The sequence below is a fragment of the Cellulomonas sp. URHB0016 genome (genome assembly GCF_054057935.1).
This window is the reverse complement of sequence record NZ_JBSRZU010000001.1, coordinates 3,318,200-3,546,528: the sequence shown is the minus strand read 5'-3', so window position 1 is coordinate 3,546,528 and position 228,329 is coordinate 3,318,200. Positions and strand designations below refer to the sequence as shown.

General features: G+C 73.6%; 207 protein-coding genes, 4 tRNA genes, 2 pseudogenes and 3 riboswitches (1 of these 216 cut by a window edge). Of the genes and pseudogenes, 98 read left to right on the top strand and 115 right to left on the bottom strand.

Going from position 1 to position 228,329, the window contains the following annotated elements; translation table 11 throughout:
• Nucleotides 1-36: 36 nt before the first annotated feature.
• The 3 genes from ACVW07_RS16305 to ACVW07_RS16295 form a co-directional block, all read right to left on the bottom strand.
• Nucleotides 37-885: a 5-oxoprolinase subunit C family protein gene (locus ACVW07_RS16305; protein WP_456821102.1), complete on the bottom strand. Its 849-nt coding sequence runs from the start codon at nt 883-885 to the stop codon at nt 37-39.
• A gap of 170 nt (nt 886-1,055) precedes the next feature.
• The gene (locus ACVW07_RS16300) at nt 1,056-1,886 is read right to left on the bottom strand and encodes a 5-oxoprolinase subunit B family protein (protein WP_456820270.1); all 831 of its coding nucleotides are present in this window, start codon (nt 1,884-1,886) and stop codon (nt 1,056-1,058) included.
• 122 nt (nt 1,887-2,008) lie between these two features.
• Nucleotides 2,009-2,779, bottom strand: a complete 771-nt coding sequence (locus ACVW07_RS16295; RefSeq protein WP_456820269.1) for a LamB/YcsF family protein — start codon at nt 2,777-2,779, stop codon at nt 2,009-2,011.
• 186 nt (nt 2,780-2,965) lie between these two features.
• Here ACVW07_RS16295 and ACVW07_RS16290 point away from each other — a divergent pair, with 186 nt between their 5' ends.
• Complete coding sequence (locus tag ACVW07_RS16290; protein ID WP_456821101.1) at nt 2,966-5,740, top strand: DEAD/DEAH box helicase; 2,775 nt, start codon at nt 2,966-2,968, stop codon at nt 5,738-5,740.
• A gap of 244 nt (nt 5,741-5,984) precedes the next feature.
• Here the strand turns inward: ACVW07_RS16290 and ACVW07_RS16285 are convergent, their stop codons facing one another.
• The 7 genes from ACVW07_RS16285 to ssd all read right to left on the bottom strand — a co-directional run bounded on the left by ACVW07_RS16285 (nt 5,985) and on the right by ssd (nt 11,018).
• Nucleotides 5,985-6,401 carry an Rv3654c family TadE-like protein gene (locus ACVW07_RS16285; RefSeq protein WP_456820268.1) on the bottom strand — a complete coding sequence of 139 codons (417 nt, stop codon included), beginning with the start codon at nt 6,399-6,401 and terminating at the stop codon, nt 5,985-5,987.
• Nucleotides 6,398-6,772 (bottom strand): TadE family type IV pilus minor pilin, encoded by a 375-nt coding sequence (locus tag ACVW07_RS16280; protein WP_456821100.1) that lies wholly within the window; start codon nt 6,770-6,772, stop codon nt 6,398-6,400. Before ACVW07_RS16280 ends, ACVW07_RS16285 begins: the two co-directional genes overlap by 4 nt.
• Nucleotides 6,773-6,855: 83 nt before the next feature.
• Entirely contained in the window at nt 6,856-7,233 is a 378-nt protein-coding gene (locus tag ACVW07_RS16275; RefSeq protein ID WP_456820267.1) for a DUF4244 domain-containing protein, read from the bottom strand.
• A 171-nt stretch (nt 7,234-7,404) separates the two neighbouring features.
• A complete protein-coding gene (locus tag ACVW07_RS16270) occupies nt 7,405-8,040 on the bottom strand; it encodes a type II secretion system F family protein (RefSeq protein WP_456820266.1) in 636 nt (211 codons plus the stop codon).
• Between the two features lie 115 nt (nt 8,041-8,155).
• Complete coding sequence (locus tag ACVW07_RS16265) at nt 8,156-8,899, bottom strand: type II secretion system F family protein (protein ID WP_456820265.1); 744 nt, start codon at nt 8,897-8,899, stop codon at nt 8,156-8,158.
• Nucleotides 8,896-10,074: a TadA family conjugal transfer-associated ATPase gene (locus ACVW07_RS16260; protein ID WP_456821099.1), complete on the bottom strand. Its 1,179-nt coding sequence runs from the start codon at nt 10,072-10,074 to the stop codon at nt 8,896-8,898. Before ACVW07_RS16260 ends, ACVW07_RS16265 begins: the two co-directional genes overlap by 4 nt.
• Before the next feature lie 164 nt (nt 10,075-10,238).
• On the bottom strand, nt 10,239-11,018 hold the full coding sequence (gene ssd / locus ACVW07_RS16255) for a septum site-determining protein Ssd (RefSeq protein WP_456820264.1): 780 nt from the start codon (nt 11,016-11,018) through the stop codon (nt 10,239-10,241).
• A 251-nt stretch (nt 11,019-11,269) separates the two neighbouring features.
• Here ssd and ACVW07_RS16250 point away from each other — a divergent pair, with 251 nt between their 5' ends.
• Nucleotides 11,270-12,103: an HAD family hydrolase gene (locus tag ACVW07_RS16250; RefSeq protein ID WP_456820263.1), complete on the top strand. Its 834-nt coding sequence runs from the start codon at nt 11,270-11,272 to the stop codon at nt 12,101-12,103.
• Nucleotides 12,104-12,416: 313 nt separating this feature from the next.
• Here ACVW07_RS16250 and ACVW07_RS16245 read toward each other — a convergent pair whose 3' ends face one another.
• Nucleotides 12,417-13,379, bottom strand: a complete 963-nt coding sequence (locus ACVW07_RS16245) for a cell filamentation protein Fic (RefSeq protein ID WP_456820262.1) — start codon at nt 13,377-13,379, stop codon at nt 12,417-12,419.
• Nucleotides 13,380-13,434: 55 nt separating this feature from the next.
• Between ACVW07_RS16245 and ACVW07_RS16240 the strand changes: the two genes are divergently transcribed.
• Entirely contained in the window at nt 13,435-14,829 is a 1,395-nt protein-coding gene (locus ACVW07_RS16240) for a malic enzyme-like NAD(P)-binding protein (protein ID WP_456820261.1), read from the top strand.
• A gap of 6 nt (nt 14,830-14,835) precedes the next feature.
• Here the strand turns inward: ACVW07_RS16240 and ACVW07_RS16235 are convergent, their stop codons facing one another.
• Nucleotides 14,836-15,957, bottom strand: coding sequence for an NADH:flavin oxidoreductase/NADH oxidase (locus ACVW07_RS16235; RefSeq protein WP_456820260.1), 1,122 nt, complete (start codon nt 15,955-15,957; stop codon nt 14,836-14,838).
• A 91-nt stretch (nt 15,958-16,048) separates the two neighbouring features.
• Here ACVW07_RS16235 and ACVW07_RS16230 point away from each other — a divergent pair, with 91 nt between their 5' ends.
• The 4 genes from ACVW07_RS16230 to ACVW07_RS16215 all read left to right on the top strand — a co-directional run bounded on the left by ACVW07_RS16230 (nt 16,049) and on the right by ACVW07_RS16215 (nt 21,880).
• Nucleotides 16,049-16,999, top strand: a complete 951-nt coding sequence (locus ACVW07_RS16230; protein ID WP_456820259.1) for a formate/nitrite transporter family protein — start codon at nt 16,049-16,051, stop codon at nt 16,997-16,999.
• 60 nt (nt 17,000-17,059) lie between these two features.
• Nucleotides 17,060-17,971 (top strand): hypothetical protein, encoded by a 912-nt coding sequence (locus ACVW07_RS16225; RefSeq protein WP_456820258.1) that lies wholly within the window; start codon nt 17,060-17,062, stop codon nt 17,969-17,971.
• A 151-nt stretch (nt 17,972-18,122) separates the two neighbouring features.
• Nucleotides 18,123-20,132, top strand: coding sequence for an acetate--CoA ligase (gene acs / locus ACVW07_RS16220; protein ID WP_456820257.1), 2,010 nt, complete (start codon nt 18,123-18,125; stop codon nt 20,130-20,132).
• A gap of 320 nt (nt 20,133-20,452) precedes the next feature.
• Nucleotides 20,453-21,880: a cellulase family glycosylhydrolase gene (locus ACVW07_RS16215; protein ID WP_456820256.1), complete on the top strand. Its 1,428-nt coding sequence runs from the start codon at nt 20,453-20,455 to the stop codon at nt 21,878-21,880.
• Between the two features lie 82 nt (nt 21,881-21,962).
• On the opposite strand, the gene ACVW07_RS16210 is transcribed toward ACVW07_RS16215, so the two are convergent.
• The gene (locus ACVW07_RS16210) at nt 21,963-23,570 is read right to left on the bottom strand and encodes an NAD(P)-binding domain-containing protein (protein WP_456820255.1); all 1,608 of its coding nucleotides are present in this window, start codon (nt 23,568-23,570) and stop codon (nt 21,963-21,965) included.
• A gap of 380 nt (nt 23,571-23,950) precedes the next feature.
• Here ACVW07_RS16210 and mshD point away from each other — a divergent pair, with 380 nt between their 5' ends.
• From mshD to ACVW07_RS16195, 3 genes are read left to right on the top strand one after another with little or no spacing between them, the layout of a single operon-like run.
• On the top strand, nt 23,951-24,931 hold the full coding sequence (mshD, locus tag ACVW07_RS16205) for a mycothiol synthase (protein WP_456820254.1): 981 nt from the start codon (nt 23,951-23,953) through the stop codon (nt 24,929-24,931).
• Nucleotides 24,928-27,165, top strand: coding sequence for an RNA degradosome polyphosphate kinase (locus ACVW07_RS16200; RefSeq protein ID WP_456820253.1), 2,238 nt, complete (start codon nt 24,928-24,930; stop codon nt 27,163-27,165). The genes mshD and ACVW07_RS16200 overlap by 4 nt, the downstream gene beginning before the upstream one ends.
• Complete coding sequence (locus ACVW07_RS16195; protein WP_456820252.1) at nt 27,162-28,136, top strand: NUDIX hydrolase; 975 nt, start codon at nt 27,162-27,164, stop codon at nt 28,134-28,136. The genes ACVW07_RS16200 and ACVW07_RS16195 overlap by 4 nt, the downstream gene beginning before the upstream one ends.
• Before the next feature lie 9 nt (nt 28,137-28,145).
• Here the strand turns inward: ACVW07_RS16195 and ACVW07_RS16190 are convergent, their stop codons facing one another.
• From ACVW07_RS16190 to ACVW07_RS16180, 3 genes are all read right to left on the bottom strand, one after another.
• Nucleotides 28,146-29,150 carry an anion permease gene (locus ACVW07_RS16190; protein ID WP_456820251.1) on the bottom strand — a complete coding sequence of 335 codons (1,005 nt, stop codon included), beginning with the start codon at nt 29,148-29,150 and terminating at the stop codon, nt 28,146-28,148.
• 5 nt (nt 29,151-29,155) lie between these two features.
• Nucleotides 29,156-29,776, bottom strand: a complete 621-nt coding sequence (locus tag ACVW07_RS16185; RefSeq protein WP_456820250.1) for a DUF47 domain-containing protein — start codon at nt 29,774-29,776, stop codon at nt 29,156-29,158.
• Nucleotides 29,777-30,197: 421 nt separating this feature from the next.
• Nucleotides 30,198-30,797, bottom strand: coding sequence for a hypothetical protein (locus tag ACVW07_RS16180; RefSeq protein ID WP_456821098.1), 600 nt, complete (start codon nt 30,795-30,797; stop codon nt 30,198-30,200).
• 216 nt (nt 30,798-31,013) lie between these two features.
• Here ACVW07_RS16180 and ACVW07_RS16175 point away from each other — a divergent pair, with 216 nt between their 5' ends.
• The 3 genes from ACVW07_RS16175 to ACVW07_RS16165 all read left to right on the top strand — a co-directional run bounded on the left by ACVW07_RS16175 (nt 31,014) and on the right by ACVW07_RS16165 (nt 35,001).
• Nucleotides 31,014-32,522 carry a sugar porter family MFS transporter gene (locus tag ACVW07_RS16175; protein ID WP_456820249.1) on the top strand — a complete coding sequence of 503 codons (1,509 nt, stop codon included), beginning with the start codon at nt 31,014-31,016 and terminating at the stop codon, nt 32,520-32,522.
• Between the two features lie 175 nt (nt 32,523-32,697).
• On the top strand, nt 32,698-33,207 hold the full coding sequence (locus ACVW07_RS16170; RefSeq protein ID WP_456820248.1) for a MarR family winged helix-turn-helix transcriptional regulator: 510 nt from the start codon (nt 32,698-32,700) through the stop codon (nt 33,205-33,207).
• 120 nt (nt 33,208-33,327) lie between these two features.
• Nucleotides 33,328-35,001, top strand: coding sequence for an MDR family MFS transporter (locus ACVW07_RS16165; protein WP_456820247.1), 1,674 nt, complete (start codon nt 33,328-33,330; stop codon nt 34,999-35,001).
• Nucleotides 35,002-35,056: 55 nt separating this feature from the next.
• Here the strand turns inward: ACVW07_RS16165 and ACVW07_RS16160 are convergent, their stop codons facing one another.
• The 3 genes from ACVW07_RS16160 to msrB form a co-directional block, all read right to left on the bottom strand.
• A complete protein-coding gene (locus ACVW07_RS16160) occupies nt 35,057-35,518 on the bottom strand; it encodes a MarR family winged helix-turn-helix transcriptional regulator (protein WP_456820246.1) in 462 nt (153 codons plus the stop codon).
• A gap of 179 nt (nt 35,519-35,697) precedes the next feature.
• Nucleotides 35,698-36,570 (bottom strand): NERD domain-containing protein, encoded by an 873-nt coding sequence (locus ACVW07_RS16155; RefSeq protein WP_456820245.1) that lies wholly within the window; start codon nt 36,568-36,570, stop codon nt 35,698-35,700.
• A gap of 178 nt (nt 36,571-36,748) precedes the next feature.
• Nucleotides 36,749-37,162 carry a peptide-methionine (R)-S-oxide reductase MsrB gene (gene msrB, locus ACVW07_RS16150; protein ID WP_456820244.1) on the bottom strand — a complete coding sequence of 138 codons (414 nt, stop codon included), beginning with the start codon at nt 37,160-37,162 and terminating at the stop codon, nt 36,749-36,751.
• Between the two features lie 199 nt (nt 37,163-37,361).
• Here msrB and ACVW07_RS16145 point away from each other — a divergent pair, with 199 nt between their 5' ends.
• From ACVW07_RS16145 to ACVW07_RS16130, 4 genes are all read left to right on the top strand, one after another.
• Nucleotides 37,362-39,644 (top strand): putative bifunctional diguanylate cyclase/phosphodiesterase, encoded by a 2,283-nt coding sequence (locus ACVW07_RS16145; protein ID WP_456820243.1) that lies wholly within the window; start codon nt 37,362-37,364, stop codon nt 39,642-39,644.
• Between the two features lie 141 nt (nt 39,645-39,785).
• Nucleotides 39,786-40,463, top strand: a complete 678-nt coding sequence (locus ACVW07_RS16140) for a TasA family protein (protein ID WP_456820242.1) — start codon at nt 39,786-39,788, stop codon at nt 40,461-40,463.
• A gap of 8 nt (nt 40,464-40,471) precedes the next feature.
• The gene (locus ACVW07_RS16135; RefSeq protein ID WP_456820241.1) at nt 40,472-41,200 is read left to right on the top strand and encodes a signal peptidase I; all 729 of its coding nucleotides are present in this window, start codon (nt 40,472-40,474) and stop codon (nt 41,198-41,200) included.
• Entirely contained in the window at nt 41,181-41,618 is a 438-nt protein-coding gene (locus tag ACVW07_RS16130; RefSeq protein ID WP_456820240.1) for a hypothetical protein, read from the top strand. The genes ACVW07_RS16135 and ACVW07_RS16130 overlap by 20 nt, the downstream gene beginning before the upstream one ends.
• 48 nt (nt 41,619-41,666) lie before the next feature.
• On the opposite strand, the gene ACVW07_RS16125 is transcribed toward ACVW07_RS16130, so the two are convergent.
• Nucleotides 41,667-43,064, bottom strand: coding sequence for an FAD-binding oxidoreductase (locus ACVW07_RS16125; RefSeq protein WP_456820239.1), 1,398 nt, complete (start codon nt 43,062-43,064; stop codon nt 41,667-41,669).
• Nucleotides 43,065-43,329: 265 nt separating this feature from the next.
• On the opposite strand from ACVW07_RS16125, the gene ACVW07_RS16120 reads away from it, so the two are divergent.
• Complete coding sequence (locus tag ACVW07_RS16120) at nt 43,330-44,505, top strand: LLM class flavin-dependent oxidoreductase (protein ID WP_456820238.1); 1,176 nt, start codon at nt 43,330-43,332, stop codon at nt 44,503-44,505.
• A gap of 80 nt (nt 44,506-44,585) precedes the next feature.
• On the top strand, nt 44,586-45,206 hold the full coding sequence (locus tag ACVW07_RS16115; protein WP_456820237.1) for an FMN reductase: 621 nt from the start codon (nt 44,586-44,588) through the stop codon (nt 45,204-45,206).
• A 93-nt stretch (nt 45,207-45,299) separates the two neighbouring features.
• On the opposite strand, the gene ACVW07_RS16110 is transcribed toward ACVW07_RS16115, so the two are convergent.
• The gene (locus tag ACVW07_RS16110; protein ID WP_456820236.1) at nt 45,300-45,608 is read right to left on the bottom strand and encodes an adhesin; all 309 of its coding nucleotides are present in this window, start codon (nt 45,606-45,608) and stop codon (nt 45,300-45,302) included.
• A 210-nt stretch (nt 45,609-45,818) separates the two neighbouring features.
• Between ACVW07_RS16110 and ACVW07_RS16105 the strand changes: the two genes are divergently transcribed.
• The 3 genes from ACVW07_RS16105 to ACVW07_RS16095 all read left to right on the top strand — a co-directional run bounded on the left by ACVW07_RS16105 (nt 45,819) and on the right by ACVW07_RS16095 (nt 50,216).
• Nucleotides 45,819-46,208 carry a nitroreductase family deazaflavin-dependent oxidoreductase gene (locus ACVW07_RS16105; RefSeq protein WP_456820235.1) on the top strand — a complete coding sequence of 130 codons (390 nt, stop codon included), beginning with the start codon at nt 45,819-45,821 and terminating at the stop codon, nt 46,206-46,208.
• Nucleotides 46,209-46,306: 98 nt separating this feature from the next.
• A complete protein-coding gene (locus ACVW07_RS16100; RefSeq protein ID WP_456820234.1) occupies nt 46,307-49,564 on the top strand; it encodes a patatin-like protein in 3,258 nt (1,085 codons plus the stop codon).
• A gap of 250 nt (nt 49,565-49,814) precedes the next feature.
• Nucleotides 49,815-50,216, top strand: coding sequence for an MmcQ/YjbR family DNA-binding protein (locus ACVW07_RS16095; RefSeq protein WP_456820233.1), 402 nt, complete (start codon nt 49,815-49,817; stop codon nt 50,214-50,216).
• A gap of 14 nt (nt 50,217-50,230) precedes the next feature.
• On the opposite strand, the gene ACVW07_RS16090 is transcribed toward ACVW07_RS16095, so the two are convergent.
• Nucleotides 50,231-51,709, bottom strand: coding sequence for a glycosyltransferase family 39 protein (locus ACVW07_RS16090; protein ID WP_456820232.1), 1,479 nt, complete (start codon nt 51,707-51,709; stop codon nt 50,231-50,233).
• 91 nt (nt 51,710-51,800) lie between these two features.
• Entirely contained in the window at nt 51,801-54,236 is a 2,436-nt protein-coding gene (locus ACVW07_RS16085; protein WP_456820231.1) for a putative bifunctional diguanylate cyclase/phosphodiesterase, read from the bottom strand.
• A 231-nt stretch (nt 54,237-54,467) separates the two neighbouring features.
• Here ACVW07_RS16085 and ACVW07_RS16080 point away from each other — a divergent pair, with 231 nt between their 5' ends.
• From ACVW07_RS16080 to ACVW07_RS16065, 4 genes are read left to right on the top strand one after another with little or no spacing between them, the layout of a single operon-like run.
• Nucleotides 54,468-55,253 (top strand): aldo/keto reductase, encoded by a 786-nt coding sequence (locus ACVW07_RS16080; protein WP_456820230.1) that lies wholly within the window; start codon nt 54,468-54,470, stop codon nt 55,251-55,253.
• 30 nt (nt 55,254-55,283) lie between these two features.
• The gene (locus ACVW07_RS16075) at nt 55,284-55,757 is read left to right on the top strand and encodes an NUDIX domain-containing protein (protein ID WP_456820229.1); all 474 of its coding nucleotides are present in this window, start codon (nt 55,284-55,286) and stop codon (nt 55,755-55,757) included.
• A gap of 38 nt (nt 55,758-55,795) precedes the next feature.
• Nucleotides 55,796-56,119: a hypothetical protein gene (locus ACVW07_RS16070; RefSeq protein WP_456820228.1), complete on the top strand. Its 324-nt coding sequence runs from the start codon at nt 55,796-55,798 to the stop codon at nt 56,117-56,119.
• Nucleotides 56,119-56,817: a phosphotransferase gene (locus tag ACVW07_RS16065; protein ID WP_456820227.1), complete on the top strand. Its 699-nt coding sequence runs from the start codon at nt 56,119-56,121 to the stop codon at nt 56,815-56,817. Before ACVW07_RS16070 ends, ACVW07_RS16065 begins: the two co-directional genes overlap by 1 nt.
• 6 nt (nt 56,818-56,823) lie before the next feature.
• Here ACVW07_RS16065 and ACVW07_RS16060 read toward each other — a convergent pair whose 3' ends face one another.
• On the bottom strand, nt 56,824-59,472 hold the full coding sequence (locus ACVW07_RS16060) for a multicopper oxidase domain-containing protein (RefSeq protein WP_456820226.1): 2,649 nt from the start codon (nt 59,470-59,472) through the stop codon (nt 56,824-56,826).
• A complete protein-coding gene (locus ACVW07_RS16055) occupies nt 59,469-60,770 on the bottom strand; it encodes a hypothetical protein (protein WP_456820225.1) in 1,302 nt (433 codons plus the stop codon). The genes ACVW07_RS16060 and ACVW07_RS16055 overlap by 4 nt, the downstream gene beginning before the upstream one ends.
• A gap of 108 nt (nt 60,771-60,878) precedes the next feature.
• Here ACVW07_RS16055 and ACVW07_RS16050 point away from each other — a divergent pair, with 108 nt between their 5' ends.
• From ACVW07_RS16050 to ACVW07_RS16020, 7 genes are all read left to right on the top strand, one after another.
• Nucleotides 60,879-61,607, top strand: a complete 729-nt coding sequence (locus ACVW07_RS16050; RefSeq protein ID WP_456820224.1) for a helix-turn-helix transcriptional regulator — start codon at nt 60,879-60,881, stop codon at nt 61,605-61,607.
• Nucleotides 61,608-61,718: 111 nt separating this feature from the next.
• The gene (locus ACVW07_RS16045) at nt 61,719-63,029 is read left to right on the top strand and encodes an MFS transporter (RefSeq protein WP_456820223.1); all 1,311 of its coding nucleotides are present in this window, start codon (nt 61,719-61,721) and stop codon (nt 63,027-63,029) included.
• A gap of 25 nt (nt 63,030-63,054) precedes the next feature.
• Nucleotides 63,055-66,825, top strand: coding sequence for a nitrate reductase subunit alpha (locus tag ACVW07_RS16040; RefSeq protein ID WP_456820222.1), 3,771 nt, complete (start codon nt 63,055-63,057; stop codon nt 66,823-66,825).
• Between the two features lie 25 nt (nt 66,826-66,850).
• Complete coding sequence (narH, locus tag ACVW07_RS16035) at nt 66,851-68,536, top strand: nitrate reductase subunit beta (RefSeq protein ID WP_456820221.1); 1,686 nt, start codon at nt 66,851-66,853, stop codon at nt 68,534-68,536.
• Complete coding sequence (gene narJ / locus ACVW07_RS16030) at nt 68,533-69,237, top strand: nitrate reductase molybdenum cofactor assembly chaperone (RefSeq protein WP_456820220.1); 705 nt, start codon at nt 68,533-68,535, stop codon at nt 69,235-69,237. Before narH ends, narJ begins: the two co-directional genes overlap by 4 nt.
• The gene (gene narI, locus ACVW07_RS16025; protein WP_456820219.1) at nt 69,234-69,983 is read left to right on the top strand and encodes a respiratory nitrate reductase subunit gamma; all 750 of its coding nucleotides are present in this window, start codon (nt 69,234-69,236) and stop codon (nt 69,981-69,983) included. Before narJ ends, narI begins: the two co-directional genes overlap by 4 nt.
• A gap of 52 nt (nt 69,984-70,035) precedes the next feature.
• Nucleotides 70,036-70,338: a DUF2249 domain-containing protein gene (locus ACVW07_RS16020; protein ID WP_456820218.1), complete on the top strand. Its 303-nt coding sequence runs from the start codon at nt 70,036-70,038 to the stop codon at nt 70,336-70,338.
• A gap of 77 nt (nt 70,339-70,415) precedes the next feature.
• Here ACVW07_RS16020 and ACVW07_RS16015 read toward each other — a convergent pair whose 3' ends face one another.
• Complete coding sequence (locus ACVW07_RS16015) at nt 70,416-71,063, bottom strand: NADPH-dependent F420 reductase (RefSeq protein WP_456820217.1); 648 nt, start codon at nt 71,061-71,063, stop codon at nt 70,416-70,418.
• 76 nt (nt 71,064-71,139) lie between these two features.
• Complete coding sequence (locus ACVW07_RS16010) at nt 71,140-73,071, bottom strand: glycoside hydrolase family 15 protein (RefSeq protein WP_456820216.1); 1,932 nt, start codon at nt 73,069-73,071, stop codon at nt 71,140-71,142.
• Between the two features lie 244 nt (nt 73,072-73,315).
• Here ACVW07_RS16010 and ACVW07_RS16005 point away from each other — a divergent pair, with 244 nt between their 5' ends.
• Both ACVW07_RS16005 and ACVW07_RS16000 read left to right on the top strand, forming a co-directional pair.
• Nucleotides 73,316-73,741 carry a hypothetical protein gene (locus tag ACVW07_RS16005; RefSeq protein ID WP_456820215.1) on the top strand — a complete coding sequence of 142 codons (426 nt, stop codon included), beginning with the start codon at nt 73,316-73,318 and terminating at the stop codon, nt 73,739-73,741.
• 163 nt (nt 73,742-73,904) lie between these two features.
• A complete protein-coding gene (locus ACVW07_RS16000; RefSeq protein WP_456820214.1) occupies nt 73,905-75,017 on the top strand; it encodes a DNA glycosylase AlkZ-like family protein in 1,113 nt (370 codons plus the stop codon).
• Nucleotides 75,018-75,020: 3 nt separating this feature from the next.
• On the opposite strand, the gene ACVW07_RS15995 is transcribed toward ACVW07_RS16000, so the two are convergent.
• Both ACVW07_RS15995 and ACVW07_RS15990 read right to left on the bottom strand, forming a co-directional pair.
• Complete coding sequence (locus ACVW07_RS15995) at nt 75,021-76,865, bottom strand: bifunctional metallophosphatase/5'-nucleotidase (RefSeq protein WP_456820213.1); 1,845 nt, start codon at nt 76,863-76,865, stop codon at nt 75,021-75,023.
• Nucleotides 76,866-76,979: 114 nt separating this feature from the next.
• Nucleotides 76,980-77,699 carry a TetR/AcrR family transcriptional regulator gene (locus ACVW07_RS15990; protein WP_456820212.1) on the bottom strand — a complete coding sequence of 240 codons (720 nt, stop codon included), beginning with the start codon at nt 77,697-77,699 and terminating at the stop codon, nt 76,980-76,982.
• A 148-nt stretch (nt 77,700-77,847) separates the two neighbouring features.
• On the opposite strand from ACVW07_RS15990, the gene ACVW07_RS15985 reads away from it, so the two are divergent.
• The 3 genes from ACVW07_RS15985 (at nt 77,848) to ACVW07_RS15975 (ending at nt 80,556) form a co-directional block, all read left to right on the top strand.
• The gene (locus tag ACVW07_RS15985; RefSeq protein WP_456820211.1) at nt 77,848-78,822 is read left to right on the top strand and encodes an NAD(P)-dependent alcohol dehydrogenase; all 975 of its coding nucleotides are present in this window, start codon (nt 77,848-77,850) and stop codon (nt 78,820-78,822) included.
• 121 nt (nt 78,823-78,943) lie between these two features.
• On the top strand, nt 78,944-79,789 hold the full coding sequence (locus ACVW07_RS15980) for a VOC family protein (protein ID WP_456820210.1): 846 nt from the start codon (nt 78,944-78,946) through the stop codon (nt 79,787-79,789).
• A gap of 191 nt (nt 79,790-79,980) precedes the next feature.
• Complete coding sequence (locus ACVW07_RS15975) at nt 79,981-80,556, top strand: YqgE/AlgH family protein (RefSeq protein WP_456820209.1); 576 nt, start codon at nt 79,981-79,983, stop codon at nt 80,554-80,556.
• 81 nt (nt 80,557-80,637) lie between these two features.
• On the opposite strand, the gene ACVW07_RS15970 is transcribed toward ACVW07_RS15975, so the two are convergent.
• Complete coding sequence (locus ACVW07_RS15970; RefSeq protein WP_456820208.1) at nt 80,638-82,218, bottom strand: MFS transporter; 1,581 nt, start codon at nt 82,216-82,218, stop codon at nt 80,638-80,640.
• 163 nt (nt 82,219-82,381) lie between these two features.
• Between ACVW07_RS15970 and ACVW07_RS15965 the strand changes: the two genes are divergently transcribed.
• Entirely contained in the window at nt 82,382-83,053 is a 672-nt protein-coding gene (locus ACVW07_RS15965; RefSeq protein ID WP_456820207.1) for a TetR/AcrR family transcriptional regulator, read from the top strand.
• Here the strand turns inward: ACVW07_RS15965 and ACVW07_RS15960 are convergent.
• The gene (locus tag ACVW07_RS15960; RefSeq protein WP_456820206.1) at nt 83,034-83,435 is read right to left on the bottom strand and encodes a hypothetical protein; all 402 of its coding nucleotides are present in this window, start codon (nt 83,433-83,435) and stop codon (nt 83,034-83,036) included. The two genes, ACVW07_RS15965 and ACVW07_RS15960, sit on opposite strands and share 20 nt — an antisense overlap.
• A 219-nt stretch (nt 83,436-83,654) precedes the next feature.
• On the bottom strand, nt 83,655-85,379 hold the full coding sequence (locus tag ACVW07_RS15955) for a SulP family inorganic anion transporter (RefSeq protein ID WP_456820205.1): 1,725 nt from the start codon (nt 85,377-85,379) through the stop codon (nt 83,655-83,657).
• A 245-nt stretch (nt 85,380-85,624) separates the two neighbouring features.
• On the opposite strand from ACVW07_RS15955, the gene ACVW07_RS15950 reads away from it, so the two are divergent.
• From ACVW07_RS15950 to ACVW07_RS15930, 5 genes are all read left to right on the top strand, one after another.
• Nucleotides 85,625-86,959, top strand: coding sequence for a nicotinate phosphoribosyltransferase (locus tag ACVW07_RS15950; RefSeq protein WP_456820204.1), 1,335 nt, complete (start codon nt 85,625-85,627; stop codon nt 86,957-86,959).
• On the top strand, nt 86,956-87,543 hold the full coding sequence (locus ACVW07_RS15945; RefSeq protein ID WP_456820203.1) for a 5' nucleotidase, NT5C type: 588 nt from the start codon (nt 86,956-86,958) through the stop codon (nt 87,541-87,543). The genes ACVW07_RS15950 and ACVW07_RS15945 overlap by 4 nt, the downstream gene beginning before the upstream one ends.
• Complete coding sequence (locus ACVW07_RS15940; protein ID WP_456820202.1) at nt 87,540-88,142, top strand: isochorismatase family protein; 603 nt, start codon at nt 87,540-87,542, stop codon at nt 88,140-88,142. Before ACVW07_RS15945 ends, ACVW07_RS15940 begins: the two co-directional genes overlap by 4 nt.
• 64 nt (nt 88,143-88,206) lie before the next feature.
• A complete protein-coding gene (locus ACVW07_RS15935) occupies nt 88,207-89,004 on the top strand; it encodes an NUDIX hydrolase (protein ID WP_456820201.1) in 798 nt (265 codons plus the stop codon).
• The gene (locus tag ACVW07_RS15930) at nt 89,001-90,872 is read left to right on the top strand and encodes an NAD+ synthase (protein WP_456820200.1); all 1,872 of its coding nucleotides are present in this window, start codon (nt 89,001-89,003) and stop codon (nt 90,870-90,872) included. The genes ACVW07_RS15935 and ACVW07_RS15930 overlap by 4 nt, the downstream gene beginning before the upstream one ends.
• 103 nt (nt 90,873-90,975) lie before the next feature.
• Here the strand turns inward: ACVW07_RS15930 and ACVW07_RS15925 are convergent, their stop codons facing one another.
• From ACVW07_RS15925 to ACVW07_RS15885, 9 genes are all read right to left on the bottom strand, one after another.
• A complete protein-coding gene (locus ACVW07_RS15925) occupies nt 90,976-92,427 on the bottom strand; it encodes a LamG-like jellyroll fold domain-containing protein (protein WP_456820199.1) in 1,452 nt (483 codons plus the stop codon).
• Nucleotides 92,428-92,574: 147 nt separating this feature from the next.
• Nucleotides 92,575-93,198 (bottom strand): hypothetical protein, encoded by a 624-nt coding sequence (locus ACVW07_RS15920; RefSeq protein ID WP_456820198.1) that lies wholly within the window; start codon nt 93,196-93,198, stop codon nt 92,575-92,577.
• Nucleotides 93,199-93,471: 273 nt separating this feature from the next.
• A complete protein-coding gene (locus tag ACVW07_RS15915; RefSeq protein WP_456820197.1) occupies nt 93,472-94,020 on the bottom strand; it encodes a hypothetical protein in 549 nt (182 codons plus the stop codon).
• The gene (eccCa, locus tag ACVW07_RS15910; RefSeq protein ID WP_456820196.1) at nt 94,017-97,928 is read right to left on the bottom strand and encodes a type VII secretion protein EccCa; all 3,912 of its coding nucleotides are present in this window, start codon (nt 97,926-97,928) and stop codon (nt 94,017-94,019) included. Before eccCa ends, ACVW07_RS15915 begins: the two co-directional genes overlap by 4 nt.
• On the bottom strand, nt 97,925-98,866 hold the full coding sequence (locus ACVW07_RS15905; RefSeq protein WP_456820195.1) for a hypothetical protein: 942 nt from the start codon (nt 98,864-98,866) through the stop codon (nt 97,925-97,927). Before ACVW07_RS15905 ends, eccCa begins: the two co-directional genes overlap by 4 nt.
• Nucleotides 98,863-100,179 carry an EsaB/YukD family protein gene (locus ACVW07_RS15900; protein WP_456820194.1) on the bottom strand — a complete coding sequence of 439 codons (1,317 nt, stop codon included), beginning with the start codon at nt 100,177-100,179 and terminating at the stop codon, nt 98,863-98,865. The genes ACVW07_RS15905 and ACVW07_RS15900 overlap by 4 nt, the downstream gene beginning before the upstream one ends.
• A complete protein-coding gene (locus ACVW07_RS15895) occupies nt 100,176-100,685 on the bottom strand; it encodes a hypothetical protein (protein WP_456820193.1) in 510 nt (169 codons plus the stop codon). The genes ACVW07_RS15900 and ACVW07_RS15895 overlap by 4 nt, the downstream gene beginning before the upstream one ends.
• A complete protein-coding gene (locus tag ACVW07_RS15890; RefSeq protein WP_456820192.1) occupies nt 100,682-101,491 on the bottom strand; it encodes an FHA domain-containing protein in 810 nt (269 codons plus the stop codon). Before ACVW07_RS15890 ends, ACVW07_RS15895 begins: the two co-directional genes overlap by 4 nt.
• The gene (locus ACVW07_RS15885; protein ID WP_456820191.1) at nt 101,488-102,039 is read right to left on the bottom strand and encodes a T6SS immunity protein Tdi1 domain-containing protein; all 552 of its coding nucleotides are present in this window, start codon (nt 102,037-102,039) and stop codon (nt 101,488-101,490) included. Before ACVW07_RS15885 ends, ACVW07_RS15890 begins: the two co-directional genes overlap by 4 nt.
• A 309-nt stretch (nt 102,040-102,348) precedes the next feature.
• On the opposite strand from ACVW07_RS15885, the gene ACVW07_RS15880 reads away from it, so the two are divergent.
• The 11 genes from ACVW07_RS15880 (at nt 102,349) to ACVW07_RS15830 (ending at nt 109,669) form a co-directional block, all read left to right on the top strand.
• On the top strand, nt 102,349-102,690 hold the full coding sequence (locus ACVW07_RS15880; RefSeq protein WP_456819880.1) for a hypothetical protein: 342 nt from the start codon (nt 102,349-102,351) through the stop codon (nt 102,688-102,690).
• Between the two features lie 14 nt (nt 102,691-102,704).
• Nucleotides 102,705-103,013 carry a hypothetical protein gene (locus ACVW07_RS15875; RefSeq protein ID WP_456820190.1) on the top strand — a complete coding sequence of 103 codons (309 nt, stop codon included), beginning with the start codon at nt 102,705-102,707 and terminating at the stop codon, nt 103,011-103,013.
• 2 nt (nt 103,014-103,015) lie between these two features.
• Nucleotides 103,016-104,038, top strand: coding sequence for a DUF6177 family protein (locus tag ACVW07_RS15870; RefSeq protein WP_456820189.1), 1,023 nt, complete (start codon nt 103,016-103,018; stop codon nt 104,036-104,038).
• Entirely contained in the window at nt 104,038-104,373 is a 336-nt protein-coding gene (locus ACVW07_RS15865; protein WP_456820188.1) for a hypothetical protein, read from the top strand. Before ACVW07_RS15870 ends, ACVW07_RS15865 begins: the two co-directional genes overlap by 1 nt.
• A gap of 28 nt (nt 104,374-104,401) precedes the next feature.
• A complete protein-coding gene (locus tag ACVW07_RS15860) occupies nt 104,402-104,767 on the top strand; it encodes a DUF6507 family protein (protein ID WP_456820187.1) in 366 nt (121 codons plus the stop codon).
• Nucleotides 104,768-104,777: 10 nt separating this feature from the next.
• Nucleotides 104,778-107,162, top strand: a complete 2,385-nt coding sequence (locus tag ACVW07_RS15855) for a polymorphic toxin type 15 domain-containing protein (protein WP_456820186.1) — start codon at nt 104,778-104,780, stop codon at nt 107,160-107,162.
• Nucleotides 107,163-107,178: 16 nt separating this feature from the next.
• Nucleotides 107,179-107,577, top strand: coding sequence for a hypothetical protein (locus tag ACVW07_RS15850; protein ID WP_456820185.1), 399 nt, complete (start codon nt 107,179-107,181; stop codon nt 107,575-107,577).
• Between the two features lie 331 nt (nt 107,578-107,908).
• Nucleotides 107,909-108,172 (top strand): polymorphic toxin type 15 domain-containing protein, encoded by a 264-nt coding sequence (locus tag ACVW07_RS15845; RefSeq protein WP_456821097.1) that lies wholly within the window; start codon nt 107,909-107,911, stop codon nt 108,170-108,172.
• Nucleotides 108,173-108,189: 17 nt separating this feature from the next.
• The gene (locus ACVW07_RS15840) at nt 108,190-108,588 is read left to right on the top strand and encodes a hypothetical protein (protein WP_456820184.1); all 399 of its coding nucleotides are present in this window, start codon (nt 108,190-108,192) and stop codon (nt 108,586-108,588) included.
• A 100-nt stretch (nt 108,589-108,688) separates the two neighbouring features.
• Entirely contained in the window at nt 108,689-109,096 is a 408-nt protein-coding gene (locus tag ACVW07_RS15835) for a hypothetical protein (protein ID WP_456820183.1), read from the top strand.
• A 165-nt stretch (nt 109,097-109,261) separates the two neighbouring features.
• Complete coding sequence (locus ACVW07_RS15830) at nt 109,262-109,669, top strand: hypothetical protein (protein ID WP_456820182.1); 408 nt, start codon at nt 109,262-109,264, stop codon at nt 109,667-109,669.
• 29 nt (nt 109,670-109,698) lie between these two features.
• Here the strand turns inward: ACVW07_RS15830 and ACVW07_RS15825 are convergent, their stop codons facing one another.
• Together ACVW07_RS15825 and ACVW07_RS15820 are read right to left on the bottom strand one after the other, a co-directional pair.
• The gene (locus ACVW07_RS15825) at nt 109,699-110,289 is read right to left on the bottom strand and encodes a hypothetical protein (protein ID WP_456820181.1); all 591 of its coding nucleotides are present in this window, start codon (nt 110,287-110,289) and stop codon (nt 109,699-109,701) included.
• Nucleotides 110,290-110,357: 68 nt separating this feature from the next.
• On the bottom strand, nt 110,358-110,816 hold the full coding sequence (locus tag ACVW07_RS15820) for a hypothetical protein (protein ID WP_456820180.1): 459 nt from the start codon (nt 110,814-110,816) through the stop codon (nt 110,358-110,360).
• Nucleotides 110,817-110,932: 116 nt separating this feature from the next.
• Here ACVW07_RS15820 and ACVW07_RS15815 point away from each other — a divergent pair, with 116 nt between their 5' ends.
• Complete coding sequence (locus ACVW07_RS15815; RefSeq protein ID WP_456820179.1) at nt 110,933-112,237, top strand: APC family permease; 1,305 nt, start codon at nt 110,933-110,935, stop codon at nt 112,235-112,237.
• A gap of 94 nt (nt 112,238-112,331) precedes the next feature.
• Here the strand turns inward: ACVW07_RS15815 and ACVW07_RS15810 are convergent, their stop codons facing one another.
• Genes ACVW07_RS15810 through ACVW07_RS15790 form a run of 5 tightly spaced genes read right to left on the bottom strand, consistent with a single transcriptional unit; the run spans nt 112,332 to nt 117,914 of the window.
• Nucleotides 112,332-113,237: an ABC transporter permease gene (locus tag ACVW07_RS15810; protein WP_456820178.1), complete on the bottom strand. Its 906-nt coding sequence runs from the start codon at nt 113,235-113,237 to the stop codon at nt 112,332-112,334.
• On the bottom strand, nt 113,230-114,129 hold the full coding sequence (locus tag ACVW07_RS15805; protein ID WP_456820177.1) for an ABC transporter ATP-binding protein: 900 nt from the start codon (nt 114,127-114,129) through the stop codon (nt 113,230-113,232). Before ACVW07_RS15805 ends, ACVW07_RS15810 begins: the two co-directional genes overlap by 8 nt.
• Nucleotides 114,126-115,382, bottom strand: coding sequence for an MFS transporter (locus ACVW07_RS15800; protein WP_456820176.1), 1,257 nt, complete (start codon nt 115,380-115,382; stop codon nt 114,126-114,128). Before ACVW07_RS15800 ends, ACVW07_RS15805 begins: the two co-directional genes overlap by 4 nt.
• On the bottom strand, nt 115,379-116,779 hold the full coding sequence (locus tag ACVW07_RS15795; protein ID WP_456820175.1) for an LLM class flavin-dependent oxidoreductase: 1,401 nt from the start codon (nt 116,777-116,779) through the stop codon (nt 115,379-115,381). Before ACVW07_RS15795 ends, ACVW07_RS15800 begins: the two co-directional genes overlap by 4 nt.
• Nucleotides 116,780-116,825: 46 nt before the next feature.
• Complete coding sequence (locus tag ACVW07_RS15790; RefSeq protein ID WP_456820174.1) at nt 116,826-117,914, bottom strand: ABC transporter substrate-binding protein; 1,089 nt, start codon at nt 117,912-117,914, stop codon at nt 116,826-116,828.
• 387 nt (nt 117,915-118,301) lie between these two features.
• Between ACVW07_RS15790 and ACVW07_RS15785 the strand changes: the two genes are divergently transcribed.
• Together ACVW07_RS15785 and ACVW07_RS15780 are read left to right on the top strand one after the other, a co-directional pair.
• Entirely contained in the window at nt 118,302-118,979 is a 678-nt protein-coding gene (locus tag ACVW07_RS15785) for an ATP-binding cassette domain-containing protein (RefSeq protein WP_456820173.1), read from the top strand.
• On the top strand, nt 118,979-119,665 hold the full coding sequence (locus ACVW07_RS15780; protein WP_456820172.1) for a hypothetical protein: 687 nt from the start codon (nt 118,979-118,981) through the stop codon (nt 119,663-119,665). The genes ACVW07_RS15785 and ACVW07_RS15780 overlap by 1 nt, the downstream gene beginning before the upstream one ends.
• A 10-nt stretch (nt 119,666-119,675) precedes the next feature.
• On the opposite strand, the gene ACVW07_RS15775 is transcribed toward ACVW07_RS15780, so the two are convergent.
• The 3 genes from ACVW07_RS15775 to ACVW07_RS15765 form a co-directional block, all read right to left on the bottom strand.
• A complete protein-coding gene (locus tag ACVW07_RS15775; protein ID WP_456820171.1) occupies nt 119,676-119,873 on the bottom strand; it encodes a DUF2510 domain-containing protein in 198 nt (65 codons plus the stop codon).
• A gap of 67 nt (nt 119,874-119,940) precedes the next feature.
• Nucleotides 119,941-120,516, bottom strand: a complete 576-nt coding sequence (locus tag ACVW07_RS15770; protein WP_456820170.1) for an ASCH domain-containing protein — start codon at nt 120,514-120,516, stop codon at nt 119,941-119,943.
• A gap of 24 nt (nt 120,517-120,540) precedes the next feature.
• Nucleotides 120,541-121,191 carry a hypothetical protein gene (locus ACVW07_RS15765; RefSeq protein WP_456820169.1) on the bottom strand — a complete coding sequence of 217 codons (651 nt, stop codon included), beginning with the start codon at nt 121,189-121,191 and terminating at the stop codon, nt 120,541-120,543.
• 174 nt (nt 121,192-121,365) lie between these two features.
• Between ACVW07_RS15765 and ACVW07_RS15760 the strand changes: the two genes are divergently transcribed.
• Nucleotides 121,366-121,959, top strand: coding sequence for a hypothetical protein (locus ACVW07_RS15760; protein WP_456820168.1), 594 nt, complete (start codon nt 121,366-121,368; stop codon nt 121,957-121,959).
• Between the two features lie 189 nt (nt 121,960-122,148).
• On the top strand, nt 122,149-123,663 hold the full coding sequence (locus ACVW07_RS15755) for an ankyrin repeat domain-containing protein (RefSeq protein WP_456820167.1): 1,515 nt from the start codon (nt 122,149-122,151) through the stop codon (nt 123,661-123,663).
• A gap of 137 nt (nt 123,664-123,800) precedes the next feature.
• Here ACVW07_RS15755 and ACVW07_RS15750 read toward each other — a convergent pair whose 3' ends face one another.
• Together ACVW07_RS15750 and ACVW07_RS15745 are read right to left on the bottom strand one after the other, a co-directional pair.
• The gene (locus tag ACVW07_RS15750; protein WP_456820166.1) at nt 123,801-124,583 is read right to left on the bottom strand and encodes a hypothetical protein; all 783 of its coding nucleotides are present in this window, start codon (nt 124,581-124,583) and stop codon (nt 123,801-123,803) included.
• A gap of 182 nt (nt 124,584-124,765) precedes the next feature.
• Nucleotides 124,766-126,439 (bottom strand): fibronectin type III domain-containing protein, encoded by a 1,674-nt coding sequence (locus ACVW07_RS15745; RefSeq protein ID WP_456820165.1) that lies wholly within the window; start codon nt 126,437-126,439, stop codon nt 124,766-124,768.
• A gap of 759 nt (nt 126,440-127,198) precedes the next feature.
• Here ACVW07_RS15745 and ACVW07_RS15740 point away from each other — a divergent pair.
• On the top strand, nt 127,199-130,675 hold the full coding sequence (locus ACVW07_RS15740) for an EAL domain-containing protein (RefSeq protein ID WP_456820164.1): 3,477 nt from the start codon (nt 127,199-127,201) through the stop codon (nt 130,673-130,675).
• A gap of 173 nt (nt 130,676-130,848) precedes the next feature.
• On the opposite strand, the gene ACVW07_RS15735 is transcribed toward ACVW07_RS15740, so the two are convergent.
• The 3 genes from ACVW07_RS15735 to ACVW07_RS15725 all read right to left on the bottom strand — a co-directional run bounded on the left by ACVW07_RS15735 (nt 130,849) and on the right by ACVW07_RS15725 (nt 132,125).
• Nucleotides 130,849-131,226 (bottom strand): hypothetical protein, encoded by a 378-nt coding sequence (locus tag ACVW07_RS15735; protein WP_456820163.1) that lies wholly within the window; start codon nt 131,224-131,226, stop codon nt 130,849-130,851.
• Nucleotides 131,227-131,255: 29 nt separating this feature from the next.
• Nucleotides 131,256-131,630, bottom strand: a complete 375-nt coding sequence (locus tag ACVW07_RS15730) for a hypothetical protein (protein ID WP_456820162.1) — start codon at nt 131,628-131,630, stop codon at nt 131,256-131,258.
• A 333-nt stretch (nt 131,631-131,963) separates the two neighbouring features.
• Nucleotides 131,964-132,125, bottom strand: coding sequence for a hypothetical protein (locus tag ACVW07_RS15725; protein ID WP_456821137.1), 162 nt, complete (start codon nt 132,123-132,125; stop codon nt 131,964-131,966).
• A gap of 319 nt (nt 132,126-132,444) precedes the next feature.
• Between ACVW07_RS15725 and ACVW07_RS15720 the strand changes: the two genes are divergently transcribed.
• A tRNA-Lys gene (locus ACVW07_RS15720) sits at nt 132,445-132,520 on the top strand.
• Nucleotides 132,521-132,623: 103 nt separating this feature from the next.
• On the opposite strand, the gene ACVW07_RS15715 is transcribed toward ACVW07_RS15720, so the two are convergent.
• The 3 genes from ACVW07_RS15715 to ACVW07_RS15705 form a co-directional block, all read right to left on the bottom strand.
• Nucleotides 132,624-132,941, bottom strand: coding sequence for a phosphoribosyltransferase family protein (locus ACVW07_RS15715; protein ID WP_456820161.1), 318 nt, complete (start codon nt 132,939-132,941; stop codon nt 132,624-132,626).
• A 208-nt stretch (nt 132,942-133,149) separates the two neighbouring features.
• Nucleotides 133,150-133,374, bottom strand: a complete 225-nt coding sequence (locus ACVW07_RS15710) for a hypothetical protein (protein ID WP_456820160.1) — start codon at nt 133,372-133,374, stop codon at nt 133,150-133,152.
• Between the two features lie 101 nt (nt 133,375-133,475).
• Nucleotides 133,476-133,865 carry a nucleotide pyrophosphohydrolase gene (locus ACVW07_RS15705; RefSeq protein WP_456820159.1) on the bottom strand — a complete coding sequence of 130 codons (390 nt, stop codon included), beginning with the start codon at nt 133,863-133,865 and terminating at the stop codon, nt 133,476-133,478.
• 301 nt (nt 133,866-134,166) lie between these two features.
• Here ACVW07_RS15705 and ACVW07_RS15700 point away from each other — a divergent pair, with 301 nt between their 5' ends.
• From ACVW07_RS15700 to galE, 7 genes are all read left to right on the top strand, one after another.
• Nucleotides 134,167-135,816, top strand: coding sequence for an ABC transporter substrate-binding protein (locus ACVW07_RS15700; RefSeq protein ID WP_456820158.1), 1,650 nt, complete (start codon nt 134,167-134,169; stop codon nt 135,814-135,816).
• 105 nt (nt 135,817-135,921) lie between these two features.
• Complete coding sequence (locus ACVW07_RS15695) at nt 135,922-137,025, top strand: ABC transporter permease (RefSeq protein WP_456820157.1); 1,104 nt, start codon at nt 135,922-135,924, stop codon at nt 137,023-137,025.
• Nucleotide 137,026: 1 nt separating this feature from the next.
• A complete protein-coding gene (locus tag ACVW07_RS15690) occupies nt 137,027-138,127 on the top strand; it encodes an ABC transporter permease (RefSeq protein WP_456820156.1) in 1,101 nt (366 codons plus the stop codon).
• Nucleotides 138,124-139,839 (top strand): ABC transporter ATP-binding protein, encoded by a 1,716-nt coding sequence (locus ACVW07_RS15685; protein ID WP_456820155.1) that lies wholly within the window; start codon nt 138,124-138,126, stop codon nt 139,837-139,839. Before ACVW07_RS15690 ends, ACVW07_RS15685 begins: the two co-directional genes overlap by 4 nt.
• A 161-nt stretch (nt 139,840-140,000) precedes the next feature.
• A complete protein-coding gene (locus tag ACVW07_RS15680) occupies nt 140,001-141,032 on the top strand; it encodes a 1-phosphofructokinase family hexose kinase (RefSeq protein ID WP_456820154.1) in 1,032 nt (343 codons plus the stop codon).
• A 45-nt stretch (nt 141,033-141,077) separates the two neighbouring features.
• The gene (surE, locus tag ACVW07_RS15675; RefSeq protein WP_456820153.1) at nt 141,078-141,893 is read left to right on the top strand and encodes a 5'/3'-nucleotidase SurE; all 816 of its coding nucleotides are present in this window, start codon (nt 141,078-141,080) and stop codon (nt 141,891-141,893) included.
• Nucleotides 141,890-142,849: a UDP-glucose 4-epimerase GalE gene (gene galE, locus ACVW07_RS15670; protein ID WP_456820152.1), complete on the top strand. Its 960-nt coding sequence runs from the start codon at nt 141,890-141,892 to the stop codon at nt 142,847-142,849. The genes surE and galE overlap by 4 nt, the downstream gene beginning before the upstream one ends.
• Nucleotides 142,850-142,865: 16 nt before the next feature.
• Here the strand turns inward: galE and ACVW07_RS15665 are convergent, their stop codons facing one another.
• The 3 genes from ACVW07_RS15665 to ACVW07_RS15655 form a co-directional block, all read right to left on the bottom strand.
• Complete coding sequence (locus ACVW07_RS15665; protein ID WP_456820151.1) at nt 142,866-143,786, bottom strand: LLM class flavin-dependent oxidoreductase; 921 nt, start codon at nt 143,784-143,786, stop codon at nt 142,866-142,868.
• A gap of 104 nt (nt 143,787-143,890) precedes the next feature.
• Nucleotides 143,891-144,841: a cation diffusion facilitator family transporter gene (locus ACVW07_RS15660; RefSeq protein WP_456820150.1), complete on the bottom strand. Its 951-nt coding sequence runs from the start codon at nt 144,839-144,841 to the stop codon at nt 143,891-143,893.
• 4 nt (nt 144,842-144,845) lie between these two features.
• The gene (locus ACVW07_RS15655) at nt 144,846-145,190 is read right to left on the bottom strand and encodes a metallopeptidase family protein (RefSeq protein ID WP_456821096.1); all 345 of its coding nucleotides are present in this window, start codon (nt 145,188-145,190) and stop codon (nt 144,846-144,848) included.
• Nucleotides 145,191-145,335: 145 nt separating this feature from the next.
• Here ACVW07_RS15655 and ACVW07_RS15650 point away from each other — a divergent pair.
• The 6 genes from ACVW07_RS15650 (at nt 145,336) to ACVW07_RS15625 (ending at nt 147,101) form a co-directional block, all read left to right on the top strand.
• Nucleotides 145,336-145,408: transfer RNA gene (locus ACVW07_RS15650), tRNA-Glu, on the top strand.
• Nucleotides 145,409-145,466: 58 nt separating this feature from the next.
• Nucleotides 145,467-145,540, top strand: a tRNA-Asp gene (locus ACVW07_RS15645).
• A gap of 39 nt (nt 145,541-145,579) precedes the next feature.
• A tRNA-Phe gene (locus ACVW07_RS15640) sits at nt 145,580-145,655 on the top strand.
• Between the two features lie 172 nt (nt 145,656-145,827).
• Nucleotides 145,828-146,271, top strand: a complete 444-nt coding sequence (locus ACVW07_RS15635; protein WP_456820149.1) for a phage holin family protein — start codon at nt 145,828-145,830, stop codon at nt 146,269-146,271.
• Between the two features lie 87 nt (nt 146,272-146,358).
• Nucleotides 146,359-146,769: a phage holin family protein gene (locus ACVW07_RS15630; RefSeq protein ID WP_456820148.1), complete on the top strand. Its 411-nt coding sequence runs from the start codon at nt 146,359-146,361 to the stop codon at nt 146,767-146,769.
• On the top strand, nt 146,766-147,101 hold the full coding sequence (locus ACVW07_RS15625) for a DUF3618 domain-containing protein (RefSeq protein ID WP_456820147.1): 336 nt from the start codon (nt 146,766-146,768) through the stop codon (nt 147,099-147,101). Before ACVW07_RS15630 ends, ACVW07_RS15625 begins: the two co-directional genes overlap by 4 nt.
• A gap of 233 nt (nt 147,102-147,334) precedes the next feature.
• On the opposite strand, the gene ACVW07_RS15620 is transcribed toward ACVW07_RS15625, so the two are convergent.
• Nucleotides 147,335-147,547, bottom strand: a complete 213-nt coding sequence (locus ACVW07_RS15620) for a BldC family transcriptional regulator (protein ID WP_456820146.1) — start codon at nt 147,545-147,547, stop codon at nt 147,335-147,337.
• A 459-nt stretch (nt 147,548-148,006) separates the two neighbouring features.
• On the opposite strand from ACVW07_RS15620, the gene ACVW07_RS15615 reads away from it, so the two are divergent.
• Nucleotides 148,007-148,219 carry a DUF3073 domain-containing protein gene (locus ACVW07_RS15615; protein WP_456820145.1) on the top strand — a complete coding sequence of 71 codons (213 nt, stop codon included), beginning with the start codon at nt 148,007-148,009 and terminating at the stop codon, nt 148,217-148,219.
• A 340-nt stretch (nt 148,220-148,559) separates the two neighbouring features.
• On the opposite strand, the gene purM is transcribed toward ACVW07_RS15615, so the two are convergent.
• From purM to purL, 9 genes are all read right to left on the bottom strand, one after another.
• A complete protein-coding gene (purM, locus tag ACVW07_RS15610; protein ID WP_456820144.1) occupies nt 148,560-149,708 on the bottom strand; it encodes a phosphoribosylformylglycinamidine cyclo-ligase in 1,149 nt (382 codons plus the stop codon).
• The gene (gene purF / locus ACVW07_RS15605) at nt 149,705-151,255 is read right to left on the bottom strand and encodes an amidophosphoribosyltransferase (RefSeq protein WP_456820143.1); all 1,551 of its coding nucleotides are present in this window, start codon (nt 151,253-151,255) and stop codon (nt 149,705-149,707) included. The genes purM and purF overlap by 4 nt, the downstream gene beginning before the upstream one ends.
• Nucleotides 151,256-151,340: 85 nt before the next feature.
• Nucleotides 151,341-151,886, bottom strand: coding sequence for a hypothetical protein (locus ACVW07_RS15600; RefSeq protein WP_456820142.1), 546 nt, complete (start codon nt 151,884-151,886; stop codon nt 151,341-151,343).
• 47 nt (nt 151,887-151,933) lie between these two features.
• Nucleotides 151,934-152,314 carry a sterol carrier family protein gene (locus ACVW07_RS15595; RefSeq protein ID WP_456820141.1) on the bottom strand — a complete coding sequence of 127 codons (381 nt, stop codon included), beginning with the start codon at nt 152,312-152,314 and terminating at the stop codon, nt 151,934-151,936.
• 114 nt (nt 152,315-152,428) lie between these two features.
• On the bottom strand, nt 152,429-153,865 hold the full coding sequence (locus tag ACVW07_RS15590) for a glycoside hydrolase family 6 protein (protein WP_456820140.1): 1,437 nt from the start codon (nt 153,863-153,865) through the stop codon (nt 152,429-152,431).
• 296 nt (nt 153,866-154,161) lie between these two features.
• Complete coding sequence (gene rsgA / locus ACVW07_RS15585) at nt 154,162-155,241, bottom strand: ribosome small subunit-dependent GTPase A (RefSeq protein ID WP_456820139.1); 1,080 nt, start codon at nt 155,239-155,241, stop codon at nt 154,162-154,164.
• Nucleotides 155,242-155,273: 32 nt separating this feature from the next.
• A complete protein-coding gene (locus ACVW07_RS15580) occupies nt 155,274-156,242 on the bottom strand; it encodes a hypothetical protein (protein WP_456820138.1) in 969 nt (322 codons plus the stop codon).
• Between the two features lie 7 nt (nt 156,243-156,249).
• The gene (locus ACVW07_RS15575) at nt 156,250-157,845 is read right to left on the bottom strand and encodes a trypsin-like serine peptidase (RefSeq protein WP_456820137.1); all 1,596 of its coding nucleotides are present in this window, start codon (nt 157,843-157,845) and stop codon (nt 156,250-156,252) included.
• A 206-nt stretch (nt 157,846-158,051) separates the two neighbouring features.
• Nucleotides 158,052-160,418: a phosphoribosylformylglycinamidine synthase subunit PurL gene (gene purL, locus ACVW07_RS15570; RefSeq protein ID WP_456820136.1), complete on the bottom strand. Its 2,367-nt coding sequence runs from the start codon at nt 160,416-160,418 to the stop codon at nt 158,052-158,054.
• A 198-nt stretch (nt 160,419-160,616) separates the two neighbouring features.
• Between purL and ACVW07_RS15565 the strand changes: the two genes are divergently transcribed.
• A complete protein-coding gene (locus tag ACVW07_RS15565) occupies nt 160,617-161,423 on the top strand; it encodes a DUF2599 domain-containing protein (RefSeq protein ID WP_456820135.1) in 807 nt (268 codons plus the stop codon).
• Between the two features lie 111 nt (nt 161,424-161,534).
• Here ACVW07_RS15565 and ACVW07_RS15560 read toward each other — a convergent pair whose 3' ends face one another.
• The gene (locus ACVW07_RS15560) at nt 161,535-161,747 is read right to left on the bottom strand and encodes a hypothetical protein (protein WP_456820134.1); all 213 of its coding nucleotides are present in this window, start codon (nt 161,745-161,747) and stop codon (nt 161,535-161,537) included.
• A gap of 74 nt (nt 161,748-161,821) precedes the next feature.
• On the opposite strand from ACVW07_RS15560, the gene fabG reads away from it, so the two are divergent.
• The gene (gene fabG / locus ACVW07_RS15555; protein ID WP_456820133.1) at nt 161,822-162,577 is read left to right on the top strand and encodes a 3-oxoacyl-ACP reductase FabG; all 756 of its coding nucleotides are present in this window, start codon (nt 161,822-161,824) and stop codon (nt 162,575-162,577) included.
• 7 nt (nt 162,578-162,584) lie between these two features.
• A complete protein-coding gene (locus ACVW07_RS15550; RefSeq protein ID WP_456820132.1) occupies nt 162,585-163,220 on the top strand; it encodes a dihydrofolate reductase family protein in 636 nt (211 codons plus the stop codon).
• A gap of 40 nt (nt 163,221-163,260) precedes the next feature.
• On the opposite strand, the gene ACVW07_RS15545 is transcribed toward ACVW07_RS15550, so the two are convergent.
• Entirely contained in the window at nt 163,261-164,832 is a 1,572-nt protein-coding gene (locus ACVW07_RS15545) for a calcium-binding protein (protein ID WP_456820131.1), read from the bottom strand.
• Between the two features lie 301 nt (nt 164,833-165,133).
• On the opposite strand from ACVW07_RS15545, the gene ACVW07_RS15540 reads away from it, so the two are divergent.
• Complete coding sequence (locus ACVW07_RS15540; protein ID WP_456820130.1) at nt 165,134-165,976, top strand: SDR family NAD(P)-dependent oxidoreductase; 843 nt, start codon at nt 165,134-165,136, stop codon at nt 165,974-165,976.
• A gap of 85 nt (nt 165,977-166,061) precedes the next feature.
• Here the strand turns inward: ACVW07_RS15540 and ACVW07_RS15535 are convergent, their stop codons facing one another.
• Together ACVW07_RS15535 and ACVW07_RS15530 are read right to left on the bottom strand one after the other, a co-directional pair.
• Nucleotides 166,062-168,152 (bottom strand): acyl-CoA dehydrogenase family protein, encoded by a 2,091-nt coding sequence (locus ACVW07_RS15535; protein WP_456820129.1) that lies wholly within the window; start codon nt 168,150-168,152, stop codon nt 166,062-166,064.
• The gene (locus tag ACVW07_RS15530) at nt 168,149-169,111 is read right to left on the bottom strand and encodes a TetR/AcrR family transcriptional regulator (RefSeq protein WP_456820128.1); all 963 of its coding nucleotides are present in this window, start codon (nt 169,109-169,111) and stop codon (nt 168,149-168,151) included. Before ACVW07_RS15530 ends, ACVW07_RS15535 begins: the two co-directional genes overlap by 4 nt.
• A gap of 90 nt (nt 169,112-169,201) precedes the next feature.
• On the opposite strand from ACVW07_RS15530, the gene ACVW07_RS15525 reads away from it, so the two are divergent.
• The 3 genes and pseudogenes from ACVW07_RS15525 to ACVW07_RS15515 all read left to right on the top strand — a co-directional run bounded on the left by ACVW07_RS15525 (nt 169,202) and on the right by ACVW07_RS15515 (nt 172,881).
• On the top strand, nt 169,202-170,554 hold the full coding sequence (locus ACVW07_RS15525) for an acetyl-CoA C-acetyltransferase (protein WP_456820127.1): 1,353 nt from the start codon (nt 169,202-169,204) through the stop codon (nt 170,552-170,554).
• A gap of 2 nt (nt 170,555-170,556) precedes the next feature.
• Nucleotides 170,557-171,919, top strand: a pseudogene (locus tag ACVW07_RS15520) (3-oxoacyl-ACP reductase).
• Nucleotides 171,916-172,881 carry a MaoC/PaaZ C-terminal domain-containing protein gene (locus ACVW07_RS15515; RefSeq protein WP_456820126.1) on the top strand — a complete coding sequence of 322 codons (966 nt, stop codon included), beginning with the start codon at nt 171,916-171,918 and terminating at the stop codon, nt 172,879-172,881. The pseudogene ACVW07_RS15520 and the gene ACVW07_RS15515 overlap by 4 nt, the downstream one beginning before the upstream one ends.
• Before the next feature lie 61 nt (nt 172,882-172,942).
• Here the strand turns inward: ACVW07_RS15515 and ACVW07_RS15510 are convergent, their stop codons facing one another.
• The 3 genes from ACVW07_RS15510 to ACVW07_RS15500 form a co-directional block, all read right to left on the bottom strand.
• Complete coding sequence (locus ACVW07_RS15510; protein WP_456820125.1) at nt 172,943-173,530, bottom strand: GNAT family N-acetyltransferase; 588 nt, start codon at nt 173,528-173,530, stop codon at nt 172,943-172,945.
• Nucleotides 173,531-173,575: 45 nt separating this feature from the next.
• The gene (locus ACVW07_RS15505; protein ID WP_456820124.1) at nt 173,576-174,259 is read right to left on the bottom strand and encodes a DUF2510 domain-containing protein; all 684 of its coding nucleotides are present in this window, start codon (nt 174,257-174,259) and stop codon (nt 173,576-173,578) included.
• Between the two features lie 150 nt (nt 174,260-174,409).
• Nucleotides 174,410-175,867, bottom strand: coding sequence for an aminotransferase class V-fold PLP-dependent enzyme (locus ACVW07_RS15500; protein ID WP_456820123.1), 1,458 nt, complete (start codon nt 175,865-175,867; stop codon nt 174,410-174,412).
• Between the two features lie 42 nt (nt 175,868-175,909).
• A riboswitch (SAM riboswitch) is annotated at nt 175,910-176,024 on the bottom strand.
• Between the two features lie 118 nt (nt 176,025-176,142).
• Nucleotides 176,143-176,245, top strand: a riboswitch (SAM riboswitch).
• A 4-nt stretch (nt 176,246-176,249) separates the two neighbouring features.
• Between ACVW07_RS15500 and ACVW07_RS15495 the strand changes: the two genes are divergently transcribed.
• Nucleotides 176,250-176,669, top strand: coding sequence for a rhodanese-like domain-containing protein (locus ACVW07_RS15495; RefSeq protein ID WP_456820122.1), 420 nt, complete (start codon nt 176,250-176,252; stop codon nt 176,667-176,669).
• On the top strand, nt 176,666-177,937 hold the full coding sequence (locus ACVW07_RS15490) for an O-succinylhomoserine sulfhydrylase (protein ID WP_456820121.1): 1,272 nt from the start codon (nt 176,666-176,668) through the stop codon (nt 177,935-177,937). Before ACVW07_RS15495 ends, ACVW07_RS15490 begins: the two co-directional genes overlap by 4 nt.
• Before the next feature lie 68 nt (nt 177,938-178,005).
• Here ACVW07_RS15490 and ACVW07_RS15485 read toward each other — a convergent pair whose 3' ends face one another.
• The 4 genes from ACVW07_RS15485 to ACVW07_RS15470 all read right to left on the bottom strand — a co-directional run bounded on the left by ACVW07_RS15485 (nt 178,006) and on the right by ACVW07_RS15470 (nt 182,000).
• Nucleotides 178,006-178,485: a pyridoxamine 5'-phosphate oxidase family protein gene (locus ACVW07_RS15485; RefSeq protein ID WP_456820120.1), complete on the bottom strand. Its 480-nt coding sequence runs from the start codon at nt 178,483-178,485 to the stop codon at nt 178,006-178,008.
• A gap of 99 nt (nt 178,486-178,584) precedes the next feature.
• Nucleotides 178,585-179,391 (bottom strand): DUF1684 domain-containing protein, encoded by an 807-nt coding sequence (locus tag ACVW07_RS15480; protein WP_456820119.1) that lies wholly within the window; start codon nt 179,389-179,391, stop codon nt 178,585-178,587.
• Nucleotides 179,392-179,425: 34 nt separating this feature from the next.
• Nucleotides 179,426-180,811, bottom strand: coding sequence for an NtaA/DmoA family FMN-dependent monooxygenase (locus ACVW07_RS15475; protein WP_456820118.1), 1,386 nt, complete (start codon nt 180,809-180,811; stop codon nt 179,426-179,428).
• Nucleotides 180,812-180,848: 37 nt separating this feature from the next.
• Nucleotides 180,849-182,000, bottom strand: a complete 1,152-nt coding sequence (locus ACVW07_RS15470) for an LLM class flavin-dependent oxidoreductase (RefSeq protein ID WP_456820117.1) — start codon at nt 181,998-182,000, stop codon at nt 180,849-180,851.
• Nucleotides 182,001-182,006: 6 nt separating this feature from the next.
• Nucleotides 182,007-182,101, bottom strand: a riboswitch (SAM riboswitch).
• A gap of 286 nt (nt 182,102-182,387) precedes the next feature.
• On the opposite strand from ACVW07_RS15470, the gene ACVW07_RS15465 reads away from it, so the two are divergent.
• Nucleotides 182,388-182,915 (top strand): hypothetical protein, encoded by a 528-nt coding sequence (locus ACVW07_RS15465; protein WP_456820116.1) that lies wholly within the window; start codon nt 182,388-182,390, stop codon nt 182,913-182,915.
• 60 nt (nt 182,916-182,975) lie between these two features.
• Here the strand turns inward: ACVW07_RS15465 and ACVW07_RS15460 are convergent, their stop codons facing one another.
• From ACVW07_RS15460 to ACVW07_RS15420, 9 genes are all read right to left on the bottom strand, one after another.
• Nucleotides 182,976-183,704 carry a DUF72 domain-containing protein gene (locus ACVW07_RS15460; protein ID WP_456820115.1) on the bottom strand — a complete coding sequence of 243 codons (729 nt, stop codon included), beginning with the start codon at nt 183,702-183,704 and terminating at the stop codon, nt 182,976-182,978.
• Between the two features lie 19 nt (nt 183,705-183,723).
• Entirely contained in the window at nt 183,724-184,755 is a 1,032-nt protein-coding gene (locus tag ACVW07_RS15455; RefSeq protein WP_456820114.1) for a GNAT family N-acetyltransferase, read from the bottom strand.
• A gap of 4 nt (nt 184,756-184,759) precedes the next feature.
• Nucleotides 184,760-185,455 carry a phosphoribosylformylglycinamidine synthase subunit PurQ gene (gene purQ / locus ACVW07_RS15450; protein ID WP_456820113.1) on the bottom strand — a complete coding sequence of 232 codons (696 nt, stop codon included), beginning with the start codon at nt 185,453-185,455 and terminating at the stop codon, nt 184,760-184,762.
• Nucleotides 185,455-185,742 carry a phosphoribosylformylglycinamidine synthase subunit PurS gene (gene purS, locus ACVW07_RS15445; protein ID WP_456820112.1) on the bottom strand — a complete coding sequence of 96 codons (288 nt, stop codon included), beginning with the start codon at nt 185,740-185,742 and terminating at the stop codon, nt 185,455-185,457. The genes purQ and purS overlap by 1 nt, the downstream gene beginning before the upstream one ends.
• Nucleotides 185,743-185,783: 41 nt before the next feature.
• Entirely contained in the window at nt 185,784-186,986 is a 1,203-nt protein-coding gene (locus ACVW07_RS15440) for a DUF5313 family protein (protein ID WP_456820111.1), read from the bottom strand.
• A 52-nt stretch (nt 186,987-187,038) separates the two neighbouring features.
• Nucleotides 187,039-187,386 carry a PadR family transcriptional regulator gene (locus tag ACVW07_RS15435; protein WP_456820110.1) on the bottom strand — a complete coding sequence of 116 codons (348 nt, stop codon included), beginning with the start codon at nt 187,384-187,386 and terminating at the stop codon, nt 187,039-187,041.
• A complete protein-coding gene (locus ACVW07_RS15430; protein WP_456820109.1) occupies nt 187,383-188,348 on the bottom strand; it encodes a hypothetical protein in 966 nt (321 codons plus the stop codon). Before ACVW07_RS15430 ends, ACVW07_RS15435 begins: the two co-directional genes overlap by 4 nt.
• 224 nt (nt 188,349-188,572) lie before the next feature.
• Nucleotides 188,573-189,049, bottom strand: a complete 477-nt coding sequence (locus ACVW07_RS15425) for an SRPBCC family protein (protein WP_456820108.1) — start codon at nt 189,047-189,049, stop codon at nt 188,573-188,575.
• 108 nt (nt 189,050-189,157) lie between these two features.
• Complete coding sequence (locus ACVW07_RS15420) at nt 189,158-190,633, bottom strand: amidohydrolase (RefSeq protein ID WP_456820107.1); 1,476 nt, start codon at nt 190,631-190,633, stop codon at nt 189,158-189,160.
• 51 nt (nt 190,634-190,684) lie between these two features.
• Between ACVW07_RS15420 and ACVW07_RS15415 the strand changes: the two genes are divergently transcribed.
• Nucleotides 190,685-191,746 (top strand): DNA/RNA non-specific endonuclease, encoded by a 1,062-nt coding sequence (locus ACVW07_RS15415; RefSeq protein ID WP_456820106.1) that lies wholly within the window; start codon nt 190,685-190,687, stop codon nt 191,744-191,746.
• Here the strand turns inward: ACVW07_RS15415 and ACVW07_RS15410 are convergent.
• The 9 genes from ACVW07_RS15410 to ACVW07_RS15370 form a co-directional block, all read right to left on the bottom strand.
• Nucleotides 191,709-192,536, bottom strand: coding sequence for an ABC transporter ATP-binding protein (locus ACVW07_RS15410; protein WP_456820105.1), 828 nt, complete (start codon nt 192,534-192,536; stop codon nt 191,709-191,711). The genes ACVW07_RS15415 and ACVW07_RS15410 overlap by 38 nt on opposite strands.
• Nucleotides 192,533-193,624 (bottom strand): FecCD family ABC transporter permease, encoded by a 1,092-nt coding sequence (locus ACVW07_RS15405; RefSeq protein WP_456820104.1) that lies wholly within the window; start codon nt 193,622-193,624, stop codon nt 192,533-192,535. The genes ACVW07_RS15410 and ACVW07_RS15405 overlap by 4 nt, the downstream gene beginning before the upstream one ends.
• On the bottom strand, nt 193,621-194,658 hold the full coding sequence (locus tag ACVW07_RS15400) for a FecCD family ABC transporter permease (protein WP_456820103.1): 1,038 nt from the start codon (nt 194,656-194,658) through the stop codon (nt 193,621-193,623). The genes ACVW07_RS15405 and ACVW07_RS15400 overlap by 4 nt, the downstream gene beginning before the upstream one ends.
• A gap of 37 nt (nt 194,659-194,695) precedes the next feature.
• The gene (locus ACVW07_RS15395; RefSeq protein WP_456820102.1) at nt 194,696-195,736 is read right to left on the bottom strand and encodes an ABC transporter substrate-binding protein; all 1,041 of its coding nucleotides are present in this window, start codon (nt 195,734-195,736) and stop codon (nt 194,696-194,698) included.
• Nucleotides 195,737-195,886: 150 nt separating this feature from the next.
• The gene (locus ACVW07_RS15390) at nt 195,887-196,825 is read right to left on the bottom strand and encodes a phosphoribosylaminoimidazolesuccinocarboxamide synthase (protein WP_456820101.1); all 939 of its coding nucleotides are present in this window, start codon (nt 196,823-196,825) and stop codon (nt 195,887-195,889) included.
• Between the two features lie 80 nt (nt 196,826-196,905).
• Nucleotides 196,906-197,316 (bottom strand): hypothetical protein, encoded by a 411-nt coding sequence (locus tag ACVW07_RS15385; RefSeq protein WP_456820100.1) that lies wholly within the window; start codon nt 197,314-197,316, stop codon nt 196,906-196,908.
• A gap of 56 nt (nt 197,317-197,372) precedes the next feature.
• Complete coding sequence (purD, locus tag ACVW07_RS15380) at nt 197,373-198,632, bottom strand: phosphoribosylamine--glycine ligase (protein ID WP_456820099.1); 1,260 nt, start codon at nt 198,630-198,632, stop codon at nt 197,373-197,375.
• Nucleotides 198,633-198,684: 52 nt separating this feature from the next.
• Nucleotides 198,685-200,025 carry a hypothetical protein gene (locus ACVW07_RS15375; protein ID WP_456820098.1) on the bottom strand — a complete coding sequence of 447 codons (1,341 nt, stop codon included), beginning with the start codon at nt 200,023-200,025 and terminating at the stop codon, nt 198,685-198,687.
• A gap of 70 nt (nt 200,026-200,095) precedes the next feature.
• Complete coding sequence (locus ACVW07_RS15370; protein ID WP_456820097.1) at nt 200,096-200,758, bottom strand: ArsR/SmtB family transcription factor; 663 nt, start codon at nt 200,756-200,758, stop codon at nt 200,096-200,098.
• 83 nt (nt 200,759-200,841) lie between these two features.
• Here ACVW07_RS15370 and ACVW07_RS15365 point away from each other — a divergent pair, with 83 nt between their 5' ends.
• The gene (locus tag ACVW07_RS15365; RefSeq protein ID WP_456820096.1) at nt 200,842-202,155 is read left to right on the top strand and encodes an MFS transporter; all 1,314 of its coding nucleotides are present in this window, start codon (nt 200,842-200,844) and stop codon (nt 202,153-202,155) included.
• Nucleotides 202,156-202,253: 98 nt separating this feature from the next.
• Here ACVW07_RS15365 and ACVW07_RS15360 read toward each other — a convergent pair whose 3' ends face one another.
• Together ACVW07_RS15360 and ACVW07_RS15355 are read right to left on the bottom strand one after the other, a co-directional pair.
• Complete coding sequence (locus ACVW07_RS15360; RefSeq protein ID WP_456820095.1) at nt 202,254-203,540, bottom strand: adenylosuccinate synthase; 1,287 nt, start codon at nt 203,538-203,540, stop codon at nt 202,254-202,256.
• Between the two features lie 187 nt (nt 203,541-203,727).
• Nucleotides 203,728-204,156, bottom strand: coding sequence for a DUF3151 domain-containing protein (locus ACVW07_RS15355; protein WP_456820094.1), 429 nt, complete (start codon nt 204,154-204,156; stop codon nt 203,728-203,730).
• A gap of 226 nt (nt 204,157-204,382) precedes the next feature.
• Between ACVW07_RS15355 and ACVW07_RS15350 the strand changes: the two genes are divergently transcribed.
• Nucleotides 204,383-204,748, top strand: a complete 366-nt coding sequence (locus ACVW07_RS15350; protein WP_456820093.1) for an STAS domain-containing protein — start codon at nt 204,383-204,385, stop codon at nt 204,746-204,748.
• 150 nt (nt 204,749-204,898) lie between these two features.
• Here ACVW07_RS15350 and ACVW07_RS15345 read toward each other — a convergent pair whose 3' ends face one another.
• Both ACVW07_RS15345 and ACVW07_RS15340 read right to left on the bottom strand, forming a co-directional pair.
• Entirely contained in the window at nt 204,899-205,984 is a 1,086-nt protein-coding gene (locus ACVW07_RS15345) for an ATP-binding SpoIIE family protein phosphatase (RefSeq protein WP_456820092.1), read from the bottom strand.
• Nucleotides 205,985-206,744: 760 nt separating this feature from the next.
• Nucleotides 206,745-206,999 (bottom strand): annotated as a pseudogene (locus ACVW07_RS15340) (hypothetical protein); the annotation flags it as partial.
• Nucleotides 207,000-207,170: 171 nt separating this feature from the next.
• On the opposite strand from ACVW07_RS15340, the gene ACVW07_RS15335 reads away from it, so the two are divergent.
• Nucleotides 207,171-207,614, top strand: a complete 444-nt coding sequence (locus ACVW07_RS15335; RefSeq protein ID WP_456820091.1) for an STAS domain-containing protein — start codon at nt 207,171-207,173, stop codon at nt 207,612-207,614.
• 78 nt (nt 207,615-207,692) lie between these two features.
• Here the strand turns inward: ACVW07_RS15335 and fbaA are convergent, their stop codons facing one another.
• Nucleotides 207,693-208,724, bottom strand: coding sequence for a class II fructose-bisphosphate aldolase (gene fbaA / locus ACVW07_RS15330; protein WP_456820090.1), 1,032 nt, complete (start codon nt 208,722-208,724; stop codon nt 207,693-207,695).
• Nucleotides 208,725-208,934: 210 nt separating this feature from the next.
• Between fbaA and ACVW07_RS15325 the strand changes: the two genes are divergently transcribed.
• Together ACVW07_RS15325 and ACVW07_RS15320 are read left to right on the top strand one after the other, a co-directional pair.
• Complete coding sequence (locus ACVW07_RS15325; RefSeq protein ID WP_456820089.1) at nt 208,935-209,747, top strand: helix-turn-helix domain-containing protein; 813 nt, start codon at nt 208,935-208,937, stop codon at nt 209,745-209,747.
• Between the two features lie 188 nt (nt 209,748-209,935).
• Nucleotides 209,936-210,493 (top strand): hypothetical protein, encoded by a 558-nt coding sequence (locus ACVW07_RS15320; RefSeq protein WP_456820088.1) that lies wholly within the window; start codon nt 209,936-209,938, stop codon nt 210,491-210,493.
• A 67-nt stretch (nt 210,494-210,560) separates the two neighbouring features.
• Here the strand turns inward: ACVW07_RS15320 and ACVW07_RS15315 are convergent, their stop codons facing one another.
• A complete protein-coding gene (locus ACVW07_RS15315) occupies nt 210,561-211,226 on the bottom strand; it encodes a TrmH family RNA methyltransferase (RefSeq protein ID WP_456821095.1) in 666 nt (221 codons plus the stop codon).
• Nucleotides 211,227-211,345: 119 nt separating this feature from the next.
• Here ACVW07_RS15315 and ACVW07_RS15310 point away from each other — a divergent pair, with 119 nt between their 5' ends.
• Together ACVW07_RS15310 and ACVW07_RS15305 are read left to right on the top strand one after the other, a co-directional pair.
• Nucleotides 211,346-212,128, top strand: a complete 783-nt coding sequence (locus ACVW07_RS15310; protein ID WP_456820087.1) for a DedA family protein — start codon at nt 211,346-211,348, stop codon at nt 212,126-212,128.
• Nucleotides 212,125-212,898 (top strand): HAD-IIA family hydrolase, encoded by a 774-nt coding sequence (locus tag ACVW07_RS15305; RefSeq protein ID WP_456820086.1) that lies wholly within the window; start codon nt 212,125-212,127, stop codon nt 212,896-212,898. Before ACVW07_RS15310 ends, ACVW07_RS15305 begins: the two co-directional genes overlap by 4 nt.
• Nucleotides 212,899-212,922: 24 nt before the next feature.
• Here ACVW07_RS15305 and ACVW07_RS15300 read toward each other — a convergent pair whose 3' ends face one another.
• The 3 genes from ACVW07_RS15300 to ACVW07_RS15290 are packed head-to-tail and all read right to left on the bottom strand — an operon-like array spanning nt 212,923 to nt 214,863.
• A complete protein-coding gene (locus ACVW07_RS15300; protein ID WP_456820085.1) occupies nt 212,923-213,468 on the bottom strand; it encodes a GNAT family N-acetyltransferase in 546 nt (181 codons plus the stop codon).
• A 16-nt stretch (nt 213,469-213,484) separates the two neighbouring features.
• On the bottom strand, nt 213,485-214,060 hold the full coding sequence (gene pyrE / locus ACVW07_RS15295; RefSeq protein WP_456820084.1) for an orotate phosphoribosyltransferase: 576 nt from the start codon (nt 214,058-214,060) through the stop codon (nt 213,485-213,487).
• Between the two features lie 26 nt (nt 214,061-214,086).
• Nucleotides 214,087-214,863: an SDR family NAD(P)-dependent oxidoreductase gene (locus tag ACVW07_RS15290; RefSeq protein ID WP_456820083.1), complete on the bottom strand. Its 777-nt coding sequence runs from the start codon at nt 214,861-214,863 to the stop codon at nt 214,087-214,089.
• Between the two features lie 546 nt (nt 214,864-215,409).
• Here ACVW07_RS15290 and recQ point away from each other — a divergent pair.
• Entirely contained in the window at nt 215,410-217,263 is a 1,854-nt protein-coding gene (gene recQ, locus ACVW07_RS15285) for a DNA helicase RecQ (RefSeq protein ID WP_456821094.1), read from the top strand.
• Nucleotides 217,264-217,587: 324 nt separating this feature from the next.
• Nucleotides 217,588-218,814 carry a TM2 domain-containing protein gene (locus ACVW07_RS15280; RefSeq protein ID WP_456820082.1) on the top strand — a complete coding sequence of 409 codons (1,227 nt, stop codon included), beginning with the start codon at nt 217,588-217,590 and terminating at the stop codon, nt 218,812-218,814.
• Between the two features lie 209 nt (nt 218,815-219,023).
• Here the strand turns inward: ACVW07_RS15280 and ACVW07_RS15275 are convergent, their stop codons facing one another.
• Nucleotides 219,024-220,022: a LacI family DNA-binding transcriptional regulator gene (locus ACVW07_RS15275; protein ID WP_456820081.1), complete on the bottom strand. Its 999-nt coding sequence runs from the start codon at nt 220,020-220,022 to the stop codon at nt 219,024-219,026.
• Between the two features lie 149 nt (nt 220,023-220,171).
• Here ACVW07_RS15275 and manD point away from each other — a divergent pair, with 149 nt between their 5' ends.
• Both manD and ACVW07_RS15265 read left to right on the top strand, forming a co-directional pair.
• Nucleotides 220,172-221,467: a D-mannonate dehydratase ManD gene (gene manD, locus ACVW07_RS15270; RefSeq protein WP_456820080.1), complete on the top strand. Its 1,296-nt coding sequence runs from the start codon at nt 220,172-220,174 to the stop codon at nt 221,465-221,467.
• A gap of 29 nt (nt 221,468-221,496) precedes the next feature.
• Nucleotides 221,497-223,590: an alpha-glucuronidase gene (locus ACVW07_RS15265; protein WP_456821093.1), complete on the top strand. Its 2,094-nt coding sequence runs from the start codon at nt 221,497-221,499 to the stop codon at nt 223,588-223,590.
• A 9-nt stretch (nt 223,591-223,599) separates the two neighbouring features.
• On the opposite strand, the gene ACVW07_RS15260 is transcribed toward ACVW07_RS15265, so the two are convergent.
• The 4 genes from ACVW07_RS15260 to ACVW07_RS15245 all read right to left on the bottom strand — a co-directional run.
• Entirely contained in the window at nt 223,600-223,902 is a 303-nt protein-coding gene (locus ACVW07_RS15260; RefSeq protein ID WP_456820079.1) for a DUF427 domain-containing protein, read from the bottom strand.
• Complete coding sequence (locus ACVW07_RS15255) at nt 223,899-224,672, bottom strand: YesL family protein (RefSeq protein ID WP_456820078.1); 774 nt, start codon at nt 224,670-224,672, stop codon at nt 223,899-223,901. Before ACVW07_RS15255 ends, ACVW07_RS15260 begins: the two co-directional genes overlap by 4 nt.
• Nucleotides 224,673-224,677: 5 nt before the next feature.
• On the bottom strand, nt 224,678-226,297 hold the full coding sequence (locus tag ACVW07_RS15250; protein ID WP_456820077.1) for a GH39 family glycosyl hydrolase: 1,620 nt from the start codon (nt 226,295-226,297) through the stop codon (nt 224,678-224,680).
• Between the two features lie 72 nt (nt 226,298-226,369).
• On the bottom strand, nt 226,370-228,329 hold the 3' portion of the coding sequence (locus tag ACVW07_RS15245) for a beta-galactosidase (RefSeq protein ID WP_456820076.1). 89 nt of this gene lie beyond the right edge of the window; 1,960 of the gene's 2,049 nt are visible here — the last part of the coding sequence; its start codon lies beyond the right edge, outside the window — the gene reads right to left on this strand; its stop codon occupies nt 226,370-226,372.

The following is a 228,329-nucleotide window of genomic DNA, read 5'->3' as shown; positions in this document are numbered from 1 at the left end:
CAGGCGCGTCGCTGCCTCGGTCGCCGCACGCCGCGCTCAGCCGCGCGCGAACCACACCCGCTCACCGGGACGGACCTGCGCGAGGGCCCCGAGCGCGCGTCCCCGGACGACGGCGACGACCGGGTAGCCGCCCGTGACCGGGTGGTCCACGCCGAACACCAGTGGCAGGCCGTCGGGCGGCACCTGCACCGCTCCCGGCACCAGCCCGAGCGACGGGAGCTCCCGGCCGAGGGCCCGGCGGTCGCGGGGGACGACCGGCCCGTCCAGACGCACCGCGACCCGGTTGGTGGCCGGGGCCACCGTGTACCCGGCCGCACCGCACAGCACCGCCATCCCGTCGTCGAACGAGTCCACGTGCGGTCCCGGGACGACGGGCAGCACGACCTCGTCGGGCCAGGGCCGCACCGGCGCGACGTCGACGACCGGCCAGGCGTCCGGCGGTGAGCCGACCGGGAGCTCGTCGCCCACGGCCACCGCCGCCGGCCCGATCCGGCCCAGCACGTCCGTGGAGCGCGATCCCAGGACCGCGGGTACGTCCACGCCGCCACGGACCGCCACATAGGTGCGGAGCCCGCGGTCGGGCGGTCCGAGGCGCAGCTCGGCACCGTCCCGCAGCTCCAGCGGCGCATGCGGGCCCACCGGCACGCCGTCGACCCACGCCGGCGCCGGCGCCCCGGCCAGCGCCACAGTGACCGGGCCGTGGGGCCGCAGTCGCAGGCCGCCCATCAGGACCTCCAGGCCGGCCGCCCCCTCCGCGTTCCCGACCAGCCGGTTCGCCAGGCGCAGCGCCGCAGGGTCCGCCGCTCCCGACCGGCCCACGCCCACGTGCGCCCAGCCCGGTCGACCCAGGTCCTGGACGAGCGTGAGAGGCCCTGGGACGAGGATCTCAAGACGGGGTGCGGATGCCGGTACCAGGGCCGGCTCGCGGGCCGGTGGAAGGGCCCGTTCGGAGGCCGGCTCGCGGGCCGGTGGAAGGGCCCGTTCGGGGGCCGGTTCGCGGGCCGGTACGCCGGCTGATGCGGCGGTCTCTGGCGGGTCTGCGCCGCCGACCGTCGTCACGCCGGACCGACCGTCGGCACGAAACGCACCGCCGTCCCCGGCGGCAGGAGCGCCGGCGGCGTCCGGCGGACGTCGAAGAGCGTGGCGTCGCACCGGCCCAGCAGCCGCCATCCACCGGGCGTGTCGGCGGGGTACACGGCCGAGTACTCGTCGGCGATCGCGACCGAGCCCGCCGGGACCCGCGGGCGCGGGGAGTCGCGGCGCGGGACGCGCAACGCCGGGTCGAGGCCCACGAGGTACGCGAACCCGGGCATGAAACCGCCGAACGCGACCGTGTACGTCGGTGCCGAGTGCAGGGCGACGACCTCACCGACCGAGCGCCCGACCAGGTCCGCGACCTCGGCGAGGTCCACGCCGTCGTAGACGACCTCGAGCGTGACGAGCCGGGGCGGCTGAGCGCCGGCCGGGGCGTCGTTCTCGTCGGCACGGGCACCGGCACCGGCGCTCGCACTGGCCCTGCCGCTCGCACTGGCCTTGCCGCTCGCACTGGCCCTGCCGCTCGCACTGGCGCTGCCGCTCGCACTCGCACCCGCACCTGCAGCCGCACCGGCACTGGCACTGGCACTGGCACTGGCACCCGTCGATGTCTCCCACACCCGGACCACGGCGCCCGCCAGGTCGGCGAGCCCGGCACCGGTCGACGCGCGCAGGAGGACCGTCCGCGCCGCGGGCACCTGGTCCACGACCGCGCCCCACGGGCCGTCCCCGATCCGTCGGGCCTCCCTGAGCGCGTCGTCCAACCGTCGCACCGCGGCGAGGTCGGCGACCTCGACGAGGAGCGCGTCGTCGCCGAACGGGACGACCCGCACACCCGCGTGGTCGGTCATGTGCCCGATCCTGCCGCGTCCGGGAACCGGACCGCACGACCGCCGGGGCACTGCGAGGGCGCCGAGGTCAGGTGCGGCGACCGTCCGGGTCACCGCGGGGGCGCCGTGCTCACCGCGGCGGCTCAGACGAACGGCTCCACCACCACGCCGGAGCCGACGAGCGCGTCCCGGACCGCCGCCGCGAGAGCCGTGGCACCCGGCGTGTCGGAGTGGACGCACACCGACTCGGCGTCGACCTGCACCACTGCACCGTCCACCGCGACGACGCGGCCACGCACCACGAGGTCCAGCACCCGAGCCACGACTGCTCCGACGTCGACGACGAGGGCACCCGGCTCGGTCCGGGGCACCAGGGTCCCGTCCGACCGGTAGCCACGGTCGGCGAACGCCTCCGTCACGCCACGCAGGCCGCGGTCGTGGGCGACGTCGAGCACGACAGCCCCGGGGAGCCCGACAACGGGCAGGTCACCGCCCGCAGCGACGACGGCGTCGACGACGGCCGACGCCTGCTGCTCGTGACGTACCACGGCGTTGTAGAGGGCCCCGTGCGGCTTGACGTACGCCACCCGGGTACCCGCCCCGTCCGCCGCCCGCCGCAGGGCGGCCACCTGTTCCGCGACGTCGGCGCGCAGCACGTCCGGCGGCACGTCCAGGAACCGCCGCCCGAAGTTCTCCCGGTCCCGGTACGACACCTGTGCACCGACCGCGACACCGCGCTCCGCGGCCGCCCGGCACACCGCCGCCATGACCCGCTCGTCGCCGGCGTGGAATCCGCAGGCGACGTTGGCGCTGGTCACCGCGTCGAGCAGCAGCGTCTCCGGGCCCCGGACGCCCGGGAGCCAGTCGTCGAGGCCTTCGCCGAGGTCACAGTTCAGGTCGATGCGTGCGCGCATGGCCTGATCTTCGCGCGCCGACGGGGTCGTGCGCCGCCGACAGGAGTGCACCCCGACCGGCACGGTCGCGTCCGGCCGGCAGGGTCGTGCGGTCAGCAGGGCGTCGGCCGGTGCGAGGATGGCGCCGTGGTCCGGACCGGCGAGCTGCTCGACGTGCTGCTCGCCTCGGGGCGGCGGGCGGACCGGATGACGCACGTGCGCCACCTTCCGGCCAGGCCCGGCGAGCAGGTCGACTGGCCGGCCTGGGCCGACGGCGACCTCGTCCAGGGCTACCGGTCGCTCGGCGTCGACCGTCCCTGGCGCCACCAGGCCGAGGCGGCCGAGATCGCCCGGTCGGGCCGGCACGTGGTCCTCGCGACGTCCACCGGCTCCGGCAAGTCGCTCGCGTTCTGGCTGCCGTCCCTCACGGCCGCCCGCACGGCCGCGGCGTCCTCCCTGCTCGACCCGGGGCGCGTCGAGTCCGTCGGCCGTCGCGCGAGCACCCTGTACCTCTGCCCGACCAAGGCGCTCGCGGCCGACCAGCTGCACGCGCTCGACCGGCTGCTCTCGGCCGCACGGATCCGGGACGTCCGGGTGGCGACCTGCGACGGTGACACGTCGCTCGACGAGCGGCGCTGGGTACAGGAGCACGCGGACGCCGTGCTCACGAACCCCGACTTCCTGCACTTCGCGCTCCTCCCCCAGCACCGCCGGTGGGCACGGCTCCTCGGCTCGCTGCGCTACGTGGTGCTCGACGAGTGCCATGCCTTCCGCGGGGTGTTCGGCGCGCACGTCGGGCTGGTGCTCCGGCGGCTGCGGCGCCTGGCCGCGGCGTACGGCTCGTCCCCCGTGTTCCTGCTGGCGTCCGCGACCACCTCCGACCCGGCCGCGAGCGCCGCCCGGCTGCTCGGCGTCGACCCGTCCGACGTCAGCGCCGTCACCGCCGACGCGTCGCCCGTCGGGCGCAAGACCTTCGTGCTGTGGCAGCCGCCCGAGCTGCCCGGCGGCGAGCCGCCCTGGGCCGCGCTCGTGCCTGAGGACGATCCCTGGGCCAGCGCCCTGCCGGCGCCCGCCGCAGCGACCCGCGCCGCCGACGACCTTGCGCCACCTGGACCCGACGATGTGTGGCCGGTCCCCGCCACCGTCCCTGCCACAGTCCCTGCCACAGTCCCTGCCAGGACCCGTGCCACGGCCGCACTCCCCGGGCCATCGGCCGCCGACCGAGCCGGGCCGCCTACCCCCGCCGGCCGGGAGGGGATCGGTCACGCGCCGCCCGGTCACGCAGAGCCCGGTCCGACTGAGCCCGGTCACGAGCCCGGGCAAGCGGCGCCCGCTCAGGCACCGCCCGGTCACGCAGAGCCCGGTCCGACTGAGCCCAATCAGGAGCCCGGGCAAGCGGCGCCCGCTCAGGCACCGCCCGGTCACGCAGGGTCCAGCCAGGAAGGCTCGGGCCCCCTCGGCACCGGCGAGCGCCTCGTGGCCGGTCCCGTCGACCGTCCGCGACGCACCGCGACGGCCGAGATCGCGGACCTGCTCGCCGATCTCACGGTCGCCGGCGCGCGCACGCTGGCCTTCACCCGGTCCAGGCGCGGAGCCGAGTCGGTGGCCGCGTCGACGCGAGCTCATCTGGAGGAGATCGACCCGGACCTCGCGCGTCAGGTGTCCGCGTATCGCGGCGGTTACCTGCCCGAGGAGCGGCGAGCTCTCGAGGCGGCGATCCGCAGCGGTGACCTCCGGGCACTCGCGACCACCAACGCGCTCGAGCTCGGGGTCGACATCTCGGGTCTGGACGTGGTGCTCATCGCGGGTTGGCCTGGCACCCGCGTGTCCCTGTGGCAGCAGGCGGGCCGGGCGGGCCGGGCGGGCGCGGAGGGGCTCGTCGCACTGGTGTCCCGGGAGGACCCGCTGGACACGTTCCTCGTGCACCACCCCGAGGCGATCTTCGAGACGCCCGTCGAGGCGACCGTGTTCGACCCGACGAACCCCTACGTGCTCGCCCCGCACCTGTGCGCCGCGGCGGCGGAGCAGCCGTTGCGAGCCGAGGAGCTCGACCTGTTCGGTCCACGGACCGCGGACCTGCTCGCCCAGCTCGTCGATCGGGGCGCGCTGCGTCGGCGCCCGTCCGGCTGGTACTGGACGCATGCCGAGCCCGCGAGCCGGCTCACGGACCTGCGCGGCTCGGGCGGCGACCCGGTGCGCGTCGTGGAGTCCGTCACCGGGCGCCTGCTCGGCACGGTCGACGCAGGCTCCGCGGACTCGACCGTGCATCCGGGCGCCGTGTACGTGCACCAGGGTGCGACGTTCGTCGTCGACGACCTGCATCTCGAGGACGGCGTCGCCCTCGTGACGCGTCGGGACGTCGACTACGGCACCTGGGCACGCTGGCTCACCTCCACGGAGATCCGCTCGGTCGACGAGGAGGTGCCCTGGGGGCCGGTCACCTGGGGGTTCGGCGCGGTCGACGTGACGACCCAGGTGCTCGGCTACCAGCGCAAGCGCATCCCCGACCTGCAGGTCGTCGGCAGCGCCGAGCTCGACCTGCCTGCCCGGACGCTGCGGACGACGGCCGTGTGGTGGACCGCGCCGACGGCGGTGATCGAGGCAGCCGGTGTCACCGTCGAGGCGCTCCCTGGTGCGCTGCACGCCGCCGAGCACGCGTCGATCGGCCTGCTGCCGTTGCTCGCGACGTGCGACCGCTGGGACCTCGGCGGGCTGTCGACGGCACTGCACGTCGACACCGAGCAGGCGACCGTCTTCGTCCATGACGCCTACCCCGGCGGAGCGGGCTTCGCCGAGCGGGGCTTCCACCTGGGGGCGACGTGGCTCCGCGCGACACGCGACGCGATCGTCGCCTGCCGGTGCGCCGCCGGATGCCCGGGGTGCGTGCAGTCACCCAAGTGCGGCAACGCGAACAACCCGCTGGAGAAGGCCGCGGCAGTCCGCCTGCTCGACGCCGTCCTCGCGCACTCACCCCACCCCTAGCACTGCGGCCCGTCACCGCGCGGAGCCCCCAGCGCGCGGCGCGCAGCGCGTGTCACCGTGCAGCCCTCGCCACCGGGCAGCACGCAGCCCCGGTCACGGCCGAGCGTGCAGCGCTCGCAGCGCGCAGCGCTCGTCACGGCGCAGCGCGCCGCGCTCAGCACGGCACGGCACGGCACGGCACGGCGCCGCACGCAGCACTCGGTACGCAGCGCACGGCACGGCACGGCACGTCCAGGAGCGCTCGTCACGGCCCGGGCTGGAGCGGCCCGGCACGTGCACGCGCCGAGGCCGTCCCCCATGCGGCCGACCGTCGCGCGTCGACCGCCAGGACGCCGCCGCCCTCGTCGTCGCACGTGGCGAGCCGGGCGCCGTTGCGGCGAGCGACCTCGGCGGCGACCGCACACGGTTCCGCACCAGCGGCCGTACCAGCCGCACTCGCCGCTGCAACGGCCCCGAGGCCCGACGTCGCGTCCTGCATCGCACCGGCGCCCGCGAGCGCTGCGAGGTCCGCCGCGGACTGCGCCTGAGCGCGAGCCACCTGCGCCGACACGAGCAGGGACAGGGCGACCCCGAGCATCAGCACCACGGCGACGACCCCGAGAAGGAGCACGGTCCCGGAGCCCTGTTCGCGGTCCTCCGCGGCTGGATCGTCGGGCGTCACGACCGCCCCGACAGTGTCGGTTCGCTGCGAGCGACCGCGTCCGCCCGGACGTGCACCAGGCCCAGCCGACCGCCGAGCCCGGCAGCCGCATCGACCCGTACGGTCACCCACCCGTCCTCCCGTGTGACGCCGACCTCGGCTCCGGTCCCGGCCACCCGCCGCACGATGCGGGCGACGGCCGCGTCGTCCTCTCCGAGCGCGGCCTCCCTCGCTCCTGCCCGCGCACCGTCCGTGCACCGGGTCTGGGCGATCGCGGTCGACGCCACGGCGAGCACCATGACGAGAACGAGCACGACGGCAGGGAGCCCGACAGCCAGTTCCGCCGTGACGCTGCCATCATCGCGGGGCTGGTCCGACCGACGCCGCCGCACGGCGTCGGTGCCCGCCCTCCACCTCACGGCGTCGGTCCCTGTCGGGCTCCGCCTCACGACGTCAGTGCCTGTCGGGCTCCGCCTCACGACGTCAGTGCCTGACGGACCAGTGCCATGAGCATCGACTTGACCTCGTTCCCCTTGAGGATCACGACGAGCAGGCCGGCGAACCCGACCGCGGCGAGCGTCGCGATCGCGTACTCGGCCGTCGCCATCCCTGCGTCGTCGCCCAGCCGGCGCAGATGTCTGGCCGTCTGGACGACCGTGCCGGTCGCGACGCCCGTTGCGAGCGACGGACGAACAGCGCGCCAACGACCGCGTCCGACCTGCCTGGCCGGTCCGACCGGCCCGGACGTCGTGCCGGTCGGACGCGGTCCGGGCGCCGGCGGCTGGGGCCCTGTCGCGTCGGGGTACGCGGTCGCCCGCTGGGTCGTGCTCCGGGCCACGGTCTGTGCGGTCATGATCTCTCCTTCGACGTGGTGTGCGCCGCCGTCCTGCGGCGCACCCCAAGCCTTTCGGCCCAGCGCCCGCCTCCGACCTGGACGAGCCGGGCCCGTGGAGCGTCGTCCACTGACGTCGGGCTGTGGGCGGCTGGCGACCGACCAGGCGCCTGCCGCGTCCGCAGGACCGGGTCAGAGCACGAGCCCTCGCGCCAGCGACAGCACGACCGGGACGATCCCGAGGAGGACGAACGCCGGCAGGAAGCACACGCCCAGCGGCAGCACGAGCCGCACACCCAGGCTTCCCGCCGCCTCCCGGACCCGCCCTCGACGATCCCGTCGGACGGCTTCCGCACACGCGCGCAGCGCGGGACCGGGCGCAGAGCCGCTGGTCCACGCCGGCTGCAGCGCGTCGGCGACGAGCCGCAGCTCACCGGAACGCCCGGCCCACGCGGTGGACCACGACGCGCCCAGCACGAGCGCAGCAGCGACATGGGCCAGCTCTTCCCCCAAGGTCCCGCCGACGGCGGATCCGACCGCGCCGAGCGCCCTGGGCAGCGCGACACCAGTGGCGACGGCCGACCCGACGAGCTCCAGGACGAGCACGACGTCCACTCTCACCGGTGGTGCTTGCCGGGAACCGGGGTCCGAGCCGGTCGTCCCGGCAGGACCCCGGTGGTCCCCTCGGACCCGCTGCCCCCGGCCGCCCACGCCGGTCAACCACCAGGGCAGGAACGCTCCGTACGACGACGCCGCCAGCACCAGCCAGAGCGTGACGGCCCGGGTCACCACCTGGGCCACCACCTCGGACGCCGAGTCGCACCCCACGGACGCCCCGTCCCGCCCGCCCGTCCCCCTCGCCCGGGCGATGCCACCGAGCCGGCTGCCCGCTCGGCGACGGACCAGGTCACGGTTCCCTGCTGCGTCCCGTCGCTCGCCCGTCTCACGACGCCCGTCCCCCGTCGGCGGCACGCCGCAGCAGCGCCCGGGTCCATCCGCGTCCCGCGAGGAGCAGCCCGACACCGAGACACGCCGCGCCGGCCCCGAGCCCGCCCTCCCGGACGGCGGCGACGGGCTCGGCACCCAGCGCCGCACCGACGAGCAGCCCGAGCACGGGCAGCCACGTCAGCACCCCGGCGGTCGCACGTGGCCCCGCGATGGCCGCACGCATCTCCGACTCCGCCTCGGCATCGGCCGCGATCGCGCCCGCGAGCCGCTCGAGCACACCCGCGAGCGGCGCCCCGAGGTCGTCCGCGAGCGCCGTCGCGGCGAGCACCGCGGCGACCCGCTCACGGTGAGCGCGGGTGTGCTGCACGAACGGGCCGCCGCGCGCGCGGACGAGCTTGGTCTGCCACGCCCGCAAGCGGCGCGGCAGGGCTCCGGCAGGCTGCGGGGTCGTCGCGACCAGCAGCTCCATGGCGGTCGGGACGTCCCGCCCCAGGTCGACCGGCCCGAGCGCTCGTCCCCATGCCACGGCCGGCCGCGCACCGGCCCGGAGCTCGGCGACGACCACCAGCAGCGCTGCGGCGAGGTCCACCGTGGTCCGTTCGGGCGCCGGGCTGCGAGCGATCCGGCTGGACGCATCGCCGGCCCGGGGCACCGCGAGACGCACAGGCGGTCGCCCCGGCGGCCCGGTCACACCGACGACGGCGCAGGCCACCGCGATGCCCACGAGCAACGCGTTCACGGGGTCACCCTCCGGGTCTGTGCCTGGCTCTCGATCGCCGGACCGAGTCGGGCCACGAGGGCACCCCACGCCGGACCTCGCTCGCTGGTACCGCCGGCATCGCACCGCATGGCGCACCCGACCTCGAGCGCACCGTCAGGGCGTCGCCGGAACACGCCGACCTCGGCCAGGTACCGGACCGACCGGTGGGTCCCCGACCGCCTCAGGTGGAGAACGGCGTCGAACGCGCTCGCAGCCTGCGCGGCGACCGCCTCCCGCGACAGGCCCGCGAGGGCGCCGAGGGCCTCGAGGCGTGCGGGCACGTCGGCCGCCGTGTTGGCGTGCAGGGTCGCGCAGCCTCCGTCGTGGCCGGTGTTCATCGCGGTCATGACCTCCCGGACCTCGGCACCGCGGCACTCGCCGAGCACGATCCGGTCGGGTCGCATCCGCAGTGCGTGCCGGACCAGGTCGGAGAGGTCCACCCGACCGGCGCCGTCGACGTTCGGGCGCCGGGCGAGGAGCCGAACGACGTGGGGGTGCGCGGGCGCGAGCTCGCCGGACTCCTCGATGACCACGAGCCGCTCGTCGTGCGGGACGAGCGACAGCAGGGCGGCGAGCAGCGTCGTCTTGCCCGACCCGGTGCCGCCGGTCACGAGCAGGTTCGCGCGGGCCGCGACGATCGCCCGGACGACCGGCACGGCGGCGTGCGCCAGGGTGCCGAGGCGCACGAGCTCGTCGACGGTGAGGGCCCGGGCGCGCACCACCCGGAGGCTGAGCAGCGTCCCGGCGCCCGCGACGGGCGGCAGCACGGCGTGCAGCCGGGTGCCGTCGGGCAGCCTGGCGTCGACCGCCGGAGAGGCGTCGTCGAGCCGCTGACCGCCGGCCGCGGCGAGCCGGACCGCCAGCGCGCGCACCTGGTCGTCGGAGCCGAGGTCGACGTCTGCCCTCGTGAGCCGGCCGGCCCGCTCGACCCACACGTCGTGGGGGCCGTTGACCAGCACGTCCGACACCGCAGGGTCCTCCAGGAGCGGCTGCAGCAGGCCGGCGCCGAACAGCTCGGCCCGTGCACGCCCGGCGATCTCGGTGAGCGCACGGGACCCGAGGACCGTGCCGTGCTCCCGCGCCGCGTCGTCCACGGCCGCCCTCATCGCGCCGTCCCCCGGCACTCCCGCGGCACCACCGAGATGCTCGCGCATGCGGTCCCGGACGACGTCCAGCACGGGTGCGAGGACGGAGTCGGGGATCCAGACAGGGGCCGAGGCGGGGATCGTGGCGGAGACAGGGGCAGGCGCAAGGGCAAGGACAGGGGCAGCGGCGGCGGCGGGAGCGGCTCCCGTGCCCCGGGGACCGTCGTCGACGGTCACGCGACACCGGCGCGCAGGTCACGGGCGAGGCGTTCCGCGAGCCGCACCACCGGGCCGGTGCGCGGCGGGCCACCACGTTCGGCCGCCGCCGCGAGCCGCCGGTCGTGGCGTACCGTGCCGACGAGCGGCAGGTCCACCGACTGTGCGAGCTGGGCGGCGCCCAGGCCGCCGGGCGCCGGGCCGCGCACGAGCAGCCCGACGTCGGCGCCCGACGCGATCAGCGCGGGCCGCATCGCCAGGACGCCCGCCACGCTGCGCAGGTCCCGAGGGGTCACGACCAGCACCGTGTCGCACGCGTGGACCATCGACTCCCCGGCGACCACGCCCGCGCGGTCGAGGTCCAGCACCAGGGCTCCGACCGTGCCCGTCAGGGCGTGCAGCACGTCGGCGGCCACCGCCGGCTCCGGCGGTGCCGGACGCGACCGGTCCGCACTGAGCACCGCGCACGCACCCCACCGCGGCAGCAGCGCGACGACCTCGCCCCCTGCCACGTCGCCGCGCGCCGACGCGAGATCGGGCCACCGCACCCCGTCGACCGCCTCGAGCCCGAGCATCAGGTCGATCCCTCCGCAGCCCCGGTCCAGGTCGACGAGCACCGTGGACGTCCGCCGGGCGAGCCTCCCGGCGACGGCCGCGGCGAACGTGGACGCTCCGCCTCCTCCTCGCGCGGCGACGACACCGACGACCACGGCGCGCTCCTGAGATCCCGCCGGGCGCACCGCGGTCCGGCCGACCGCCGGCCATCGACCGGTGCCTGCCTCCACGACGTCGGACATCCGCACACTCCCTCCACCAGGCATGCGACGGGACACTGCCGCACGCCTGTGCCACGGGAGATGGCGACCGCACGGAACGGGGAGACCCGGGCGACCGTTGCGGGCTGTGGACGCGTCGACGCACGTCAGCCCTGCCTGTCGTCGGTGCCGCCCACTAGGCTCGCCGCGACCAGACGACGAGCCGACCAGACCTCACCCAGACCCGACCGACGGGGCGCGCCTGCAGGCCGGCCCGCGACACCCGGAGCAGCATGGACGAGCACCCGACGCCCGCGGCGTCCCCACCGGTGTCCCGCACCCGCGAGGCGGCGTTCTTCGACCTCGACAAGACCATCATCGCCACGTCGTCCGCGACGGCGTTCTCGCGGTCGTTCCTCGCCGAGGGTCTGCTCACGCGCCGGTCGGTGGTCCGGACGGCCTACGCGCAGCTGCTCTACCTGGTGGGCGGTGCCGACGAGGGCCAGACGGAGCGTCTGCGCGTGCAGCTGTCCCGGATGGTGACGGGCTGGGACGTCGCGCAGGTGTCGGCGATCGTCGCGGAGACGCTGCACGAGTCGATCGACCCGACGGTGTACGCCGAGGCCGTCGCTCTCATCGAGGAGCACCATGCCGCAGGCCGCGACGTCGTCGTCGTGTCGGCGTCGGGCAGCGAGATCGTCGAGCCGATCGCCGCGGTGCTCGGTGCCGACCACGTGATCGCGACCCGCATGGCGGTCACCGACGGCCGCTACACGGGCGGGATCGACTTCTACGCGTTCGGCGAGAACAAGGCGACGGCGATCCGGGACCTGGCGGCCGAGCAGGGGTACGACCTCGACGCGTGCTTCGCCTACTCCGACTCGATCACCGACGCGCCCATGCTCGCGGCGGTGGGCCACGGCTTCGCCGTCAACCCGGACAGGGCGCTGCGCCGGCTCGCCGTCACGAAGGGCTGGGGGACGCTGTCGTTCAACCGGCCCGTCGCCCTGTTCGCGTTCGCGCGGCCACCCGCGCGGGTGATCAGCGCGGGCGCCGTGGTGGTCGCCGTGGGCGTGGTCGTGCTGGCGTGGTGGCTCGTGCGGCGGCGGCGGCGCCGTCGGACCTGACGGACCCCGCCGGCAAGGACGCGGATGCCGGTCCGCCTTCCGGACCGACGTCCCGGCATGCGGACAGGCCGGATCGTTGACCAGGGCGATCGTCCCCGGGGGTGTGCATGGGCTGCCGGGTGGGGTACCAAGGATCCACAACTGGATCGCCGTGAGGGTACCCACGCGCAGGGCAGCCCACCTATGGGCAGGTCGACCGGGCTGGTCCCGTCGCGACCGAGACAACGCACGCCTGATCACCCTCCCGGCACCGTTCGGCGACGGCGCCCCCGCGGGGGCGCCGTTGTTCGTCCCGCCCTGCCGACGCGAGACGTCAGCCGGGAGCGATCCGGCCGGCGAGCACGGCGTCCGCCACCCGGCCCGCCTGGCCGGCGCCGTCCACCACGCCTGCTGCGCACGCCCGCACCCACCCGGCGACGCCGTCGGGCGTGCCGGTCGCGAACCCGGCCGCCGCAGCAAGGTAGGGGTTCGGTGCCGACGACCAGCCGGCCTCGGCGACGACGGACCCCGTGGGGTCGAGCCCTCTCGAGGTGAGGAGCAGGCGGGCGACGGCACGCGCCACGACCCCGTTCCCGGCGACGAACGGCCGCACCGCGAGCAGCTCGCCGTGCACGACGGCCGTGACGACGAGTGCCGGCGCCTGCGTCGACGCCACCACACGGCCCAGCAGGTCGAGCCGCGCGGCGACGTCGTCCCCCCGGGGTGCGGGTCCGAGGCCGGTGAGGTCGCGCGGGGACTCGTCGTGCCGCAGCCGCCCCACCGCGGACCGGTCCAGCCACCCCTCGGTCGCCGCGGCGTGCACGCGCGCGAGCAGCTGACCGAACGGGGGCAGCGCGACGTGGCCTCGCGCGCCGAGGTCCGGCATCAGCCGTTCCACCAGGGCCGTGGCGCGGACCGTGCCCCACACGACCGCCCTGGTGACGTCCGAGAGGCCCGAGACGTCCGTCGCTCCGGCAGCGTCCGGCAGCCCCGTGGGCTCCGTGCGGACGGCCGAGGACTCCGGTGCGCTCGTCGCGAGCGCCCGGACCACGCCGAGCGGCACCCGTGCACCGTCCAGGGCCGCGCTCGCCCGCGCGCCCCGCAGGCCGGCCTCGGCACGGACCTCGCGCCACCGCCGCCGGTAGGCCTCGTGCCAGCGCAGCTCCTCGCACGCGGTGCGTGCGGCCTCCACGGCCGCCATGACGCCGGGCAGCTCGACGACACCGGCGAGCGGGTCGGCGGGCGCCGCGGACGGCTCCCCGGCACGCCCCGCAGCACCTCGACCCGCATCGAACACGGCGACACCCTACGCATACGTGCGTGGAACACCCTCGCAGCCGGACAATGGCGACATGTCAGCGCCGAGCGTCTCGTCGTCCATCACGGCCCGGCTGGAGGTGCAGGCCCGACCCACCGCGGTGAGCGAGCTCACCACCGCGATCGAGGCGGCGGGAGGCGTGGTCACCGCGCTCGACGTCACGGCGTCCGGGCACGAGCAGATGACGGTCGACGTCACGTGCGCGACGCGGGGCGAGCAGCACGCCGCGGACATCGTCGAGGTGCTCAAGGGCCTGCACGGGGTGGTCGTCGAGCGGGTCAGCGACCGGACGTTCCTCATGCACCTCGGCGGCAAGATCTCGATCGAGTCGAAGGTCCCGCTGCGCAACCGCGACGACCTGTCGATGGTCTACACCCCGGGCGTCGCACGCGTGTCGGAGGCCATCGCGGCGCACCCGGAGGACGCCCGCCGGCTCACGATCAAGCGCAACACGATCGCGGTGGTGACCGACGGCACGGCGGTGCTGGGCCTCGGCAACATCGGGCCGCTCGCGTCCCTGCCGGTGATGGAGGGCAAGGCGGTGCTGTTCAAGCGGTTCGCGGGCATCGACGCCTTCCCGATCGCGCTCGACACCACGGACGTCGACCAGATCGTGGAGACGGTCTGCGCGATCGCGCCGGTGTTCGCGGGGATCAACCTGGAGGACATCTCCGCGCCGCGGTGCTTCGAGGTGGAGCGGCGGCTGCGGGACCGGCTCGACATCCCTGTGTTCCACGACGACCAGCACGGCACCGCGATCGTGGTGGTCGCGGCGCTGACCAACGCGCTCAAGGTGGTCGGCAAGAAGATCGACGAGGTGCGGATCGTGCTGTCCGGCGCGGGCGCCGCGGGCACGGCGGTGCTGCGGCTCCTGCTGGCGGCCGGTGCGCGCGACGTGGTCGCCGGGGACATCGAGGGCATCGTGCACGCCGGCCGGCCCGGTCTGGCGCCGTCGCTCGAGTGGTGTGCGGCGGTGACGAACCCCCGGGGCGTGACGGGGTCGATCGCCGCCGCGCTGGCCGACGCCGACGTGTTCATCGGCGTCTCCGCGCCCGACATCCTCACGGGCCAGGACATCTCGACGATGGCGCCCGACTCGATCGTGTTCGCGCTGGCGAACCCCCGGCCGGAGGTCGACCCCGACGAGGCGGCCCAGTACGCCGCGGTGGTGGGCACCGGCCGGTCGGACTTCGCGAACCAGATCAACAACGTGCTGGCGTTCCCGGGGGTGTTCCGGGGCCTGATCGACGCCCGGTCGCACCGCATCAACGACGAGATGCTGCTGGCCGCGGCCTTCGCTCTCGCCTCGGTGGTCCGGGACGACGAGATCAACCCGACCTACATCATCCCGAGCGTGTTCAACCCCGAGGTGACCACGCAGGTCGCGGCAGCCGTCGAGCGCGCCGCACGCTCGTCGGGCGAGGTCTGAGGGCCGTCAGCGCCAGGTGCCGCGCGCGTACTGCGGCTGCCACCCGGTGACCGTGGCGAAGCCGTCCACGTCCGCCGTGGGCTCGGCGACGGGCAGCTCGACGGTCGGCGCGCCGAGCTCGTGCGCGGCACGCAGCGGCCAGTGCGGGTCGCGCAGCGCACCTCGCCCGACGAGCACGGCGTCCGCCGAGCCGTCGGCGATGGTGGCCTCCGCGAGACGCGGGTCGTCGAGCAGCCCGACGGCCGCGACGGGCAGCCCGGACGTCTCCCGGACCGCGCGCGCGGCCGGCACCTGGTAGCCGGGCCCCACGGGGATCTCCGCCGGCGCGTTGCCACCGGTGGACACATCCACGAGGTCGACGCCGTGCCCGGCGAGCTCCTTCGCGACGAGCGAGACGTCCTCGACCGTCAGCCCGCCGTCCACCCAGTCGGTGGCCGACAGACGGGCGAGCAGCGGACGGTCGTCGGGCCACACGACCCGGACGGCGTCGGCCGTCTCGACGAGCAGCCGCATCCGGTTCTCGAGGCTGCCGCCGTACTCGTCGTCCCGCTCGTTGGACAGGGGCGAGAGGAACTGGTGCAGCAGGTACCCGTGCGCGGCGTGCAGCTCCACGACGTCGAAGCCGGCGTCGAGCGCCCGGCGCGCGGCGGCGGCGAACTGCCCGGGGACCGCCTCGACCTCAGCGGCGGAGAGCGCGTGCGGGCCGGCGTAGCCCGGGAACGCGGAGGAGGACGGCCCCACCGTCTGCCACCCGCCGTCCGCCACGGCGACCGAGCCGCGCCCGGCCGAGAACGGCCGGTAGGTGGAGGCCTTGCGTCCGGCGTGCGCGAGCTGCACGCCGGCGCGGGTGCCGCGGGCGTGCACGAAGTCGGTGACGCGACGCCACGCCCGCACCTGCTCCTCGCTCCACAGTCCGGTGTCCTGCGGGCTGATCCGCCCCTCGGGCACCACGGCGGTCGCCTCGGCCAGCACCAGCCCGAACCCACCGGCGGCGCGTGCGCCGAGGTGCACGAGGTGCCAGTCCGACGGGACGCCGTCCGTCGCGGAGTACTGGCACATGGGCGCGAGCCACGCGCGGTTGGCGAAGGTGGTGCCCCGGAGGGTGAGCGGTGCGAAGAGTGCGGTCATGTGCCGTCGCAACCCGCACAGATGCCGCTCGCATTCCCGACCGGCCCTTTCGTCCCAGGAAACGGGCGACAGGGACCGGCAGGCTGGGTGGGTGCTCACCATCCCCGAGGCCGTCGACGCCCAGGCCGACGCCGCCCACCACAAGGTGGACCTGCTCGCGACGCCTGCGCTGCTCCTCGTCCGGACGATGCTCGCCGGCGCGTTCATCGGCATCGGCGTGCTCATCATGGCGACCGCCGGCGGTCCGCTCGTCGTCGCCGGCTCCGCGTTCGCACCGCTCGTCCAGGGGCTCGTGTTCGGCGTGGCCCTGACGATCGTCGTGGTCGCCGGCGCCGAGCTCGCGACCTCGGCGATGATGATCCTGACCCAGGGCGTCATGCGCGGCACGGTCGGCGCGCTGCGCGCCGGCGTGACCCTGTTGGCCGTGCTCGTCGGCAACCTGCTCGGGTCGATCGTGTTCGCGACCCTCGTGCACCTCTCCGGCGTCCTGGCGCCGGGCACCGCGGGCGGCACCGTGATCGCCGGCATGGTGGAGCACAAGGCCGCCGAGACGAACGGCCAGCTCTTCGTCCGCGGGATCCTGTGCAACCTGCTCGTCTGCCTCGCGATCTGGTGCGCGGGGCGGCTGCGCAGCGAGGGAGCGCGGATCGCGGTGGTCTTCGCGTGCGTCATGGTCTTCATCACGTCGGGCTTCGAGCACGTGGTCGCCAACATGACGACCTTCTCGCTCGGCATCCTCGGTGGGCTGCCGGGGGCGAGCGTCGCCGAGCTCGGTCGGAACATCGTGGCCGTCGGGCTCGGCAACCTGGTCGGCGGCGCCGTGCTCGTCGGGGCCGCCTACGCCTACGGCACGGGACGACGAGCGGCGCACCCCGCCGCTGACGAGAGCCCGTCGGACGCGTGCCCGGCCCCCGGCCCTGCCGTGGTGGACGACCCGCCGCGCCTCGCCGTGCCGGCCGGCGGCAGCCCGGCACCGGCCGGCGGCAGCCCGGCACCGGCCCGCGAGCCGGTGCGCGAGGCGGTGGCGCTCGCCTTACGGTGAAGCGAAGGGCGACGCCGGCGACGGCGACGCACCGCGCGACGAGCAGCCGAGGAGCAGGCCATGAGCACCTCCGACCCGCACGCCACCGCCGACGGGACGACGGGCGCCGGCGGCTCCGCGCCCGGCTCCCAGCAGCCCGCCACGCCTCCCCCCACCACCGCACCGCAGGCCGAGGCCGCCGCGGTCCGGACCGGCACACCCACCGAGACCAGCACCGACACCGGGCGACACGCGGTCGTCCGGCCGAACCCCCTGCCGCCCGCCCCGGCGCCGGCCCCGGCGGACGCCGCAGCGGCCGAGCGCCGGCCGGCGGTGCGCCCTGCGACGCACGGCCCGGCCGCACCGTCGACCGGGACGCCACCACCCGCCACGGACGCCATGACCTCGGGCCCGGCCACCCCGGACGCCGCCGTTCCGGACACGCCGGACACCCCGGAGGCCTCCGGCCCTCCGACCGCCCCCGAGGACCCGCGGCTGTTCCCCGACCCGAACGCCCCGCGCAGCACCAGTCTCGGCGCGCACGTGCTCGGCGTGGTCGTCGGCCTGGTCCTGGCGCCGATCGGGATCGCGACCACCTTGCTCGGCCAGTCGCGGATCCTCGCCGCGCAGGTGGACGGCTGGGACGGGTCGACCGAGGTGCTCGGGATCGTGCTGGTCACCGCCGGCCTGCTCCTGCTGGCGGTCGTCGTGCTGCTGGGCCTGTGGACGCCGTCGGTCCCGCTGACCGGCGGGGCGGCCCTCGCTCTCGTCGGCTCGGTCTACCTGTATGCGCCGGCGCTGGCACGGGAGCAGACGCTGAACGTGCTCTCGTCGTCGGGCTGGCGGCTGACCGTCACCCAGGTGACGGTCGCGGGGACGTCGGGCACGCTGGTCGTGGCCGGGGTCCTGCTGCTCGTCGCGGGCCTGGTCACGGCGCTGGCCCGACGCTTCGGCGTCCGGCTCGGTGCGTTCCGCGAGCGGCACCGCGTCTGAGCTGCTGCACCGGCGCCGGACGGACGCCCGCCTCCGAGGCCCCGCGCGGGCACCATGTGAGCCGGTTCACCCGTCCCGCTAGAGTGCGGTGCCGGGTCGGACCGCTCCCCGACCCCCGCCCGCACCGACGTCGTTGCACAGGAGGTCGCACGTGACCGACACCACCCCCGTCCCCGCAGCCGAGGCCGGTGGCCTGGAGAACCTGCTCTCCGAGAGCCGCCGCTTCCCGCCGTCCGCCGAGTTCGCCGCCCAGGCCAACGCGCAGAGCGACCTGTACGCGTGGGCCGCAGCCGACCGGGTCGGCTTCTGGGCCGACCAGGCGCGCGAGCTCCTCGACTGGTCGACGCCCTTCTCCGAGACGCTGGACTGGTCCGGGGCCCCGGTGGCGCGCTGGTTCGCGGACGGGACGCTGAACGCGGCGTACAACGCGGTGGACCGCCACGTCGAGGCAGGTCGCGGCGACCGGGTCGCCCTGCACTTCGAGGGCGAGGGCGGTGACACCCGCACGCTCACCTACGCGGACCTCCAGCGCGAGGTGTCGAAGGCCGCGAACGCGCTGGTGGCGCTGGGTGTCGGCACCGGTGACCGGGTCGCGATCTACCTGCCGCTGATCCCCGAGGCCGTCGTCACGATGCTGGCGTGCGCCCGGATCGGCGCCCCGCACTCCGTGGTGTTCGGCGGCTTCTCGGCGGAGGCGCTGAGCTCGAGGATCAACGACGCGGAGGCGAAGCTCGTCGTCACCGCGGACGGCGGCTACCGCCGGGGAGCGGCGTCCGCCCTGAAGCCGGCCGTCGACGAGGCCATCGCCAAGGGCACGCCGTCCGTGGAGCACGTCCTGGTCGTGAAGCGCACCGGGCAGGATGTCGCGTGGACCGAGGGCCGGGACGTGTGGTGGTCGGACGTCGTCGACACCGCCTCGGACCAGCACACGCCGGTCGAGGTCGAGGCCGAGCACCCGCTGTTCATCCTCTACACGTCGGGCACCACCGGGAAGCCGAAGGGCATCTTCCACACCACGGGCGGCTACCTGACGCAGGCCGCGTACACGCACCGGACCGTCTTCGACCTGAAGCCGGAGTCGGACGTGTACTGGTGCACGGCCGACATCGGCTGGGTCACCGGGCACACCTACGTGGTCTACGGGCCGCTGGTCAACGGCGCGACGCAGGTCATCTACGAGGGCACGCCGGACACGCCGCACCGCGGCCGCTGGTGGGAGATCATCCAGAAGTACGGCGTGACGATCTTCTACACCGCCCCCACCGCCATCCGGACGTGCATGAAGTGGGGCGAGGAGATCCCGGCCCAGTTCGACCTGTCGTCGCTGCGGGTGCTCGGCTCCGTCGGTGAGCCCATCAACCCGGAGGCGTGGATGTGGTACCGCCGGGTGATCGGCGGCGACCGCACCCCGATCGTCGACACGTGGTGGCAGACCGAGACGGGCGCCATCATGATCAGCCCGCTCCCGGGGGTGACCGAGACCAAGCCCGGCTCGGCGCAGGTGCCGCTCCCGGGCATCGCGGCGGACGTCGTGGACGACGAGGGCCACCCGGTGCCCGACGGCGGCGGCGGCTACCTGGTGCTCACGGAGCCGTGGCCGGCCATGCTGCGCGGCATCTGGGGCGACCAGCAGCGGTTCGCGGACACGTACTGGTCCCGGTTCCCGGGCCTGTACTTCGCCGGCGACGGCGCCAAGAAGGACGAGGACGGCGACATCTGGCTGCTCGGCCGCGTGGACGACGTCATGAACGTGTCGGGCCACCGGCTGTCCACCACCGAGATCGAGTCGGCGCTGGTGTCCCACCCGTGGGTCGCGGAGGCGGCCGTCGTCGGTGCGACCGACGACACGACCGGCCAGGCCGTCGTCGCCTTCGTCATCCTGCGTGGCGGCGGCGGTGGGGTCGACCAGTCGGGCCAGGACGTGCAGAAGGAGCTGCGCAACCACGTCGCGAAGGAGATCGGGCCCATCGCGAAGCCCCGGCAGATCCTCGTGGTCGCGGAGCTCCCCAAGACCCGGTCCGGCAAGATCATGCGCCGCCTGCTGCGCGACGTGGCCGAGCACCGCCAGGTGGGCGACGCCACGACGCTCGCCGACGCGTCGGTGATGGACCTGATCGCGACCGGCCTCGCCGCGGGCTCCGCGGCGTCCTCGGAGGACTGACCGTCCCCTCGGTCCACGTGGGCCCCCGCCGACCGCCGGCGGGGGCCCACGCGTCTGTGCCCGGGGGCACCGTGGCGAGCGACCGCGGCACGCGCGGCCGTCCCACCGGACGAGCACCTGGGCATGCCGGAAGGACCGGGCGGCCGTCAATGGCGGCAAAGCGTTTAGGCCGATGGAGTGCGTCTACCGCCTCTGATTGTGTGACCGCGCACCCGCTCGTCGACCGGCCGGCGGAACGGCGGGCGGGTGCATCCACCCACGAGAACCCTCGGGCTGTCGCGCGCCCGCGAACGCCCGAAAACTCAGGAACGAGGATGTCCATGAGGTCTCGACTCCCCTTGCTGTCCGTCGCCGTGCTGGCGTCGGCAGCCGTCGCGCTCGGCGCGACGTCGCTCGTCCCGACCGCGGCCGGCGCCGCCACGCCGCCCGGGCTGCACGTCTCCGGCACCCAGCTCGTCGAGAAGGACGGCACCCCCTTCGTCGCACGCGGCGTCAGCCACGCGCACACCTGGTACACGTCGCAGACGCCCACGGCGATCCCCGCCATCCGCGCCGCCGGGGCCAACGCGCTGCGGGTCGTCCTGTCGGACGGCACCCGGTGGACCAAGAACGACGCCACGGACGTCGCGAACATCATCAGCCTGTGCAAGGCGAACAAGCTCATCTGCATGCTCGAGGACCACGACACCACCGGCTACGGCGAGGAGAGCGCAGCCGCGAGCCTCGACACCGCCGCCAGCTACTGGATCTCGCTGGCGTCCGTCCTCAAGGGCCAGGAGGACTACATCCAGATCAACATCGGCAACGAGCCGTTCGGCAACAACGACACCGCCAACCTCAAGTGGGCGTCCGACACGTCGGCGGCGATCCAGAAGCTGCGCGCCGCCGGCCTGCACCACAACATCGTGGTGGACGCCCCCGCGTGGGGCCAGGACTGGAAGAACGTCATGCGGGACAGCGCCGCAACGGTCGCCGCCGCGGACCCGGACGCGAACACGCTGTTCTCGATCCACATGTACGACGTCTACTCGAGCGCCTCGACGATCACGTCGTACCTCGACGCGTTCAAGGCCAAGGGCCTGCCGCTGATCGTCGGCGAGTTCGGCTACCGGGCGACCTCGTCCAACGTGGACATGGACACCGTGATGTCGGAGGCCGTGAAGCGGAACATCGGGTACTACGGCTGGTCGTGGTCGGGCAACACCGACCCGATCCTCGACATGGTGACGAGCTTCAACCCCGCGCAGCTCTCCGCCTGGGGCCAGCGGGTCCTCAACGGCACGAACGGCATCAAGGCGACGGCTGTGACGGCGAAGATCTACGGCGGCGTGCAGCCCACCCCCACGCCCACGGTGACGCCGACGCCCACGCCGACGCCCACACCGACGCCCACGCCCACAGTGACCCCGACGCCCACCGTGACCCCGACGCCGACGCCGACCCCGAACCCGGGCGGCAGGTGCTCCGCGTCGCTCAAGGTGCTCAACGACTGGCCGGGCGGCTACCAGGCGACGGTCACGGTCAAGGCCGGCAGCGCGATGATCAGCTCGTGGACCACCGCGTTCACCCTCCCCTCCGGCGGCTCGGTGGCGAGCGGCTGGGCGGGCACGTACTCGTCGTCCGGGTCGTCCGTCACCGTCTCGAACGCGGCGTGGAACGGGCTCCTCGGAGCCGGCGCGACCGCGGAGTACGGCTTCGTGGCCAACGGTCCGGCACCGACCGGAGCCGTCGCGGTGACCTGCCGCTGACGTGAGGCCCGGCCGGCTGCCTCGGAGGCGGCCGGCCGGGCACCGCGGGAGGGGGCGCCGGGCCTGCGGGGACCCGGGAGCGCTACATCCCCAGCAACCGGCCCAGGTTGCGCACGGCCTCCCGCCCGGCCCGCGTCGCGCCGACGGTCGACGCGCTGGGTCCGTACCCGACCAGCTGGACCCGCTGGTCGGCCACCACCTCCGTGCCGTCCATGACGATCCCGCCACCACCGCCGCGCAGGCGCATCGGGCCCAGGTGGTCGAGCGAGGGACGGAACCCGGTGCACCACAGGATGGTCCGGGCCTCGACGTGCGGCGGCCCTGCGACCCAGCCGTCGGGTGCCTCGGCGGGCGCGTCCGTCCAGGTCACACCGTCGGGCTCGATCAGGTCGAACACCGGACGCGCACGGAGCACCCCGTCCGCGATCCCCTGGCGGTAGGCGGGTGTCAGTGGCAGCCCGGTGACGGAGACGATGCTCTGCGGCGGGAGCCCGGCCCTCGTCCGCTCCTCGACGAGCGCCACCGCGTCCCGCCCGACCTCCGGCGTGAAGTCCTCGTCGCGCCACGCGGGCGGTCGACGGGTGACCCACGTGGTGGTGGTGACGCGGGCGAGCTCCAGCAGCAGCTGGACCGCGGACGTCCCGCCCCCGACCACCACCACGTGCCCGTCCGCCAGCTCGTCGGCGCTCCGGTAGTCGTGCGTGTGCAGCTGCCGGCCACGGAACGTGTGGCGCCCCGGATAGGTCGGCCAGAACGGCTTCCGCCAGGTACCGGACGCGTTGACGAGACCACGCGCGCTCCAGACGACCGTCTCGCGCGGCCCGACCACGCTCTGCGACCTCACGAGCAGCCGACCGTCCGGGCCGGGCTCCACGGACGTCACCCGCACGGGACGTTGCACGTGGAGGTCGAACTCGCCCTCGTACTGCGCGAAGTAGTACGGCACCGCCCGCGCGGCCGGCTCGTCCGGGTCCGGCACGACGAGCGGCATGCCGGGCAGGTCGTGCACGCCGTGCGCGTCGGCCATCGTGAGCGTCGGCCACCGGTGCTGCCACGCTCCGCCCGGCTGCGCGGCGTCGTCGAGCACCACGAACGTGGACCCGGCCGTCTCCCAGCCGCGCTCGCCGACCGCCACCAGGCCGCGCCGTCGCAGGTGGTACGCGGACGACAGCCCTGCCTGCCCGGCACCGACGACCACCACGTCGACCTCGACGACGTCGGCACCGGTCCGCACCGACCCGGCTCCCGCGGCGTCGGCCGACACCGTCCGACGGCGTGCCGCCCGACGACTCTGGATCGGCACGACCGGCACGTCTGGCTCGACCGGCACGTCTGGCTCGACCGGCACGTCTGGCTCGACCGGCACGTCTGGCGCGACCGGCTCCCCCGGCTCGACGGGCACGTCTGGCGCGGCCGGCATGACGGGCACGACCGGCACGTCTGGCGCAACCGGCACGTCCGGCGCGACCGGCACGTCTGGCGCGACGGGCGCGTCTGGCGCGACCGGCTCGCCGACGCCTGCCGAGGCACCCATCGGGACGCCGGTCGCGGCACGGGGCGAGGGCACGGCCCGGACGCCGGTCGCCGCACGGGGCGGCTTCACCGCCGGGATGATCGCCGTGACGTCGGTCCGCGTGCCGGCCGTGATGTCTCGCCGCCGGGCCAGCACCGGCCGGCCCGGGTCGGTCACGGCTGAACCGGCCGCTACACGCACACCCGGGTCGGCGGGTACGGGCAGACCCGCGTCAGCCTCCCGAGGCACACCCGGGTCGGCGGGCACAGGCAGACCCGCGTCAGCCTCCACGGCGGGTACAGGCACACCCGCGTCGGCCGGCAGGGGCGCACCCGCGCCGGCCGTGCCGGGACCGCGCTGCGTGATCGACAGCCCGTCGGCCTGCCGCAGCTCGCGGCGCGTCCGCGGGGTCCGCTCACCTGCGCCCTGGGTGATCGGCGAAGCATCCATGTCCGACCCAACGTACCCGCTGCACGGAGGGCGCACGGCTGGTCGGCGTGCGCGGCGTCGGCCGCGGCGCGGTCGGCAGCCCTCGCCGCACATGGTGGGATTGGGCCATGCCGGACGACATGACTGCGCAGGTCACGGTGACTGCCACCGCGGGCCCGCTCCGGAGGGAGACCGCCGGGGCCGTCCGCCGGCTCGCGGACCGGGCGGCCGTCGTCGACCGGGTGGCCCCGCTCTCTGAGCAGCCCCTGCTGTGGCTGACGGACCCAGAGCCGCCCGCCGTCCACCTGTGCGCCACGGACCCGACCGGTGAGCTGGTCGGTTACGCCCAGGCGGACGTCGGCGCGGCCACCTCGGCGTCCGCCGAGCTCGTCGTGGACCCGGCCCGTCGCCGCACGGGCATCGGCGCACGCCTGCTGGACCGGCTCGGGTCCGAGGCGGCCGTCGTTCCGGGGCGCAGCCTGCGGGTGTGGGCCCACGGCGACCTGCCGGCGGCGCGGGCGTTCGCGCACCGCGCCGGGATGGTCGTGATCCGTGAGCTCTGGCGGATGGGACTGGACCTGACGGCGGACCGGCCCGGCCGCCCGCTGCCCCAGGGCGTGACGGTCCGCACGTTCGTCCCGGGGCAGGACGAGGAAGCCTGGCGTCGGGTGAACGCCCGGGCGTTCGCGTACCACCCGGAGCAGGGCCGCATCACCTCGAACGACCTGCGCGCCCGCGAGGCGGAGCCGTGGTTCGACCCGGCGGGCTTCCTGCTCGCCGAGCGCGAGGGCACCCTGCTCGGCTCGGTCTGGACGAAGGTGCACGCGGCCGGCGCCGGCGCCGGCGGGCACGCAGCCGCCGTCGGTGAGATCTACGTGGTCGGGGTGGACCCGGACGCGCAGGGACTAGGGCTCGGCGGCGCGCTGACGGCGCTCGGCCTGGACCACCTCGCGGGCCTCGGGCTGGCCAGGGCGGTCCTGTACACCGGCGCCGAGAACACCGTCGCGATCCGCACGTACGGCCGTCTGGGATTCGTCAAGGAGGCGGCCGACGTCATGTTCGGCTACGGCACCCAGGCTTCACCCTCAGGTGTCACGATGGGCTCATGACGGACGCCCCTGCCATCGACCCGTCCCTCGCGGCACACATCGCCGAGCACATGGCGAGCGCCGACGTCCGGGAGACGAATCCGGAGCTCGAGCCCTTGCCCGACGACCGGTTCCTCGACCGCGAGCTCTCCTGGCTGGCCTTCAACCAGCGCGTCCTCGAGCTCGCCGAGGACCCCGAGCTGCCCCTGCTGGAGCGCGTGCGGTTCCTGGCGATCTTCGCCTCGAACCTGGACGAGTTCTTCATGGTCCGGGTGGCCGGGCTCAAGCGCCGGATCGCGACGGGCATCGCCGTCACGGCGGCGTCAGGCCTCTCGCCCCGGCAGGTGCTCGAGGCGATCAGCGACAAGGCGCACGAGCTGCAGGACCGGCACGCCCGGGTGTTCGCCGAGCGCGTGCAGCCCGAGCTCGCCGCCGACGGCATCACCCTGGTCCGCTGGGACGACCTGGGCGAGAGCGAGCAGGACCGGCTGCGCAAGTTCTTCCGCCGGCAGATCTTCCCGGTGCTCACGCCGCTCGCCGTGGACCCGGCGCACCCGTTCCCGTACATCTCGGGGTTGTCGCTCAACCTCGCGGTCGTGGTGGTGAACCCGACGACCGGCAAGGAGCACTTCGCGCGGGTGAAGGTGCCGCCGCTGCTGCCGCGGTTCATCGCGGTCGACGCGAGCGGCCGCCCGTCCGCGCCCGACGTGCAGGCGGCGTCCGTGGAGAAGGGTCCCATGTCGTTCGTGCCCGTCGAGGACGTGATCTCCGAGCACCTGGAGCACCTGTTCCCGGGCATGGAGGTCATCGAGCACCACACGTTCCGGGTGACCCGCAACGAGGACGTCGAGGTCGAGGAGGACGACGCCGAGAACCTCCTGAAGGCCATGGAGAAGGAGCTGCTGCGGCGCCGCTTCGGTCCGCCGGTACGGCTCGAGCTGGCCGACGGGATCAGCCCGCGCATCCGCCAGCTGCTCATCAGGGAGCTCGGCATGGCTCCCGAGGAGGTGTACGAGCTGCCCGCGCCGCTCGACTTCACCGGCCTGAACGTCATCGCCGACCTGGACCGGGCCGAGCTCCAGTTCCCGCGGTTCATCCCGACCACGCACCGGCAGCTCGCCGAGGTGGAGAGCGCGACGCCGGCGGAGGTCTTCGCCAAGATCCGCGAGCGGGACATCCTGCTGCATCACCCCTACGACTCGTTCTCGACGTCGGTGCAGACGTTCCTCGAGCAGGCGGCCAACGACCCGCAGGTTCTGGCGATCAAGCAGACGCTCTACCGCACCTCGGGCGACTCCCCCATCGTCGACGCCCTGATCGACGCCGCCGAGGCGGGCAAGCAGGTGCTGGCCCTCGTCGAGATCAAGGCACGGTTCGACGAGCAGAACAACATCTCCTGGGCCCGCAAGCTCGAGCAGGCCGGCGTGCACGTCGTGTACGGGATCGTCGGGCTCAAGACGCACTGCAAGCTGTCGCTCGTGGTCCGTCAGGAGCCGGACGGGCTGCGCCGGTACAGCCACGTCGGCACCGGCAACTACCATCCGAAGACGGCCCGGCTGTACACGGACCTCGGGCTGCTCACGGCCGATCCCGAGGTCGGCCAGGACCTCACCCGGCTGTTCAACCAGCTGTCCGGCTACGCCCCGAAGTCGCGGTTCCACCGGTTGCTCGTCGCCCCGCGCAGCGTCCGCGCCGGACTGGTCGAGCGCATCGAGCGGGAGGCGCGCGCCGCCCGCGCCGGTGAACGGGCGTGGATCAAGATCAAGGTCAACTCGATGGTCGACGAGGCCGTCATCGACGCGCTCTACCGGGCGTCCCAGGCCGGCGTGTCGGTCGACCTGGTGGTCCGTGGCATCTGCGCGCTCCGGCCCGGCGTCCCCGGCCTGTCGGAGAACATCCGGGTCCGTTCGATCCTCGGCCGCTTCCTCGAGCACTCGCGGATCTTCGCGTTCGCGAACGCGGTCCCGGACCCGGACGCCACGTTCGAGGGCGCCGAGGTGTACATCGGCTCTGCGGACCTGATGCACCGCAACCTCGACCGCCGCGTCGAGGCGCTCCTGCGCATCGCCGATCCCGACCAGGTCACGGAGATCGTCGACCTGGTCGACGAGTCGATGGACGAGCGCACGTCGTCCTGGTACCTCGGGCCGGACGGCACGTGGGTCCGCCACAGCCGCGGGCCCGACGGACCGCTCATGGACCAGCAGGGTGCGCTGATCCAGCGGCAGCGCCGCCGCCCCGGGACCGGCCGGTGAGGGCAGCCCGTCCGCCGGTTGTCGTCGAGGCGGCCGGAGCGCTCGTCTGGCGGGTCCGGACGGGACGGCTGCAGGTGGCTCTTGTGCACCGGCCGCGATATCACGACTGGTCGTGGCCCAAGGGAAAGCTCGACCCGGGCGAGTCCACGGTGCAGGCGGCGACCCGCGAGGTCGCCGAGGAGACCGGCCACGAGATCGTGCTCGGCCTGCCGCTGCCAGGTCTGGAGTACGAGCTGGCCGACGGGCGCCTCAAGCGCGTGCACTACTGGGCGGCGCAGGTGGCGGGCCGTCCCGACTCCGCCGCGCTGCGCGCCCGCCCGCCGGTCCCGCGGGCCTCCCGCGAGGAGGTCGACCAGGTGCGCTGGCTCGACGTCGACGTCGCCGCGAAACGGCTCACCCGGCAGGAGGACCTCGCACCGCTCGCCGCACTGGTCGAGGACAACGCGCAGGGCCGGCTCGACACGCGAGCCGTCGTCGTCGCCCGGCACGGGACGGCCCGCCGCCGCGCCGACTGGGACGGCTCGGAGCTCGACCGCCCGCTCACCGACGCAGGACACCGGCAGTCTCGCGCGCTCGTGCCGATCCTGTCCGCGTTCGGCGTGTCGCGCGTGGTCACGAGCGCGTGGGCACGGTGCACCCAGACCGTCCAGCCGTACGCGGCGGCCACCGGCCTGGAGCCGGAGGTGTCGACCGTGCTCACCGAGGCGGCCCACTCCACGTCGCCGGCCCAGGTGGCGGCCGAGGTGGCCGGGCTGTTCGCGTGGCCTGCCGACTCCGTGGTCTGCACGCACCGGCCGGTGCTGCCGACCGTCGTGGACGTGCTGGCGCAGCACGCCCTGCGGCCGGTCGCCGACGCGCTGCCGCGGCTCGACCCGTTCCTGCACCCCGCGCAGGTGCTCGTCGCGCACGTGGCGCAGACCGAGAAGGGTCCTCGCGTGGTGGCGACCGAGACGCACCACCCGGAGGACTGAGCACCCTGCTCAGCGCAGCAGCGGGCTCAGGACGAAGTAGATCAGCGCCGCGACGAGGGCTGCTGCCGGGATCGTCAGGACCCATGCCGTCGCGATGTTCCCGGCCACGCCCCAGCGGACCGCGGACGCCCGCTTGGTCGCCCCGACACCCATGATCGACGCGGTCACGGTGTGCGTGGTGGAGACGGGCGCGTGCAGCACGAACGCGTTGAGGTACAGGACCGTCGCGGACACGGACTCGGCGACGAAGCCGCGCGCGGGGTCGACCTCGATGATCTTGCGGCCGAGGGTCCGCATGATGCGCCACCCGCCCGAGTACGTGCCCGCGGAGATCGCGGCGGCGGCCGAGACCTTGACCCACAGCGGGATGCCGGTGTCGGGGTCGGCCCACCCGACGGTGAGGAGCGCGAGGTAGATGACGCCCATCGTCTTCTGCGCGTCCTGCAGGCCGTGGCCGAGCGCCATGGCAGAGGCGGACACCGTCTGGGCCCCGCGGAAGCGGCGGTACGTCTTGCCGGGCGGACGGTTCCGGACCAGCCAGAGGACGCCGACCATGATGAAGAAGGCGGCGGCGAACCCGACGACCGGCGAGACGACCATCGGGATGACGACCTTCTCGTACACCGACGACCAGTACACCCCGAGGTTGCCGGCGAGCCCGGCGCCGACGAGCCCGCCGATGAGGGCGTGCGTCGAGGACGACGGGAGACCGAGCCACCACGTGATGAGGTTCCACGTGATGGCCCCGACGAGCGCGCACACGATGACGACGAGCGCCTGGTGCGGCGGGGCGTCGCTGAGGTCGACGATCGAGGTGGCGATGGTCTCGGCGACGGCGGTGCCGAGCAGCGCACCGGTGAAGTTCATGATCGCCGCCATGGTGAGCGCCACGCGAGGGGTCAGCGCCCGCGTGGACACCGACGTCGCGATGGCGTTGGCGGCGTCATGGAAGCCGTTGGTGTAGTCGAACCCGAGCGCGAACAGGACGACGACGACGACGAGCGCGGTCTCCACCGGGCTCAGGACTCCTTGAGCGCGATGGTCTCGACGGTGTTCGCGACCTTCTCGAACGCGTCCGCCGCATCCTCGAGCTTCTCGACGATCTCCTTGAGCTTCATGAGCAGGATCGGGTCGGTGATCTCGTCGAACAGCTGCGCGAGCAGCTTGCGGTGCGACTTGTCCGCCTGGTTCTCGAGGCGGTTCACCTCGACCCAGTACTCCGAGAGCGAGTCCATGGAGCGCAGCCGCGGCATCGCCTCGGCAGTGAGCTCGGCGCACCGCTGCAGGACGGCCACCTGGTCGGAGACGCGCGCGGGCAGCTCCTCGACCTTGTACAGCACGATGAGGTCGGCGGCCTCGTCCATGAAGTCCATGCAGTCGTCGAGGCTCGACGCGAGGTTGTAGATGTCGTCCCGGTCGAACGGGGTCACGAACGTCTGGTTGAGCCGACGCATGATCGTGTGCGTCGCCTCGTCGGCCAGGTGCTCGGCCTCGTTGATCCGCTTGCCGATCTCCTTGCGGGTCGGGCGGTCGGCGCCGAGCATCTCGCCGAGCAGGTTCGCTCCGGTGACGAGGTGCTTCGCCGAGTCGGCGAAGAGGTCGAAGTACGTGGTGTCGCGCGGGGTGAGGCGCAGGCGCACAGCAGTCTCCGTGGAGGGGGGGACGGACGGGGATCAGGCTAGGTCACGGCCGGGGTAATGCCTAACGGCCGACGACGACCACATGGACACATGGTGACAGCCCGGCGACGCCCCGGGGCCCGGTTGAGCGACGACCAGCCGATCGCCACGCCGGCGACACGGGATGCGGTCGACGGCGCACGCTCCGACACGGTCGGCGCACGCCGACCGCAGCGCTGCTGGGGGAGAGGTGAGCGACGCCGGACCGCGGAGCGCCTCTCGGCGCAAGGCCGCTCGAAGCGGCTTGAGATGGAGCCCGGGGCTACCGCGGCCCGACGTCGTGGTCCACGATACGCCGCCTCACCCGGTCGCCGCGTGTGCGTGAGATCACCAACCCGCGCGCCACCCGGTCGGGTGTACTGCCACGCGGCGCGGGCGGGACCTACTCCAGCCGTCCCGCCCGCCAGAGGGAGGCGGCGTGGCCGAGCTCCTCGGCCGTGCGCACCAGCGAGGCCGCACCCCGGGTGGTCCGGAGCGCCCCGGCGGGGTCGACGTCGTCGAGGTGGTCGGCGTCGAACGCGGCACCGGTCGCGAGCACCTGGCAGAACGCCGCCGCCCGCTCGAGCGCCACGGCGAGGTCGCCCGCGTAGACCCCGGACAGCACGGCGTCCGCCACGTTCCGCACGTCGGCCGGCCCCGGGGCGTCGGCCACGCCGGCGACCACGTCGTGCACCGGCGCGGCGTGCACGCCCAGGCGGTACCGCTCGGCCACCGTGGCGGGGTCGCGGAGCACCCACTCGCGCAGCACGTACAGGCGCCACAGCGCGCCGGGGAGCGAGTCGGCGGGGCTGTCCGACCAGAGCTCGGCGACCATGTCGAGACCCTCGGTCTCGACGAGGGCCACGAGCCGGGCCACCACGTCGGGGTCCGCATGGGCGCGGCCCTGGTGCACGAGCGCGGCGGCCGTCGCGTGCGCGATCTCGTCGCGCACGGCCGGGTCGAGCGCGCCCGGGAGGGCGTCTGCCTGCGCCGGGTCGAGCATCGCCGGTCGACGGGGTCGACGCGGTCCGCCGGGTTCCGTCATCGCCGCCTCCGTCTCCCCGTGGCCGTGCCCGGTGCCGGCCCTGTCGTGCCGACCGGACGATCCTGCCCTGCGGGCGGGCCGGGCGGAACCCTGCTCGACGTGCGTCGCCATGGCCCGCGGGCCACAGTAAGGAACATCTCCCGGGACGGGCTCGGGGGCCAGGAGGTGCCCATCATGTCCCACGCGTCAGCGTCGCCGCAGGGGCCGGCCGCAGGGAGCGGCGACTACCGCAGCCCGCACCACAACAAGGCGATCGCGCTCGCGGTCGCCGCCGCCGTCGGCGGATTCCTGTTCGGGTTCGACAGCTCGGTCATCAACGGCGCCGTCGACGCGTTCGGGGTGCACTTCGACATCGGCTCGGCCCTGCAGGGCTTCGCCGTCGCCGTGGCGCTCCTCGGCTGCGCGGTCGGCGCATGGGCCGGCGGGCGGCTCGCGGACCGGTGGGGCCGGCCGCGGGTCATGTTCCTCGGCGCAGTGCTGTTCTTCGTGTCGTCCGTGCTCACCGGTCTGTCCTGGACCATCTGGGACTTCATGCTGTGGCGGACCCTCGCGGGCATCGGCATCGGCATCGCGTCCGTGATCGCCCCGGCGTACATCGCCGAGATCGCACCGGCGGCCCTCCGGGGCCGGCTGGGGTCGCTGCAGCAGCTCGCCATCACGCTCGGTATCTTCGCCGCGCTGCTCTCCGACCAGCTCATCGCGTCGTCGACGGACCCGGCGGAGGGCCAGCTCGCGGCGTCGGCCGAGCTGTGGGGCCTGCAGGCGTGGCGGTGGATGTTCATCGTCGCCGTGGTCCCGGCGACCGTGTACGGGATCCTCGCGCTGCGGATCCCCGAGTCGCCCCGCTACCTCGTGTCCATGCGGCGCGAGCCCGAGGCGCTCGCCGTGCTCACCGACGTGCTCGGGCCCGACGAGGACCCGCAGGTCCGTATCGACGAGATCAAGCGGACGATCGCCGAGGACAAGGAGCACGCCCAGCACGCCACGCTGCGCAGACCGAACGGCCGCGGTCTGCTGCCCGTCGTGTGGGTGGGCATCCTGCTGTCGGTGTTCCAGCAGTTCGTCGGGATCAACGTGATCTTCTACTACTCGAACACGCTGTGGCAGGCCGTGGGCTTCGACGAGAGCGACTCGTTCATGGTCTCGACGATCACGTCGATCACCAACGTGGCCGTGACGTTCATCGCGATCGCCCTCATCGACAAGATCGGGCGCCGCCCGCTCCTGCTGATCGGCTCCGCGGGCATGGCGGCTTCGCTGGCCACCATGGCGGTCGCGTTCACGCAGTCGACCGGCACGGGTGACAACCTGACGCTGACCGGTTCGTGGGGCACCATCGCGCTCGTCGCGGCGAACGCGTTCGTGGTGTTCTTCGGTGCCACGTGGGGCCCGCTGGTCTGGGTGCTGCTGGGCGAGATGTTCCCGAACCGCATCCGGGCCGCCGCGCTCGGGCTCGCGGCCGCCGCTCAGTGGATCGCCAACTTCCTCATCACGATCTCGTTCCCGCCGATGCTCGACCGGTTCGGCGCCTCGATCCCGTACCTCATGTACGCGATCTTCGCGACGCTGTCGTTCTTCTTCACGCTCTGGAAGGTGCCCGAGACGAAGGGCGTCCAGCTGGAGGACATGGAGGACGTCAAGGTCGTGCGCGGCCGTCGGGGCGCTGCGACGACAGCTGTCTGATCGGCTGACGGGGCCGCAAGGGGCCTTTCGGACCACCAGGGTCCCCGCTCACGCGCCGCGCGTGGGCGGGGACCTTTGTCGCGCCATGGCCGGAGCTCGGTACCTGCGCCATGCAGAAGTTGTCCGACGCAACCTCTTAGGCTACGGTGGTTGCTACAGGCAACAAAGGAGCAGGATGTCCGCCGCGCCACAGCTCGCCCCCGCCCTGGGGACACCCCCATCCGTCGACAGCGCCCGCCAGGAGCTGCTGCGGTCGGTGGAGCGCTTCGCCAGGTCGGTCCGTGAAGCCTCGTACCTGGTGTCCAGGCAGCTCCCCTGCTCCCGCGGGTCCGTGCCCGTGGTCCGGATGCTCGACCGGCGCGGAACCATGCAGGTCGGCGACATCGCCGACGTCCTCCACGTCGACATCTCCGTGGCCAGCCGGCAGGTGAGCAACCTCGTCGCCGAGGGCTACGTGGAGCGCACCGTCGACGACGGCGACCGCCGCGTCCGGACGTTGCGGCTCACGCCGGCCGGCAAGGCGCTCGCGGCCCAGATGCGCGCCGCCCTCGACCGGCGGACGGCCGAGATCCTCACCGATTGGGACGCCGCCGACGTCGCGGCCTGCACCGATGCCCTCGACCGGCTCACGGCCAGCGTCGACGCCTCGACCCGCGCCCACCACCTCAGCGACCACACCGGCTAACGACTCGCCCCCCTCGGCCCGCCGGGCCGCTGCCCCACGATCCCCCGCCACACCCCGAACCTGCCGACGACGCCGGGTCCGCCCACCGTCCGCACCAGCACGAGAGCGAGCACGACGAGCATGAGCCAGAACCCCAGCACCCCACCCGACCAGGCCGCCCGCGCCGCCATGACCCACCGCGAGATCCTCGAGTCGATGTCGGGGATCCTCCTCGGGATGTTCGTCTCGATCCTCGCGACGAGCGTCGTGTCGTCGTCGCTCCCCCGCATCATCACCGACCTTCACGGCGCCCAGTCCGCGTTCACGTGGGTCGTCACCGCCACGCTGCTGACCACCACGATCTCGACCCCGATCTGGGGCAAGCTCGCCGACCTCGTCGACCGCAAGCTGCTCATCCAGCTCGCGCTGGTCATCTCCGTGGTCTCGTCGGCGCTCGCGGGCCTGTCCCACAGCACGGGCATGCTCATCGGCATGCGGGCCCTGCAGGGCATCGGCGCCGGCGGGCTCACCGCGCTCGGCACCATCCTGATCGCCGACATCATCAGCCCCCGCGAGCGCGGCCGGTACATGGGCCTCATGGGCGCGGTGATGGGCATCGGCATGGTCGGCGGACCGCTGCTCGGCGGCGTCATCACGGACAGCGCCCTGGGCTGGCGGTGGAACTTCTTCATCGGCCTGCCGTTCGCGATCGCCGCGATCGTCGTGCTGCAGCGCACCCTGCACCTGCCCGCCCGGACCCGGCGCACGGTGAAGATCGACTACCTCGGCGCGTTCCTCATCTCGGCCGGCATCGCGACCCTCCTCCTGTGGGTCACGTTCGCCGGGGACAAGTTCGAGTGGGCGTCGTGGCAGACCGCGGCCATGGTCGGCGGCTCGCTCGTGCTGCTGGCGCTCGCGGTGCTCGCCGAGTCGCGGGCCGCCGAGCCGATCCTCCCGCTGCACCTGTTCAGGAACCGCACCCTGGTGCTGTCCGTGATCGCCTCGATCGCCGTCGGCATCGCCCTGTTCGGCACCTCGGTGTTCCTCAGCCAGTACATGCAGCTCGCCCGCGGCAAGACGCCCACCGTGTCCGGCCTGCTGACCATCCCGATGATCGTCGGCATGCTCGCCTCGTCGACCGTCAGCGGGCAGCTGATCAGCCGCACCGGCCGGTACAAGCGCTTCATGGTCGCCGGCGCGACCGTCCTCACCGTCGGCCTGGTCCTCATGGGCACGATCCACTACGACACGAGCTTCCTGCTCGTGGGCCTCTACATGGTCATCCTCGGCGTGGGTGTCGGGATGCTCATGCAGAACCTCGTGCTCGCCACCCAGAACACCCTGGACATCAAGGAGGTGGGCTCCGGCACCGCGACGGTGGCGTTCTTCCGGACGCTCGGTGGTGCGCTCGGCGTCGCCGGTCTGGGGGCCGTCCTCGCGGCCCGTTCGCAGGAGCTGATCCTGTCCGGCGTCCGCAAGCTCGGCATCGACCCGTCGGCGCTCGGCGGCTCAGGCGAGCTGCCCGACGTCTCGACCCTCCCGGGGCCGATCAGGACCGTCGTCGAGCAGGCGTTCGGCGACTCGATCGCCGACCTGTTCCTCATCGCGGCGCCGATCGCGCTCGTCTCGCTCGTCGCCGTGCTGTTCCTCCAGGAGGTGCCGCTCGGTCGCCGGTCCGGCATCGAGCAGCAGCTCGAGGACCTGGCCGCCGATCAGGAGGCGACGACGGGCGCCTCGGTGCCCGCTCCAGCCCTGCCGACCGGCCACGCCGACGAGATGGCCGACGAGCGGGTGGACGCTCTGGGACCGCGCTGACCCCGGGGGGTCCGCCGCCCGGTCCCTCGTGCGCCCGGTCCCTGCGCGTACCCGGTCAGTCCGTCGGCTCGTCGGCGCGCCGAACCTCGGCGAGGTCCGCGTTCAGCCGGGCGAGCTGGGCCGCGAGCCGGTCGACGTCCTCCGAGGACCAGGACGCCAGCGCGCTGTGCAGGTACGCCCTCCTCGCGGACTGGGCGGACTCGAAGCGCCGGTGGCCTTCCTCCGTGAGGTCGAGCAGCTGGCCGCGGAAGTCCTCCGGATCGGGTCGGCGGGACACCAGCCCGAGCGCCGAGAGCCGGCTGAGCTGGCGCGAGATCGTGCCGCGACCGACGCCGATGAACGTGGCCAGATCGCTGGCGCGGACGCCCGGGGTCGCCACGATGTGGCCGAGCAGCACGTAGGCCGAGGGCTCCAGGTCGGGGTGGACCCGGCGGGACAACGCCGTCGACGACGCCTGGGCCCGGCGCAGCAGGAGGCCCAGCTCTCGCTCGAGCTGGAGGAAGTTCTCGTCGACCACGGGCACATCTTGACTGACGGGCACGCCCCGCGGGCCGGTCTCGGGAGACGACCTGTGCACACGTCCAGTCCGTCCTGGGTGCTAGCACCCAGGTGATGCCGTGGACACGTGCAAGCCGAGGGCGCGCCGAACCGCCCGGAGCCGGCCGCGAGGTCGGGCTTCGCCCCGTGACCTGCGGCTCAGTGCGACCAAGTACGCCGACGGCGGGCGATCTGGGCGATGGCACGGGCCCGCGCGGGGTCGAGCCGCACCGGCATCTGACGGAACAGGCCGGGCACGTCCGTGCGGTGCACCACGAGCGGGTCCTCGGGCCCGACGACGCCGACGATCTCGAGATCGCCGTGCACCACGATGACCCCGCGGACGCTGATGCCGGGGATGGCCGCGGCGAGCAGGTGCCCCTGGACACGGGACGCCTCGAGGCGCGCGACCCGCAGGGCGGCGACCGGGACGCCGTCGACGATCATCTGGCGGCCGTCCAGGACCACGGTCGACGCGGAACCGGGCCGGCCGCGATGTCCGGGCTGCACGTCGACGTCGTCCTCGTCGGTCAGGCCGTCAGCGTGGCAGGTGCGTCCCGCCTCACGGCGCTCGCTCACGGTGAAGATGCCGCCGGGCCCGATCAGCAGGTGCCCGACCATGTCGCCCTGCCGACCGAGCGGGACGTCGCGGACGACCTCCCAGCCCTCGTCGGTCAGGCGGTCCAGGCGGGTACGGACCGAGCTCGCACGGCCGGAGCGGTACCTGTCGTCGGGGACGTCGCGGGAGTCGGAGCCGAGCCAGGCCTCCAGCGCCGCCTCGTCGAAGGCGTCGAGCGCGTCCGAGGGGGCGGTCGGTACCGGCAGCACGAGCTCGGTCACGTCGGCCCGCGCGTCGGTGCGCAGCCACGCCTGCGCGGCACGGCGCAGGCCGGCCTCGCGCTCGGGGTCGTCCGCGACGACCTCGCCGGACTGGAGATCGACCGATCCGAGCATCGCCCCGGTCTCTTCCGTGACGAACAGGCGGTCGGCGCCGTAGCGCCTCCACCTGCGAACCGTCAGGACCTCTTCCACGCAGGCATTATCGGCAACGCAGGGCCCGACCTTCAGTCGCGTCAACCATCTGGACGCCACGCGTCAGCGTGTCGAGCACTGACACGCCGCCCGGTTCGAATCGCTTCGAACCGGGCGACGGTGCACGTGAACGCTCACATCGCCGACCGTCCCCGCCTGGCGGTCGCCTGCCGGCGAGTCATTCCTCCGGAGGTGCCGTCGGCTCGAACGTCAGGCTCACCGAGTTCATGCAGAACCGGTCGCCCGTCGGGGTCTGCGGGGCGTCGTCGAACACGTGCCCCAGGTGGGAGCCGCAGCGGGCGCAGCGCACCTCGGTCCGCACCATGCCGAGCGTCCGGTCGGTCAGCAGCTCGACGCGGTCACCCGCCAGCGGCGAGAAGAAGCTCGGCCACCCGCAGTGCGAGTCGAACTTGGTGTCGGACCGGAACAGCTCGTTGCTGCACGCCCGACAGCGGTACACGCCCTCGCGCTTCTCGTCGAGCAGAGCCCCCGTCCAGGGGCGCTCCGTGCCGGCCTTGCGCAGCACCGAGAACTCCTGCGGCGCGAGCTCGAGCCGCCACTGCTCGTCGGACTTGGTCACCTCGTAGGTCATCGGAACCTCCTTCGTGTCGCTGCAACACCACGACCCCGCCGGGAGTTCCCGGGCGCACGCACCGGCGCGCCGCCGCACCGGAATGCCTGCCACGCGGCACTCTGACCAGGTATGTCGTGAGCTCACATGTCGACCCCCTACCCTTCGCCGTAGCGCATGCCGCCCCGGCGCGCCCCGACCGTCCATCCCGAGGTGCTGCGTGCCGCCGTCCGCTGCTCGCCGACGCTGGTCCCTGACGCGCTACTTCGCCGTCGTCTCCGTCGTCGCGATGGCCGCGCTCGGCTGCGCCCTCGTCTGGGTGACGTCCAACGTGATGCGGGGCCAGGCCCTGCGCGACGGCACGGCGTCCGCCGAGACCCTGATGGCGTACACCGTGGGATCGCTGCCCTCGGACGCGTTCGCCGACGGGCTCGTGTCGCCCGAGGAGCAGGCGCGCGTCGACGGTGCCGCGAACGGGTTCGGCGACCGGCTCGTCGAGGTCCGGCTGTGGAGCGCGACCGGCACGCTCATGTACTCCTCCACCACGGGCGCACGGCCGGGCTTCCCGGACAACGACCGCTTCGCGCACGTCCAGCGCTCCGGCGTGGCGGACGCGCAGGTGCTCGTGGACCTGCGGGACCACGAGGCACCCGGAGACGGCGGGTCCGCCATGCAGCGGCAGGTGCTGGACGTGTACGTGCCCGTGCGTGCCTCCGACACGGCGGGACCGCGGCACACGGAGGGCGGGGCCGCCCCGGCCGACGCCGCGGCGCCGGCTGACGGCGCTCCGGCCGACGGCGCGCCGGCCGACGAGGCGCCCGCCGGCGAGGCGTCCCCGGCCACCACCGGTGACGGCGGGACGCCGGAGGGGGCCGACGCGACCGGTCGCGACGAGGTCGTCGGCGCCGCCGAGATCCTGCTCGACCACACCGCGTCGGAGGCCGCGCTCTCGGACGCGGTCCGGACCGTGGGCCTCGTGGTCGGCGGGGGGCTCGTCGCCCTGTGGCTGCTGCTGTTCCGCACCGTGTTCACCACGTCGCGGCGCCTGCAGTCGACGGCGCTCGAGAACGCCCGGCTCGCGCTGCTCGACTCGCTCACCGGCCTCCCGAACCGTCGCCTGCTCGCGGAGCGGATGCTGCGCACGGTGACGGCGGCGCACGAGGACGGGTCCCGCGTGGGGCTCGTGCTGCTCGACATCGACCGCTTCAAGGACATCAACGACTCCCTGGGCCACGACCGGGGCGACGAGCTGCTCGAGCAGGTCGCCGAGCGGCTCCGCGGTGCGCTGCGCGACGAGGACGTCGTGGCTCGCCTCGGCGGCGACGAGTTCGCGATCCTGCTGCCCGACGTGCGCTCGATCGCGAACGCCGAGCGCCTCGCCCGGCGGGTCCGGGCGCTGTTCGTGCCGCCGTTCACGCTCGGCGAGCTGTCGCTGCACGTCGAGACGTCGGTGGGCGTCGCGTGCCTGCCCGACCACGCCCACGACCCGTCGTCCCTCATGCGCACGGCGGACGTGGCGATGTACGCGGCGAAGCACCACCGCACCGGCGTCTCGGTGTACTCGGCCGACGAGGACGACTCGTCGCCCGCGCGGCTCGTGCTCCTCGGCGACCTGCACCACGCCCTCGACACCGAGCCGGACGCCGAGCCGCAGCTCGAGATGCACTACCAGCCGAAGATCGACCTGAACAGCGGCAAGATCGTCGGCCTCGAGGCGCTGATGCGCTGGCGGCACCCCACCCGCGGGCTGCTCGGGCCCGGGATGTTCATCCCGCTCGCCGAGCAGTCCGGCCTCATCCACGACGTGACGCGGTTCGCGCTCTCGCAGGCCGTGGCGCAGCTCGCCCGGTGGCGCGACGAGGGCCGCGTGACGCCCGTGGCGGTCAACCTGTCGGCGCACGACGTGACGACCTCCACCGTCGTCGACGTCATCGAAGGGCTGCTCGAGCGCCACGGCGTCCCGCCCGAGCTCCTCGAGGTCGAGATCACCGAGACCGCGCTGGTCGCCGACCCGTCGCGGGTGGTCCCCGTGCTGCAGCGGCTCGGCACCATCGGCGTCAAGGTGGCCATCGACGACTTCGGCATCGGCAACACCTCGATCGCGCAGCTGCGGGACCTGCCCGTGGACGAGCTCAAGATCGACCGGCTGTTCGTCGCCGACCTGCGCGACGGTGGGCGGGCGGGATCCGAGGTGGTCGTGCAGGCGATGGTCGACCTCGCGCACTCGTTCGACCTGCGCGTCGTCGCCGAAGGCGTCGAGGACCAGGAGACGGCGACCGTCCTGCGGCGGCTCGGCGTCGACCAGGCCCAGGGCTTCTGGTACTCCCCCGCCGTGCCGGCCGCGCTGCTGCCCACCCTGAGCGACGTCCCGCGGCAGCGCCGGGCGCGCCCGCCGGCAGCCCCCGCGGCGCCGACCGGCCCCGGTCGAGCGGAGTCGGCGACGGGCTCGCGGGGCGGCACGGCGACCGCTCGACCGCCGCGGGCCGCCCGGTCCGACCCGTAGGAGAAGAAATCGTGCAGAAACGCTCAAGTCCCCCGCAGCGCCTGCCGATAACGACCGATGTGCCGTGTTCTGTCGGTACACGACGAGGACCGGGACGGACACCCCGCCCGACGACGAAGCCCGGAGGAGCACACCGCCGTGATGGACGACCTGCTGCAGGAGATGATCGACCCCGCGCCTGCGCCCCGTGACGCACCCCGCCGGCGACGGCTCTGGATGACGGTCGCGATCGTGGGTCTGGCGGTGGTCGGGGTCACGAGGCTGACGACGGCGGCGTTGTTCACGGACAACGCCACGACGGGCTCGGCGATCGCCTCCGGCACGATCGACCTCACGACCGACCAGCTCACGCTGCCGGTGCTCGACGGCAACCTCATGCCGGGGGACGCGGTCGTCGCCCCGGTGACCGTGACGAACGCCGGCACGCTGTCGTACTGGTACGCCGTCACGTACACCGCCACCGACACGGACACGCAGACCGGTGCCGGCACGGGCGCGGACGACGCGCACCTGTCCGACCGCCTCGTGCTCGACGTGTACGCCGGGCTCGCGCGGTGCAGCGCACCGTCGGACACCGACGGTGCCACGCCGCTCGCGACCGTGACCGATCTGAGCACCGGCGAGGACGCGCTGTTCGGCGACCGCGCGCTCGAGTCCGACGCCGGGAACCGGGTCCTCGGCTCCACCCAGGACGAGACCCTCTGCGTCAAGGTCTCGTTCCCGTCGACGGCCGACGACAACGCCTACCAGGGCACCGCGACCGCGGTCTCGCTGAAGTTCTACGCCTCCCAGACGACCCACGGCGCCCAGAGGTCCTGATCAGGGACATGACGCGAACCGCCCGACGCGCGCGTACCGAACCGGTGGACCGCCGGCTCGAGCACGCGGCGGTGCTGCACGCCTCGACCCACCGCCCGCCGCTGCCGCCGCTGCGCCGGCTCGTGTCCGTCGCACTGTGGACCGTGGTCCTGGTGTGCGGGCTGGGGTACGCCACGTCCCTCGCCGTCCCGCTCTGGTTCCAGGCCCACGAGCAACGGCTGCTCGTGGTGACCTCCGGGTCGATGGCCCCGAAGTTCGACGCCGGGGACGCGGTGGTGATGCGGCGGATCACCGACGCGTCGCAGCTGAAGGTCGGCCAGGTCGTGTCGTTCTGGCCGCTGGGCTCGGAGACGCTGGTGACGCACCGCATCGTCGAGCTGCGCAGCATGCCGGTGCTCACCCAGGACGAGTCGACGGGCACGATGGTCGCTCCCGGCGGCGCGGGGGCCGCCCCGGAGATGCGGCAGTACATCATCACGAAGGGTGACGCGAACCCCGTCCCGGACCCCAACGCGACCCCGTACACCCGGGTCCGCGGCGTGATCCTCGGCGTGCACCACGGGTGGGGCTGGGTGCTGCAGTGGGCGGGCTCGGCGACCGGACGAGCCGTGATGCTCGTGCCGCCGCTCCTCGCGCTCGCCACCCTGGAGGTGCTCTCGACGATCGACGCCCGCCGACGCGCCCGGCGGGCGAGGACCAGCGAGGAGAGGCGGCTCGATGCGCTCCTCCTCGGCTGACCGCGCCTTCCCTGTGCCTGGCCGGACCTCCGCGCGCACCGACCGGGCCGGCTGGACCCGGCTCGGGGCCGCCGTGCTCCTCGGACTGGTCGCGGCGGTCGGGCCCCTCGTCGGGAGCACGTCCGCGCAGTTCACCGACACCGACGAGGTGGGGGTGGTGTCCGTCACCACGCCCGACGACTTCACGGACCCCACCCCGAGCCCGACGTCGGGGCCGACCTCCCGCGTCCCGTCCGGCCCGATGCCGGCCACGCCGTCGGCCCCTGCGGCCGGACCAGGGACCGGACCAGCGGCCCGACCAGGGGTCGGTCCTGCGCCCGACCCGCGAAGCGTGCTGCTGCCGCGCCCGGGGCCCGGGCCGGCACCGGACGGACCGGCACCGCTGCACCACGACCCTCGGCTGCCGCTCGTCCGCTGAGCGCCGAGCGGCCTGCCATCACGACCGCACGGCCCGAGCGCCGTGACGTCAGGAACGCATGCCGCGAGCGGCGAGCAGCACTCCCGCCGGGTCGTACGCGAGCGAGAGCACGCGCAGCCGGCGCGCGACCAGCGGCGTGAACACCCGGTCGGCCCAGGGGCGGCCCGCCGCGTCCGTGAAGTTCGGCAGCGCCCCGAGCCGGGCCCACGGTGCGAGCCCGGCGGCGATGCGGGCGGCGTCGCGCGTGACCGCATGGGCGGTGTCCGGGGCCATCAGGCCGAGCGTGAGCACCGTGAACGCCGCGTCCCGGTGGGCGAACGCGCACTCGTCGCCCTCCCGGACCCGACCACCGAGCTGACGGACCTCCACGAGCACCTGCGCCGTCTGCGCCTGGGTGCCCACGAGCTCGATCAGCCGGTCGACCGCGTCGGGCCCGAGGTCGTCGAGCAGCATCGTCGTCCGGTGCAGTGGCATGGGGTGGACCGCGTCGGCGTGGATCTCACCGATGGAGGAGTACGGCATCCGGTCGACGGAGTCGAGGACGGCGTGACCGGCCGAGCGGATCGCCTGGACCATCTGCTCGCCGACGCCGGCGTCCCCGGTCCAGGCGAAGCGCACGTGCAGCGCGACCCGTCCGCGCAGCGGATCCGGGAACGGGTCCACGTCGGGCATCCGCAGGACGGCCACCGACGTGGTGCCCTGCTCGGGCAGCAGCTCGCACCACACCGCCCAGGTGCGCAGCACCCTGTCCACGTCGTCACCGACGAACCACAGCCCGCCGGCGTAGACCTCGGGCAGCTCGACGAGGTCGATCTCGACCGCCGTCACGATCCCGAGCGCGCCCTTGCCGCCGCGCAGGCCCCAGAACAGGTCGCGATGCTCGGTGGCGGACACGCGCCGGAGCACGCCGTCGCCGGTGACCACCTCGAACGCCCGGACGGTGTCGGACGACAGGCCGTGCGACCGGGCCACCGGGCCGATGCCGCCGCCCGTGAGCAGCCCGACCACGCCCACGTCCGGCGACGAGCCCGCGAGCGCGGCCAGCCCGTACGGCGCGCACGCCTCGAGCACCTGCCCCCACCGCACGCCGGCACCGACCCTGGCCCAGCGCTCCTCCGGGTGGACCGTGATCTCGTCGAACGCCCCGGTGTGCACGAGGATCGCGTCCCGCATCTCCTCCGTCGCACCGTGGCCGGTGCTCTGCACCGCGACGGCCGTGCCGAACGCGGCGGCGAGACGGACGGTGCGGCTCACGTCCACCGGGCTGCGCGCCTCGACGACCGCGACCGGGCTCACCGTGCGCACGAGGTCGGTGGTGCGGGTGAGCGTCGCGTACCGGGCCGACCCGGGCAGGTGCACGTCCGGCACGAGGTCCTGGAGCGCCCGGGCGGCGGCCGGCGCTGCCGGACGGAAGTCGGGGCCGGTCTGGGAGCTGAGGATCGTCATCGTCGCCCTTCGTCGTCCTTCGTCGTCCTCGCCGAGCCGTCGGCGCGTGCTCGTGCGGTGCGCCCGGTCCGCCGGTGGTGCTCGAGGCGCCGCGGCCCGGCGCACGGGCAGAAGGGGAACTGCACGTCCGTCCAGATACATCGGGACGAGGGTGCGCGGGCGCGGGGGCCCTTACCGGGAATACCGTCGAGAGGGGCACGGTTGGAGCGGCAGTACATGCAAACGCATGAACCTGTCAGTCAGGACGAGACGAGCGAGGCGCACCATGCAGTTCGGGATCTTCTCCGTCGGAGACGTCACCACCGACCCGACGACCGGCCGCACCCCGGACGACACCGAGCGGGTGCGCGCGATGCTCACCATCGCCCAGCACGCGGACCAGGCCGGGCTGGACGTGTTCGCGACCGGCGAGCACCACAACCCGCCCTTCGTCCCCTCGTCGCCGACCACGATGCTCGGCTACCTGGCGGGCACCACGAAGCACATCACGCTCTCGACCGCGACGACCCTCATCACCACGAACGACCCGGTCCGGCTGGCCGAGGAGTACGCGATGCTCCAGGTCATCTCCGACGGGCGGATGGACCTCATGATGGGCCGCGGCAACACCGGCCCCGTCTACCCGTGGTTCGGCCAGGACATCCGCCAGGGCATCCCGCTGGCCGTCGAGAACTACGCGCTGCTCCGCCGCCTCTGGGAGGAGGACGTGGTGGACTGGCAGGGCAAGTTCCGCACGCCGCTGCAGGGCTTCACCTCCACCCCCCGCCCGCTGGACGGCGTCCCGCCGTTCGTCTGGCACGGTTCCATCCGGTCCCCCGAGATCGCCGAGCAGGCCGCGTACTACGGCGACGGGTTCCTGCACAACGCGATCTTCTGGCCCATCGAGCACGCCGCGCAGATGGTCGGCTACTACCGGCAGCGCTTCGAGCACTACGGGCACGGGCAGGCCGACCAGGCCATCGTGGGGCTCGGCGGCCAGGTGTTCATGAATGCGCGCTCGCAGGAGGCCGTGCGACAGTTCCGTCCCTACTTCGACAACGCCCCTGTCTACGGGCACGGCCCCTCCCTGGAGGACTTCGTCCGGGACACGCCGCTGACCGTCGGCAGCCCGCAGCAGGTGATCGACCGGTACGGCGCCCTGCGCGAGAAGGTCGGCCACTACCAGCGCCAGCTGTTCCTCATGGACCACGCCGGGCTCCCCGTGAAGACCGTGCTGGAGCAGATCGACCTCCTCGCCACCGAGGTGGTCCCCGTGCTGCGTCGCGAGGCCGAGGCCGCGCGGCCCGCCCACGTGCCGGCGAACCCGCCGACGCACGCCGAGCGCGTCGCCGCGGCCCGTTCCGCGGGCACCCTGCCGGTGCAGGCCGTGGGCGCCACCGACCACTGGACCGGCCGGACGGCGGAGGACGACGCGGAAGCAGCCGACGCCGTCACGCGTTGAGCACCATCACCACCCATCGGCACGAGCACCCTCAGCGCGGCCACGGCCGTCGCACCACGAGCACCAAGGAAGAAGGACAGATGAACGACCGCTCGATCGTCGTCATCTCCGCCGGGCTCAGCCAGCCGTCGTCCACCCGGCTGCTGGCCGACCGCCTCGTCGAGGCGACCGTCACCGAGCTCGCCGCCCGGGGCATCACGGCGCGCGTCCGGCACGTGGAGCTGCGCGACGTGGCCCACGAGGTGGTCAACATGACGCTCACCGGCTTCCCCTCGGGCGACCTCGTGCCCGTCCTCGAGCAGGTCGCCGCCGCCGACGGCCTCATCGCCGTCACCCCGGTGTTCTCCGCGTCCTACTCCGGGCTGTTCAAGTCGTTCATGGACGTCCTCGACAAGGACGCGCTGGTGGACCGGCCGGTGCTGCTCGGTGCGACCGGCGGCACCGGACGGCACTCCCTCGCCCTGGAGTACGCGATGCGACCCTTGTTCGCCTACCTGCGGGCCGACGTGGTGCCGACGGCCGTGTACGCGGCGACCGACGACTGGGCCACGGCGGGCGGCGACGGCACGAACCCGCTGCCCGACCGCATCCGACGCGCCGGACGTCAGCTCGCCGAGGAGGTCGCCGACCGCGAACCGTCCGCGCCGGTGGGGTTGTACGACGCGGTCCCCTCCTTCGACCAGCTCCTCGGCGGCGGCTGAGAAACAGGTCCCCGGGCGGACGAAGGGGGCGAGAGGCCGGTGACGGCCCTCGCCCCCTTCGTCGTCCTGACAGCGTGCGGCTGGGTGTGCCGGTCAGAAGTCCGGGAACGTCTGGCGGGGTTCCGACCACTGCGGGGCGAGCGTGAAGCTGGCTCCGGGGGCGGCCGTGTCGACGTCGAGCTCCTGGTCGGTCAGTGCGGCGGACGCCGCCTGGTCGACGTACACGCGGGCCGTGCCGTCGGTCACCAGGTCGTCGCCCGGTGCCGGCCGCGCGACGAGGGCGAGCTCGAAGCCGCCCGCCTCCTGCTCGGCGATCCGCAGGCCGCCGGTCTCCTCCGGCAGCCCGGCCTGGGTCGTGAGGTCACGGACGGTCGAGCGGGCGTTCTCGGTCAGGGTGAGCATGGCGCTCTCCTCTCTTCCGGGGGGACGTCGCCGGGGGGACGACGCCGTCGGACGACCCCACCGGACCATCAGCGCGAGCAACCGGCAACCGGAGCCCGCTGCGCGAGACATCCTGTGGAGATCTGTCCGGAGCGGTCGCGACCGCCGCCCGTCGGCACTACGGTCCGCACGCGGGCTGCGGCGGAACCCACCCGTCGCTACCGTCGGACGATGCCCATCCCGCACTGGGTGACCGACGTCAACCGCCGGTTCACCAACCCCCTCCTGGGCCGGGTCTCGGACGCCGTCCCACCCTTCGCGACGCTGCACCACGTGGGCCGGTCCTCGGGCCGTCGGTACCGCACGCCGATCATGGCGTTCCCCACGGCCCGCGGCTTCGCCGTCGCCCTCACGTACGGCCCCGACGTGCAGTGGCTGCGCAACATCGACGCGGGCCGGCCCGCCCGGCTGGTGCGCGGGCGGCGCGTGTACGCCGTCGCCCATGCCGTCCGACGGCGCGGCGAGGACGGTGCACGGCTGGTGCCCCGCTGGACCCGGACGGCTCTGCGCCTCCTGCGCGTGGACGAGTTCGTCGAGCTGGACGTCGTCGAGCCGGACTGATCACCCCCTTCTCACCCGGGAAACGTTTGCACCTCCGACGTGACGCAGGTCACAATTCAGACATTCGTCACATCAGGGACACCGTGCGGGGGCGGGCGATGACGGGCGCGAAGGACGACGGCTGGCAGGACATCCGGTTCGCCGTGGTGCTCAGCGGCGGGGTGAGCCTCGCCGTGTGGATGAGCGGCGTGGTGCTGGAGCTCCACAAGCTGACCTTGGCGAGCCGGAGCGACGAACGAAGCCCCTACTCCGACGTGCTGGCCCTGATCCGGGCGACCGCGGAGGTCGACGTCGTGGCGGGCACCTCGGCCGGCGGCCTCAACGGTGCCTTCCTCGCTCTCGCCCAGGCGCACGGCACCGACCTGGACTCGCTGCGCGACCTCTGGAGGGACCACGGCTCGCTGGCCGCGCTCCTGCGGCCCGCGCTCGCCAAGATCCCCCCGTCGCTGCTGCGGGGTGACGAGTACTTCCTGCCCAAGATCGAGCAGGCGCTCACGACGCTCACCCACGGCTCGCAGGCGAACCCCGCGTTCGTCGACAGCGCACCCGACCCCGAGCGGCCCATCGAGCTCATCCTGACCGGCACGCTGTGGGACGGGCACGCCGCCGTGTTCAGCGACGACCTCGGTGCAGCCCTCACCGAGCGCGACCACGACGCGACGTTCCACTTCACCGGGACGGTCGGCGCCCCGGACGTCCCCGACGGCAAGGCGCCGCCGACGCTCAACCAGCCGGCCGTCGTCGAACAGCTCGCCCGCGCGGCACGCTGCTCGGCCTCGTTCCCCGGCGCCTTCGAGCCGCACTGGGTGGACGTCCCGTCCGCGACCCCGGTCACGCCGGAGCGGTGGAGCTCGTCGGCCGGGACCGCGACGTTCTCCACCTCGCAGTTCGTGGTGGACGGCGGGGTCCTGCGGAACAAGCCCATCCGCCCGGCCCTGCGAGCGATCTACCGGCGGCCCGGGGCTCGCCAGGTGCGGCGGGTGCTCGCCTATGTCGTCCCGTCCGCGGGCGAGCCCGTGCCTCCGGACCAGCAGACCACCGGCCCAGGGCCGGGAGAGGCGCCCACGCCCATGGCGGCAGACGTCCTGCTCGGGGTGGTCAGCCGCCTGCGGAGCACCGACTCGGTGTCGTCCGAGCTCAGGGAGATCCGCGACCGCAACAGCGCCGTCCGGCAACGCCGGCGCAGCCGCGCCGCCCTCGTCATGGCGCTCACTCCCGAGGACACCTCCGACCCGCTCGCCCCTCAGGAGTCCCCGGCCCGGGTGTCCCCCATCGCCGGAGCCGTCTGGACGAGCTACCGGGCCGTCCGCCAGGCCGACGCCGCCGAGACGATCGCCCGCCTCGTCCACGCCGGCCAGCCGCAGGGGGAAGGTGCCCGCGCCTGGAGCGAGCGTGAGCTCGCCGACGCCGTGCTCCGTCTCGCCCAGCGGCCGCACGGCCTGCCGTTCGTCCCCGAGGGGACGCTCGCGGACGCCGTGCAGACCGAGGGCAGCACCTGGCGATGGGGCCAGACGACCGTGAACCGGCTCGCCGACATCACCGTCGACGTGCTCAAGCGGGCGGTGTGGCTCGCGGGCACCCACGACGCACCCGACGTCGTCGAGCGACGGCGCGCCCTCTCCCACACGCTCGACGCGATCATCCGGGACGGCGACGCGCTCGTGCGGTACTGGTCGTCGGCGCCGACCACCACGCCGATCCCGCCCGCCTCCCGCTCCGGTACCTCGGGCAGCGCCGGCAGGATGGGCACGTCGGGCGGCGCCCTCCCGGGATCGACCTCCTCCGCGCTCAACCGCAGCGAGCTCGACGCCTGGTTCGCGGAGCGCATCCCCGAGTGGGACGCCCGAGGCGCGAACGGCAAGCCGGGAGCGGGCGCACGCCGGACCGCGCTGCACGCCCAGGCCCTGCAGCTCGCCCAGCACCTGCTCGACTCCCGGGACGTGCTGCACAGGGTCGTCACGTCCCCGTCGGCGGGCGTGGACCGCGGTGGCACGGAGGTGGGCGAGCTCGCGCGGATCGTCAGGTGGCTCGTCGACGACCTGGCGGACCGGCAGGAGGTGCTGTCCCGCCTGCTCCAGCTGGACGTCATCCAGATGGCCACCGCCGGTGCGCTGCAGGTGACCGAGCAGGAGGTCGAGCTCGTCCAGGTCTCCTGCGGCGACCCGGGGTCGGTCACCGGGTTCCAGCTCAACCACTTCGGCGCGTTCTACCGGGCGTCCTGGCGGCTCAACGACTGGATCCAGGGCCGGCTCGACGGCAGCACGCAGGTCATCCGGCTGCTGCTGGCGCCCGACAGGCTGCGCCAGCTGTCGACGTCCGCCGAGGACATGCTCCGGGCGGTCGAGCGCATCGCGTGCGCCGCCGACCTCGACGAGGACTGGCGGGCCGCGCAGTGGGAGGCGATCAAGCCGGAGGTGCACGCCGAGATCGCGGCGGCACTGGACCCCGACTGCTCCGGCGTGGTCCTGCAGCGCACCGCCGAGGCGCTGGCCTGGCCCGTGCAGGTCGCCGGGCTGCGGGACGACCTCCCGGAGCTCGCCCGGGCGATCAGCGCGGAGGGCGACGACGCGCCGCCCGCGAGCCGTGCCTGGCTCGAGGTGCACGGGCCCCGGCTGGTGGTGGACCGCCCGTCGACCAAGGACCTGTGGACCGCAGCCCAGGCCATGCGCCTGATCGGCCACGAGCGCCTGCTCGACGACCACGGGTCCGACTCGTTCGCCACGACCGTCACGCACGCCGCGGCGCTCAGCACGGCACTCGTCCGGATGAGGTCCGACAAGGCCTACCTCCGTCCGCTGAGGTTCGTGATGTCCGCGCTGCGCGGGTACACCGGCGCACTGTGGGTGTTCGTCACCCTCCTCAGCCGGCAGAGCTCCGTCGGTCGGCACGTGGTGCTCATGACCACGTCCGCCGGGCTCGTGCTCACCGCGCTCGGCTTCGTCGTCCCCGGGATCCCGGTGGCGCTCACGCTCGTCGGGGTGCTCGCGGTCCTCGCGGGGATCAGCGCGTCGGCCCTGTACGGGAAGCAGAAGGCGCTCGCCGCGCGCCTCGTCGTCGTGGCCCTCCTGGCCGCCTTCGGGCTGTGGCTGCTGTGGAGGCAGGACACCCACCAGTTCGTGTCGGCGATGGTGACGGGGCTCGTCGCGCTGGGGGCGGTGTGCGTGGGCTGGTTCCTCGCGTGGCCCTACCAGCGACGGCCCGGGCGACGAGCCCGGTCGAGATCGCCGATCGGGCCGCCCACCCGCTCCGAGGACGCCCCCGCCGCAGCGCAACCCCGCGCCCCAGAACGACCTCCCGCCGCAGACCAACCACCCGTCTCAGACGACCCCGCGCCGGTCGGCGGTCACGGTCCCTGAGACGGTGTGACCCGACCAGAGCCTCGTGTCGGCACACCCCTCGGCGCAGTGCATGCCGCAGGCCGGGCAGACCCACAGCGTGTGGTGCCGGTCGAGCGTGCAGCCGCAGGTGACGAACCGCTCGGACGGCCGGCCCGGGCCGTCCGCGGTCCATCGGTGCCCCGCAGGGCAGCCACCTGGGGGTACGCGGACCCAGCCGCGTGACGTGTGCTGCCACTTCGACCAGTCGACGATCCGGACCATCGAACAAGTGTACGAGTGGCACGGCTCCATGGACATCGCCACCATGGGTGACATGGACGAGGGGGACGTGCGACGGCTCGCGCTCGCTCTGCCCGACGTCACGGAGCGGTCCAGCTGGGGGCGGCCCGCATGGTTCCACCACCACATGGTCGCGAGGATGTGGGACGACGACCGGGTCACGGTGCGCGTCGAGGACGACGGGGAGCGCCGGGCGCTCGTCGGGCAGGAGCCCGACCTCTTCCAGACGACGGACCACCACGCCGGGACGCCGTACCTGCTGATCAGGCTCGCGGCCGCCGACGAGGAGACACTGAGGGCGATGCTCGCGGAGTCGTGGTGGTGGGCGGCACCGCGGTCGTGGCGGCGCACCCGCCCGGAGCTGGGCCCGCCGACCGCGCGGCCGGGCTGACGCACACGGTCGCCTCACGCAGACAGCCGACGCACCTCGTCCCACACCTCCGCCCACGATCCTCGCGGCCCCGCGCAGGCCCACACGCGAGCGCCCTGCTCCTCGTTGTCGACGTCGACACCGTCGTCGACCGTCGCGACCTGCTCGCAGCCCACGACCCATGCCGGCGCGGCGTCGAACCCGACGAGCACCACCGGCCCGTCGTCCGACGGTGGCGGGCCCCAGTCGGCGTACCCGTTGTGCCCGCTCAGCACCGGGACGGGCGACCCGTAGAACTCCAGCGCGCCCGCCTCGCCGTAGTTCTCCGTCACGACGAGGGCGGCGCCCGACGACGACACCGCCTTGTCGACCGTCTCGACGAGGCGGGGCCAGCCGATCGTCTCGGCCTGGTCCTCGTTCACGTCGGCGAAGAACGACTCGCCGAAGTCCCGCTCGGGCAGGATCGGCAGCGCCGCCGGCCACACCACGAGCCCGCTCAGCGCCACCACGGCCCCGGCGACCCACAGGCCACGCGTGCTCCAGCGCTCGGCCAGCCCGCACGCCCCCGCGGCGAACAGCACCGGCACGAGCCCCGCGAGGTAGTACGCCTTGCCGCCCGTGACGAAGAACCCGACGAACAGCAGCACGAACGCGAACGCCATCGGTCGCGCCCGCACCAGCGCGGGCGCCCGCAGGAGTCGCACCAGCCCGTAGACCCACAGCACGGCGGTGACAGGGCTGAAGAGGACGAGCACGAGCACGACGTAGGTGATCCGCTCCTCGAGCGTCGAGTACTCGTCCCGGATGTCGGCGGCGAGCTCGAGCTGCGGCCACCCGTGCGTCCCCTGCCAGGCCAGGTTGGGCAGCCACAGCAGGAGCGCGACACCCACGCCCAGCCAGGCCCACCGCGACCGCAGGTGGTGCCGGACGGCCGGTGTCAGCGCCACCCCCACCACGATGCCCGCCAGCAGGAACGCCACCAGGTGCTTGTCCTCCAGCGCGACCCCCGTGAGCAGCCCGACCACCACCCACCCGCGCGGCTGGTCCCGCTGCAGCACCCGGACGGTCACGTAGACGACGGCGGTCCAGAACAGCAGGTCGAGGGTCGCCGTCGACAGCATGTGCCCCAGGATCGCCGTGACCGCACCGGACGCCGCCGTCACCGCGGTGAGCACCTGTGCGCCCGTCCCACCGCCGAGCTCACGGGCGGTCAGGGCTGCGAGCAGCACGAACGCGGCCATCGCGACCGCGCTCGGCAGGTGCAGCGCCGTCACGGAGCCGGGCGCGACGAGGTCGCTGACGCGGGCGACCAGCGGGGTGAGCGGTGGCTGGTCGGGGTAGCCCCACGCCAGCCGGCGTCCTGCGGCGACGAAGTACAGCTCGTCACGGTGGGGACCGTAGCGACCTGCGAACGTCACGAGGACGACGAGCAGCGCGCCGGCGACGGCGAGGACGGGGACCCAGGCCACTGCCGGCGGCTCGAAGGGGCTTCGGGCGGCTTCGGCGGCGGCCACTCTCGGAGGGTAGCGACGGGCGACCGCGCACGTCACGCCCGGCTCAGGCGCGGCTCAGCTCAGGCGCGGCGCAGCTCAGGCCCGGCGCACCTCAGGCCTGACGGACCGGAGCGAGGCGCTCCTCGGCCGGTGGTGGTGCCGGCGTCGGGATCAGCGCCGCGCCGCCCAGGAGGGTGCCGAGCTCGTCGGCCGGCACGGGACGGCTGAACAGGTAGCCCTGGCCCTGCAGGCAGCCCAGGACGCGCAGGGCGTCGGCCTCTTCGGTGGTCTCGATCTGCTCGGCGACGGCGGGCAGGTCCAGGCTCGCGCACAGGTCGACGATGGCGCCGGCCAGCGTCCGACGCCGACGGGCCTCCTGGCCGGCGCCGGCCGCGAGCCGGGTGAACGCCCCGTCGATCTTCACGATGTCGACCGGCAGGTCCTGCAGGTAGGCGAGCGACGAGTAGCCGGTGCCGAAGTCGTCGATCGCGACCCGCACGCCGTGCGTGCGCAGCTCCGCGAGGTGCCCGATGCCGAGCGCCGTCTCCGCCCGCCCGGGGCCGAGCAGGGCCGTCTCGGTGAGCTCGAGCACGAGGGCCGCGCCCGGCAGGCCCGCCGCGTCGAGGGCGTCGAGCACGGTCGAGACGATCTCCCGGCCCCGCAGCTGACGGCCCGACACGTTGACGTGGAGCGCGACACCGTGCCGGTCGAACCACGGCCGTGCGTCCAGGCACGCGCGGCGCAGCACGTGCTCACCGATGGGCACGATGAGGCCCGTCTCCTCGGCGACGGGGATGAACTGGTCCGGCATGACGAGGCCGCTCGGCGGGTGCCACCGCGCCAGGGCCTCGACCGCGATCACCTCGCCGCCGTCGAGGGAGACGACGGGCTGGTAACGCAGCACGATCTCGTCGCGGCTCACGGCGTGCCGGAGCCCGTCGACCAGCTGGAGCCGTCCGACCTGCTGGGCGCGCAGCCCCGGCTCGAACACGCAGACCTGGTTCTTGCCCGACGCCTTGGCGGCGTAGAGCGCCAGGTCGGCGTCGCGCAGCACCTCCTGCGGCGTGGCGGTGCCGTCGACGAGGCGGACGCCGGCGCTCGCAGTGATCCGCAGGTCACGCCCGTCCACCATGAACGGCTCGGCGAGAGCACGCACCACCCGCCAGGCGACCTCCGTGGCGTCCTCCTCGCCGATCCGCTCGAGCACCACGGCGAACTCGTCACCGCCCAGGCGGGCGACCGTGTCCGTGCGGGCGACGACCTCCTGCAGCCGATGCCCGACCTGTGCCAGCAGCTCGTCCCCGACCGGGTGGCCGTGGTCGTCGTTGGCGTCCTTGAACCGGTCCAGGTCCACCATGAGGACGGCCCGGGTGGTCCGGTCGCCGGACGGGAGGTCCGAGAGCCGGTCGGTGAAGTAGGCACGGTTGCCGAGCCCGGTGAGCGGGTCGTGGAGCGCCTGGTGGCTGAGGAGCTCCTGGAGCCCGCTCTGCTCCCGCAGGGCCTGCGACAGCTCCGCCGCCTGACGGTCGAGCTGGATCGCGCGGCGCTGCGCCGTGCTGGTCCCCGCGACGAGCCGTGCCACGAGGAAGGCGGAGAGCATCGTGACGGTGAGGAGCGGCACCGCGAGGTCGGACCAGGCCATCGTCACGAGGGAGCCGGGCCGGAACGTCAGGAGGAACGTCACCGGGCCCACCGTCGAGACGGCCACGAAGACGCCGCCGCGGGCGACGGTCAGCCCCACGCTGGGCGTGGCGTCGTCCGATCCCGCGACGCCGGGGTGCAGGGCGGCGGTGCCGAACAGCACGAACCACAGCAGCCAGCTCGCGCTCCCGACACCCTCGGCGAACGAGGTGTCGAGCAGCGAGATCCCCGGGCTGCCGTCGCCCATGAGCGTCACCGTGTAGAGCATGTCGCCGAGCGTGGACGCGCCGATGCCCCAGCCGAGCAGGGCGTAGGCGCCGTTGCGGTTGCCGTACCGGAACCACAGCCGCGCACCCATGAGGAGCACGCCCAGCCCCATCGCGAGCGAGACGACGGCGATGAGGCGGCCCGGGTCGGCGAGCACGTCGGCGCCGAGGAAGCTGCGGTACACCAGCGCCCAGTAGAGGAGCCCCATGCCGACGACCACGACGACGGCGTCCTTCGACGCGCTCTCGTGCCGGCTGCGCAGCGAGTTGCGGGGCAGCAGCGCCAGGCCGACCGTGAGCAGCAGGTACGTGAGCGCGTAGACCGCGTCGAACCACAGGGGGACGCGTTCGGCGTCCCCGCCGACGGCCACGTACCAGGCGGTCCAGGCGACATCGGTGACCGCCCACCAGGCCGTCCCGGCGATCAGCCACCACCACGCGGCGGGGGCCGCCGGGCGGCGCCGGCGGACACCCGCCACCATCGCAGCCACGGCAAGCACCGGCACGACGTCCCAGAGCAGCTCTCCGGCCCAGCCGGGCACGACCATCACCGCCGCGGTCAGCAGGAGGCCGGCGGCGAGGAAGGTCTTCCACGAGACGGCCGGGAGGTCCCGAAACCGGCGGCGCGCAGCTGCAGCCATCGTCACCTCCGGACATCCGTCGAGCTCGTGGGTCGGGCACGGCTCCGACCTTGCCGACCCCACCGGGGGGCCTGGCGTCCGATCGGCTGTCGGCGCACCTGCCTGAAGGGCCGCGCGGGGTGAACCGGTGGACCCGGCGGGCCGGAGCGACCGGGTCGAGCGCCCGGGCCTGCGGCTCGCCGGCCCCCGGGTCCGGACGCGCATCGTCGGACGTCGGGTGAAACTGGGCCGATGACGACCACCAGCATCCCCACGCTGCCCCTGCCGGGCGGCCGCATCCCCGTGCTCGGTCTGGGCACCTGGCAGTCCGAGGCCGACGAGGCCGAGCGTGCGGTCGTTGCCGCGATCGAGCTCGGCTACCGGCACGTGGACACCGCCACGGCCTACGGCAACGAGGGCCAGGTGGGCCGCGCGCTGTCGACCGTCGGCCTCGGCCGGGACGACGTGTTCCTCACCACGAAGCTGCCGCCCGACCACGCGGGCCGCGAGCGCCAGACCCTCATGGAGTCCCTGGTGCTGCTCGGCGTCGACCATGTGGACCTGTGGCTCGTGCACTGGCCCCCGCACCGGCAGGCCACGCCGGAGACGTGGCAGGCGTTCCGGGAGGCCCGGGACGAAGGGCTGGTCCGGTCGATCGGGGTGTCGAACTACTCGATCGAGCAGATCGACGAGCTCATCGCCGTGACGGGCGAGGCGCCGGCCGTGAACCAGATCCCCTACGGCCCCCGGGACCACGACCTGGGGCTGCTCGCCGCACACCGCGAGCGCGGCGTGCTCGTCGAGGGCTACAGCCCGCTGAAGCGGGTGGACCTGGGTGCCGACGCCCTCGTGCGGGCGGCCGAGGCGCACGGCGTCACGCCCGCGCAGGTGGTGCTGCGATGGCACCTGCAGCACGACGTGGTGGTGATCCCGAAGTCGGTGCGCCCGGAGCGGCTCAAGGAGAACCTCGACGTGCTGGGGTTCACGCTCGACGACCAGGAGATGGCGGCGATCGACGCGCTCGGGCACTCCTCCTAGCGCGGCGCGCGTCGTCGGGACGGGGGCGGGGTGCGGACGAGTGCGGGGCTGCTGCTCTACCGCCGGGTGCCGGGCGGCGTCGAGGTGCTGCTCGGGCACATGGGCGGTCCGTTCTGGGCCCGCAAGGACGAGGGCGCCTGGTCGATCCCGAAGGGCGAGCCCGGGCCGGACGAGGCGCTGCACGACGTCGCGGTGCGGGAGTTCACCGAGGAGCTCGGCAGCCCACCGCCACCCGCGCTGGTCGACGACCTCGAGCTGGGGCAGGTACGGCAGAGCGGCGGGAAGACGGTCGTCGCGTGGGCCCGGGAGGGCGACCTCGACGTGACGACGGTGCGGAGCAACCTCGTCGAGGTCGAGTGGCCGCCGCGGTCGGGGCGGCGGCTGCAGGTGCCGGAGGTCGACCGGGCCGCCTGGTTCCCTCCCGACGAGGCGCGTCGCGTGGTGGTCCGCGCACAGGCCGAGCTCGTCGACCGCCTGGTGGAGATGCTCGCGGCCCGCGGGTGACCCTTGGCGTCCCTGCCGGCGGAGGCCACCATCGACGCATGACGACCGGCTCGCGCAGCACGGCGGCACGCACGTTCGGGGACGTTCCCGCGACCACCGTCGGTGCGGATCACAGCGCCCTCCTGCGGTGGGCCGCGGAACGGCTGGGGACGGACCGGCTCACCACCGTCCCGGGAGCCACCCGGGAACGGCACTGGTCCTTCGTCACCGCCGCCGACACCGCGAGCGGCCGGGTGTGGATCAAGGCGAACGCCCGGGGCTTCGCGCACGAGGCGGCGATCGTGGACCTGGTCACCGCCGCGGGCCTCGACGTCGCCGTGCCGGCGCTGGCCGTGGACGTCGAGCGGCCCGATGGCTCCTGATGCCGGACGGCGGCCCGACGTTGCGTGAGCAGGGCCCGGCAGGAACGGTGGCGTGGGACGGGCTGCTGGCCCGCTACGCGCGGACGCAGCACCGGCTGGCCGGGCTGGCCGACGGTGCCGCCCGGGCCGGCGTCCCGGACATGCGGGGCAGGTTGCCGCTCGCGGTCCTGGAGCCGGCCGTCGCCGCCGCTGCCGATCCCACCGTCCACGGCGCTCACCGGCTGACCGAGGCGGAGTCGGCCGCCGTGCTGGCCCTGGCTCCTGTGCTGGAGGACGTCGCCGACCGGCTGGCCGCGAGCCCGCTCGCCCCGACGCTCGAGCACAACGACCCGCACCGGGGCAACGTCTTCGCCCGTTCCGGGATGCTGTTCGACTGGGCGGACGCCGTCGTCGGACACCCGTTCCTCGGCCTCGCCAACGCGCTGCCCCATGCGGCGTCGGACCTGGGCGTGCCGGTCGGGTCGGCGGAGGTCGAGACCTTGGCCCGGGCGTACCTGCAGCACTTCGCCGAGGTCGCGGACCTACCGCAGCTGCGCGCCGACGCCGAGGCTGCCGCGGTGCTCTCGCACCTTCCGCGCGCCGCCGTGTGGCTGCGGATGGTGCCGGCCGGCCGTCGCGACTTCCCGGCCGTGCTCCCCGACCGGATGCGCGCGCTGCGTGACGCGACGGGGCGCTGGGCACGGACCGCTCGGCCCTGAGACCCCTCAGCCGTCGCGGCCGGTGACCCGCACCCGCCCGACGGCACCCCGCTGGGCGTCGGCCATCGCGTGCGACACGAACGCGTAGGTACCCGGCTCGGGGAAGATCAGCTCGACGAACCCGCCCTGCGCGGGCGCCAGGTCGAGCACCTGCGCACCGCCCGTCCCGGTGGAGCCGCCGTCGCGCAGCGTCCAGTCGCCCTCGCGGTAGACGGTGTCGAACTGGCCGCCGACCACGTGGAAGGCGCTCGACAGGTTCGGCCCCGCGTCGAGCACCCAGAACCGGACCCGCTCCCCGGCCACGGCGGCGAGCGGCCGGTCGCGGTACTGGTTCGCGTACCCGTTGAACACCACGAGGTCCGGGGTGCGCGCGGCGATCTTGGCGGCGTCGGCGACGTCGCCCTGCGGGCCGAGGTACAGCTCGGACTGCACGACGACGTACTCGCGGTCCACGGCCGGCAGGCCGGGCGGGTCGATGACGACCGCACCGAACATCCCGTTGGCGATGTGCATCGCCATGGGCATCGTCGAGCAGTGGTACATCCAGATCCCGGAGCGGGTGGCCGTGAACCCGTACGTGAGGGACTCACCGGGCTGGATCGTGCGCATCACGTCGTCGGGGGCGAGGGCGCCCGCGTGGAAGTCGACCGAGTGCCCGATCGAGGCGTCGTTGACGAGCGTGATCTCGAACCGGTCGCCGACCTGGCCGCGCAGCACCGGCCCCGGGGCCCGGCCGCCGAACGTCCAGAGGGTCTGGGTCACGCCGGGCGCGACCTCGCGGACGACCTCCCGGACCTCGAGGGTCACCCGGTGGGTCGTCGGGCCCGGAGACGCGGGGGCGAGGGTCGCGTCGCGCGGCGTGAACGACGGTCCCGGGGCGGCCATGAGGTCGATCGCGGCGGCGGCGGATCCGGCGTCCGTCGTCGTGGGCGGGGTGTGCCCGGTGGACCCGGCGTCCGTCGTGCCGGGCATGCCGTGCCCGGTGTGCGCGGTCGCTGCGCTGGTGGGCGCCGCAACGGGAGCACCCTCGACCTCGATGGCCAGCACCATGCCCATCTGCCGGTGACCGGCCACCGGGCACCACGCGTCGAGGTCGGCCCCGACGACGCCCACGTCGACCGTGCCCTCCCCACCGGGCGACAACCGGCCGGAGCGTGCGCCGTTCTCGACGACGAGCTCGTGGACGTCGTCGTCCTCGTTCGTCACGACGATCACGAGCCGGTCCCCGACGGGGACCTGCACCGCTGCCGGGCTGAACCGCATGTCGCGCGCACGCACCGCGACGGTCGTGGTGTGCCCCGTCGCGGCAGCGTCCACCTGGGGAGCGACGCCGATGCCGGCGGCCGCGGGGTCGACGGCGACCCCCAGCGCGACGGCCATGGCCAGCACACCGGTCGCGACGACGGCGGCGCCGCTGCGCGTCGACCCCGCGACCGGCTCCGGGACGGGCACCAGGGCACCGTCCGGGCGCAGGGCCGCCCGCGCGGCGCGCCCGGCGAGCGCCAGGAACGCGACGAGGGCACCGAGCGCCACCACCGAGGAGAGCACCCGGACCGCGCTGGGCACGGGCGCGGCGAACAGCATGAGCCCGCCGTTCACGAGCACCACCCGCACCAGCCCGCCGCGGTCCAGCTCCGCGGAGGTGCGCCGGGCGACCGACGGGCCACCGCCCAGCACCACGGGCAGGAGGTAGGACAGCGAGCCGACCAGCACCTGCGCCGCGAAGCCCACCGCGAACGGCGCGACGAGCACCCGCACGCCGTCGGCCGCCTCCACCCAGCCGGGTGCGGCGACCACGATCCCGCCGAAGGCGAGTGTGCACACCACGAGCCACAGCACGGACGCCGCGAGGCTCCAGGCGGCGTAGGTGCGCGGCGACGCCGTCCGGGCCTGCGCGACCATGACGACGGCGCCGAGCACGGTGCCGGCCGCCACGACGACGGCACCGAGCCCGACGAGCGGCCGCCACCCGGTCCCGGCGCCCGCGGCCACCAGCAGCAGCCCGCCGAGCACCGACGGCAGCTCCCGGCGGCCGGCCCGCTCGTGCGACGGCTCGATCCGGGCGTGCAGGACCGTCGGCCACAGCACCACGAGCGTGCCCAGCACCGTGAGCCCGACCCAGCCGAGCAGCGCGAGCGCCACGTGCGTCACGTACAGCCGGGCGTGCACGTCGTCCGAGACGTGGCCGCGGGCCATCACGACACCGCACGCCGCCGCGACGGGCAGCACGAGACCGGCCGCCACGTAGTACCGGGCGGCGTGGCCGAACCGGGAGGGCAGGGCGGCGCGCGACTGCACGACGATGACGAGGACCTGGCCGAGCGCGGCGGCGGCGACGAGGACGCCACCGACGACGACCGGCACCGTGGACGACCCGGCGATCCCGACGACGACGGCCAGCGCGCCCACGGTGTGGGCCGCGAGCCGCACGGTGAGCGCGGTGCGCCCGCCCGGGGCCGGGTGCCGGAGGAGGGTGTCCGCGAAGTGCGCGCTCCACACCAGGATCGCGGTGCTGACGGCACCGAGCAGGAGCAGGTGCACCATCAGCAGGGTCGCGGCGGGGACCGCGCGGTGCCCCAGGGCCAGCAGGACGGCAGCCATGAGCCACACGGCCACGAGGGCGTTGGCGCGCAGGTGCCACGACGCGCGGCTCATCCGGGGCTCACCGAGGTCACCGGCTCCGTGCGGACCGTGATCCCGACCGGCGCGGCGGGCGGGTGCGGCCCGGTTGGCCGGTGTGGTCCGGCCGGCGGGTGCGGTCCCACCGGCGGGTGCGGTCCCACCGGCGGGTGCGGCTCGGTGGCGGCGGTTGCGACGACCGCCGCTGCGGGTTCGTCGGCCGCCTCGCCACGGCTCGCGGCGCGGGCGGGTGGACCTGCGGCGACGCTGCACACCGCGACCGCGAGGAACCCCAGGACGGCGACGACGTTCGCCACGCCGCCGACCCGGACCGCGGTGACGCTCCCCCACGCGTCCCCGGCGAGCAGCCGGTACGCGAGGGACACGTGCAGGAGCACCAGCGGCGCGAACATGACAGACCGGTACGGCAGGGGGCGGCGCAGCACCGCCGGGAGGATCACGGGCGCGTGCGCCATCACCATCGACATCACGAACCCCAGGAACACGGCGTGCAGCACGGCGTCGTACACCGGCCCCTCGGTGACGGCCCCGGCGACCAGCCAGATCGCGCCCGCGACGGTCAGCCATGCGAACCCGGCGAGCATGGCCGCCGCCATGAACCGCGGCAGTCCCGTGGAGCGGATCGTCCGGCGGGCCACGTCGTGGCGGGCGAGGAGCACCGCGAGCCCGACGAGCGCCACGCCCAGCGCGGCGCCACCCGTCCGCGGGTGCAGCAGCGCCACCGCGGCTCCCGCCACCAGCAGGAGCGAGGCGACGACGAGCGCCGCACGGACGGCCACGGACGGTGCCGCGAAGCGCATGAGCTCGATGCGCTCGCCGACGACCGTGAGCACGAGGAACACGACGAACCACGGCGTGGCGACCGGTACCGGCACGCCCGCGAGGACCAGCAGCGCGGACCCGGCCGCAGCCAGCGCCCCGGCCCCTTGCACGGCGACCGCGGAGGCCGGTTGGCGCTGCCACACGAGCACGTAGATCCCGACGAGCGCGAGCATGCCGGCCAGGTGGAGCGCGCGCCCGACGGCCGCAGGAGCCGGGCTCAGCAGCGCGAGCGACCCGGCGGCGAGCAGCACGGGCGACGCGTAGGCGGCGACGCGCCGCACGGCGACGGCCCTCTCCAGCGCGACGAGCGTGCCGACGACCCCCAGCACCATGAGCTGGCCGTGCACGTCGGCGAGCCGGTCGGTGCGGACGGGCGCGCCGACACCGAGCAGCACGAGCGCGCCGTCGAGCCCGGCGAGCAGCGCGAGCCCCGCCGGTGCGAGCATGAGGACGCGCAGCGGCGGGCGCATCCGGCCGGGATGGTTTTCCACGGGGCCGACGCTAGTTTTCCACGACGCAGTCCGCCTGGGTCGGAGGTCCCGGTGTCCAGGACCTCCGACCCGCGCACCCGACCCCGTCGGGCGACCGATACTTCATGCATGTCCGTCCGCCGCACGTCCGCCGCGCGCACCCTCGCGTCCGGCAGCCGCGTGGACCTGCTGCACCTGCTCCAGGACGGCGGCGAGCACACCATCGGCGAGCTCGCCACGGCGACCGGCCTGCACGAGAACACCACGCGCGAGCACCTCCAGCGGCTGGTCGCCGACGGGTTCGCGCAGCGCGCGCCCGAGCACCGCACGGTGCGAGGGCGGCCGCGGATGGTCTACCGGGCCGTGTCCGCCGACGACCTGCGCTCCGACCCGCAGGCACAGCGCCGCATCGAGGAGTCCATCGCGCGGGTCGCGCTCACCCGGGTGCTGCTGGAGGGTTACGGCCGGGAGGTCCCCTCCGCGCCTCGGGCCGCGCAGGCGGCGGGCCGCGCGATGGTCGACGATCTCCCCCCGCACGAGCCGCCGGCCGCGACCTCCGGCACGCCTCAGGCCGACCGCCAGCTCGACGCGCTGGAGGGTCACCTGGACCGGCTCGGGTTCGACCCCGAGCTCGACCGCGAGCACCTGTCGTTCCACCTGTACCGGTGCCCGTTCATCGAGCTGGCGCGGGAACGGCCCGAGGTCGTGTGCAACGTGCACCTCGGCCTGGCGCAGGGCGTGCTCGACGCCGTGCCGGGACCGGTCGCGGCGCGCGAGCTCCTGCCGTTCGTCGGGCCCGAGCACTGCGTGCTGCAGCTCCGACGCGACGACCCGGACGGCCCGGTCGACCCGCTCTGAGCCGAACGGGTTTTCCACGGTGCTTTGACGTGCACCGCCCCCGACCCGGTGGACATGCTCCGGGGGAACCCGAAGACGGGCTCACGGAGCGAACCACCGCGGGAGGTCCCGATGCCCACCCTCACCCTGCTGCGCGGGCCTGACCTGTCGGCGTGGGACCCCGAGAACGAGTCCACCTGGGACCGGCGGCTGGCCTGGCGCACGCTGTGGATCACCACGTACAACCTCACGCTCGCGTTCTGCGTCTGGTACCTGGTGAGCGCGATCGCGCCCCGCCTCAACGACATCGGGTACGACCTGACGAAGGGCGAGCTCTACTGGCTCGCGGCGATCCCTGGCCTCGCGGCCGGCCTCTCCCGGCTGATCTACACGTTCCTGCCGCCTGTCGTCGGGACGCGCACCCTGGTCGGCGGCTCGGCGACGCTGCTGCTCCTGCCGATGGTCGGCTGGGTGCTCGCCGTCCAGGACCCGACCACCCCCTACTCGATGCTGCTGCTGCTGGCCGCGGCGTCGGGCGTGGGCGGCGGCGCGTTCGCCGGCTTCATGCCCTCGACGAGCTACTTCTTCCCGCGCCGGATGGCCGGCACGGCGCTGGGCCTGCAGGCCGGGATCGGGAACTTCGGCGTCAGCCTCATCCAGTTCCTCGTGCCGTGGGTCATCGGCTTCGGGCTGCTCGGCACCGCGGCACTCACGCCGCAGCAGAAGGCGGACGGCTCGACGATCTGGCTGCACAACGCGGGCCTGGTGCTCATCCCGTGGGTGGTGCTAGGCATGGTGATGGCCGCGGTCTGGCTGCGCCGCGTGCCGGTCACGGCCAACTTCCGCCAGCAGCTCGACATCTTCGGCGAGAAGCACACCTGGTACATGACGGCGATCTACCTCATGACCTTCGGCGCCTTCTCCGGCTTCGCCGCCCAGATGGGCCTGCTCATCAAGAACCTGTACGACGGCATGGAAGGTGCGCCCGACGCGCTGAAGTACGTGTTCCTCGGCCCGCTCCTCGGCTCCCTGACCCGGGCCGCCTGGGGACCGCTGTGCGACAAGTTCGGCGGGGCGGTCTGGACGCTCGTCTCCGGCATCGGCATGACGATCTCGACGGTGTTCACGATCTTCTACCTGGACCCCAAGGACACCAGCTCGTTCGGGCTGTTCCTCGGCGGGATGCTCGCGATCTTCACCTTCGCCGGGATCGGCAACGCGGGCACGTTCAAGCAGATGCCGATGATCTTCGACCGCCGGCGGGCCGGTGGCGTCATCGGCTTCACGTCGGCCATCGCGGCGTTCGGCCCGTTCCTGGTCGGCGTCGGCCTCTCGCTCGTCGCCCCGCAGGCGTTCTTCATCGGCGCAGCGGTCTACTTCGCGGCCTGCACGGTGCTCGTGTGGCTGCAGTACGCCCGCCCCGGCGCACCCCGCCCCAGCTGACGCACCACCCCCAGAGGAGAACGCTGTGACCGCACGGACGGACGGGCCCGGGACCGACAACGCCGCCGTCGACGCGCTCCTGCGCCTCGGCTCCCACCTGCGGCCCGGCACGATGTCGCCGGACAAGCGGGCGCTGTTCCTGGAGGGCGGCCGCTCGGGCGACTCGTTCTACCGGGACCGCTGGTCGCACGACAAGGTGGTCCGCTCCACGCACGGCGTGAACTGCACCGGCTCGTGCTCGTGGAAGGTGTACGTCAAGGACGGCATCATCACGTGGGAGACCCAGCAGACGGACTACCCGTCGGTCGGCCCCGACTCCCCCGAGTACGAGCCCCGCGGCTGCCCGCGTGGTGCGGCGTTCTCCTGGTACACGTACTCGCCGACGCGGGTGCGGTACCCCTACGTCCGCGGTGCGCTGCTCACGGCCTACCGGGCGGCGAAGGAGCGGACGGGCGACCCCGTGCTCGCGTGGGCCGCGGTGACCGGCGACCCCGAGACGGCCCGGTCGTACAAGTCGGCGCGCGGCAAGGGCGGGCTCGTCCGGGCGTCGTGGGACGAAGCCTCCGAGATCGTCGCCGCCGCCCACGTGCACACGATCAAGACGTACGGCCCGGACCGGGTGGCCGGCTTCTCCCCGATCCCGGCGATGTCGATGGTGTCGCACGGGTCGGGCGCGCGGTTCGTCTCGATGCTCGGCGGCACGATGCTGTCGTTCTACGACTGGTACGCGGACCTGCCGGTCGCCTCCCCGCAGGTGTTCGGCGACCAGACGGACGTCCCGGAGTCGGCGGACTGGTGGAACGCGAGCTACCTCATGATGTGGGGCTCGAACGTGCCGGTGACCCGCACTCCCGACGCGCACTTCATGACCGAGGCCCGCTACCGCGGCCAGAAGGTCGTCACCGTCTCCCCCGACTACGCGGACAACACGAAGTTCGCCGACGAGTGGCTCGCCCCGCACCCCGGCACGGACGGTGCGCTGGCGACCGCGATGGGCCACGTGATCCTCCGCGAGTTCCTCGTGGAGCGCCGCACGGAGCGGTTCTCCGACTACATGGCCACGTACACCGACGCGACGCACCTCGTCACGCTCAAGCAGCGCGGCGACGCCTGGGTGCCGGACAAGTTCCTCACGGCCGACCAGCTCGACGGACCGGTCGCCGGTCCGGACGGCACCCCGCGCGACACCCACGGCCGGGACGCCCAGTTCATGACCGTGGTGCTCGACGCCGACGGCTCGCCGCGCGTGCCGAACGGCAGCCTCGGGCACCGGTTCGACCCCGCGCGTGCCGGGTCCTGGAACCTCGACCTCGGCACGATCAGGCCCGTCATGTCCGTCGCGGACCTCGCCTCGCACGACGGCGACGCCGTCGCGGTCGACCTTCCCCGGTTCGACCTCGCGGCGGACGGTGCCGACGGCGAGCACACCGGCGGCGCGGGCGTGGTCCGCCGTGGGGTCCCGGTCACCCGCGTCGGCGGCGCGCTCGTCACGACGGTCTTCGACCTCCTGCTCGCCCAGTACGGCGTCGGCCGCGACGGCCTGCCGGGCTCGTGGCCGACCGGCTACGACGACCCGAGCACTCCCGGCACGCCCGCCTGGCAGGAGGAGATCACCGGGGTCCCCGCGTCTGCCGCCGAGCGGATCGGGCGCGAGTTCGCCGAGAACGCGGAGGCGTCGGGCGGCCGCTCGATGATCCTCATGGGCGCGGGCACCAACCACTGGTTCCACTCCGACACCATCTACCGCACGTTCCTGGCGCTCGTCACGATGACCGGCTGCCAGGGCGTCAACGGGGGTGGCTGGGCGCACTACGTCGGCCAGGAGAAGTGCCGGCCGGTGACCGGCTGGGCGCAGTACGCGTTCGGGCTCGACTGGGTCCGTCCGCCCCGGCAGATGATCGGCACCGCGTTCTGGTACCTCGCCACCGACCAGTGGCGGTACGACGGGCTGCCCGCCGACGCGCTCGCCTCCCCGCTCGCCGAGGGGAAGTTCGCGGGCCGGACCACGGCCGACTGCCTCGTCGAGTCCGCGAAGCGCGGCTGGATGCCGTCGTACCCGACGTTCGACCGCAACCCGCTGGACCTCGTCGACGAGGCGCGCGCCGCGGGGGTGGACCCGGCGGCGTACGTGGTCGACGAGCTGCGCGAGGGCCGCCTCCGGTTCGCGTGCGAGGACCCCGACGACCCGAAGAACTTCCCGCGGGTGCTGACGATCTGGCGGGCCAACCTGCTCGGCTCGTCGGGCAAGGGCAACGAGTACTTCCTGCGCCACCTGCTCGGCACCGACGCGGCTGTCATGGCGGAGGAGTCCGGGCCGGACCGCCGCCCCGCGAGCATGACGTGGCACGACGAGGCCCCCCGCGGCAAGCTCGACCTGCTCGTCACGAGCGACTTCCGGATGACGTCGACCACGCTGTTCTCCGACGTCGTGCTGCCCGCAGCGACCTGGTACGAGAAGCACGACCTGTCCACGACGGACATGCACCCGTTCGTGCACTCGTTCAACCCGGCCATCGCGCCGCCGTGGCAGACCCGCACGGACTTCGACATCTTCGTCACGCTCGCCAAGGCCGTCTCGAAGGCGGCCGTGGGGCACCTCGGGAAGCGCGAGGACCTCGTGGCCGTGCCGCTGATGCACGACACCCCGGACGAGATGAACACCCCGCACGGCACCGTCGAGGACGTGCACGACCTGGTCCCCGGCGTGACCATGCCGAAGCTCGTCGTCGTCGAGCGGGACTACACCGCGCTGGCCGACCGGCTCACGTCGCTCGGCCCGCTCACGGCGACGGCGGGCATGGTGACCAAGGGCGTGAAGTTCCTGCCCGACGTCGAGGTCGCCGAGCTGGGACGGCTCAACGGCGTCGTCACCGACGGCCCGGCGGCGGGCCGGCCCCGGCTCGCCACCGCCCAGCACGTCTGCGAGACGATCCTCGCGCTGTCCGGCACCACCAACGGCCGCCTGGCCGTGCAGGGCTTCGAGAACGTCGAGCAGCAGACCGGCACGGAGCTCGCCTGGCTCGCCCGCGAGCACGAGGGCAAGCGCATCACGTTCCCCGACGTGCAGGCCCGGCCGGTCCCCGTCATCACGTCGCCCGAGTGGTCCGGCTCGGAGCACGGCGGCCGCCGGTACACCGCGTTCGCGATCAACGTCGAGCAGCTCAAGCCCTGGCACACGCTCACGGGCCGCCAGCACTTCTTCCTCGACCACGACTGGATGAGCGAGCTCGGCGAGAACCTGCCCGTCTATCGCCCGCCGCTCGACCTCGGCCGGCTGTTCGGCGACCGCACCCCCGGCTCGACGGCCCCCTCGGGCGCACCCGGGTCCGAGGGCCACGCCGAGGTCACCGTGCGGTACCTGACCCCGCACTCCAAGTGGTCGATCCACTCGGAGTACCAGGACAACTTGTTCATGCTCTCGTTGTCCCGGGGCGGCCCGACGATCTGGATGTCCCCGCAGGACGCGACCGCGATCGGCGTCCGCGACAACGAGTGGGTCGAGGCGTACAACCGCAACGGCGTGGTCGTGGCGCGCGCCATCGTCAGCCACCGGATGCCCGCCGGCACCGTCTTCATGTACCACGCGAAGGACCGCACGGTGGACGTCCCGCGGTCGGAGACGTCCGGCCTGCGCGGCGGTATCCACAACTCGCTGACCCGCGTGCTGCTCAAGCCGTCGCACCTGATCGGCGGGTACGCCCAGCTCTCGTTCGCCTTCAACTACCTGGGCCCCACGGGCAACCAACGCGACGAGGTCACGACGATCCGCCGCCGCTCGCAGGACGTGACGTACTGATGGGCCGCACCGGAGGGAGCCTCGCATGAAGGTCATGGCGCAGATGGCGATGGTGATGAACCTCGACAAGTGCATCGGGTGCCACACGTGCTCGGTCACGTGCAAGCAGGCGTGGACGAACCGCACGGGCGTCGAGTACGTCTGGTTCAACAACGTCGAGACCCGGCCCGGCGTCGGCTACCCGCGCGGCTACGAGGACCAGGAGAAGTGGGGCGGCGGCTGGGTCCGCACCAGGCGGGGGCGGCTGAAGCTGCGGTCCGGGGGCCGGTTCACCAAGCTCGCGCACATCTTCAGCAACCCGAGGCTGCCGGAGATCCGCGACTACTACGAGCCGTGGACGTACGAGTACGACACCCTGCTCTCGGCCCCGCAGGGCGAGCACACGCCGGTCGCGCGGCCCATGTCGCTGCTCACGGGCAAGGCCATGCAGATCCACTGGTCGGCCAACTGGGACGACAACCTGGGCGGGTCGATGGAGACCATGCAGGACGACCCGGTCCTGAAGCAGATGAGCGAGAGCGTCACCGCCGAGCTCGAGCAGGCGTTCATGTTCTACCTGCCGCGCATCTGCGAGCACTGCCTCAACCCGTCCTGCGTCGCGTCGTGCCCGTCGGGCGCCATGTACAAGCGGGCCGAGGACGGCATCGTGCTCGTGGACCAGGACCAGTGCCGGGGCTGGCGCATGTGCGTGTCGGGCTGCCCGTACAAGAAGGTCTACTTCAACCACAAGACCGGCAAGGCCGAGAAGTGCACCATGTGCTACCCGCGCCTCGAGGTCGGCCTACCGACCGTGTGCTCGGAGACGTGCGTCGGCCGGCTGCGCTACCTCGGGCTGGTGCTCTACGACGCCGACCGGGTGCTCGAGGCCGCGTCCGTGGAGGACCCCGCGGAGCTGCTCGACGCCCAGCGATCCGTGCTGCTCGACCCGCACGACCCCGAGGTGGTCGCGGGCGCGGAGCGTGAGGGGATCCCGCGCGACTGGATCGACGCCGCACAGCGCTCGCCGATCTGGGCGCTCATCAGCACGTACCAGGTGGCCCTGCCGCTGCACCCGGAGTACCGCACGATGCCGATGGTCTGGTACATCCCGCCGCTGTCGCCCGTGGTGGACGTGGTGGCCGGGTCCGGCAACGACGGGGAGGACGCGAGGACGCTGTTCGCCGCGATCGACCGGCTGCGCATCCCGGTGGAGTACCTCGCGGGCCTGTTCACCGCGGGCGAGACCGCACCCGTCACGGCCGTCCTCCAGCGGCTCGCCGCGATGCGGGCCCACATGCGCAACGTCAACCTCGGCACCGCGCAGGACCCGCGCATCGCCCAGGCCGTCGGCATGACGGCCGAGGAGATCGAGGCCATGTACCGGCTGCTCGCCATCGCGAAGTACGAGGACCGCTACGTCATCCCCGCCGCGCACGCCGAGAGCGCGGCCGCGCTGGAGGAGACCGCGTCCGGCTGCTCGCTCGACGTCGACGGTGGCCCGGGCATGGGCGGCGGCGGGCGGTTCGGATCGTCGTCGGGGCGCCCGGTGCGTGCCGCCGTCGAGACGTTCCATGCGCTGCGCAACCGGCAGACCGCGGACAACGCCGCCGGACCGTCGCAGCCCACCCGGGTCAACCTGCTGAACTGGGACGGCAACGGCGCACCGCCCGGTCTGTTCCCCCCGGAACCCGGCCAGGACGGCTACGGCGACGGGCCGGAGGCGGACGCGTGAGCCGCCGTCCCGGCACCGGCCGGCCCCCGTCGCTGCCGTTCCTCGACCCCGTCGTCGCCCACCCGAGGGAGCGCGTCGTCGCGCACATGGCCGCGTCGCTGCTGCTCGACTACCCGACCTCCGAGCTGCGCGACCGGCTGGGGCTCCTGCGCGCCTCGACCGCGATCCTGTCCGCACCGGTCGCGTCGGCGTTCGCCCGGTTCCTGGACGCCGCCGACGCGCTCGACCTCCACGCCCAGCAGGTGCACTACGTCGAGACCTTCGACCAGCGCCGCCGGTGCGCGCTGTACCTCTCGTACTACGCGGCGGGTGACACCCGTCGCCGGGGCATGGCCCTCGTGACGTTCGTGGAGGCGTACCGCGCGTGCGGCTGGGTGCCGCGGGACGACGAGCTGCCCGACCACCTGCCCACGGTCCTCGAGCTGTCGGCGCGCGACCCCGGGCCGGTCGCGGACACGCTGCTCGGCACCCACCGCGCCGGGATCGAGCTGCTCCGCTCGGCGCTGCACCACGTGGGCAGCCCGTACGCGCACGTGGTGGACGCGGTCTGCCTCACCCTTCCCGAGATCGACGAGGCGACGGCCGCCCGGTTCGCCGACCTCGTCGCGAGCGGGCCGCCGAGCGAGACGGTCGGCCTGTCCGCACCCCTGCTCCCGTTCCCGACGGTCCGCCCCATCCACCGGTCGGAGGTCCCGGCATGACCACGCGTGACGTGCTCCTCTGGGTGGTCGTGCCCTACATCGCGGGCGCCGTGTTCGTCGTCGGGCACCTCTGGCGGTACCGGTACGACCGGTTCGGCTGGACCACGCGCTCGTCGCAGGTCTACGAGTCGCGGCTGCTGCGGGCCGGGTCGCCGATGTTCCACATCGGGATCCTCATGGTGATCGGCGGGCACGTGGTCGGGCTCCTGGTGCCGCGCTCCTGGCTGGAGGCCGTCGGGGTGACGGAGCACGCTTACCACTTCGTCGCTACCTTCGCGGGCACGCTGGCCGCGGTGCTGACCCTCGCCGGGCTGGCGATCCTGATCTACCGGCGACGGACCGTCGGGCCCGTGTTCCTCGCGACGACCCGCATGGACAAGCTCATGTACGTGGTCCTCGGCGCCACGCTGGCCCTCGGCACCACCGCGACCGTGATGTTCCAGCTCCTCGGCGACGCGTACGACTACCGCGGCTCCATCTCACCGTGGATCCGCAGCCTGCTGACGTTCCAGCCCGAGCCCGCGCTCATGGCCGGCGTGCCGCTCGCGTTCCAGCTGCACGTCCTGTGTGCCATGGCGCTGTTCGCCCTGTGGCCGTTCACCCGGCTCGTGCACGTGTTCTCCGCGCCGCTGGGCTACCTCACGCGCCCGTACATCGTCTACCGGACCAAGGACACCACCCACCTGGGCAACCGGGCACCCCGACGTGGCTGGGAGCGCGTCGAGCGGCCCGGCGCAGGCCGCTGACCACCACCACGCGGTCCGGCCGGGCCGCGCCGCCTCACCGAAGGAGAGACCCATGACCGCCGAGAACATCGAGATCCTCCCGACAGCGCCCGAACCCGCGGGCCACTCCTGCGGCTGCGGCGGCCACGACGAGGCCGACCCTGTGCTCGACGTACGGCCGATCCCCCACGCGATCCGCCACGCGACGGTCTTCGGCGCTTTCGACGCCATCGCCCCCGGCGGTTCGCTGATCCTCGTCGCGCCGCACCTGCCCCGCCCTCTCATCGCCCAGCTCCGCGAGCGTGCGGAGCTCGACGTCGAGGTCCTCGTCGACGGCCCCGACGCCTGGCACGTCCGCCTGACCCGCGTCAGCTAGGACGCCGGCGGGCACCACGGACGGGAGCCCCTGATCCGCCTCGCGCGTGGCAGATCGGGGGCTCCTCCTCGTCCCGGTCAGGCCGCCTGCGGGCGGGTGGCCGCGTCGAGGGCGCCGCGCAGCCCCGGAGCGTCGAACCGCCGCCCGTACCCGGGGGTGTCGGGCTGGATCCGCCAGCTCTCGGCCAGCGGCCCGCCGTCGACGGCGTCGAACCCCAGCGTGTCGATGAACGCCGCCGCACCGACGTTGGCGTCGTGGTCGTCGCCGAAGATCGCGAGGGCACGACGGTCGGGCGTGCCCGCGCGCGACCCCTGAGAGCCGAGCTCGGAGAACAGGATGTGGTTGAACGCCTTGACCACGTGCGCGTCGCCGAGGTGCTGGGCGAGCAGCTCCGAGCTCGTGAGCTGCTGGGCGTCGAGCTCGGCGATGTGACCGTCGCGCTGCGGGTAGTAGTTGCCGGTGTCGATCACGAGCTTGCCCGAGAGGGGCGCGACCGGGATCTGGTCGACGGCCTTCACCGGGACCGACACGACGACGAGGTCGCCGGCCTCGGCCGCCTCCTGCGGCGTCCCCGCACGCGCCCGGTCACCCAGCTCCGCGACGAGCTCGACCAGCGTCTCCGGCCCGCGCGAGTTGCTCACGACCACGTCGTACCCCGCCGCGACGGCGAGCCTCGCGAGCGTGCCGCCGATCTTGCCGCTGCCGATGATGCCGAGTGTCGTCATGCCAGGCTCAACGGCCGCCCACCGACCGGTGTTCCGCGATCTCGGTCACCGCCGGCAGGTCGGCCGTCCCCGTCGGTCACCCGCCGCGGTTCGGGGGCTCGAAGTGCATGCCGTCGTGCCCCGCGTGCTCCTCGGCGCGGATGACGTGCATGACCGCGTTGATGAGCGCCAGGTGCGTGAACGCCTGCGGGAAGTTGCCGAGGTGCCGCCCCGACTTGGGGTCGATCTCCTCGGCGTACAGGTTGAGGGTCGACGCGAACGAGAGGAGCCGCTCGCACAGGGCCCGCCCCCGCTCGAGCTCGCCGATCTCGACGAGCGCGCTGACCAGCCAGAACGAGCAGATGGTGAACGTGCCCTCCTTGCCCTCGAGCCCGTCGTCGGTGTCCTCCACGCGGTACCGGAGCACCAGCCCGTGCTCCGTGAGCTCGTCGGCGATCGCCAGCACGGTGGCGCGGACGCGCTCGTCGTCGGGTGGCAGGAACCGCAGCAGCGGCATGAGCAGCAGCGACGCGTCGAGCGCCGTCGAGCCGTAGCGCTGGACGAACACGCCGCGCTCGTCGACACCGTGGGCGCAGATGTCGGCATGGATCTCGGCGGCGATCTTCGACCACTCGGTCGCGAAGTCCGGCTCGTCGTGCATCTTGGCCAGCCGCGCACCGCGGTCGAGCGCGACCCAGCACATGAGCTTGCTCGACACGAAGTGCTGGGAGTCGCCGCGGACCTCCCAGATGCCGCGGTCGGGCTCGTGCCAGTGCTTGATGGCCGCCTCGACCTGGCGCTTCAGCACGGGCCACAGGGCCTCGGGAAGCTGCTCACGGGAGCGGGTGTGCAGGTAGACGGAGTCGAGCACCGCCCCCCACACGTCGTGCTGGCGCTGGTCGTACGCGGCGTTGCCGACGCGGACCGGCCGGGCGCCCTCGTAGCCGGACAGGTGGTCCAGCTCGACCTCGTCGAGCCTCTCCTCCCCCCCGACGCCGTACATGATCTGCAGGTCCTTGTTGTCCCGGCACACGTCATGGATGAACGCGAAGAAGTCGTTCGCCTCGCGGTCCAGGCCGAGCGTGTACAGACCCCACAGAGCGAACGTCGAGTCGCGGATCCACGCGTAGCGGTAGTCCCAGTTCCGCTCGCCGCCCGGGGTCTCCGGCAGGCTCGTGGTCGCGGCGGCCAGCAGCGCGCCCGTCGGGGCGTACGTCAGGCCCTTGAGCGTCAGCGCGCTGCGCTGCAGGTACGTCCGCCACGGGTGGTCGGGGAACACGCCCTGCGTGATCCACTCGCGCCAGAACTCCTGCGTCCGCCACAGCTGGTCGGCGGCCTGGTCCCACGTGCGGGGGTTCGGCAGCGGCGACCACGCGAGCGCGACGAACGCCTTGTCCCCGTTCACCATGCGGGTGCGCGCCGACGCCGTGCGACCGTCGACCCCGAGCCGCAGGCTCGACGTCAGGCGCAGCGTCGGGCCCGTGCTGCCCTCGGCCGGCGGCGCGACGAGCTCGTTGTAGCCGGACTCCGAGTACTCCCACCTCGGCTCCTGGCGCCCGTAGTCCGGCGCCGGCGCGCACTCCACCTCGAGGTCCACCGTCCCGCTCACGCACGTCACGGTGCGCAGCAGGATGTGCTCGGCGTCGTTGTCGGTCGGCGTGCGGCGGTGGGTCGCGGAGCGGTCCTCGGTGTTGTGCCACGGCCCCATCACCATCGCGTCCCGGACGATGAGCCACCCGGTCGGCGTCTGCCACGTCGTCTCCAGCACGAGCGTGCCGGGCAGGTAGCGGCGGGCCGACGGGACCCGGATGCCGTGCGGACCCACCCGGAACGATCCGGCCCCCCGGTCGAGGAGCGATGTGAAGATGCTCGGCGAGTCCGGGCGCGGCACGCACATCCACTCGACCGCACCGCTCGGGGCGATGAGGCAGTTCGACTCGCAGTCGGACAGGAACGCGTAGTTCGCGATCGGCGGGAACGGCGACCGGTGGGTCGGGTCCGGGCGGTGGTCGGTCACGAGCGGGGCCATGACTCAGCGTGCGCTCCGAATGTGCCGGCTGTCTTCCCCTGCAGGTAAATTCTGGTCGCTGACCAGCGCCGCGACCGGGCGGGCATGCGGGGCCGGCGCAGGCGGACCAGGGCCGACGGCACCAGGTCGCAGGAGTGCGCTCAAGGGATGATCGGTGTGCGCCGATGCTGAAGACGTGCGTTGGAGACAGCCAGACCCGGAAGACAGAGCGCCCCGCGGAGGCGCCAGCAACGTGACGCATCGGGTGGAGACCCTGGCAGAGATTCTCATTCCGGCACCGCGGCTCGCGGTGTGGGACGCGCTCGTCGCAGAAGCGGCCGACGGTGTCGCGTCACATGTGGAAGGAACTCCCGAGTTCGGCCCCGGCACTCGCGCCGTCTCGCTGGGACCTCCGCTGCCACCCGACGGGATGCGTACGGTCATGCTGCACGAGATCGATGCTCTGCTTGAGGGCTATTGGCTCACCGCACGCACTTATGCGACCGCATGGGAACACACCGAGACGCTGACACTGCGTGACGTCGACGGGGGCACGCAGGCCCGGCTCGCAGGGTGGTGGCTCAGGCCCGCACCCCCCAACGCCAACCTGCAGCACATGCGAGAGCCCCTCACCAGGCTCGCGTTCGAGCACCTCGAGCGAGTGCGGGCCCGGACGATCCCAGGAGGCTGACGGAGGCCAACGGGGCTCGCTCGCCCGTCCCGTACTCGCAGGGTCGGGCTCGGGCTCGGGCCAGGACTGAGGCTGAGCCTGGCGTCGCCCGTCGGGCCGGGTCCGTGTCCGTGTCCGTGTCCGTGTCCGTGACCGTGACCGTGACCGGTCGTAGCCTGCCTCGATGGCAGTCCACGAGCTCTCGCGGGCCGAGGCGCGGCGGGTCGCCGTCCGCGCACAGCGGCTCACCGCCCACCGCCCGGCCGACCTGCACGCCACGCTCCGGGAGCTGTCCCTGCTCCAGCTCAACCCCACGAGCGCGGTCGCGCCCAGCGCCGACCTGGTCCTGTGGAGCCGGCTCGGCCCGTCGTACGACCCTCAGGAGCTCGTCGACGCGCTCGACGACCAGTCCGTCCTGGAGTACCGCGGCACGCTCCGGCCCGCCGAGGACCTCGCGCTCTACCGGGCCGAGATGGACGTGTGGGCCGCGGGCGACCTGACGGGCTGGCAGCGGGCGAACGTCGACTGGCTGCGGACCAACGAGGCGTGCCGCCAGGGCATCCTCGAGCGCCTGCGCGCCGACGGCCCGCTGCCGATCAGCGAGCTGCCCGACCTCTGCGTGCGGCCGTGGCAGTCGTCGGGCTGGAACAACAACCGCAACGTCACGATGATGCTGGACGTCATGGTCCGCACCGGCGAGGTCGCCGCCGCGGGCGGGACGGGCAAGGAACGCCTGTGGGACCTCGCCGAGCGTGTGTACCCGGACGGCCCGGTGCCGCCGCTGGAGGAGTCGCTCCGGCTGCGCGACGAGCGCCGTCTCGGCGCCCTCGGCATCGCCCGCTCCCGTGGGCCGCAGTGCCCGGTCGAGCCGCTGGACGTCGGCTCGGCGGGCGAGCCCGCGGTCGTCGACGGGGTCCGGGGGCAGTGGCGCGTGGACCCGAAACACCTCGACGGGGTCCGCTCGGGGCCGTTCGACGGGCGGGCGGCGCTGCTGTCGCCGTTCGACCGGCTGCTGCACGACCGCAAGCGGATGACCGAGATCTTCGCGTTCGAGTACGCGCTGGAGATGTTCAAGCCCGCCGCCGTGCGTCGCTGGGGCTACTACGCGCTGCCGGTGCTGCACGGCGACGAGCTGGTCGGCAAGCTCGACGCGACGGCCGACCGTCGGGCCGGTGTGCTGCGGGTGCACGCCCTGCACGAGGACGGGGACTGGACCGCCGCCACGCGGGCGGCCGTCGCGGACGAGATCGCCGACCTGGCCCGGTGGCTCGACCTGGACCTCGTCGGGGAGGCCTGACCGTCACGGCATGACGGTCAGCGGCGTGCCGCCGGACGTCAGGCGCCAGTCGGGGTTGGTCGACGAGAACACCGCCGGGTCGACCACCTGGGCGGCGGTCACCCAGTCGATGAGCAGCTGCCGGATCTCGACCTGCCGGTTGTACACGACGGGGGCGCCGACCACGCCCGGGAAGTTCCCGCCGCCCGACTGCCGGTAGTTGTTGATGGCGACCACGAACTCCTGGTCGGCCGTCACCGGGACGCCCCCGTACGCCAGGCCGACGACGCGGCTGCCGACGGGCTGCGCCAGGTCGATGTCATAGGTCAGGGGCTGGTCGAGCCCGCCCATCACGTCGTAGTTGTAGTCCGGCGTGCCGTTCGGGGCGGTGGGTGTCACGGCGTTCGTGAGGTCCGCGGCGGCGTACGTGCCCGGCGTCGCCGCCGGCTTGAAGTACTCCGCCGACTTCTCCAGGTAGGCCTTGACCTGCGCCCCCGTGAGCTTGATGCCCAGGAGCGTGTTGTCGTAGATGTACAGCCCGGCGATGTCCCGCACCGAGACGTCACCCTGCGGGATGGCGGCGTCCTTGTTGAACGGTGCCGCGATCGACAGCACCGGCAGGTCGGCGTCGGCGCCGGTGAGCTCCGCCTTGACCGCTCCGGCCTGGACGTGGTTGATGAAGTCGAGCACCGCGGTGTCCTCGTAGCGAGCAGCCGCCGCCGACATGGCCTCGGTCGACGTGCCGATGACGCTGTTGACGTAGTCGACGACCTTCTGGTGGTCGGCCTCCAGGAGGCTGACGATCTTCGGGTCCTCGGGGACCGTGTTGGAGCTCAGCACCTGCGCGTGCACCGTCTGCACCGCCCAGCGGCCGCGCGCGAACGAGAGGTCGATGTCGAACACCGACAGCCGCTCGCCCCACTTGAGGGGCTCGGACAGCACGACGGGCTTGCCGGTGGCGGTGTTGGTGACGACCCGTTCGGCGATCTCCTGGTGGGCGTGACCCACGAGGATCGCGTCGATGCCGGGCACCTGCTGCGCGACGAGCGTCGCGGCGTTCTCCGGGAACGGCAGGGTGTCGCCGTACGACGAGGACGTGTCGGCGCCCGAGTGCGCGGCGACCACGACCACGTCGGCACCCTTGCGGCGCAGCTCCGGGACGTACTTGGCGGCCTGCTCGACGAGCCCGTCGAAGTGCATCCTGCCCTCGACGTTGGCCTTGTCCCAGATGGCGATGCCGGGGTTGGTGAGGCCGAGGATGCCGACCTTGACGGGCTTGCCGTGCGCGGTGTGCACGGTCTTGATGGTGTACGGCTGGAACGCCGGCCGGCCGGTGCCGTCGTCGAGCGCGTTCGCGGCGAGCAGCGGGAAGCGGAGCTGCTTCTGGAACGTGCGCAGGTACGGGATGCCGTAGTTGAACTCGTGGTTGCCCACTGCGGCGGCGTCGTAGCCGATCGCGTTCATCGCGGCGGCCATCGGGTGCTCGACCGTCCGCGAGATCGGCTCGACCTTCGCGTAGTAGTACGCGAGCGATGTGCCCTGGATGGTGTCGCCGGCGTCGAGGAGGAGCGTGTTGCGCGCCCCGCGGTCCGCCCGCACCTGGTTCACGAGCGTCGAGACCTTCGCGAGCCCCACGTCGTTGTGGGCGCTGTCGTCGTACTCGGCGTTCTTGAAGTAGTCCCAGTTCAGGGCGCTGCCGTGCAGGTCCGTCGTGCCCATGACCGTGAGGCGGTAGTCCTCGGGGTGCCCGGGTCCGTGCCCGGGCCCTCCGGCCGTCGCGGGCGTCGCGAGCCCGACGAGGAGCACCGTGGCCGCCGCCACCACTGCTCCCCGGGCGCTTCCCCCGCGACGCTGGTGGGTGATCCTCATGTCCGGGTCCTCCCGTGCTGTCGGTGGTGCACCGGGTTGCGGTGCGTCGCGCACGGTACCCCGATCGGGTGACACCGGCGCGGCCGGCAGGTGACGCGTGGGCAACCGTCCAGGTCAGCGGCGTGCCGCGCCGGTCGAGGCGTCCTCTGCGGCTCTCCTGCGCAGTCGCTCGAACCCGTCGAGCAGCAGGTCGAGCGCGAACTCGAACTCGGCCTGGTCGTCGCACCCGGACCCGACCACGGACGCGTCGTCGTGCGCGACCGCCAGGGCGATCTCGGCGAGGTGCGGGAAGGCCGGGGCCATCGCGCGGGCACCCGCGGCACGGACCTCGGGGTCGACGTCTGCGGAGTCGTCGAAGAGCTCCTGGCTGAAGCCGAGGACGCGGCTGCCCATCGCGTGCATCACGTGGTGGGTGAGGTCGACCGAGAAGCCGGCCGCGCGGAACATCCCGACGACCGAGTTCATGTGGGCCAGCACCGCCGGGGTCGGGATGCCGCGGGAGGCGATGACCTGAGCGGCCCACGGGTGGCCGAGCAGGGCGCGCCGGGCGCCGAGGATGCGCCGGCGGACGGCGGCCTGCCAGTCGATCTCCACGTCGCCGGGGGCCGGTTCGGGGATCTCGGCGACCACGAGGTCGACGACGCCGTCGAGCAGCTCGTCCTTGTTCGCCACGTGCTTGTAGAGCGCCATCGGGACCACGTCGAGCACCTGGGCGAGCCGGCGCATGCTGAGCGTCCCGATGCCGTCCTCGTCCGCGAGCGCCACCGCGGCGCGGAGCACGCGCTCGCGGGTCAGCGGTGCGCGGCGTGGCGCCTCCGTGTGCTCCGCGGTCACTCCTGCCTCCGGTCGCCGGCCGACACCTTGACGGGGTGTACGGCGTACACCTACTGTCTCATCACCGCAGGTGTACGTCGTACACCACGTCGACGGGCTGCTCCGGCCCACCGTAGACGCCCGCGCCACCTCGTCCGAGGAGCCCACCATGAAGGCGATCACCCAGGACCGGTACGGTCCCCCGGACATCCTGCGGTTCGCGGACGTCGGCCGCCCGCTGCCCGGCGACCACGACGTGCTCGTCCGCGTCCGGGCCGCGTCCCTCAACGCCCGCGACTGGCACGTGCTGCGCGGCGACCCGTACCTCATGCGCCCCACCTTCGGGTTGCGTCGGCCGACGCAACCGGTCCTCGGCACCGACTTCGCGGGCACCGTCGAGGAGGTCGGACCGCAGGTCACCCGGGTTCGGCCCGGCGACGAGGTGTTCGGGGAGCACCCGGGAGCGTTCGCCGAGTACGTCAGTGCGCCCGAGGGCGTCGTGGCGAGGCGACCGGCCGGGACGTCGTTCGAGGAGTCGGCCGCGCTGCCGCTCGCCGCGACCACGGCCCTGACCGCCCTGCACGACGCCGCCCACCTCCAGCCCGGGCAGTCCGTCCTGGTCAACGGTGCGTCGGGCGGGGTGGGCACGTTCGCGCTGCAGATCGCCCGGTCCACGGGCGCCCACGTCACCGCCGTCTGCAGCGCACGGAACGCCGAGCTGGCCCGCTCCCTCGGCGCCGAGCACGTCGTCGACTACCGCGCGCACGACTTCACCCGGGACGGGAAGCGGTACGACGTCGTCTACGACCTGGTCAGCAACCGCTCGCTCAGGGACCTGCGACGCACCGTCGCGCCGGGCGGGACGCTGCTGCTGTCCGGTGGCGGCACCTCCGAGGGCGGCAGCCTGACCGGCCCGATCGGCCTGGTCGTCCGGGGGCTGCTCGCGCGGCCGTTCCTGAGCCACCGCCTCGTCGCGCCCGGGTCGACACCCGGCGCGGACCGGCTCGACATGATCCGGGAGCTCGTCGAGCAGGGCGCCCTGACACCGGTCGTCGACCGGACCTACGCCCTGGCGGACGCCGCGGAGGCGATCCGGTACCTCGAGGTCGAGCACGCCCGCGCGAAGGTCGTCCTCACCGTCTGATCGGGCGGCGCACCAGGTGCGCGGTGCGGCTCAGGACGGGCGGCCCGCCGTCGCCGGTCCGCTGGTGTCGGCGGGGGTCCGTAGCCTGGTCGCCGACAGGTACCCGAGCCGAGGAGGGGCCATGACGGAGCAGCGGACCTACCCGGAGGGCGTCACGTCCTGGGTGGACGTCGAGCACGGCGACGTGGAACAGGCGAAGGCGTTCTACGGCGGGGTGCTCGGCTGGACGTTCCACGACGCGACACCGCCCGGCCTCCCGTCGCGGTACGTCATCGCGCAGGTCGACGGGCGCGACGCCGCGGGCATCGGCGGCCCGTCCGACCCGACCGGTGTCGCACCCGGGGCTCCGGCGTGGCAGACCTACGTCGCGGTCGACGACGTCACGGCGGCCCTTGCCCGCGTCGCCGCCACCGGCGGCACCGTCACGACCGGCCCGACCGTCGCGGGCGAGGGCGGCACCTGGGCGGCGTTCACCGACCGCCAGGGCGCCGAGCTCCGGCTGTGGCAGGCGAACCGACGCCTCGGCGCCCAGGTCGTCAACGAGCCGGGCGCCTGGAACTTCAGCGACCTGCACACCCTCGACGTCGCCGCCGCCCTGGACCTGTACGAGCAGGCGTTCGGCTGGCAGGTCGCCGACCTGGGCTGGGCGACGATGATCCGCGTCCCCGGGTACGGCGACCACCTCGCAGCAACCGTCGACCCGGGCATCCATGCGCGGCAGGCGGAGGTGGACGCGCCACCCGGGTTCGCCGACGCGATCGGCTGGGTCCTCCCGCTGCGGGTGGGCGAGGCGCCGCACTGGCACGTGTCGTTCACGGTCGCGGACCGCGACCGGACCGCCGAGCTGGCCGGCAAGCACGGCGGTGTGGTCGTCACGACCGAGGACGGCGGGTGGACCCGGACGGCCACGATCCGCGACCCGCAGGGCGCGGTGTTCAGCGTGAGCCAGTTCACCCCCCAGCGCTGACAGCCTGGCTGGTCGACGTCGTGGCGGGTTCACACCCTGGCGAGACGAAAGGCGACGACCATCGTCGCCGCAGCCGAACGCGACCCTCGTGCCGACACACCGGTGAGCCAGGCTGCGGCGGCCCGCGCCCGTCGGAACGGGGACCCGATCGCCCGGCGTGCCGCTGCGGGTGCGTCGGCGATGATGAGGCCATGACCGACGGCACGACCGAAGGCACCGCGCTGCAGGGCCGGCTGCTCGTCGCGGCGCCGCGCCTTCGCGAGGACACCTTCTACCGCACCGTGATCCTGCTCCTCGACCACGGGGACCACGGTGCTGTCGGGGTCGTGCTCAACCGCCCGTCGGCGGTCGACGTGGCCGAGGTGCTCCCGGCGTGGCACTCGCACGTCAGCACACCACCGCACCTGTTCCAGGGCGGCCCGGTCGGCCTCGACGGTGCGATGGGGGTGGCCACGCTCCGCGCCGGCTCGGGCCCGTGGTCGGGCGTCGACCGCATGACCGGCCCGTTCGGCCTCGTCGACCTCGACGCCGACCCGGACGCCGTCGTCCCGCACGTCGGTGGGGTCCGGGTGTTCGCCGGGTACGCCGGGTGGGGCGAGGGCCAGCTCGAGGACGAGATCGAGGAGCGCGCGTGGTTCGTCGTCGACGCCCTGCCCGACGACCTGCTCACCCCCACGCCGTCGCAGCTGTGGCGGCGGGTCCTGCGCCGGCAGGGCGGTGACCTGGCCATCGTCTCCACGTACGCCGAGGACGCGAACCTCAACTGACGACGTCGCCGGAGGCCCGTGACGCGCGGCAGCACCGGCCGGTCGGGCCGGTGCTGCCGCGGTCGTCGGACCGGTGGGCGGTCAGTGCGCGAGGGCAGGTGCCGCCTCGGCAGCCACCGGGTCGGTGCCGGACTCCGCGGCCTGGGCAGCCCGGGCAGCGCGGTCCGCCCGCGTCCGGAACAGCGTGGCCGTGAGGACCGCGCCGAGCAGGAAGATCCCCGCCGACCAGCCGTAGGCCACGGCGAAGCTGTGCAGGGCCCCGTCGGCGACGACCTGCGGGGTGACGGGCGCGTGGTCGGTGACGTACGCCGCCGCGGCGGTGGCGGCGAGGGTGTTGAGCACGGCCGTGCCGATGGCCCCGCCGACCTGCTGGCTCGTGGACACCATCGCGGATGCCGCGCCGGCCTGCCGCCGCGAGACACCGAGGGTGGCGATCTGGAACGACGCGGGCATGATCGAGCCCATCGCGATCCCCATCAGCACGAGCCCGACGAGCACCCGGGGGTACCCGCTGTCGAGCTCGAGCGTCCGGAACCACAGCATCGCGAGCGCCGCCGTGCCCATGCCGATCGGCACGAGCAGCTTGGGCCCGAACCGCGGCACGAGGATGTTCGACTGGACCTGCGCCGTGATGACGATGAACACGACCATCGGCAGGAACGCGGTCCCCGTCTGCATGGGCGTGTACCCGAGCGTGAGCTGCAGGTAGTACGTCAGGAACAGGAACACGCCGAACATGCCGGACCCGGCGACGAGGATCGCGAGGAACCCGGCGCCGCGGTCCCGGTCGAGCACGATGTCGAGGGGCAGCAGCGGGTACTGCGCGCGGCGCTGGCGCACGACGAAGCCGACGAGGAGCACGACGCTGGCGGCGAGGGAGCCCCACACCGCGGGTGCGTCCCAGCCCTGCGGCTCCGCCTGCGAGAAGCCGAACACGAGGGCGAACAGGCCGCTGGACGCCAGGAGCACGCCGGGCACGTCCAGCCGGGTCTCGTGCCGCTCGTCGGTGCGGGAGAGCAGGACGGACCCCGCGACGAACGCGACGACGGCGATGACGACGTTGACGTACAGGTTCCAGCGCCAGTTGAAGTTCTCGGTGAGGTAGCCGCCGAGCAGCAGACCGATCGCCCCTCCCATGCCGGCGATCGCCCCGAACACGCCGAACGCGCGGGCGCGCTCCTTGGCGATGGTGAACGTGGTGGTCAGCACGGACAGGGCCGCGGGTGCGAGCACGGCGGCGAACACGCCCTGCAGGGCGCGGGCCCCGACGAGCAGCTCGAAGCTCTGGGCGGCGCCGCCGAGGGCGGAGGCGACGGCGAAGCCGACGAGGCCGACGAGGAACATGCGGCGGCGCCCGAACATGTCGGACAGCCGGCCGCCGAGCAGCAGCAGGCTGCCGAACGCGAGCGCGTACGCGGTGACGACCCACTGGCGGTCGTTGTCGCTGAAGCCGAGGTCAGCCTGGGCCGACGGCAGGGCGATGTTCACGATGGTCGCGTCCAGCACGACCATGAGCTGGGCGAGCGCGACGGTCGCCAGCACGAGCCAGCGACCCCGGCTGGTGGGCGGACCGGTGGGCGGCTCTGTGGACGGCTCCGTGGGCCGCTCGGTCGACGTCGGGGTCGACGCCGGTGCGGGTGGTGGCGCTGCGGTGGAGGACATGGGGATGCTCCTGGGACGTCGTGGTCGGTGGAGCGAGCGTATTACAGAACCCACCAGTTCCGGAACCCTACGGTTTCGCTTTATCGTGACCCGGTACGGTGTGCGCGACGGGTCCACGACGATGCGGCGGGCTCGCGGGAGCGACGGAGAGGCGGGACCACCGGTGGACGACACCAGGGCGGCTGCACCCACCCTCCGGCCCACCCCCCAGCGCGCTCCCCAGGCCCCCCTCCAGACCGCCGCCCAGCCCGCGCGCCGGCCGGGCCGCCGCAGGGACGACTCCAAGGACGACGCCATCCTGGAGGCCGCCCGCGAGCTGCTCGCCGAGCGAGGCTTCGAGGGCATGACGATGGACGCCGTCGCCGAGCGCGCGGGCGCCGGCAAGGCGACCGTCTACCGCCGCTGGCCCTCGAAGGTCCAGCTCACGGTCGACGCCGTGATCTGCGGCCGCGGCGTCGCCACGACGATCGACGACGTGGCCGACACCGGCTCGCTGCGCGGCGACCTGCTCGGGATCACGTTCGGCCGCCGCCGGGAGAGCGACAGCGCGCTCATGTCCGGCCTCATGTCGGTCGTCAAGGAGGACCCCCAGCTCGCCGCGGTCTTCCACGAGCAGTTCGTCCGCGCGAAGGTCGGCCTCGTGCGCGCGGTCCTCGAGCGGGCCCGGCTCCGGGGCGAGCTGCGGCCGGACGTCGACCTCGACATGGTCGCCGGCGTCGCGCCGGCCATGGTCATGTACCGCAAGGTGGTCGCCGGTCAGCCGGTCGACGACGCCTTCGTGACCCGGATGATCGACTCGGTGATCCTTCCGCTGGTCACCCCCCACTCTCCGTAGGGTCGGTCAGCGCGTCAGGGAGCTGGTCGGGGAGCCGGTCGGACGCCGGCGAGGGGGACCGCGTCGCGAGGTCGTCCGACACGAGGACGGTCCAGTCGCCCCGGATCGCGACCGCGGTCGAGGGGCAGGCTCCGCCGTCGAGCTCGGCGACGACCGTCCCGTCCTCACGGGTCACCACGATCCCGGAGCCGATGCATCCCCGCTGCGTCATCGCGACGTCCGAGCTCGGGCCGACGACGAGCACCCTGTCGCTGCCCTCGATGGTCACGGTGACCCGCTCACCGGTGTAGTTCGAGAACTCCGCACCGGGCCCGCTCCCGAGACAGCCGGACGTGGTCATGACCACGCCCACACCGATGACGACCACGTTGCGCGCGCGCACACTGCACCTACCTCACGACCGGGGACGGGGGCGGCCCAGGGCCGTCGGGACCGGAACGGTCCGCGGCTTCTTTGCTTCCGGGCCTGACGTGCGGATCCTGCCAACCCGACGGACCGCCTGTCCGGCATACCGGGACGTATCGCCGCACCGAAACGATTCGGATCTGCGGCGGTCGCCCGGCGCCAGCACTGCTGACCGCGACCGGCACGCGGGCCGGCGCTACGCGGGCGGCGCAGGTGGCGGCACGGACCCCCGGTGCGCCTCGACCGCGCGGTGCACGCTGCCGTGGATGCGCTCCGCTCCCAGCCGACCGACGACGCCGTCGCGCGTGAGCGTCGACCGTACTGCCGGCTTCACACGGGCGAGCCGGACCACGACGCCCGCGTCCTCGGCGAGGTCGAGGAGCTCGTGGAGGGCCGCCGCACCCTGCGCGTCGACGATCGTGATCGCCCCGCAGTCGAGCACGATCAGGCTCGCGTCCGGGTGCGACTCGGTGACCTCGCGCACCCGGTCCTGCAAGGCGTCGGCAGTCGCGAAGAACAGGCCCCCGTCGATACGCACGACCGCCACGCCAGGCTCGGGCTCGTCGCCCGGGTGCTCGCCCAGCTCACGGAACACCTGCGTTCCGGGCTCGCGTGCCATCAGCGGGAGGGACGGCCTCGTCGCGACGGACACGAGCCACAGCAGCGACAGCGCGATCCCGATCAGCACCCCGGCCAGGACCCCGACCACGAGCGTGCTGACGAGCGCCGCGACCGCGATCCAGAAGTCGAACCGCTGCACCCGGAACAGCCGTCGCATCCCGGCGACGTCCATCATCCCCATGACGACGGCCTCGATGATGACGGCCGCCAGCACGGCCGTCGGCAGGCCGGAGAACAGGGGCGCGAGCAGCACCAGCGTGAGCAGCACCATCACGCCGGACGTCAGTGACGCGACCGGCGACCGGGCGCCCGCCCGGTCGTTGAGCGAGCTGGCCGACAGGCTCGTCGACACCGGCATGCCCTGCAGCAGGCCGGCCCCCAGGTTCGCGGCGCCCTGCGCGAGCGACTCCTGGTCGATGTCCACCCGGTAGCGGTGCCGCGCCGCGAACGTCCGCGCGTCCCCGGCCGTCTGCGAGAACCCGATCATGACGAGCGCGACGGCGGCGAGCGCCACGGTCGCGACGTGGTCGAGCAGCAGCGCCGGGTCGGGCACCTGCACGGAGGGCAGCCCGCGGGGCACGTCCCCCACCAGCGCGACCCCCCGCTCCCCCAGGTCCAGCAGCCGGCTCGCGAGCAGGCCGCCGACGACGAGCACGAGCGCGCCCGGCACCCGCGGTGCCAGGCGGCGCAGCCCGAACACCGTGACCAGCGCGCTCACGCCGACCGCGAGGGTGGCCCGGTTCGCGTCCCCGATCGTCCCCAGCCACGACACGAGCTCCTGCGGGGGCGAGGAGCCCGACGCGCTGGTCCCCGTGAGCTTGGGCAGCTCGCCGACGACGACGTCGATGGCCGCGCCGAACAGGAACCCCGTGACGACGGCCCGCGAGAGGAACTGTGCGATCCACCCCATGCGCGCGACGGCCAGCAGCAGGAACACGACGCCGGAGACGAGCGTGATGCCCGCGACGAACGGCGCCACGTCGTCGCCGACGACACCGGCGGTGAGCACGGCGCTCGCCGCCACCGCAGCCAGGCCCGAGCTGGGTCCGGTCGAGATCTGCCGGCTGGTGCCGAACACCGCGTAGAGGATCGCCCCGGCCGCCGCGGCGTACAGGCCGTTCTGCAGCGGCACGCCCGCGATCCCGGCGTACCCGAGGTTCTTCGGGACGATGAGCGCGGCGACCGCGACCCCGGCGGCGACGTCGGTGCGCCACCAGGCACGGTCGTAGCCGCGGAGCACGCCGACGAGCGGCACCCGGTCGGACCACCGGCGCCGGCCAGCGCCGCCCGGGGCGCTCACGGGTGGTGGCTCATCTGCGGCTCGTGTGCGACGCCCGGATCACGACGACTCCCACCGATCACTCCGAAAGGGCTGGTCAGGGCATGCTGCCCGGTCCCGGCGTGCGTGGCAACGACCGGCCCCGTCGGCTCGACCGGGCGAGCCCCGTCCGGGACGGTGCCAGGTGACGCAGGTCACACCGCATTAATGGTCGATCTGACCAGAAATGGCCGCGGATCCTCGCGCGGCGGGTCATTATGGTCAACATGACCACAACGACCGCGCTGCTCACGGACCACTACGAGCTCACGATGCTGCGGGCCGCCCTCGCCGACGGGACGGCCCACCACCAGGCCGTCTTCGAGGCGTTCGCCCGCCGGCTGCCCGAGGGCCGCCGCTACGGGGTCGTCGCCGGGCTGGGCCGCGTCGTCGAGGCGGTCGAGGGCTTCACCTTCGACGCCGAGCAGCTCGCCTGGCTGCTGGAGTCGGGCGTGATCGACCGGCGCACCACCGACTACCTGGGCGGATACCGGTTCCGCGGCAGCATCGACGCCTACCGCGAGGGGGACATCTACTTCCCGCACAGCCCGGTCCTGACGGTGTCGGGCACGTTCGCGGAGTGCGTCGTGCTCGAGACGCTCGTCCTGTCGATCCTCAACCACGACACGGCCATCGCGTCGGCCGCCGCGCGCATGGTCAGCGCCGCCGACGGTCGCACGCTCGTCGAGATGGGCAGCCGCCGGACCCACGAGCAGGCGGCCGTCGCCGCCGCCCGCGCCGCGTACGTCGCGGGGTTCGACGCGACGAGCAACCTGCAGGCCGGGTTCCGGTACGGCGTGCCGACTCGGGGCACCGCCGCGCACGCGTTCACGCTCAGCCACACCGACGAGCCCACCGCGTTCGCGTCGCAGGTCGCCACCCTCGGCGACGCGACCACCCTCCTCGTGGACACGTACGACACCGAGCAGGGCATCCGCAACGCCGTCGCCGCGGCCGGCCCCGACCTCGGTGCCGTCCGCATCGACTCGGGCGACCTGGCCGACGGGGCCCGCAAGGCCCGCGCCCTGCTCGACGCGCTCGGCGCGACGGGCACGAGGATCGCCGTCACGTCCGACCTGGACGAGCACACCATCGGCGCGCTCGCCGCCGCGCCGGTCGACATCTACGGCGCGGGCACCAAGCTCGTCGGCGGCTCGGGCCACCCGACCGCCGGGATGGTCTACAAGCTGGTCGCCGTCGCGGACGAGGACGGCCCGTTCGCCCCGCTCCGTCCGGTCGCCAAGAAGGCCACGAGCAAGGGCAGCGTCGGCGGCCGGAAGGTCGCCTACCGCGCCCTGGACCACGCGGGGCACGCGACGAAGGAGGTCGTCGTGGTGCGTCACCTGCCCGGCGCCCCCGAGGCCGGGCTCGGCCGGGCGCTCCAGGTCCCCGTGGTCCGCGACGGTCACGTGGTCCACCGCCCGAGCCTCGACGAGGTCCGCGCCCACCACCGCGGCGCCAAGGCCGAGCTGACCGACCTCGACCTGGCCCTCACGCCGGGAACCCCCCGCCTGGTCGCTGACCCGACCGCCATCGGCAACCTGATCGGAGCCACCGCATGAACCTCCTCGCCGGCAGCCCGCCCCTCGTCCTCGTCGACATGGACGGCGTCCAGGCCGACCTCGCCACCGCGTTCTGGGCGGAGCTCGAGCGCCGGTTCCCCGGCGGTCCCACGCGGGCCGACGCGGACCTGACACGGTTCAAGCTCGACACCCAGCTCGCGCCCGAGTGGGCCGACGCGGTCCACGCCGTGACCACCACGCCGGGGTTCTTCTCGACGTTCGCACCCGTCGAGGGCGCGGTCGAGGCGATGAACGCGATGCTCGACGAGGGCTGGGACGTCCGCATCTGCACCGCTCCGCTGCTCACCAACCCGACCTGCGCGTCGGACAAGCTCGCCTGGGCGGAGGACGTCCTCGGTGCGGGGTGGTCGCGACGGGTCGTGATCGCGAAGGACAAGACCCTCGTGCGCGGGGACATCCTCATCGACGACAAGCCCGTCGTCGAGGGCGACTGGACGCCGACGTGGAAGCACGTGGTGTTCGACGCCACGTACAACCAGACCGCCCCGTCGCCGTTCCGGCTGACCGGGTGGGCGGACTGGCGCCGGACCCTGACGCCGCTCCTCGGAAGGACAGCAGCATGAAGAGCGCGCTGATCGTCGTGGACGTGCAGAACGACTTCTGCGAGGGAGGCACGCTGGCGGTGGCCGGCGGGGCTGCCGTCGCCGCCCGGATCAGCGAGTACCTCGCCCGACGCGGTGACCAGTACGACACGATCATCGCCACCCGCGACTGGCACGCCCCGCTCCCCGACACCAACGACGGCCACTTCGCCGCCGACGGCACCGACCCGGACTACGTGACCACGTGGCCCGTGCACTGCGTCGCCGGCACCGTCGGCGCCGAGTACCACCCCGACCTGGTGCTGCCCGAGCGGACGGTCCACGTCGTCAAGGGCGAGTCGAGGCAGGACTACTCGGGCTTCCAGGGGCGCGTGGTGGACGCACCGGCCGGGCAGGCGTCGCTCGGCAGGCTGCTGGTGGCCCGCAACGTCGCCCACGTCGACGTCGTCGGTCTCGCCACCGACTTCTGCGTCGCCGCGACCGCCACCGACGCCCGCCGCAAGGGCGCCACCATCGTCTCGGTCCTGACCGACCTCACCGCCGCGGTGTCCGCCGCGACAGCGGTCCGGGCGCTGACCGAGCTCGCGCAGCGCAAGGTCAACCTCGAGGAGTCACGGTGACCGCCGTCGTCGACCCCGAGCAGCACAGCAGGACGGCCCCGACCGGCGCCGAGGAGGAGAGCTGATGGACCCCAAGGCACCTGAGGGCTACGACCCGCACGCGTACCCGCCGTTCGCCGTGACCGTCGACCTGGCCGTGTTCACGGTGCGCGACGGTGCGCTCAAGGCGCTGCTCATCGAGCGGGTCGACGACCCGTACGCCGGCGCCTGGGCGCTGCCGGGCGGCTTCGTCGACATCGACGAGGACATCCCCGACGCGGCGTGGCGCGAGCTCCACGAGGAGACCGGCCTGGAGCAGTTCGCCGGCCACCTCGAGCAGCTCGGCACGTACGGCAGCCCCGGCCGCGACCCCCGGATGCGGGTGGTGTCCGTCGCGCACGTCGCGTTCGCACCGAACCTGCCCGACCCCAGGCCGGGCTCCGACGCGCGCAACGCCCGCTGGTGCGACGTCGACGACCTCGACCTGCCCGGGCTGCGCGGCAGCCACGCCGACGCGGAGATCACCCTCGCGTTCGACCACGCCCGGATCCTGGCCGACGCCGTCGACCGCGTCGCCTCGAAGTTCGAGTACACCCCGCTGGCGACCTCGTTCGTCCCGGAGCACTTCACGCTCGGCGAGCTCCAGCACGTCTACGAGGCGGTGTGGGGCACCCGCCTGGACCGGTCGAACTTCCGCCGCTGGGTCAAGGACACGACGGGCTTCGTGCGGCCCACCTCCGGGACGGAACGGCGGCGCACCGCCGGCGCCGGACGTCCCGCCGCGCTCTACACGGCCGACGACGACGGACCGGCGACCCTCACGCCACCGCTCATGCGCCCGGACGACGCCCGCGCGATCCGCCCCCACGAGGAGAACCGATGACCCACCTGCGCGTCCTGCTCTCCCAGCTGCCGGTCCGGGTCGGGGACGTCGCCGGGAACGCCGGGGCCGTCCGCGACGCGATGGTCCGCGCCGAGCAGGTCGCCGCCGACGTGCTCGTGACCCCCGAGATGGCCGTCACCGGGTACCCGTGCGAGGACCTGCTCGCCGAGCCGGCGTTCGTCGTGGCCGCCCAGGACGCCACCCGTGACCTCGCGGACCACGCCGCCCGCACCGTCACCCTCGTCGGAGCTCCCTGGACCACCGTGGCCCTCCCGGCCGCGGGAGGAGCCCGTGCACAGGCCTGGACGACCGACGCCGCCCCGCGCGCGCTGCGCAACACCGCCCTCGTGCTGCACGACGGCCGGCTGGCCGCCGCCCACGCCAAGCACCTCCTGCCCACGTACAGCGTCTTCGACGACGCCCGCCACTTCGGCGCCGGTGTCCGGGACCAGGCGCTGTACCGGCTGGAGACGCCCGACGGGCCGGTGGTGCTCGGTGTGCTCATCTGCGAGGACGCATGGGACGCGGCCCTGGTCGCCGAGGTCGCCGCCGCAGGTGCGCAGGCCGTCGTCGTGCTCAACGCCTCGCCGTACACCGTCGGCAAGCCGGCCCTGCGCCTGGCCCAGCTCCGCACGGCGGCGGCCGCCGCCGGTGTGCCGATCGCGTACGTGAACGCGGTGGGCGGGCAGGACGACCTCGTGTTCGACGGCGGCTCCCTCGTCGTCGACGCCGGCGGGACCGTGCTCGCTCGCGCAGCGGCGTTCACGGCCGACGAGCTCGTGGTCGACGTCCCCGTCGCAGCCGCCAGGCCCGTCACCCGTGACCTCGTCGACCTCGGTCCGACCCACCCGCACCGGGCCCCGGTGGCGACGCCGCCCGTCGCGGAACCGATGGAGGTCCACGCGGAGGTGTACGCCGCCCTCGTCACCGGGTTCGGCGACTACTGCCGTCGCGTCGGGCTCCCCCGCGTGGTCCTGGGCCTGTCCGGAGGGATCGACTCCGCCCTCGCCGCCGTCGTCGCGGTCGACGCCCTGGGCCCGGACGCGGTGTGGGGCATCGGGATGCCCGGCCCGTACAGCTCGGACGGCTCGGTCACCGATGCGCGCACGCTCGCGGACAACCTCGGGATCCGCTTCGACGTGGTGCCCGTCAAGGACCCGTACCTCGAACGCGAGACCGTCCTGGGCGCGCTGCTCGTGGACGCGATCGGTGACACCGGCCACCCCGTCGCCTGGGAGAACCTGCAGGCCCGACTGCGCGGCACGACGCTCATGACGATCGCCAACGCCGCCGGTTCCCTGGTGTGCACCACGGGCAACCGCTCCGAGTCGGCAGTCGGCTACTTCACGCTCTACGGCGACTCCTGCGGCACCGCCCCGAACCCGCTCGGTGACCTCCTCAAGACCACCGTCACCCTGCAGGACGGCACCGTGCTGCCCGGCGTCTACGGCCTGGCGCGGTGGCGCAACGACCAGGCGGCCGCCGCCGGCTCCGTTCCCCCCATCCCGCTCCCCACGCTGACCAAGCCCGCCTCCGCCGAGCTCGCACCGGGCCAGCAGGACAGCGACTCGCTGCCGCCCTACGAGGTCCTCGACGCGCTGCTGGTCGGGTTCCTGGAGGAGCACGCGAGCGCCGACCAGCTCGCCGAGGGGCTCGTCGAGCAGGGCTGGGACGCCAGCGCCGCGGCGGCGACCGTGAACCGGGTGCTCGGGCTGGTGGACCGCAGCGAGTTCAAGCGCCGCCAGGTGCCGATGCGCGTGAAGGTCTCCCGGCTGGCGTTCGGGCGCGACAGGCGCATGCCCGTCGCCAGCCACTGGTCGCACGCGACGGCGTCGGCGGCGACCAGGGCCGAGCCTGCCCGGCTCTGAGTCCATGAGCCCGTCCCTGAACGGCCGAACCATCGGCGTGGCCGGGACGTGGCCCCCGCCGCCGGTTCGGTGGCGGGGGGCTTCGCACGCACTGGCGGCCCGGTCAGGGCAGGCCTTCCTTGCCCGTGAGGTAGTGGAGCCTGACCTGGTTGTCGGTGAGCACCTTGTTCGCGTAGATCGAGACCTCGTCGATCTCGCCCTGGAAGTGGTCCGAGTCGTCGGCCCAACGACCTCCGATCTGCAGGGACTCCGTGACGGGCCTGAGAGCGTCCGGGGCGGGCACGGTCATTCTCAGGGTGCCGTCGTAGTACATGCGGGAGTAGGCGCCGTCGTAGGTGCCCACGGCGTGGTGCCAGTTCTGGTCGGTGACGGGCTCTGTGGAGCCGGCCCAGGGGACAGAGCTGTCGAGCGTCCGGGCAAAGTTCACGCCCCCCGGGGTGAAGACGAGGCACCAGCCCGATCGGCTGGTGTCCGAGACGTAGTTCTCCTTGCTGATCAGCCGCATGTAGCCCCCGCCGGGCCCGAGCTGCCTGAACCAGAGCTCGACGCTGAACGCCTGGTTGCCGGCAAAGGTGTAGTTGTTCCCGAGGTTCGTGTCCTGGCGCTTGTTCGCCTGCACGCCATACATGATGGTGGTCGCTTTGTCAGCCGTGCCGATCGCACCGGTCACGGCGACGGGCGCGAGCGAGTACGTGCCCGGGACCGCATTGGTCACGTCCTTGAGCACCAGTCCGGAGGTCTCGTTCAGCCGCCAGTACGACGACGGGGAGTCGGCCATCACCGTGTCGTAGTACGACTTGAGGACGGCGGTCTCGAACGACGACGCACCGTTCTGCCGCGAGCTGGTCAAGGCGGCGGAGGTGGTCGGCGCCGGTAGCGCGGCCGCCACCAGCACCAGGACGGTTCCGTGCGCGACCACCGTCGCGTTCCGCGCGCGCCTCGACAGGCGCGCCGACCTCGCGGAGCGAGGGTCGCGGCGGCGCAGGACGGCGACCAGTGCCAGCCACGTGCCCGTGCTCACCAGCAGCAACGGCAGGTACGTGCCGTGCCGCAGCCAGACGATGGGCAGCCCGATGCTCGGCACGACCAGCCGGGTACGGCCCAGCACCTGGGACGGCGGAGCCGGGGCATCCTCCGAGGAGTTCGCGTCGCCCTTGGTCACCACCTGCCCGTCGGCGTCGAACCGGGCGACGCGGTGCAGCCGGGTGCCGTCCTGGCGGGCCTCGTCCGCCATCAGCGCCACGTCGCCGAGCTCCAGCGGCCACTGGTCGGGACCGGTGTCGTGGCTGATCAGCACGACGTCACCGGCGGCGATGCTCGGGCGCATCGAGTCCGAGACCACGACGTACGGCTTCCACCCCGCGACCGTGGGCGCCGCGGTCCACACCGCCAGCCCGCCGGCCAGCGACAACCACGCGACCGCCAGCCCCAGCACCACGGTCGACAGCACCAGCGGGCTGCCCAGGCCGGCGAGGGTGCGGGCGAGCCTGCGCAGGCGGGAAGGCGCGGCCGGCGAGACGCCGTGGCCGAGCCTTCCGAACGCGCTGAGCTGCATGGACCAGGGCTCCATCGGATGCGAGGGCGTACCTACCAGGTGCTGTCGTCGTGCCTCAGCCGACGGCTCGACGCGGGACGACGGTCGACCACCGTGGGGGTCGACCGTCGTGTCGCGGTGCGCCGGCGAGCCGGCGCACCGCGGTCATCAGGAGGACTGGGCTTCCCACTTGAAGGTCGCGGTCGCGCCGGCGGCCTGCAGGGTCGAGGCCGCGGGCATGGTGACCATGAACCGGTACATCTTGGTCGCCGGACCGGTCGGGGCCCACGTGCTGACGCCGCTGGCGTAGGTGGTCTTGGCCGTGAACGCGGACAGCTTGTCCGTGGGGAGGCCGCCCTGGATGACGGTGCCGGGGGTGAATCCCGTGCACGCGGCGTTGGCGGCCGGGGTCCCGGTGCCCTCGTTGATCTCGAACGTGAGGTCGTTGAGGAGGCCGGGCGTTCCGTTCTCCGCGGAGACGGACGTGTACAGCTTGACGTTGGCGGCGACGTCACCCGTGTAGCTGACCTGGATGCACTTGGTCAGGACGGTTCCGGGCTTCATCTTGCCGTCCTTGCCGACGGCCGAGTCGAACATGACCACGCCGGCCAGGTCCGTGCTGATCGCGACCGAGCCGGTGTTCCAGCTGTTGGAGCCGTTGGTCACGTTCGCGCTGAAGACGGCTTCGGTGCTGCGCAGCACGAGACCGCCGCTCGCGATCAAGCCGACCACGACAGCGGCCGCCATGACGGTCGTCCTGCGCGTGGACTCCTTGGGAGCGGTTCCACTCATGATGTTCGACTCCAGAGGTCTCGGTTCGAGGGGACGTATGCCCGGCATATCGGCACCTGAGCCGGCGATGTGAGCACATGAGTGACGCCGATGCCGGACGCACCGGTGCGCCATGACGAGCCACCCGAAGACGAGCGGGACCACCACGGCGGTTGGTCCGGACCGTCCGGTCGACCTCCACGGCGGTCTCGCCGCGGGCCGGGCGCCCCGCCCCGCCGTCCGCGCCCCGGTCCGTCGCGTCCTGCCACGTCGGTCACGTGGGGCGCCGTGCAGTCAGGTCCGAGGAGCCACCGCGTCGGTCACCCACGTCCGCCAGATCTCGAGCGCCCGCCGGGTCGCGGGACGCAGGCCGGGGTCCTCGGCGACCGGGCCGGGCGCCGCGAGCCGCGGGTCGTACGGCACGCGCAGGACGTGGTCGTAGGGCGGCGCGGCCACCCGGAGCGGTCGGCCGTGGACACCGGTGAGCACGAGGCACGACCGTGCCGCGAGCGCGCCGTCCACCCGTGCCAGCTCCGCGAGCACGGCCTCGGCGTCGGTGATCCCCCGGGGGGTCGCGGGCGCGACGAGCGCCACGGTGATCTCCGGGGTGACGAGCTGGGCGAGCGCGGCGTCCGGGCGGAGCACTCCGGCGTCCCAGACGGCCGATCCGACGTCGACCTCGGTCGTCTCGTCGCTCCTGGACCGGGTCCTCGCGTCCCCGCCGTCGGGGCCGAGCACCCAGGGCGCCCCGGCGGGCGCGACGCGCAGCCCGGTGTGGGCGAGCGCGACGAGCGTGGTCACACCGACCCCGCCCGCGGTCCCGCCGACGGCGACGGTCCTCATCCGTCCTCCGGCAGCGGCGTCTCGGCGACCTGCACGATGAAGGGGTTGGCACCGCGACGCACGAACCGGCCGCGGCCGGGCGGGAACCGCTCGGCGTGCACGCGCCCCACGAGCGGGCCTTCGCTGCGCTCCCCGGACATCACCAGCGTGGACCCGCCGGTGTCACGGGTGACCTGCAGCGACCGGGTGTACAGCGCACGACCGGCACCCGCGACGGGACGTGCGACCACCAGGTGCAGCTTGAGGTCGCGGGCGCTCGGCAGGTACGGCAGGAGCGGCTCCAACGGGTCGGCGCCGGCTGCGGCGACCACGTCGTGGTCGTCGACGAGGAGCACGATGCGCGGTTCCTTCGCGCGGGTCGCCGCGTCGCGCGCGGGGCGCTTGTCGAGCTCCGCGGCGATGGACGTGGCGAGGCCGCGCGCGTGCTGGGCGGTCCGGGCGTGCGCGGCGAGGTAGTCCTCCCCCACGACGGCCGGCACGTGCCCGCGCACGTCCACGACGGCGATGGTCACCTCGTCGGACGTGAACCTGTCCTGCAGGCCCATCGCGATCGTGCGCAGCAGGGTCGACTTGCCGGACCTGGCGTCGCCGAGCACGAGGAGGTGCTGGTCGTCTCCGAGCAGCTCCCACAGGGCGGCGTCCATGGTGTCCTGGCGCAGCCCGAACGGGACGGTGTCGGGCTCGTCGAACCGGTCCGGCAGGTCGGCCGGATGCACCACGCCGGGCAGGAGCCGGATCGGCGCCGCCGCCGGGCCGGACCACGAGGCGGCCGTGCGCGCGGCGAGCGCCTCGAGGTGCTCGCCGACCTCGTCGTCGGGCACCACGTCGAGCACGGGCAGCGCGACGTGCGCGAACCGCCTGTCGTCGAGCAGCACCCGCCCGGGGGTGTCCGGCGAGATGGTGGCGGACAGCTTGCGGTCGACGCTCGACTCGGCCGGGTCGTTGAGCCGCAGCTCGACGCGGGTGCCGACGAGCGACTGGTGCGCCATCCGCAGGTCGCTCCACCGGGTCAGCCCGAGCACCAGGTGGATGCCGAACGTCGCGGCCCGCTGCATGACGGAGACGAACGCGTCCTCGAGCTCCGGGAAGTCGGCGCGGAGCTGGCCGTAGCCGTCGACCAGCACCACGACGTCGGCAGCGGCGAGCTCGGGCACCCGCCCGGCGGCGTGCCATGCCCGCAGCTGGCCGACCGAGTCGATGTCGTGCGTGCGGAACACGTGCTCGCGGGCAGCGAGCATCCCGGTGAGCTCCTCGACGAGCCGGACCAGCCGTTCCCGGTGCGACCGGGTCGCGACCCCACCCACGTGCGGCAGGCCCTCGATGCGCGCCAGCCCACCGCCGGACAGGTCCATGCCGTAGATCGCCACCTGCCGCGGGGTCGCCGTGAGGGCGAGGGAGACGGCGAGCGTGCGCAGCACCGTGGTGCGGCCGGACTGCGGCGCCCCGATGACGGCGACGTGCCCGCCCGCGCGCGTCAGGTCGAGCCGCCACGCGCCCTGCGACTGCCTGGCGGGATCGTCGAGCAGCCCCATGACCACGGAGAGGCCGGCCGCCGACCGGTCCGCCTGGTCGACGACCGCCCCGAGCCCGACCCGGTCGGGCAGCGGCGGCAGCCACACCGGCGACACGGCCCGCTCGGGCGTGCGCAGCCGGCGGACCACCTCGTCGACCAGCGACGGCCCCTCCTCCGGAGTGGAGGGACGGTCGTCGGCGACCCGCCGGCCGCGCATGCCGTTGAACGTCGGCAGCACGAGGACCTTCCCGCCGGTGCCGACCAGCGGCGCCTCGGCGCGGCCCGCGGGACCGGACACGTACCCGGCGCGGAACCGGGTGTACACGCTGGTGTCGACCTTGAGGAACCCGAAGCCCGGCAGCGACGGCAGGTGGTAGGCGTCGGCCGTGCTGAGCACCACCTGCGACTCCGCCTCGCTGAACGTGCGCAGGCCCAGCCGGTACGACAGGTACGTGTCGAGGCCCCTCAGCTTGCCGGCCTCGACCCGCTGGCTGGACAGCAGCAGGTGCACCCCGATGGACCGGCCGATGCGGCCGATCTGCAGGAACAGGTCGACGAACTCGGGCTCGGCGGTGAGCAGCTCGCCGAACTCGTCGATGACGACGAACAGGTGCGGCAGCGGCGGCAGCTCGGGGCGGTCCGTGGCGCGCAGCCGCCGGTACGCCGTGATCGACGGCAGCGAGCCGGCGTCCTTGAGCAGCCGCTGCCGGCGCACCACCTCGCCGGTGATGGATGCCCGGGCCCGGGTGGTGAGCTGTGGGTCGTCCGCGAGGTTGTCGATCAGCCCTGCGAGGTGCGGCAGCGGAGCCAGGGGCGCGAACGCGGCACCGCCCTTGTAGTCCACGAGGATCATGGCGAGGTCCTCGGGCGGGTGTGTGAGCGCGAGCGCCAGCAGGAGGGTCCTCAGCATCTCCGACTTGCCGGACCCGGTGGCGCCCACGCAGATGCCGTGCGGACCCATGCCGAGCTGTGCCGACTCCTTGAGGTCCAGGTGTACCGGTGCGCCGCTGTCGTCCCACGCGAACGGCACGCGCAGGAAGTCCGCCTCGTCCCGAGCCGCCCACAACGTCGCGGGGTCGAGCGTCTGCGGCCCTTCGATGCCGAGGAGGTCGTGCACCGACGGGGTGCGGTCGTCCTCCTCGTCGGGCGCGGTGACCTGGGCCGTGCGCAGGGCGGCGAGCACGCGGGCGACGGCCGCGAACACCGGGCCCGTCACCGCGTCGGGGTCGAGGCGGAGCTCGGTGGTCGCCGCGGTCCCCGGCGCCTGGACGAGGACGGCGCCGTCGTCGTCCAGCACGATCCGCACGTCGACGTCGTCGGGCTCGTCGAGCCGGTCGTCGAGCAGGTGCACCACGCTCACCCCCAGCGAGCGAGCGTCGGCGGCGGGCACGGGGAGCCGCTGCGCCCGCCCGCCGTGCGCGTCGTCCACCACGACGAGCCGGGACGCCGGGCCGCCCTCTCCCCCGGTGCGCCGCGACGCCCTCGCCTGCTGCGCCCGGTCGGCCAGCGTCCGGGCGAGCACCCGGGAGAGGCTCGCGAGGTCGGGGGCGACCCGGCGGGCGGGCACCGGCCCGTCGAACGCGTCCAGGTCGGCGACGTGCGGCAGCAGGTCGAAGCCCGACCAGGCGGCGGCCCGCTCGGCCGGATAGGCGGCCGCGAGCAGCAGGTCGTCGGGGCTGTGCGCGGCGGCGAGCTGCAGCACCAGGGCCCGCACCAGGGGGACGGTCCGCGCCCGGTCGCCGACCACCGCGACGACGCCGGCGCGGCGCAGGTCGACCGTCACCGGCATCGCGTCGACGTGCGCGTACTGCTCGACGACGAGCCCGACCTCGGCGGACATCAGCGGGTCGTGCGGCTGCACAGGCGACTCGGGCGGGGGGACGGCGAGGCCGAACCACGGCACCGCCCCGGTGCCCACCCTCGCCGCCAGGAAGTCGCCGTCGCGCCGCCGGCGCTCCCACACGCGGGACGGGTCGCGGGCGACGTCGGTGAGCGCCGCCGGCTCGGGGTGCAGGGTCGTCGCCTGGGTGCGCGCCTGCGCCGCCTCGCGGGTCAGGTCGGCGCGCAGCCGCTCCAGGTAGTCGAGATAGGCCTCGCGCCGCTCCCGCGCACCGCGCGCCGCACGACCGCGGGCGGTGAGCGCGAAGCCGACGCCGCCGATGATCGCGACGACGAACACGAGCGCCGCGACCACGAGGAACAGCGGCTGCCCGTTGCGCAGCACCACCATCATGATGACCGACGACATGGCGCCGACGACCGGCAGGAGGAACTGCAGCGGCGTCCGGGAGCCCCGGTCGTCCTCCATCGGCGGTGGCGCGGAGAGCGTCCGGACCTCCGGTGGGGCGAGCGGCACCGTCGAGCGGGTCGGGCGGTGCACCACGGTGACGGTCACGACGCCGCCCTCCGCCCCGCGAGGACCCGGCCGGACGCCTCGCGGGTGGCCGACCCCGCCCGGCCGGAGGTCTCGCTCATGGTCTCGGGGGTGGTCTCGCGGGTCGCTGGAAGCCCTCCGCGGGCGGCCGGCCCGGCCGCGGAGACCAGGGCCGCGGCGAGCCGCAGGACGGCGACGCCCGTCACCGTGCGCAGCTGTGCCGCCTGCACCGGCGCCACGGCGCCGTGGGCGCGGTCGTGCGGGACGAGCACCACAGGCACCGGCGAGAGCCGCGCCGCCTCCGCGCACCAGGCGGCCGGGCGGGACCGCAGCGCGTTCACGGCGAGGACGCCCGGGACACCCGCCGCGGTGAACCGGTCCACGAGGTCCACGCCGAGCTGCCACGACGAGCGCTCGGCCTCCGCGACGACACAGACGACGGAGCTCGACGCCGCGACCGGTGCGGCCCGGCCCGCGGACCGGGCGCCCCAGTCGGTGGTGATGACGTCGAAGAACCGGCCCGCCGGCCCGAGCGCCTGCCACCAGCGCGAGTCGGGCACGGGACCGCCGTCGACCGCCAGGTCGAGGCAGTGCAGCCCGCCGGCGGTCAGCGCGAGACCGTCGACGGCCTGCGCACCCGTCCGGGCGGCGAGCCTCACCTCGTCGGTCGCGGGGGCCGCGGGGACCACGGACGTGATCCCGGCGTGCCAGAGCAGCGAATGCCCGCCCGCGGACGCGTTGACGGCGAGCACCCGGTGCGGCCGCCGGGCGGCGAGGGTCGAGGCGAGGAGGCCGGCGACGACCGAGCAGCCGACGCCGCCCGCCACGCCGACGACGCCGACCCGGGTGCTGAGCGGCAGGGGCGCACGCAGGGCCTCGTCGAGCACGACGAGCTCACGCACCCGGTCGGGCACCGCCGACGCGAGCACGTGCTCGAGCACACCGACGCCCCGCCTCATCCGAACGTCGCCAGCAGGTCGTCGAACACCCCGAGGTGGGCGAGCAGCAGCGGGACGGTGGCGAGCACGGCGACGAGCTCGACGAGGGACGCCGCACGCCGCAGGCGGGCCGCGAGCGGCGGGGTCGGCCGAGCCCCGGCGGCGACGGCGGCGACCACGACGAGCCCGACCGCACCGGCGACGACCGTCCCGGGCGACTCCGCCGCCCGCGCCGTGACCCAGCCGAGGGCGATCGCACCGCCGGCCGCCCACAGCGCCAGGCGCTGCGGCACGAGCGGCAGGACCCGGGCACGCAGCACCACCAGCGCGACGACGACCAGTGCGAGCCACGACGACCACGGGCCGTCGTCGACGGCGAGCACCCAGCCCGTCACGGCGACCACGCCGCTGGTCGCCACGGTGGCCCAGGTCAGCGCGCGGTACGTCTCGTCGACGGCACCCTCGACAGCGGCCCGCACCGGCCGGTGGCCGGCGACCACGCGGTCGTCGAGTCCGTTGAGCCCGCTGACCGTCATGGCGACACCGGGCAGCAGCCCGAGCACGAGCGTGCCGAGCACGGCCGTCACCGCCGCCGCCCCGGCCGGCCCGGAGAACGGGACCAGCGCCAGGGCGACCACGGCGAGGCCGACTCCCGTGAGCGCACCGACGGCCGTCGCCGTGCGCCGGAGCCCGACCCCGGCGAGCAGCGCGACCACCAGGCACAGGGCCGCCCACATGACGAGCGCGATGCTGCCGGGGGCACGGTCCACGGCCCGCTCGGCCATCGTGGGCGCGAGGCCGACGCCGGCACCCACCGCGGCCGCCCCGAGGACCGTCGCGGGACCGGTGGCACCGACGCGCGCCACCGCCGTCGCCACCAGGACGGTCGCGGCGGCCAGGCCGACGAGGACCGCGAGGTCCGTCCCGAGGTAGGTGGTCGCAGCGAGCGTCGCCGTCCACCCGGCGGCCGCCGCGACGACCGCCGTGACTGCTCGCCCCCACACCGGGCGCCAGCTGTCCGGCCGCGCGTCGCGCGCACCGGCGACGACGTCGGTGACGTCGGCGACCTCGGGCGGCGGCGGAGCCTGGTCGACCCGCACGACGCGCAGCAGGGTGCCCTGCACCACCTCCTGGTCGGCGAGGCTCCGCGTCGCGTCGACCTGCCGGCCCAGGACGTCGACGAGCGTGACGGGCCGCGCGCCGGCCACCCGCTCCTCGGCGAGCAGCTCCAGGATGGAGGGCAGCAGCGCAGCCACCGCCTCGTCGTCCGGCACGACCACCTCGGCCTTGCGGTGCGCCCCCTGCACGGTCAACCGCGTGTACCCGCCGCTCACTCGTCCTCCTTCACCACGCGCATCGTCGTGGGGTCGACCGTGACGCCGCTGGCGGGGTCGGTCAGGTAGCCCGTCGCGGGGTCGACGAACCATCCGGTCCGCGGGTCGGTCCAGCGGCCGTCCGGGGTCCGGATGAACCCGGTGTCCTCGTCGACGGGGAACCCGGTCCGGGGGTCGACGAGGTCCCCGGTGCGGGCGTCCCGGAGGAAGCCGGTCTGGGGGTCCTTCACGAGGTCGGCCGTCGCCGGCAGCGGGTTCGCCGCCATGGCCGCGGTGAGGGACTGCACGGCCTGCTCCTGGCGCCGGTCGTCCAGCAGCCCCACCACGAACGAGAACCCCACGCACCCGACGCACGCGACCGCGGCGAGGACCACCGACACGACGAACCGCTTGAGGTTGGTCGGCGCCTTGCGACGCTCGTCCAGGGCGCCGAACAGCAGCGCGGCGGCGACGCGCTCCCGGTGCGTCGCCGTCGACTCGAGCAGGACCTGGTCGCGGTCGATCACGGCACCTCCACCGCGGAGCGGTCGGCGACCACCATGGTGCGGTCCCCGATGACGAGCCGGCCGCCGACCGGGACGACGGCCGTCGCACCGGGCGCCAGCATCTCGAACTCGGCCCCGGGCATCGCGACGGCCGTGCCGTTCGCCGAGCCCAGGTCGGTGACGAGGAGGCCGTCGTCGTGCGGTGCGACCTCGACGTGGCTCCGGGACAGCGTCCGGCTGAGGTCGGTCACCCGGACGGCGACCGCGCCGGGCCCCGACGGCACCGGGTTGCGGCCGAGCACCGTCGGCACGGGCACGGTCACGACCGTGCCGTCGTCGAGCATCAGGACGGCCCGGGCCGTGCGGCCGCCGTCCGCGGCCCACGGGTCGACGCGGACCACGGGCACCGCCGCCCGGGGTCGCGGCTCGAACCGGAGCGGGTCCGTGCCCTGGCGCACGTCGAGTGACACGGCGTCGGCGCCGAGGAGCTCACGGACGGTCGGGGGGAGGGCGGTCGTGCGGCCGACCGTGCGCAGGCCGAGCACCCGGTGCGCGGGCGTCCTGCCGGTCCGCAGCAGCCCCGCCACGCCGGCGGTCACCGCGGCGACCACGGCCACCACGCCGACCCACACCTGCGCCACCCCCAGCGCGGCCGGGACGACGACGAGGAGCACGACGTCGAGCAGGAGCCATGCCCGCCGGGCACCGGCCGCGGGGACGAAGGCGTCGAGCTCCACGGGCACCGGCACGCGCGACCCACCCGACCGTCGTGCGAGGTCGGGCGGGTCGTCGACGGGCGCGAACGCCCCCTGCCGGGCGCCGGTCATGCCTGGCGGGGCCTCGGCGGTCCGGCGAGCTGCATGACGACCGCGAGGTGCTCCCACAGGCCGCCGCGGTCGAGGTGCGAGGGGTCGGAGCTGCCGCCGAGCGCGAGCAGCGGCACGTACCCGTAGCACTCGTCGATCCCCGGCACACCGAGCCGCCCGACCGCCTGCGTGTACGGGCCGCGCTCCAGGACGCCGTCCAGGACCTCGTCCTTCTGCACGTCCGCGAACAGCAGCGCCGCGTCGAAGTGCAGGGTCTCGATGACGCCCCACCGGAACCGGGCGATGTGGAACAGCGGCTCGATCCAGAACACGAGGTCCGCCAGGGCCGTCGCCAGCACGGGGACCGTGCCCTCGGGCATCCCGACCACGCCGTCGAGCATCTGCCGGGCGTGGTCGGGGTCGAGCAGGCGGACGTATCCGTCACCGACGAGACCGGCACCGTGCTCGCGCCAGGCGGTGACGACGGGCGCCGGCACCTGGTCCGCGAAACGGGCGATCGTGTCGTCCGCGATCGGCGCCACCGTCGTGAAGTGCGAGAAGGTCGGCATCTGTCCTCCGTCGGCCGTGGAACGCCATGACGCTACCGTGCGGGACCGACATGGACGCGGCCACGAGCCGATCTGCGGAATTCGTCGTCCCCGCCGGCACACCTCCCGATGAACCGGGTGAAACCGCCCCTCTCCCCGTCCCGTGCATCGCTCCTGATGGGGTGCGGAATCCGCAGGTGCGCAGCCGCCCCGGGCGCCCGACACACCCTGAGAACGCCCTGGCGGGCCGGTCCGGTCGCCCCTAGCATCGGGACGAATCGACCCGCCCGGTCGCTCCCCGAAGCGGCCAGGACCGATCAAGGGGGATCCATGAAGTTCGCGATGGAGGCCGACGCGCTGCAGGTGCTGGGCCGTAAGACGTCCACCGAGTCCGACGACCTGGCCCAGCTGGTCCGCAACCTCGTGGAGGCGGCGGAGCCGTTGGAGGGGACGTTCAACGGGACCGCGAAGGCGGCGTTCAACTCGTTCAAGTCCCGCACCGACGAGGTCGCGGCCACGTTGAGCAACGCGCTGGTCGGGATCACCGAGTCGATCGCCGGGCAGAACCTGGCGTTCGTGACCGCGGCCGACGAGGGCGCCGACGCGCACGCCTCGGCCGAGGGGTCGGCGGACTTCGCCGGCGCCGACACCACCAAGTTCGCACCGCGCTGAGAGGGGACCGGATCATGTCGAGCAACCAGATCGACCGTAACGACTTCGACATCGCGTCCTCGCAGTCGGCGCAGGCCAACTTCGAGCGGGCCGCCGCCGCACTGGAGGCCGCCCTGGCGCGCCGTGACCAGGACGTGAAGGCCGCCCTGGCCGTCTACCAGGCCGACGGTGTCTCCGACCAGTACGCCGGCGTCGAGCACCAGTGGAACGCGGCCGGCACCGAGGTCCGCGGCATCATCTCGGCCATCCGCAACTCCCTGGCCGACAACGACGAGATCGCCCGCCGCTCCCTGCAGCGCGCCGCCTCGTACATCCCGGGCTGAGCATGCACGTCGTCCACCCGGTGGCCGACGAGTGGACCGAGGAGTACGTCGCCTGGGCGGCGCAGACGCGGCACGTGCTGCTGACCGCGCCCCTGGCGGCGTTCCTCGACGTCGCGGTCACCGACCAGCTGCGCCCGGTCCTCGTGACGCTCGACGGAGCGTCCCTGAGCCCGGCCGTGTCGCTCGCCCTGCGCCGGGCGGGCGGCTACTGGGCCGTGCGCACGGACGCCGGCGTGTTCGACGGGCTCTCGGGCTACCGGATCGACGCGTTCGAGGAGCTGTGGCGCCGCTCGGGCACCGACCGTGACCGGCTCCCGGGCTACGACCACGCGTCGCCTGACGGCGTGGGCGTGCTCATGTTCGACGTCTACGCGCACTCCCGTGCGACGGAGGCGACGACTGTGGGCGACCTCGCGCAGGCGGCGGTCACCGCTCTCGGCGGCAGGGACCTCACGCTGTGGGGGCCGCACGAGCCGTTGCTGGAGCCGTGGAGCGTGCCCGCCGTGACGGCGGCCGCCCGCGCCGGGATGCCGGTGACGGCCACGCTGCACGCCTGGGCGCCCGACGGGTCGTTCGTCGATGTGTCGGCGGCCCGCACCCGCCACGGCGTGCTGGAGCAGGCGAAGGGCGGCGTCGTCCTGGGCGCGTACCCGCGGCACATCGCCGGCCCGGTGCAGCGGGCGTCGGACGCGCTCACGGCCGTCGCCGAGCGGTTCAGGCCCACCATCGGGTTCGTCTCGCTCACCCAGTTCGACCCCGGCCCGTCGCAGACCACCACGGGCAAGCGTCCCGAGGTGCCGCTCGCCGTGCTGATCGGCCCGCGCGGGGTGTACGACCTGGAGCTCGACCTGACCGCCCTCGTCGAGAAGCACGACGTCACGGTCCTGGGCACCGGCCGCTCCCCCGCCGTCGTCGTGCGGTTCAGCGACCCGGACGTCGGCCTCTGGGCGCAGCTCATGGCGTTCGCGTACGACGTGGGCCCGGAGCGCATCGCCGCGGCCGCAGGTTTCGACGGGGAGGTGTGATGCCCACCGAGCTCGTGCTGCTCAGCGACGTGGCGCCGACGGCGGACACGATCGTCCGGGCCGCCGCCGACACCCACCCGGACGGGTCCTTCCTGGACTACCACGACGGGCTGATCCGGCAGGTGGTCGACGTCGAGGGCCACGCCGTCCTGCAGGTGTACCCGTCGCGCCCCGTGCTCGACCCCACACAGGCCGCCGCCGCGGTCGTCGACCCTCCGACGACATTCGGCCTGTGGACCGACATGACCATCCCGTTCGGCGACCCCGCCCCCGGACGCGCGCTGGCCGACGCCATCGCCGTCGCTGTGGGTGGCGTCGTCAAGGATCGGGTCTAGGCCCCGACATGCCAGAAGGAGACCCCCGATGACACGGTGGAGCATCCAGCCGGCCGACGTGCAGTCGGTCCTCACCGACGTGCAGGAGACCGCGACAGAGCTCGGCGAGCAGCTCACGGAGCCCAAGTTCCAGGCAGTGCTCGACGGGCTCACGTGGGGCGGACCGCTGACCGCCGACGTCGGTGCGGCGGTCAACGCGGTGCTGAGCGACCAGTCGCGCAACCTCACGAACATCGGCAACCGGATCAACGCGGGCACCGTCGGTGTCGCGAACGCGGTCATCGCGTACAACAACGGCCAGGAGGAGATGGCGGGCTCGTACCAGACGCAGCTCGTGCGCGCGGCCGAGACCGGCGACTTCACGTACTTCGTCGAGCACGGCTACAAGGGATGAGGGGGCGACGATGAGTGGTGCTCTGATCGACCCCTCGAAGTTCCCGGCGAAGTCGGCCGACCTGGACCCCTCGCACGTCACCGCGTCGGCGACGTCGCTGCGGACCATGGGCCACGCGGTCAGCGAGAAGACCGGTGACGTCAAGACGAGCTGGGACCGGCTCTCGGGCTGCTACCGGGCACCCGAGCAGGAGAAGGTGTTCGCGGTGATGGGTCCTGCGGTGACGTCGGCGGCGGACCTGAAGTCGCGGTTCGACGACGCCTCACGCCACCTGGACACCTACGCGGGCGCGCTGTCGGCGATCAAGCCGCGGCTGGCGGACCTGGAGCGGCGGGCGCGGGAGTTCCGTGCGTCGGTGGTCGACGGGGTGTGGGTGGACGCGTCGGACTCCTCGGACGCCTCGTTCGGTGACCACATGAAGTGGGCGTTCGACTGGGTGCCCGGTGTCGACGAGCGTCGCGTCAAGGTCCCGTGGAACCAGGACGGCGAGACGTTCGAGAAGAACCAGGACCTGCTCGAGGAGTACGCCCGCATCCTGGCGGACATCTCCACGGCTGCGTCCACCTGCGCGAACGCGGTCAACGGGCTCGTCACGAACATGTGCATGACCCCCGTGGAGGCCATCCCCGCCGAGGCGTTCACCTCCGGCGAGGTGGACATGCCCTGGGGCAGCCCCGGGCTCGAGGACCGCAACTGCCGCGAGTCGGTGGGGCACGGCACCTACGAGTGGGGCAAGGGCCTCGTGCAGGGCGTCGGGATGCTGATCCTGGGGTACAACCCGGAGAACGGCGACTGGTTCAGCGGCGACGCCTACGGGCAGTCCTGGGGCGGGCTGGGTGACCTGGTCGGGTCCGTGGCGCTGATGGCCTCGCCGGCCGCGTGGGTCGCGATCGGGATGGGCGCCACCGGTCAGCAGAACGGGTTCACCGACTTCATGTACGACCGGGCGGTCGTGGTCCGCAACGCGGGCGGCAGCCTGGTCGGGTGGGACCCGAACGCGAAGGACGGCTGGCACGCCTGGAAGGAGGACGGCGTCGCCGCGGGGACCGGTGCCGTGCTGAACATCGGCACCCTGTTCATCCCCGGCGCCGGTGAGGTCTCCGGCGGGCTCAAGGCCGCCAGCATCGGCGCCCGGCTGGTCAAGATCAGCGCCGGTGTCACCGAGTTCGCCGTGCAGGGCGGGTCCTGGATCATCAAGGGCGGCGTCAAGGTCGTCGTCGGGATCAAGCTCGCCGTCAAGGGGTTCGACCTCGACGAGCTGCTCTCCCGGATGCCCGGCAACCGGCTCGCCGTCGCCGGCGCCGGTGGCGTGCGCCTCAACGGCAGCGCACTGGTCGCGGCCATGACCGACGCCGGCCGCGCCACCCCCTCCGTGCACCAGCCCCACACCCCGGTCAGCAACGGCCTGTTCGGACACGGCGGCGGCGTCCCCGACGTCACCCCACCCACCCACGCCAGCGCCGGCGCTGGCGGCGGCACGACCGTGCCGCACGTCGAGACACCCACCACGAACGGCACCCCGCACACCCCGCCGGTCCACGACCCCCACACCGGTGCCGGCACCGGAACCGACGGGACGACGCCGCACCAGCCCACCACCAACGGGCACGCCCCCGAGTGGGAGGGCGGCACACACCCCGACGGACGCCCTGACGTCACGCAGGTGCCGCGCGAGCACTGGAACGACCCCGCCTACGACCCGTCGCACCCTCACTATGACGGCACCCCGCGCGGCGAGCACGGCAACATCGGCACCGTCGACCCCGACGTCCCCTCCCCCTCCGGCCTCACCGACAGCGGCCGCCTGCTCGACCCCAACGTCATCCCCGAGGAACTGCGCCCCTACGTCGACAACGGCACCGTCATCAACGACAACGGCGTACTTCGGCTCGCCGACGACGTACAACTCACATTCGAACGCAAGAAGGCGTGGCACGACCCCGCCGAGTTCCTGAGGCAACTCGACCTCCAGGAGAGGGCCATCAACCAGATGTCCCTCGGGAACTGGACCGAGCGGTTCGACGCGTTCGTCGAACGTCTCAACAACCAGGGCCCCTACCGTGCCCAGCAGATCACTCTGCTCGCCGATCGGATCATGGCCGAGCGGGGCGTTAGTCACGGGCAGGCGGTCGAGCTGGCCGGACAGGAGCTGGCACGACAGGATCCCTTGCACGGACCCGATCAGCGAGCTGGTGGCGACCCATTCCAGTTCACCGGCATGGGCGAGCGCGGCGTCAACCGGTCAATAGGATCGCAGTGGAAGACGCTGGCCGACGACATGCGACTTGGAGTGCGCGACGCCCTGAGGGCCTCGGGTCTCGACCCGAAACTCTGGGGAGATGTACGGATGAGCGTGAAGTTTGACCTCAGGGACGTCGCCCCGGCTGTCGCCTGACAGAAAGGTGGTCTCCGTGCCGCAGAGTTTCGGACCGCACGCTGCACTCGTCGAGCAGTTCCTCGACGAGGTCCGCCAGTGCACGACCGGATGGCCAGACATCGCGGCGAGGGCGGACAACCCTGGACAACGGCCGGCGGTCGCCGCGCTCACGCGAGTGTCCTGGCCCGCGGCAGTCCTGTCAGCAGTCGACAAGGCCGCTCTACGCGCCTACGGATCACTCGGTCTGACTCGCGCAGACTTCGACGATCCCTTCGCGCTCGGCACGATCAAGGTGGCGATCTCGGCAGCGGCGAAGGCGATCGCAGTTCAGGACAAGCTGGCCAGGGAGCACGTCGAGGAACTCCTGCGGCCGTTCGCCGACGAGGGATTCCCCTCGGCCGTCAGCACACTCTCCGCCGCCAGGCCCACCTGACCCTCGCGTACGAGGTTGATGGCCAACGTTCGGGCTCAGACGCGCAGATCCGGTGCTCCAGCCGAATATCTCGACGAAGTCCAGTCGGGCAGCGTCGACTCGGCAACGCCCGCCGCCCAGGACAGGTGCAACGAGGCCGCCAGTAGCGCCGTGCACGCCATCGCGGTGATGGGGCCTGCGGTGACGTCGGCGGCGGACCTGAAGTCGCGGTTCGACGACGCGTCACGCCACCTCGACACCTACGCGGGCGCGCTGTCGGCGATCAAGCCGCGGCTGGCGGACCTGGAGCGGCGCGCCCGGGACTTCCGGGCCTCGGTCCCCCGCGGACGCACTGGCGCAGGCCGAGCGCCAGATGTCCGACCAGGCCGCGCTCCACGGACCGGACCAGCGTCCCGGAGGGAACCCTCTGCAGTTCACGGGCATGGGTGACAGGGGTGTCAACAGCTCGTACGGATGGGGCTGGGGGCGCGGCGGGAATGCCGTTCGTCTGCGGCGACAGATGGACCTCCTGCTGGACTCCGTGGGCCTCCCTGACGAACTCTTGGGCGACGTTCGCATGAATGTCAGGATCGTCGTCCAGGACGGCCTGCCGTGAACAAGGAAGGAGGACGCATGGACAAGTACGGTCCCCACGGGCAGGACGTTGCGGACTTCCTCGCCGAGGTGCGTGCTAGCAAATCGGCAACCTGGTCGGCACTGCTGGAGCGGGTGCGACCCAGCCAGGCCCAGGTCGAAGCGACGGATGCCGTGATGGCCGTCCGGCTCCCGGCATCGGTGCGGACTACGGTCGACGCCAACGCGGTCGCTGCGTTCCGGTCACTCGGGCTCTCGCCCGACGACTTTCCGGGCCGCCGTCAGCTGATGCGGATCGATGACGCCATCAACACAGCTGCCTTCGCACTCGCGGCGGGCGACCAGCTCGCACCCGAACATGCCGTCACGCTCCTGCGTCCGTTCGCAGCCGTCGGGTTCACCTCGGTCGTCGAGCCGCTCGCCTCCCACACCGGCTGACCGAGGCTGGCCGACATGGTCTGCCGGAACACCGCCTCGGGGCTGTGCCGTTGAGTGTCAAGCTTGGTCCGATCGACCTGGTGCGGGGAGGCGTCTAGTCGTGGTCCAGTCGCAATACGGAACACATGGTGACCTGGTCGAGAGGTTTGTCGTCGAGGTACGCCAGTCGACTCCTGCCGACTGGAGCAGGTACCTCGACCGCCTCGCGCAAGGAGTCCCCGGCCGCCGCGGCCTCTTCAGAACGTTGGACCCCCGCCTGGACGCGGCAATGGACCACGCAGTCGACAGTGCCGCCGACGATGCCTTTCGAAGTCTTGGCCTGACCCGAGCAATGTTCCCCGAGAACTGGGCCCGATTCATCGCGCTCGAGACCGACGTCATTACCGCGGCCAAGGTCATCGCTGCTGGCGACAAGGTGCCTCACGACTCGCGTCGCGCCCTCCTCGGTCCGTTCGCCGACGTGGGGTTCACCGCCGCCGCCGCCGCATTGGAGCGCCTCGATCGGTGACCACGCGTTCTCGCCGAGGTCCGAAACAAGACATCCGGAATCGCCTGGCCAACTGTGGTGCAGAACAGCCGTAGTGAGGCCGCGAGCAGCGCCGTACGTCCGATCGCCGAGGTGTCGCGAACACCCGGGTCCCTGTCCCGTCGACCCCCTGAGAGCCAGGTAGTGATGACCAACGGCAAGTTCGGTCCCCACAGTGAGGTCGTCGCCCGGTTCGTGGCCGAGGTCCGTACACGGGACGTGGACTGGTCACGCTTCGTGGAGCTTGCGGATCAGCCGGGCGTCGACGATGCCGTCAAGGCTGTGGGGTATGCCAGGTGGTCGGCCTCGCTGCAGAGCGCCACCTCCAAGGCGTCGCTCGACACCCACAAGGCGTTGGGCCTGTCTCGCGCCGACTTCTCCGGGCCGCTGGACCGGGCCCTCGTCAGAGGCATGATCCAGATGACGGCCAAGGCGATCGTCCTCGGTGACAAGGTCCCGGCGGAACACACGTCGTCGCTCCTGCGGCCGTTCGCGGAGGTCGGTGTGGAGTCGGCCGCTGCGGCGCTGGCGTCGCTCACGGGCAGCGAAGCCTGAGCGTTCACGACAGCCCGCCGCCGTGACGCTCAGCGCGGCAGCCCGCGCCGTCGCCTCGCGATATCCAGCCCCACCGCCAGGTTCACGACCCCGAGGACCAGTGGCATCACGCCCGACCCGCCGCCGGGTGTCAGCGCGAGTACCAGCCCACCGGCGGTCGCGACGGCTCCACAGCCCAGGTAGGTCCACATCCTGCGCGCCGACGGTGCCGGCCGCAGCGCGTCCCGCGCGGACGGAAGGGGTCCCTCCGGGACCGGCTCGGGGCTCCAGGCCCGCGCCAGGTCGGGCGGGTCGGGCGAGCCGAGCTCGTCGTCGTACGCGGGGTCGGGCTCGGTGCGGGTGAGGGCGTCGAGCCAGAACCGGTCGACGACCTCGGCGAGCCGGATCGTCTCGACGCCCGGTGCGCGCACGAGCAGGACCTCGCGGTCCTCCTGCCACACGTCGACGACGCCCGGCACGGCCGCAAGCACGTCGACGGTCTCCAGGACCAGCGCCTCGTACGGGCCGGCCGCCATGTCGCAGAACCCGAGCTCGAAGTCGGCGACCGGGTCGCCCGGGTCGGTGCGCCTGATGTCGTAGAGCGACTCGTCGTCGCTGAAGACCCCGAAAAGTCGATCCATGCCGGCTGATCGGCACGGCGGCACCGACGCCTGAGGCAGCGGGTGCGCGGTCCACCCGCTCGGCGGCGTCAGGCCGGCCCGTGGTCGTCCCGCCGGACGAGCCGGACACCGAAGATCGTGTCCTCGGGCACCGGGAGCGTGTCGAGGCCCGCCGGCGGCTCCCGCAGGCCGTCCGCCGGGCCGTCGCCCACCCACACGCGCCAGAGGCCGTGGGCCTGGTGCACCACGCCGCGCACGGTGACCCCGGCGCGCGGACCGGCGGGCAGGGCCGCCTCGATCTGCGGCGCACGCTCCGCCGGGACGAACCCGACGACGAGGTTGCGCCAGATCACGACGAGCCGGTCCCCTGCACCCCGACCGATCTCGAGGAGGTCCGGCACGTCCGCGTGGTCGTGCCGCTCACGCGGGTGGAGTGCCGCGACGAACGACCGTTGCAGGGCGGGAGCCTCGGCGGCGAGGAACCCCTCGGCCACCCGGATCTCCAGGGGCGGGTCGGCGCGCGGCCGGAGACGACGGAACAGGTCCACCTGCCCAGCCTGACACGGCGCCCGGCGCCGCCCGTCGAGCGGTCTGCTCACCTGCCGGTCTATCGTCGAAACATGCCGACGGCGACACCGGCGGCAGCACCCGAAGGGGGCCGCCGATGTCCGACCAGGTGCCCGCGGCGGGCGCGCGGCTGACCGTACGGGGCGCGGTGGTGCTGGGGATCGGCGCCATGGTGGGTGCCGGGATCTTCGCGCTGCTCGGGCAGGCCGGCGCGGTCGCCGGCTCCGCGGTGTGGATCTCGTTCCTGCTGGCCGGGACGACCGCGACGGCGCTCGGGTACACGCTCGTGAAGTTCGCGATGCGCTGGCCGTCGTCCGGTGGGCTCGTCGTCTACCTGCAGCACGGGTACCGCAGCCGCCGGCTCGTCGGGGTGGCCGCCTGGCTCGGGTACCTGACCGCGATCGTCGTGGTCGGTGCGATGGTCGCCGCCTCGTTCGGCGACTACGCCGCCGTCGTGATCGCCGACGGGCCGCCCGGCGGGTGGCTGTCGAAGCTGTGCGCCGCGGCGCTGGTGGTCGGGGGTGCGTGGGTCACGGTGGCCGGACCCCGGCTGGTCGACCGGGTGCAGTCCGCCGTCGTCGGCCTGCTGCTGGCCGTCTTCGTCGTCTTCATCATCGGCACGCTGCCTTCCGTCGACCTCTCGCTGCTGGCGCCGAGCACCTACCCGGGCGTGGACGCGATCGTGGCCAGCGTCGCCCTCACGTTCTTCGCGTTCCTGGGCTTCGCGGTCATCTCCTTCGCCGGCGACGACCTCGCCGAGCCACGGCGCGAGCTGCCCGTCGCGATGTACACGGCGCTGGCCGTCACCACGGCGCTCTATGTGGTCGTCTCGGTCTGCGTGTTCGGCACCCTCACCGTCGCCGAGGTCGTCGAGGCCGGGCCACGGGCGCTGGCGGTCGCGGCCGAGCCGACGCTCGGACAGGCGGGGCTCGTCATGATGACGGTCGCGGCGCTCCTGGCGACCTCGTCGAGCGTGACCGCGGTGCTGTACGGCTCCCGTGGTCTGACCAATGCGCTCGCCGCCTCCGGGACCTTTCCGCCGGTCTTCGGCTCCGGCACCCGGCTGGGACGGCACGGCGGCCTGGTGATCACCGCCGCGCTGATGGTCCTCTTCGTGACCGTGCTCAGCCTCGGCGCGCTCGCCTCGGTCGGCAGCGCCGTGTCGCTGGCGGTGTTCGTGCTGGTCGCCGTGGCGGCGTTCCGGCTGCGGGCCGAGCTGCGCGCGTCGACGTGGCTGACCGCGGCCGCGGTGGGGATCTCCGGCGTCGTGCTGGCGTGGTTCGTGGTCGACCTGTTCATGTCCGACCGGCGCTCGTTCTGGTTCATGCTGGCGCTCGTCGCGTTCGCCGTGGTCGTCGACGAGGTCTGGACGCGACGACGGCACGCCAGGAGAGGCTCCTAGCAGCCGCAGGCGATCCGTCGATGTGGGCGACCGGGTGGACGCGACGGGGGCGCCGCAGACCCGCAGGGGCCTGCAGCGCCCACCAGCGACGACGTCAGACCGACGCGGTCCGCCAGCGTGAGAACCGGCGCTCGAACGCCAGCAGCACCCCGTTGATCGACACCCCGACGAGCGCGATCACGACGATCCCGGCGTACATCTTCGGGATCTGGAAGTTGAACTGCGTGTAGGTGATGAGGTACCCGAGCCCGGCCTTCGCGCCGACCATCTCGGCCGCGATGAGCACCAGGATCGACGCGGCACCGGCCATCCGGATACCCGTGAAGATCGTCGGCAGGGCCGCCGGGAGCACCACGTGCCGGAACAGCCGCACCGGTGACAGGCCGAGCGAGCGCGCCGACTTCACCAGCAGCGGGTCCACGGTCCGTACGCCCGTGATCGTCGTGAGCAGCACCGGGAACGAGCACGCGTAGACCACGAGCGCGATCTTCGACGTCTCACCGATCCCGAGGATCAGGATGAACACCGGCAGGAGAGCGAGAGCGGCGGTGTTGCGGAACAGCTCGAGGATCGGGTTGAGCAGCTCGGCGACCGGCCGGTACCAGCCGATCAGGAGCCCGAGCGGGATGGCGACCGTCACCGCGATCGCGAAGCCCGCTCCGGCCCGGGCGAGGCTGGCGCCGACGTGCGTGGCGAGCTCGCCGCTGGTCGCGAGGTCCGCGAGCGCCCCGAGCACCGTCGAGAACGGCGGCAGGAACACCGGGTCCGTCAGGCCGACCCGCGGCGCCACCTCCCAGATCGCCAGCAGCACGACGATCGCGATCGAGGAGCGCGCGGCCCGGACCGCGACGGCGGCGAGCCGCCGCCCGACGGAGACGGGTGGTGCGGAGACGGCCGGTCGACGGCCGAGCGTGGGCGGGTCGGCGAACGCGACGGTGTCGTCGACCGGCGTGCCGGGTGCGGGCGCCGCGTCGAGCACGGCCGTGGGGCGGTCAGACACGGGAGTCCTCCAGCTCTCGGGGCGGCGCGTCGGCCGCGGTGGACGCGTCGGGCGCGGTGGACGGGTCAGGCGCGGACGGGTCGGGCGTGGACGTGTCCGCGACCCTCAGCTCGGACCAGATCTCGTGGCGCAGGCGGCCGAACCGGGCCGTCGAGCGCACGTCGGCGTCGCCGTCCCTGTCGAGGTCGATGGTCCGCACCGACTGCAGGCGACCGGGTCGGGGCGTCATGATCGCGACCCGCTGGCCGAGGTACACGGCCTCGTCGATGCCGTGGGTGATGAACACGATCGTCTTGCCCGTGGCGCGCCAGATGCGCAGCAGCTCGTCCTGCAGGGACTCGCGCGTCTGGGCGTCGAGGGCCGCGAACGGCTCGTCCATGAGGAGCACCTCGGGGTCGAACGCGAGCGAGCGGGCGATCGCGACACGCTGCTTCATGCCGCCCGACAGCTCGTGCGGGTAGCGGTCCCCGAAGCCGTCGAGGCCGACGAGCTCCAGGTACTCCTGCGCGACGGCGGCACGCTGACGGCGACCGACGCCCTTGGCCTGCAGGCCGAACTCGACGTTCGCCCGCGCGGTCCGCCACGGCAGGAGCGCGTACTGCTGGAAGACGACGCCGCGGTCCAGGCCGGGGCCGGTGATCGGCTCGCCGTCGAGCAGGATGCGGCCCGACGTCGGCTCGGTGAGCCCGCCGAGCAGGTCCAGCAGCGTCGACTTGCCGCAGCCCGACGGGCCGACGACGGTGAGGAACTCCCCGGCCGGCACGTCGAGCGTGAAGTCGTCGAGCGCGGTGAACGCCGTGCGCGAGCCGCGGCCGGCGCCGGGCACGCGCACGTGGAACTCCTTGTGCACGTGCTCGAACCGGAGCTTGGGCGGCGGTGTGGTGGTGGTCATGTGCGGCTCCCTTCGAGAGCGGTGGACCGTCCGTCCGGTCCTGCGGCCGGGCCGGCAGGGATCGGGACGTCACGGGTCGGGAACGGGATGAACGTGGGGATGGACCGCCAGAGCACGACGGCCCCGAGGCCGGCGAGACCCGCGATGGCGAGGCTGGCGCCGACGAGCGTGTGGAGCGCGATGACGGCGATGGCGAGCGGGCCGCCGAACATGCCGGCGTCGTGCAGCAGCCGCCAGGACGCGAGGAACTCCGCCCGGTTGGCCGCCGGCGACACGTCGGCGCCGATGGTCATGACGACGCCGTTGCCGAAGCCGTTGCCGACGCCCAGCACGGCGGCGACCAGCCCGAGGGCGACCGCGGACCCGGTGAACGGCAGCAGCAGGTACGCGGTGCCGAGCAGCGCGAGCGAAGGTGTCGCGACCGCGCGTCGCCCGTACCGGTCCATGAGGTGCCCTGCGGGCGACGACACGATCACCTCGAGCACGCCCGCCGCGCCGAACAGCAGGCTGATCTGCGCGGGCGCGAGACCGATGTGGTCGCCCCACAGGGGGACGACCGCGTCGCGCGACGCCCGCGCGGCCCCGAGGAGCACCGTGCCCATCCCGAGGGTGAGGAACATCCGCCGGTACGCGGACGCGACCGCGAGCGGGGTGACGGGCGCCGACGGGTCCCGCAGGCTGCGGCCCGCGGAGTCCGGGAGGCGGGCCATGAGCAGCCCGGAGACCACCACGGCCACGAGCTGCACCGCGAAGCCGCCGCGCAGCCCCACGGCGGTGATGGCGACCGCCCCGACGAACGGGCCGGCCAGCGCCCCGGTCCGCCACGCCGTCGCGAACACCGACATGGCCCGCGCCCGCAGGTGCAGCGGCACGGCCTCGGTCAGGTACCGCTGCCGGGCGAGCGACCACACCGACATGGCGCTGCCGGACAGCAGCACGCCCACGGCGAGCGTCCACAGGTTCCCCGCCACGAGGCACAGCGCCACGCCGACGGCACCCGCTGCCGCGCCGCCCAGGATCGAGCGGCGCTCGCCGAACCGGGCGACGATCCGCCCGGCCGGCAGGTCCCCCGCCAGCAGCCCGGCCCCGGTGAGCGCGGTGACCAGGGCGGACACGGCGACCGAGGCCCCGAGGTCCCGCGCGGTCAGCGCGACGATCGGCAGCGCGGCCCCCTGGCCGACGCCGAAGATCGCGGCCGGGACGTACACGGGACCGACGAGGTCCCGCAGAGCTGCCGGCGGGGTCGTGGTCACGCGCCGACCAGCTCGTCGACCTGCGCGCCTGCCTGCGCGTCCGCCTGCGCGTCCGCCGGCTGGGCGCCCGGCGCCACGTACCGGTTCACCGGCCGGGGCAGCCCGAGGTGGTCGCGGAGCGTGCTGCCCGTGTACTCCGTGCGGAACAGGCCGCGGGCCTGCAGGATCGGCACCACCTGGTCGGCGAACACCTCGATGCCGGTGGGCAGCGCGGGCGGCATGACGTTGAAGCCGTCCGCCGCCCCGTTCTCGAACCACTCCTGGATCGTGTCCGCGACCTGCTCGGGCGTCCCCGCGATCACCCGGTGACCCCGCGCCCCGGCGAGCCGGTGCAGCAGGCCGCGCACGGTGGGCCGCTCGCGCTCGACGATCCCCGCGACGACCTGCAGCCGCGAGCGGTTGTTGTCGGTGACGTCCCCGGCGGCCGCGAACAGCTCGGCCGGCACGGGCTTGTCGAGCAGGTCCTCGCCGAGCTCGACGCCCGTGAGCACGGAGAGCTGCCGCAGCCCGTACGCCGGGACGGTGAGCTCGTTGAACTCCCGCTCCAGGGCCTGCGCCTCCGCCTCGGTGGACCCGAGGAACGGGCTGATGCCGGGCAGGATCTTGACGTGTGACGGGTCCCGGCCGAACGCGGCGGCCCGGGCGCGGATGTCCGTCGCGAACGCCTGCCCGTCCTGCAGCCGCTGGTGCGCGGTGAAGATCGCCTCGGCCCAACGGGCGGCGAACGCCCGGCCCTCGTTCGACGCACCGGCCTGCACGAGCACCGGGTGCCCCTGCGGCGAGCGCGGCGCGTTGAGCGCCCCCTGCACCTGCACGTGCCGCCCGGAGAACTCGGCGTCGTGGATCTTCGCGGGGTCGGCGTACCGGCCGTTCTCGACGTCGAGGACGATCGCGTCGTCCTCCCACGAGTCCCACAGCCGGGTGACGGTCTCGACGAACTCCGTGGCCCGCGCGTACCGCTCCTCGACGTCCGGGAACGACGTGAGGCCGAAGTTGCCGGCCGCCCCGGCCGACGCGGTCGTGACGATGTTCCAGCCGGCGCGCCCGCCGCTGAGGTGGTCGAGGGACGAGAACAGCCGCGCCAGGTTGTACGGCTCGTAGAACGTCGTCGACGCCGTGGCGATCAGGCCGATGTGCTCGGTCGCCGCCGCGATGGACGCGAGCGTGGTGATCGGCTCCAGCCAGCCCGCCGCGCCGTGCTCCACGTTGGCGGCGAGGTGCGGCACGTCGGCGAAGAACACCGCGTCGAACTTCGCGGCCTCGGCCCGGCGGCCGAGCTCCTGGTAGTAGCGGGCGGTGTGGATGCGGTCCGGCCGGCTGGACGGGTGCCGCCACGACGCCTCGTGGTGGCCGGTCGGGTGGATGAACAGGTTCAGGGTGAGCTGACGGGCGGGCATGATGCCTCCTCGGTCGGGCGTGCAGGGCACGGGCGGTCGGCGGACGTCAGGACAGCGGCTTGCCGTCCGGGCCCGAGTCCGGGTCGTAGGTGCCGTTCGAGTAGGGGTTGAACTCGTTGGTGTAGAGGTCGTCGAGCTCGATCTGGCCCTTCTTCAGCTCGCCCTCGCGGACCAGCCAGTCGACCCACGTCGAGATCTCGTCCTCGGCGATGACGCCGCCGGGACCGGCGATGCCGGTCGACTTCCACACCGGGATGAGGTCGGTGGACTCGCCGCGGCCACGCTCCGTGATGATCTTCGTGAAGCGCGCACGCACCTCGTCGACGGGCGTCACCTGCGCCCACCGGATCGCCCGGGCCACGCCCTGGACGAAGTCCTTGACGGCCTCCGGGTTCTTCTCGATGAAGTCGTCGCGGAACACGAGGCTGCCGTAGGTGAACTCGCCGAACAGGTCCTTCTCCGAGAACAGCGAGCGCAGGCCGCCTCGCGCCTCGGCGACGTCCTTCTGCACGAAGCTGAGCGCGGACACGTCGACCTGGCCCTCGCGCAGCACCTGCTCCGCGTTGATCGGCGGGACGACGGTGAGCTCGACCTGCTTGATCTCGTCCTTGCTCAGGCCCTCGCGGGTCAGCCACTCGCGGATGACGAACTCGGACTGCGCGCCGAGCGTGTTGACGCCGATCTTCTTGCCGATCAGGTCCTTCGCGCCCTTGATGGGGCTGTCCTCGGTGACGTAGTAGCCGCCGTACGTCTTGTCGTCGGAGCCGTAGTAGCCGATGACGGACGTGATCTTTGCGCCCGACGAGCGCAGCTTGACGATCGCGCCGTTGAACGCGCCGCCGAAGTCGGTCTCTCCGGTGGCCGTCGCCTGGATCGACGCCGGACCGCCGGTGACGTCCCCGATCCACTCGAGCTTCACGTTCTCGAAGTAGCCGAGGTCCTCGGCGAGCTCGGGGAAGCCGACCTGGCCGACCGAGCCCTGGTAGCGCAGGACGGTCGCGCCGGACGCGTCCTCGGTGGAACCTGCCGAGGCGGGTGAGCAGGCGGCGGCCGCGGCGAGCAGGGCGACGATGCCGAGGGCGGCACCGAGACGACGAGGTCGCAGGTTGCGGGCGGTGATCGGGGGACGGGACATGATTTCTCCTGGCGATGGGCGTGTGACGGCGCGCGGCGGCGCTCGGCCGTCGCGAGAGGGATGGGAGAGGGACCACGACGACGTCGTGGCAGTGGTGGTTCGAGGATCGGTCGTCGGTGCCGGACGCCACGTCGGGACGTCGACGAGACAGGTCCGGTCAGCCGCGGACCTCGGGACAGCCGATGTGTCGACAGGACACGATCGCCTCCTGGGTGTCGGGGAGGGCAATGTGTAGCAGCGGGACCCAGGGGTGTCAGCCCTCGAACAGGATCGTCTTGCATCGCGGACAGAGTGAGGGCGCCGACGCCGCACCACGACCGGCCGGCGGCTCCGCCGAGGGTCGGGACCCGCCGTGGCGCGCGAACCGCCCCCCGCTAGGGTCGCCACATGGCTGCCGACGACGCCGACACCCGATCCGTCCCCGCAGCGGCGTCCACCTCGCCGCGCCTTCCCATGCCGCAGGCCGGAGGGCTCCAGGCCGAGTCCCTGACCAAGTCCTACGGGCGGCGGCCGATCCTGACGGACGTCTCGTTCCGCGTGCCCGCCGGGCGCTCCCTGGCCGTCGTCGGCGCCAACGGCTGCGGCAAGTCGACCCTCCTCAAGATCTGCGCGGGGCTCGTCTCGCCCGACAGCGGCACGGTCCGGGTCCAGGGACGGCTGGGCTACTGCCCGCAGGAGATGGGGCTCGACGGGTTCCTCACCGCCGACGACCACCTCGCCTGGTTCGGCCGCGGGCGGCGGCTGTCCCGCCGGGCGGCCGTCGCCGAGGGCGGCCGGATCGCCGCTGCGCTCGACTGGACCGTGCCGCGCCGGCAACAGGTCCGCCACCTGTCCGGCGGCACCCGGCAGAAGCTCAACGTCACGACGACGATGCTGTCGGACCCCGCCGTGGTGCTGCTCGACGAGCCCTACCAGGGCTTCGACCACGGCAGCTACCTGGACTTCTGGGGCCTCGTCGACCAGTGGTGCAGCGAGGGCCGTGCGGTCGTCATCGTCACGCACATGCTGCACGAGCTGAACCGCGTCCACGACGTGCTCGACCTGTCCGGGACGGAGGTCGCCTGATGCGCGGGCTCGCCGTGACCGCGGAGATGACCGTCCGCGACCTGCTCGGCCGTCGCACGGTGGTCCTGCTGCTCGTCGTCGTCCCGCTCGTCTTCTACGCCGCCCGGCGGGACGACTTCCAGGGGCAGGCCATCCGGTTCGCGAGCCTCGGCCTGGCGTGGGCCGTCAGCACGGTGTCGCTGTTCGCCACGAACAGCGTCCGCCCGCTCGAGCCCCGGCTCCGCCTGGCCGGGCACGGCACCGCCGGGCTCTACCTCGGCAGGCTGACCTCGACCGTGGGCCTCGGTGCGTTCGTGGCGGGCCTGTACGCCGTGCTCGTCACCGTCGACCAGGAGACGGTGCACCCCTGGTCCGCCGTCCTCGCGCTGGTCGCGTCCGGGACCATCGCCGCCGTCCTGGGGCTGCTCGTCGGTGCCCTCGTCCCGCGCGAGCTCGAAGGCATGCTGGTGCTCATCACGATCGTGGGCCTCCAGATGATCATCGACCCCACCAAGGCCGTGGCCGAGGCACTGCCGCTGTGGTCCACGCGCGAGCTCGTGGGGCACGCCGTCGACGGCGTCGGTGACGTGCAGGCCGCGATCGTCCACTGGGTGGCGTACGGCGTCGGCATGGCGGCGGTCGCGCTCGCGATCACGGCGGTGCGCCTGCGGCGGCGCCGGCACGTGGTGCAGGTCCTCGTCCCCTGAGCGCCCGGGCTCAGAACGCTGAGATCACGGCCATCGACAGCGGCACGTCGATCCCGCCGCGCGGCACGTTCGGCGACCAGGGCGGCTGCTCGTACCGGACCACGTCAGGGTGGTCTGGATCGACCAGGTAGCCCGTCCACGTGGCGCCGTCCCAGTACCGCAGGCGGGTGGGCTGATGCGGGTCCGGGTACCAGTTGGCGGGCGGCACACCCTGACGGTACCTCGCCGGAGGCTGACCGGCAGGGGCGCGCTGCCCCGACCACCTCCGGGGGCGTCTATCTGCTCGACGGGCCGGCGTCCCGACGGTCCAGGTACGCCTGTCCGCGCGGCGAGAGCCGGTAGCCGACCTCGAGGCTGTGCGTCAGGCCGAGCTCCTTGAGCCGGCGGACGTCCCGCTTGAAGGGAGCGGTCTCGCGTCCCACCGAGGCGGCCAGGTCCGGCGCACGGGTGCCCGGACGGTCGCGGATCAGCTCCAGGGTCTGCCGCGTCCAGGGCGGCGTCCGGGCGTCCCAGCGAGCGAACGTGGCGGCGAGGTCCGTCAGTTGCTCGACGGTGAACGACGTGTCGGCGGAGAGCGCGTGGCGCGGGTCGGGACCACCCCACGACAGCCCGATCCGGTACAGCGGCAGCTCCGTCCTGCCGCCGACCACCTCGTCGACCGACGACGCACCGGCCGCGCGCGCCTCTTCGGGCGTCGCGTCGCTGACCTCGTCGACGGACCCCACGAGGACCATGCCCACCTGCGACAGGAACGAACCACCAGGCTTCACCCGGGGCGCCGACCAGCGTCGGAACGCCAGCGTCACCTCACCGCGTCGTATCCCGTCGGCGGTCCGCTGGTTGAGCAGCATGCCCACGATGGTCGCACGGGCCTGTCAGCCCGTCGTCGTGAGGTGCACCGTCACCCGGTTCCACGCCTGGGCGTCCAGGTCGTGCGCCGAGAGCTCCGCGTCCCGGTCCGCGATGACGATCGTGAACCGTCCCCGCGCCCAGCCGTAGTCCAGCCGGCGCCAGCCGTGAGCGTCGAGCGCCGCAGCGAGCACGCCATGGGGCTCGTCGCCGGTCACGGGCGTCGAGTACGTGCGCGTCAGGCTCGGGCACACGTCGAAGCACAGGCTGTTGCCGTGTGCCACGTTCTCGATGACGACCCAGTCCGGCGGGACGGGCAGGCGGTCCGCGGTGAGCTGGACCCGGTCCGGAGCCGGCGTCGAGACCGTCGGGATGACGAGCGCCGCCACGACGACCACCAGGCTCGCCGCGCCCAGCGTCAGCATCGGTCGCCGAGCCCGGGCCAGGACCCACCAGGTCACCAGGACCCACGGCGCCTCCACCAGCAGCACCCACCAGAACCCGTACCGCGACCCGGCGAGCTCGAGCATCGTCAGGCCGAGCCAGAGGAACGGCTGGGCACCGGCGAACAGCGCAGCGAGCACGACCACGCGCCACACCAGACCTCTCCCGGACAGAGGCCTGCGTCCGGGCCCGGCCGGGTCCGGCGCGGTGAGGGCGCCGAGCGGGGCGCTCATCGGGCAGTCGGCAGGTCGGGCATGCGCGATCTTCGCCCGACCTGCCGTCACAGGGAAGTGCCGCGGGTGGGCCTACGCCCGAGCGGCGTAGCGCCGAGGAGCCGGCGGGCCCGCTGAGCCCCGGTCAGCCGTCGATGCGTCCATCGCCGGCGGGACTCGCCGATACTTCTGGGCATGACAGATCCTTCACCGACCATCCCGGCGAACCGTCCCTGGTGGAAGAACCGCTTCCTGTGGACGTGGCATGGGACGTTCGCAGTGATCGGCCTGTTCCTGCTGCTTCTGCGCGGCTCCCCCGTCGGTCTGGTGGTCCTGGGGGCGGCCGCCATCTCGTTCACCTTGATGCTGCTGGCCTCCCGCTCCGTCAACAAGGAGAACGACTGGGTGCGGGTGAACTACCCCGACGCGCTCGTGTGGACGAGCCTGCGCGTGCGGAGCCCCGGTGCCGCAGAGCTCGGCCTCGCCGTCAAGGGAAAGAATCGGCCGGTCGAGGTGTTCCTCGTCGCGCACCCCGCCGGCGTGCGCCTGTTCACCGGTCGTCGCCGGGAGCTGGCGGTGACGCTTCCCTGGGACGAGATCGTGGGGGCACGGGCGGCGAGCGGCGCGGAGGGGTCGACACCGACCGACCTGCTGACCCTGATGCTCGCCGACGAGCGGCAGGTCGAGCTCTACAGCTTCGACGTCAGCACCCGGTGGCCCGAACGGATCATCCTCTCCCGGCCGGCGGCCGTCCCGTGGCCACCGGTGGCGGACGTCGACGCCTCGTAGCACGCGCGGGTCCACACGCCACGGGTAGTGACCCCACAGACGCGCGTCGGTACGCTGGCGAACGGCTTCCAGGCAGCCGACCGGTCCGCGGGCAGGGCAGAGCCCACCTGGGTCCGAGAGGCACCGCTCCTTCACCCGCCTCCTTTCGGCCCGACCACGCGGACGACCGGGCGGCGAGAGGGGGTCGCTGTGGCGACCGTGTCACTGCCCGAACAGCCCGACCTCGGACACCTGCGCCGGCAGGCCCGAGATCTGCAGCGCGCCGCCGCGGCGGGTGACCCCGCCGCCGCAGCCCGGATCGCCCGGCACCATCCGAACCCCCCGGCAGACCTGTCCGCTCTCCCGCTCAACGCCGCGCAGCTCACGCTCGCCCGCGAGTACGGCTTCCTGAGCTGGCCCCGGCTTCGCCACTACCTCGACGCCGTCGCCGAGCACGGTTGGGCGCCGGAGGACGAGTCGGCGCCCCGGAGCGTCGCCGCTGAGCTCTGCCGGCTGGCCTGCCTGACCTACTCCGCGGCCGACGGCCCTGGCCGGTGGGCGGCCGCGCGTGCGCTGCTGGAGGCGCACCCGGAGGTCGTCGACGGCGACATCTGGGCCGCGTCCGCCGCAGCGCGCCCCGACGCCGTGGCACGGCTCCTCGCCCGCGACCCGAGCCTGGCCCAGCGCCGCGGCGGTCCGCGCGGCTGGCGTCCCCTGGGTTATCTCGCGTACTCGCGGATCAGCGGCGGGGACGCCACGACCACGGCCCGGATGCTGCTCGACGCGGGTGCGGACCCGGACGAGGGGTACCTGTGGAACGGGCTTCCGACACCGTTCACGCTGCTCACCGGTGCTTTCGGCGAGGGCGAGGGCGGCCCGCAGCGCCAGCCGCGGCACCCGGAGTCGGTCGCCCTCGCCACGCTGCTGCTCGACCGGGGCGCGGACCCCAACGACAGCCAGACGCTGTACAACCGCATGTTCGGCACCGACGACGGCCACCTCGAGCTGCTGTTCGGCTACGGCCTCGGCCAGGGCGACGGCGGCGTCTGGAGGCGACGGCTCGGGCCCGATGTGGTCGACTCCCCCCAACAGCTCGTCCGCGACCTCCTGCGCTGGGCCGTCGAGCACGGCCAGGCAGCCCGCGTCCGGCTGCTCGCCGAGCACGGCGTGGACGTCCGCTCGCCGCTCGACGGAGGGCCGTGGCCGGCGGCCGGGCGGCCGTCGACACACGAACCGGTCGCGAACCCGCCGAGCCCGTGGGGTCTCGCGATGATGACGGGCGACCGCGAGATCGCCGACTACCTGGCGTCCCACGGCGCGACACCGGGCAACCTCGCCCCGGTCGACGAGTTCGTCGCGGCAGTGATGACCGGGGACCGCGACCGCGTGTCAGCGCTCGGCGACGACGTGCGCGCCTCGGCGGTCCGGGCCCGACCAGGACTGGTCGTGTGGGCAGTGTCGCGGCGCAAGGCTCCGGCCGTCACGCTGCTGGTCGAGCTCGGCTTCGACGTCAACGCGTTCGGGCGGCGCGACGCTCCCGTCGAGCAACCGTGGGAGACGGCCCTGCACGCGGCAGCGGCGGACGACGACCCCGAGATGGTGACGCTGCTGCTGGCCCTCGGCGCGAACCCCTCCGCGCGCGACGCCCGGTTCGGCGCGACGCCGCTCGAGTGGGCGCGCCACCTCGGCTCGACGTCGGTGGTCCAGCTGCTCGACGGCCGCTGACCGGTCGCCCAGCCCGAGGACGTGCTCCTTGCGTACGTCGACGTCGCGTCCGCGACAGGGCGCGGCTCGTCAGCCGCCCGCCCGGGCCTCGAGAGCCAGGCGAGCGTCCCCAGCCGACCCGTCGCGCGTCGTCCCCGTCATGCCCCAGCGGTGTCGGCGGGCATCAGCGCCCAGAACGGCCATGGCTCGATGTCGAGGTAGTTCCGCTTCACGATCGCCCGGATCGTCGCCTCGTCAGCACGCAGCGCGTACCGGTTGTTCGCGACCTTTCGCGTCACCCGGTCCACGACCTCGTCCTCGGGGGGTAGCGCCTGGTCGGGCAATGGGCGCCCTTGGAGCGGGTGCGCGAGCCCGAGCTGGACCATCGCGACGCACGTCTCGACGGTTCGCCGGCGGACACCGGTGCGACTGTCCAACGCCTCGTGTTCACGGGTCGCAAGGTCATGCAGGAACGCCGCCACGCGGTGCGGGTCGGCGAGCTGTGGGCGCCATGTCGGTCGTAGCGCGAGGGTCCGGCACAGGACGCCCATCGCGTCGGTGTCTGCTTCGACCCCCGGACGGACGAACGACGACGCGAACAGCGGGGCACGGTCGCGCGTGGTCGAGACGGCATTGAACGCCGTCACCGCTGTCGACCGTCCTGCTCGCAGGGCGGCAATGTCCCCCAGGTGCGTGCCGGTGCCGCCGATGGCTGCCCCGATCTGGTCGCCGCCTCGGGTTGAGCTCCACCGGGTGATCAACCACCCGTGGTCGGGGTCGCCGTACTCCTCGTAGGGGAGCTCGATCCGCACGTCCCCCATGGTGACCCGGGCGCCGGCCGGAGCCAGGAGCAGGTCGCATCCCCGACCTGTCGGTGTACCCGGAACGAGCAGCCCGCCGTCGGCCGCACGTGCCGGGCGCATCCACACGCTCAGGCTCATCGCGACACCACCGCACCGGGATGACCTGCGGCCACACTCACCTGGGCATGCTCTCTGCTGGGGGCCCCGGCTCAGCGGAGCCATCGTGTGCCGGGAGGGTATCCCTACGGCGGCCCACCCGGTAGGCGAATGGGCGCCGAACGGACGTTCATCCATCGAACGCCGCAGGGCCCCGACGGAGGTCAGCGTGGAGCCCACCGGGCGTGCAGCGCTCCGAACATCGCCACGTTCACCGTCCGGCACCCCATCGGGGTGTTTCCCCCGGACGTGGCGTCGATCGCGTACAGACAGACCTGGTGCGTCCCCCGAAGGGCCTCGAACCCCATGCTGAACCCGTGCTGGTCACCCGTCCCCGGGTAGGCCCGGCCCACATCCGGCCGCCACGATTGGGCACTCTCGGCGCCGCCCCAGCCGCCGTCGACGTAGTAGTGCACGTCGACCGAACCGTTCACGTCGGGGTCCAGCGCCCACCCCGACAACGTCACCCACGAGCCCTTCGACGTCAACGACTCGAAGTTCCCCACCGGGAGCTGGTTCGCCTGCGGGACCGCGGTCACCGTGCGACAGCCCAACGGGGTGTCCCGGTCGTACGTGGCGTCGTAGGTGGACAGGCAGACCTCGTGCTTTCCCGGCACCGCCGGCAACGATGCCGAGTAGCCGTGCAGGTCGCCCGTCCCGGGGTACGCCCGTCCCACGTCGCCACGCGCCGTCGTCGTGCTCACCGTCCCGACGAGGCTGCCGTCGAGGTGGATGTCGACGTCGATCGGACCAGCCGCCTGCGGATCGACCGCCCAGCCCGAGAACGACAGCCCCGCCGGCGTGCTCGCCAGGGACTCGAAGTTCCCCACCGGGACTGTCGGGTCCACCCCGAGGAACCGGCACCCGAGCGACGTCCTCGTCGCGGTGTCCGCCCACTCGCGCAACGCCCACAGACACACCTGGTGCTTGCCGGGGTCGGACCGGAGGGTGACCGTGAAGCCGTGCTCAGCACCGGTGCCCGGGTAGGCGGCGGCCACGTCCGGCCGCACGACGTCCGTGTGGAGGTACGCCGTCCACCTGTCGGTCACCACGTCGTCGTCGACCTCGACGATGACGACCACGTCCTCGCCGCCCGACGGCTCGAGCGACCAGCCCGCCACCGTGATGCTGGATCCGGACCTCGTGAGGGCGTCGACGTTGCCGACGAGAGGCTGCGCAGGCTTGATCGTGACGCTCCTGCAACCGAGCTTCGTCTCACCCAGCTGCCACGGCTCGTTCGGCTCCTGGGTCCAGAGGCAGACCTCGTGGGTGCCGACGATGCTGCTGGGGACAGCCCACCACCACGTGTAGTCGATCCCGTGCAGGTCGCCGCTCCCCGGGTGCGCCGCACCGATGTCAGGTCGGTTCCGGTTCGCCACCGCGCGGTCCACCCGGACGCCGTCGACCCGGACCTCGACGTCGAGCGGGTCGGCGGAGTCGACGTCCAGCGCCCAGCCGACGACCCGCACGCCGGCTCCGCCCGGGATCACGGCCACCGACTCGAGGGCACCCTCGGGCCGGTGGTCGGTCAGCACCGTCCTCGCGACGTCGTGCTCCGCCGCCGACAGCCCCGCAGCGGTGACGGTGGCCACATCGACCGAGTACTCCGTGCCCCTCTTGAGGCCGGTCGCGACGAAGCTGCGGGTGCCGGCGTCGACAGTCAGGTCGAGGACCTGGGTCGTCCCGTCCCAGGCCCGCTCCCAGACCCACACGCGGTACCCCGTCGGCGTGGCGCCCCCGACGGGCTCGGTCCACCCGATCGTGAACCGGTCGACGCCGGGCTCCGTGATGCTGACACCGCGGGGCGGGTACGGCGTGCTCGCGTCCTGCGCCTCCAACGGCTGCGACTCCGGTGCGAGCTCCGGCGCTCCGGTGCTCGCGGCTGTCGCCGTCGGGCCGGCCGTCGTCGCCCCGGTCGGCCCAGCCGCCGCACCACCGGTCCGAGGCGCCGCCGGTTGTGGCGCTTCGGGGCCGTCGCCCGTCGTGGAGGGCGCGGGCGACGTGTCCGACCCGGATCGCCCGTCGTCCGCGACACCCACTGCATGCGCCGACGCGTCGGAGGGATCGGACGACGCCGCTGCGACCGGGACCATGGGCGTCAGCACCTCTCCTCCGACCACCAGCGCCAGCGTCACCGCCAGTGCGCCAAGACGCGCTCGGGGGCGGCGAGGGGGATGAGGCGACATGGTGCTCCAGCTCGACGACGCGCGGACGGACCGACCAACCGTTCCGGGCGACGGCAGCGGCCTGAAAATACACCAGCGCTGCACCGGCGCGCGGTCGACGAGTGAAGCGACCATCCGCCCGTGGGTCGACGAACGCAGCAGACCTTGTCGATCGGCCGTCAGAGCGCGCCCTTCCTGATGGCTGGTGATGAGCGGGCGTCTGTGCGGTCCGGGACGCGACCATCGACCAGGCCGGAGGTGCGCGCAGAGTCCCACGCGACGCTCGGCGGTCGCGTTTCTGGTCGAGCTGGCTCCGACGTCGACACGTTGGGGCGGCGCGATGCGCCCGTCGCCGTGCGGAGCCGTCGACCGCACACTGCCGACGCAACGTTCAGATTCGTCCGGCAGCTGTCGATATCACCGGTCATGGCGGTGTCAACGAGCAGCGAGGACCGGGACGTCAGTGGCGTCGGCAACCGGCCTCGTCAGCCGACCATCGGATACATCGCCCCGAACGTCCACGGGTACTTCTTCGGGAGCATGCTCACCGGCGTGATCGACACCGCGAGCGCGCACGGAGCGAGGATCGTGGCGATCCAGACCCACGACGCGGGGTTCCTCGACTTCGAGGACGAGCTGTTCACCGCGCAGGTCGGCTGGGACAACCTCGACGCGCTCGTCGTCGCGCAGGCGTCCGTCGACGCCTCCTACCTGCGGGAGTTCGCCGCGAGCGGCAAGCCGGTCGTGACCGTGTACGAGGCGCCGTCCGGGTACGCCTGCCCGACCGTGGTCCCGGACAACGCCCAGGGCATCACGGCGGCCCTGGACCACCTCGTGGGCCACGGGCACTCGAACATCGCGTTCACCGGGCGGGAACCGGCCAACGCCGACGACGCGATGCGGTACGAGGCGTACTGCGAGGCCATGCGCTCCTACGGCCTGACCCCGACGGAGCCGTTCCCGATCGCCTGGACCCTCGACGAGCAGTACGAGGCGACGGCCGCCGTGCGGAGCCTGCGGGAGCTCGACGAGATGCCGACCGCCGTGGTGGCCTGCACCGACGTGACCGCGATGGCGCTCATCGAGGCGCTCGCCGCGGACGGCTTCGTGGTGCCGGACGACATCGCGGTGGTCGGGTTCGACGACATCCCCGAGGCCGCCGAACACAACCCGGCGCTGTCGACCGTGGCCCAGAGCTTCACCACGGCCGGCGCCGTCGCGTGCTCGCTGGCCCTGCGTGGTCTGGCCGGCGAGCACGTCGAGCCGGGCCTGCACTGCATGCCGGTCAGCTTCGTCGTACGGGAGTCCTGCGGGTGCCGCGGGTCCGAGGTCGACGAGGCCGCCACCGGGTCCGGCCTGGACAAGCTGAGCCGCCCCTTCATCGTCGAGCTCGGCAGGGCTCTGTACGGCCAGCAGATCCTGACGGGCACGAAGCTGGACGGCCTGCGGGCCGCGGTCCAGCACCTCGTCGCGCTCTCCACCGAGACGCTCCTGGCGGAGGCCGACCCGGGCACCGTCGACGGGCTCAACAAGGCGGACAAGGCCGCTGGGGACTCGTTGCGGCACGTGTCCGCGGGGTCGCCCTACCCCCTGAACGCCCTCCACGTGGTGCGGCAGCTCGCCGAGGCCGTCACCGCCCACCTCCGTCCCGGCGACGCACTCGCCGCCGCCGCGGTCGACCGGCGGTCGGTGGACGTCGCGACCCGCGCACTCAAGTTCCACCGGCGCAACGAGAGCAACGCCGTCGTGAACCAGCACGTCGAGATCCAGCGCCGCTTCAACCTGGTCAGCACCGAGCTCGTGCGCCGCCAGGACCGGGACGTCCGTTCACTGGCCTGGCTGGACGGCACCGACATGCGAGCCGCCGCCCTCGCCCTGTGGGACGACGCGGGCGAGCTGCAGCTCGCCGGGGTCTACCCCCACGACACGGCAGGCGTGCACCTGGGCGAGCGTGTGGACGTCCGTGCCTTCCCGCCGGCGTCCCTGGCACGGCTCGACGAGCCGGACCGCGACGAGCTGACCTTCGTGCTGCCCGTCCGCTTCGACGGCAGCGACCACGGCTTCCTCGCCCTCAGCGCACCCTTCGACGTCATGGAGGAAGCGGTCTTCGAGCGGTTCAACCACTGGGTGGTCCTGCTGTCGGTGGCGCTGGACCAGGCCCGCGCGGTCGAGCGGCTCCAGGTCAGCGAGGAGCGCTACGCCCTGGCCGCGGAAGCCGCCAACGACGGCATGTGGGACTGGGACCTCAGATCGGACACCGTCTACTACTCCACGCGCTGGAAGGCGCTGCTCGGGTACTCCGACGACCAGCTCGACGCCACCGCCCAGGAGTGGCTGAGCCGCATCCACCCGATCGACCGGTTCCGCGTCGACCGGGCACTCTCGAACCACCTGACCGGTCTCGACGCGTCCCTCGAGGTCGAGTACCGGCTGCGCACGGCGGACAACACCTACCGCTGGATGATCACGAACGCGCTCTCGGTCCGGGACCCGGACGGCAAGGTGTCGCGGCTCGTGGGGTCCATGACGGACGTCACCGAGCGCAAGAAGCTCGAAGAGCGCCTGCGCAACGACGCCCACCACGACCTCCTGACGGGACTGCCCAACCGGGCCCTGTTCCTGGAGCGGCTCGACCGGGCGATCCTGCGCACTCGGCGCCAGGCCGACTTCACGTTCGCCGTGGTCTTCCTGGACCTGGACGGCTTCAAGGTGGTCAACGACAGCCTCGGCCACCAGGTCGGCGACGAGCTCCTCGTCGAGGTCGCCAAGCGGCTGTCGGCCGAGCTGCGCGTCAGCGACACGGTCTCGCGGTTCGGCGGCGACGAGTTCGTGCTGCTCCTGGAGGATGTCCGCGACGTCTCCGGCCTGCCGGACATCGTCAAGCGCCTGCTCACCGCCATGTCCGTCCCGGTGGCCCTCGCCGAGGGGACCCGGGCCGTCAGTGCGGCGGCCGGCATCGCCGTGACCGCGGCCGGCTACGCCTCCGCCGACGAGTACCTGCGCGACGCCGACACGGCCATGTACCGGGCGAAGGCGCAGGGGCCGGGCTCGGTCGTGATGTTCGACGAGGCGATGCACGCCCGCGCGATGGCCCGCCTGCAGCTCGAGTCCGCTCTCGACCAAGCCATCGCCGAGGGCCAGTTCGAGCTGTACTACCAGCCGATCGTGAGGCTGGACACCCGCCGCATCGTCGGCCTGGAGGCGCTGATCCGCTGGCACCACCCCCAGCGCGGCATGGTCCCTCCCGACGAGTTCCTGCCCGTCGCCGAGGCCACGGGCCAGATCCGGCCGATCGGCCAGTGGACGATCATCGAGACCTGCCGCCAGATCCGGGAGTGGCTCGACACCGTTCCCGGCTTCGACGAGTCCACCGTGAGCGTCAACCTGTCGAACCGTCAGTTCTGGGACCCGGACCTGCGCCCCACGTTGCACTCGGCCCTCGGCCGTTTCGGGGTCCCGGCGTCCTCGGTGGTGCTCGAGGTGACCGAGGGCGTCATCATGCACAGCCAGGACGTCGCGGTGAGCTTCCTGGGCCAGCTGCGCGCCGAGGGCATCGAGATCCACGTGGACGACTTCGGGACGGGACACTCGTCCCTGTCCGCCCTGCACGAGCTGCCGGTCGGCGCACTGAAGGTCGACCGTTCGTTCGTCCAGCGCATCCTGACCAGCCAGCGCAGCCGGGAGCTCGTGGGCCTGATGGTCGCGATGGGTGACCGGTTCGGCCTGTCCGTCATCGCCGAGGGCGTCGAGACCGAGGCAGAGGCCGCCGCCCTGGTGGAGCTGGAGTGCCCGCTGGTGCAGGGGTACCTGTTCTCCCGGCCGGTCCCCGCCGCCGAGGCCACCCGCCTCCTGCTCGCCCAGGCCGCGGGCGACCTCAGTGCAACCCGGGGTCTGCCCGTCGGGTCCTGATCCGGTCGACGTGGACGACGGTCCCGTTGACGCACTGCCGCCAAACACCGCTCGACTCCGCCGTGGCCCACCTGCGAACCTCGCCCCTTGCTGGTCGGCCCGACGGCATGGTCTCGGCGCTGCTTCTGCGGTCAGGGGTGCCCGTCGCCCGTCGCGAACGGATTGGTAGGCGGTCAGGACGCGGGCGATCTGGCTGTCGGGGTCGCGCAAGTAGTCGGTCGACCAGATGCGCACCAACGCCGGGCCCGCGCCTCGAGCGACTGCTGTCGTAGCCGGTCACGCTCGCGGGCGAAGACGCCCGAGTGGTGCGCGGCGCCGTCCGCTTCGACGGCGAGCACGAACCTGCCAGGTCGCTGCGCGTGCCGGACCGCGAAGTCGAGCCTGTAGCTGCCCACCTGGTCATGCGCGGTGACGTCCACCGAAGTCCTCCCCGCCGGTGGATGCGAACGTGACGAACCGTCGCACCAGTCGGAAACCGTCGGCTGCGCCAGCGCGCTCGTCGACGTCTGCGGCTGGCCAGCCGTACAGCGGCCTGGTGAGCCACGTTCCATACCGGGCCTGGCTCGGAGACAAGCCAAGGTCAGTCGAGACTCTCGCCGATCTGCAACAAAGAGCAGCTGGTCCCGTTGCTTGACGTGACCCAGAACTCTGGAAAGAGCCACGCCGTCGCGGCAGCGATCAGACCCGCGACGATCACGAAGAAGCCACACGCGACCCAGAACCTATGTCGCGTCACCATCGGTGGGACGAAGCGGAAAAGTAGAACGCCCATCCCGCCGAACAGCAAAGGAACCAGTGCGAAGGCAGTGCCCCAAAACAGAGATGCGGGGCCGTTGCCGTTGGGCGCGCCGATCGTGCAGTCCCATGTATCCAGCCATCCGCCCGTCAAGGTCTGCAGCGAGAACCACGTGCAAAACGTCGCGCCAGCCAGCCAGATGAGTAGGCCGAGCGCCACGTGCCCAGGCTCCGAACCACGCCGATCCGCCGTCATGCGATCCTCTCCGGTGACTGTGGCAGCCACCCAGAAGCGGCACGAACTCGTCCTGCCCGATCGGCAACGTTCGGTCGGGTTTGAGCACTCGGGCCGCCTGCACATTGGGTGGACACTTCGCGGTTCGTGTTGACCACGGCGCCCGATGGGGCCACCGCGACCCGTGGAACCTGGAATCCTCGTTCGGCGGGTCCAAGACGGACCTCGCCGCCCGACCCTTGTTCACCCGCCGGCACGATGCGCTCGAGACACACGTGACCATCGTTGTCCGTCGGACTTGGCCATCCAGAGTGGCCTTCACGCCTTCTTCAGGTGGGGCTCGGGCAGACCGGTCGTGTCCATCGCGGACTGCCGCTCCACACCCGACAGCGTCGTGCCCTGCGGCTTGGGTTCAATGACACCGACGACCCGGCGGTCGACGCACAGCGAGCAGTCGGCCCGCCCGTGTCCGGCCGCCATCACGGTCTCCCGCACGGCGACGCGGGACCGGCGATCAGGTTCAGATCCCTCTAGTCCTGGACCAGCCATCCTGCCGCGGCGAGCTGCGCGTCGACAAGCACCCGTGCGCGCTGCTCTGCAGCGAGGCGCGAGGCGTCATCGGCGGGCATGCACCGAGGGCAGGGCACCGTACGACGTCCCCGCACGTTGCGCGAGTGTCGGTCGGTCAGGACACGAAGGACGGCATGGCGAGCACGTAGCCTGTCCTCGGCGACGCGCAGGACGCCGGGTTGTCCCTAGCCTTCTCCCTAGGGTTCTCCCGATGAATTGCCGCACGTCGGGGCCTCTAGCTCAATTGGCAGAGCAGCGGACTTTTAATCCGCGGGTTGTGGGTTCGATCCCCACGGGGCCCACCACCTGACCGCCGTGTCGTCGAGGTCGCAGACTTCGACGAGCGCACCCACGGGCGATCCGCTCGCGAGGCGGTCACGGTGACTCGGTCGCGGCTCGTCCGCGGGCTCAGCGGCGGTCGAGCTCCCGCACGTGGACCAGGCCGCGAAGGTGGAGCGCACGTCGGTCGGCTGAGTTCTCCAGGGCGTCCACGACGACCGCGGCACCCAGCCACCGAGCCTGTGCGTCGTCGACCAGCTGCTGGCATGCCAGCGCCTGCCCGCCTCTCGAGGCCCATTCGTCCACGAAGAGCACCCGGTCACCGGAGCGGAGCACGGCGCGGCGGACGGCGAGGTCGAGGTGCCGGTCCCGGTCCCGGTAGTCGGGCGGAGTCCTCCGGACCAGCCACACCTCGTCGTGCGAGGCGCGTTCGGGCTCCTTCCGCACGGCGGCGAAACCCGATGCCGAGGTGCGCGCGACCAGCGGTCCGAGCAGAAAAGCCGTGCGCCTCGGTTCCGAGGATCACGGTCGGCTCGGCGTCACGGAACAGCCCGGCGAGGGCGGGACCGATCTCGGTGAGGACAGATGCGTCACGCCACCATCCGCTGTAGTCGGCGTAGTACTGACGGCGCGGGCCACGAACCGGCCCGACGGCTCACCGGTGCCCGTGGTGGCGGTGCTCCATCCCGAGCGACAGCAGTGCCCACAGCGCCACGCTCCCCGCCGTGACGGACACGGCGACGCACGCCCAGTCGCCACGGCCGACCTGGCCGGTCACGTGGATCACGTCCCGGACGAGGGCCGCCGCGGCGCACACGGCGACGGCAGCCGCGGCCACCCACGCTCGACGCACACGCAGGACCGACCGCACACGAGGCATGCGCCCGACGCTAGGCCCCCGCCCGGCCGCTCGTGAGGGCCCTTCGTCCCGCATACACGACCACGGTGTGGTGGTGGAGCCGGGCGGTCCCGAGCCCCGCGTCACCGCTTCTCCGGTGCCCGTCCCCGCACCTCGTCGGCCACGAACCGCCGGTGGGAGTCGGCGAGCTTGGCCCGGGCCGCCGCGCCGAGGTCCACACCGAGCACGTCGGCCAGGCACACGAGGTAGACGAGCACGTCGGCCATCTCCTCGGCGGCGCGCGCCCGCCGGTCGGGGGCGTCGAACACCTCGACGGCCGAGGCCGCCGGGACCCACTGGAACAGCTCCGCGAGTTCCCCCACCTCGCCGACGAGGGCGAGGATCACGGACTTCGGGTCGTGGAACTGCTGCCAGTCGCGTTCGGTGCTGAACTCGCGCACCAGGCGGGTCAGCTCGGCGAGCTCCGGCTCGTCCCGGGTCCCCGCGGCGGCCAGGTCGGAGGCGTCGTCCACGGCGCCAGCCTGGCACGCGGCACGGCAACCGCGCTGCCGCCACGTCGCGGTCAGGCCGCAGCGTGCTGACCGGCCGCGATCGTGCCATGGTCGCTGGGACGGGCACCGCGCGGCACCGTCGCCGCAGGACGGGAGCCCTCTCGGCACTGTCGCCGGGCCGTGACCATCTCGATATCTGGATGTTACGCACCAGTAAGACGGTGGGATCCTGCGTCACATCTGTGTGTTAGACATCCGTCCACATAGAACACACGTGGCCTGCCACAAGCAGGCCGCCGGCTCCTGACGAAAGAGGTAGCGGATGTCCTCCGTTGCGCAGAACCGTCGCCGCATGCTCGCGGCCACCGCAGGTATCGCGGCCACCGCCCTCGTGCTCACCGCGTGCAGTGGCAGCTCCGACGACGGTGGCAGCACCGCCGACAGCGGCAGCGGCGGCGGTCCCATCACGATCGGCACGACAGACAAGATCGTGACCATCGACCCCGCCGGCTCGTACGACAACGGGTCCCTCGCCGTCCAGACCCAGGTGTTCGAGTTCCTCATGAACGCGCCGTACGGCTCCTCCGACGTGGAGCCCGACGCCGCCGAGTCCGCCGAGTTCACGAGCCCGACGGAGTACACCGTCAAGCTCAAGCCCGGCCTCAAGTTCGCCAACGGTCACGAGCTGACGGCCTCGGACGTGAAGTTCACGTTCGACCGGCAGCTCAAGATCGCCGCCCCCGACGGCCCGTCGTCGCTGCTCTACAACCTCGAGAGCACCGACGCCGTCGACGACACCACGGCGGTGTTCCACCTCAAGGCGGCTGACGACCAGGTGTTCCCGCAGATCCTGTCGAGCTTCCCCGGCGCGATCGTCGACGAGGAGGTCTTCTCCCCCGACGCCCTCACGCCCGACGACGACATCGTCAAGGCCAACGCGTTCGCCGGCCCGTACGTGATCACCGACTACGACTTCAACAACCTCGTGTCCTACAAGGCCAACCCGGACTACCAGGGCCTGCTGGGCAAGCCGAAGACCGACGAGGTCAACGTCAAGTACTACGCGGACTCCTCGAACCTCAAGCTCGAGATCCAGCAGGGCGACATCGACGTCGCGTACCGCAGCCTCGCGGCCACCGACATCGAGGACCTGCGCGGGGACGACAACGTCAAGGTCGTCGACGGCCCCGGCGGCGAGATCCGCTACATCACGTTCAACTTCGACACGCAGCCCTACGGCACCAAGACGGCCGAGGCCGACCCGGCCAAGGCGCTCGCCGTCCGCCAGGCCGTCGCGGACCTCATCGACCGCGACGCGCTCTCGGAGCAGGTGTACAAGGGCACCTACACGCCGCTGTTCTCGTACGTCGCCGACGGCCTCACCGGCTCGACCGACTCGCTCAAGGGCCTCTACGGCGACGGCGAGGGCGGCCCCGACGCCGACAAGGCGAAGCAGGCCCTGGCCGACGCGGGCGTCACCACGCCGGTCAAGCTGAGCCTGCAGTACTCGAACGACCACTACGGCCCGTCGTCGGGCGACGAGTACGGCCTGATCAAGGACCAGCTGGAGAAGGACGGCCTGTTCGCCGTCGACCTGCAGACCACCGAGTGGGTGCAGTACTCCAAGGACCGCGTGGCCGACGTGTACCCGGCCTACCAGCTCGGCTGGTTCCCGGACTACTCCGACGCGGACAACTACCTGACGCCGTTCTTCCTCAAGGAGAACTTCCTCGCCAACCACTACGACAACCCGACCGTCAACGACCTGATCCTCCAGCAGGCGTCGACGCCGGACCCGGCCGAGCGCACCAAGCTCATCGAGCAGATCCAGGACGCCGTGGCGAAGGACCTCTCGACGGTCCCGTACCTGCAGGGCGCCCAGGTCGCGGTCGTCGGCAAGAACGTCAGCGGCGCGGAGGACACGCTCGACGGGTCCTTCAAGTTCCGGTACGGCGCCCTCTCCAAGGGCTGAGGACCACCCTGCCGGTCGGCTCGTCCCCGCGCACCGCACGGGACGAGCCGACCGGGCCAGCACGGTGCCGACCCGGCCGCAGACCGCAGCACAGGCAGGATTCCCATGACCTCCATCACCACGGGCGCGCCGACGGACGCCGCACCCGTCGAGACCCCTGACGCCCCGGGCAAGCGGCGACCACGTACCGGCGGGGGCCTCGGCCGCTACCTGCTGGTCCGCTTCCTGCTGATCTTCCCCACGATCTTCATCCTCGTGACGACGGTCTTCGTCCTGATGCGCGCCACCGGCGACCCGATCACCGCCGCGCTCGGTGGACGGCTGACGCCGCAGCAGCTCCAGGAGCGGATCCACGACGCCGGGTACGACCGCCCGCTGCTCACGCAGTACCTCGACTACCTCGGCGGCATCGCCCACGGCGACTTCGGCACCACCATCTCGGACCACCGGCTCGTGACCGACGTGATCCTCACGTACGGCGCCGCGACGCTCGAGCTGACGTTCTACGCGCTGATCGTGGCGTTCGCCGTCGGCGTCCCGCTGGGCCGCATCGCCGCAGCGCGCCGGGACAAGGTCCCCGACGCGGGCCTGCGAGTGGGCGCGATCCTCGCGTACGCGACGCCGGTGTTCTTCGCCGGCATGCTGCTCAAGCTGACGTTCTCCGTGTGGCTCGACGCGCTGCCGGTCTCCGGACGGGCCTCCACCGGCACCGAGATCGCCCTGCGACAGGGCGCCGGCACGGGGATCTACATCGTCGACGCGATCAGCACGGGCAGCAGCGAGGCCATCGTCGACGTGCTCCAGCACGCGATCCTGCCCGCAGTCACCCTCGGGCTGCTGACCGCGGGGGTGTTCCTGCGGCTGGTCCGCACCAACGTCATCGGCACCCTGTCGTCGGGCTACGTCGAGGCGGCCCGCTCCCGCGGCGTCGCGGAGCGACGGCTGCTGAAGAAGCACGCGTGGCGGCCGGCCCTGGTGCCGATCATCACCGTCATCGGCCTGCAGATCGCGCTGCTGCTGGGCGGGGCGGTGCTGACCGAGACCACGTTCGAGTGGAAGGGCCTCGGGTTCCAGCTGGTGCAGTACCTCCTGGCCCGTGACTTCGTCGCCGTGCAGGGCCTCGTCGCGCTGCTCGCCGTCGTGGTGGCCCTGACCAACTTCGTCGTCGACGTGATCGCGGCGCTCGTCGACCCGAGGATCCGGTACTGAGATGAGCACAGCGATGACGACCACGACCCCTCCGGCCAGGCTGCCGCTGTACAAGCGCCTCCCGGTCGTCCACCAGCTCCGCACGAGCGTCGGCCTGCAGCGCGGCATGCTGATCGCCGGCCTGGTGCTCGCCGCGATCTTCGTGCTCACCGCGATCTTCGCCCCGCTGCTCGCGCCCTACGGCTACGCGCAGATCCGCAGCGGCGACGCGCTGTTCGGGTCGCAGCAGCCGCCGTCCGCCGAGCACTGGGCGGGGACCACCGTCGGCGGGTACGACGTCCTCTCGCGCGTGATCTGGGGCGCCCGCACGGCCCTCTACGTCATGGTCGTGGCCGTCGCGCTGTCGAGCGTCGTCGGCGTCCTGCTCGGCCTGGTCTCCGCGTACTTCGGCGGCTGGCTCGACCGCACGCTCGTGGTGGTCGCGGACGCGATCTACGCGTTCCCGTCGCTGCTGCTCGCCATCGTCGTCGCCATCGCCATCAGCGGCGGCCAGTCCGGCATGTGGCCGGGGATCCTCGCGGCCGCCATCTCGATCACGGTCGTGTTCATCCCGCAGTACTTCCGGGTGGTCCGCGCCGAGGTGATCCGGATCAAGTCGGAGGCGTTCGTCGAGTCGGCGCGCGTGATCGGCGCGAGCCACACGCGGATCATGACGCGCCACGTGCTGCGGAACTCGACGCGGACCCTGCCGCTGATCATGACGCTGAACTGCTCGGAGGCCGTCCTCACGCTCGCCGGCCTGGGATTCCTGGGCTTCGGCATCGAGCCGACGTCCGCCGCCGAGTGGGGCTACGACCTGTTCAAGGCCCTGTCCGACGTGACGAGCGGCATCTGGTGGACGTCCATCTACCCCGGCACGGCGATCGTCCTCACGGTGCTCGGCGTGACGCTCGTCGGCGAGTCGCTCAACGACCTCGCCGACCCCCGCCTGCGCACCCGGCGTGCCGCCGCCCAGCTCGCGGGCGAGGTCGGGACCGCCTCCGTGGTCCCCGGCGGGGTCATCACCGCAGGTCCCGAGGGCTTCGAGGGCCTGCGCGCCCTCGAGGGCCCGTCCGACACCCCGCTCGCCGGCCCCACGGCCGAGGACGGAGCACGCTCATGAGCACCACCCCCGTCGTGGACATCCGCGACCTGAGGATCACGTTCGCCACCGACCGGGGGTCCGTGGCGGCCGTCTCGGGCGTCAGCCTCAGCGTCGCCCCCGGCGAGATCCTGGCCATCGTCGGCGAGTCGGGTTCGGGCAAGACCGTCACCGCCCGCTCGATCCTCGGTCTGCTGCCCTCGACCGCCACCACCGAGGGCGCGGTGCTGCTCTCGCGCCGCGACGGCGCCCAGCAGCAGGACGTCACGCACCTGTCCGGCGCGGCGCTGCGGGACGTCCGCGGCCGGGACGCCGCGATGGTGTTCCAGGAGCCGTCGAGCGTGCTGAACCCGGTGTACCCGGTGGGCTGGCAGATCATCGAGGGGCTGCGGGCACACGCAAAGCTGTCCCGCGCCCAGGCCCGGGAGAAGGCGGTCGACGTGCTGCGCCGCGTCGGCATCCCGGACCCCGAGCACCGCATCGACTACTACCCGCACCAGTTCTCCGGCGGGCAGAAGCAGCGCATCGTCATCGCGCAGGCCGTCTCGCTCGACCCGGGCCTGATCATCGCCGACGAGCCCACCACCGCCCTCGACGTCACGGTCCAGGCGGAGATCCTCGAGCTGCTGCGCCGCCTGCCGCAGGACTTCGGCTCGGCGGTCGTGATCATCACGCACAACATGGGCGTGGTGGCCGACCTGGCCGACCGGGTGGCCGTGATGTACGACGGCGAGATCGTCGAGCAGGCGGACGTCCGGACCCTGTTCGCCGCCCCGCAGCACCCGTACACGCGCGCCCTGCTCGACGCGGTCCCCCGCGTCGGCGGTACCCGGCTGCGCACCCGCGAGCCGCTCGACGTGGACGGCACGAGCGCCGCGTTCGCCACCCCGGCGGTCGACCCGACGGCCACCCCGGTCGTCGAGGCGAAGGACCTGCGCATCGTCTACCCCGGCCGGTTGCGGCAGCCGGGGTTCACGGCCGTCGACGGCGTCGACCTGGTGATCCGGCCCGGTGAGGTGCTCGGCCTCGTCGGCGAGTCGGGCAGCGGGAAGACGACGATCGGCCGGGCCATCGCCGGCCTCACGCCGATCAGCGACGGGTCTCTGCGGGTGCTCGGCGTCGAGATGCGTGGTGTCCGCGAACGGACCTTCAGGCCGGTGCGCAAGCGGATCGGCTTCGTGTTCCAGGACCCGGCGACCAGCTTCAACCCGCTGCTGACCATCGCCCAGTGCGTCGCCGAGCCGCTCGTCGTGCACGGCGTCGCGAGCGACCCGCACGACGCGCGAGCACGGGTCGACGAGCTCATGGAGGCCGTGCAGCTGCCCAAGGCCTACGGAGACCGTTTCCCGCACGAGCTGTCGGGCGGGCAGCGGCAGCGCGCGTCCCTCGCACGCGCGCTCGCCCTCGGTCCCGAGCTGCTGGTCGCCGACGAACCGACGTCCGCCCTGGACGTCTCGGTGCAGGCCCGGGTGCTCGACCTGTTCGCCCGCCTCCAGGCGGAGCTCGGCTTCGCGTGCCTGTTCATCAGCCACGACCTGGCCGTCGTCGACCTGCTCGCGGACCGCATCGCCGTGCTGCACCGCGGGGTCCTCGTCGAGGAGGGCACCGGCGACGAGGTGCTCGGCGCCCCGAGGCACCCGTACACGCAGCGCCTCCTCGCGTCGCTGCCGGTCCCCGACCCGGTGGAGCAGGCCGTGCGCCGGGAGGCCTGGAACCAGCTGCGCAGCAGCTGACCGACCGGCGGCCGCGGGCGCCTCCCTGACCAGGCGCCCGCGGCCGTCGCCCTCCCGTCCGCTGCGGCGGCCGTACGCGCCGGCCGCCGGGACCTGCACCTCCCTGAGCCGGCACAGCCTGTCGTCGCGCGCCGTGGCCGCCGCGGCCTCACACTCGACGCATGCCGGCCGTGCCTCTCGCACCCGACACGGTCCGCGCCGCCGTCCTCGGTCCCGCGGACGCCTCACGCACGCCCCGCGTGTGCGTGCTCGCACCGACGCCCCTGCTCACGGTCACCATCGAGGCGCCGACCAGCGAGGACTCGCACCCCGAGGTGCACGTGCACGCCGGCGGCCAGGGCCTGTGGGTGGCCCGCATGGCGGTGTCGCTCGGGGCCGACGTCGTGGTCTGCGGCCCGTTCGGCGGCGAGACGGGTACCGTCCTCGCGCACCTGGCAGAGGTCGAGCGGCTGCGCGTGCGGCCCACGGCCTACTCGGGCGGCAACGGCGCCTACGTGCACGACCGGCGGGACGGCGACCGCCGCGAGATCGCACAGACGCCGCCGCACACCCTGGACCGGCACGAGCTCGACGACCTGTACGGCACCGTGCTCGTCGAGGCGATGGACGCCGACGTCACCGTCCTCACGGGCGCCAACCCGCCGAAGATCCTGCCCGCGACCGTCGTCGGCCGCCTCGCCGGAGACCTGCTCTCCGCCGGACGGACGGTCGTCGCGGACCTCTCCGGCAAGGCCGCCGCCGCCTTCGCCCGCGCCGGCGGCACGGTCCTGAAGATCAGCCACGAGGAGCTCGTCGACGGCGGGTTCGCCACCGGCCACACCACCGAGGAGCTCACGCGGGCCGCGCGCGCCCTGCTCGACGGCGGGACCGCCGGCGGCGACGGGTCCGGCGGCCGGCTCGGCGCGGTCGTCGTCTCGCGGGCGGGCGACGCGGGTCTCGTGGTCACGGCCGACGACGTGCGCGCGGTGTCACCGCCTCCCATCACGGTGGTCGACCACCGGGGCGCCGGAGACTCGATGACCGCCGGCATCGCGGTCGGCATCGGCCGGGGGATGCCGCTCGACGAGGCGGTCCGGCTGGGCGCGGCTGCGGGGGCGCTCAACGTGACGCGCCGGGGGCTGGGCACCGGCCGGCGGGAGCAGATCGAGCGGTTCGCCGGGCGCGTCGTCGTGCGTCCCCTGTCCGACCTCTGACGCACTCCGGTGGCGGGGGACGGGCCGCGACGGTCGGATGGTGCCATGCGCGTGCTCGTGACGAACGACGACGGCATCGACTCCCCCGGTCTCACCGTGCTGGCCAGGGTGGCGCTCGACGCCGGCCACGAGGTGGTGGTCGCAGCCCCCGCACGCGAGTCGTCCGGGGCCAGCGCGTCCCTGCTCGGCGCCGAGCAGGACGGCAAGCTCCTCGTCGAGCCGAAGCCGTCCCCCGGTCTGCCCGATGGCGTGCTGTCGTTCGCGGTCCGTGCCGCGCCCGGCCTCATCGCGTTCGTCGCCGCCTACGGCGGGTTCGGTCCCAAGCCGGACATCGTGCTCTCGGGCGTGAACCGCGGCGCGAACACGGGCCACGCCGTGCTGCACTCCGGGACCGTCGGCGCGGCGCTGTCCGCCGCCACCCACGACATCCCCGGCCTCGCCGTCTCGATCGCCGAACAGGACCCCCGGCACTGGGAGACCGCCGGCTGGTTCGCCCGGCCGGTGCTCGACTGGCTCGTGGCGCACGGCCAGCGCAACCGGGTGCTCAACCTCAACGTGCCCGACCGCCCGGTCGAGGCGGTGCGCGGCCTGCGCAAGGCTCCGCTCGCCTCGTTCGGCGCGGTCCAGGCTCGGGTCCACGAGGTCGAGCACGGCAACCTGCAGCTCACCTACGCGGACGTCGAGATCACCCGCGAGCCGAACACCGACGCGGGTCTCCTCGCTCGCGGCTGGGCCACGCTCACGCAGCTCCGTGCGCCGTGCTTCGACGCGGACGCGGACCTCCCCGAGCTGCCGGCACACACCGGTGACGAGGTGACCGACCGCACCGCCGACGAGGCGTCGATAGGCTCGGCACCATGACGTGGCTGGTCACCGGTGGTGCGGGGTACATCGGGTCGCACGTGGTGCGGGCGCTCGGGCAGGTGGGGCTGGGCACGGTCGTGCTCGACGACCTGTCGAGCGGCCACAAGGAGTTCGTGCCCGCGGACGTGCCGCTGGTGGAGGGCTCGATCCTCGACACCGACCTGGTCGCGGACACCGTGGCCACGCACGGCATCGTGGGGGTCGTCCACCTGGCGGGCTTCAAGTACGCCGGCGTCTCGGTCGACCGGCCGCTGCACACGTACGACCAGAACGTCACCGGCACCGCCCACCTCCTCGAGGCCATGGCGTCCCAGGGTGTCGACGCGATCGTCTTCTCGTCGTCGGCCGCCGTGTACGGCACCCCCGACGTGGACCTCGTCACGGAGACCAGCGCCACCCGCCCGGAGTCCCCGTACGGCGAGTCGAAGCTGGTCGGCGAGTGGCTGCTGCGCGACCAGGGCCGCGCGGCCGGTCTGCGGCACACGTCGCTGCGCTACTTCAACGTCGTCGGCTCCGGTACGCCGGAGCTGTACGACACCAGCCCGCACAACCTCTTCCCCCTGGTGCTCGACGCCCTGGCGGAGGGCCGCACGCCGCGCATCAACGGCGCCGACTACCCGACGACGGACGGCACCTGCGTGCGCGACTACATCCACGTGGCGGACCTCGCCGACGCCCACGTGGCCGCCGCTCAGGTGCTCGCCGACGGCGGGCAGCTCGAGCCCGTGTACAACCTGGGCTCCGGCGTCGGCGCGTCGGTACGACAGATCATGACGGCCATGGCCGACGCCACGGGGATCGCCTTCGAGCCCGAGATCGCTCCCCGCCGACCCGGCGACCCTGCGCGGATCGTCGCCTCAGGCGAGCTCGCGGCCCGCGACCTGGGCTGGCGCATGACCTACACCCTGGACGAGATGGTCGCCACGGCCTGGGAGGCCCGCAAGGCCCACTGACGACGCTCCACCGCTGTCACCTGGTGGTGGCCCGCAGCGCGTGCAGGTCGCCCAGCCGGCTCGCGAGCCCTTCGAGGACGGCCTGCCGCCCCGCGTAGATGCCCTCGGCGCGCGGCCAGTGGACGACGACGTCGGTGAACCCGAGCGCGGCGCCCCGCCCGATGCCCTCCACCGCGAGGTCGAGCGACGTCAGCGCGAAGATCGGCGCACCGTCGAGGCTGAGGTAGCGCCGGAGCGGCTCGGTACGTCCCGATGCGGCCTCGGCGGCGTCCATGGCGGCCGACACCTCCGCCAGGCCCGTCCACCACTGCTCCTGCGCGACCACCGGGTCGGGGTCGACGTCCTCGGTCGCGTAGCTCGGCCCGTAGGTGATCCACCCCTGCCCGTACCGGGCGGCGAGCCGCATGGTGCGCGGCCCGGCGGCGGCGACGAGGAAGGGCGTGCGGGGCCGGGCGATCGTGCCGGGGATCATCCGCGCGTCGTCGGCGGCGTAGAACTCGCCCTGACGGGTGGTGACGGGCTGCGTGAGGAGCGTGTCCAGCAGCGCGACGAACTCCTCGAACCGTCGTGTCCGCTCCCCGCGCGTCGGCGGCGGACCGGTGACGGACGCGTCGAACCCCTCACCACCCGCGCCGACACCGAGCAGGAAGCGGCCGCCGCTCACGTCGTCGAGGCCCAGCACGTCCTTGGCGAACGGGACCGGGTGCCGGAAGTTCGGCGACGCGACGAACGTCCCCAGCGCGATCCGGTCGGTCACGGCGGCCGCCGCCGCGAGCAGCGGGACCGTCGCGAACCACGGCCCGTCCGCGAGCGTGCGCCACGCCAGGTGGTCGTAGGTCCACGCGTGGTCGAACCCCCACTCCTCGGCCTGCCGCCAGCGTGCGCGTGCCTGCGACCAGCGTTCGTCCGGGAGCAGCACCACACCGACGGCGACCATGCGGCCGACCCTAGCGGCCCTGCCCGAGCGGCCCCCGCCCGCCCGCCGACGGGACAGCGCCGGCGGGGTGTGCGCCGCTCGGGCTGCGGTGTGCGGCCGCCCGCTCAGGCGTGCGCGTGCGCCTCGCGTCCGGCCTGGGACGGCGGCTCGAGCTGGAACGTGCAGTGGTCCACGTCGAAGTGGCCGGCGAGGCAGCGCCGCAGGTCGTCGAGCACCCGACCGGCCTCGCCGCGCGCGAGCAGCTCGTCGGGCACCTCCACGTGGGCGGACAGCACGGGGACGCCCGACGTGATGGTCCACGCGTGCAGGTCGTGCACCCCCAGCACGCCCGGTACCCCGCAGATGTGCGCCCGGACCGCGTCGAGGTCGACACCGGCCGGTGTGGCCTCCAGCAGCACGCTGCCGACCTCCCGCAGGAGCGTGACGGCCCGCGGCACGACCATGAGGCCGATCAGGACCGACGCGATGCCGTCCGCACGCAGGTACCCGGTCGCCAGCACCACCACGGCGGCCGCCACCACCGCGACCGAGCCGAGCAGGTCACCCAGCACCTCGAGGTAGGCGCCGCGGACGTTGAGGGACTCCGCCTGCCCCCGGTGCAGGAGCGCCAGCCCGACCCCGTTGGCGGCGAGCCCGACGAGCGCGACAGCCAGCATGAGCCCGCCCTCGACCGGCACCGGCGAGACGATCCGCCGCACCCCACCCACCAGCACCCCGACACCCACGACCGCGATGACCAGCCCGTTCACCAGGGCGGCGAGGATCTCGGCCCGCTGCCACCCGAACGTGCGCAGCGCGGTCGCCGGGCGCGCGGCCAGCGCCGTCGCCGCGAGCGCGAGGCCCACGCCGGCCGCGTCGGTGAGCATGTGCCCGGCGTCGGCCACCAGCGCGAACGAGCCGGACACGAGTCCGCCGACGACCTCGACCACCAGCACCACGAGCGTGAGGACGAGGACGGCGACGAGTCGGCGCCGGTGTGCGTACGCGGCGGTCGCCGTACTGGTCCCCGGGTCGCCGTGGCTCCCCCCGCGACTCCCGTGGGTGTGCCCGGTCACCGCATCAGCCCCACCCGAGCGCGTGCAGCCGATCGTCGTCGATGCCGAAGTGGTGGGCGATCTCGTGCACCACCGTCACCGCGACCTCCTCGACCACGTCGGCCCGGTCGTCGCAGATGGCGAGCGTGGGGTTGCGGAAGATCGTGATGCGGTCCGGCAGCGACCCGGCCGCCCAGAACTCGCCCCGCTCGGTGAGCGGCGTCCCCTCGTAGAGCCCGAGCAGGTCGACCTCCCCGGGTGGCACGTCGTCCTCGACGAGCACCACGACGTTGTCCATCATCGCGGCCAGCTCGGCCGGGATCTCGTCGAGCGCGTCGCGCACCGCGTCCTCGAACTCGGCCCTCGTCATCTCGACCACCCGACCATCCTGCCTGCTCAACGCCGCCGTTTCACCGCCCGCCCACCGGCTCGCCGGAGTCACTTTGGAGTTCGGGCCCGACAACCCGTATGCTCATCACCGGTCATCCGGCGCCTCGACGTCAGGGGCGGGACTCGCCCCCATCGTCTAGCGGCCTAGGACCCCGCCCTTTCACGGCGGTAGCACGGGTTCGAATCCCGTTGGGGGTACGAGCAGTTCAGCACGAGTCAGTACAGCAGTGCAGGTCTCGCAGTCAGCACCACACGAGGCCCCGTAGCGCAGTTGGTTAGCGCGCCGCCCTGTCACGGCGGAGGTCGCGGGTTCAAGTCCCGTCGGGGTCGCTCGAAGCGCCGGTCTTCGGACCGGCGTTCTCGTTCCAAGGCTCTGTAGCTCAGTTGGTAGAGCGTTCGACTGAAAATCGAAAGGTCACCGGATCGACGCCGGTCGGAGCCACCACCAAGAACCCCCGGGGAACCGGGGGTTCTTCGCGTCTCGGAGCCGGCCGGCCGTCGGACCCGCCGGCGATCCGGACTCCACCGCTGCGCCTCCGCCGTTGGTCCCGAAGACGGGACGTGTCGACGCCTACGCTGGTCGCACCGCAGTTCGACCGTCCGACGGAGGACCCCCCGTGAGCAGCACTTCCGGGCCGGAGCGCCCGCGCAACCGCTTCTTCGACCGCTTCACCGAGCCGTTCGCGGAGATGGCCCGCGAGAAGATGGAGAACGCCGAGGACCGCGTCCGCGAGGCGATCCAGGCTGAGATCGACGCCGTGAGCGCGAGCGTCAAGGCGCGGGCGATCGAGGTCCGCCCGTCGGCGGTCGCGTTCGGAGTGGCGTCGTTGCTGGGCTTCTTCGGTCTGGCGCTGTTCGTCGCCGCCGCCGTGCTCGGCCTCGCGCACGTCGTGGAGCCGTGGCTCTCCGCCCTTCTGGTCGGCACCGCGCTCGTGCTGCTGGCCGGCGGGTTCGCTGCCTGGGCCCGCCGGCACCTCCCGGAGGCGACACCCATGTCGGTGGTGCGGGCGCGCGAGCCGGTCCACCCGGCCGGCGAGCAGGTCCACCCGTGGGCCGACTGAGGCGAGCGACGCACCCGCGCTCGGATCGCGTCACACGCGTCTGACCAGCACACTGAGAGTCCGAGCGACGAGCGAAGGGTCGTGACGATGTCGACGCAGTCCACGCCGCCCGCCGGCGGCAGGTCCGTGGGTGAGCTGGTCAGTGAGCTCAGCGAGCAGGTCACCCGGCTGGTGAAGGCCGAGCTCGACCTGGCGAAGGCCGAGATCAGCGGTCGAGCACAGCAGCTCGGCATCGGCGCCGGGCTGCTCGTGGCCGCAGGAGTGCTCTCGCTCTACCTGCTGGCCGCCGCCATCGCGACGGTCATCCTCGCGCTGTGCACCGTGTGGGATCCGTGGCTCGCCGCGCTCGTCGTCACCGTCGCCCTGCTGCTGGTGGTGGTGGTCCTCGCGCTGATCGGCATCCGCAGGCTGAAGAAGGGCGCTCCCCCCACCCCGGCGCGGGCCATCGAGAACGTGCACCAGGACATCGACGCCGTGAAGGCAGGGATCAGCTCGTGAGCTCCGACAAGCCCCAGAGCCAGGCACCCATCGGCCAGGCGCCCTCCGACAAGCCGGCGCCACCCCCCTTCAGCACCCCGCGCATGGTAGAGCTCGAGGCCGAGGTGAGCGCGACCCGTGCACAGCTCGCATCCACCGTCGACGAGCTCACTGACATGCTCGACCCACGCGTGCAGGCCGGCCGTGCTGTCGACAGCGGCAAGCGGCTCCTCCAGGACGCCGTGAGCTCGGAGGCCGACCCGAAGGCACGCACCCGCGCACGCATGGTGCTGGCCGGGGCCGTCGCCGTCGTGGCCGTGCTCGTGGCGGCCCGGCTCCGCGGGCGCGACTGACCGCTCATCAGCTCCGGCGAACGCACATCGCCGGCACCGCACATCGTCGGCTCCGGCAACCGCACATCGCGCCAGGCGGCACTGCCGGGCTCGACGTGCGGCACGCCCTGCCGGGCTCGGACCTGAGACCGTGCCTTCGGGCTGAGCACACAAGAACGCCGGTGCCAGGCACCGACGTTCTGCTCGCGGCCCGGGCGGCCGCGAGGTGGTGAGGGCTCCGGCGAGGAGCGCGCTCAGTCGTCCGCAGGGCGCAAGGGCTGGGGAACGCCGTTGAGCAGATCCCGCACCTCGGACTCGCGGTAGCGGCGATGCCCTCCGAGCGTCCTGATCGACGACAGCTTGCCGGCCTTCGCCCAACGGGTGACGGTCTTGGGGTCGACGCGGAAGAGCGTCGCGACCTCGGACGGCGTGAGCAGGGTCTCGGACTCTGCGGGATGCGTAGTCATCAGCTTGCCTCCTGGCGAGCGAGCGGCCGACAAGGGACCCGAGCTGCTGTCGGGCCCTCCGACCACGACTGGAGCGGGTGGAACCTGGGGTCGAGCGGGTGATGCTGGTGCCACGTGGTGGCGCTGTCGGTCTGTCAGGCACCTAGCATGAACGAACGGAACAGAAGCCGCATTCCAGGACAGGGCGTGACAGGTGAACCTTCACATCTCGTCCACCAGCCACCCGTCTGCCACGGGATCCTGACTGCACTGTCAGCCTAAACCCGACAAATGGTTCCACATACCCCCTGCGACACGAACCTCGTCGCGCCGGGTACGTGACGAGCGTCGCCGCCGGGCAAGTGGTCGGAATGCCGGAGGACCATGTACCGTTGCACCGCGAAGAGACGATTCAGCACCCCGGGGCCGCACGTGTCAGCACGGAGCCGCCCCGCATCCACGTAAGAGGGGGTCGATGCCATGGGGCGCGGCCGTCAGAAGGCTAAGCAGACGAAGGTGGCACGGGAGCTGAAGTACTTCAGCCCGGAGACCAACTACCGAGCCCTCGAGCAGGAGCTCACGTCGCACGGCCACAACGATGTCGTCGCTGACAACCGCCCTCGTGCGGCTGTCGACACCGACACTGACGACGACAGCGACGACTACCGGCGCTGGTCTGACGACGACCGCTGACGCAGCCTGCTCCGGCTCGTGCCGGCCGGAGCGCGACCACCCTCCCGGTTGATCCGGTGCCGGTCGTGCGCGCACGGGCGGAGGCGTCGGCTCCGGGTGGCTCGCCGCCCGGTCGTGGCGAGGCGGGTGCGTCGGGGCACGTCCCGGACGTGTCCCGTCGCACGGCGCTGCCACGCCAGGCACGGCAGCCCGACCGTCGGCTCGGTCTGAACGCGCCCACCGTGGGGCCCGTCTCGGCGAGCACGCGCGTCAGCCCGGACCCCGGTGCTAGTCCTGGCCAGGTCTTCGACGAGGTCCTCGACGAGCCGGGCATCGGGCTGTCAGACCCGACACGGGGCTGTCAGACCCGGTACGAGCCGGTCAGCTGGACCGCTCCGCCGTGGACGCCCTTGGTCCCGGCCACGAACCCGGGCGAACCCGCGACGTCGGTCGACCGGTCCGCGTGGCGCACCCTGCCGAGCTCCCAGGCCGGCAGGCCGAGCTCTGCGGCATGCGCGAGCACGCCGTCGACCGCGTCCACAGCCACGATCGCGACCATGCCGACGCCCAGGTTGAGGGTGCCCTCGAGGTCGCTCCACGGCACCTGGCCCAGGCGTTGCACCAGCGAGAAGACGGGCGGCAGCTGCCATCCACCGCGGTCCACGTCCGCCACGAGCCCCGCGGGCAGGACCCGGGCCACGTTGGACGCCAGGCCGCCTCCGGTCACGTGGCTGAACGCGTGGACACCGGCGACACCGGAGCGCCCGACGAGCGCGAGGACGTCGCTCGCGTACACCCGGGTCGGCTCGAGCAGCTCCTCGCCCAGCGTGCGACCGAGCTCGTCGACGTGCCGCTCCAGGCCCCAGCCGGCGACCTCGACGACCTTGCGGACGAGCGAGTAGCCGTTGGAGTGCAGCCCGCTCGACCCGAGCGCCACGAGCACGTCGCCTGCACGCACCCGGTCGGGACCGAGCAGCTCGTCGGCCTCGACGACACCGGTGGCGGCACCTGCGACGTCGTACTCGTCGGGCCCCAGCAGGCCCGGGTGCTCGGCGGTCTCCCCGCCGACGAGGGCCGTGCCCGCGGCGGAGCAGGCCGCCGCGATGCCGCGCACCACGTCCGCGATCCGCTCGGGCACCACCCGCCCGCACGCGATGTAGTCGGTCATGAACAGGGGCGTCGCGCCGACCACCACGATGTCGTCGACGACCATGCCCACCAGGTCGAAGCCGATGGTGTGGTGGATGTCGAGCGCCTGCGCGATGGCGACCTTGGTGCCGACGCCGTCCGTGGACGTCGCGAGCAGCGGCCGGCGGTAGCGGGTGAGCGCCGAGGCGTCGTACAGACCGGCGAAGCCGCCGACCCCGCCCAGCACCTGGGGGCCGTGCGTCGCCCGCACGGCGTCCTTCATCAGCTCGACGGCCTTGTCGCCCGCCTCGGTGTCGACGCCGGCGGCGGCATAGGTGACCTGGGGGCCGTCGGGGACGACAGCCGACGTGGTGTGGTTCACGGGTGCTCCAGGGCGGACGCGCCGCCAGGTCCGGGGAGAAGAGTCAGCAGACCGTCCTCCGGGGCGCCGAGCGGCAGCTCGCTCTGCTCGAGCAGGTGCTTGCCGAGGCGGTCGGCGGGGGGAAGCTCGATGGGGTACTTGCCGGAGAAGCACGCGGTGCACAGCTGGGAGGCGGGCTGCTCGGTGGCGGCGACCATGCCCTCCTCCGAGATGTACCCGAGCGAGTCGGCGCCCAGCGACGCCGCGATCTCGTCGGGCGAGAGCCCGTTCGCGATGAGCTCGGCTCGCGACGCGAAGTCGATGCCGTAGAAGCACGGCCACTTGACGGGGGGCGCGCTGATCCGGATGTGCACCTCCGCGGCGCCAGCCTCGCGCAGCATCCGCACGAGGGCGCGCTGGGTGTTCCCGCGCACGATCGTGTCGTCGACCACCACGAGCCTCTTGCCGCGGATGACCTCGCGCAGCGGGTTGAGCTTGAGGCGGATGCCGAGCTGGCGCAGCGTCTGCGACGGCTGGATGAACGTGCGGCCCACGTACGCGTTCTTGGTCAGGCCCTGGCCGAACGGGATGCCCGACGCCGCCGCGTACCCGACGGCGGCCGGGGTGCCGGACTCCGGGACCGGGATGACCAGGTCGGCGTCGACCGGGTGCTCGACCGCCAGCCGGCGACCCATCGCGACCCGCGCGGCGTGCACGGACTTGCCGGCGATCGTCGTGTCAGGACGGGCGAGGTAGACGTACTCGAAGACGCAGCCGGCCCGAGGCTGTCCCGTCGCGAACCTCGTGGAGCGGAGCCCGTCGGCGTCGATCGCGATGAACTCGCCCGGCTCGACCTCGCGGACGAAGGATGCGCCGACGATGTCGAGCGCGGGCGTCTCGCTCGCCACGACCCAGCCGCGCTCGAGCCGGCCGAGCACGAGCGGACGCACACCCTGCGGGTCGCGGGCTGCGTAGAGCGTGTTCTCGTCCATGAACACGAGGCAGAACGCGCCGCGCAGCCGGGGCAGGACCTCGAGCGCCGTGGCCTCGAGCGTGTGGTCCGGGTCACCGGCGAGGAGTGCCGTGATGAGCGCCGTGTCGGTGGTGTTGCCGCGGGCCAGCTCGCCCCGCCGCTGGTTGCCGTACCGCTCGGCGACGAGGTCCACCAGCTCAGCGGCGTTGGTGAGGTTGCCGTTGTGCCCGAGCGCCACGGTTCCGGCGGCCGTGGGGCCGAGCGTGGGCTGGGCGTTCTCCCAGGTGGACGCGCCGGTGGTGGAGTACCGCGTGTGGCCGATGGCGATGTGGCCCTGCAGGGCGTTCAGCGCGGTCTCGTCGAAGACCTGGGACACGAGGCCCATGTCCTTGTAGACCAGCAGCTGCTGGCCGTTCGACGTCGCGATGCCGGCGGACTCCTGCCCGCGGTGCTGCAGCGCGTACAGGCCGAAGTAGGCGAGCTTGGCCACCTCTTCGCCGGGTGCCCACACACCGAAGACGCCACAGGCGTCCTGCGGGCCCTTTTCGTTCGGAAGGAGATCGTGGTTCAGATGTCCGTCTGCGCGCGGTGCCACGGCCCTATGGTCGCACACGGCCCGGGGGGACCCGAGGAGCGCCCGCCGTCCGGACAGCCGGTCCGGCGCGCGGCCCGGTCCTCCTTCAGTCGGCGCGACGAGCGCGCCGCACGCTCCGGCGGTCCGCGACGACGGCGAGCAGGCCGCCGACGAACCCACCGAGGACGGCACCCGCGACGGCCATGACGGTACGGACCGCGTTCTCGCCGTCGAGGAACGGCAGGAAGCCCGAGCCGTCGGACCGGCGTGGCACGTCGGGCTGGATCACCAGGGTCACGGCCAGGGCGAGCACGATCCCCAGCAGCGCACCCGCGGTGATGAAGGCACCGAACTTGGGGGCGCGGCGGACGACGGCCGGCTGCGCCTCGCGGGCGAGCTCGGCCTCCGTCGGCACGGGCGCCTCCGCCGGCACGGGCGCCTCGGGCGTCATGGGGCCGCCCGCGGGGACCGGTGGCTCGACCGGTGCGTCCGCCACGCGCGGCTCACCCGGTGCGGAGGGCTCGACGGGCGCGGAGGACTCGACGGGTGCGGTCGGCATGGGCGGCTCACCCGCTGCGGAGGGCTCGACGGGTGTCGTCGGCGCGAGGGCGTCGTCCGGTCCGGAGGGGGTGGTGGGCTCGGTCGACGACACCCGGCGATCCTAGGTCAGCCGCCCACAACCCCTCGCCGGGCGGAGCCTCAGGGGCGGGCCCGGGCGGCCTGCAGCGGGAGCCAGGCGCTCAGGTCGGCCCGCTCGCCCGAGGCGCGCACCCGACCTGCCGCCACGGCGTCATCCCAGGTCAGCTCGCCGGTCGCGAGCCGGAGCCAGGTCTGCGGATCGGTCTCGACGACGTGGGGCGGGGTGCCCCGGGTGTGACGAGGACCGTCGACCGCCTGGACGGCTCCGTCGGGCGGCACCCGCACCTCGACGGCGTTCCCGGGTGCGACCTCGGCGAGCTCCTCGAGCGTGAAGCGGACGGCGGTCCGACGGGCGACGACGGGCACGTCGTCGGGCGCGGCACGCCACGTGGCGAGCGCGGCGCGCCCGTCGGTGGGCTCGGTGCGACGGCGAGGGGGCATGCCACCCATTCTTGTCGCGCACCTGCCCGGACGTGGAAACCGCAGGCCCGCGGACGGCTCGAGGCACATCCGCGGGCCCGCGGTAGTCAGGGCCCTTCTTCGGTCAGCAGGTGCTCACCAGTGCGCGTTCTTCGCGAGCTCCAGGGCGATGTCGTTGTACCAGGCGCCGGCCGTCGGGCCGCCGTTGCAGGTGCCGTCCGACTCGCCGGGCAGCTTGACCCACAGGAGGGCGTCGAGACCCGAGCCGTCGTTCACGACCTGGGACTTCTCACCGAGGGCGCGACCGCGGGGGTTGCACCACTCGCCGTTCGAGCCGTTGCCGTTGCGCGACGTGTCGATGACGAACTTCTTGCCACCGAGGCGCTGGCTGATCTGCTGGCCGTAGGACTTGCTGGCCGCAGTGGTCTGGTAGTTCGACGTGTTGAGCGCGAAGCCGACCGCGTACTGGAAGCCGATCTGGTTCAGGCGGCTCACCGCGGTGTCGACCGACAGCCACGCGGAGTGCCCGGCGTCGATGTAGACGCGGCCACCGGCGAGCGTCAGCGACTTCGCGGCGTACTGCAGGAAGCCGACCCGGTCGCCCTGGCCGCTGCAGTCGCCGAGCATGGCGAGCGCGTCGGGCTCGAGGATGATGTACGGGTTGCCCTTGATGCCGGACGCGATGGTGTCGATCCACTGCGCGTACTCGCTCGTCGCGACGCCGCCGCCCGAGTACGAGCCGCAGTCACGGCCCGGGATCGCGTAGACGGTGATGATGCCGGTCTTGCCGGCGGCCAGCGCGCGGCCCGTGTAGTCCGAGAGCTCCTGCTTGGCGTGGCTCGCGTCGGACCAGTTGCCCACCCAGTAGGACGCCGGGTTGAGCGCGATCTTGGCCAGCAGGTCCTTGTTGCTGCCCGACGCGGACTGCCACGCCGCGTAGGCCTGCGTCTTCGTGTCGACGTAGAAGCTCGACGCCGTGGTCGGGGTCGGCGTGGGGGTCGGCGTCGGGGTCACCGTCGGCGTGGGGGTCGGCGTCGGGGTCACCGTCGGCGTGGGGGTCGGCGTCGGCGTGGGGGTCGGCGTGGGCGTCGGCGTCACGGTCGGCGTCGGCGTCACCGTCGGGGTGGGCGTCACGGTCGGGGTGGGGGTGCTCGTCGGCGTGCTGACCACGCCGGAGCAGACCGTCCCGTTCAGGCTGAAGGACGTCGGGACCGGGTTGGAGCCGCTCCACGACCCGTTGAACCCGAACCCGGTCGACGCGTTGGTGCCGAGGGAGCCGTTCCACGACGCGTTCGTCACGGTGACCTTCGAGCCGCTGGACGTGACCGAGCCGTTCCAGAGCTGGGTGACCGCCTGACCCGCACCGAAGGTCCACTCGACCTTCCACGACGTGATCGGGTCGCCGAGGTTCGTGATGTTCACCGCGGCGCCGAAGCCGGGGTTCCACTGGTTGGTCACGGAGTAGTCGACCTTGCAGCCGGGAGCGGCCTGCGCCGTGGTGGCGGCGGCGAGGCCGGTCACTGCGACAGCGGCCGCCGACAGCAGTGCGACGACGTTTCTACGGGTGGACATGCGGGCTCTCCTCGGTGTTCGGCGCGCGCTGGTACCGGTGACGGGCAGCGCGGGCGCCGGGGACGGTCGGTGCCAGGGGCGGGACGGCGCCCGGAGTCCGACGGCTCCGCAAGAAGTCGTCCATGACCGGGCGGGGACATCGGGGGGCCAGGAGCACCACCGGACCTGTCGAGGAAACCCGACGACCAGTACCCAAGGCGAGCACTTCGGCCCTACCAAAACGATTAGTAGCCGATCCGGGTGTCATCGAGGCACCTCCGCGCCCGCGGGGCACGGCAGGGAACGTGTGTGCAGGGTCAGCCCCGCGGTCGGCCCACGCCGCGCAGACCTCGGTGCATGTCCTTGGTGATCCTCTTCCAGCGCTCCCGCTCGAGCGCGGCCAGCCGGACGTCCGAACGTCGAGCCTGGTAGGCCGCCTCCCGCTCCAGCCGCCGCCAGCTGTCGAGGCGTCGTGGCGCGAGCTCGCCCGAGGCGAGCGCGTCCTGCACCGCGCAGCCCGGCTCACCGGTGTGTCGGCAGTCGGCGAAACGGCATCGTGCGGCGAGGTCCGCGACGTCCGCGAAGGTGGTCTCCAGCGCGTGGGCGTCCGCCACGAGGCCGACCCCCCGGATGCCGGGCGTGTCGATGAGCACCGCTCCCCCGGCCAGCGGGACGAGCTCGCGGTGCGTCGTGGTGTGTCGCCCGCGGCCGTCCGCCCGGCGGCCGCCCGTCTCCATGACGTCTCGCCCGGCGAGGGCGTTGACGAGCGTGGACTTCCCCGCGCCGGACGGCCCGACGGCGACCAGCGTGACGCCCGGCGCCAGCAGCGCACGGACCCCGTCGAGGCCCTCCCCGGTCGGGACCGCCACGGTGTGCACGTCGACCGCGAGCGCGACCGCCGCCACCTCGTCCGCCATCTCCTCGGGGTCAGGCACCAGGTCGGCCTTCGTCAGGACGACCACCGGCTGCGCGCCCGATCGCCACGCGAGCGTGAGCAGCCTCTCGACCCGCCCGAGGTCGGGCTCGGGGTCGAGGTGCTCGACGACCAGGACCACGTCGACGTTCGCGGCGAGCGCCTGGGTCTGCGACGTCCTGCCCGCGCTGTCGCGGACGAGGGCCGTGCGGCGCCGGATCAGGGTGCGCACGTGCGGCCCGTCGGGCGCCTCGTCCAGCAGCAGCCAGTCGCCGACCGTCGGGACCGTGCGTTCGTCGTCCGGGCCCGGCACCAGCCCGTCACGGTCGAGCGCGACGCGCCAGGGGTGCTCGTCGACTCCTTCCACGTGCCGTGACACCGCGTCGCCGTGCGGCGCCAGCGCGCGCGCGGGCAGCACCATGACCGCACCCCTGTCGGCGCGGACCACACGGACGGCGTCCAGGACGCCGGGTTCGTCGAGCACGTACCCGACGGTAGGCCGACGTCCCGGCCCGCTCACGCGATTAACGCGTCCGCGCGTGCACCCGACCGTTCGCGGTCCAGGCGGAGCAGGAGGTCGGCGAGGGCGGCCGCGATCGGCTGGCCCGTCGCGTACTCGACGAACAGCCACTGGCCGGCCGGGTTGACCTCGAGGAACACGTGGTCGCCGTCCGGAGCCACCCGGAAGTCGGCCGCGCCGTAGTACAGGCCCAGCCGCCGCATGAGCGCCAGGAGCCGCTCCTGGACGGGCTCCGGCAACCGGTACTCCGAGATCGGGGCGTGCACCGTGTCGATGCGGAAGTCGAACTCGTAGGCGGACTGGTCGGCGCGGATCTCGGCGGCGAACACCTGGTCGCCGACCACCGTCGCCCGGATGTCCCGGCCGCCCGGCACGAGCTCCTGGAAGATGACCGGAGCGAACCGGACCTGGTCCATCAGGCCGAGGTCGACCTCTCGCACGGGACGGGTCTCGCGCCACGTGGTCGGGGTCGCGGAGAACGACTTGAAGATGACGCCGTCCGGCTCGGTCCCCACGAACGCGCGGGCCTCGTCGGGGTCGTTCGTCATCAGCGTGCGCGGCACCCGCAGACCGGCCCGGGAGGCGAGCTGCAGCTGCCACATCTTGCGGGACGCCGCCTCGTCGCGGTCCGGGTCGTTGACCCACTCCGCGTCGATGCACGACCAGATGCCGGCCACCATCGCGGCGCACTCGCCGAGCGCGAACTGACGGTCCTGCGGGCGGGTGAGGTCGCCGTGCAGCGCGAACGGCTGCGGACGGCGCCACCACATGGCGTGCAGCTCGGCGAGGTCCAAGCCCTCCCAGGTGCCCGTCCACGTGCCGTCCGGACGCTGGCGGGTGGTGAGCGTGCTCGCGGTCGGCACGCGGGAGGTGTCCACGAGGTGGTGCCCGGCACCTGCGGCGTCCAGGTGCCGGGTCACCTCCTTCGTGTGCAGGTCGTCCGGGTGGGAGACGATGCCGATCACGTCGGCCTCACACCTCGCCGGACGCGAGCAGCTGGTACAGCGCCTGCAGCGAGGCCAGCACCTGCGTCTGCGTCGCGATGAGCGCCTCGAGCTCGGCGAGCACCGGGTTCTGCACCTGCAGGCCCTCGTCGACCGGCGTGTACGGACCGGCCTGCACGAACGGGCGCTGGCCGCCGCCGAGCAGGCCGCTCAGGCCCGGGAAGCCCGGGTTGACGACGACCGAGCCGGGGTCGAACCCGCCGGGGTCGTCGGCGCCCGCGAACGTGCCGGGCTGGTCGGCGAGGCCGGTGTCCACCGAGAACGGCGTCCCCGGGTGGTCGGCGACGAACGACGTGCCCGGCTGGTCGGCCTTGAACGCGGTGGCGACGTCGACCGCGATCGGGGTGCCGATGTGGTCCAGCGCGACGTTCGTGACGGTGTCCGCGAGGGTGTGCGTGTCGGTCTGGAACAGGGTCGCGATCTGGTCCTGGATCGTGTTGCTGTCCGCAGCCTTGAGGGTCGAGTCCAGGGCGATCGGCGTCCCCACGTCGGCGAGGGTGTGCGAGTCCGCCGCGTTGATCGTCGTGTGGATGTCCTGGGCGAGGGGCGTCGCGACGTCCTGCACGAAGCCGGTGTCGAGGGCGTTGACCGTGTCGGAGCCGGCGAGCGTGCCGCTGACGTCGGCCGCCAACGGCGTGCCGACGAAGTCCATCCCCACACCGGTGCTGGCGCTCGGAGTCGTGGCCTGCAGCGTCGGCGACGCCGCGAAGATCGCCGCGATCGCCGTGCCCGTGTTCGACCCGGTGCCCTGCGGGTTGCAGCCGCCGTTGGTGTGCACGCCGACGACCCGGCCGGTCGACGCCTGCAGGATGCCCGAGCCCGAGTTCCCGCCCAGGGTGTCGATGTCGTTGTAGCCGATCGTCGCGCCGCTGATGCTCGTCGCCGGGCCCGCCTCGATGCGCTTCGGCTGCCCGGCGGGATGCCCGATGATGGCGAGCATGTCGCCGACCGCGGCGTTCGTCGTCCCGAACTCCGTCCAGCCGTAGGTGTTGCCCGGGTTGCCGCCGATGCGGCACAGCGCCATGTCGAGGCCGCCGAGCCGGTACTCGATGAGGTCGGTGATCGGGAAGCTGACCTCGGTCTGCAGCACCCCGGTCGAGTTCACCTGGTAGTTGAAGTTCAGGTGCATCTGCTGCGCGGCCTGCTGCGGCGTGATGGCGTTCGACGTGCCGTTCTGCCGCGGGATCGTCCAGCCGTTCGGGTCCTGGTCGAACAGGTGGCCGCACGTGAGGAACAGGTCCGGGCCGATCATGGTCCCGCTGCCCCAGCGGACGCCCGAGACGTCGCCGGGGTTGGTGAACACGCTGGCCAGGTTGCTGTTCCACTGCACCTGCACGGCAGGTGCCTGATGGGCGTTGACGAACGCCGTCGTCACGCCCAGGGTGCCGTCGTACTGCTCGACGGGCTGCGAGTCGTCGGTCGCCCCGCAGATGGTCTCGAGGATCGTGCCGTAGTCGGGGCCGGCCCCGGCCATCCGGTCCTCCGGGAGGACCAGCTTGTCGAGCCGGGGTGGGTACAGGCCGTTGTCGAGACTCGCGTTCGCTGGCTTCTTCGCTGAAGGCATCGCTGGCTCCCTGACGGTCGGCGACAGTCCCCCTGTCGCGCCGTCAGGAAGGAGCCTCGTCCGATTTGTCCAGATACGCCAGAGATGGGGAGATCTGACGCCACGCGCCAGTGCCCCACCCGCGTCCTCGAGCCACGAGACGCTCGGGGTCGCGGCCACATGGCCGCGACCCCGGGGTCAGGCCCGCGTCGCCGTGGGCCGGACGATCAGCCGAACCAGCGCGGCAGGGTGCCCTCCCACGCGGGACGCGCCTCGGCGAGCGGCAGCGTGAACAGACCCGCGACCTCGACCGCGGGACCGTGCTCGTGGTCGGGCTCGTCCACATGCGCGCCCGCACCGGGCGTGCAGGACTCCGCAGTCTCCCCCAGGCGCAGCACGGGAACGCCGCGCGCGGTGCACAGGTCGGCGAACCGGACCTCCTCCGAGCGCGGGACCGCCACGAGGGCCCGGGCCGTCGACTCCGAGAACAGCGCCTCGAACGGCGTCACTCCGTCGCGCTCGCACAGTGCGTCCAAGGTCACCTGGGCGCCGACGCCGTACCGCAGGCTCGACTCGACGAGCGCCTGCGCCAGGCCACCCTCGGACAGGTCGTGCGCGGCGTCGACGAGGCCGTCGCGGCTCGCGCGCTGCAGGACGGTGGCCAGCGCACGCTCGGCGGCGAGGTCGACCTTCGGCGGGAGCCCGCCGAGGTGGCCGTGCACGACGTCGGCCCACGCCGACCCGTCGAGCTCCGCACGCGTGGTGCCGAGGAGGTACACCGCCTGACCGGGGGCCGACCAGCCGGAACGGGTGGCCGACGCGACGTCGTCGAGCACGCCCAGCACGCCGACGACGGGGGTCGGGTGGATGGCCGAGTCGATCCTGCCGGGCTCGCCCGTGCCGTTGTAGAGCGAGACGTTGCCGCCGGTGACAGGGACCTCGAGCTCCTGGCAGGCGTCGGCGAGGCCGCGGATCGCCTCGACGAGCTGCCACATGGAGTCCGGGTGCTCCGGGCTGCCGAAGTTCAGGCAGTCGGTGACGGCGAGCGGGCGGGCGCCCGTCGTCGCGACGTTGCGGTACGCCTCTGCGAGGGCCAGCTGGGCCCCCGTGTACGGGTCGAGCTTGCCGTAGCGGCCGTTCGCGTCCGTGGCGAGCGCGACCCCGAGGCCGGTCTGCTCGTCGACGCGGACCACACCACCGTCGTCCGGTTGGGCGAGGGCCGTGTTGCCCTGCACGAAGCGGTCGTACTGGTTCGTCACCCAGGACTTGTCGGCGAGGTTCGGGCTGGCCAGGAGCTCCAGGACCGTCGCGCGGATCTCGGCCGGCGTGCCGGGCCTCGCCAGGTTGGCGGCCGAGTCGGCGTTGAGCCCGTCCTGCCAGGCCGGGCGCGCGTACGGCCGGTCGTAGACCGGGCCCTCGTGCGCGACCGTCTTCGGGTCCACGTCGACGATGCGGCTGCCGTGGTGGTCGATCGTCAGGCGTCCCGTGCCGGTCACCTCGCCGATCACGGCCGTCTCCACGTCCCACCTGCCGGTGATGGCCAGGAACTCGTCGAGCTTGTCCGGCGCGACGACCGCCATCATCCGCTCCTGCGACTCCGACATGAGGATCTCGCCGGCCGTCAGGGTGGGGTCGCGCAGCAGCACGTTCTCGAGGTCCACGTGCATGCCGCCGTCACCGTTCGACGCGAGCTCGCTCGTCGCACAGCTGATCCCCGCGGCGCCCAGGTCCTGGATGCCCTCGACGACCTTGGCGGCATACAGCTCGAGGCAGCACTCGATGAGCACCTTCTCCATGAACGGGTCGCCGACCTGCACCGACGGGCGCTTGCTCGGCTTGGTGTCGTCGAACGTCTCGGACGCCAAGATGCTCGCGCCGCCGATGCCGTCGCCGCCCGTGCGGGCGCCGAACAGGACGATCTTGTTGCCGGTGCCGGACGCGTTGGCGAGGTGGATGTCCTCGTGCCGCAGCACCCCGAGGCACAGGGCGTTGACGAGCGGGTTGCCCTGGTAGGACGCGTCGAAGACGAGCTCGCCGCCGATGTTCGGCAGGCCGAGGCTGTTGCCGTAGCCCCCGACGCCCGCCACCACGCCGTGCACCACGCGCGCCGTGTCCGGGTGGTCCACGGCGCCGAAGCGGAGCTGGTCCATCACCGCGACCGGGCGGGCGCCCATCGAGATGATGTCGCGCACGATGCCGCCGACACCCGTCGCGGCACCCTGGTACGGCTCCACGTACGACGGGTGGTTGTGCGACTCGACCTTGAACGTCACCGCCCAGCCGTCGCCGATGTCCACGACGCCCGCGTTCTCGCCGATGCCGACGAGCAGGTGCTGCTTCATCGCGTCGGTGGTCTTGTCGCCGAACTGGCGCAGGTGGTTCTTGCTCGACTTGTACGAGCAGTGCTCCGACCACATCACCGAGTACATGGCGAGCTCGGCGGCCGTGGGGCGGCGGCCGAGGATGTCGCGGATGCGCTGGTACTCGTCGGGCTTGAGCCCCAGCTCCGCGAACGGCTGCTCCTGGTCGGGCGTCGCCGCGGCGTGCTCGACGGTGTCGGTGTGGGGGGCGGTGCGCGCAGCTGCGGTGGTCATCGATTCCCTCGGTGGGGGCGGGGACCGGGGGCCGACAGGCCTCTCCTGGTCCGCGCCCGGGTCGGCAGACGAGGACAAGGGTACCGGCGCCCCGGACGGCGTCCGTCGGGCGTCCGGCGAGCGTCCCGCGGGGTCGTGATCGTGGGCAGCGACGTCCGGCCGAACACCGCCGGTCCGGCGGCCGGTACCGTCTGCCTCATGGCGCGACCCTCCCGGCGTACCGGTCGGCGGCTCGTCGGTGGTGCGTCGTTGCTGGTCGCGGCCGTGCTGGCAGGGTGCTCCGCGCCGACGCCCGGGCCGGACACCACGCCGACGGGCGCCGGACAGTCGCCGCCGGCCACACGTCCGGCCACACCGTCGGCCGCGGTCGCCGACCTCTCCGCCGAGGCGGTCAGGCGCGACGGCGTCCCCGTGACCTCCGGACCGGTGACGCTCGCCGTGCACGCCACCGCACCGGGCACGGTGACACCGGTCCCCCAGGACGACGGCTCGGTCCGGGCGACGTTCCCCACGGTCCCCCCGCACGACACGACGGTCGCCGCCGTCGCCGCCCCCGAGGGCACGGTGTGGGACGTGCTCGCCGGCGGGTCCGCGGTGGTGCGCGACGCCGCCGGGGTGCTGCTGGCGGGCGTGACGCCGACCGGTGGGCGGCTCGAGCGGCTCGACGACGAGGTCGTCGCGCTCGTCACGCCCGTGCCTGGCTCGACGCCGGTGGAGCTCTGGGTCGCCACCGTCGCCGTCGAGTCCGCCGCCTGGGGCGAGCGGGAGGGTGGGACGTCGCTCGCGGTGACGCCCAGCGCCTGGGCGCGTGCGGGCGGGCTGGCCGCCGAGGCTGCCGTCGCCGAGCAGCTGGTGGCGCTCGAGCCCGAGGCGGCGACCGCCACGATGCAGGCGCAGCTCGAGTGCCACGAGCTCGGCGCGCCGGACAAGGCGACCTGGAACCTCGAGCCGTGGCGGCCGGACGTGGGGCCGCTCGACATGATCGCGGCACGCTGCAACCCGTGAGCGGCTGCGGCGCGCTCCCGCCGTCCGCCGCCGTCCGCCGCCGTCTGCCGCCGTCTGCCGCCGTCCGCCGCCGTCCGCCCCCGTCTGCCGCCGTCCGCCGCCGGAGGCGCGCTACTCGTCCGCGCCCTCGGGGTCGTAGCGCGTCGTGAGGTTCCCGACGATCCCCTCCGCACTGGTGCCGACGGACCGCAGAAGGCGGGCGTGCTCCAGCATCCACTGCTCGCCGTCGGGCAGGAGCGTGATGGCGGTCGGGACCGCCGACGGGCTCTCCGCCACGACCTCCAGCACGTCCTTGCCCGCGTCCTTGACGATGTAGGTCGGCATGCCGCCGATCCTCGCACCGCTGCTCGGTCCACGATGGTGGTGACGACGCCACGACCCGACGAGAGGACCGGCCCGTGACAGAGCCCCGCACCGCGCTCGTGACCGGTGCCGCGCGCGGCATCGGGGCCGCCACGGCCCGCAGGCTCGCGGCCGACGGCTTCCGGGTGGCCGTGCTCGACCTGCGGGAGGAGGACGCCTCCGTGACCGCCGAGGCCCTCCGGGCGTCGGGCGGGACCGCGTTCGCCGTGGGTGCGGACGTCGGCGACGAGGCTGCGGTCGGCGCGGCCGTCGCCCGGGTCGCCGACGCGCTCGGGCCGCCGACCGTGCTGGTCAACAACGCGGGGATCCTGCGCGACAACCTGCTCTTCCGGATGAGCGTCGCGGACTGGGACTCGATCATGTCCGTGCACCTGCGCGGCGCCTTCCTGGTGAGCCGTGCGGTGCAGGAGCACATGGTCGCGGCCCGCTGGGGGCGGGTGGTCAACCTGTCGAGCACCTCGGCGCTCGGCAACCGGGGACAGGCGAACTACGCCGCCGCGAAGGCCGGGATCCAGGGGTTCACCAAGACGCTCGCGATCGAGCTCGGGCCGTTCGGGGTGACCGTCAACTGCGTCGCGCCGGGGTTCGTCGAGACCGACATGACCCGGGCGACCGCCGACCGGCTCGGGCTCGCGCACGAGGAGTTCTTCGCGACGATCGCCCGGGACGTGCCGGTGCGTCGGGTCGGCACGCCCGCCGACATCGCCGCCGCGGTGTCCTTCTTCTGCTCCGACGAGGCCTCGTACGTGTCCGGTCAGGTGCTGTACGTCGCCGGCGGGCCGAAGGCATGATCGGGGCATGGGCCTCCTGCACATCGACCTGTTCGTGACTCTCGACGGCGTCGCGCAGGCGCCGGGCGGCCCCGAGGAGGACTCGTCGGGCGGCTTCCCGTTCGGCGGCTGGCAGGCGCCGCTGTTCGACGACGTGGTCGGCCGCGAGGTGAGCGCCGGCATCGCGAGCATGGACGCCCTGCTGCTCGGCCGCCGGACGTACGACATCTTCGCCGGCTACTGGCCGCACCAGGAGGCCGGCGACGACGCGAGCATCGCCCGGCGGCTCAACGCCGTGCCGAAGTACGTTGCGAGCCGCGGGACGCCCGACCTGTCCTGGGCGGGCAGCACGCTGCTCGGGCCCGACCTCGCCGCCGAGGTCCGGGCGCTGCGCGACCGGCACGAGCACGTCCACGTGATCGGCAGCATCGACCTCGTCCAGACGCTGCTCGCCGAACGGCTCTTCGACGTGCTGACCCTGTGGACGTACCCGCTGGTCCTCGGGCAGGGGAAGAAGGTCTTTCCCGACGGCGCCCGGCCCTCGGGGCTCAGCCTGCTCGAGCCGCCCGTCGCGGGGAGCTCCGGAGCGGTCCAGCTGCGCTACGGCCCGACGGGCACCGACCCCGCCACGGGTGACATGACCCGTCCCGACCGCGGGGCCTGACGGGGGACCATCCGTGGGCGCCTGTCGCGGCCCGCAGACCTCAGCTGTCGCCGGGCACCACGGCGGGCGCGACCGTTGGGAGAAGTCCGCTCGGTGCGGGGCGCGCGGGGGCCGGCCGGGCGAGCGTCGACGAGGCCGACGGTGTCGGCGTCGGCGTCGGTCCCGCAGATGACGTCCACGTCGGCGCCGACGACGGCGTCGATGACGGCACAGGTGTCGGTGTCGGTGTCGGTGTCGGTGTCGGCGTCGGCGTCGGCGTCGGCATGGGGAACGAGGGGTGCGGGTCCGGGTCGTTGCACGAGGTCATCGTGTCGAGGCGGTCCGCCGCGCAGGTGTCCGGACCGTCGCCGCCGTCGAGGCGGTCGTTGCCCTCGACGCCGTCGCTGCCGCGCAGCGTGTCCGGACCGCCACCGCCGCGCAGCAGGTCGGCACCGAGCCCGCCGACGAGCGTCTCCTCCCACCGGGAGCCCGTGAGCACGTCGTCGCCCTGGCCACCGAGCACCTCCTCGATGTCGGGCGACGCGTTCCACGGCGCCGGGACGCCCACCGCGTCACCCTCTCCAGGCTCCCCGTCGCCGCCGACCCCGTCGAGCGTCACGGTCACCGGGCCGGTGCGGGCGCTGTAGTCGACGACGTCGTGACCCGGTCCGCCGACGATCTGGTCGGCACCGGCAGGCGCCGCACCCATGAGGAACCGGTCGGAGCCCTGCCCTCCCTCGGAGCGGCCGCTGTCGGCGCCGCCGTCGAGCACGTCGGAGCCCCAGCCGCCCTGCAGCAGGTCGTGGCCGTCGCCGCCGAGCAGGGTGTCGTTCCCGTCGCCCCCGACCAGCACGTCGTCACCGCCGAGTCCCGACACCCGGTCGTCACCGGCGCCCGCGCAGATCACGTCGGCGCCCGGCGTACCCGTGAGCACGTCCGGCCCGTCGGTGCCGCGGATCGTGCACGGCCGCCCCGGCGCGGTGTCGTAGCGGACGTAGTCCCAGCTCGAGCTGCCCTGGTGGGTCTCGAAGCCGAGGCCCACGGTGCCGGCACCGCGTGCGGTGAGCGTGCGGTCGAGGACGGCCCGGCCGTCGACCAGGATCCGGAGGTGCTGCCCGCGGGCCTCGAGGTGGTAGCTGTGCCAGCGGTAGGTGTTCAGCGGGACGACCTCGCGGTCCTCGAACGGGTGGGCCAGGCACAGCTCACCGGGCCCGAACCCGATCTGCAGCAGGTCGGTCGTGTCGCCCACCCAGAGCAGCGTCGCCGGCGGGTTGCCGCTCTCGTTGTCGAGGCACTGCTGGGTCGAGTCGGCGCCGAGGCGCATCCGGAAGTCGACGTCCCAGCCGCTCAGGCGGTTGGCCGAGCCCGTCCACTCCGACGGCGCCGCGTAGTCCAGCACCATGACGAGGGTCTGCTCGCCGATCGTGATCCTGCCGCCGCGGGTGGTGGCGATCGGGTTGCCCTGGAAGCCGATCACCTGCCACGGGTCCGCTGGTGGCCGCCCGAACTCCTGACGCTGGACGTCGCCCGCCCACGCCGGGGCGGGCAGCAGCAGGGCGGCCGCCAGGGCCACCGCGGCGGTGAGTACGATCCGGGTCCGGCGCATCGTCGAGCTCCCCCTGTCAGCGTGCATCGTCAGCACTGTCGGCTGCACTGTCGGCCTGCTCGGTCGGCAGACGCGGCCGACCTGGTCGGCACACTAGGGGCCCGACGGCCTCGACAGGGCAGACGTGCGAGCACGAAACGGTTCATCGGCAGGTGCCGGGCCAGGCGGCGGCGCGGCACCGGGGATGGAGCACGCGAGGGGTGCCCCGCCGGTACGCCCTCCGGCGGTGTCTTCCTCGTCGTGCACCGAGGCGTTGCACTGGACGCGTCGCCGACACGAGCCGCCGACCGGCGGACGACCACGGCGCACACCGACGAAGGGCGAGGACGTGAGCCAGAAGCAGGTGTGGCTGGTCACCGGGGCGACCCGGGGCATGGGCGTGGACTTCGCGCGGGCTGCGCTCGCCGCCGGGCACGCGGTCGTCGCCACGGGACGCGATGCGCAGAAGGTCGTGCGGGCCGTCGGACCGCACGACGGGCTCCTCGCCGTGACGCTGGACGTCACGAGCGCGGCCGACGCGCGGGCGGCGGTGGAGGCGGCCGTGGCCAGGTTCGGGCGCATCGACGTGCTGGTGAACAACGCGGCGAGCTTCGTCGCGGGGTTCTTCGAGGAGATCACCGACGACGACTTCCGCGCGCAGGTCGAGACGAACCTGTTCGGGCCGATCAACGTGACGCGCGCGGTGCTGCCGGTGATGCGAGCGCAGCGCTCGGGCCTGGTGGTGACGATCTCGTCGACCGCGGGCCTGGTCGGTGGCGAGTTCACCTCGGCGTATGCCACCTCCAAGTTCGGCGTCGAAGGTTGGATGGAGTCCCTGACGCCCGAGGTCGCGCCGTTCGGCATCCGCACGATGCTCGTGGAGCCGGGGTTCTTCCGCACCGACCTTCTCACTCCCGAGTCGACGACCTACGCGGCGCCCTCCATCGACGACTACGCCGAGCGCACCCGGCAGACCGTGACGGCGTGGACGGCGATGAACGGCCGGCAGGCCGGCGACCCGGCCCGGCTCGCCGCCGCTCTCGTGCGGCTTGCCGGTTCGGCGCAGCCGCCGCTGCGGTTCGTCGCCGGTGCCGACGCGGTCGACGCTGTGGAGCAGAAGGCTCGGGCCCTGCTCGCGCAGGCCGGGACGCACCGGGCCCTGTCGTCGTCCCTCGCGCACGAGGACGCGTGACCCGCAGGCCTCGCCGCACGTCGAGAGGGCGACAGGCCGGCGCCTGACCCGTGACGATCTCAGGGCAGGCGCGGCCGGCGCCCGCTCAGCGCACGCGCTTCTCCGGCAGCGGGGCCTCGCCGGACGCCCGCTGCGCCTTGAGGTAGGCCCGCGCCTCGTCCTGCCGTTGCGCCTCCGCGCCGGACGCGATCGGCGCGCGCAGGTGCTCGGGGCCGTAGCCGAACGCGTCGACGAGGTCCTGCGCGTGCGGCCGGAGCCGGGTGAGTAGGCGGTCGATGTACGACGTCACGGTCCGGGCCCGCCCTGCCGACAACCGCCCGTTGACCAGGTACCAGGCCAGGTGCCGCTCGATGAGCGAGAGGCCGAACAGGTCCCGCACCCACGTCAGCACCTGGCGGGTGCCCGGCTCGGTGACCCGGTCGAGGGCGGCCGTGAACGACTCCCACTGGACGAGCTCGGAGTGCGCCCGGGCCGCCTCGACGAGGTCGTGCTGGTGCTGGTTGAACAGCGCCGCCGCGGTGGCCGGGTCGGCCTTCTGGGCGGGCCGCAGGGCCTGGGCGATCTCGGCGACCATCGTCTCGACGCGGTCGACGAGCAGCGCCCGCTGCGTCGCAGTCTCCCTGAGCTGGCCGGCGGAGCGGCGCACGTCGCCGACGTCGGCGATCGTCTGGACCGCGCGGTGCAGCGGCGTGCGGAACCGGGCGGCGTCGGCAGCCCGCTCGGCCACCATCCGCGCGACCTTGACGGCGTCGAGGTGCTGGAACGACGTGCCGTAGTCGGTGAGCAGCCGCTTGCCGACGAGCTGGAGCAGGACCGTGTTGTCGCCCTCGAACGTCGCGTAGACGTCGAGGTCCGCCCGCAGCCCCGTGATCCGGTTCTCCGCCAGGAACCCCGCGCCGCCGCACGCCTCCCGGCAGGTCTGCAGCGTCCGCAGCGCGTGCCAGGTGGAGGCCGGCTTGAGCGCTGCCGCGAGCGTCTCCAGGTCCTCGCGGGTCTCCGGCGTGTCGTTGCGTCCGCTGAACACGTCGTCGAACGCCGCGAGCAGGTCCTCGTGCGCGAACCCGGCGGCGTACGTCTCGGCGAGCAGGGGCAGCAGACGACGCTGGTGCTCGGCGTAGTCGAGGAGCACGACCTCCTCGGTCGGGGCGGAGGACGCGAACTGCCGGCGCTGGTTCCCGTACGTGACCGCGATCGCCAGGCCGAGCCGCGACGCGGTGACGGCGGCGCCGTCGAGGGAGACGCGGCCCTGCACGAGCGTGCCGAGCATGGTGAAGAACCGGCGGCCGGGGCTGGCGACGGGCGACGAGTAGGTGCCGTCCTCGGCGACGTCGCCGTACCGGTTCAGCAGGTTGGTCCGCGGGACACGCACGTGGTCGAACCACAGCCGCCCGTTGTCGATCCCGTTGAGCCCGCCCTTGAGACCGTCGTCCTCGCCCCCGACACCGGGCAGGAACTCCATGGTCTGCGGGTCGCGGATCGGCACGTAGACCGCGTGCACGCCGTGGTCGACGGCCTTGCCGCCAGGAGGCGCCGTGATGAGCCGGGCGAACACGACGGCGGCCGTGCCGTGCTGACCGGCGTTGCCGAGGTAGTCCTTCCACGCGGCCCGGAACGGCGTGTGGACGACGAGCTCCTGCGTGGCCGGGTCGTACGTCGCGGTGGTGCCGATCGCGGCGACGTCCGAGCCGTGGCCCGTCTCCGTCATCGCGAAGACACCCGGGACGGCGATCGACAGGGCGTCGGCGAGGAAGTCGTCGTGGTTGCGCTCGGTGCCCAGGTGGTAGATCGCCGAGGCGAACAGCCCCCACTGGACCCCCGACTTGATCTGCAGCGACGGGTCGGCGTGCGTGAGCTCCTCGAACCGGGCCAGGAAGCCGCCGTGGTCCTCACGCCCACCGAAACGCACGGGGAACGACCGGTGCACGTCGCCCTCCTCGGCCAGCAGCCGCAGCTGGGCCAGGATGCGCTCCCGGTGCTCGGCGAGCGTCTGGCCGGGGATCTGGTGGAACCGCTCGTCCGCCATCAGCGTGCGGGCCGCGAGGCGCAGCTCCGGGTAGTGGCCGAGGAGCACGTGCTGGAGGTGGGTCACGTCGACGCCGGCGAGCTCCGCGTCGAGCCGGGGGTCGCCCTGCTCGGTGGACGCGGTGGTGCTCGTGCGCGGGGTGGTGGTGGTCATCGGTTCTCCTGCGAGGTGTCGGCCGGGTAGGCGTCGGGGAGCGGGTGCGACAGGTCGGCTGCGGTGGGGTCGGCTGTCGCGAGGTCGGGTGCCATGGGGTCGGGTGCGGTGCGGTCGGGGGCTGCTCTGCCGCGGTCCCGGGCCAGCAGGCCGACCGGCCCGGCCCACAGCCAGGCGGCGACCTGCGCGGTGGTGGTCTCCCGGTCGGGGCTGCCGGGCTCGTCGCGATGGGCCAGCCACCACTCCCCCGCGCCTCGCACGAAGCCGACGGCGCCGGCCGCCCAGAGCTCCGCGAGCGCGACCGCCCGTGCCGAGGAGTCGTCGGGGCTCCGCTCGAGGCCCTGCTCGGAGACCCGCTCGGGACGACGGGCGGTGCGGCGCGCGTCGTCCTCCGTCAGCCCCCGGGCGAACGGCGCCGCGACGAGGGCGGTGACCGAGTCGAGGAAGTGCCCGAGCGGGCCGCCCGACTCCACGGACCCGTCGCGCGTCACGAACGCGTACACGTGCGGCGAGGACTCGATCATCTCGAGGTAGACGGCGACCATCGCCCGCAGGCCGTCCCGGGGCGTCGGCGCGACCCGGAGAACCCCTTCGAGGGCGCCCTGGATCTGCAGGACGACGGCCTCGGCGACGGCGATCTGGAGGCCCGTCTTGTCCGTGAAGTAGCGGTAGACGATCGACTTCGACGTCCCGGCCGCTGCGGCGATCTCCTCCATGGAGACGTCGGGCCCGTGGTGGTGGACGGTGCGGCGGGCGATGCGGACGAGCTCGGCGCGACGGGCCTCGCGGTGGTCGGCCCACCGGGTGGAGCGGCCGTCCGCGGCGAACGCGTCGGTGGCCGCCGCCTCCGGTCCGGTGGGCGGGACGGGCGGGTGGGCGCCGCGGCCGGGGGCGGAGGCGTCGGTGCTCACCAGGGTGAGGGCCGGCGTCGCGGCCGGACCGGGTGTGACAGGGCTCACGAGACCGAAGGTATCAGGTACTGTCGGTCTCGGACACCAAACCCGGGACTTCGGTCCCTTCCACCACGGACGATGCGAGAGGAAGGCCTGATGGCAACCTCCACCCCGAACTCCCCGGCCACCGGCTCCAGCCAGGGCACCGGCACGGCACCGCGACGTGCCCTGGTGCTCGGCGGGAACCGGATCCCGTTCGCCCGTGCCGGCGGCCCGTACGCCCATGCGAGCAACCAGGACATGCTCACCGCCGCGCTCGACGGGCTCGTCGCCCGGTTCGGGCTGCAGGACGAGCGGATCGGCGAGGTCGCCGCCGGCGCGGTGCTCAAGCACAGCCGGGACTTCAACCTCACGCGCGAGGCGGTGCTCGGCTCCGCGCTGTCCCCGGAGTCCCCGGCCTACGACGTGCAGCAGGCCTGTGCGACCGGGTTGGAGACCGTGGTCTCCCTGACCAACAAGATCCGCCTCGGCCAGCTCGATTCCGCGATCGCGGGCGGCGTCGACACCACGTCGGACGCCCCGATCGCCGTCTCCGACCGGCTGCGCCGCGTGCTGCTCGACCTGTCTCACGCCAGGACGCCCGCGCAGAAGCTCGCCGCCGCCGCGCGGCTCCGGCCGAAGGACCTCGCCCCCTCCGCACCCCGCACCGACGAGCCGCGCACCGGCCTGTCGATGGGCGAGCACCAGGCGCTCACCACCGCGCAGTGGGGCATCACCCGCGAGGCGCAGGACGAGATCGCGCTGCTCAGCCACCAGCGGCTCGCGGCCGCCTACGACGCCGGGTTCTTCGACGACCTGGTGACGCCGTTCCGCGGCCTGGTCCGCGACGCGAACCTGCGCACCGACACGTCCATGGAGAAGCTCGCGAAGCTCCGGCCCACCTTCGGTCTGAGCCTCGACACCCCCGCGACGATGACCGCCGGGAACTCCACGCCGCTCAGCGACGGCGCGTCCACCGTGCTGCTCGGCTCCGACGAGTGGGCCGCGGCGCACGACCTCACGCCGCTCGCCGTGGTCGTCGACGCCGAGGCCGGGGCCGTCGACTTCGTGCACGGCGTGGACGGGCTGCTCATGGCCCCCGCGTTCGCGGTGCCGCGGCTGCTCGCCCGGAACGGGCTGACCCTCGACGACTTCGCGTACGTCGAGATCCACGAGGCGTTCGCGTCGACCGTGCTCACCACGCTCGCCGCCTGGGAGTCCGACGAGTTCGGCAAGGAGCGGCTCGGGCTCGACGGGGCGTTCGGGACCGTCGACCGGGCCCGGCTCAACGTGCACGGATCCTCGCTGGCCGCCGGGCACCCGTTCGCCGCGACGGGCGGCCGGATCGTCGCGACGATCAGCAAGGAGCTGCACCGCCGGAAGGCCGCCGACGGCGGGACGCCGCGGGCGCTCGTGTCCGTGTGCGCAGCCGGTGGGCTGGGCCTCACCGCGATCCTCGAGGCGGCGTGACCATGAGCTCGTCCGACACCTACCTCACGCTCGTCAACAACGGGGTCACCGGCAAGATCGCCCAGCAGCTCGGGCTGCCGCAGCCCGCACCGCTGCGCCGGTTCCGCCCGGGGCAGCCGCTGCTGGACGGTCCCGCGCTCGTGCTCGGGGACGGTGCGGACGCGGACACCGTCGCCGCGCTGCTCTCCGGCGGCCCGGGGGCCGGCTGGGACCTCGACGTCCACCGGCACCCTGGGCCGGACACCCGGTACGCCGCGGTCGTGCTCGTGCTGACGGAGGTCGTGCACCCCACGGACCTCGGCGCGCCGGTGCTCGCGGCCGCCGGCGTGCTCAAGGGGCTGGCTCGCGGTGGTCGCGTCGTCACCGTGTCCCGCGAGGCGGCTCCCGACGACGCCCCCGCCGTGGCCGCTGCCCGGCAGGGCGTCGACGGGCTTGCTGCGGTCGCTCGCGAAGGAGCTCCGTGGGGGTTCCACGGGCAACGGCGTCGTGCTGCGCGCCGACGTGCCGGTGACGGCACCGTCCGCCCTCGGGGCGCTGCGGTTCTTCCTGTCGCGGCGGTCCGCGTTCGTCGACGGGCAGCTGCTCGTCGTCGACTCGGAGGCGGGCACGCTCCCCGCCGACTGGGACCGGCCGCTCGTCGGGCGCGTCGCGGTCGTCACCGGGGCGGCCCGGGGCATCGGTGCGTCGATCGCGGACACGCTCGCCCGGGACGGCGCGACCGTCGTGGCCGTCGACGTGCCCGCCGCAGGCGAGCAGCTCGCCGGTGTCGCCAACCGGGTGCGCGGCACGGCCCTGCAGCTCGACGTCACGGCCGACGACGCCGGAGCGCGCATCCTCGAGCACACGCTGCAGCGGCACGGCCGGCTCGACATCGTGGTGCACAACGCCGGCATCACGCGGGACAAGCTGCTCGCCAACATGACGTCCGACAAGTGGGACTCCGTCCTCGCGGTGAACATCGCGTCCCAGCTGCGGATCAACGAGGCCCTGCTCACCTCCGGCGACTTCACCGACGCGCCGCGGATCGTCTCGCTCGCCTCCACGTCGGGCATCGCGGGCAACCGGGGGCAGACCAACTACGCGGCGTCGAAGGGCGGGGTCATCGGCATGGTGCGGGCGACCGCGCCGCTGCTCACCGCGTTCGGAGGGACCGCCAACGCGGTCGCCCCCGGCTTCATCGAGACCGACATGACGGCCCGCATCCCCGCGCTCACGCGGCAGGTCGCCCGGCGGCTCAATTCGCTCCAGCAAGGCGGGCTGCCGGTCGACGTGGCGGAGACCGTGGCGTTCCTCGCGTCGCCCGCAGCAGGCGGGGTCGTCGGACGGGTGCTGCGCGTGTGCGGGCAGAACCTGGTGGGCCAGTGACATCGACCGTCGTGCTGCCCGCCGTTCCCGGGCTCGGCGGGCTCTACGCCCGCGGTGCCGGCGCGTCCGGGCGGCTGGCCCTCGCCCGACGGCTGGGCCGGGCGCCCGACGTCCTGCCCGACGTCGCGTACGAGGTGCACGGGGTGCAGGCCGACGCCCGGCAGCTCACCGAGTACCAGCACCTGCTCGGGGAGGCCGCGTCCGACCGGCTGCCCGCCGGGTACGTGCACGTGCTCGCCTTCCCCGTCGCGACGGCCCTGATGGCCCGCACCGACTTCCCGCTGCCGCTCGCCGGGCTCGTGCACCTGGCGAACACGGTCACGCAGCTGCGTCCCGTGACGCTCGGCGACATCCTCGTCGTCCGCGCGTCCGCGGAGCGGCTGCGGCCGCACCGCAGCGGCACGCAGGTCGACCTCGTCATGGAGGTGCACGTGGAGGACGAGGCCGTGTGGCGGGGGGTGTCGACCTATCTCGCGCGCGGCGTGCGCCTGCACGGTGACGACCCGACCACCACCCCTGCGAACACTCCGGCGGCCGCCCCGGACGACGAGCGTCCACCCTTCGTCCCTCCGGCGCCCACCGGGTGCTGGCGCCTGGCCTCCGACACCGGACGGCGCTACGCCGCCGTCTCCGGCGACCGCAACCCGATCCACCTCTCGGCGCCGACCGCCAGGGCACTCGGCTTCCCCCGGGCCATCGCGCACGGCATGTACACGGCGGCCCGCGCGCTCGCCGACGTCGGCGCGGCACGCGGTGAGGCGTTCTCCTGGTCGGTGGACTTCGGCAGCCCGGTGCTGCTGCCCGGGACGGTCACCGTGCGGGTCGCGCACGACGACGCCGGCTTCCGTTTCGCCGGCTGGGACTCCCGCTCCGGCAAGCCCTACCTGACGGGCACGGTCAGGCCGCTGCCGGCGCGACCGGCGGGCGACCGCCCGGCGGCGCCGACCGGTAGCTCGGGCTGAGGTCGCCGGCCCGACGTGGCCGACCGTCGACCGCGCGGCGTGTGTGGCGGTGCGGCGCCCGTCAGACGAGCCCGGGGGTCGTCGTGAGGCGCGCCAGGAGGGCGTCACGGGCCGCCGGCCACTCGTCGGCGAGGATCGAGAAGTAGGCGGTGTCACCGCGGGTGCCGTCCGGTGCGAGCCGGTGGCTGCGGAGCACCCCTTCCGGCGTGGCACCGAGGCGGGTGATCGCCGCGATCGACCGGGCGTTGCGGGCGTCGGCGCGCAGCGCCACCCGGGCACATCCCCACGTGTCGAACGCGTGCGTCAGCATCAGCAGCTTGCACGCCGGGTTGTTCGACGTGCCCCACCACCGCGGTGCGTAGTACGTGTGGCCGATCTCGACGCGCGCGAGCCGGGGCTCCCAGTCGTAGAACGACGTGCTGCCCCGGACCTCGCCGGTCGCTGCGTCGAGCACGGCGAACGCGAGCCGGCCGGGCGTCGCGGTCGCGTCCGCGATCGCCGACGCGACCGCCGCCGCACCGACCGGCACAGGGGACGTCATCCCGCGCCACAGGTCGTCGTCGATGAACGCCGCGAGCTCGGGGGCGTGGCACGCGGCCAGCGGGACCAGCCGCGCGCCGAAGCCCTCGAGTGTCAGGTCGTGCAGCATCCGGCGATGGTGCCACAAGGCGCCGGACGGTACCCGGTGCTCTCGTCAGCCGCCGACGAACGACAGGAGGTAGACGAGAGCGCCGAGGCCCGAGAGGACCAGGCCCGTGACGGCCCGCGCCGTGCCGACGGCCTTCGGGTACCCCTCGGCCTTGATGCGCCTGGCCTTCTGGAGGGCCTTGATGCCGACGAACACGGCCAGGCCGGAGGCGATCGCGTAGCTCGTGAACACCAGGATCAGGACCACGGCGATGCCGGCGATGAGCGCACCCGTCGCCAACCCGTTCTTGGGCGCCTCGACCGGCCCGGTCCCGGCGCCGGCGCCGGACCAGTCGGCCACCGACGGGCCGGACGGGTAGGCGGGGACGCCGGTGGGCTGCCCCGCGGTCGCCCCTGCGGGCGCCGGGTACCCGGGCACGCCGCCCGTGATGCTCGGGTAGCCGGGGACCCCCGCGGGCACCGTCGGCCGGTCGCTCGTGCCCGGCGCCTGGAAGCCGCTCTGGGCGTAGGCGGCGGTCGCGCGTGCGTCCTCCTGCTGGTGGGTCGGCTGCCCGTGCGGCGCCACCGGCGCGGTGGGCGCCTGCTGCGTGGGCTCCTGCTGCGTGGGAGCTTCCTGCGTGTGCTCCGTCCACTGGGCGCCGTCCCACCAGCGGTGGGTGCCGGGGACGTGCGGGTCCGGGTACCACCCGGCGGTCGGGGTGCTCTCGGCCTGGCCGTACACGGTGCTCATGCGGTTGTTCCTCGTCTCATGTGGTCGCCGGGGCCGGCGTCTGACGGAGCAGGTGATGCGGTGACGGTCAGGGGCGATCGTCCGGACGCCGGTACCGGAGGTCCGGGCGGCAGCCGCACACCCTCGCATCGGCACGTCGGGTCGGGGACTTCACTCAGGTCGATGTGGGGAACGGCAGGACGGCCATCGGGTCAGTCGTCGAGGGCGGGGCCGCACGCGGCCGCGGCGGGTCGCGGCCAGGTGGTCCAGGCCGTGCACCTCGACGAGGGGGCGGGTGTCGTCCACGACGGACCAGCACGCGTCGACGATCTCGTACCGCGACGTCGGCCCGGTCGTGAGGTACGCCTGCAGCGCGGCGACCAGCCGGTCGACCGCCTCGCTCGTCGACCCGACCCCGACCGACGCACGGATCGCCCCGCCCGATGCGCCGAGGTGCGCCAGCAGCGGGTGCGCGCAGAAGCGTCCGTCGCGGACGCCGATGCCGTGCTCGGCGGACAGGTAGGCCGCCACCAGGCCGGCGTCGTGCCCCGGCAGGGTGAACGTGACGACCCCGACCGGCTGGGCGGAGTCGGGCCAGATCCGCGCCACCTCGACGCCGTCCACGGCCGTCAGACCGTCGACGAGCCGGGTCCGCAGCGCGTCCTCGTGGGCGGCGAGCGCTCCGGCGGGAAGGGCCGCGAGCTGGTCACAGGCCTCCGCGAGCGCGATGGCTCCGAGCACGTTCGGCGAGCCGGCCTCGTGGCGGGCCGGGGCGGGCTGCCAGATCGTCCGGTCGGACCGGACGTCCCGCACCGCACCTCCCCCTGCGAGGTAGGGCGTCCCGGCGTCGAGCCAGTCGCGGCGGCCCACGAGCGCGCCCGCACCGAACGGCGCGTACGTCTTGTGGCCGGAGAACGCCACGTAGTCGGCGTCGGTGGCGGTGAGCGAGAAGCCGCGGTGCGGGACGAGCTGTGCGCCGTCCACGGCGACGCGGGCGCCGGCCGCGTGCGCGAGAGCGACCACCTCGTCCAGCGGCAGCGCCTCGCCCGTCACGTTCGAGGCACCCGAGACGGTGACCAGCGCGTAGGGCAGGCGGGCGAGCTCGGCGCGCAGCGAGTCGAGCGTCGCGGCGACGGTCGACTCGATCGGCAGGATCGTCGTGGTGTTGCCGTGGCCGCCGCCCGAGTGCACCCAGGGCAGCAGGTTCGCGTGGTGCTCGACGTCCAGGACGAGCACCCGGCCGCCGGCGGGCACGACGCCGGCCAGCAGGTTGAGCGAGTCCGTGGTGTTGCGGGTGATGATCGCGACGTCGTCGGACCGCGCGTCGACGAACCGGGCGATGGCCTGCCGGGACGACTCGTACAGGGCCGTGGACACCTGGGACAGGTAGCCGGCGCCGCGGTGCACGGAGGCGTACAGCGGGAGGACCTCGGTGACGCGGGCCGCGACGGCCTCGAGCGCGGGGGCGCTCGCGGCGTAGTCGAGGTTGGCGTAGACGCGCTGGGTGCCGTCGACAAGCGGCACGGTCGTGTCGCCACCGACGACGGGGAGCAGCGGCTGGACGGTCGGCGGGGTCGACGCGGTGGCGGCGACCCCGGCACACGACGAGCGCTCGGCGGTGACGGTCATGATGGTCCTCCAGAAGGCTCAGGGGGACACCGTCGGTGGTGGACCCCGCGCTTGCCGGACACCGGGCGGCGTCCAGCCAGGTCGTCACCCGGGGCACCCCACCGCGGAGGAGGGTTGCCGGCCAGCGAGCCGGGGCTTGACGCTGGCACTCATGACCTGGGACGAGGGTCGCCAAGGTCCCCCGGTCGTGTCAACGACACGCCCGGGCTGTCTCGGATGGCGGGACACTCTGTCCACCAATTGGAGCGTGTTGTCCGCTCCGCGTAGCATCGCCCGCACCATCCAGAGCGGCCGAGAGATCTGGCTCGACGACGCCGCAGCAACCCGCGGGCACACCACGTGCCCGGCCGAGGGTGCTACCGCCAGGACCGATGGAGGCGACATGGGCTACGCAGGTGACCTGACCCCGCAGCAGGCGTGGGAGCTGCTCACGACGGACGAGCGCGCGGTCCTCGTCGACGTGCGCACCGATGGCGAGTGGCGGTCGATCGGCATCCCGGACGCCGCCGCGATCGGCGGGCGCGCCGCGCTCGTCGAGTGGGTGCAGGCACCGTCGGGCCGCCCGAACCCGCAGTTCCTGCAGCAGCTCGGCGAGGCGGGCCTGGAGCCCGGCGACGAGCGTCCGGTCGTGTTCCTGTGCCGCTCCGGGGTCCGCTCCATCGCCGCGGCGCAGGCTGCGACGGCTGCGGGCCTCGGCCCTGCCTACAACGTGCTCGAAGGCTTCGAGGGCGACGTCGGCCCCGACGGGCAGCGCGGGCACCAGGGCTGGCGTGCCGCCGGCCTGCCGTGGCGGGCGCTGTGAGCGGCCGGCAGGACGGCGTCCGCGTCCCTGGTCCGCTCGACTGGGACGACCGCCGGGTCGACCGCTCGTCGCTGCGTCCGGACACGCTCGCCGTGCGCGGCGGGCAGGTCCGCTCGGAGTTCCACGAGATCTCCGAGCCCGTGTTCCTCACGCAGGCCTACGCGTACGACTCGGCCGCCGAGGCGGAGGCCGCGTTCGCCGGCGAGCGGGACCGCTTCCTCTACTCGCGGTACAACAACCCGACGGTCTCGACCTTCGAGGAGCGGCTGCGGCTGATCGAGGGCGCGGAGGCGGCCTACGCGACGGCGACCGGGATGGCCGCCGTGTTCACCGCGCTCGCCGCCGTGCTGCAGCAGGGCTCGCGCGTCGTCACCGCCCGGGCGCTGTTCGGCTCGTCGGTCGTGATCTTCGACGAGATCCTCGCCAAGTGGGGCGTGCGGACCGACTACGTCGACGGGCACGTGCTCTCGCAGTGGGAGGAGGCGCTGTCCACCCCCGCGGACGTCGTGTTCTTCGAGACGCCGTCCAACCCGATGCAGGACCTCGTCGACATCGAGGCCGTGAGCCGCCTCGCGCACGCCGCCGGGGCGCTCGTGATCGTCGACAACGTGTTCGCCACCCCGGTGCTCTCCCAGCCGCTCACCCTCGGGGCGGACGTCGTCGTGTACTCCGCGACCAAGCACATCGACGGTCAGGGACGCGTCCTCGGCGGCGCCATCCTGGGCAGCGAGGAGTACGTCCGCGGTCCCGTCCAGACGCTCATCCGGAACACGGGCCCGTCGCTGTCGGCGTTCAACGCCTGGGTGCTGCTCAAGGGCCTCGAGACGCTGTCGCTGCGCGTGCGCCACCAGACGGCGTCGGCCCTGCGGCTGGCCACGTGGCTCGAGGAGCAGCCCGGGGTGTCCCTGGTCCGCTACCCGTACCTGACGTCCCACCCGCAGCACGAGCTCGCGCTCGCGCAGCAGTCCGGCGGCGGCACCGTGGTGACGTTCAACCTGCGCGTGCCCGAGGGGGCGTCGGTGGACGTGGCGAAGAAGGCCACGTTCGGGGTGCTCGACTCGTTGCGGATCCTCGACATCTCGAACAACCTCGGCGACGCGAAGTCGATGGTCACGCACCCGGCGACCACCACGCACCGCAAGCTCGGAGCCGAAGGCCGGGCCAGGGTGGGCATCGCGGAGTCGACGGTCCGGCTGTCCGTCGGGCTCGAGGACCCGGACGACCTGATCGACGACCTCACGCAGGCGCTCGGACGGCTGCCGGACTGACGCGACCGGTCTCCGGCTCTGACCCGGCCGGCGCGCTGCCGCGGGTCAGAGCCGGCGCGACGGTGGGGTCAGAGCCGGACCGTCTCGTTCTCGCCGCCGTCGTAGCGTTCGTGCTTCACCTTCGCCTTGACCAGGCTGAGGACGGTCGCGAGCCGGCCGCCGGCCGAGTCCCAGTACTCGGCCGTCTCGCCGTGCACGACCACCAGGACCAGGCCCGGCGTCTCCGGACCGTCGGGGTACCACGCCTCGGCGGTCGCTCCCCACAGCTCGCGGGCCTTCGCCGTGTCGCGGACCACCTCGGCGGGCCCGGACACCGAGACCCACGACGAGCGGTCGGCGAACGCGGCGTTCGCCGGGCTGCCGTGCTCGATCTCGTCGACCTTGTGGCTGTCGGCGTCGGCGAAGAACCACAGGTCACCGTCGAAGTCGACGTCCTGCACGCCCATCGGCCGGCTCACGAGCCTGCCGTCGGCCGCGACCGTGGTGAGCATCGCGATGCGGGCGTCCTTGATGAGCTCGGCGACCTTCGCCACGTCGTCCTGCGACATCGCGACCTCCTCGTCGGGGGCCTCCGGGCGGAGGCGGTCGGGCCACCGTAGGTCGACGGGGGCCCTCGCGCATCCGCGCCGGAGGATCGCCTCAGAGCGTCAGCGCACCCACTGCTCCCCCGCCTCGACGGACACCGTGAGGACGTTCTCCGGGGGCGGCACCGGGCAGGTCGCGAACTGCGTGAGGCCGCACGGCAGGTTCGCCGCGTGGTTGAGGTCGAGCGTGACCGTGCCGTCGCCGGAGACCGGGCCCAGCGTGAGGGACCGCGACGCCGGGTAGGTGGTGACGCCGCTCGTCGCGTCGCGGAACAGCACGCCGAGCCCGCGGGCGCCGTGGTCGAAGACCGTGAGCGCCTGGTCGATGCCGTCGATCGCGAACCGCACCACACCGACCGCGGTGTGGTGGTGCTCCAGGCCGTCGACGACACCGCCGGTCGTCACGCGGCGCGGCTCGTCGAACCGCTCGAGGCGGCCGGTCACCACCCAGCGCTCGTCGGGCGCGTAGGCCGGGATGCCCTGGAACGCGGCGAGCTGCGGTGCGAGCGGGTCGTGCACGCGCACGATCACGTGGCCCGTGCGGCGCGCGACCTCCAGCAGCAGGTCGCCCGAGCGGACCTGCAGGCCCGGGGCGCCCTCGACCGGGTCGAGCTCCGCCCGGCCGTCGACGACGCTGCCGTCGGGCAGGGTGAGTCCCTCGGCGTCGAGCGCCTCGATGCGGGCCGGTCCGCCCTGGGGTGCGGACCACCGCCCGGGGATGCCGGCCAGGACGACGGGCTCCTCGGTCAGCCAGTGCAGCGCCGTGATCGCGACCCAGCCGTGGGGGTCGCGGTAGTAGGCCTCGCGCTCGTCGTGCCAGGTCTGCCAGTCGGCGGCGAAGGTCGAGGTGCGGTCGGTCGTGGTGGTCATGGCGGTCCTCCGAGGGTCGAAGCGGCAGAGTTCTTCAGGAGACGGTCAGGAGGCCGGCGGCCTCCCGCGTCCGGCCGAACGCGTCGGCGGGCGGCAGGCCCAGGTGCTCGCGCAGCGTGGCGCCCTCGTACGAGGTGCGGAACGACCCACGCTCCTGGAGCAGCGGGACCACGCGGTCGACGAACTCGTCGAGCCCGTGCGGCGTGAGGTGCGGCACGAGGATGAAGCCGTCCGAGGCGTCCTCCTGCACGTACCGGTCGATCTCGGCGGCGACGTGCTCCGGGGTGCCGACGAACGAGTGCCGGCCGACCACCCGGATCACGAGCTCGCGGATCGACAGGCCCTGGGCCTGCGACAGGGCCCGCCACTGCGCGGCGACGGCCAGCGGGTCCTTGAAGAACCCGGCCCTGCCCTGCGTGATCGACGGCGCGTCCACGACCGGGTCCACGTCGGGCAGCGGGCCGTCGACGTCGTACGCCGACAGGTCCTGGTTCCACACCTGCTCGACGAACGCGCGGGCGACGCTCGGCCGGATCTGCTGGAGCTGGATCTCGCGCAGCCGCTCCTCGGCCTCCGCGGCCGTGTCGCCGAGGACGAAGGACGAGCCGGGGAGGATCAGCAGGTCCTCGGGCCGACGGCCGTAGCGCTCCAGCCGACCCTTCACGTCGGCGTAGAACGCCTGCCCGTCGGACAGCTCGGTGTGCCGCGAGAACACGGCGTCAGCGACCTGCGCGGCGAGCTCGCGGCCGCCGTCGGAGTCGCCGGCCTGGATGATCACCGGGTGCCCCTGGGGCGGTCGGGGCAGGGACGGGACGGCCTCGATGTCGACGAGCCGGCCACCGGTCCGCACGGTCGACAGCGACCCGGGCCGCACGAACTCCCCGGTGGCGGCGTCGGCACGGAGCGCGTCCGGCGCCCACGCGTCCCACAGCGCGCGGGCCGCCTCGACGACCTCGCGCGCCCGCTCGTACCGGTCCTCGTAGGCCAGGTAGCCGCCGCGGCGGAAGTTCGCGCCGTGGAACGGGTCCGACGACGTCACGACGTTCCACGCCGCCCGGCCGGCGGAGAGGTGGTCGAGCGTCGCGAACTGCCGGGCGAGCTCGTACGGGTCGTTGAACGTCGCGTTGATGGTGCCCGCGAGGCCCACGTGCGTGGTGACGCCCGCGAGGGCCGCGAGCACGGCGTACGTGTCCGGGCGGCCCACCACGTCCTGGTCGACGAGCCGGCCGCGGTGCTCGCGCAGGCGCAGACCCTCGGCGAGGAAGACGAAGTCGAACAGGCCACGCTCGGCGGTCGCGGCGAGGTGCTGGAAGGACGCGAACGACGACTGGGTCTCCGGACGGTGGCTGGGGTCCGTCCACACGGTGTGGTGGTTGACGCCCGGGAAGTGGGCGGCGAGGTGGATCTGCTTCTTCGGCATGGGGGTCGCTCTCAGCGGTCGGGGCGGGTCGTTCGGGTCAGCGCGTCGTCGCGTAGCGGCTGGCGGGGCGCGCCAGGCCGAGCGCGTCGCGCAGGGTGCCGGCCGCGGCGGGCTCGACGAGCAGCCCGCGGTCACGCAGCAGCGGGGCGACGCCGTCGGCCAGCAGCGGCAGGTCGGTGGCGTGCGCGAGCGAGCGCACCGTCACGCCGTCCGCTCCCGTGCGGGCCACCAGGTCGACGAGCCCGTCGGCGACGCCGAGGAGACCGCCCACCAGCTCGGTGGAGGTCGGCGTGCGGCGGGCGAGGTCGTCGAGCGCGCGGAGCCGCGCACCCGCCTCGGAGTCGACCCCTCCGAGCAGCACGTCGACGTCCAGGAGCACCGTGACGGTGGCAGGGTCGCGTCCCGCGTCGGCGACGGCGGTCCGGACCTCGTCGACGCGGACCGGCGTCCGGTCGTCCACCGCGAGCCGCAGCACGTCGGCGCGCCGGGCGGCGACCGCGAGGGCGTGCGGGTCGTCGCCGCGCAGCACCACCACCGGACGTCCCTGCGGCGAGCGCGGGGTGATCGACGCGCCGTGCACGGAGAAGAACTCCCCGGCGAACTCGATCGCGTGCACCTTGTCCCGGTCGAGGTACCGGTCGGCGGCCTCGTCGAGCACGATCGCGTCGTCCTCCCACGAGTCCCACAGGCGGGTGACGACCTCGAGCACGTCCTCGGCCTCGCGCCACGCGGCGTCGACGCCCCGGGGCGTGCGCTCGTCGTACCGGCGGGCCACGTCGTCCGCGCCCGGGGTGTCGGCGGGCGCCGCGATGCCGACCTGGACCGCGCCCCGGCCGAGACTGACGTGGTCGACCGTCTGGACGGCCTTGCCGACGTGGAACGGCTCGAGGTAGGTCACCGGCACGACAGGCGTCAGCCCGACCCGGGTCGTCACCGGGCCCAGCAGGGACGCGACGCCGATGGCGTCGAGCCCGCCGACGAGCGCACCGGGCTGCTGCCGGACCGGCGCGCTCGTGTCGTCGAGCACCACGAGCGTGGCGCCCGCCCGTTCCGCGTGCCGCGCCAGCCGCACCCAGTAGGGGGCCGTGAACACCTGGCCGGCGTCCGCGTGCGGCAGCCGCCAGGCGGCCGGATGGACCCCCGCGCCGGACAGCTCGACGGCGAGGCGGAAGGGGCGTGCGCGACTCATGCGGTTCCTCCATCGGCCCTGGCAGGAGCACCCGCACCCGCTGCCCACGGGGGTTGCTGCGACGTCGACGAGCCAGGTCTCTCGGTCGCTCGGGATGGGCGCGCACAAGATAGGAACGCGATGCCGTCCTGCCTAGGGTTCGGGCCGGTCGTCCCGCGATCCGAGACGGCTCGCACGATGTCCCTGGGTCATCGACCCTCAGCCGGCGCCCGGACCGGCCGATGTTCCGGTCAGGACCAGGGAAGGATCCGCGTGAACGCCCGTCGCTTGCTCGCCAGTTCGGGAATGCTGCTGTGCCTGGCCGTCGCGGGATGCGCCGGCTCTCCCGGTGAGCACCTCGCGGCGTCGCCTTCGGTGTCGGTGACCGCCGAGCCGACGCCGACACCCGTGGCACGGACGTTGACCGGGGCGCTGACCGTCACGTCGGTGTCCATCTCGGAGCGGGCGACCAAGGACGGCTGTTCGCTGCTCAGCAGCTCCGCCGCGGCCGGCTTCGATGACGTCGGGCCCGGTGCGCAGGTCACGGTGACGGACGAGGCGGGGACCATCGTGGCGACGTCCCAGCTCGGGCCGGGCCGGTTCGTCGGCACGCACACCGAGCAGCAGGCCGACTACTCCGCCATCGGTGACTCGCCCGAGATGCCGGAGTACGACGTCGACGCCGACTCCCAGGCCGAGCTCGACGCGTACGACGCGGCGATGGAGGAGTGGCGCGTGGCGAACGACGCGTGGACGGACGCGTTCGACGCGGCTCCCATGGTCGACGTGACGTTCGGCAACTGCGTGTTCGACTTCACGGTCCCGGAGCTGGCCGACGCCGCGTTCCTGTCGATCGAGGTGTCCCACCGCGGCAAGGTCACGTACTCCCGCGCCGACCTGCAGGCGAACGACTGGACCGTCGGTCTGAGCCTGTGACCACGCGCCGCGCGTGGTGATGCAGGAGCCGGCTCCGGGGCCGTCGTCCCCGGTCCCGTGCTACGCGCCCAGCAGCCACCGCAGCGTCCGCGCGTTGCGCACCGCGTGCCCGCCGCCGTCGTTGTTGAAGTAGGCCAGCACGTCACGGCCGCCGTCGTGCCACTCACCGATCCGGTCCGCCCACCAGCGCAGGTCGTCGTCCGAGTACGAGCCGCCGTACAGGTGGTCGTGGTCCGGGCCGTGCAGCCGGACGTACACGAACGGGGCGGTCGCCCGCAGGACGCACGGCAGGTGCGCACCGCTCATCACCACGTACGCGGCCCCGTGCCGTTCGAGGAGGGCGTACACGGCGTCGTCGTGCCACGACGGGTGCCGCAGCTCGACGGCCACGCGGACCCAGCCGGGCAGCGTGCCGAGGAACCAGTCGAGGCGGGCGTCGTCCCGCTCCTGGTCGGGGCGCAGCTGGACGAGGAGCACCTCCCTGCGCTCGCCCAGCTCGTGCCACGACCGGGCGATCCGCTCGGACCACACCTCCGGCGAGTACAGCCGCTTGGCGTGCGTGAGACCGCGGGGGGCCTTCACCGACATGCCAAACCCCGGTGGGAGGCGACGACGCCAGGACGCGAAGGTGGCCTGTCGCGGCCACCGGTAGAAGCTCGCGTTGAGCTCGACGGTGTCGAACTCGGCCGCGTACCGGGCGAGCCGGTCCGCCGCGGGCAGGCCGGGCGGGTACAGCACGCCGTCCCAGTGGTCGTACGACCACCCGGAGGTGCCGACGCGGATCGTCATGGCTGCGGGTGTCGGGGCCTCAGAGCGTCTTCGCGAAGCAGAGCGAGAGCAGATCGTCCTGGTAGGGCCCGAACGGGACCACCGGGCGGTACCCGCACGCCACGTAGAGCGCGACCGCCTCGGGCTGCCGGATGCCCGTCTGCAGCACGACGCTCGTCAGGCCGAGGCCGCGGGCGTCCGACTCGACGGCCGCGAGGAGGGCGCGAGCCGCCCCGGCACCACGGGCCGACTCGTCGACGAACAGCTTCTTGAGCTCGCCGGAGCCCTCCGGGTAGCCGTCACGCCCGGCCCGCAGCGACGCGCAGCCGACCGCACGCCCGTCGACCCGGGCGACCACGGTCGACAGCACCCCCACGCCCTGCCGAGCGTCGTCGTCGTCGAAGCCCGTGCCGTCCTGGACCTTCGCGAGGAAGTCGGCATACCGGTCGCGGCTCCAAGCCCACATCGTCCGGCGCAGCGACACCGCCTCGGGGTCGTCCCAGCCGACGTGGTCGAGGGTGACCAGCGGCGGGCGTCCCTCGTCGCTGCGGGCTCGTGGCACGGCCGGGGCGAGACGCTTCTCGAAGCAGCGCGAGTCCACGACATCCACGTACTCACCGAAGCTGTCGATCGGCAGGTAGCCGGACCGCAGGTACAGGCCGATGGCCTCCGGCTGCAGGACGCCGGTCTCCAGGATGAGGCGGCACAGGCCGAGCCGGGTGGCCTGCCGCTCGAGCTCCGCGAGCACGAGCCGCGAGTAGCCGCGGCCGCGGTGCTCGGGGACCACGTACATCCGCTTGAGCTCGCCCGTGCCAGGAGGTGTCGCGTCGTCCGCGGGGCCCTCACCCAGGTCCCGCAGGGCGCCCACAGCGACGGCCTCGCCGTCGACCCGCACCAGCACGACCGCGACGATGTCCTCGCCCGTCATCTCGTGGCCGATGTCGTCGTCGCCGTACCGGCCGCGCAGCTCCGCCTGCTGTGCGTCGCGCAGCCGGGCGACGTCCGGGTCGTCCCAGCCCACCACGACCAGCGCGAGGGCCGCGGCGTCCTGCCCTGTCGTCGTGCCGGTCATGGGGTCAGCCGACGAGGGCGTGCAGGACGGACGTGAAGAACCGCAGCCCGTCCGTCCCCGTCCGGGGGCCGTGCGCGCCGTCCGGGCCGAAGCCCTGCTCGACGGCGTGCTCGGGGTGCGGCATCAGTCCGACCACGTTGCCGGCGGCGTTGGTGATGCCCGCGATGCCCCGGCGCGACCCGTTCGGGTTCACGTCCTGGTACCGGAACACCACGCGGCCCTCACCCTCGAGCTCGTCCAGGGTGCGCTCGTCCGCGACGTACTGGCCGTCCTGGTTCTTCAGCGGGACGGTGATCCGCTCGCCCTGCGCGTAGTCGCGCGTCCACGCCGTGTCCACGTTCTCGACGGACAGGACCTGCTCGCGGCAGACGAAGTGCAGGTGGTCGTTCTTGATCATCGAGCCCGGCAGCAGGTGGGCCTCCGTGAGCACCTGGAAGCCGTTGCAGATGCCCAGGACCGGCAGCCCCTTGCCCGCGGCCGCCACGATCTCGCCCATCACCGGCGCGAACCGGCTGATCGCCCCGGCGCGCAGGTAGTCCCCGTAGGAGAACCCACCCGGCAGCACCACGGCGTCGACCCCGTGCAGGTCCGCGTCGGCGTGCCACAGCGGGACGGCCTCGGCACCGGCGAGCCGGACCGCGCGGGCCGCGTCCCGGTCGTCCAGCGTGCCGGGGAACGTGACGACGCCGATGCGGGCCATCAGGCGCCGACCTGCGCGCTGCCCGTCGCGGCAGCGGCGTCGACGTCCTCGTACACCGCGACGACGTCCTCGATCACGGGGTTGGACAGGACCTGCTCCCCGGCGGCGCGGGCCGCCGCGAGGACCTCGTCCGTCACCGGGCCGTCCACCTCGAGCTCGAACCGCTTGCCCTGGCGCACGCCGGCGAACTGGGCGAAACCCAGCCGCGGCAGCGCACCCGCGACGGCCTTGCCCTGCGGGTCGAGGATCTCGGGCTTCGGCATGACGTCGACGACGACTCGTCCCACGGGTGTGCTCCTGTGCTCGTGCGGCGGTGGGGGGTCGGCGGTCAGTGTAGCCAGTCGGTCCCGGGGGCTTCGGCGTGGTCCGGGACGACAGGTCCGGGCACCGCGGCGCCGCTCGCCGCCCGGTGTGCGGCGAGCGCGACGGGCACTGCGACGAGCCCGGTCGCCCGCTGGTCCACGGCCGGTGGGCGGCCGGTGCACGCCATGCGGCACACGTCGGACCACGCCAGGTCGGCCGGCCCGTGCCGCGCCGCCCGCCACCCGACGACCGTCGCCGGCAGGAGCGCGAGCGCGAGCACGGCGACGACCGGCGCCGCCCACAGGTCGATGCGTCCCGTCGCCTCGGCGAGGAGGTCGGCGAGCACGAGAGCACCCACGGATGCCGCCGCGGCCGTGCGTCGCACGCCGAACCCGACCAGCCGCCGGTCGGTCTGGACCGGCCGCCGGGCAACGGTCCGGCGCAGCCGCCCGGCGGCGAGCCACGCGGCCACCGCGCCGACGGCCACCGCCACGACGAGCGCGTCGAGCCCGACGGGACCGATCCCGTCGCGCAGCCTGCTGACCGTCTCGACGCAGGCATCACCGGGTTCGCCCGGGCACGCCACGAACACCACGCCGTGCCGGGCGAGGATCCCCGCCGACGTCGCGACCACGCCGACGACCGCCGTGCACAGCAGCGCAGCAAGAGTTCCGGGGATGGCGGCCACACGGTCCCGCGGCACCCAGTCGTACACCCTGGTCCCCCCGACGACCGGCTCCCCCTGCTGCGGCACGAGGTGTTTGCGCCGCAACGACTCGAGGCGGCGGGGACCGAAGGTGAGCCACGTCGCGGCGAGCACCGTCACGAAGATGCCGACGAACGTCAGGTCCGTCGGCAGCCGCCCGTGATCTGTGACGACCGTGGCGATGAGGACCGCCAGCGCCGGCCCGCGAAGAACGAGGCGGAGAGCGAAGAGCGGACCTTCGAGGTCGTCGGCCGCCCACGCCCGGTAGCGGGCCGGGATCCGCCGGTCGAAGCCCGCGTACAGCAGGTAGTCGTGCAGCGGCGGACGGGTGCGCCATCGCGTCGCCCAGCCCCCCACCACCATCCCGGCGGCCGACCGAACGTCGAGCCGGGCCGCTCCCGGCCCGGCCAGGTCGGCAGCGACCGACTGCACCTCCGCGCTCCGGGCGGCCCGCCAGCGGCGCGGGTACGCACGCAGCCAGAACGCCACCGAGCGCTCGAACCTCCGGTCCACGCCGGTCATCGATCCTCCTGCAGAGGGAGACACGGCTGGAAGCGGCCGTGGCGGGTCGGTGTCACGAGGCACCCCCGAGCGCCGGTCGGCCCGCCGGGCCGCCCAGTGCGCGCTGCGCGCGCTGGGCGAGCTCGGCCAGCCGGAGCGTCTCGCCGCGGACCGCAGCCAGGCCGGCCGGCGTGAGCCGGTAGTACCGCCGCGTCCGCCCGTCGACGACCACCTCGCCCGACGCCTCGGCGTAGCCCGCCTCGACGGCCCGGTCGAGGATGCCGTAGAGGGTCCCGGCACCGAGCCGCACGTGGCCGTCGGTCAGGGCACGCACCGCCTGCACCACCCCGTACCCGTGCCGCGGCTCCTCGCCGAGGGCCACCAGGACCAGGTACGCCTGCTCGCTCATCCGGAACGTCATCGCGCCACCCACAGGACCTCGGCGGTGTCCGGGCGCAGGGGCCGGCCGGTGACGGCCACCCGGACGAGGTCACGGCTGACCAGCCGGACGTCGTCGGGCGCCCGGCGCGCATGCCGCCACACCACCAGCGCAGCCGGCACCGACGCGACGCAGGGCGGGGCGCCGACCACCGACAACCGCGGGAAGCCCCAGGCACCGATGAGCTCCAGGACGGCCACCGCCAGGAGCAGGATCGAGGCCAGCGCGAAGCCGGCGGGCGCCTGGGGCTGCAGGTCCACGGCGACGCGCCGCGGCTGGTCCGGCAGGTCGACGAGCGCCCCCAGACGCCGGGCCACCAGCACGGCGCCCAGCAGGCCGGCGGCCAGCGCCACGACGAGGACGAGCGGCAGCCAGCCCGGACGGGGGACGCCCACGTGCGTGCGCGTCCGCGGAGCCCACCACGCCGTCGTCGTCCAGACGACCGCGCCGAGCGTCACGGCGGCCAGTACGGCCGTGGAACCGGGGCGGGCCCGCAGACGTCGCCGGCAGACCCGCACCCGGACGATGCCGTCGTCGGCGCGCCGGCCTGGGGGCGGCGCGAGGTGCCGGACCATCGCCGCACGCCGCAGCCTCGACGGATCGGTGACGAGCATGCCTGCGACGACCGCCAGGGCGGAGAACGCCAGGTAGGCGACGGCCTGCGCGAGGTCGGACATCGCCATCGAGGTGGCGGGGAGCACCAGGAAGGCGGCGGACCTGACGGCCCTGCGCACCCGGTAGCGAGGGCCCTGGATGTCGCGCCACGCCCACCGCCGGTGCTCGGCGGGCAGCCGCGCCTCGAAGAGGACGTAACCCGCGTACGCCACGAGCGGCGGTCCGGTGCGCCGACGTGTGGCCAGCCCTCCGCACACCAGACCGATCACCGACCGCAGGTCGAGCCTCCGGGCTCCGGAGGCCGAGAGGTCCGCGAGGACACCGGCCACCTCGGCACCGCGCTGGTCGCGCCAGTCCGGGGGTAGGCCCGGAGCCAGAACCGGACCGACCGGGCGAATGCCTCGTCGGCGGGCCGGGTCACGGTCGACCACCGGGGACGCGACGACACGGGGTGCACGCAGGGGACGCGGTCGGCAAGGTCACCGGCGATATATATCGCGCGGCGACCTATGACCACAACTGCGTCCCGCCCGACGGCGCGGGCCGGGTCGTGTCACCGCGCGTGGGCCGACAGCCGTCGTTCCATGTTCGCGAACAGGGGCGACTCCTGGGCCGCCCCGAGCTTCCCGAGCAGACCCACGGCCAGGAGCAGCCACGGCAGGACCTGCTGACCCGGCCGGCCCGAGAGCCCTGGCGAGAACACGACCTTGACGGTCAGGAGGGTGCCGCCGTCGTGCGGGTGGATGGTCGAGGTGATGGTCTGCCGGACGCCGCGCTGGGACCCCACCTCCACCAGGGACGAGCCGATGGACGACGCGACGACCCGCCAGGGCACCCGGTCCCCGTCGCACTCCGCACCGTGCACCTCGGTCCACCGGTCGCCGACGGTCACCGGTGCGCTCACCAGCGGCTCGACCCGGGAGCCGTGCTCCTCCAGCTCGACGATCGTGACGGGGTCCACGAGCAGGTCCCACACCCGGTCCGGCTCGGCGGCGAACCAGTGCACCTGCTCGAACGACCTGTAGGCCACGTCGACTCCTTCGTCCGCGCGGTCCCGACGACCGCGGCGCGCTGACGCTAGCGGAACCCACCCACATCGGGGCAGACCCGCCCAGCTCGACCCGGCGGCACCGAGGTGTCACACCGCCCGGTGCGCCCATCCCCCGGCGACGATCGTCCCGGCGACGGGCACCGACCGCAGCGCCCCCGGCGTCCGTGCCAGCGCCAGGGGGTCCTCGTCGAGCACCGCCAGGTCCGCCGGGTCCCCCACGCGCAGCGCGAGCGGCCGCCCGTCCACCGACGCCTCGAGCGCGGCGAGCACGTCGATCCGCTGCTCGGGGTGCCAGGGGTCCCGCCCGTCGCGCTCGCGCCACACGGCGGCGTCGATCGCGGCCCACGGGTCGAGCGGCGCGACGGGAGCGTCGGACCCCAGCGCGAGCCGGACGCCCGCCCTCCGCAGCGCGCCGAACGCGAACGCCCGGTCGGTCCGGCCGGCCCAGTGGCGGTCGGCGACGTCCCGGTCGTCCATCGCGTGCTCGGGCTGCACGCTCGCGACGACGTCGAGCCTGGCGAACCGCGCGACGTCGTCCCGGGCGAGCAGCTGGGCGTGCTCGATCGACCCGTGGGCGCCGGTGGTGGCGAACGCGTCGAGGGCGAGACCGTTGGCGGCGTCGCCGATGGCGTGGACGGCGCACCGCAGGCCATGGGCGCGGGCGTACGACAGGAGGGGCACGAGCCGTTCCGGCGGCACGGCGAGGACGCCCGGGCTCGTCGTCCCGGCGTAGGGGTCGTGGCAGTACGCGGTGCGCGTGTTGAGGGACCCGTCGGTGATGACCTTGAACGGCCCCTGCTCCACCAGGTCGGCCACCCGGTCGCCGGTGTGCAGGTCCTCCCGGACCACCCGGTCGAGGTGGTCCTCCCAGACGCCCGCGCGGACGCGGACGGCCGGCGTGGCCCGGCGCCGCCAGACGGCGAGGTTGTCGGCGAGCTCCAGGTCCACCACGCCGACGACGCCGCGCGACGCCGCCGCGCGCAGGGCGTCGGCGACCAGTGCGTCCGCGTCGTCGTCGGGGACGTGGTCGACCACGCCCTGCAGCGGGAGCCACTCGTCCTCCCGCAGGAGACCGGTGGGGTGGGTGACGCCGAGGAACCGCAGACCCGCCGTCGACGCCCACGCGCAGTGCAGGTCGCCGGAGACGAGCACGACGGGCACCTCGCCCGCCACCTCGTCGAGCACGCGCGCGGTGGGCTCGTCGGGCCACAGGGCGTCCCGGAACCCGGCCCCGACGAGCGCGAGCCGGGGCGGCGGCGGGGCGTCCGCCAGGCGCCGGGCGACGAGCGACGCCGCCTCCGCCGCCGACCGGGCGCCGGACACGTCGAGCCGCCGACGCGCCAGCGCCCACTGGGTCAGGTGGGTGTGCGCGTCCCACAGCCCTGGGACGAGGACGCGGCCGTCGAGCGCGATCCGTTCCACCCGGGGACCGGCGTGCAGCTCCGTGCCGATCGCGGCGACCCGGCCGTCCCGCAGCAGCACGTCGACGTGGCCCGGCCCGCCGACGCGCCGGGCACCCGTGAGCACGACCGGGTGATTTGTCCGTTTTGTGATGTCGCTCACACCCCTGACCTCGCTAGCGTCTCCTGTGACAGCACGGTAGGGGGATGCAACATGACCGGCTACGACCCGCTCTTCCTGGGACCCGACGTCCCGTTGCCCGTGGTGCCGCGCGAGGTCCGCGTGCTGCCGTCGACGCACTTCACGGTGCAGCTCGACCCGGTACGCAGACTGGCCGCAGCCACCGCGGTGAACATCGACGGCAGCCGGCTGGTGTCGCTGCCACGCGCCGACAAGTGGCTCTTCGACACGCGAGCGCCCGAGTCCGAGCAGACCGGCCCGCACGTCTACGACCACAACGACCTCGACCGCGGTCACCTCGTGCGACGGCAGGACCCCATCTGGGGCGAGGCCGCCGAGGCCGCACAGGCGAACATCGACACGTTCACGTTCGCCAACGCCGCGCCGCAGGCGGCCAAGTTCAACCAGGGCAAGGAGCTGTGGGTCGGCCTCGAGGACCACGTGCTCGAGTACGCCGGCCAGTGGCACCACCGCGTCAGCGTGTTCACCGGCCCGGTCCTCCTGGACAGCGACCCGGTGTACCGCGGCTGCGGGATCCCCCGGCACTTCTGGAAGGTCGCGGTGTGGACCGTGCCCGCCGACGAGGAGCCGGGCGTCGCACCGGCCGACCCGACGGACGGCCCGACCGACGGCCCGGCTGACGGCCCCGCCGAGCCCGGCGAGTACCCCTTCGACGCCGACGACGGGGCGACGTCGCACCACGAGCCCGACTCCGACCCGTCCGCCGATGGCACCGAACGCCGCCCGTTCACGGAACGCCGCCCGTTCACGGAACGCCGCCCGTTCACCGAGCGCCGCCCGTTCACCGAGGGAGCGGCACGTCGGCTCGTCTCCGCGGCGTTCGTGCTCGACCAGTCCCCGCTGATCGCCGGCCTCGACCTCGACGAGGCCACGCGCGCCGCCCGCGAGGTCGACGCTCCCCCGCCGCTGGGCCCGTTCCGGACGTTCCAGGTGCCGGTCTCCACGGTGGCGGCGCTCAGCGGTCTCGACCTCGGGCCGCTCGTCGCGGCGGACGTGCTCGGCGCACAGCCCGCACCCGAGGGCCGTCAGGCCTGGATCACGCTGACGTCGCCGGCGGACATGGTCCTGTACTGACCGCGCGCCGCAGCGGCACCACCATCGGCATCCCGGTCTCGGGGTCGGGCACCACCCGGCAGGCGAGCCCGAACACGTCCTGGACGAGGGGTTCGGTCACCACGTCCTCGGGGCGCCCCTGGGCGACCACACGGCCGTCCCGCATCGCGACCAGGTGGGTGGCGTAGCGGGCGGCCTGGTTGAGGTCGTGCAGCACCGCGACGAGCGTGCGGCCCTCTGCGTGCAGGCGGGCGCACAGGTCCATCACCTCGACCTGGTGGGCGATGTCGAGGAACGTCGTGGGCTCGTCGAGCAGCAGCAGGTCCGTCTCCTGCGCGAGGGCCATCGCCAGCCACACCCGCTGGCGCTGACCGCCCGACAGGTCCGCGACGAACCGGTCGCGCAGGTCGTCGACCTCGGTCGCGGCCAGCGCGGCGCCGACCGCCCGCGCGTCCGCCGCGGACCACTGCCGCAGGATCCCCTGGTGCGGGTACCGGCCGCGGGCCACGAGGTCGCCGACGGTGATCGACTCGGGCGCGATCGGCCCCTGCGGCAGGAGCGCGAGCCGCTTGGCCACGTCCTTGCTCCGCATCCGGCCGATCGGCACCCCGTCGAGCAGCACCCGGCCGGAGCGTGGCGTGAGCGTGCGGGCGAGCGCGCGCAGAAGCGTCGACTTGCCACACCCGTTGGGCCCGATGATCACGGTGAACGACCCGGGAGCGACGGCGAGGTCGAGGTCCCGGGCCACGACGAGCCGGTCGTACGCGAGCGTGACGCCCTCGGCGACCAGCGGGCTGGCGGCGGCAGTCATGCGGCGCTCCTCCTCCACTCGCGGACCAGCAGGAACCCCAGGTACAGGCCGCCGAGCCCCGCGGTGACCACCCCGACGGGGAGCTGCTGGTCCGGCAGGGCGTGCTGTGCGACGAGGTCCGCGACCACGAGCACCGCCGCGCCGGTGCACGCGGCGGCGATCATGCCGGGACCCGCCGACCGGGTCAGGCGACGGGCGATCTGCGGGGCGGTGAGCGCGACGAAGGCGACCGGACCGCAGACGCCGACGGCCGCGGCTGTGAGCAGGACCGCGACGAACACGGCCCGCGTCCGGGTCCGGTCGGTCCGCACCCCGACGGCGGTCGCCGCCTCGTCGCCCATCTCGACCACCTGCAGGGGCCGCGTGAGCAGCAGGGCGAGGGGCAGCAGCACCACGAGCGCAGCGCCGACGAGGCGGACGTCGGCCCACGTCCGGCCCGCGAGGCTGCCGTTGAGCCACTGGGCGACGACCATCGCGTTCTCCCGCGACGCCCGGGCCAGCGCGAGCTGGACGAACGCGAGCGCCATGGCGCCGACGGCGATACCGACGACCACGAGCCGCTGGGGCCGGGCGAAGCCGCTGCCCGACCCGAACCACACGGCCGCCACCGCGACGAAGGCCCCCAGCACCGCACCGACGGGCACGGGCACCGCCCCGGGCCAGACGAGGCCGGCCGCGGCCGCCCCCGCCGCCGCACCCGCCCCGAGCCCGATGACGTCCGGGCTGCCGAGCGGGTTGCGGGTCACCGACTGGAACATGGCCCCCGACACCGCGAGCGCCGCCCCGGCACCCGCCCCCACGAGCAGGCGTGGCAGCCGGGTGGTCCACAGCACCCAGTGCTGGATCCTCGTCCCGTTGCCGGCGACCACCGCGGGCAGGTCGGCGAGCGGGATGCCGAGCTGACCGACGGTCACCGTGACGACCGCGGCGACGAGTGCGACCACGAGCGCGACGACGCAGACCACGACCGGGCGCCGCCGCCAGACGAGCACGACGCCGCGGTCGCCGCCGGGCCCGCTCGCGACGCGCACGGTCCGGGGTCCTGCGGCACGGACATCCGTGGGGCGCGCCTCCGCCACCGTGCTCACAGCACCACCCGGCCCCGCCGCACCGCGGCGATCAGGAACGGCGCACCGACGAACGCCGTCACCGCCCCGACCATGAGCTCGCCCGGCCGGGCGACGACGCGGCCGACCACGTCGGCGCCGAGCAGCAGCACCGGACCGAGCAGGGCGCAGTACGGGAGCAGCCAGCGGTGGTCGGACCCCGTGAACGAGCGCACCACGTGCGGCACGGCGAGGCCGACGAACGCGATCGGCCCGCACGCGGCGACGGCGGCGGCGCACAGGACGGTGGCGACGGCGGCACCGAGGAGCCGGGTGCGGCCGGCGCGGAGCCCGAGGGACGTGGCGGCCTCGTCACCGAGGGCGAGCGCGTCGAGCGGCCGGGCCAGCAGGACGCACAGCACCAGGCCGGTGACGACGAACGGCGCGATCTCGCCCACCGTCCCGGGCGGCCGTCCGGCGAGGGAACCGACCACCCACGCGCGGTAGGAGTCGAAGACCTCGGGCCGGGCCAGCGAGATCCCCTCGACGAGCGCCACCAGCACCGCGGACACCGCCGCGCCGGCGAGCACGAGCCGGACCGGGGTGGCGCGTCGTCCGCCGGACCCCACGAGGTACACCGCGAGCGCCGCGAGGAGCGCACCGGGGATCGCGGCCCACACGGACCGGCCGGCGCCGGCCCCGAGGAAGGCGGCGACGACCACGACCGACGCGGCCGCACCGGCGTTGACGCCCAGCAGGCCCGGGTCGCCGAGCGGGTTGCGCGTGAGCCCCTGGATGACCACGCCCGCCACCGCGAGCGCCGCCCCGACCAGCACGCCGAGCTCGGTGCGCGGGATCCGGGAGGCGACCACCGTCGACGTGTACGACCCGTCGGGATGACGCCACGCCGACCACACGTCACCGAGCGGCACCGGCTTGGCGCCGACGGCGATGCTCAGCGCGACGGCGAGCAGGAGCAGCGCGGCCGCGCCCAGCAGGCCGAGCATCAGCAGCGCCGCCCGCGAGCCCCGCGCGCGGGCGGCGCGCGGGGCTCGCGGGATCGTGGTGGTGCTCATGGGTGCACGGTGCGGAGGGCCCCCGGCCGGGTCCCGGTCAGGCCTTGGCGGCGGCCGTCGCGATGAGCGGCACGTACGCGTCGAGGGCCCACGGGACGCTCAGCGGCGTCGCGACGGAGACCGCCATGCCCAGCCCGCGGTCGAGCATCGGCACGTAGGCGCCCTGCTCGAACGCGGGGATCCGGGCGAACAGCGGCTGCTGCTCCGTGGCGGCCTGCTCGGTCTCGTCGTTGAACCAGGTGAACAGGACCTGCACGTCGTCGAGCTGGTCGGCGTTCTCGAGGCCGAGCGTCGCGGCGAACGTGCCGGGCGACGCGCTGAGGCCCGCCACGGACGGCGCGAGGGTCATGCCGAGGCTCGTCAGCAGCTCGACGCGCGGGTCCCCGGGCAGGTACACGGCCAGCGAGCCGGGCTCGGTACCGGCGTAGACGTACGCGAACGTCTTGCCGGCGAGGTCCGGGTTCGCGGCGGCCGCGGCGTCGATGGCGTCCTGCCGCTCCTTGAGCAGCGGGGCGGCCGCGTCGGGCACCCCGAGCGCGTTGGCCGCGATCGTGACCTGGTCGCCGATCGTCGTCTGCCACGGCTCCCCGGGGTAGGCGACGACCGGCACGAGCTCGGAGAGCTGGTCGAACGTCGCCTGGTCCAGGCCGGACTGCGGCGCGAGCACGAGGTCAGGGTTCAGGGCCACGATCGCGTCGACGTCCAACGGGTAGCCCGCGATGGTCGTCGGCAGCGCGGCACCCTGCTTCTCGACCGCCTCCCGGAACCACGGCTGGTAACCGTCGGCGTCGCCGCCCCACGTGTCCGCCTCGATCCCGACGGGCACCGTGCCGAGCTCGAGCGCGATGTCGGCGGCACCCCAGCCCAGGGTCACGACCCGCTCGGGCTTCGTCTCGATCGTCGTGGAGCCGAGCGCCGAGACGATGGTCACCGGGAAGGCGGCGTCGGCGGCCGCGTCCGGGCTCGCGCTCGCGTCGTCGGGGCCCGACGAGCCGCCGCACGCGGCCAGGGAGACAGCGAGGGACAGGGCGGCGGCGGTCGCGGTGGCGACGACGGCGAAGCGGTGCGGGAGGCGCACGGACAGGCTCCGATCGAGGTCAGGACGACGGGCAGGGTCCCGGTCGTGATGAGGTAAGCCTAACCTCGGTGAGGGTTGCCTCATCACGCAGGTTCTGTCGGCCGCGTCACACCCCGTCCGCGCCGACGACGGTGCCGCCGCGCCATGCCGTCACACTGCGAGCGGCGAACCGGTGAGACGTTCGAACGCCTCCAGGTAGCGGTCCCGCGTGCGAGCGACGACGTCTGCGGGCAACGAGGGCGGCGGGGTGTCGCTCTCCCGGTCCCAGCCGCTGGCCGCCGACGTCAGCCAGTCCCGCACGAACTGCTTGTCGAAGCTCTGCTGCGGGTGACCCGGCTGCCAGCTCTCCGCCGGCCAGAACCGCGACGAGTCCGGGGTGAGCACCTCGTCGCCAAGAGTGAGCTCGCCCGTCACCGGGTCGGTACCGAACTCGAGCTTCGTGTCCGCGAGGATCACGCCGCGCTCGCGGGCGATCGCCTCGGCCCGGGCATAGACCGCGAGCGTGAGGTCGCGCAGCGTCGCCGCCGTCTCCTCGCCGACCGTCGCCACGACGGCGGAGAAGGGCACGTTCTCGTCGTGCTGGCCGAGCTCCGCCTTGGCCGCCGGCGTGAAGACCGGCTCCGTGAGACGGGACCCGTCGACGAGCCCCGGTGGCAGCGCGATGCCGGTGACCTCGCCGGACACCCGGTAGTCGGCGAGCCCGGAACCGCTCAGGTACCCGCGGGCGACGCACTCGACGGGCACCATCTCCAGCCGACGGCAGATCATGGCGCGCCGGGCGACCGCCGGCGGCACGTCCGTCGAGACGACGTGGTTCGGCACCAGGTCCGTGAGCTGCTCGAACCACCACAGGCTGAGCTGCGTGAGCACCGTGCCCTTGTCCGGGATGCCGGGGCTGAGCACGTGGTCGAACGCGGAGACCCGGTCGCTCGCCACGACGAGCACCACGTCACCGTGCGTCTCGGAGACGGCACGTCCCGCGGGCGAGCCGTCCGGCACGTAGAGGTCACGGACCTTGCCGGAGGAGAAGGGCGTCCAGCCGGGCAGGTCGCGGGCCGGGTCGGCACGGAGGTCGAGGGTCACCGGCACAGTGTGCCGCCCGCGGCCACCGGGTCGCTCCTCTGTCCACCCGGCGAGGTCCGGACCGGCACGACCGACGCCGCCCTCCGTCAGGAGAGCTCGTCGTGGACCGTCAGCTCGTCCGGGACCGGAAGGCCCACCAGCCGGAGCAGGCGCTCGACGGTCTCCTCCACGAACGTGTCCTGCGGCTCGTCCACGTGCTCCTCCGCGAGGAGCTTGCGGACGCGCGGGGCGCCGACGTCGTCGGTGCCGGCCAGCTCCGCCCACTCCGCGAAGCCCTCGGCCTCGGCGGCGAGATCCACCGGCGCACTCTCGGCCGGGTCGTCGAAGTAGTCCCGCGGCTGGAAACCGAGGTAGAACCGTCCGCACCCCTCGGGCGCGGGGCGGTACTCGACGGTGGCGATGTCGCTGTCGTGGATGTCGATCGTCAGGCTCGGCGTCACCGCCGGGTCGCCACCCCACCGGCCGTCGCCGTAGACGAGCGTCTCGAATGCGCCCATGCGTTCCTCCTGGGGTCGGGTGGCGTCTGCTCGGGTGCGGTCCGGCCGGAGCCGGGTCAGACGGCTGCGGCGGCGGCGGCGATGTCGGACCGGTGGTGCGAGCCTGCCAGGGCGATGCGGTCGACGCCCTCGTAGGCGGCCGCGCGGGCAGCGCCGAGGTCGACGCCCGTGCCGACGACCGACAGGACACGCCCACCGGCAGAGACGAGCGTGCCGTCGGCGGTGGCCGTGCCGGCGTGCAGGACGTGCACGTCCGGCAGGGCGTCGGCATCGGCGACCCCGTCGATCGGGTCTCCGGACCGGGGCGACGCCGGGTAGCCGGCGGACGCGACGACCACCGTGACGGCCGCGTCGTCCCGCCACCGCAACGGAGGGAGCGCGGCGAGCGTGCCGTTCGCGGCAGCCAGGAGGACGCCGGCCAGCGGCGTCACGAGCCGCGCGAGCACCACCTGGGTCTCGGGGTCGCCGAACCGCGCGTTGAACTCGACGACCCGCAGCCCCTTCGAGGTGAGCGCGAGGCCGCAGTAGAGGACGCCCGAGAACGGCGTGCCACGTCGGGCCATCTCGGCGACCGTGGGCTTCGCGACGCGCTCGACGACCTCGTCGACCAGCCCGTCCGGGGCCCACGGCAGCGGCGTGTACGCGCCCATCCCGCCGGTGTTGGGCCCCTCGTCGCCGTCGTGCACCCGCTTGAAGTCCTGCGCCGGCACGAGCGGCACCACGTCGGTGCCGTCGCACAGCACGAACAGCGACACCTCGGGCCCGTCGAGGTACTCCTCGACGACGACCCGGCCGCCGTCCTTGGCGAGGCAGGCCTCGGCGTGAGCGAGCGCCTCGGCGCGGTCGGACGTCACCACGACACCCTTGCCGGCGGCCAGGCCGTCGTCCTTGACGACGTAGGGGGCGCCGAACGCGTCGAGCGCAGCACCGGCGTCCGCGGGGTCGGCCACGACGCGCGGCTCGGCGGTCGGCACGCCCGCGGCGGCCATGACCTCCTTGGCGAACGCCTTCGAGCCTTCCAGCCGCGCACCCTCGCCGGACGGGCCGAACACCGGGATGCCGGCAGCCCGGACCGCGTCCGCGACGCCCGCGACGAGCGGCGCCTCCGGGCCGACGACCACCAGGTCCGCGGCCAGCTCCGTCGCGAGAGCAGCCACGGCCGAGCCGTCGAGCTGGTCGACCTCGTGCAGCGTAGCGAGCGTGCCGATCCCCGGGTTGCCCGGGGCGGCGTGCAGCGCGGTCACGGACGGGTCGAGCGACAGCGCGCGGACGAGGGCGTGCTCACGGGCACCGGTGCCGACGACGAGGATCTTCACGGGGGGCGAGCCTACCGACGCCCACGGTGCGCTGCGCGACCGTCCACGGGCTTCACGGGACCGTCGAGAGGCCACCGGTCGACGGCCTCGCTGACGCCTTCTGCCGTGCCCACGCCTGCACCCGGGCGTGCACGGCGGTCGCCTCGTCGACCATGCCCCACGGCATGTCCGAGAGGCGCTCCCGCGTCACCGCGAGGTGCTCGACCGCCTCGTCGGGCTGCTCGGCGAGCCAGTACGCGAACGCGAGCAGGTTGTGCGCCGCGGCACGCCCGACCGGTGAGGGACCGCCGTCGCCCGCCCGCCACCGGTCGACCGCGGCGGTGATCTCGGCCCTGGTCGCCGGGGCCTCCATGTGCTTCGAGGCGAGATGGGACGACTTCCCGCTGAGTGCGAGCCAGTGCTCGACGTGCGCCGTGACGACGAGCAGGTTCAGCGCGGATCCGGGATCGGCCTGCGCCGACGCGGCACGCGCGAACGTGAACATCTCGTCCGTCGAGCCGAACCACTTCGCAGCCTTGTACTGGAGCGCGTGCTCATGGGCCGCGAGGTGCTGCGGCGCGAGCGCGAGCACGTCGGCGAGGCGGCGGTCGAGCTCGTCGTGATCGACCTGCTGGCCTCGGGCGATGAGCACCAGGGTCGTCCGGGGCGACGGGTCGGCCGGCGCCGCCGCGACGGCCTCGCGGACGATCGCCTCGGCGTCGTGGATCGCCTCGAACCACCGCGACGGGTCCTGGACCTCGTACGCGGACCCCCGCACGCTCCACGCGTACGCCGCGGCGAGCTGCGCACGCACGGCCAGCGCCTGCGGGTCGGACGGGTGCTCGCGCAGCCACGTGTCGAGCCACGTGCGACGGCGCAGCGCGGCGTCGGCGAGGCCGACGACGCGGGCGTACCTCGCGTCGTGGTCCGCGGTCGCGCTGAGCAGGTGGGCGGCAGGCCGCCAGTCGCCTGCGAGCGCCGCCGCGCGGGCCGTCCGGAGGTCGACGTCGTCCAGGGCGTCATCGGGCTCGACGAAGTCCTGCTCCTGCGGGTCGTCCCACGTGGCACGGCCGTCGGTAGCCACGTCGACGATCTTCCGACCTGCCCGCGTGATGGTCGCCCAAAGGGCCACCGCGGCGCTCGACCAGCAGCACGTCCATGAGAAGGGCGCCGGGGCGCCGACCGAGCGGGCCGCGAGGAACACCAGCGCGCCGACCGCCACGAGTCCCGAGAGGTAGGCGAAGACGAGCCCCTGCGTGCGGCCGCCGGCCGGGTTGAGGAACCACGGCGCGTCCTGGCGGATGCCGATGAGGAACGCGGCGCGGCTGCCTGCGAGCCAGTAGACGAGCAGGCCGATGACGGCGAAGACCAGCGCGCCGAGGGCGACCGTCCCGGCGGGGGTGTCGAAGTTCACGCGGCGGATCATCTCAGACGCGCGTCCAGCTCGACACAGCTCGTCACCGGATCGGCGGACCCGCGTGAGGTCAGCCTCCGCCCGGCACATCCGCTCCACCGGCGGCGTCCGGGCCGCCGGGCTCGTCCCCGTCGCCCCGGTCCGTGGGCGCCGGGAGCGGCAGGACGTCGAGGTAGATCCGCACCGTGCGACGGCCGGCATTGTCGCCGGCCTTCTTGCGCGCCTTCGCCGCGTCGATGTGCTCGGCAATCACGCTCTGCACCTCCTCGATGAGGTCGTGCGCCTCCTGGGGCGTGAGGTCGGTGGTGATCCGGTCGTTGACGACGGAGTCGTCCCATCCGGGGATGTCGTCGGGCTGGGACATCCACCGGGTGAGCACCTCGGCACGGTCGGCGACGACGGACTGGAGCAGCGCGCGTGCGGCGGGAGCCGTGGCGGGGTCGCGGAGCATCTGTCGGCCGTCGACCGAGAACCCCACCGGGCGCCACCACCGCTCACGACCACCCGGGTGGTCGGGGTCGTCCTCGACGAAGCCGTGCTTCTCGAGCTGGCGCAGGTGGTAGCTGGTCTGGCCGCTGCTCTCCCCCAGCAGCCTGCCCAGCTGCGTCGCGGTGGACGGGCCCTGCTCGCCGAGCAGGTTGTACATCGCGGTGCGCAGCGGGTGCGCGAACACCTTGAGCGCCTCGGGCCCGATCGAGCGCTGCGCGAACACAGGGGGCTTGCCGTCGACCATGTGCAGAGGTACCTTTGCAGAGGCTTCTTTGCAGAGCAATGTCTGCAGAACTTTCCCGTCGATCGTATGCCTCGGAGGACGTCATGACCGGGACCGCCGGGCGCGAGCCCCTGGGCCGCGCGTTCGCCGCACACCTCACCTCGTCCGGTCTCGCGAACCTCGGCGACGGGGTCCTGCAGACCGGCGCCCCGCTCGTCGCCCTGACGCTGACCCGGTCCCCCGCGCAGATCGCCCTCCTCACCGCGGCCGCCTGGCTGCCGTGGCTCGTGGGCGGGCTGATGGCCGGCGTCGTGGTCGACCGCCGCGACCGCCGGACCACGCGGGCCGCCGCACTCGGCGTCCGCGCCGCGATCCTCGCCCTCGCCGTGGTCGTCGTCGCGACGGGGCACCTGACGATGCCGTTCCTCGTCGCCCTGTGCCTCGCGTACGGCGTCACCGAGGTGTTCGCCGACCTCGCCGGCGGGGCCATCGTCCCCGACCTCGTCCCCCGGTCCCGCCTCCAGGCCGCCAACGGCCGGCTGCTCGCCGTCGAGCAGGTCGCCAACGCGTTCCTCGGCGCGCCGATCGCGGGCGCCGCCCTCGCGCTCGGCGCCGGCTGGGTGTTCGGCATCCCCGCCGGGCTCGCCGTCGCAGCCGTCGCCCTGATGGTCCTCGGCGTCCGTGGCAGCTACCGGCACGAGGCCCCGGCCGACGGGCCCCAGCAGGTGGGCGCCCAGGTCCGCGAGGGCGTCGCGTTCCTCGTGCACCACCCGGTGCTGCGTCCCGTGCTCGTCGGTGGCGGGCTCATGAACCTCGCCTCGACCGCCTACTTCTCGGTGTTCGTGCTCTGGGTGGTCGGCGACGGGTCGCGGATCGGCATGACCGCGCAGAGCTACCCGCTGGTGCTGACCGTCCTCGCCGTCGGCGCGGTGCTGGGGTCGTTGCTCGCCGAGCCGCTCCACCGGGTGGTGCCGGACGTCCGGCTGATGCTCGCGTGCTGGCTGTCCAACGCCGCGCTCCTGGTCGTGCCGGTCGTGGCACCCACCGTCCCGGCGCTGTGCGTCACGGCCGCGCTGCTGGGGCTCACCAACACCCTCGGCAACGTCGTCGGCCAGTCGGTGCGGCAGCGCATCGTGCCCGCCGGGATGCTCGGCCGGGTGGGCGGCGCCGGCCGGACGATCGGGTTCGGCCTCATGCCCGTCGGTGCGGTGCTGGGCGGCGCCGCCGCAGAGCGGTGGGGGCTGCCGACGGTGTTCCTCGGGGCCACCGTGCTCTCCGTGCTCGCCGCCGTGTACGTCTCGCTCGTGCTGCGACAGCGCATGGTGGACGAGGCGGAGAGGGCGCTCGTGCCGACCGGTGGCACGAGGCCCGACGCGGACGTCCCGGTGACTCCCGGCCCGGCGGTCGCGGCGGCCTGACCCGCGGCGCCGGCACGACGACGGCGGCCGGCCCCGGAGAGCTCCGGGGCCGGCCGCCGCGCTGCGTCGTGCGTGCTGCTGAGTGCTGCGAGCCCGGCTCAGGCCAGCAGGTCGTGACGGATGATCGTCGCCTCGCGCCCCGGACCGACGCCGACCGACGAGATGCGCGTGCCGCTGATCTCCTCGAGGTGCAGCAGGTAGCGCTGGGCGGCCTTCGGCAGGTCGTCGAACTGGCGGGCGCCGCTGATGTCCTCGGTCCAGCCGTCCAGGTGCTCGTACACCGGGGTGGCGTGGTGGAAGTCCGACTGGTCGTCGGGCATCTCGTCGAACCGGCGGCCGTCCACCTCGTACGCGATCGCGACCGGGATGCGGTCCCGTCCCGTCAGCACGTCGAGCTTGGTGACCACCAGGTCCGTGAGGCCGTTGACGCGGCTCGCGTAGCGGACCACGACCGAGTCGTACCAGCCGGTGCGGCGCGGCCGGCCCGTGGTCGTGCCGAACTCGCCGCCCGTCTGGCGCAGCCACTCGCCGTCGTCGTCCAGCAGCTCGGTGGGGAAGGGCCCCTCGCCGACCCGGGTCGTGTACGCCTTGGCGACCGCGACCACGCGGTCGATGCGCGTGGGCCCGACGCCCGAGCCCGTGCAGGCGCCGCCCGCCGTCGCGGAGGACGACGTGACGAACGGGTAGGTGCCGTGGTCGATGTCGAGCATGGTCGCCTGGCCCGCCTCGAACACCAGCGTCTTGCCGGCGTCGAGGGCGCGGTTGAGCAGCAGCGGGGTGTCGGCGACGTAGGGGCGGAGGCGCTCCGCGTGCTTGAGCAGCTCCTCGACCGTCTCGTCCACCGTGATCGCGCGGCGGTTGTAGACCTTGACCAGCAGGTGGTTCTTCCCGTCGAGGGCGCCCTCGACCTTCTGCCGCAGGATCTTCTCGTCGAACAGGTCCTGGATGCGGATGCCGACCCGGTTGATCTTGTCCGAGTACGTGGGCCCGATGCCCCGGCCCGTGGTCCCGATCCGTCGCTTGCCGAGGAAGCGCTCCGTGACCTTGTCGACCGTGCGGTTGTACGGGGCGATGACGTGGGCGGCCGACGACACCACCAGGCCCGAGGTGTCCACACCGCGGCCCTCGAGGGCGTCGATCTCCTCGAACAGCACCTCGATGTCCACCACGACGCCGTTGCCGATCACCGGGACGACACCCGGCGAGAGGATGCCTGACGGCAGCAGGTGCAGCGCGTACTTCTCGCCGCCGATGACGACCGTGTGGCCGGCGTTGTTCCCGCCGTTGAACTTCACGACGTAGTCGGTCCGAGCGCCGAGCTGGTCGGTCGCCTTGCCCTTGCCCTCGTCGCCCCACTGGGCGCCGAGCACCACGACGGCCGGCATGTGATCACCACTTTCCTGCTGCCTGCGGGCGGGCGCCGCGGCTGAAGCGTCGTCGCTTGCACGCGGACCCGGGCACGGGCGGCAGGGACCCAGTACCTCCGAGAGGGTACCGGACGGTCAACATCCGGTCATGAGCCGTCCGCTGCACGGGCGCTCAGGCCGGCCACCGCGCCGCCGTGCAGGCCAGTCAGCGCAGCGCGGCCACCTCGGCGGGCGACGTGCCCGAGTCGACGAGGAACTGCGCGCACCTCGCGGCCTCGTCGCCCTCGCCGATGGCCTCGGCGGCCTCCGACAGTGCGAGCAGCGCGCGCAGGAACCCCTGGTTCGGCGCGTGGTCCGCCGGGACGGGGCCGCTGCCGCGCCAGCCCGAACGCCGCAGGGCGTCGAGCCCGCGATGGTAGCCGGTCCGGGCGTACGCGTACGCCGCGACCGGGTCGCCGTCGTCCGAGAGCGCCCGCTCCGCCAGCAGCGCCCAGACGAGCGACGACGCCGGAGCGACGCCGACCACGTCCCGCGGCGCCGAGCCGGACGCGAGGGCGGCGCGGGCGGCACCGTCGGGGCCGTCGGCGGGGAGCAGGGTCGGGGCGGGACCGTCCAGGAGGTTCTCGTGGCTCATCCGGCCAGTCTCCCCCAGACGGGGGCGTGGTCGTGGCCTGGCGCCAGGTGAGGACGGGTCCGGCCCGGACGTCGCCCGCCTGCGATCTCGACGACCTGGACGGCCGTCCTCTCCGGTACGCCGTTCCGGGTGCGGACCGGTGGGAGCGCAACTACAGTCGTCCCGCCGACACCCCCCGGTCGGCGCCCGCTGCTCCAGCTGGGCACCCCCGACCCCGGGTGACCACATGATCGAGATCTCCACGTCCTCGACGACCACGACCCTGGTCGTCTCCGGTGACCTGGACCTGGCCGAACGCGACCAGTTCCCGGAGATCGCCGCCCGAGTCGTGGGTCTGCGCCGGCAGCTCCTGGTGATCGACATGTGCGGCGTCACGTTCATGGACTCCACCGGTGCCGCGTTCCTCATCTCCCTGGCGGACGCCGGACGCAAGCGCGGCGGCGCGACGGTGCTGCGCGGTGCCGACAGCCGGGACCTGTTCGTCCTGGAGATCTGTGGGGCGCTCGAGCTGTTCCGGGTGGACGGCGACCACCGCTGCGCCGAGGGCGCCGGAGCCACCGGGTTCGTGCGGCCCGCGCCCAGCCCCGTCTGAGAACGACGCGCCGGCCGGGCCCGTCTGAGAACGACGCGCCGGCCGGGCCCGCCTGAGAACGACGCGCCGGCCGGCCGGCTCAAGAGAAGGCGCTGAGCGAGCGCGAGCACGCCGAGCGACCCTGAACGTGCTGAGCGACGGGGAACGTGCTCAGCGACCCGCCTGGGGCAGCGCGCCGGGTCGCACCTTCGCCCACACGAGCTTGCCTTCTCGCGACTGCCGCCAGCCCCAGTCGGCCAGCCGCTCGACGATCTGCATCCCGAACCCGCCGACGCGCCCCGGGTGACCGTCCGTGGTGACCGGCGGCGCCGGGTTGCCGTCCTCGACCTCGATGCGCAGCCCGTCACCCGTGTCGTACAGCTGCAGGGACACGTGCCCGTAGCCGTGCAGCACGGCGTTGGCGACGAGCTCGGACACCACGAGCTCCGCGTTGGCGGCCTCCGGGATGTCCCATGCCTGGCACGTGCGCACCACGGCGTGCCGGGCGCGGCCGATCGACGCTGGCTCGCTCGGCAGGGACCACCGGCGGCGGCGCGGGCTGCGGGCCCGCTCGAGGTGGTCGCGCGGGTCGGGCACCCGGACCACCACGACCGCGACGTCGTCCTCGGGGTGGTCGGCCAGCCGCGAGAGGAGCTCCTCGCCGATCCCCGCCGCGTCGAGCGCCGTCACGTGGGCGGCGACGCCGGCGAGCGCCGTGAGACCGTCGCGCAGACCGCGGTCGCGACGCTCGATGAGCCCGTCGGTGTAGTAGACGAGGAAGTCGCCCGGCTCCAGGTCGAGCCCTGCGCTGCTGCGGCCCTGCCCGCCGAACCCGATGAGCGGGCCGCCGGCACCGCGCAGCTCCACCGCCTCGCGGTGGCGGACGTGCAGGAGCGGCAGGTGCCCGGCGCGGGAGTACTCGAGCCTCCAGCCGCCGTCGGACCGGGTCAGGGTGGACAGCACGAGCCCGGCCGACCGCGGGATGCGCATGCCCGCGACGAGCTGGTCGACGCGTTCCAGGACCGGCCCCGGAGCGGTGATGTCGAACGCGTACGACCGGACCACGGAGCGCAGCTGGCCCATCGCGGCGGCGGCCTCGACGTCGTGGCCCACGACGTCCCCGATGACCACGCCCACCACGTCCGGGGCGATCTGCAGCACGTCGTACCAGTCGCCGCCCACCTGGACGTTCTCGGAGTTCGGCGCGTAGTAGGTCCACACGTCGAGCCCGTCGACCTCGGCCTGCTCGGGCAGCATGGCGCTGCTGCAGCGTCTCGGCCAGCCTGTGCTCGCGGTCGTACAGCCGGGCGTTGTCCACCACGAGGCCCACCCGTCGGGCGGTCAGCTCGAGGACGGTCATGGTCGACGGCTCGACCGCGGCCAGCCCACCCGCCTCCCGGGGGAGGACGACGAGCACCCCGAGCACCCGCCGTCGGCCCGGGACCGGGTAGACGACGGCACGCCGGTCGGCCGTCGCGCGCCTCTCGTGTCCCGGGTCCTGCCCCACGTGCCCCGCCAGCCACGCCGACGCGCTCCCGGGCGCGAACGCGGCGTCGAGATCGAGCTCGACGGGCCGTTCCCGCTCGCCGTCGAGCAGCAGCTGGACCGCGTCACGCGGGTAGCGCGGCGGTGGGCCCTCGACCTCCTGCTCCGGGCTGTGGGGCTCGTGCGGCGCGCCCCGGGGGGTCTCGCCGTGGTGGCTGTCGCCGTGGCGCTGGCCCTTGCCGCTGGGCGGGTGACCCGGGTCCACGCCCTCGGCCGAGCGCAGGCCGCCGTCGTTGAGGTAGAACGCCGCCCAGCCGACGACGGCGCGCCGCAGCAGCATCGCGATCTCGCGGAGGGCGTGCGGGTCGTCGACGTCCATCAGCAGGTCCGACACCTGCGCGATGAGCCCGAGGCTGCGCCGCTCGCGACGCTCGACCTCGACGAGCTCCGCCTGCGCGGCGTCGTGCGACAGCTGCTCGGTGAGGTCCTGCAGGGCGACCACCCAGTGCGACGGCGGGCCGTCGCCGTCCCGGACGGGCGACAGGTGCGCACGGCAGGTGAGGGCGCTGCCGTCGGACCGTTCCAGGGACAAGGTCTGCGACACGGCGCGCTCGGCGCGGATCGCGGCCGTCAGCGCGTCCCGGTCGGCCAGACGCAGGCCACCCGCACCGACGAAGTCCCGGTGCCGGTCCTGCGCGCCGTCCAGGCCGTACCCGGTGGCGCTCTCGAACGCGGCGTTGACCCAGACCACCGGAAGCTCGGGGTGCCCGGCATCGAGGATCGCCATCGGCACGGCGGTCGACGCCAGGGCGAGCTCCCGTACCCTGTCGAGCGACTGGTCGGAGATCGGATGCGTGTGGGAGTTGACCACTACCACCTCCGATCGTCTAGCGTGCCGAACGGGCGAACGTCGAATCTACGGCGCTGAGCCTTCCAGGACGGTAGCGGAAGGAGCACCGTGCGCGACGGTAACAGCACCACCCCTGAGGAGCCCGCGGACACGGGCTCCCTCGACCCGACCACCACCGTGGTCGGCGAACCGGGGACCGTCCACGTCATCGTCGGTGCCGACCGGACCCGCATCGTGCTCTCGGGGGAGGTCGACGCCGATCTCGGTCCGGAGCTCCAGGAAGCCACGGCCGAGGCAGAGCAGCTGGGGCTGCCGATCGAGGTCGACGCGCACCACGTGACGTTCATGGACTCGTCGGGCGTGGCGTTCCTCGCCCGCCTGTCCATCCGCTCCCAGCACCGCGTCCGGCTGCTGCGCGTCCCCCCGACCGTGCGGTTCCTGCTCGAGGTCACGCGCATCGGTGAGCTGGTCGACGTCGTCGAGGGCGACGACGAGGCCGCGTTCCAGCCCGTCGGCGACACCGCCGGTGGCGACACCGGCCCGGGAGCCTGACCGCGTCCTCCCGCACGCGTCCCGACACACGCGCAAAGGCCCCGCACACCGAGGTGCGGGGCCTTCGCTGCGCAGCCGTCAGCCGAGCTTGTTGCCCGCCGAGCGCAGCTGCTGGGCGGCCTCGATGATGCGCTGGGCCATGCCCGCCTCGGCGAGCTTGCCCCAGGCGCGCGGGTCGTACGCCTTCTTGTTGCCGACCTCGCCGTCGATCTTCAGGACGCCGTCGTAGTTGGTGAACATGTGGCCGACGACCGGACGGGTGAACGCGTACTGGGTGTCGGTGTCGATGTTCATCTTGATGACGCCGTTGTCCACCGCCTCGCTGATCTCCGCGGCCGTGGAGCCCGAGCCGCCGTGGAACACGAGGTCGAACGGGGATGCCTTGCCGAGCTTCTCCCCGACGGCCTTCTGGATGTCCGCGAGGATCGACGGACGCAGCTTGACGGCGCCCGGCTTGTAGACGCCGTGCACGTTGCCGAACGTGAGGGCCGTCAGGTAGCGGCCCTTCTCGCCCGCACCGAGCGCGGCGACGGTCGCGAGGCCGTCCTCGGCCGTGGTGTAGAGCTTCTCGTTGATCTCGGCCTCGTGGCCGTCCTCTTCGCCGCCGACGACGCCGACCTCGATCTCGAGGATCGTGCGGGCGGCCTGCGACAGCTCCAGGAGCTCGGCCGCGATGACGAGGTTCTCGTCGAGCGGGATGTCCGAGCCGTCGAACATGTGCGACTGGAACGTCGGGTTCTCGCCGCGCTTGACCTGCTCGGCCTCCAGCGCGAGCAGCGGGCGGACCCACGAGTCGAGGTTCTTCTTGACGCAGTGGTCCGTGTGCAGCGCGACGGTGATCCCGTAGCCCTTCGCGACCTCGGACGCATAGGCGGCGAGGGCCAGCGTGCCCGAGACCCGGTCCTTCACGGTGGAGCCGGAGGCGTACTCCGCGCCACCGACGGAGACCTGGAGGATGCCGTCCGACTCAGCCTCCGCGAAGCCCTGCAGCGCGGCGGTGATGGTCTGGGAGGACGTGATGTTCACGGCGGGGTAGGCGAACTTGCCTGCCTTCGCCCGGTCGATCATCTCGGCGTAGACCTCAGGGGTGGCGATGGCCATCTGCAGCATCTCCTGCGTGTGGGTGGGGCGGTGTCGGTCTGAGTTTGCCACTACTGGGTGAGGTGGCGGTCGGGACGTCCCGCCTACGGACGGCCGCCCGGTTGCGGCAGGATGGACCGGGCTGCGAATCGTTTGCCCCGCGCACCGACCATCGCCCCGCCGGGGCCCCCTCCCCTACGCTCTGCCCCGGGCAGCGTCCGGTGAACGGCGGGGGATCTCATGGGGGCGGCAGCGGCGAGGCTGGCCGAGGAGCTGTGCGACCTGCGTCGCACCGCGGGCAAGAGCCTCAAGGAGCTGGAGCGGGCGACGGCCACGAGCGACTCGTCGCTCTCCCGGTACTTCGCCGGGACCGCGGTCCCCCCGTGGTCCGTGGTCGAGGCGCTGTGCCGCACCGGAGAGCGGAGCCCGCAGGAGCTGCGCGAGCTCTGGGAGGAGGCACGCCGAGAGCGCCTCAGCCGTTACGACCGGGCCGAGGCGCGGGCCGAGCCGCCGGCCGACACGCGGGCCGAGCCGCCGTCCGACACGCGGGCCGAGCTGCCGTCGGACGGCAGACAGGCCGACGCCGTGCCACCGCCGCCGACCGGCTCCGAGGCGCCACCGCCCCACTCCACAGCGCCGGCCGACCGCGCAGCTCCGGCCGGCGACCCGCACGGCAGCATGGGGCCACCCAGGGGTGTCGCGTCACGCCCGTCGGTCCGGCGCCTCGTTCTCTGGTCGGGGGTCGTGGTCGTCGCGGCGGCGGCCGTGGTGGGCGCCGCCGTCCTCCGCGACCGGCCGGACGCGGTGCGCCTGTGCCCGTGGCGCTACGTCGTGACGGACGGGGACCCTGCGCCGGTGCTCCTCTCGGACAAGCCCGGCGAGGGTCGGCGGGTCATCGATCGGACCTACGCACCGGACGAGGTGTTCCTGGTGACCGAGCCGCCCGAGGTCGTCAACGGGCACATGCGGACCGTCGACGGCTGGGTCTCGGTCGGCGACTGGATCCAGCGCGCGCCCGGCCAGTGCGTGCAGCAGGTCCCGGCGCGGCGGTAGACCGGCGTCCCACATCCGTCCCCGAACCGTCCCACGGTCTTCCTGCTGGTCAGCGCCGCGCCCCAGGCTGTTGGTGCGGGCCAGGACGTGCGCCGCTCGCCGGCCGTCGCCCCGTCGGGCGTCGTCCCCGGGACGTGGCGCACGCACCGGCCGCAGACCATACCGACGGGATCGAGTGAGGAAACCCAGTGAACTCAACGGATGCACAGCAGGGGACACCGACGGTGGGCCGGGAGCAGGGCATCGGCAGGACGGGCGCGCTGCACCGGCGCCGCCTGCTCCGGACGCTCCTGGTCGCGGTCGCCGCCATGGTGGCGACGGTCATGGGAGTGACGTCCGCGCAGGCCGCGCCGGGCTGGTACGGCGGGTACGGGAACCTGCCGCACGAGGGGGTGTACCCCACCGGGAACCACGCGTGCGGCGGCACCGGGTGGAGCCAGCCCGTGGCGTCGAAGAAGTACGTCTTCGAAGGACGGACGCTGACGGTCCGCCTCTGCTACAACGACAGCTACGGCGCCTACGCGCGGCTCGACGGCGCGAAGGTCAACGACGGCCGGTGCGCCGCTTACACCGACCGCAGCTTCTACGCGTACGACACGTCGAGCTTCGCGACGGTGACCGAGACGGTCGACGGCGGCGTCGGCTACGCCTACACGATGGTGGCGAACAACCTGAACGGTCGCCTCGCACGCGCGGCCGTGTACTGCCAGGGCGGCCCCGCCGTCGCCCAGACCTCCTGGTACTGAGCACCACCACCCGTGGCGCCCTGGCCTGCCGTGCAGGCGAGGGCGCCACGGCGCGCCGGGCGTCCGGTCAGCCGTCCAGCCGCGCGTGCTGGGCGATCCAGGCGTGCATCGCGATCGCCGCGGCGGCGGCGGCGTTGATCGAGCGCGTGGACCCGAACTGCGCGATGTGCAGCACGTCGACGGCGGCCGCGCGCGCGGCGTCGGACAGCCCCACCGACTCCTGACCGAACAGGAGCACGCAGGACCTCGGCAAGGGGTAGCCCTCGAGCGGGACGGAGCCCGGGAGGTTGTCCACACCGAGCACCGGGACGGGAGCGCCGTGCGGGCCGCCCGTCGCTGCCCAGCCGAGGAGGTCGTCGACCGTCGGGTGGTGCCGGACATGCTGGTAGCGGTCGGTGACCATCGCGCCGCGACGGTTCCAGCGGCGGCGTCCGACGATGTGCACCTCGGCGACCGCGAACGCGTTGGCCGTCCGCACCACGGAGCCGATGTTGAGGTCGTGCGCCCAGTTCTCGACCGCGACGTGGAAGGGGTGGCGGCGTGTGTCGAGGTCGGCGACCACGGCCTCCACGGTCCAGTACCGGTACCGGTCCACCACGTTGCGCCGGTCGCCGTGCGCGAGCAGCTCGGGGTCGTAGCGCGGGTCGTCGGGCAACGGGCCCGGCCACGGCCCCACGCCGACGGCCTCGAGGTCCCGCGCCTGGTGCGCAGGCTCGTGGGACGGTGCGTCCACGGTCTCGTCCGGCTCGGCGTCCACGCGCGCCACCGTAGCCGCGTGGCCGCACAGGCCGCGCACAACCCGGTCACACAGCCGCACGTGGCGCTCACAGGCCGCACCGTAGGCTGGTGCGCATGCTCACGACGACGGCCCTCGCGGCCGCCCTGCCTGCCGTCCAGGCGGGCGCCCCCGTGCACGCGCTCCTGCCCGACTTCCTCGACGCCCAGCACCTCATCGACTCGTTCGGCACGGCCGCGCTCGTCGGCATCCTCGCGGTCATCTTCGTCGAGGTCGGCCTGCTGTTCCCGATCCTGCCGGGCGACTCGATGCTGTTCACGGCCGGCGCGCTCGTGGCGCAGGACTCGCTCGACGTCCCGATCGGGATCTGGCCGCTGTCGCTGATCCTCATTCTCACGGCCTTCGCCGGGACGCAGTGCGGCTACTGGATCGGCCGAGGCCTGGGTCCGAAGGTGTTCAGCAAGCCCGACTCGCGGTTCTTCAAGCAGAGGTACATCGACCAGACGTACGCCTACTTCGACAGGTACGGCGGCCGGACGCTGATCATCGCGCAGTTCATCCCGTTCGTGCGCACGTACGCGTCCGTCGCGGCCGGCGTCGGCCGGATGCCGTACGGCCACTTCGTGAAGTGGAACGCGATCGGCGTGGTGCTGTGGGCGGGTGGCGTCACCTGGCTCGGCTACGGGCTCGGGAACATCACGTTCATCAAGGACAACATCGAGGCGCTGCTCGTCCTCGTGGTGCTGTTCTCCCTGACGCCCATCCTCGTCGAGCTGTGGCGCAAGCGCCGCAAGGACCGGGCCGCCGCGGCCGCAGGGGTGCCGGTCACCGAGGGCGACGCGCGGTACGACGACCAGGCCGAGCGGGAGGCCGTCGAGCGCAAGGCGTTCGGGGCATGACCAGGGAGATCCGCTCGTGGCTCTCCGACATGGACGGCGTGCTCGTCCACGAGGGCACCGCCCTGCCCGGGGCGGCGGACTTCGTGCGCGCCCTGCGGGACGCCGAGCGCCCTTTCCTCATCCTCACCAACAACTCGATCTTCACGACGCGTGACCTGCGCGCACGGCTGGCGACGTCCGGCATCGACGTGCCCGAGGAGGCCATCTGGACGTCGGCGCTGGCCACCGCCCAGTTCCTCACCGACCAGATGCCCGGCGGGTCCGCCTACGTCATCGGCGAGGCAGGCCTGACCACGGCGCTGTACGAGGTGGGGTACACCCTCACGGCGGCCGAGCCCGACTTCGTGGTGCTCGGCGAGACCCGCACGTACTCGTTCGAGGCCATCACGCAGGCGATCCGGCTGATCCAGGGTGGCGCCCGGTTCATCGCGACCAACCCGGACGTCACCGGACCGAGCGCCGAGGGCGACCTGCCGGCCACGGGCGCGGTGGCCGCGATGATCCAGGCGGCGACCCGTCGTCAGCCCTACTTCGTCGGCAAGCCCAACCCGATGATGATCCGGTCCGCGCTGAACCGGATCGACGCCCACTCCGAGACCACGGTCATGGTGGGCGACCGGATGGACACCGACGTCGTCGCCGGCATCGAGGCCGGCCTGCGCACGTTCCTGGTGCTCTCCGGGTCGACGAAGGAGTCCGACGTCGCCCGGTTCCCGTTCCGGCCCAACGAGATCGTCGACTCGATCCAGGACCTGGTCGACCGGGTGTAGCCCTCGCGTCGGTCTGCCGCGGGCTCAGCCCGCGAGGGGCAGTGGGCGGACGAACGGGTCGGGGTCGGTGGTGAGGCGCGCGTGCGTCTCGACGTCGTACCGCTCCGCGCCGTACCGGAGCTTGGCCCGCTCGACGCCCTCGGCCGCGAAGCCCGCCCGGGTCGCGACCGCGCAGGACGCCGGGTTGTTCAGCCGGTGGCCCAGCTCCAGCCGGAACAGGCCCAGCTCGTCGAGGGCCCAGCGGGCGACGGCCGCCAGGCCACGAGTCGCGAGACCCCGGCCGCGGGCGCTCGCCGTCAGCCAGTAGAAGGTCCATGCCGTCTCGTGGACGCGCTCGACGCTGCCCACGCCGACGTTCCCGACCACCGTGCCGCCGGCGACCACCGCGAAGTGGTGCACCGACAGCGACGAGGGTGCGAGCTCCGTGTCGATGAGGTGCGCGCACGCCTCGACGCTGGCCAGGTCGGCGCCGCCGGCGAGCTGGCGGGCGACGTCCGGGCTCTCGAGGACGGCCGCGTGCAGCGCCGCTGCGTCGGCCGGTCTCCACGGGCGCAGGTGGGGACTCGTCATGCCGGGAGCCGTGCCGTCAGGCGAGACCGAGGTCCGCCAGGCCGAACAGGGCGTGGTACGGGACACCGAGCGCCTCGATCCTCTCCCGCGCCCCCGTCGCCCGGTCGACGATCACGACGACGCCCGCCACCTCGGCACCGGCCTCCCGCACCGCGTCGACGGCCGTGATGGCGGACCCGCCGGTCGTCGACGTGTCCTCGACCACGACGACGCGACGACCCGCGACGTCCGGCCCCTCGATGCGGCGCTGCAGACCGTGGGCCTTGCCCTCCTTGCGGACGACGAACGCGTCGAGGTCCTGCCCGCGGGAGGCCGCGGCGTGGAGCAGGGACGTCGCGACGGGGTCGGCGCCGAGCGTCAGGCCGCCGACGGCGTCGACCTCCGCGGTGCCCAGGCCTGCCTCCTCGAGCAGGTCGAGCAGCAGGTGGCCGATCAGCGGAGCCGCGCGGTGGTGCAGCGTGACGCGCCGCAGGTCCACGTAGTAGTCGGCTTCGCGGCCCGACGACAGCGTGACCTGCCCGTGCACGACCGCGAGGTCCTGGATGAGGGCGAGGAGCTGCTCGCGGGGCGTCGGGGAGAGGTCCTGGGTCACGGCCGACAGGTTACCGGCCGCGACCGCTACTCGGCGCTGGCCTCCAGGGCCTTGCGGTACCCGCTGACGGCGCGGACCGCCGCGCGTGGCGCGAGCCGGACGATGCCCGACAGGAGCTGGTAGCGCAGGCTCGGCGTCGAGATGACGGCCCCCCGGCGGACGTCCGCGAGCGCGGTGGCGACGACGTCCTCCGCGTTGAGCCACCCGATCTCGGGGTACGCGCTCGTGTCGATCCGCCCGCGCTCGTGGAACTCGGTGTGCACGAAGCCCGGGCACAGCGCCGTCGCCGTGACGCCCGTGCCGCGCAGCTCGACGGCGAGGCCCTCGGTGAACGAGCGGACCCACGCCTTGTGCGCGGAGTACGTGCCGGAGGCGAGCAGCGCGGCCACGGACGCGACGTTGAGGACGGCACCCCTGCCACGCCCGACCATCGCCCCGGCAGCCGCGTGCGACAGGACGAGCACCGTCCGCACCATGACCTCCAGGGCCTCCTCCTCCCGTGCGAGGTCCCCGCCGACGAACGTCTGGTTCAGGCCGAGGCCCGCGTTGTTGACGAGCAGCCCGACAGGCTCCACGTCGCTGCGCAGCCGTTCGGCGACGCGCTCCGTGTCGCCGCGGTCGGACAGGTCGGCCACGAGGACCTCGGCGCGGACCCCGGCGGCGGCGCGGAGCTGGTCCGCGAGCCGGGAGAGCCTCTCTTCGTCGCGGGCCACGAGGACGACGTCGTGCCGGGCGGTGGCCAGCTGCCAGGCGAACTCCAGTCCGAGGCCGGCGCTGGCGCCGGTGACGAGTGCGGTTCCCATGCCGTCACCCTACGGACCGTCGGCGACCGGCCGCACGACTTCGCGCCCGGCGGGTCAGCCGGTGTGCTCCTCCTGCGACACCGACCGGTCGAACCGCCCACAGCCGGCGGCGTGTCACAGGTCCCCACGACGCGCCCGGCCGGGTGCGGGCCGGCCTGCGCGCCCTCGTAGGCTGGGCGCGTGCCTTCCCGACCGTCCGACGAGTCCACGCGCGCTGCCGTCGACGACCTCCCGGTGGCCGCCGAGGTCGAGCCGCTGTTCGGTGCGCCGGGGTCCGGTGCGCCGGGGTCCGGTGCGCCGGGGCTCGGTGCGCCGGGGTTCGGTGCGCCGGGGTTAGGCGCACCGGGGTTCGACGAGCCCTTCTTCGACGAGCCGCCGTTCGGCGAGCCCCCGTACGACCCTGCCTACGACGACGTCCCACCCGACCTGGTCGAGCCGTGGCCCTCCGGGGCGGAGGTCTCCGCGAGCCGCACGGGCCGGGCGTCGCGAAGCTCAGGCGCCGGTGCCGGCCTCCCCGTCCGGGCCGCCGCCCACCCGGTCGCCACGCTGCTCGACGACGGGCCGGCGCCGTCGGCCCTGGAGGTGCTCCACCGCGTCTGGGGCTACGGCGAGTTCCGCGGCGACCAGGCCGAGATCATCGACACGGTGGTGACCGGCGGTGACGCGCTGGTCCTCATGCCCACCGGCGGCGGCAAGTCCCTGTGCTACCAGGTTCCCGCGCTCGTCCGGCCCGGCACCGGCGTCGTCGTCTCGCCGCTCATCGCCCTCATGCAGGACCAGGTCGACGCGCTCTCCGCGCTCGGCGTGCGGGCGGGCTTCCTCAACTCCACGCAGCAGCCGCACGAGCGCCGGGCCGTCGAGCAGGCGTACCTGTCGGGCGACCTCGACCTGCTCTACCTCGCGCCCGAGCGGCTGCGGGTCCGGGAGACCGTCGAGCTGCTCGACCGGGGCCGGATCGCCCTGTTCGCGATCGACGAGGCGCACTGCGTGTCGCAGTGGGGGCACGACTTCCGGCCCGACTACCTGCAGCTGTCGATGGTGCACGAGCGGTGGCCGGAGGTCCCGCGCATCGCCCTGACCGCCACCGCGACGGAGGCGACCCACGGTGAGATCGCCGAGCGGCTGCAGCTGCGCGACGCACGGCACTTCGTGGCGAGCTTCGACCGGCCGAACATCCAGTACCGGATCGCCCCCAAGGACAACCCCCGGGCCCAGCTGCTGCACCTGCTGCGCACCGAGCACCCGGGCGACGCCGGGATCGTCTACTGCCTGTCCCGCGCGTCCGTCGAGCAGACCGCTGCCTACCTCGTCGACCAGGGCATCGAGGCGCTGCCGTACCACGCGGGGCTCGACCGGCAGGTCCGGGCACGGAACCAGTCCCGGTTCCTGCGCGAGGACGGTGTCGTCATGGTCGCGACCATCGCGTTCGGCATGGGCATCGACAAGCCGGACGTGCGCTTCGTGGCCCACCTCGACCTGCCCAAGTCCGTCGAGGGCTACTACCAGGAGACCGGCCGGGCCGGCCGCGACGGGCTGCCCTCGACCGCCTGGCTCGCGTACGGGCTCGCCGACGTGGTGCAGCAGCGCCGCATGATCGACACCTCCGACGGCGACGCCGCCCACCGCCGCCGGCTGACGCAGCACCTCGACGCGATGCTCGCCCTGTGCGAGACCGTCTCCTGCCGGCGCGTCCAGCTGCTCAACTACTTCGGCCAGAGCGGTGCCGAGGCCTGCGGCAACTGCGACACCTGCCTGGTGCCGCCGGAGTCGTGGGACGGCACCGTCGCCGCGCAGAAGCTGATGTCGACCGTCGTGCGGCTGGAGCAGCGCGGCCAGCGGTACGGCGTGGGGCACCTGGTGGACATCCTGCGCGGGAAGCCGACCCCGCGCGTGCAGCAGCTGGGTCACGCGTCCCTGTCGACGTTCGGTGTCGGCACCGACCTGTCCGACGGTGAGTGGCGGGGCGTGGTCCGGCAGCTGCTCGCGATGGAGCTGCTGGGCGTCGACACCGACGGGTACGGCACCCTCCGGCTCGCCCCCGCGAGCGCCGAGGTCCTCCGCGGCGAGCGCGAGGTCCGGTTGCGGCGCGAGCCCGAGAAGACGCCTCGCGCGCGGGCGTCGCGCGACGACCGCGGCGGCCGTCGACCCGCCACGGCGGACCTCGACGGACCGGACACCGAGCTGTTCGAGCGCTTGCGGGCCTGGCGGGCCGGAGCCGCGCGTGAGCAGGGGGTGCCCGCGTACGTCGTGTTCCACGACGCCACCCTCCGGGCCGTCGTCGAGCGGCGTCCCGCGACGCTCGCCGAGCTCGGGACGATCAGCGGGGTCGGTGCGGCCAAGCTGGAGCGGTACGGCCCTGGACTGCTCGCCGCCCTGGAGGGCACGGTCGACGTCGCCTGACCGGGTCGCCGTGCCGCGGCGGGTCGACGTCGCCTGACCGGTCGCCGCGCCGCGGCCGGTCGACGTCGCCTGACCGGGTCGCCGCGCCGCGGCCGGTCGACGTCGCCTGACCGGGTCGCCGTGCGGCGCACGCGCACGTGGATGCGGTCTCGTCCGGCGCGGCCGTCGTGCCGGGCGGGTCGCTCGCGGTGCGACCAGCGTTCCGCTGGTCGCCCGGAAAGTGCCGGTTGTACCGTTCAGATATCCGGGGGGACGGTGGGGGCCCGTGCCCGCCCGGGGAGCAGCTCTTCGATGTCGGCCTCCCGTCGACGATCGGAGAAGCTCGTGACGACCAACCAGGACCCGCCGGCCGACGAGCCGCGCCCACCCACGGGACCGGACGTACCACCCTCGGGCGCGTCGTCGGGTCCTCCCACCCCGCCCGCACCGGCGCCACCTCCCGCACCGCCCTATCCCGCGTCCGGGTTTCCACCGCCCGCGCCGGTCCCGACGTACGGGACGGGATCCCCGGGGCCCCAGCCGCCCCAGCCGGGCGGGTTCGGTGGCCCGCCGCCGCCCGCGGGCTATGGCGCCCCGGGCTACGGCGCACCGGGCTCCGGCGCACCTGCCTTCGGGGCTCCCGGCTACGGGGGCCCGTCGGGGGTGGACCCGGGTGTCTCGGACAAGTCGTTCATCGCCACGTGGTTGTTCTCCTGGTTCCTCGGGTACTTCGGCGTCGACCGGTTCTACCTGGGCAAGGTCGGGACCGGGGTGCTCAAGCTCGTCACCCTCGGCGGCTGCGGGATCTGGGTGCTGGTCGACCTGGTCCTCACGCTGGCGGGCGTGCAGCGCGACAAGCTCGGGCGGCGCCTCGCGGGGTACGAGGAGCACAAGAAGCTGGCGTGGATCATCACGGCGGTCGGGATCGGAGTGGGTCTCGTCGTCTCGGCGGTGAGCGGGGCACTCACCTCCGGTCTGGAACAGGTGAGCGGGAGCGACAGTGCCGTCGTGGAGCCGAGCGTCGACGCCGCGCAGCCGGAGGACGAGGGGGACGACCCGGCCGACGACCAGGCCGATGAGCCGGCCGACGAGTCCGCGGAGGAGCCCGCAGCCGACGGGGACGTGGGCACCCGGACCAACCCGGCGCCGTTCGGCGAGACGGTCACGTTCAGCGAGGCGGGCACGGAGACGTGGTCCGTCGCGCTGTCGAACGCGGTGCTGGACGCGAACGCCGCCGTCGCCGCCGCCAACCAGTTCAACGAGCCGGCGCCGGAGGGCATGGTCTACGCGATGGTGACGGTGAACCTGACGCGCCTCGGCGAGGAGGCCGCGACGCCGTGGGTCGACCTGTCGGTGGAGTTCGTCAGCGCCGCCGGAACGACACACACCCCCGGGGACGCCTCCGTCGTCGCACCCGCGCCGACGATGAACGACCTCAACGACATGTACGCAGGGGCCACCGGCTCCGGCAACGTCGTGATCGCCATCCCGCAGGCCGACGCCGCTGCCGGGACCGGCAACTGGACCGTCTCCACCCTGTTCGGCGACCCGACGTTCTTCACCGTGGAGTAGGCCACACGTCGCCGAGGCCGCCCGAAGCCGTCGGGCGGCCTCGACGCGCGTCTCCTGAGTCGGCCGGCCGGCCCGACCGGCGCGGCGGAGTGCGGCGGAGTGCCGCGGGGTGGAGTGCGGCGGGGTGCGGTGCGGCGGAGTGCGGCGGGTGGAGTGCGGCGAGGTGGAGTGCGGCGGGGTGCGGCGCGGCGGCCGCGGCCACAGGGCGGTCAGCGGGGAGCGGCGGGCCCCGTGGACTCGCGCACCACGAGGTGCGTGGGCAGCTCGTCGTACCGGTCGGCCGGCCGCAGCGGCCGCCCGTCGATCGCGGCGAGGAGCAGGTCGGCGGCGCGGTGCCCGGCGCGTTCGAGCGGGGCGGCGACGGTGGTGAGCGCGGGCCGCACGAGGTCGGCGCCGAACACGTCGTCGCAGCCGACGACGCTCAGCTGGCCCGGGACGTCGACGCCGCGCGACGCGAGGCGTTCGAGCATGCCGAACGCGAGCAGGTCGTTGAACGCCAGGACGGCGGTGGCCCCCGACTGCCAGGTGGCGTCGGCCGCTGCGGCGCCCGCCTCGCGCTGCGGCGCGTAGGGGCCGAGGGCGACGACCTCGACGCGCAGCCGCCGGGCGGCTGCGCGCAGGGCTGTGCGTCGGCGGCTGTCCGACCACGAGGTGCGCGGCCCTCCCGCGTAGGCGATGCGCTGGTGGCCGAGGGAGGCGAGATGCTCGAGGGCCTGGACGGCGCCGCCGGGGGTGTCGATGACGACTCCGGCACCGTTGACCGGGCGGTTGAGCGTGACGAGCGGCAGCGCGGACGACCACGCGACGAGCCACTCGTCGCCGAGGCGCGGGGCGGCGAGCACGGCGCCGTCGGCGCTGGTGCGCAGCATCCGCAGGGCCCGTTCCTCGGCCTGGACGGACTCCTCGGTGTCGACCAGCACGTGCGTGTACCCGGCGGCGCGCAGGGCGGCCTGGGTGCCGCGGACGATGCCGAAGAAGAACGGGTTCGTGACGTCGGGGACCACGAGCGCGATCGTGCCGGTGCGCCCGCTGCTGAGGGCCCGGCCGGAGGCTCCGACCGTGTAGCCGAGCGCGGCGGCGGCCTCGCGGACGCGGACGGCGGTCTCCTCGTTGATCCGGCCGGGCCGGGACAGCGCGCGGGACGCCGTGGAGATCGCGACACCGCTCGCTGCGGCGACGTCGCGCAGGGTCGGCGGCTTGTCGGTCACGGGCTCATGGTGACGGCCGCTACGCGCCTTGGCAATTGATGGCAAACGATTGCCATCCCGCGACGGCCGACCGTAGGCTCGCCGAGGCGCGCAGCACCCCGTCGACGACGACCGGCGCGTGACTGCCGCGGATCGGAGACACGACAGCCATGCCCGCGCAGCAGGACGACCCGACCGGCACCGCCTCGCCCGAGCACAGCGGAGCAGCCCGCACGGGCAGCGCGATCCGGTCCGCGGAGGTGCTCGTCACGAGCCCGGACCGCAACTTCGTCACGCTCCGGGTCACCACCGAGGACGGCGTGGTCGGTCTCGGTGACGCCACGCTCAACGGTCGCGAGCTCTCGGTGGCCAGCTACCTGTCGGACCACGTCGTGCCGCTGCTGGTCGGCCGGGACGCCCACCGCATCGAGGACACGTGGCAGTTCCTCTACCGGTCGGCCTACTGGCGTCGCGGACCCGTGACGATGGCCGCGATCGCCGCGGTCGACGTGGCCCTCTGGGACATCAAGGCGAAGGTCGCCGGGCTGCCGCTCTACCAGCTGCTCGGCGGGGCCAGCCGCACGGGGATCATGGCGTACGGGCACGCGAGCGGCAGGGACGTGCCCGAGCTGTTCGACTCGATCCGCCACCACCAGGAACAGGGCTTCCGCTCGATCCGCGTGCAGACCTCCGTGCCGGGCATCGACGCGGTGTACGGGGTGGCGGCGCAGCCGTCGTCGTCGGGCCGCTACGACTACGAGCCCGCGCAGCGCGCCCCCCTGCCCGCCGAGGAGGACTGGGACACCCGCGCCTACCTGCGGCACCTGCCCGGCGTGTTCGAGGCGGTCCGGAACGAGTTCGGTCCCGAGCTGCCGCTGCTGCACGACGGCCACCACCGGATGACCCCGATCCAGGCCGCCCGCCTCGGCAAGGACCTCGAGCCCTATGACCTGTTCTGGCTGGAGGACTGCACGCCCGCCGAGAACCAGGACGCGCTGCGCCTCGTCCGGCAGCACACCACGACGCCCCTCGCGATCGGCGAGGTCTTCAACACCGTGTGGGACTACCAGACGCTGGTCCGCGAGCAGCTCATCGACTACGTCCGGTCCGCCGTCACGCACACCGGCGGCATCACGGCGCTGCGGCGGATCCTCGACTTCGCCGCGCAGTACCAGATCAGGTCCGGCATCCACGGGCCGACCGACATCTCCCCCGTCGGCATGGCCGCCGCGCTGCACCTCGACCTGGCGATCCACAACTTCGGCATCCAGGAGTACATGCAGCACGGCGCGCGGACGAACGAGGTGTTCCGCCAGACGTTCACCTTCGACGACGGCTACCTGCACCCCGGCGAGGTGCCCGGGATCGGCGTCGAGTACGACGACGACGCCGCCGCGCGGTACCCGTACCAGGCCGCCTACCTGCCGTTCAACCGGCTCAAGGACGGCACGGTGCACGACTGGTGAGCGAGGTCCCTGACCAGCACGTCCACCCGATGTGGCTGCCCGACGAGGCCTTCCGGCCGCTCGGCCGACGTCGCGTGCTCGTCGCCGTCGGACCGGACGACGGTCCGGTGGCGGCGACCGTCGTCGCGGAGGTCAGGACCGCGACGGCCCGTTTCGGCGGGCGTGCCACGTCCACGCTGGACGGACCGGTGTCGGCTGGCGACGTGCAGGCCCACGACGTCGTGCTCGCCGTGGTCGGCAGCTCGGGACGCACCGGGACGCCGTCGGCAGACCTGGCCAACACTCCCCCACCGACGCGGACCGACCCGTACCTGCCGGCGGTCGAGGCAGCGCTGGACGGGTTGCTCGTGCTGGGCCGCGGGACGCCGATGGAGCCGGGCTCGGCGATCCACCTCCACCATGACGGGCGCACCGTCGTCGCCGCTGCGGACGCCGCCGGGCTGCTCTACGGTCTGCACGACCTGGTCCGTCGCGGCGAGGCGGCCTTCGCGGCCGAGGACGACGTGGTCGTCGCCGATCTGCCGGCGAACGAGATCCGGATGCTCGACCACTGGGACAACGTCGACGTGCACCCGGTCATGGGCCAGGTGGAGCGCGGCTACGCCGGCGGATCGCTGTTCTACGCCGACGGCCGGGTGCGCGACGACCTGTCCCGGGTCGGGCAGTACGCCCGGCTGCTCGGGTCGGTCGGGATCAACGCCGTCGGGCTGAACAACGTCAACGTGCACGCCACCGAGGCCAGGCTCCTCACCGACGGGCTGCCGGACGTCGCGCGGCTGGCCGACGTGTTCCGGCCGCACGGCATCCGCACCTACCTGTCGGTGTCGTTCGCGGCGCCGATCACGGTCGGCGGCCTGCCGTCGTCGGACCCGCTCGACCCCGCTGTCCAGGCGTGGTGGGCCGGCGCCGTCGCCCGGGTCTACGCGACGATCCCCGACTTCGGCGGCTTCGTCGTCAAGGCGGACTCCGAGGGTCAGCCCGGCCCGTTCGCCTACGGTCGCGACCACGCCGACGGGGCCAACCTGCTGGCCCGCGCGCTCGCGCCGTTCGGCGGCACCGTGTTCTGGCGGGCGTTCGTGTACGACCACCGGCAGGACTGGCGGGACCGCTCGACGGACCGCGCCCGCGCGGCGTACGACCACTTCACGCCGCTCGACGGCCGGTTCGACGACAACGTCGTCCTCCAGGTGAAGTACGGCCCGATGGACTTCCAGGCCCGCGAGCCTGTCTCCCCCGTCATCGCCGCCATGCCGCAGACCCGGCTGGCCGTCGAGCTGCAGGTCACCCAGGAGTACACGGGGCAGCAGCAGCACGTCTGCTATCTCGGGCCGCAGTGGTCGGAGATCCTCGGGTTCCCGCTGGCCGCGGACGGCCGGACCGTCGCGCGGCTCGCGACCGGTGGGCTCGCCGCCGTCTCGAACGTCGGCACCGACGGGTTCTGGACGGGCCACCCGCTGGCACAGGCCAACCTCTACGCGTTCGCCCGGCTCGCCTGGGAACCGTCGGCCGACCCGGTCGCTCTGCTCGACGAGTGGATCGGCCTCACGTTCGGCACCGACCCGACGGTCCGGGAGGTGCTGCACGACCTGATGGACGGCTCGTGGCGCACGTACGAGGACTACACGGCACCGCTCGGCGTCGGCTTCATGGTCACGCCCGGCACCCACTACGGCCCGTCCGTGGACGGGTACGAGTACAGCCCGTGGGGCACGTACCACTTCGCCGACCGGGACGGCATCGGGGTGGACCGGACCCGGGCGACCGGCACCGGCTTCACCGGCCAGCTCCCGCCGCCGTGGCGGGACGTCTACGAGTCGCCCGACACCTGCCCCGACGAGCTCCTCCTCTTCTTCCACCACGTGCCGTGGACGCACGTGCTGCACAGCGGCGTGTCCGTCGCGCAGCACGTGTACGACACCCACTGGGAGGGTGCGCGACGCACGGAGCAGCTGGCCGACCGGTGGGGCGCGGTGCAGGGCCGGGTGCCCGACGACCTGTTCGACCGGGTCGTCGAGCGGCTCGCGGAGCAGGTGCGGTGCGCGCACGAGTGGCGCGACCAGGTGCGCACCTACGTGTGGCGGACCAGCGGCGTCCCGGACGCCCACGGCCGGACCATCTACTGACCCGGTCGCCTACTCGACGACCTCGACGTCCTTCCAGAAGGCCACGTAGTCGGTGAAGTCCTTGCCCACCCGCTCGAACGCGCTCGGGTAGGGGGCCGGATAGCGCCACGCGCGGTCGGGGAGCACGCGACCGTCGACGGTGACCGTGAGGTACTGGCACTCGCCCTTCCACGGGCACGTGTACGGCGTCGGGCTGGTCGAGACGAGCTCCTCGTTGACGCTCGACGGCGGGAAGTACCAGTTCCCCTCGATCTTGATCAGGTCCTCCACGGCCGCCTCGGCGACCACCGTGTCGCCCACCACTGCCCTCATGACTCCCCCTGTCCGCGCACCGTCGGTCCGTCCTCGCCATGAGACGTCCCTCCGGCCCCGCGCGCAAGGCGTGGGGAGGGACCGGGGCCGTCGTGGGTGAACCGCTCGGTCACGTCCGCCACGACCGGGCCGGCGTTCCGGACGAGCATCAGCACGAGGACCGACGCGAGCAGCGCGAGCAGCAGGTCGGTCGCGGACACGGCGACGGCGACCCCGACGACCAGCAGCGACACCACCCCGAGCGTCACCAGCGGCTTGGCGGCGAGGTAGTACGCCGCGAGCCGGGCGACGTCGCGCGTGCGGAACGCGAACAGCGACGACAGGACGAGCGCGTTGCCGGCCCACACCAGCACCCCGGCGGCGAGCACCAGGGAGACGATCGTGAACGCGCCCCCGGCCGACGCGTTCACGCCGAGGACCGCCAGCACCACGAGGGTCGGCACCCACCACAGGAGCACGTCGCGCCAGCTCTGCCGGTAGCCCCGCCAGTAGTGCCGCGCGGGGGCGAGGTCACGGTCACCCGCCGCAGCGTGCAGGTAGTCCCGCCACGCGAAGACGGCCGCGGCGAGCGCGGGCCCGATCGGCACGGCCGCGAGGGCGACGAACGGCACGTTGCCCAGGGAGCGGTCCAGGGCCGCCACCAGCAGGAGACCGGGCAAGGACGTGAGGACGACGAGCACCTCGATGACGAGGGCCCAGTAGACGCCGGCGGACCAGCGGGCGAGGGGGCCGCGCCCGACCTCGGAGAAGTGCTCGGCGTCCCGGCTCATGGTGGTCACGGTGCCGTGTCGCCGGAGAGCAGGCGCGCGGCGCGCCCTCGGCCCGGCAGGTCCGCGACGAGCCGGTCGTCGTCGACGCCGAGCAGGCGGCGGTCGTCGAGACCGTCGTGCCGCTCGGCGCGCACCGGCCGGACCTCGAGGAACGTCACCTCGTGCCGGGCGAGGTGCAGGTCGAGGGTGACCCTGCCGTCGACGACCGGCAGCGCGGCGTGGGACGTCGCCGGGCGCGCGAGGTCGCGCAGCACGTCGAGGTCGCGCTCCGTCGGGGACGCGGGCCGGCCGAGCTCCCGCCAGGCGGTGAACGCGTTCCCGTCCTGCTCGTTGACCCGCTCGCGCACGACGAACGCGGTCCGTCCGTCGTCGGCACCGTCGTCGCCACCCCGGCCGTCGGGGACGGACACGGACAGGCGGAGTGAGTGCCGCTCGTCGACGGCGGGCGCGTCGGTCCCGCCGACGGGCTGCCAGGCGAGGACCGTGACGCGCCCGTCGGGGTCGGCGCACACCAGGTGGTCGTCGCCGCGGGCCAGCACGTGCCGGCCCATCCGCGCCATGAAGGCGTACAGGTGGTACGTCGGCTTGGGCACCTGGCGGTGCGTGAGCAGCCCGAAGCCGCCGTGGAAGAGCGACGTGGGGATGCCCTGCTCCTCGAACACGTCGGCGAACGTCCAGTAGGAGAACGAGTCGACGAGGTCGCCGCCGCCCGCGAGGACCGGGGCCAGGTAGGCCGCGTTGTAGGCGGTGTCGTGGACGGGGTTGTCGGGGCGGTACGACGTGTTGAACTCCGTGATGTGCACCGGCAGGTCCGCGAGCTTCGTGCCCGCGAGGTGCCGCCGAGCCGCCCCGAACTGGTCGAGCAGCGTCTGTGGGGCGGTGAGCGTCTGGTAGGCGCCGAACGGCACCGGCTGCGCCGGACCGGAGCTGTAGGCGTGCCGGCTGACGAAGTCCACGGGCACGTCACGGCTGGTGACGAACTCCGCGAACGGCGCCCACCACTCGTCGGACCCGGGCGAGATCGCCGGGCCGCCGACCTGCAGCGACGCGTCCACGTCCTTGATCGCCCGGGCCGTCGCCTCGTACAGGCGCAGGTACTCGGCCTGGTCGGCGCCCTGCCAGAAGACGTCGAGGTTCGGCTCGTTCCACACCTCGATCGGCCACGTGCGGACCTCCTCGATGCCGTACCGGTCCACGAGGTGCCGCACGACGGCGACGACGAGCGCCCTCCACTCGTCGTACGACGCGGGCGGCGTGACGTTGCCCTTCCACCAGAACACCGTCTGGTCCCCGGACGCGAGCTCGGACGGCATGAAGCCGAGCTCCACGAAGGGCTTGATGCCGAGCTGCAGGAACGCGTCGTGCACCTGGTCGACGTACGAGAAGCCGTAGCGGACCCGGCGCTCGCCGTCATGGTCGTAGGGCCGGTACACGCCCATGTCGTCGGACAGCAGGCCGTGGCCGCGGATGTAGCGGAAGCCGATGTCCCGCTGGACCTGGGCGAGGGAGTCGCGGTAGTCGGCGCGCAGGGCGAGGTTGAGCCGGCCGGTGCCGACGCAGGCGCGCCACGCCTCGGAGAGGGGGCCGACCGGCTCGGCCGGGACGACGACGGTGCGGGTGCTCATGGACGCTCCTGGGGCGACGACGGGTGGACGGGTCGGTGCTCGGTCCTCATGGTGGCGCGTCGTGGTCGGCGGTCAGTCGTCGGTCCGCAGCACGAGGACCGCGGCGGGCTCGAGGGTCAGCGGCTCACCGGCACGGACGTCCTGCCCGGTGAGGAGGTCCGTGCCGGAGACCTGCGCGGTGACCGTGACGGGCGACGGCCCGTGGTGCAGCACGAAGCGGTACGTCGTCCCGTCCGGGGCGACGCGGTCGACGACCTCCACGCCGTCGTCCGCGGCGTGCGGCCCGGTGAGCCCGTGCCGCCCGAGGACGTGCCGCACCACGCGGGCGACCCCGCGGTCGTCGAGCAGCGTGGCCACGTACCAGGCCTCCCCCGCGCCGCGCTGCGCGCAGGTCACGGCGGCGCTGCCGGCGTAGAAGTCGGCGGTGTAGGTCCCGACGACGACCGTGTGGGCGTCGGGCACCACGACCTCGAACACGTGCCGGGCGTCGTGCACCGCCGTGGTGCCCGGGCGACCCAGGGTGAGGGCGACCGGGTTCGAGACGTCGGGCTGCTGCGCGTCCGTCTCCTCGACCCGCAGACCGAGCAGGTCGCGCAACGGGCCGGGCGCGTCGGCGAGGAACGCGGAGTCGTCCTCGTCGACCCGGCCGGACAGCGTGGTCGTCAGCAAGGTCCCGCCGCGCTCGACGAACGCCGCCAGCCGTTGCGCCAGGTCGCCCTTGAGCAGGTGCAGCACGGGGGCGACGACCACGTCGTACGCGCCCAGGGGCGCGGTCACGGGGACCACGTCCACCAGGGCGTTCATCCCCCACAGCGCCCGGTGGTACGACCCGAGCACGTCGAGGTAGCGCACGTTCCGGTTGGGCCCGTCGGACATCTCGAGCGCCCACCACGAGTCCCAGTCGAGCAGCAGCGCCACCTTCGCGGGCGTGCGGGCGCCGAGCGTCGCGTCGCCCAGCGCGGCGAGCTGCGCCCCGAGATCGGCGACCTCCCGGAACACCCGGGTGTCGGTCCGGCCGGCGTGGTCGAGCACGGCGCCGTGGTACTTCTCGCACGCCCCGCGCGACTGCCGCAGCTGGAAGTACAGGGCCGCGTCGGCGCCGTGCGCGACCGCCTGCCACGTCCACAGCCCGAGCACGCCGGGGCGCTTGACCGGGTTGACGTCGCGGCTGGCCGTGGTGGACGGGGTCTGCTCCATCACCCAGAACGGCTGCCCGCCGCGCAGCCCGCGGACCACCGCGTGCGACAGCGCCATCCGGGCGGCGGTCCGCACGGGCGAGGGATCCTCGGGCGGGTAGTTGTCCCACGCGGCGAGGTCCAGGTGCTCGGCCCAGCGGTGGTAGTCGACCGGCCGGTACAGGCCCATGAGGTTCGTGGTGACCGGGGTGTGCGGCACGTGCTCCCGGATCGCCGCCTTCTCCGCGACGAAGCCGCCCAGGAGCGCGTCGGACATGAACCGCCGGTAGTCGAGCGTGATGCCCTGGAACGCGGTGTGGTCGGGTCCGCGCCAGTGCTCCGACAGGGCGGTCGGGGGCTCGATCTCGTCCCAGTCGGTGAAGGTGTGCGACCAGAAGGTCGTGTTCCAGGCGTGGTTCAGGCGCGCGAGCGTGCCGTACCGGGCGCGGAGCCACGCCCGGAACGCCGCCGCGCACAGGTCGCAGTAGCAGGCGCCGCCGTACTCGTTCCCGACGTGCCAGGCGACGATCGCCGGGTTGCCGCCGTAGCGCTCCGCGAGTCGCCCCGCGAGCGAGACGGACAGCCGCCGGAAGGCCGGCGAGGACGGGCAGTGGTTGTGCCGCTGCCCGTACACGTGCCGGCGACCCTCGAAGTCGACACGGCACACGTCCGGGTGCGCCCGCGCGAGCCACGGCGGCATCGCCCCGCTCGGCGTCGCCAGGACGACGTCCCGCCCCTCCTGGGCCGCCCGGCCCACGATCGCGTCGAGCACCGTGAAGTCGTACCGGTCCTCGGCGGGCTGCAGGTGCGCCCAGGCGAACACCCCGACGGTCAGCGTGGTGATGCCCGCGAGGTCG

Bases quoted from the DNA above. Each gene is read 5' to 3' on its own strand.
- ACVW07_RS16300 (WP_456820270.1), bottom strand. From the start codon at position 1,886: ATGACCGACCACGCGGGTGTGCGGGTCGTCCCGTTCGGCGACGACGCG.
- ACVW07_RS16295 (WP_456820269.1), bottom strand. From the start codon at position 2,779: ATGCGCGCACGCATCGACCTGAACTGTGACCTCGGCGAAGGCCTCGAC.
- ACVW07_RS16290 (WP_456821101.1), top strand. From the start codon at position 2,966: ATGACGCACGTGCGCCACCTTCCGGCCAGGCCCGGCGAGCAGGTCGAC.
- ACVW07_RS16275 (WP_456820267.1), bottom strand. From the start codon at position 7,233: ATGACCGCACAGACCGTGGCCCGGAGCACGACCCAGCGGGCGACCGCG.
- ACVW07_RS16260 (WP_456821099.1), bottom strand. From the start codon at position 10,074: ATGCGCGAGCATCTCGGTGGTGCCGCGGGAGTGCCGGGGGACGGCGCG.
- ssd (WP_456820264.1), bottom strand. From the start codon at position 11,018: ATGTCCGACGTCGTGGAGGCAGGCACCGGTCGATGGCCGGCGGTCGGC.
- ACVW07_RS16250 (WP_456820263.1), top strand. From the start codon at position 11,270: ATGGACGAGCACCCGACGCCCGCGGCGTCCCCACCGGTGTCCCGCACC.
- ACVW07_RS16240 (WP_456820261.1), top strand. From the start codon at position 13,435: ATGTCAGCGCCGAGCGTCTCGTCGTCCATCACGGCCCGGCTGGAGGTG.
- ACVW07_RS16235 (WP_456820260.1), bottom strand. From the start codon at position 15,957: ATGACCGCACTCTTCGCACCGCTCACCCTCCGGGGCACCACCTTCGCC.
- ACVW07_RS16225 (WP_456820258.1), top strand. From the start codon at position 17,060: ATGAGCACCTCCGACCCGCACGCCACCGCCGACGGGACGACGGGCGCC.
- ACVW07_RS16215 (WP_456820256.1), top strand. From the start codon at position 20,453: ATGAGGTCTCGACTCCCCTTGCTGTCCGTCGCCGTGCTGGCGTCGGCA.
- mshD (WP_456820254.1), top strand. From the start codon at position 23,951: ATGCCGGACGACATGACTGCGCAGGTCACGGTGACTGCCACCGCGGGC.
- ACVW07_RS16200 (WP_456820253.1), top strand. From the start codon at position 24,928: ATGACGGACGCCCCTGCCATCGACCCGTCCCTCGCGGCACACATCGCC.
- ACVW07_RS16180 (WP_456821098.1), bottom strand. From the start codon at position 30,797: ATGCTCGACCCGGCGCAGGCAGACGCCCTCCCGGGCGCGCTCGACCCG.
- ACVW07_RS16175 (WP_456820249.1), top strand. From the start codon at position 31,014: ATGTCCCACGCGTCAGCGTCGCCGCAGGGGCCGGCCGCAGGGAGCGGC.
- ACVW07_RS16170 (WP_456820248.1), top strand. From the start codon at position 32,698: ATGTCCGCCGCGCCACAGCTCGCCCCCGCCCTGGGGACACCCCCATCC.
- ACVW07_RS16165 (WP_456820247.1), top strand. From the start codon at position 33,328: ATGAGCCAGAACCCCAGCACCCCACCCGACCAGGCCGCCCGCGCCGCC.
- msrB (WP_456820244.1), bottom strand. From the start codon at position 37,162: ATGACCTACGAGGTGACCAAGTCCGACGAGCAGTGGCGGCTCGAGCTC.
- ACVW07_RS16140 (WP_456820242.1), top strand. From the start codon at position 39,786: ATGGACGACCTGCTGCAGGAGATGATCGACCCCGCGCCTGCGCCCCGT.
- ACVW07_RS16135 (WP_456820241.1), top strand. From the start codon at position 40,472: ATGACGCGAACCGCCCGACGCGCGCGTACCGAACCGGTGGACCGCCGG.
- ACVW07_RS16130 (WP_456820240.1), top strand. From the start codon at position 41,181: ATGCGCTCCTCCTCGGCTGACCGCGCCTTCCCTGTGCCTGGCCGGACC.
- ACVW07_RS16125 (WP_456820239.1), bottom strand. From the start codon at position 43,064: ATGACGATCCTCAGCTCCCAGACCGGCCCCGACTTCCGTCCGGCAGCG.
- ACVW07_RS16120 (WP_456820238.1), top strand. From the start codon at position 43,330: ATGCAGTTCGGGATCTTCTCCGTCGGAGACGTCACCACCGACCCGACG.
- ACVW07_RS16115 (WP_456820237.1), top strand. From the start codon at position 44,586: ATGAACGACCGCTCGATCGTCGTCATCTCCGCCGGGCTCAGCCAGCCG.
- ACVW07_RS16110 (WP_456820236.1), bottom strand. From the start codon at position 45,608: ATGCTCACCCTGACCGAGAACGCCCGCTCGACCGTCCGTGACCTCACG.
- ACVW07_RS16105 (WP_456820235.1), top strand. From the start codon at position 45,819: ATGCCCATCCCGCACTGGGTGACCGACGTCAACCGCCGGTTCACCAAC.
- ACVW07_RS16100 (WP_456820234.1), top strand. From the start codon at position 46,307: ATGACGGGCGCGAAGGACGACGGCTGGCAGGACATCCGGTTCGCCGTG.
- ACVW07_RS16085 (WP_456820231.1), bottom strand. From the start codon at position 54,236: ATGGCTGCAGCTGCGCGCCGCCGGTTTCGGGACCTCCCGGCCGTCTCG.
- ACVW07_RS16080 (WP_456820230.1), top strand. From the start codon at position 54,468: ATGACGACCACCAGCATCCCCACGCTGCCCCTGCCGGGCGGCCGCATC.
- ACVW07_RS16070 (WP_456820228.1), top strand. From the start codon at position 55,796: ATGACGACCGGCTCGCGCAGCACGGCGGCACGCACGTTCGGGGACGTT.
- ACVW07_RS16065 (WP_456820227.1), top strand. From the start codon at position 56,119: ATGCCGGACGGCGGCCCGACGTTGCGTGAGCAGGGCCCGGCAGGAACG.
- ACVW07_RS16060 (WP_456820226.1), bottom strand. From the start codon at position 59,472: ATGAGCCGCGCGTCGTGGCACCTGCGCGCCAACGCCCTCGTGGCCGTG.
- ACVW07_RS16050 (WP_456820224.1), top strand. From the start codon at position 60,879: ATGTCCGTCCGCCGCACGTCCGCCGCGCGCACCCTCGCGTCCGGCAGC.
- ACVW07_RS16045 (WP_456820223.1), top strand. From the start codon at position 61,719: ATGCCCACCCTCACCCTGCTGCGCGGGCCTGACCTGTCGGCGTGGGAC.
- narH (WP_456820221.1), top strand. From the start codon at position 66,851: ATGAAGGTCATGGCGCAGATGGCGATGGTGATGAACCTCGACAAGTGC.
- narI (WP_456820219.1), top strand. From the start codon at position 69,234: ATGACCACGCGTGACGTGCTCCTCTGGGTGGTCGTGCCCTACATCGCG.
- ACVW07_RS16020 (WP_456820218.1), top strand. From the start codon at position 70,036: ATGACCGCCGAGAACATCGAGATCCTCCCGACAGCGCCCGAACCCGCG.
- ACVW07_RS16015 (WP_456820217.1), bottom strand. From the start codon at position 71,063: ATGACGACACTCGGCATCATCGGCAGCGGCAAGATCGGCGGCACGCTC.
- ACVW07_RS16010 (WP_456820216.1), bottom strand. From the start codon at position 73,071: ATGGCCCCGCTCGTGACCGACCACCGCCCGGACCCGACCCACCGGTCG.
- ACVW07_RS16000 (WP_456820214.1), top strand. From the start codon at position 73,905: ATGGCAGTCCACGAGCTCTCGCGGGCCGAGGCGCGGCGGGTCGCCGTC.
- ACVW07_RS15995 (WP_456820213.1), bottom strand. From the start codon at position 76,865: ATGAGGATCACCCACCAGCGTCGCGGGGGAAGCGCCCGGGGAGCAGTG.
- ACVW07_RS15985 (WP_456820211.1), top strand. From the start codon at position 77,848: ATGAAGGCGATCACCCAGGACCGGTACGGTCCCCCGGACATCCTGCGG.
- ACVW07_RS15980 (WP_456820210.1), top strand. From the start codon at position 78,944: ATGACGGAGCAGCGGACCTACCCGGAGGGCGTCACGTCCTGGGTGGAC.
- ACVW07_RS15975 (WP_456820209.1), top strand. From the start codon at position 79,981: ATGACCGACGGCACGACCGAAGGCACCGCGCTGCAGGGCCGGCTGCTC.
- ACVW07_RS15970 (WP_456820208.1), bottom strand. From the start codon at position 82,218: ATGTCCTCCACCGCAGCGCCACCACCCGCACCGGCGTCGACCCCGACG.
- ACVW07_RS15950 (WP_456820204.1), top strand. From the start codon at position 85,625: ATGACCACAACGACCGCGCTGCTCACGGACCACTACGAGCTCACGATG.
- ACVW07_RS15945 (WP_456820203.1), top strand. From the start codon at position 86,956: ATGAACCTCCTCGCCGGCAGCCCGCCCCTCGTCCTCGTCGACATGGAC.
- ACVW07_RS15940 (WP_456820202.1), top strand. From the start codon at position 87,540: ATGAAGAGCGCGCTGATCGTCGTGGACGTGCAGAACGACTTCTGCGAG.
- ACVW07_RS15935 (WP_456820201.1), top strand. From the start codon at position 88,207: ATGGACCCCAAGGCACCTGAGGGCTACGACCCGCACGCGTACCCGCCG.
- ACVW07_RS15930 (WP_456820200.1), top strand. From the start codon at position 89,001: ATGACCCACCTGCGCGTCCTGCTCTCCCAGCTGCCGGTCCGGGTCGGG.
- ACVW07_RS15925 (WP_456820199.1), bottom strand. From the start codon at position 92,427: ATGCAGCTCAGCGCGTTCGGAAGGCTCGGCCACGGCGTCTCGCCGGCC.
- ACVW07_RS15920 (WP_456820198.1), bottom strand. From the start codon at position 93,198: ATGAGTGGAACCGCTCCCAAGGAGTCCACGCGCAGGACGACCGTCATG.
- ACVW07_RS15915 (WP_456820197.1), bottom strand. From the start codon at position 94,020: ATGAGGACCGTCGCCGTCGGCGGGACCGCGGGCGGGGTCGGTGTGACC.
- ACVW07_RS15905 (WP_456820195.1), bottom strand. From the start codon at position 98,866: ATGAGGCGGGGCGTCGGTGTGCTCGAGCACGTGCTCGCGTCGGCGGTG.
- ACVW07_RS15890 (WP_456820192.1), bottom strand. From the start codon at position 101,491: ATGACCGGCGCCCGGCAGGGGGCGTTCGCGCCCGTCGACGACCCGCCC.
- ACVW07_RS15885 (WP_456820191.1), bottom strand. From the start codon at position 102,039: ATGCCGACCTTCTCGCACTTCACGACGGTGGCGCCGATCGCGGACGAC.
- ACVW07_RS15880 (WP_456819880.1), top strand. From the start codon at position 102,349: ATGAAGTTCGCGATGGAGGCCGACGCGCTGCAGGTGCTGGGCCGTAAG.
- ACVW07_RS15875 (WP_456820190.1), top strand. From the start codon at position 102,705: ATGTCGAGCAACCAGATCGACCGTAACGACTTCGACATCGCGTCCTCG.
- ACVW07_RS15870 (WP_456820189.1), top strand. From the start codon at position 103,016: ATGCACGTCGTCCACCCGGTGGCCGACGAGTGGACCGAGGAGTACGTC.
- ACVW07_RS15865 (WP_456820188.1), top strand. From the start codon at position 104,038: ATGCCCACCGAGCTCGTGCTGCTCAGCGACGTGGCGCCGACGGCGGAC.
- ACVW07_RS15860 (WP_456820187.1), top strand. From the start codon at position 104,402: ATGACACGGTGGAGCATCCAGCCGGCCGACGTGCAGTCGGTCCTCACC.
- ACVW07_RS15855 (WP_456820186.1), top strand. From the start codon at position 104,778: ATGAGTGGTGCTCTGATCGACCCCTCGAAGTTCCCGGCGAAGTCGGCC.
- ACVW07_RS15840 (WP_456820184.1), top strand. From the start codon at position 108,190: ATGGACAAGTACGGTCCCCACGGGCAGGACGTTGCGGACTTCCTCGCC.
- ACVW07_RS15830 (WP_456820182.1), top strand. From the start codon at position 109,262: ATGACCAACGGCAAGTTCGGTCCCCACAGTGAGGTCGTCGCCCGGTTC.
- ACVW07_RS15825 (WP_456820181.1), bottom strand. From the start codon at position 110,289: ATGGATCGACTTTTCGGGGTCTTCAGCGACGACGAGTCGCTCTACGAC.
- ACVW07_RS15815 (WP_456820179.1), top strand. From the start codon at position 110,933: ATGTCCGACCAGGTGCCCGCGGCGGGCGCGCGGCTGACCGTACGGGGC.
- ACVW07_RS15805 (WP_456820177.1), bottom strand. From the start codon at position 114,129: ATGACCACCACCACACCGCCGCCCAAGCTCCGGTTCGAGCACGTGCAC.
- ACVW07_RS15795 (WP_456820175.1), bottom strand. From the start codon at position 116,779: ATGCCCGCCCGTCAGCTCACCCTGAACCTGTTCATCCACCCGACCGGC.
- ACVW07_RS15790 (WP_456820174.1), bottom strand. From the start codon at position 117,914: ATGTCCCGTCCCCCGATCACCGCCCGCAACCTGCGACCTCGTCGTCTC.
- ACVW07_RS15785 (WP_456820173.1), top strand. From the start codon at position 118,302: ATGGCTGCCGACGACGCCGACACCCGATCCGTCCCCGCAGCGGCGTCC.
- ACVW07_RS15780 (WP_456820172.1), top strand. From the start codon at position 118,979: ATGCGCGGGCTCGCCGTGACCGCGGAGATGACCGTCCGCGACCTGCTC.
- ACVW07_RS15770 (WP_456820170.1), bottom strand. From the start codon at position 120,516: ATGCTGCTCAACCAGCGGACCGCCGACGGGATACGACGCGGTGAGGTG.
- ACVW07_RS15765 (WP_456820169.1), bottom strand. From the start codon at position 121,191: ATGAGCGCCCCGCTCGGCGCCCTCACCGCGCCGGACCCGGCCGGGCCC.
- ACVW07_RS15760 (WP_456820168.1), top strand. From the start codon at position 121,366: ATGACAGATCCTTCACCGACCATCCCGGCGAACCGTCCCTGGTGGAAG.
- ACVW07_RS15750 (WP_456820166.1), bottom strand. From the start codon at position 124,583: ATGAGCCTGAGCGTGTGGATGCGCCCGGCACGTGCGGCCGACGGCGGG.
- ACVW07_RS15735 (WP_456820163.1), bottom strand. From the start codon at position 131,226: ATGGAACGTGGCTCACCAGGCCGCTGTACGGCTGGCCAGCCGCAGACG.
- ACVW07_RS15725 (WP_456821137.1), bottom strand. From the start codon at position 132,125: ATGGCGGCCGGACACGGGCGGGCCGACTGCTCGCTGTGCGTCGACCGC.
- ACVW07_RS15710 (WP_456820160.1), bottom strand. From the start codon at position 133,374: ATGCCTCGTGTGCGGTCGGTCCTGCGTGTGCGTCGAGCGTGGGTGGCC.
- ACVW07_RS15700 (WP_456820158.1), top strand. From the start codon at position 134,167: ATGTCCTCCGTTGCGCAGAACCGTCGCCGCATGCTCGCGGCCACCGCA.
- ACVW07_RS15695 (WP_456820157.1), top strand. From the start codon at position 135,922: ATGACCTCCATCACCACGGGCGCGCCGACGGACGCCGCACCCGTCGAG.
- ACVW07_RS15690 (WP_456820156.1), top strand. From the start codon at position 137,027: ATGAGCACAGCGATGACGACCACGACCCCTCCGGCCAGGCTGCCGCTG.
- ACVW07_RS15685 (WP_456820155.1), top strand. From the start codon at position 138,124: ATGAGCACCACCCCCGTCGTGGACATCCGCGACCTGAGGATCACGTTC.
- ACVW07_RS15680 (WP_456820154.1), top strand. From the start codon at position 140,001: ATGCCGGCCGTGCCTCTCGCACCCGACACGGTCCGCGCCGCCGTCCTC.
- surE (WP_456820153.1), top strand. From the start codon at position 141,078: ATGCGCGTGCTCGTGACGAACGACGACGGCATCGACTCCCCCGGTCTC.
- galE (WP_456820152.1), top strand. From the start codon at position 141,890: ATGACGTGGCTGGTCACCGGTGGTGCGGGGTACATCGGGTCGCACGTG.
- ACVW07_RS15665 (WP_456820151.1), bottom strand. From the start codon at position 143,786: ATGGTCGCCGTCGGTGTGGTGCTGCTCCCGGACGAACGCTGGTCGCAG.
- ACVW07_RS15655 (WP_456821096.1), bottom strand. From the start codon at position 145,190: ATGACGAGGGCCGAGTTCGAGGACGCGGTGCGCGACGCGCTCGACGAG.
- ACVW07_RS15630 (WP_456820148.1), top strand. From the start codon at position 146,359: ATGTCGACGCAGTCCACGCCGCCCGCCGGCGGCAGGTCCGTGGGTGAG.
- ACVW07_RS15620 (WP_456820146.1), bottom strand. From the start codon at position 147,547: ATGACTACGCATCCCGCAGAGTCCGAGACCCTGCTCACGCCGTCCGAG.
- ACVW07_RS15615 (WP_456820145.1), top strand. From the start codon at position 148,007: ATGGGGCGCGGCCGTCAGAAGGCTAAGCAGACGAAGGTGGCACGGGAG.
- ACVW07_RS15595 (WP_456820141.1), bottom strand. From the start codon at position 152,314: ATGCCCCCTCGCCGTCGCACCGAGCCCACCGACGGGCGCGCCGCGCTC.
- ACVW07_RS15590 (WP_456820140.1), bottom strand. From the start codon at position 153,865: ATGTCCACCCGTAGAAACGTCGTCGCACTGCTGTCGGCGGCCGCTGTC.
- ACVW07_RS15575 (WP_456820137.1), bottom strand. From the start codon at position 157,845: ATGCCTTCAGCGAAGAAGCCAGCGAACGCGAGTCTCGACAACGGCCTG.
- purL (WP_456820136.1), bottom strand. From the start codon at position 160,418: ATGACCACCGCAGCTGCGCGCACCGCCCCCCACACCGACACCGTCGAG.
- ACVW07_RS15565 (WP_456820135.1), top strand. From the start codon at position 160,617: ATGGCGCGACCCTCCCGGCGTACCGGTCGGCGGCTCGTCGGTGGTGCG.
- ACVW07_RS15560 (WP_456820134.1), bottom strand. From the start codon at position 161,747: ATGCCGACCTACATCGTCAAGGACGCGGGCAAGGACGTGCTGGAGGTC.
- ACVW07_RS15550 (WP_456820132.1), top strand. From the start codon at position 162,585: ATGGGCCTCCTGCACATCGACCTGTTCGTGACTCTCGACGGCGTCGCG.
- ACVW07_RS15545 (WP_456820131.1), bottom strand. From the start codon at position 164,832: ATGCACGCTGACAGGGGGAGCTCGACGATGCGCCGGACCCGGATCGTA.
- ACVW07_RS15535 (WP_456820129.1), bottom strand. From the start codon at position 168,152: ATGACCACCACCACCCCGCGCACGAGCACCACCGCGTCCACCGAGCAG.
- ACVW07_RS15525 (WP_456820127.1), top strand. From the start codon at position 169,202: ATGGCAACCTCCACCCCGAACTCCCCGGCCACCGGCTCCAGCCAGGGC.
- ACVW07_RS15510 (WP_456820125.1), bottom strand. From the start codon at position 173,530: ATGCTGCACGACCTGACACTCGAGGGCTTCGGCGCGCGGCTGGTCCCG.
- ACVW07_RS15505 (WP_456820124.1), bottom strand. From the start codon at position 174,259: ATGAGCACCGTGTACGGCCAGGCCGAGAGCACCCCGACCGCCGGGTGG.
- ACVW07_RS15500 (WP_456820123.1), bottom strand. From the start codon at position 175,867: ATGACCGTCACCGCCGAGCGCTCGTCGTGTGCCGGGGTCGCCGCCACC.
- ACVW07_RS15495 (WP_456820122.1), top strand. From the start codon at position 176,250: ATGGGCTACGCAGGTGACCTGACCCCGCAGCAGGCGTGGGAGCTGCTC.
- ACVW07_RS15485 (WP_456820120.1), bottom strand. From the start codon at position 178,485: ATGTCGCAGGACGACGTGGCGAAGGTCGCCGAGCTCATCAAGGACGCC.
- ACVW07_RS15480 (WP_456820119.1), bottom strand. From the start codon at position 179,391: ATGACCACCACGACCGACCGCACCTCGACCTTCGCCGCCGACTGGCAG.
- ACVW07_RS15475 (WP_456820118.1), bottom strand. From the start codon at position 180,811: ATGCCGAAGAAGCAGATCCACCTCGCCGCCCACTTCCCGGGCGTCAAC.
- ACVW07_RS15470 (WP_456820117.1), bottom strand. From the start codon at position 182,000: ATGAGTCGCGCACGCCCCTTCCGCCTCGCCGTCGAGCTGTCCGGCGCG.
- ACVW07_RS15460 (WP_456820115.1), bottom strand. From the start codon at position 183,704: ATGACGATCCGCGTCGGCACCTCCGGGTGGTCGTACGACCACTGGGAC.
- ACVW07_RS15455 (WP_456820114.1), bottom strand. From the start codon at position 184,755: ATGACCGGCACGACGACAGGGCAGGACGCCGCGGCCCTCGCGCTGGTC.
- purQ (WP_456820113.1), bottom strand. From the start codon at position 185,455: ATGGCCCGCATCGGCGTCGTCACGTTCCCCGGCACGCTGGACGACCGG.
- ACVW07_RS15440 (WP_456820111.1), bottom strand. From the start codon at position 186,986: ATGACCGGCGTGGACCGGAGGTTCGAGCGCTCGGTGGCGTTCTGGCTG.
- ACVW07_RS15435 (WP_456820110.1), bottom strand. From the start codon at position 187,386: ATGACGTTCCGGATGAGCGAGCAGGCGTACCTGGTCCTGGTGGCCCTC.
- ACVW07_RS15415 (WP_456820106.1), top strand. From the start codon at position 190,685: ATGACCGGCTACGACCCGCTCTTCCTGGGACCCGACGTCCCGTTGCCC.
- ACVW07_RS15410 (WP_456820105.1), bottom strand. From the start codon at position 192,536: ATGACTGCCGCCGCCAGCCCGCTGGTCGCCGAGGGCGTCACGCTCGCG.
- ACVW07_RS15400 (WP_456820103.1), bottom strand. From the start codon at position 194,658: ATGAGCACCACCACGATCCCGCGAGCCCCGCGCGCCGCCCGCGCGCGG.
- ACVW07_RS15385 (WP_456820100.1), bottom strand. From the start codon at position 197,316: ATGGGCGCATTCGAGACGCTCGTCTACGGCGACGGCCGGTGGGGTGGC.
- ACVW07_RS15370 (WP_456820097.1), bottom strand. From the start codon at position 200,758: ATGGTCGACGGCAAGCCCCCTGTGTTCGCGCAGCGCTCGATCGGGCCC.
- ACVW07_RS15365 (WP_456820096.1), top strand. From the start codon at position 200,842: ATGACCGGGACCGCCGGGCGCGAGCCCCTGGGCCGCGCGTTCGCCGCA.
- ACVW07_RS15360 (WP_456820095.1), bottom strand. From the start codon at position 203,540: ATGCCGGCCGTCGTGGTGCTCGGCGCCCAGTGGGGCGACGAGGGCAAG.
- ACVW07_RS15355 (WP_456820094.1), bottom strand. From the start codon at position 204,156: ATGAGCCACGAGAACCTCCTGGACGGTCCCGCCCCGACCCTGCTCCCC.
- ACVW07_RS15350 (WP_456820093.1), top strand. From the start codon at position 204,383: ATGATCGAGATCTCCACGTCCTCGACGACCACGACCCTGGTCGTCTCC.
- ACVW07_RS15345 (WP_456820092.1), bottom strand. From the start codon at position 205,984: ATGCTGCCCGAGCAGGCCGAGGTCGACGGGCTCGACGTGTGGACCTAC.
- fbaA (WP_456820090.1), bottom strand. From the start codon at position 208,724: ATGCTGCAGATGGCCATCGCCACCCCTGAGGTCTACGCCGAGATGATC.
- ACVW07_RS15325 (WP_456820089.1), top strand. From the start codon at position 208,935: ATGGGGGCGGCAGCGGCGAGGCTGGCCGAGGAGCTGTGCGACCTGCGT.
- ACVW07_RS15310 (WP_456820087.1), top strand. From the start codon at position 211,346: ATGCTCACGACGACGGCCCTCGCGGCCGCCCTGCCTGCCGTCCAGGCG.
- ACVW07_RS15305 (WP_456820086.1), top strand. From the start codon at position 212,125: ATGACCAGGGAGATCCGCTCGTGGCTCTCCGACATGGACGGCGTGCTC.
- ACVW07_RS15300 (WP_456820085.1), bottom strand. From the start codon at position 213,468: ATGACGAGTCCCCACCTGCGCCCGTGGAGACCGGCCGACGCAGCGGCG.
- ACVW07_RS15290 (WP_456820083.1), bottom strand. From the start codon at position 214,863: ATGGGAACCGCACTCGTCACCGGCGCCAGCGCCGGCCTCGGACTGGAG.
- manD (WP_456820080.1), top strand. From the start codon at position 220,172: ATGCCCGCGCAGCAGGACGACCCGACCGGCACCGCCTCGCCCGAGCAC.
- ACVW07_RS15265 (WP_456821093.1), top strand. From the start codon at position 221,497: ATGTGGCTGCCCGACGAGGCCTTCCGGCCGCTCGGCCGACGTCGCGTG.
- ACVW07_RS15260 (WP_456820079.1), bottom strand. From the start codon at position 223,902: ATGAGGGCAGTGGTGGGCGACACGGTGGTCGCCGAGGCGGCCGTGGAG.
- ACVW07_RS15255 (WP_456820078.1), bottom strand. From the start codon at position 224,672: ATGAGCCGGGACGCCGAGCACTTCTCCGAGGTCGGGCGCGGCCCCCTC.
- ACVW07_RS15250 (WP_456820077.1), bottom strand. From the start codon at position 226,297: ATGAGCACCCGCACCGTCGTCGTCCCGGCCGAGCCGGTCGGCCCCCTC.